The 230,686-nt window shown below is 72.8% G+C and carries 186 protein-coding genes, 3 tRNA genes and 3 pseudogenes (2 of these 192 cut by a window edge); 89 read left to right on the top strand and 103 right to left on the bottom strand.

Annotated elements, in window-relative coordinates; all coding sequences use genetic code 11:
* Both E4198_RS16250 and E4198_RS16245 read left to right on the top strand, forming a co-directional pair.
* A protein-coding gene (locus E4198_RS16250; protein ID WP_136185423.1) for an SUKH-4 family immunity protein crosses the window boundary here: on the top strand, positions 1–128 show its end. The gene continues 2,245 nt to the left of window position 1, outside the view; 128 of the gene's 2,373 nt are visible here — the last part of the coding sequence; the start codon falls outside the window, past its left edge; its stop codon occupies positions 126–128.
* A gap of 318 nt (positions 129–446) precedes the next feature.
* Positions 447–1,478 (top strand): cellulose-binding protein, encoded by a 1,032-nt coding sequence (locus E4198_RS16245; protein WP_210732838.1) that lies wholly within the window; start codon positions 447–449, stop codon positions 1,476–1,478.
* Between the two features lie 27 nt (positions 1,479–1,505).
* Here the strand turns inward: E4198_RS16245 and E4198_RS16240 are convergent, their stop codons facing one another.
* Positions 1,506–2,990, bottom strand: a complete 1,485-nt coding sequence (locus E4198_RS16240; protein WP_136183797.1) for a histidine kinase — start codon at positions 2,988–2,990, stop codon at positions 1,506–1,508.
* Positions 2,991–3,376: 386 nt separating this feature from the next.
* Here E4198_RS16240 and E4198_RS16235 point away from each other — a divergent pair.
* From E4198_RS16235 to E4198_RS16205, 7 genes are all read left to right on the top strand, one after another.
* Positions 3,377–3,449 (top strand) — tRNA-Gln (locus E4198_RS16235).
* Between the two features lie 91 nt (positions 3,450–3,540).
* Positions 3,541–5,007 carry a bifunctional UDP-N-acetylglucosamine diphosphorylase/glucosamine-1-phosphate N-acetyltransferase GlmU gene (gene glmU, locus E4198_RS16230; RefSeq protein ID WP_136183796.1) on the top strand — a complete coding sequence of 489 codons (1,467 nt, stop codon included), beginning with the start codon at positions 3,541–3,543 and terminating at the stop codon, positions 5,005–5,007.
* Between the two features lie 98 nt (positions 5,008–5,105).
* Entirely contained in the window at positions 5,106–6,083 is a 978-nt protein-coding gene (locus E4198_RS16225; RefSeq protein ID WP_136183795.1) for a ribose-phosphate diphosphokinase, read from the top strand.
* A 213-nt stretch (positions 6,084–6,296) separates the two neighbouring features.
* Positions 6,297–6,914: a 50S ribosomal protein L25/general stress protein Ctc gene (locus E4198_RS16220; RefSeq protein ID WP_136183794.1), complete on the top strand. Its 618-nt coding sequence runs from the start codon at positions 6,297–6,299 to the stop codon at positions 6,912–6,914.
* A gap of 105 nt (positions 6,915–7,019) precedes the next feature.
* A complete protein-coding gene (gene pth / locus E4198_RS16215) occupies positions 7,020–7,634 on the top strand; it encodes an aminoacyl-tRNA hydrolase (protein ID WP_136183793.1) in 615 nt (204 codons plus the stop codon).
* Positions 7,635–7,707: 73 nt separating this feature from the next.
* Positions 7,708–8,211, top strand: a complete 504-nt coding sequence (locus E4198_RS16210; protein WP_136183792.1) for a hypothetical protein — start codon at positions 7,708–7,710, stop codon at positions 8,209–8,211.
* 263 nt (positions 8,212–8,474) lie between these two features.
* Positions 8,475–9,197, top strand: a complete 723-nt coding sequence (locus E4198_RS16205) for an LPXTG cell wall anchor domain-containing protein (RefSeq protein WP_136183791.1) — start codon at positions 8,475–8,477, stop codon at positions 9,195–9,197.
* Positions 9,198–9,300: 103 nt separating this feature from the next.
* On the opposite strand, the gene E4198_RS16200 is transcribed toward E4198_RS16205, so the two are convergent.
* On the bottom strand, positions 9,301–9,603 hold the full coding sequence (locus E4198_RS16200) for a hypothetical protein (protein WP_136183790.1): 303 nt from the start codon (positions 9,601–9,603) through the stop codon (positions 9,301–9,303).
* A gap of 466 nt (positions 9,604–10,069) precedes the next feature.
* On the bottom strand, positions 10,070–12,754 hold the full coding sequence (gene ppc, locus E4198_RS16195; protein ID WP_136185422.1) for a phosphoenolpyruvate carboxylase: 2,685 nt from the start codon (positions 12,752–12,754) through the stop codon (positions 10,070–10,072).
* A gap of 449 nt (positions 12,755–13,203) precedes the next feature.
* On the opposite strand from ppc, the gene E4198_RS16185 reads away from it, so the two are divergent.
* Entirely contained in the window at positions 13,204–14,196 is a 993-nt protein-coding gene (locus E4198_RS16185) for an acyl-CoA desaturase (RefSeq protein WP_136183789.1), read from the top strand.
* Positions 14,197–14,246: 50 nt separating this feature from the next.
* A complete protein-coding gene (locus tag E4198_RS16180) occupies positions 14,247–14,900 on the top strand; it encodes a TetR/AcrR family transcriptional regulator (protein ID WP_136185421.1) in 654 nt (217 codons plus the stop codon).
* Positions 14,901–14,946: 46 nt separating this feature from the next.
* Here the strand turns inward: E4198_RS16180 and E4198_RS16175 are convergent, their stop codons facing one another.
* The 4 genes from E4198_RS16175 to E4198_RS16160 all read right to left on the bottom strand — a co-directional run bounded on the left by E4198_RS16175 (position 14,947) and on the right by E4198_RS16160 (position 16,904).
* A complete protein-coding gene (locus E4198_RS16175; RefSeq protein WP_247597712.1) occupies positions 14,947–15,255 on the bottom strand; it encodes a helix-turn-helix transcriptional regulator in 309 nt (102 codons plus the stop codon).
* Positions 15,252–15,488, bottom strand: coding sequence for a type II toxin-antitoxin system RelE/ParE family toxin (locus E4198_RS16170; protein ID WP_136183788.1), 237 nt, complete (start codon positions 15,486–15,488; stop codon positions 15,252–15,254). Before E4198_RS16170 ends, E4198_RS16175 begins: the two co-directional genes overlap by 4 nt.
* Before the next feature lie 208 nt (positions 15,489–15,696).
* On the bottom strand, positions 15,697–16,068 hold the full coding sequence (locus tag E4198_RS16165; RefSeq protein ID WP_136183787.1) for a VOC family protein: 372 nt from the start codon (positions 16,066–16,068) through the stop codon (positions 15,697–15,699).
* Entirely contained in the window at positions 16,065–16,904 is an 840-nt protein-coding gene (locus E4198_RS16160) for a trans-aconitate 2-methyltransferase (protein WP_136183786.1), read from the bottom strand. The genes E4198_RS16165 and E4198_RS16160 overlap by 4 nt, the downstream gene beginning before the upstream one ends.
* A 72-nt stretch (positions 16,905–16,976) precedes the next feature.
* On the opposite strand from E4198_RS16160, the gene E4198_RS16155 reads away from it, so the two are divergent.
* Entirely contained in the window at positions 16,977–17,474 is a 498-nt protein-coding gene (locus E4198_RS16155; protein ID WP_136183785.1) for a MarR family transcriptional regulator, read from the top strand.
* A 49-nt stretch (positions 17,475–17,523) separates the two neighbouring features.
* On the opposite strand, the gene E4198_RS16150 is transcribed toward E4198_RS16155, so the two are convergent.
* The 11 genes from E4198_RS16150 to E4198_RS16100 all read right to left on the bottom strand — a co-directional run bounded on the left by E4198_RS16150 (position 17,524) and on the right by E4198_RS16100 (position 32,735).
* On the bottom strand, positions 17,524–18,387 hold the full coding sequence (locus E4198_RS16150) for a response regulator transcription factor (protein WP_136183784.1): 864 nt from the start codon (positions 18,385–18,387) through the stop codon (positions 17,524–17,526).
* Positions 18,388–18,747: 360 nt separating this feature from the next.
* On the bottom strand, positions 18,748–19,884 hold the full coding sequence (locus tag E4198_RS16145; protein WP_247597711.1) for a DUF4185 domain-containing protein: 1,137 nt from the start codon (positions 19,882–19,884) through the stop codon (positions 18,748–18,750).
* A 120-nt stretch (positions 19,885–20,004) separates the two neighbouring features.
* Positions 20,005–21,147, bottom strand: a complete 1,143-nt coding sequence (gene galK / locus E4198_RS16140; protein WP_136183783.1) for a galactokinase — start codon at positions 21,145–21,147, stop codon at positions 20,005–20,007.
* A gap of 13 nt (positions 21,148–21,160) precedes the next feature.
* The gene (gene galE / locus E4198_RS16135) at positions 21,161–22,138 is read right to left on the bottom strand and encodes a UDP-glucose 4-epimerase GalE (RefSeq protein ID WP_027764067.1); all 978 of its coding nucleotides are present in this window, start codon (positions 22,136–22,138) and stop codon (positions 21,161–21,163) included.
* Complete coding sequence (gene galT / locus E4198_RS16130; RefSeq protein WP_136183782.1) at positions 22,135–23,232, bottom strand: galactose-1-phosphate uridylyltransferase; 1,098 nt, start codon at positions 23,230–23,232, stop codon at positions 22,135–22,137. The genes galE and galT overlap by 4 nt, the downstream gene beginning before the upstream one ends.
* 502 nt (positions 23,233–23,734) lie before the next feature.
* Positions 23,735–24,421 (bottom strand): response regulator transcription factor, encoded by a 687-nt coding sequence (locus tag E4198_RS16125; RefSeq protein ID WP_136183781.1) that lies wholly within the window; start codon positions 24,419–24,421, stop codon positions 23,735–23,737.
* A 128-nt stretch (positions 24,422–24,549) separates the two neighbouring features.
* The gene (locus E4198_RS16120) at positions 24,550–26,439 is read right to left on the bottom strand and encodes a PQQ-binding-like beta-propeller repeat protein (protein WP_136183780.1); all 1,890 of its coding nucleotides are present in this window, start codon (positions 26,437–26,439) and stop codon (positions 24,550–24,552) included.
* Positions 26,440–26,655: 216 nt separating this feature from the next.
* Positions 26,656–28,500 (bottom strand): ABC-F family ATP-binding cassette domain-containing protein, encoded by a 1,845-nt coding sequence (locus E4198_RS16115; protein ID WP_136183779.1) that lies wholly within the window; start codon positions 28,498–28,500, stop codon positions 26,656–26,658.
* An 88-nt stretch (positions 28,501–28,588) separates the two neighbouring features.
* Positions 28,589–29,086 (bottom strand): YbaK/EbsC family protein, encoded by a 498-nt coding sequence (locus tag E4198_RS16110; RefSeq protein WP_136183778.1) that lies wholly within the window; start codon positions 29,084–29,086, stop codon positions 28,589–28,591.
* A gap of 101 nt (positions 29,087–29,187) precedes the next feature.
* Positions 29,188–30,852, bottom strand: a complete 1,665-nt coding sequence (locus E4198_RS16105) for a penicillin-binding transpeptidase domain-containing protein (RefSeq protein ID WP_247597710.1) — start codon at positions 30,850–30,852, stop codon at positions 29,188–29,190.
* Between the two features lie 146 nt (positions 30,853–30,998).
* Positions 30,999–32,735, bottom strand: a complete 1,737-nt coding sequence (locus E4198_RS16100; RefSeq protein ID WP_136183777.1) for a phospholipid carrier-dependent glycosyltransferase — start codon at positions 32,733–32,735, stop codon at positions 30,999–31,001.
* 129 nt (positions 32,736–32,864) lie between these two features.
* Between E4198_RS16100 and rsmI the strand changes: the two genes are divergently transcribed.
* The 5 genes from rsmI to E4198_RS16075 all read left to right on the top strand — a co-directional run bounded on the left by rsmI (position 32,865) and on the right by E4198_RS16075 (position 36,860).
* Positions 32,865–33,728 carry a 16S rRNA (cytidine(1402)-2'-O)-methyltransferase gene (rsmI, locus tag E4198_RS16095; protein WP_136183776.1) on the top strand — a complete coding sequence of 288 codons (864 nt, stop codon included), beginning with the start codon at positions 32,865–32,867 and terminating at the stop codon, positions 33,726–33,728.
* A gap of 216 nt (positions 33,729–33,944) precedes the next feature.
* Positions 33,945–34,196: a hypothetical protein gene (locus tag E4198_RS16090; protein WP_136183775.1), complete on the top strand. Its 252-nt coding sequence runs from the start codon at positions 33,945–33,947 to the stop codon at positions 34,194–34,196.
* A gap of 34 nt (positions 34,197–34,230) precedes the next feature.
* Complete coding sequence (locus tag E4198_RS16085) at positions 34,231–35,076, top strand: TatD family hydrolase (protein WP_136183774.1); 846 nt, start codon at positions 34,231–34,233, stop codon at positions 35,074–35,076.
* Positions 35,077–35,085: 9 nt separating this feature from the next.
* Positions 35,086–35,967 (top strand): 16S rRNA (adenine(1518)-N(6)/adenine(1519)-N(6))-dimethyltransferase RsmA, encoded by an 882-nt coding sequence (gene rsmA, locus E4198_RS16080; protein WP_136183773.1) that lies wholly within the window; start codon positions 35,086–35,088, stop codon positions 35,965–35,967.
* Positions 35,964–36,860: a 4-(cytidine 5'-diphospho)-2-C-methyl-D-erythritol kinase gene (locus E4198_RS16075; RefSeq protein ID WP_136183772.1), complete on the top strand. Its 897-nt coding sequence runs from the start codon at positions 35,964–35,966 to the stop codon at positions 36,858–36,860. The genes rsmA and E4198_RS16075 overlap by 4 nt, the downstream gene beginning before the upstream one ends.
* Before the next feature lie 302 nt (positions 36,861–37,162).
* Here E4198_RS16075 and E4198_RS16070 read toward each other — a convergent pair whose 3' ends face one another.
* The 7 genes from E4198_RS16070 to E4198_RS16040 form a co-directional block, all read right to left on the bottom strand.
* On the bottom strand, positions 37,163–38,551 hold the full coding sequence (locus E4198_RS16070) for an NAD(P)(+) transhydrogenase (Re/Si-specific) subunit beta (protein WP_136183771.1): 1,389 nt from the start codon (positions 38,549–38,551) through the stop codon (positions 37,163–37,165).
* Positions 38,551–38,868 (bottom strand): NAD(P) transhydrogenase subunit alpha, encoded by a 318-nt coding sequence (locus E4198_RS16065; protein WP_136183770.1) that lies wholly within the window; start codon positions 38,866–38,868, stop codon positions 38,551–38,553. The genes E4198_RS16070 and E4198_RS16065 overlap by 1 nt, the downstream gene beginning before the upstream one ends.
* Positions 38,868–40,046 (bottom strand): Re/Si-specific NAD(P)(+) transhydrogenase subunit alpha, encoded by a 1,179-nt coding sequence (locus E4198_RS16060; RefSeq protein ID WP_136183769.1) that lies wholly within the window; start codon positions 40,044–40,046, stop codon positions 38,868–38,870. The genes E4198_RS16065 and E4198_RS16060 overlap by 1 nt, the downstream gene beginning before the upstream one ends.
* 370 nt (positions 40,047–40,416) lie before the next feature.
* Positions 40,417–41,085 (bottom strand): hypothetical protein, encoded by a 669-nt coding sequence (locus E4198_RS16055; protein WP_136183768.1) that lies wholly within the window; start codon positions 41,083–41,085, stop codon positions 40,417–40,419.
* Positions 41,086–41,587: 502 nt separating this feature from the next.
* Entirely contained in the window at positions 41,588–41,968 is a 381-nt protein-coding gene (locus tag E4198_RS16050; protein ID WP_136183767.1) for a DUF2267 domain-containing protein, read from the bottom strand.
* Between the two features lie 158 nt (positions 41,969–42,126).
* Positions 42,127–42,903 carry a glucose 1-dehydrogenase gene (locus E4198_RS16045; protein ID WP_136183766.1) on the bottom strand — a complete coding sequence of 259 codons (777 nt, stop codon included), beginning with the start codon at positions 42,901–42,903 and terminating at the stop codon, positions 42,127–42,129.
* 61 nt (positions 42,904–42,964) lie between these two features.
* The gene (locus E4198_RS16040; protein WP_247597709.1) at positions 42,965–44,197 is read right to left on the bottom strand and encodes a serine hydrolase domain-containing protein; all 1,233 of its coding nucleotides are present in this window, start codon (positions 44,195–44,197) and stop codon (positions 42,965–42,967) included.
* A 214-nt stretch (positions 44,198–44,411) separates the two neighbouring features.
* Between E4198_RS16040 and E4198_RS16035 the strand changes: the two genes are divergently transcribed.
* The 5 genes from E4198_RS16035 (at position 44,412) to E4198_RS16015 (ending at position 49,241) form a co-directional block, all read left to right on the top strand.
* Positions 44,412–44,960 carry a 2Fe-2S iron-sulfur cluster-binding protein gene (locus tag E4198_RS16035; RefSeq protein WP_136183764.1) on the top strand — a complete coding sequence of 183 codons (549 nt, stop codon included), beginning with the start codon at positions 44,412–44,414 and terminating at the stop codon, positions 44,958–44,960.
* Positions 44,957–45,955 (top strand): xanthine dehydrogenase family protein subunit M, encoded by a 999-nt coding sequence (locus E4198_RS16030; RefSeq protein WP_136183763.1) that lies wholly within the window; start codon positions 44,957–44,959, stop codon positions 45,953–45,955. The genes E4198_RS16035 and E4198_RS16030 overlap by 4 nt, the downstream gene beginning before the upstream one ends.
* Positions 45,952–48,060: a xanthine dehydrogenase family protein molybdopterin-binding subunit gene (locus E4198_RS16025; protein WP_136183762.1), complete on the top strand. Its 2,109-nt coding sequence runs from the start codon at positions 45,952–45,954 to the stop codon at positions 48,058–48,060. Before E4198_RS16030 ends, E4198_RS16025 begins: the two co-directional genes overlap by 4 nt.
* 86 nt (positions 48,061–48,146) lie before the next feature.
* Positions 48,147–48,758: a dihydrofolate reductase family protein gene (locus E4198_RS16020; RefSeq protein ID WP_136183761.1), complete on the top strand. Its 612-nt coding sequence runs from the start codon at positions 48,147–48,149 to the stop codon at positions 48,756–48,758.
* Positions 48,759–48,821: 63 nt separating this feature from the next.
* Positions 48,822–49,241, top strand: a complete 420-nt coding sequence (locus E4198_RS16015; RefSeq protein WP_136183760.1) for a VOC family protein — start codon at positions 48,822–48,824, stop codon at positions 49,239–49,241.
* A gap of 23 nt (positions 49,242–49,264) precedes the next feature.
* On the opposite strand, the gene E4198_RS16010 is transcribed toward E4198_RS16015, so the two are convergent.
* From E4198_RS16010 to E4198_RS16000, 3 genes are read right to left on the bottom strand one after another with little or no spacing between them, the layout of a single operon-like run.
* On the bottom strand, positions 49,265–50,065 hold the full coding sequence (locus E4198_RS16010) for an ABC transporter ATP-binding protein (RefSeq protein ID WP_136183759.1): 801 nt from the start codon (positions 50,063–50,065) through the stop codon (positions 49,265–49,267).
* Positions 50,062–50,826 carry a cobalt ECF transporter T component CbiQ gene (cbiQ, locus tag E4198_RS16005; RefSeq protein ID WP_136183758.1) on the bottom strand — a complete coding sequence of 255 codons (765 nt, stop codon included), beginning with the start codon at positions 50,824–50,826 and terminating at the stop codon, positions 50,062–50,064. Before cbiQ ends, E4198_RS16010 begins: the two co-directional genes overlap by 4 nt.
* Positions 50,827–50,865: 39 nt before the next feature.
* Positions 50,866–52,050 carry an energy-coupling factor ABC transporter permease gene (locus E4198_RS16000; RefSeq protein WP_136183757.1) on the bottom strand — a complete coding sequence of 395 codons (1,185 nt, stop codon included), beginning with the start codon at positions 52,048–52,050 and terminating at the stop codon, positions 50,866–50,868.
* A gap of 289 nt (positions 52,051–52,339) precedes the next feature.
* Between E4198_RS16000 and E4198_RS15995 the strand changes: the two genes are divergently transcribed.
* The gene (locus E4198_RS15995; protein WP_247597708.1) at positions 52,340–52,753 is read left to right on the top strand and encodes an SsgA family sporulation/cell division regulator; all 414 of its coding nucleotides are present in this window, start codon (positions 52,340–52,342) and stop codon (positions 52,751–52,753) included.
* 5 nt (positions 52,754–52,758) lie between these two features.
* Positions 52,759–53,505 carry a PP2C family protein-serine/threonine phosphatase gene (locus E4198_RS15990; protein ID WP_136183755.1) on the top strand — a complete coding sequence of 249 codons (747 nt, stop codon included), beginning with the start codon at positions 52,759–52,761 and terminating at the stop codon, positions 53,503–53,505.
* Between the two features lie 123 nt (positions 53,506–53,628).
* Here E4198_RS15990 and E4198_RS15985 read toward each other — a convergent pair whose 3' ends face one another.
* Positions 53,629–55,878, bottom strand: a complete 2,250-nt coding sequence (locus E4198_RS15985; protein ID WP_136183754.1) for an MMPL family transporter — start codon at positions 55,876–55,878, stop codon at positions 53,629–53,631.
* A 176-nt stretch (positions 55,879–56,054) separates the two neighbouring features.
* Here E4198_RS15985 and E4198_RS15980 point away from each other — a divergent pair, with 176 nt between their 5' ends.
* Positions 56,055–59,528 carry a S41 family peptidase gene (locus tag E4198_RS15980; RefSeq protein WP_210732835.1) on the top strand — a complete coding sequence of 1,158 codons (3,474 nt, stop codon included), beginning with the start codon at positions 56,055–56,057 and terminating at the stop codon, positions 59,526–59,528.
* A 150-nt stretch (positions 59,529–59,678) separates the two neighbouring features.
* Here E4198_RS15980 and E4198_RS15975 read toward each other — a convergent pair whose 3' ends face one another.
* From E4198_RS15975 to E4198_RS15965, 3 genes are all read right to left on the bottom strand, one after another.
* Positions 59,679–60,512 (bottom strand): inositol monophosphatase family protein, encoded by an 834-nt coding sequence (locus E4198_RS15975; RefSeq protein ID WP_136183752.1) that lies wholly within the window; start codon positions 60,510–60,512, stop codon positions 59,679–59,681.
* A gap of 82 nt (positions 60,513–60,594) precedes the next feature.
* On the bottom strand, positions 60,595–61,503 hold the full coding sequence (locus E4198_RS15970; protein ID WP_136183751.1) for a hypothetical protein: 909 nt from the start codon (positions 61,501–61,503) through the stop codon (positions 60,595–60,597).
* Positions 61,504–61,777: 274 nt separating this feature from the next.
* On the bottom strand, positions 61,778–62,095 hold the full coding sequence (locus E4198_RS15965; RefSeq protein ID WP_247597707.1) for a hypothetical protein: 318 nt from the start codon (positions 62,093–62,095) through the stop codon (positions 61,778–61,780).
* Positions 62,096–62,222: 127 nt separating this feature from the next.
* On the opposite strand from E4198_RS15965, the gene E4198_RS15960 reads away from it, so the two are divergent.
* Genes E4198_RS15960 through E4198_RS15945 form a run of 4 tightly spaced genes read left to right on the top strand, consistent with a single transcriptional unit; the run spans position 62,223 to position 64,167 of the window.
* Positions 62,223–63,047, top strand: coding sequence for a helix-turn-helix transcriptional regulator (locus E4198_RS15960; protein ID WP_136183750.1), 825 nt, complete (start codon positions 62,223–62,225; stop codon positions 63,045–63,047).
* Positions 63,040–63,243, top strand: coding sequence for a DUF397 domain-containing protein (locus E4198_RS15955; protein WP_348771305.1), 204 nt, complete (start codon positions 63,040–63,042; stop codon positions 63,241–63,243). The genes E4198_RS15960 and E4198_RS15955 overlap by 8 nt, the downstream gene beginning before the upstream one ends.
* A 3-nt stretch (positions 63,244–63,246) precedes the next feature.
* The gene (locus E4198_RS15950) at positions 63,247–63,915 is read left to right on the top strand and encodes a class I SAM-dependent methyltransferase (protein ID WP_136183748.1); all 669 of its coding nucleotides are present in this window, start codon (positions 63,247–63,249) and stop codon (positions 63,913–63,915) included.
* Positions 63,916–63,951: 36 nt separating this feature from the next.
* Positions 63,952–64,167 carry a DUF397 domain-containing protein gene (locus E4198_RS15945; RefSeq protein WP_247597706.1) on the top strand — a complete coding sequence of 72 codons (216 nt, stop codon included), beginning with the start codon at positions 63,952–63,954 and terminating at the stop codon, positions 64,165–64,167.
* Between the two features lie 323 nt (positions 64,168–64,490).
* On the opposite strand, the gene E4198_RS15940 is transcribed toward E4198_RS15945, so the two are convergent.
* On the bottom strand, positions 64,491–65,819 hold the full coding sequence (locus E4198_RS15940; protein WP_136183746.1) for a nitric oxide synthase oxygenase: 1,329 nt from the start codon (positions 65,817–65,819) through the stop codon (positions 64,491–64,493).
* A 149-nt stretch (positions 65,820–65,968) separates the two neighbouring features.
* Between E4198_RS15940 and E4198_RS25815 the strand changes: the two genes are divergently transcribed.
* Entirely contained in the window at positions 65,969–66,292 is a 324-nt protein-coding gene (locus E4198_RS25815) for a DUF397 domain-containing protein (protein WP_136183745.1), read from the top strand.
* A pseudogene (locus E4198_RS25510) lies at positions 66,280–66,384 on the top strand (GNAT family N-acetyltransferase); the annotation flags it as partial. The gene E4198_RS25815 and the pseudogene E4198_RS25510, both read left to right, overlap by 13 nt.
* A gap of 18 nt (positions 66,385–66,402) precedes the next feature.
* Here the strand turns inward: E4198_RS25510 and E4198_RS15925 are convergent.
* The 8 genes from E4198_RS15925 to E4198_RS15900 all read right to left on the bottom strand — a co-directional run bounded on the left by E4198_RS15925 (position 66,403) and on the right by E4198_RS15900 (position 76,116).
* On the bottom strand, positions 66,403–66,693 hold the full coding sequence (locus E4198_RS15925) for a hypothetical protein (protein ID WP_136183744.1): 291 nt from the start codon (positions 66,691–66,693) through the stop codon (positions 66,403–66,405).
* Between the two features lies 1 nt (position 66,694).
* A complete protein-coding gene (locus tag E4198_RS15920) occupies positions 66,695–71,269 on the bottom strand; it encodes an HYD1 signature containing ADP-ribosyltransferase family protein (RefSeq protein WP_136183743.1) in 4,575 nt (1,524 codons plus the stop codon).
* A 193-nt stretch (positions 71,270–71,462) separates the two neighbouring features.
* Positions 71,463–71,633, bottom strand: coding sequence for a LuxR C-terminal-related transcriptional regulator (locus E4198_RS25505; protein ID WP_247597705.1), 171 nt, complete (start codon positions 71,631–71,633; stop codon positions 71,463–71,465).
* Positions 71,606–71,899: a hypothetical protein gene (locus tag E4198_RS25500; RefSeq protein WP_247597704.1), complete on the bottom strand. Its 294-nt coding sequence runs from the start codon at positions 71,897–71,899 to the stop codon at positions 71,606–71,608. The genes E4198_RS25505 and E4198_RS25500 overlap by 28 nt, the downstream gene beginning before the upstream one ends.
* 213 nt (positions 71,900–72,112) lie before the next feature.
* Complete coding sequence (locus E4198_RS25495; RefSeq protein WP_247597703.1) at positions 72,113–72,460, bottom strand: hypothetical protein; 348 nt, start codon at positions 72,458–72,460, stop codon at positions 72,113–72,115.
* Between the two features lie 178 nt (positions 72,461–72,638).
* On the bottom strand, positions 72,639–73,523 hold the full coding sequence (locus E4198_RS15910) for an SDR family oxidoreductase (RefSeq protein WP_136183742.1): 885 nt from the start codon (positions 73,521–73,523) through the stop codon (positions 72,639–72,641).
* Positions 73,520–74,554, bottom strand: coding sequence for an alpha/beta hydrolase (locus tag E4198_RS15905; protein WP_136183741.1), 1,035 nt, complete (start codon positions 74,552–74,554; stop codon positions 73,520–73,522). Before E4198_RS15905 ends, E4198_RS15910 begins: the two co-directional genes overlap by 4 nt.
* Positions 74,551–76,116 (bottom strand): NAD(P)/FAD-dependent oxidoreductase, encoded by a 1,566-nt coding sequence (locus E4198_RS15900; protein ID WP_136183740.1) that lies wholly within the window; start codon positions 76,114–76,116, stop codon positions 74,551–74,553. Before E4198_RS15900 ends, E4198_RS15905 begins: the two co-directional genes overlap by 4 nt.
* A 277-nt stretch (positions 76,117–76,393) precedes the next feature.
* Between E4198_RS15900 and E4198_RS15895 the strand changes: the two genes are divergently transcribed.
* The gene (locus E4198_RS15895; protein ID WP_136185416.1) at positions 76,394–77,215 is read left to right on the top strand and encodes a MerR family transcriptional regulator; all 822 of its coding nucleotides are present in this window, start codon (positions 76,394–76,396) and stop codon (positions 77,213–77,215) included.
* A 93-nt stretch (positions 77,216–77,308) separates the two neighbouring features.
* Here the strand turns inward: E4198_RS15895 and E4198_RS15890 are convergent, their stop codons facing one another.
* Together E4198_RS15890 and E4198_RS15885 are read right to left on the bottom strand one after the other, a co-directional pair.
* Positions 77,309–77,911, bottom strand: coding sequence for a dihydrofolate reductase family protein (locus E4198_RS15890; protein WP_136183739.1), 603 nt, complete (start codon positions 77,909–77,911; stop codon positions 77,309–77,311).
* 136 nt (positions 77,912–78,047) lie between these two features.
* Positions 78,048–78,851 (bottom strand): exodeoxyribonuclease III, encoded by an 804-nt coding sequence (locus tag E4198_RS15885; RefSeq protein WP_136183738.1) that lies wholly within the window; start codon positions 78,849–78,851, stop codon positions 78,048–78,050.
* A 130-nt stretch (positions 78,852–78,981) separates the two neighbouring features.
* Here E4198_RS15885 and E4198_RS15880 point away from each other — a divergent pair, with 130 nt between their 5' ends.
* Positions 78,982–79,455, top strand: a complete 474-nt coding sequence (locus E4198_RS15880; protein ID WP_136183737.1) for a GNAT family N-acetyltransferase — start codon at positions 78,982–78,984, stop codon at positions 79,453–79,455.
* Here the strand turns inward: E4198_RS15880 and E4198_RS15875 are convergent.
* From E4198_RS15875 to E4198_RS15820, 12 genes are all read right to left on the bottom strand, one after another.
* The gene (locus E4198_RS15875; RefSeq protein WP_136183736.1) at positions 79,394–80,200 is read right to left on the bottom strand and encodes an HAD family hydrolase; all 807 of its coding nucleotides are present in this window, start codon (positions 80,198–80,200) and stop codon (positions 79,394–79,396) included. The two genes, E4198_RS15880 and E4198_RS15875, sit on opposite strands and share 62 nt — an antisense overlap.
* Before the next feature lie 103 nt (positions 80,201–80,303).
* Complete coding sequence (locus E4198_RS15870) at positions 80,304–82,016, bottom strand: hypothetical protein (RefSeq protein ID WP_136183735.1); 1,713 nt, start codon at positions 82,014–82,016, stop codon at positions 80,304–80,306.
* Between the two features lie 106 nt (positions 82,017–82,122).
* Complete coding sequence (locus E4198_RS15865; protein ID WP_136183734.1) at positions 82,123–82,860, bottom strand: TRIC cation channel family protein; 738 nt, start codon at positions 82,858–82,860, stop codon at positions 82,123–82,125.
* A 156-nt stretch (positions 82,861–83,016) separates the two neighbouring features.
* Entirely contained in the window at positions 83,017–83,988 is a 972-nt protein-coding gene (locus tag E4198_RS15860) for a serine/threonine dehydratase (RefSeq protein ID WP_136183733.1), read from the bottom strand.
* Positions 83,989–84,089: 101 nt separating this feature from the next.
* The gene (locus E4198_RS15855; protein WP_136183732.1) at positions 84,090–84,842 is read right to left on the bottom strand and encodes an alpha/beta fold hydrolase; all 753 of its coding nucleotides are present in this window, start codon (positions 84,840–84,842) and stop codon (positions 84,090–84,092) included.
* On the bottom strand, positions 84,839–86,227 hold the full coding sequence (gene lat, locus E4198_RS15850; protein WP_136183731.1) for an L-lysine 6-transaminase: 1,389 nt from the start codon (positions 86,225–86,227) through the stop codon (positions 84,839–84,841). Before lat ends, E4198_RS15855 begins: the two co-directional genes overlap by 4 nt.
* 118 nt (positions 86,228–86,345) lie before the next feature.
* Positions 86,346–86,549, bottom strand: coding sequence for an MbtH family protein (locus E4198_RS15845; RefSeq protein WP_136183730.1), 204 nt, complete (start codon positions 86,547–86,549; stop codon positions 86,346–86,348).
* 56 nt (positions 86,550–86,605) lie between these two features.
* A complete protein-coding gene (locus E4198_RS15840; protein ID WP_136183729.1) occupies positions 86,606–88,255 on the bottom strand; it encodes a cyclic peptide export ABC transporter in 1,650 nt (549 codons plus the stop codon).
* On the bottom strand, positions 88,252–94,923 hold the full coding sequence (locus tag E4198_RS15835) for a non-ribosomal peptide synthetase (RefSeq protein WP_136183728.1): 6,672 nt from the start codon (positions 94,921–94,923) through the stop codon (positions 88,252–88,254). Before E4198_RS15835 ends, E4198_RS15840 begins: the two co-directional genes overlap by 4 nt.
* Positions 94,920–98,069 carry an amino acid adenylation domain-containing protein gene (locus E4198_RS15830; protein ID WP_136183727.1) on the bottom strand — a complete coding sequence of 1,050 codons (3,150 nt, stop codon included), beginning with the start codon at positions 98,067–98,069 and terminating at the stop codon, positions 94,920–94,922. The genes E4198_RS15835 and E4198_RS15830 overlap by 4 nt, the downstream gene beginning before the upstream one ends.
* A complete protein-coding gene (locus E4198_RS15825; RefSeq protein ID WP_136183726.1) occupies positions 98,066–99,136 on the bottom strand; it encodes a TauD/TfdA family dioxygenase in 1,071 nt (356 codons plus the stop codon). Before E4198_RS15825 ends, E4198_RS15830 begins: the two co-directional genes overlap by 4 nt.
* A gap of 46 nt (positions 99,137–99,182) precedes the next feature.
* The gene (locus tag E4198_RS15820; RefSeq protein ID WP_168711452.1) at positions 99,183–108,563 is read right to left on the bottom strand and encodes a non-ribosomal peptide synthetase; all 9,381 of its coding nucleotides are present in this window, start codon (positions 108,561–108,563) and stop codon (positions 99,183–99,185) included.
* 320 nt (positions 108,564–108,883) lie between these two features.
* Here E4198_RS15820 and E4198_RS15815 point away from each other — a divergent pair, with 320 nt between their 5' ends.
* On the top strand, positions 108,884–110,161 hold the full coding sequence (locus E4198_RS15815; protein ID WP_136183724.1) for a helix-turn-helix transcriptional regulator: 1,278 nt from the start codon (positions 108,884–108,886) through the stop codon (positions 110,159–110,161).
* Positions 110,162–110,236: 75 nt separating this feature from the next.
* Here the strand turns inward: E4198_RS15815 and E4198_RS15810 are convergent, their stop codons facing one another.
* On the bottom strand, positions 110,237–110,752 hold the full coding sequence (locus E4198_RS15810) for a 4'-phosphopantetheinyl transferase superfamily protein (protein WP_168711451.1): 516 nt from the start codon (positions 110,750–110,752) through the stop codon (positions 110,237–110,239).
* A gap of 232 nt (positions 110,753–110,984) precedes the next feature.
* Complete coding sequence (locus tag E4198_RS15805) at positions 110,985–113,114, bottom strand: MMPL family transporter (RefSeq protein WP_168711450.1); 2,130 nt, start codon at positions 113,112–113,114, stop codon at positions 110,985–110,987.
* 381 nt (positions 113,115–113,495) lie between these two features.
* Here E4198_RS15805 and E4198_RS15800 point away from each other — a divergent pair, with 381 nt between their 5' ends.
* From E4198_RS15800 to E4198_RS15790, 3 genes are read left to right on the top strand one after another with little or no spacing between them, the layout of a single operon-like run.
* Positions 113,496–114,731, top strand: coding sequence for a sensor histidine kinase (locus E4198_RS15800; RefSeq protein ID WP_168711449.1), 1,236 nt, complete (start codon positions 113,496–113,498; stop codon positions 114,729–114,731).
* A 6-nt stretch (positions 114,732–114,737) separates the two neighbouring features.
* Positions 114,738–115,397 (top strand): response regulator transcription factor, encoded by a 660-nt coding sequence (locus tag E4198_RS15795; protein WP_136183720.1) that lies wholly within the window; start codon positions 114,738–114,740, stop codon positions 115,395–115,397.
* A gap of 15 nt (positions 115,398–115,412) precedes the next feature.
* Positions 115,413–116,237 carry a DUF4097 family beta strand repeat-containing protein gene (locus E4198_RS15790; RefSeq protein ID WP_136183719.1) on the top strand — a complete coding sequence of 275 codons (825 nt, stop codon included), beginning with the start codon at positions 115,413–115,415 and terminating at the stop codon, positions 116,235–116,237.
* Positions 116,238–116,299: 62 nt separating this feature from the next.
* On the opposite strand, the gene E4198_RS15785 is transcribed toward E4198_RS15790, so the two are convergent.
* Positions 116,300–117,829 (bottom strand): aldehyde dehydrogenase family protein, encoded by a 1,530-nt coding sequence (locus E4198_RS15785; RefSeq protein WP_136183718.1) that lies wholly within the window; start codon positions 117,827–117,829, stop codon positions 116,300–116,302.
* 361 nt (positions 117,830–118,190) lie between these two features.
* Here E4198_RS15785 and E4198_RS15780 point away from each other — a divergent pair, with 361 nt between their 5' ends.
* From E4198_RS15780 to E4198_RS15770, 3 genes are all read left to right on the top strand, one after another.
* Positions 118,191–118,463, top strand: coding sequence for an HPr family phosphocarrier protein (locus tag E4198_RS15780; protein WP_136183717.1), 273 nt, complete (start codon positions 118,191–118,193; stop codon positions 118,461–118,463).
* Positions 118,464–118,465: 2 nt separating this feature from the next.
* On the top strand, positions 118,466–120,127 hold the full coding sequence (locus E4198_RS15775; RefSeq protein ID WP_136183716.1) for a putative PEP-binding protein: 1,662 nt from the start codon (positions 118,466–118,468) through the stop codon (positions 120,125–120,127).
* A 111-nt stretch (positions 120,128–120,238) separates the two neighbouring features.
* A complete protein-coding gene (locus tag E4198_RS15770) occupies positions 120,239–121,204 on the top strand; it encodes a serine hydrolase domain-containing protein (protein ID WP_168711448.1) in 966 nt (321 codons plus the stop codon).
* Positions 121,205–121,386: 182 nt separating this feature from the next.
* Here E4198_RS15770 and E4198_RS15765 read toward each other — a convergent pair.
* The 6 genes from E4198_RS15765 to galU all read right to left on the bottom strand — a co-directional run bounded on the left by E4198_RS15765 (position 121,387) and on the right by galU (position 127,113).
* Positions 121,387–121,460, bottom strand: a tRNA-Ala gene (locus E4198_RS15765).
* Between the two features lie 94 nt (positions 121,461–121,554).
* A complete protein-coding gene (locus tag E4198_RS15760; RefSeq protein WP_136183714.1) occupies positions 121,555–122,796 on the bottom strand; it encodes a hypothetical protein in 1,242 nt (413 codons plus the stop codon).
* Between the two features lie 175 nt (positions 122,797–122,971).
* Positions 122,972–123,598, bottom strand: a complete 627-nt coding sequence (locus E4198_RS15755) for a GNAT family protein (RefSeq protein WP_136183713.1) — start codon at positions 123,596–123,598, stop codon at positions 122,972–122,974.
* A complete protein-coding gene (gene moaCB, locus E4198_RS15750) occupies positions 123,595–124,671 on the bottom strand; it encodes a bifunctional molybdenum cofactor biosynthesis protein MoaC/MoaB (RefSeq protein ID WP_136183712.1) in 1,077 nt (358 codons plus the stop codon). The genes E4198_RS15755 and moaCB overlap by 4 nt, the downstream gene beginning before the upstream one ends.
* A gap of 106 nt (positions 124,672–124,777) precedes the next feature.
* Positions 124,778–126,082 carry a gephyrin-like molybdotransferase Glp gene (glp, locus tag E4198_RS15745; RefSeq protein WP_136183711.1) on the bottom strand — a complete coding sequence of 435 codons (1,305 nt, stop codon included), beginning with the start codon at positions 126,080–126,082 and terminating at the stop codon, positions 124,778–124,780.
* Positions 126,083–126,204: 122 nt separating this feature from the next.
* A complete protein-coding gene (gene galU / locus E4198_RS15740; RefSeq protein ID WP_136183710.1) occupies positions 126,205–127,113 on the bottom strand; it encodes a UTP--glucose-1-phosphate uridylyltransferase GalU in 909 nt (302 codons plus the stop codon).
* Positions 127,114–127,160: 47 nt separating this feature from the next.
* On the opposite strand from galU, the gene E4198_RS15735 reads away from it, so the two are divergent.
* Positions 127,161–127,775: a 5-formyltetrahydrofolate cyclo-ligase gene (locus E4198_RS15735; RefSeq protein ID WP_136183709.1), complete on the top strand. Its 615-nt coding sequence runs from the start codon at positions 127,161–127,163 to the stop codon at positions 127,773–127,775.
* 56 nt (positions 127,776–127,831) lie between these two features.
* Here the strand turns inward: E4198_RS15735 and E4198_RS15730 are convergent, their stop codons facing one another.
* Positions 127,832–130,627 carry a penicillin acylase family protein gene (locus tag E4198_RS15730; RefSeq protein ID WP_136183708.1) on the bottom strand — a complete coding sequence of 932 codons (2,796 nt, stop codon included), beginning with the start codon at positions 130,625–130,627 and terminating at the stop codon, positions 127,832–127,834.
* A 447-nt stretch (positions 130,628–131,074) separates the two neighbouring features.
* On the opposite strand from E4198_RS15730, the gene E4198_RS15720 reads away from it, so the two are divergent.
* From E4198_RS15720 to mscL, 5 genes and pseudogenes are all read left to right on the top strand, one after another.
* Complete coding sequence (locus E4198_RS15720) at positions 131,075–132,625, top strand: potassium/proton antiporter (RefSeq protein WP_281727988.1); 1,551 nt, start codon at positions 131,075–131,077, stop codon at positions 132,623–132,625.
* Positions 132,626–132,808: 183 nt separating this feature from the next.
* On the top strand, positions 132,809–133,153 hold the full coding sequence (locus E4198_RS15715; protein ID WP_136183707.1) for an FmdB family zinc ribbon protein: 345 nt from the start codon (positions 132,809–132,811) through the stop codon (positions 133,151–133,153).
* Between the two features lie 33 nt (positions 133,154–133,186).
* On the top strand, positions 133,187–134,017 hold the full coding sequence (locus E4198_RS15710) for an S-methyl-5'-thioadenosine phosphorylase (RefSeq protein ID WP_136183706.1): 831 nt from the start codon (positions 133,187–133,189) through the stop codon (positions 134,015–134,017).
* A gap of 240 nt (positions 134,018–134,257) precedes the next feature.
* Positions 134,258–134,929 (top strand): RcpC/CpaB family pilus assembly protein, encoded by a 672-nt coding sequence (locus E4198_RS15705; protein ID WP_136183705.1) that lies wholly within the window; start codon positions 134,258–134,260, stop codon positions 134,927–134,929.
* A 138-nt stretch (positions 134,930–135,067) separates the two neighbouring features.
* Positions 135,068–135,549 (top strand): annotated as a pseudogene (mscL, locus tag E4198_RS15700) (large conductance mechanosensitive channel protein MscL).
* An 82-nt stretch (positions 135,550–135,631) separates the two neighbouring features.
* On the opposite strand, the gene E4198_RS15695 reads toward mscL, so the two are convergent.
* Entirely contained in the window at positions 135,632–135,823 is a 192-nt protein-coding gene (locus tag E4198_RS15695) for a hypothetical protein (protein ID WP_136183704.1), read from the bottom strand.
* Positions 135,824–135,918: 95 nt separating this feature from the next.
* On the opposite strand from E4198_RS15695, the gene E4198_RS15690 reads away from it, so the two are divergent.
* Positions 135,919–136,983, top strand: a complete 1,065-nt coding sequence (locus E4198_RS15690) for a P1 family peptidase (RefSeq protein ID WP_136183703.1) — start codon at positions 135,919–135,921, stop codon at positions 136,981–136,983.
* A 113-nt stretch (positions 136,984–137,096) separates the two neighbouring features.
* On the opposite strand, the gene E4198_RS15685 is transcribed toward E4198_RS15690, so the two are convergent.
* Positions 137,097–138,113, bottom strand: coding sequence for a sigma-70 family RNA polymerase sigma factor (locus E4198_RS15685; RefSeq protein ID WP_136183702.1), 1,017 nt, complete (start codon positions 138,111–138,113; stop codon positions 137,097–137,099).
* A gap of 166 nt (positions 138,114–138,279) precedes the next feature.
* Here E4198_RS15685 and E4198_RS15680 point away from each other — a divergent pair, with 166 nt between their 5' ends.
* Positions 138,280–138,825, top strand: a complete 546-nt coding sequence (locus tag E4198_RS15680; protein ID WP_136183701.1) for a GNAT family N-acetyltransferase — start codon at positions 138,280–138,282, stop codon at positions 138,823–138,825.
* 60 nt (positions 138,826–138,885) lie between these two features.
* Here E4198_RS15680 and E4198_RS15675 read toward each other — a convergent pair whose 3' ends face one another.
* A complete protein-coding gene (locus E4198_RS15675; protein WP_210732833.1) occupies positions 138,886–140,094 on the bottom strand; it encodes a winged helix DNA-binding domain-containing protein in 1,209 nt (402 codons plus the stop codon).
* 370 nt (positions 140,095–140,464) lie between these two features.
* Between E4198_RS15675 and E4198_RS15670 the strand changes: the two genes are divergently transcribed.
* Positions 140,465–141,862, top strand: a complete 1,398-nt coding sequence (locus E4198_RS15670) for an FAD-dependent oxidoreductase (RefSeq protein WP_210732936.1) — start codon at positions 140,465–140,467, stop codon at positions 141,860–141,862.
* Positions 141,863–141,936: 74 nt separating this feature from the next.
* Here E4198_RS15670 and E4198_RS15665 read toward each other — a convergent pair whose 3' ends face one another.
* Positions 141,937–142,527: a hypothetical protein gene (locus tag E4198_RS15665; RefSeq protein WP_136183700.1), complete on the bottom strand. Its 591-nt coding sequence runs from the start codon at positions 142,525–142,527 to the stop codon at positions 141,937–141,939.
* Positions 142,528–142,695: 168 nt separating this feature from the next.
* Complete coding sequence (locus E4198_RS15660; RefSeq protein ID WP_247597930.1) at positions 142,696–143,349, bottom strand: VanZ family protein; 654 nt, start codon at positions 143,347–143,349, stop codon at positions 142,696–142,698.
* A gap of 504 nt (positions 143,350–143,853) precedes the next feature.
* On the opposite strand from E4198_RS15660, the gene E4198_RS15655 reads away from it, so the two are divergent.
* The 4 genes from E4198_RS15655 (at position 143,854) to E4198_RS15640 (ending at position 147,398) form a co-directional block, all read left to right on the top strand.
* Entirely contained in the window at positions 143,854–145,647 is a 1,794-nt protein-coding gene (locus tag E4198_RS15655) for a glycoside hydrolase family 3 protein (protein WP_136183699.1), read from the top strand.
* 129 nt (positions 145,648–145,776) lie between these two features.
* Complete coding sequence (locus tag E4198_RS15650; protein ID WP_136183698.1) at positions 145,777–145,974, top strand: hypothetical protein; 198 nt, start codon at positions 145,777–145,779, stop codon at positions 145,972–145,974.
* Positions 145,975–146,214: 240 nt separating this feature from the next.
* On the top strand, positions 146,215–146,745 hold the full coding sequence (locus E4198_RS15645) for a hypothetical protein (protein WP_136183697.1): 531 nt from the start codon (positions 146,215–146,217) through the stop codon (positions 146,743–146,745).
* Between the two features lie 155 nt (positions 146,746–146,900).
* Complete coding sequence (locus tag E4198_RS15640; protein ID WP_136183696.1) at positions 146,901–147,398, top strand: MarR family transcriptional regulator; 498 nt, start codon at positions 146,901–146,903, stop codon at positions 147,396–147,398.
* Between the two features lie 22 nt (positions 147,399–147,420).
* On the opposite strand, the gene E4198_RS15635 is transcribed toward E4198_RS15640, so the two are convergent.
* On the bottom strand, positions 147,421–148,305 hold the full coding sequence (locus tag E4198_RS15635) for an RNA polymerase sigma factor SigF (protein WP_136183695.1): 885 nt from the start codon (positions 148,303–148,305) through the stop codon (positions 147,421–147,423).
* A 244-nt stretch (positions 148,306–148,549) separates the two neighbouring features.
* Between E4198_RS15635 and E4198_RS15630 the strand changes: the two genes are divergently transcribed.
* Positions 148,550–149,053 (top strand): MarR family transcriptional regulator, encoded by a 504-nt coding sequence (locus tag E4198_RS15630; protein WP_136183694.1) that lies wholly within the window; start codon positions 148,550–148,552, stop codon positions 149,051–149,053.
* Positions 149,054–149,092: 39 nt separating this feature from the next.
* Here E4198_RS15630 and E4198_RS15625 read toward each other — a convergent pair whose 3' ends face one another.
* Entirely contained in the window at positions 149,093–150,265 is a 1,173-nt protein-coding gene (locus E4198_RS15625; RefSeq protein ID WP_136183693.1) for a PP2C family protein-serine/threonine phosphatase, read from the bottom strand.
* A 351-nt stretch (positions 150,266–150,616) separates the two neighbouring features.
* Between E4198_RS15625 and E4198_RS15620 the strand changes: the two genes are divergently transcribed.
* From E4198_RS15620 to E4198_RS15610, 3 genes are all read left to right on the top strand, one after another.
* Complete coding sequence (locus E4198_RS15620; protein ID WP_136183692.1) at positions 150,617–150,859, top strand: DUF6411 family protein; 243 nt, start codon at positions 150,617–150,619, stop codon at positions 150,857–150,859.
* A 122-nt stretch (positions 150,860–150,981) separates the two neighbouring features.
* Positions 150,982–151,057, top strand: a tRNA-Arg gene (locus E4198_RS15615).
* A gap of 133 nt (positions 151,058–151,190) precedes the next feature.
* Positions 151,191–151,520, top strand: a complete 330-nt coding sequence (locus tag E4198_RS15610) for a hypothetical protein (RefSeq protein WP_247597700.1) — start codon at positions 151,191–151,193, stop codon at positions 151,518–151,520.
* On the opposite strand, the gene E4198_RS15605 is transcribed toward E4198_RS15610, so the two are convergent.
* Together E4198_RS15605 and E4198_RS15600 are read right to left on the bottom strand one after the other, a co-directional pair.
* Complete coding sequence (locus E4198_RS15605; RefSeq protein WP_136183691.1) at positions 151,492–152,028, bottom strand: hypothetical protein; 537 nt, start codon at positions 152,026–152,028, stop codon at positions 151,492–151,494. The genes E4198_RS15610 and E4198_RS15605 overlap by 29 nt on opposite strands.
* A gap of 107 nt (positions 152,029–152,135) precedes the next feature.
* On the bottom strand, positions 152,136–152,708 hold the full coding sequence (locus E4198_RS15600; protein WP_136183690.1) for a GNAT family N-acetyltransferase: 573 nt from the start codon (positions 152,706–152,708) through the stop codon (positions 152,136–152,138).
* 247 nt (positions 152,709–152,955) lie between these two features.
* On the opposite strand from E4198_RS15600, the gene E4198_RS15595 reads away from it, so the two are divergent.
* Positions 152,956–156,267: a S8 family serine peptidase gene (locus E4198_RS15595; RefSeq protein ID WP_136183689.1), complete on the top strand. Its 3,312-nt coding sequence runs from the start codon at positions 152,956–152,958 to the stop codon at positions 156,265–156,267.
* Positions 156,268–156,361: 94 nt separating this feature from the next.
* Here E4198_RS15595 and E4198_RS15590 read toward each other — a convergent pair whose 3' ends face one another.
* Together E4198_RS15590 and E4198_RS15585 are read right to left on the bottom strand one after the other, a co-directional pair.
* Positions 156,362–157,312 carry a peptidoglycan-binding protein gene (locus E4198_RS15590; protein ID WP_136183688.1) on the bottom strand — a complete coding sequence of 317 codons (951 nt, stop codon included), beginning with the start codon at positions 157,310–157,312 and terminating at the stop codon, positions 156,362–156,364.
* A 169-nt stretch (positions 157,313–157,481) separates the two neighbouring features.
* Positions 157,482–157,955 (bottom strand): DUF6508 domain-containing protein, encoded by a 474-nt coding sequence (locus E4198_RS15585; RefSeq protein WP_136183687.1) that lies wholly within the window; start codon positions 157,953–157,955, stop codon positions 157,482–157,484.
* Positions 157,956–158,015: 60 nt separating this feature from the next.
* Between E4198_RS15585 and E4198_RS15580 the strand changes: the two genes are divergently transcribed.
* The 7 genes from E4198_RS15580 to E4198_RS15550 all read left to right on the top strand — a co-directional run bounded on the left by E4198_RS15580 (position 158,016) and on the right by E4198_RS15550 (position 167,099).
* Entirely contained in the window at positions 158,016–158,585 is a 570-nt protein-coding gene (locus E4198_RS15580) for a flavoprotein (RefSeq protein WP_136183686.1), read from the top strand.
* A 284-nt stretch (positions 158,586–158,869) separates the two neighbouring features.
* Positions 158,870–160,021: an FAD-binding oxidoreductase gene (locus E4198_RS15575; protein WP_168711447.1), complete on the top strand. Its 1,152-nt coding sequence runs from the start codon at positions 158,870–158,872 to the stop codon at positions 160,019–160,021.
* 64 nt (positions 160,022–160,085) lie between these two features.
* Positions 160,086–163,265, top strand: coding sequence for an amino acid adenylation domain-containing protein (locus tag E4198_RS15570; RefSeq protein WP_136183684.1), 3,180 nt, complete (start codon positions 160,086–160,088; stop codon positions 163,263–163,265).
* 53 nt (positions 163,266–163,318) lie between these two features.
* The gene (locus E4198_RS15565) at positions 163,319–164,302 is read left to right on the top strand and encodes an aldo/keto reductase (RefSeq protein ID WP_136183683.1); all 984 of its coding nucleotides are present in this window, start codon (positions 163,319–163,321) and stop codon (positions 164,300–164,302) included.
* Positions 164,299–165,033 (top strand): sulfotransferase family protein, encoded by a 735-nt coding sequence (locus E4198_RS15560; protein ID WP_136183682.1) that lies wholly within the window; start codon positions 164,299–164,301, stop codon positions 165,031–165,033. The genes E4198_RS15565 and E4198_RS15560 overlap by 4 nt, the downstream gene beginning before the upstream one ends.
* A gap of 22 nt (positions 165,034–165,055) precedes the next feature.
* Positions 165,056–165,904 carry a family 3 encapsulin nanocompartment shell protein gene (locus tag E4198_RS15555; protein ID WP_136183681.1) on the top strand — a complete coding sequence of 283 codons (849 nt, stop codon included), beginning with the start codon at positions 165,056–165,058 and terminating at the stop codon, positions 165,902–165,904.
* Complete coding sequence (locus E4198_RS15550; RefSeq protein WP_136183680.1) at positions 165,897–167,099, top strand: MFS transporter; 1,203 nt, start codon at positions 165,897–165,899, stop codon at positions 167,097–167,099. The genes E4198_RS15555 and E4198_RS15550 overlap by 8 nt, the downstream gene beginning before the upstream one ends.
* Before the next feature lie 82 nt (positions 167,100–167,181).
* Here the strand turns inward: E4198_RS15550 and E4198_RS15545 are convergent, their stop codons facing one another.
* On the bottom strand, positions 167,182–167,607 hold the full coding sequence (locus E4198_RS15545; protein ID WP_136183679.1) for a hypothetical protein: 426 nt from the start codon (positions 167,605–167,607) through the stop codon (positions 167,182–167,184).
* A gap of 196 nt (positions 167,608–167,803) precedes the next feature.
* On the opposite strand from E4198_RS15545, the gene E4198_RS25725 reads away from it, so the two are divergent.
* Positions 167,804–170,686, top strand: coding sequence for a LuxR C-terminal-related transcriptional regulator (locus E4198_RS25725; RefSeq protein ID WP_136183678.1), 2,883 nt, complete (start codon positions 167,804–167,806; stop codon positions 170,684–170,686).
* A gap of 138 nt (positions 170,687–170,824) precedes the next feature.
* Here E4198_RS25725 and E4198_RS15535 read toward each other — a convergent pair whose 3' ends face one another.
* The gene (locus E4198_RS15535; protein ID WP_136183677.1) at positions 170,825–171,373 is read right to left on the bottom strand and encodes a hypothetical protein; all 549 of its coding nucleotides are present in this window, start codon (positions 171,371–171,373) and stop codon (positions 170,825–170,827) included.
* 267 nt (positions 171,374–171,640) lie between these two features.
* Between E4198_RS15535 and E4198_RS15530 the strand changes: the two genes are divergently transcribed.
* Positions 171,641–171,883 carry a twin-arginine translocation signal domain-containing protein gene (locus E4198_RS15530; RefSeq protein WP_136183676.1) on the top strand — a complete coding sequence of 81 codons (243 nt, stop codon included), beginning with the start codon at positions 171,641–171,643 and terminating at the stop codon, positions 171,881–171,883.
* Positions 171,883–172,629: a peptidoglycan-binding domain-containing protein gene (locus E4198_RS15525; RefSeq protein WP_136183675.1), complete on the top strand. Its 747-nt coding sequence runs from the start codon at positions 171,883–171,885 to the stop codon at positions 172,627–172,629. Before E4198_RS15530 ends, E4198_RS15525 begins: the two co-directional genes overlap by 1 nt.
* A 343-nt stretch (positions 172,630–172,972) precedes the next feature.
* On the opposite strand, the gene E4198_RS15520 is transcribed toward E4198_RS15525, so the two are convergent.
* Positions 172,973–174,622, bottom strand: a complete 1,650-nt coding sequence (locus tag E4198_RS15520) for an alpha-amylase family glycosyl hydrolase (protein ID WP_136183674.1) — start codon at positions 174,620–174,622, stop codon at positions 172,973–172,975.
* A gap of 148 nt (positions 174,623–174,770) precedes the next feature.
* Positions 174,771–175,694, bottom strand: coding sequence for a helix-turn-helix transcriptional regulator (locus tag E4198_RS15515; protein ID WP_247597699.1), 924 nt, complete (start codon positions 175,692–175,694; stop codon positions 174,771–174,773).
* Positions 175,695–176,105: 411 nt separating this feature from the next.
* Here E4198_RS15515 and E4198_RS15510 point away from each other — a divergent pair, with 411 nt between their 5' ends.
* Positions 176,106–176,285 carry a hypothetical protein gene (locus E4198_RS15510; protein WP_027765814.1) on the top strand — a complete coding sequence of 60 codons (180 nt, stop codon included), beginning with the start codon at positions 176,106–176,108 and terminating at the stop codon, positions 176,283–176,285.
* Between the two features lie 89 nt (positions 176,286–176,374).
* On the opposite strand, the gene E4198_RS15505 is transcribed toward E4198_RS15510, so the two are convergent.
* The 3 genes from E4198_RS15505 to E4198_RS24945 form a co-directional block, all read right to left on the bottom strand.
* Complete coding sequence (locus E4198_RS15505) at positions 176,375–177,673, bottom strand: extracellular solute-binding protein (protein ID WP_136183673.1); 1,299 nt, start codon at positions 177,671–177,673, stop codon at positions 176,375–176,377.
* A gap of 172 nt (positions 177,674–177,845) precedes the next feature.
* Positions 177,846–178,868, bottom strand: a complete 1,023-nt coding sequence (locus E4198_RS15500) for a PP2C family protein-serine/threonine phosphatase (protein ID WP_136185410.1) — start codon at positions 178,866–178,868, stop codon at positions 177,846–177,848.
* Positions 178,869–179,042: 174 nt separating this feature from the next.
* A complete protein-coding gene (locus tag E4198_RS24945; RefSeq protein WP_168711446.1) occupies positions 179,043–179,219 on the bottom strand; it encodes a hypothetical protein in 177 nt (58 codons plus the stop codon).
* Positions 179,220–179,416: 197 nt separating this feature from the next.
* Here E4198_RS24945 and E4198_RS15495 point away from each other — a divergent pair, with 197 nt between their 5' ends.
* Positions 179,417–179,659 carry a DUF397 domain-containing protein gene (locus E4198_RS15495; RefSeq protein WP_136183672.1) on the top strand — a complete coding sequence of 81 codons (243 nt, stop codon included), beginning with the start codon at positions 179,417–179,419 and terminating at the stop codon, positions 179,657–179,659.
* A 267-nt stretch (positions 179,660–179,926) separates the two neighbouring features.
* The gene (locus tag E4198_RS15490; protein WP_136183671.1) at positions 179,927–180,838 is read left to right on the top strand and encodes a helix-turn-helix transcriptional regulator; all 912 of its coding nucleotides are present in this window, start codon (positions 179,927–179,929) and stop codon (positions 180,836–180,838) included.
* Positions 180,839–180,913: 75 nt separating this feature from the next.
* Here the strand turns inward: E4198_RS15490 and E4198_RS15485 are convergent, their stop codons facing one another.
* Entirely contained in the window at positions 180,914–181,729 is an 816-nt protein-coding gene (locus E4198_RS15485; protein ID WP_136183670.1) for an SAM-dependent methyltransferase, read from the bottom strand.
* Between the two features lie 343 nt (positions 181,730–182,072).
* Between E4198_RS15485 and E4198_RS15480 the strand changes: the two genes are divergently transcribed.
* A complete protein-coding gene (locus E4198_RS15480) occupies positions 182,073–183,671 on the top strand; it encodes an ATP-dependent DNA ligase (protein ID WP_136183669.1) in 1,599 nt (532 codons plus the stop codon).
* 56 nt (positions 183,672–183,727) lie between these two features.
* Here E4198_RS15480 and E4198_RS15475 read toward each other — a convergent pair whose 3' ends face one another.
* On the bottom strand, positions 183,728–185,773 hold the full coding sequence (locus E4198_RS15475; protein WP_210732832.1) for an MFS transporter: 2,046 nt from the start codon (positions 185,771–185,773) through the stop codon (positions 183,728–183,730).
* A gap of 94 nt (positions 185,774–185,867) precedes the next feature.
* Complete coding sequence (locus tag E4198_RS15470) at positions 185,868–188,630, bottom strand: serine hydrolase (RefSeq protein ID WP_136183668.1); 2,763 nt, start codon at positions 188,628–188,630, stop codon at positions 185,868–185,870.
* Positions 188,631–188,908: 278 nt separating this feature from the next.
* Here E4198_RS15470 and E4198_RS15465 point away from each other — a divergent pair, with 278 nt between their 5' ends.
* From E4198_RS15465 to E4198_RS15455, 3 genes are all read left to right on the top strand, one after another.
* Entirely contained in the window at positions 188,909–189,712 is an 804-nt protein-coding gene (locus E4198_RS15465; RefSeq protein ID WP_136183667.1) for a GPP34 family phosphoprotein, read from the top strand.
* Positions 189,713–189,899: 187 nt separating this feature from the next.
* Positions 189,900–190,757 carry a helix-turn-helix transcriptional regulator gene (locus E4198_RS15460; RefSeq protein ID WP_136183666.1) on the top strand — a complete coding sequence of 286 codons (858 nt, stop codon included), beginning with the start codon at positions 189,900–189,902 and terminating at the stop codon, positions 190,755–190,757.
* A 192-nt stretch (positions 190,758–190,949) separates the two neighbouring features.
* Positions 190,950–191,156, top strand: coding sequence for a DUF397 domain-containing protein (locus E4198_RS15455; protein ID WP_136183665.1), 207 nt, complete (start codon positions 190,950–190,952; stop codon positions 191,154–191,156).
* Between the two features lie 64 nt (positions 191,157–191,220).
* On the opposite strand, the gene E4198_RS15450 is transcribed toward E4198_RS15455, so the two are convergent.
* The 4 genes from E4198_RS15450 to E4198_RS15435 form a co-directional block, all read right to left on the bottom strand.
* Complete coding sequence (locus E4198_RS15450; protein WP_136183664.1) at positions 191,221–192,336, bottom strand: ADP-ribosylglycohydrolase family protein; 1,116 nt, start codon at positions 192,334–192,336, stop codon at positions 191,221–191,223.
* A gap of 139 nt (positions 192,337–192,475) precedes the next feature.
* On the bottom strand, positions 192,476–195,100 hold the full coding sequence (locus tag E4198_RS15445; protein WP_136183663.1) for a bifunctional FO biosynthesis protein CofGH: 2,625 nt from the start codon (positions 195,098–195,100) through the stop codon (positions 192,476–192,478).
* A gap of 151 nt (positions 195,101–195,251) precedes the next feature.
* Positions 195,252–196,658 carry a DEAD/DEAH box helicase gene (locus E4198_RS15440; protein ID WP_136183662.1) on the bottom strand — a complete coding sequence of 469 codons (1,407 nt, stop codon included), beginning with the start codon at positions 196,656–196,658 and terminating at the stop codon, positions 195,252–195,254.
* Positions 196,659–196,999: 341 nt separating this feature from the next.
* Positions 197,000–197,203, bottom strand: a complete 204-nt coding sequence (locus E4198_RS15435) for a cold-shock protein (protein ID WP_136183661.1) — start codon at positions 197,201–197,203, stop codon at positions 197,000–197,002.
* Positions 197,204–197,512: 309 nt separating this feature from the next.
* Here E4198_RS15435 and E4198_RS15430 point away from each other — a divergent pair, with 309 nt between their 5' ends.
* Positions 197,513–199,033 carry a CehA/McbA family metallohydrolase gene (locus E4198_RS15430; protein ID WP_136183660.1) on the top strand — a complete coding sequence of 507 codons (1,521 nt, stop codon included), beginning with the start codon at positions 197,513–197,515 and terminating at the stop codon, positions 199,031–199,033.
* 25 nt (positions 199,034–199,058) lie between these two features.
* On the top strand, positions 199,059–199,778 hold the full coding sequence (locus tag E4198_RS15425) for a PhzF family phenazine biosynthesis protein (protein WP_136183659.1): 720 nt from the start codon (positions 199,059–199,061) through the stop codon (positions 199,776–199,778).
* A 99-nt stretch (positions 199,779–199,877) separates the two neighbouring features.
* Here the strand turns inward: E4198_RS15425 and E4198_RS15420 are convergent, their stop codons facing one another.
* The 5 genes from E4198_RS15420 to E4198_RS15400 all read right to left on the bottom strand — a co-directional run bounded on the left by E4198_RS15420 (position 199,878) and on the right by E4198_RS15400 (position 206,280).
* Positions 199,878–201,545, bottom strand: a complete 1,668-nt coding sequence (locus tag E4198_RS15420; RefSeq protein ID WP_136183658.1) for a glycoside hydrolase family 13 protein — start codon at positions 201,543–201,545, stop codon at positions 199,878–199,880.
* A 124-nt stretch (positions 201,546–201,669) separates the two neighbouring features.
* Positions 201,670–202,599 (bottom strand): carbohydrate ABC transporter permease, encoded by a 930-nt coding sequence (locus E4198_RS15415; RefSeq protein ID WP_136183657.1) that lies wholly within the window; start codon positions 202,597–202,599, stop codon positions 201,670–201,672.
* Positions 202,596–203,675: a sugar ABC transporter permease gene (locus E4198_RS15410; RefSeq protein WP_136183656.1), complete on the bottom strand. Its 1,080-nt coding sequence runs from the start codon at positions 203,673–203,675 to the stop codon at positions 202,596–202,598. The genes E4198_RS15415 and E4198_RS15410 overlap by 4 nt, the downstream gene beginning before the upstream one ends.
* A 52-nt stretch (positions 203,676–203,727) precedes the next feature.
* Entirely contained in the window at positions 203,728–205,050 is a 1,323-nt protein-coding gene (locus E4198_RS15405) for an ABC transporter substrate-binding protein (RefSeq protein ID WP_136183655.1), read from the bottom strand.
* A gap of 138 nt (positions 205,051–205,188) precedes the next feature.
* Positions 205,189–206,280 (bottom strand): LacI family DNA-binding transcriptional regulator, encoded by a 1,092-nt coding sequence (locus tag E4198_RS15400; RefSeq protein WP_136183654.1) that lies wholly within the window; start codon positions 206,278–206,280, stop codon positions 205,189–205,191.
* A gap of 285 nt (positions 206,281–206,565) precedes the next feature.
* On the opposite strand from E4198_RS15400, the gene E4198_RS15395 reads away from it, so the two are divergent.
* From E4198_RS15395 to E4198_RS15380, 4 genes are all read left to right on the top strand, one after another.
* Positions 206,566–207,333, top strand: coding sequence for a class I SAM-dependent methyltransferase (locus E4198_RS15395; protein WP_136183653.1), 768 nt, complete (start codon positions 206,566–206,568; stop codon positions 207,331–207,333).
* Between the two features lie 125 nt (positions 207,334–207,458).
* Positions 207,459–210,413: a BTAD domain-containing putative transcriptional regulator gene (locus tag E4198_RS15390; RefSeq protein WP_136183652.1), complete on the top strand. Its 2,955-nt coding sequence runs from the start codon at positions 207,459–207,461 to the stop codon at positions 210,411–210,413.
* A 296-nt stretch (positions 210,414–210,709) separates the two neighbouring features.
* On the top strand, positions 210,710–210,934 hold the full coding sequence (locus E4198_RS15385) for a hypothetical protein (protein ID WP_136183651.1): 225 nt from the start codon (positions 210,710–210,712) through the stop codon (positions 210,932–210,934).
* Between the two features lie 205 nt (positions 210,935–211,139).
* Complete coding sequence (locus tag E4198_RS15380) at positions 211,140–211,322, top strand: hypothetical protein (protein ID WP_136183650.1); 183 nt, start codon at positions 211,140–211,142, stop codon at positions 211,320–211,322.
* 91 nt (positions 211,323–211,413) lie between these two features.
* On the opposite strand, the gene E4198_RS15375 is transcribed toward E4198_RS15380, so the two are convergent.
* Complete coding sequence (locus E4198_RS15375; protein WP_136183649.1) at positions 211,414–213,063, bottom strand: PucR family transcriptional regulator; 1,650 nt, start codon at positions 213,061–213,063, stop codon at positions 211,414–211,416.
* A 244-nt stretch (positions 213,064–213,307) separates the two neighbouring features.
* Here E4198_RS15375 and E4198_RS15370 point away from each other — a divergent pair, with 244 nt between their 5' ends.
* From E4198_RS15370 to E4198_RS15360, 3 genes are all read left to right on the top strand, one after another.
* Entirely contained in the window at positions 213,308–214,804 is a 1,497-nt protein-coding gene (locus tag E4198_RS15370; RefSeq protein ID WP_136183648.1) for a CoA-acylating methylmalonate-semialdehyde dehydrogenase, read from the top strand.
* 161 nt (positions 214,805–214,965) lie between these two features.
* On the top strand, positions 214,966–216,666 hold the full coding sequence (locus tag E4198_RS15365; RefSeq protein ID WP_136183647.1) for a hypothetical protein: 1,701 nt from the start codon (positions 214,966–214,968) through the stop codon (positions 216,664–216,666).
* A 78-nt stretch (positions 216,667–216,744) separates the two neighbouring features.
* A complete protein-coding gene (locus E4198_RS15360) occupies positions 216,745–217,074 on the top strand; it encodes a DUF1801 domain-containing protein (RefSeq protein ID WP_136183646.1) in 330 nt (109 codons plus the stop codon).
* Between the two features lie 51 nt (positions 217,075–217,125).
* Here the strand turns inward: E4198_RS15360 and E4198_RS15355 are convergent, their stop codons facing one another.
* Both E4198_RS15355 and E4198_RS15350 read right to left on the bottom strand, forming a co-directional pair.
* Positions 217,126–219,699 carry a PQQ-binding-like beta-propeller repeat protein gene (locus tag E4198_RS15355; protein ID WP_136183645.1) on the bottom strand — a complete coding sequence of 858 codons (2,574 nt, stop codon included), beginning with the start codon at positions 219,697–219,699 and terminating at the stop codon, positions 217,126–217,128.
* 170 nt (positions 219,700–219,869) lie between these two features.
* Positions 219,870–220,661, bottom strand: coding sequence for a VOC family protein (locus E4198_RS15350; RefSeq protein ID WP_136183644.1), 792 nt, complete (start codon positions 220,659–220,661; stop codon positions 219,870–219,872).
* A gap of 198 nt (positions 220,662–220,859) precedes the next feature.
* Here E4198_RS15350 and E4198_RS15345 point away from each other — a divergent pair, with 198 nt between their 5' ends.
* Positions 220,860–221,507: a TetR family transcriptional regulator gene (locus E4198_RS15345; protein ID WP_136183643.1), complete on the top strand. Its 648-nt coding sequence runs from the start codon at positions 220,860–220,862 to the stop codon at positions 221,505–221,507.
* A 280-nt stretch (positions 221,508–221,787) separates the two neighbouring features.
* Here the strand turns inward: E4198_RS15345 and E4198_RS15340 are convergent, their stop codons facing one another.
* Complete coding sequence (locus tag E4198_RS15340; protein WP_247597698.1) at positions 221,788–222,993, bottom strand: S8 family peptidase; 1,206 nt, start codon at positions 222,991–222,993, stop codon at positions 221,788–221,790.
* Between the two features lie 348 nt (positions 222,994–223,341).
* On the opposite strand from E4198_RS15340, the gene E4198_RS15335 reads away from it, so the two are divergent.
* On the top strand, positions 223,342–224,496 hold the full coding sequence (locus E4198_RS15335; protein WP_136183641.1) for an NAD(P)/FAD-dependent oxidoreductase: 1,155 nt from the start codon (positions 223,342–223,344) through the stop codon (positions 224,494–224,496).
* A gap of 143 nt (positions 224,497–224,639) precedes the next feature.
* Here E4198_RS15335 and E4198_RS15330 read toward each other — a convergent pair whose 3' ends face one another.
* Positions 224,640–225,914 carry an amino acid permease gene (locus tag E4198_RS15330; RefSeq protein ID WP_136183640.1) on the bottom strand — a complete coding sequence of 425 codons (1,275 nt, stop codon included), beginning with the start codon at positions 225,912–225,914 and terminating at the stop codon, positions 224,640–224,642.
* A 307-nt stretch (positions 225,915–226,221) separates the two neighbouring features.
* Between E4198_RS15330 and E4198_RS15325 the strand changes: the two genes are divergently transcribed.
* The gene (locus tag E4198_RS15325; protein WP_136183639.1) at positions 226,222–226,971 is read left to right on the top strand and encodes a MerR family transcriptional regulator; all 750 of its coding nucleotides are present in this window, start codon (positions 226,222–226,224) and stop codon (positions 226,969–226,971) included.
* A gap of 22 nt (positions 226,972–226,993) precedes the next feature.
* Here E4198_RS15325 and E4198_RS15320 read toward each other — a convergent pair whose 3' ends face one another.
* Positions 226,994–227,770 (bottom strand): NAD(P)H-dependent oxidoreductase, encoded by a 777-nt coding sequence (locus tag E4198_RS15320; protein ID WP_136185409.1) that lies wholly within the window; start codon positions 227,768–227,770, stop codon positions 226,994–226,996.
* Positions 227,771–227,880: 110 nt separating this feature from the next.
* On the opposite strand from E4198_RS15320, the gene E4198_RS15315 reads away from it, so the two are divergent.
* Positions 227,881–228,915 (top strand): helix-turn-helix domain-containing protein, encoded by a 1,035-nt coding sequence (locus E4198_RS15315; protein WP_136183638.1) that lies wholly within the window; start codon positions 227,881–227,883, stop codon positions 228,913–228,915.
* 173 nt (positions 228,916–229,088) lie between these two features.
* Positions 229,089–229,623 (top strand): annotated as a pseudogene (locus E4198_RS15310) (helix-turn-helix domain-containing protein); the annotation flags it as partial.
* On the opposite strand, the gene E4198_RS15305 reads toward E4198_RS15310, so the two are convergent.
* Together E4198_RS15305 and E4198_RS15300 are read right to left on the bottom strand one after the other, a co-directional pair.
* Positions 229,576–230,169 (bottom strand): ATP-binding protein, encoded by a 594-nt coding sequence (locus E4198_RS15305; protein WP_210732831.1) that lies wholly within the window; start codon positions 230,167–230,169, stop codon positions 229,576–229,578. The pseudogene E4198_RS15310 and the gene E4198_RS15305 sit on opposite strands and share 48 nt — an antisense overlap.
* Before the next feature lie 283 nt (positions 230,170–230,452).
* A protein-coding gene (locus tag E4198_RS15300; protein WP_210732830.1) for an STAS domain-containing protein crosses the window boundary here: on the bottom strand, positions 230,453–230,686 show its 3' portion. 150 nt of this gene lie beyond the right edge of the window; the window shows 234 of its 384 coding nt (coding positions 151–384); its start codon lies beyond the right edge, outside the window; the stop codon is at positions 230,453–230,455.

Below are 230,686 nucleotides of genomic sequence, written 5' to 3'. Positions count from 1 at the left end.
CGGAACAGGCCGGCCGCTGGACCGTCGATTTCCAGATGCAGCTCGCCATGCTCGACCCCGCCGCCCTCTCCACTCCGGAGAACTGGTGGTCGGTGCTGCTTGAACAGATGTGGGACGGCCTCTTCTGAGGCGTGCCCGCCGGCACTGCCGGGTCACCCGACAGGGTGGCCCGGCAGAACGACGCGCTGACGCACCGCCACCACCCGCCGAAGCCCCACCCCACGGCGAAAGCACCGGTCACACCGCCCACCACGGCTCTCAGGGTCGCCCAGACACCCGCCTGAATCCGCTCACTTGCGACAGGATGTGCCGATTACGGCCCGACGGGAGGCATGACGCATGCTGGAACGCGGGTACGGGCGAGGCGGGCACACCCGACCGCGTCGCCACCCCCTCGCGGCACCCGCCGCGCGAGGACACGCAGCAGCTCGAGACAAGGGGCATCCATGAGTGCGTCGTCGCCGCACGGCTTCGTCGTCGTACGTCGCGGCTACCGGCCCGACCAGGTCGACGGCCGCGTAGCCGACCTCACCCGGGAACGCGACGAGGCCGGCGAGCGCGCCGCCCGGCTCACCCTGCTCGCCAAGGAACTCACCGAAGAAGCCGAACGCCTCCACCACCTCGTCGCCACCCTCCCCCCGCAGACCTACGAAAGCCTCGGCGCCCGGGCCCAGGAACTCCTCGCCGAAGTGGAAGCGGAAGCCGCCGAAGTCCACAACACCGCGCAAACGGAAGCCCGGCACCGCACCGAACAGGCCGAACGCGACGCCACCGCCACCCGGGACGCCGCACGCGAGCGGGCCTCCCGCACCCGCGACGCCGCCGAAGCCGCCGCCCGCCGCACCCGCGACGCCGCCCAGACCACGGCCGACGAACTCCGCACCGCCGCCCGCGAAGCCGCCTCCGAGATCCGCGGCGAAGCCGCCGACGCCCACGAGGAGATGACCCGGCGCTGCCAGTCCCTCCTCGCCGACCAGCGCAAGGAACACACCGCCGGCAGCGATGCCCTCGACCGCGAACTCGGCGAACACCAGGCCGCCACCGCGGCACGCCTCGCCGGCCTCGACGACCACGGTCGCACCGTCCTCGGCGAAGCAGAACGCGCCTACGCCGAGGCCGAAGAGGCAGCCCGCCACCGACAGGAGGACGCCGAGGCCCAGGCCGCCGACCTGCTCGCCCAGGCCCGCGCACAGCAGGACCGCATCGAACGCGACACCGACCGCATCCTGCGCGACCACGACGAACAGGCCGAGGAACTCCGCTCCCACATGGCCCACGTCCGCAGCAGCCTCGCCACCCTCACCGGCCGCGGCAACACCGTCGACGACGCACACGACACCGACGGCGGCGGCGGCAATGCCCCCGCGGACCGCGCCGAACCCCCTGCCGGCGGCGCCGAAACGGAACCCGGCCGCAACGACACCGCCACCGAAACGGAACCCCACCTGCCGGAGCAGACGAAACGCTCCGACGGCTGACCCGGCCACGCCGCGAGGCGGCGCCGCTCAGGCCGCGCCGCCCTCCGGAATCACCGCCGACACCCGGAAACCCCCCGCATCCGTCGGCCCGGACACGAACACCCCGCCCAGTGCCGACACCCGCTCCCGCATACCCACCAGACCGTTCCCCCCGCTCGGCAGACCCGCGTCCGCCACCCCCGCCGACGGCGGCTCGTTCTCCACCTGCAACGCGACCTCCCCCTCGCGATGCGCCAGCCGCACCCGCGTCCGCGCACCAGCCGCGTGCTTGTGGACGTTCGTCAGCGCCTCCTGCACCACCCGGTAGGCCGTACGCTCCACCCGCGCCGCGTAGCCCGCCGCCGGAGACTCCCCGGACACCGACAGCTCCACCGCCATCCCCGCCTGCCGCGACTGCCCCACCAGCACCTCCAGCTCGCCCAACGACGGTCCTGCCGCCCCGTCCTCCTCCGGAGGCCCGTACGCCGCTCCCGGCCCCACACCCGACGGCACCCGCGCGCCCTCCCCGGAAGACGGCACCGACGGCACCTCCGGCCCTGCCCCGGACGCCCCCTCAGGCGCCGCCCCGGACGCCGCAGCCGCGAGATCCGCCAGCCGCGAAGGCCGCGCCCCCTCCGCACGCTCCCGCTGCCCCGCCGGCGCCGCCCGCCCCCCACCGTCCGCCGTGCGCAGCACACCCAGCATCGTCCGCAGCTCCGTCAGCGCCTGCCGCCCCATGTCCCCCACCAGAGCCGCGTTCTTCGACGCCTTCTCCGGATCCTTCAACGCCACCGCCTGCAACGCCGCCGCATGCACCACCATCAGGCTCACCCGATGCGCCACCACGTCGTGCATCTCCCGCGCGATCCGCGTGCGCTCCTCGTTCCGCGCCCACTCCGCACGCTCCTCGGCCCGGTCCGCCAGCAGCGACAGCTCCCGCTCCAGACCGTCCGCCCGCTCCCGCAGGCTCTCCACCAGCCGGCGCCGTGCCCCCGCGTACATCCCCAGCAGCAACGGCGGCACCGTCACCCCGACCGACGCCGCCAGCGACACCGTCGGCACGAACCACCCCGGCGGGTCGAACCCCGACTCCTGACTCACACTCTGATGCACCCGGACGAACGTGATGATCACACCGCCGACCACCATCATCCCGGCCAGCCACACCGTGATCCGTCGTGGCACATCCGACGCCGCCAGCGTGTACAGGCCCACCGTGCTCAGCAGAAAACCCATCTCGGCAGGCGTCACCGCGATCGCCACCAACACCACGACGATCGGCCACCGGCGCCGCAGCACCAGCACCGAACCCGCCACCACCCCCAGCAGCACCCCGAACGCCACCGGCACATCGGCCGTGCCGGAGAACTTCACCCCCTCCACCGCACACTCCGCGGCCGACAGCGCCCCCAGCACCACGTCCAGCACCATGCCCCGGCGGCGCTCCCACCACCACGGACCGCCACCGCCCTCCGGCGCACCCGACCGTCCGCCCTGGTCCTGGGCTCGAGCAACTTCCCCCGACTCGGTCATACCGCCCACCCTAAGACCGTCCCGGCCCGCTCTCCCGACCCCGTGCACCACTCGAACTGGTGAATGCGACGCCCTTTCGCGCCGTGCGACCGCATGTGCGACGAGAGTGAGCACATGACCGGTACACACGGGGCATCTCAGGAGGGACCGCTCATCCCGCAGCGGCGCCGACGCGACGGCGACGACACGGGCGGCATCCTGCGCGGCGCCGCCACCTACGAGGAGCTGCGCGCAGGGCGGTCGCCCTCCGGCGCCGGGGCCTCAGCCGCCGCCAGATCCGCGACGCGCTCAAGGAGTGCCGGCCTGTACCGCCGCATCGAGGGGTGGTGGCAGGGAAGCGTGGACGGCGCCCGGTCGACAGCCGCTACACTGCCCGTTGACAGCGATCCGCCGTAGTGTAATTGGCAGCACGGGGCTTTTTGGTGGCCTTCGGTCCGGGTTCGAATCCTGGCGGCGGAGCAAGCAGCGCAGCTCACGGCGCAGCCAGGTCGCCTACACCGGCACCGGTATCCTGCGGGGGTCATCTTCACCCGAAGCCGAAGGGCACACCGTGAGCGCCAACCGCCCGGCAGCCGTCGTCGTTCTCGCAGCGGGTGAGGGCACCCGCATGAAGTCGGCGACCCCGAAGGTCCTCCACGAGATCTGCGGCCGTTCTCTCGTCGGCCATGTCGTCCACGCCTCCCGCAGCCTCGCTCCCGAGCATCTGGTCGTCGTCGTCGGCCATGCGCGGGAGCAGGTCACCGCGCACCTGGCGGAGGTGGACGGCGGCGTCCGTACCGCCGTGCAGCAGGAGCAGAACGGGACCGGCCACGCCGTGCGGAAGGCGCTGGAGGAGCTGTCGGCCGCCGGTGTCGCGCTGGACGGGACCGTACTCGTGACGTGCGGCGACACTCCGCTGCTGACGGCCGGGACACTGCAGGCGCTCGCCGACGCGCACGCGGCGGAGGGGAACGCCGTGACCGTGTTGTCGGCGGAGGTGCCGGACGCGACCGGTTACGGCCGGATCATCCGGGACGAGGCGAACGGCGCGGTGTCCGCGATCGTGGAGCACAAGGACGCCTCGGACGCGCAGCGCGCGGTGCGGGAGATCAACTCGGGGGTGTTCGCGTTCGACGCGAAGCTGCTGATCGACGCGCTGGGGAAGCTCCGGACGGACAACAGTCAGGGCGAGGAGTACCTGACGGACGTGCTGGGGATCGCGCGGGAGGCCGGGCACCGGGTGGGTGCGTCGGTCGCGGTCGATCACCGGGAGATCGTGGGGATCAACAACCGGGTGCAGCTGGCGCAGGCGCGGCGGATGCTGAACGACCGGCTGCTGGAGCGGGCGATGCTCGCGGGGGTGACGGTCGTCGATCCGGCGTCGACGTGGCTGGACGTGACGGTGTCGTTCGGTCCGGACGCGGTGGTGGAGCCGGGGACGCAGTTGCTGGGGGCGACGCATGTGGCGGCGCGGGCGGAGGTGGGTCCGGGTTCACGGCTGACGGACACCTCGGTAGGCGAGGGCGCTTCGGTGGTGCACACGGTGGCGCTGGGGGCGGAGATCGGCGCGGGTGCGTCGGTGGGTCCGTACACGTATCTGCGGCCGGGTACGCGGTTGGGCGGGGGTGTGAAGGCGGGCAGTTTCGTGGAGATGAAGAACGCGGAGCTGGGCGAGGGGACGAAGGTGCCGCACCTGTCGTACGTGGGCGACGCGTCGATCGGTGAGCACACCAACATCGGTGCGGCGAGCGTGTTCGTGAACTATGACGGTGTGCACAAGCACCGGACGTCGATCGGCTCGCATTGCCGGACGGGTGCGGACAACATGTTCGTGGCTCCGGTGACGGTCGGGGACGGCGCGTATACGGCCGCGGGTTCGGTGATCACGAAGGACGTGCCGGCGGGGTCGTTGGCTGTTGCACGGGGGCAGCAGCGGAATATCGCGGGCTGGGTGGCGCGGAAGCGGCCGGGCAGCGCGGCGGCGCAGGCGGCGCAGCGTGTGGAGGATGGATCTTCGGAGGGTTCGGAGGGGGTGTGAGCTGCGCCCCGGTGTGCGGTGTGGGGTACGCGGGGCAGGTCGGCGGGGTTTACGGTTAAGGGGCACTCACGCCCAGCGGAACGCAAGGAGACTGTGCTGTGACCGGGATCAAGACGACCGGCGAGAAGAAGTTGATGCTCTTCTCCGGCCGCGCTCACCCCGAGCTTGCGGAGGAGGTCGCTCAGCAGCTGGGTATCAGCGTGGTCCCGACGAAGGCTTTCGACTTCGCCAACGGTGAGATCTACGTCCGCTTCCAGGAGTCCGCTCGGGGGGCGGACTGTTTTCTGATGCAGAGCCACACTGCTCCGATCAACAAATGGATCATGGAACAGTTGATCATGATCGATGCGTTGAAGCGGGCTTCGGCGCGGAGCATCACGGTGATCGTGCCGTTCTACGGCTATGCGCGTCAGGACAAGAAGCACCGTGGGCGGGAGCCGATTTCGGCGCGAATGATCGCGGATCTTCTGCGGTCGGCGGGTGCGGACCGGATTCTCACGGTGGATCTGCACACGGATCAGATCCAGGGTTTCTTCGACGGTCCGGTGGATCATCTGTTCGCGCTGCCGATTCTGGCGGATTACGTGGGCGAGAAGGTGGACCGGTCGAAGCTGACGGTCGTCTCGCCGGACGCGGGCCGGGTGCGGGTGGCGGATCGTTGGGCGGACCGGCTGGGTGCGCCGCTGGCGATCGTGCACAAGCGGCGTGATCCGGATGTGGCGAACCGGGTGACGGTGCACGAGGTGGTCGGCAGCGTCGAGGGCCGGGTCTGTGTGCTGGTGGACGACATGATCGACACCGGTGGCACCATCTGCGCGGCGGCGGACGCGTTGTTCGCGAACGGCGCGGAGGACGTGATGGTGACGGCGACGCACGGAGTGCTGTCGGGCCCGGCGGCGGACCGGCTGAAGAATTCCAAGGTGAGCGAGTTCGTGTTCACGAACACGTTGCCGACGCCGGGTGAGCTGGATCTGGACAAGATCACGGTGCTGTCGATGGCGCCGACGATCGCGCGTGCGGTGCGTGAGGTGTTCGAGGACGGTTCGGTGACTTCTCTCTTCGAGGAGCAGGCCTGACCTGCTGTCCCGGCTCCGGCCGGGAGTGATCGATTTTCGTGCGGCCTTCCGCGCCGGGTAGACTCCTGGGGTTGCTCGGCGAGGGAGGCCGTTCGCGTGTCGTCGCAAGGACGCGCGGGTGGGGTCTCCGTTATCGACGCGCTCTTCGTAGCAGGCCTGTCGTGGGCCGGGTGACTCCCTGTCCAACGGAATGTCCATACGAGGAGCGCAGTCATGGCTGACGTCAACCTTTCCGCGAAGATCCGCAGCGAGTTCGGCAAGGGTGCCGCGCGCCGTCTGCGCCGCGAGGAGAAGGTCCCCGCCGTCATCTACGGTCACGGGGCCGAGCCGGTGCACGTCGAGATGCCCAGCTACGACATGATGATGGCCCTGAAGACCCCGAACGTCCTGATCAACCTGGACGTCGAGGGCAAGAAGGAGCTGGTGATCCCGAAGGCCGTGCAGCGTGAGGCCATTCGCGGCTTCCTGGTGCACGTCGACCTGCTCACCGTGAAGAAGGGCGAGAAGGTCCACGTCGAGGTCCCGATCCACATCGAGGGTGAGCTGGCCCCGGGGCAGCACGTGCTGGAGCACGGCCTGAACTCGCTGCCGGTCGAGGCCGAGGCGACGCACATCCCGGAGTCGGTGACGGTGTCGGTCGAGGGTCTGGCCGCGGGCGACTCGGTGCAGGCCAAGGACATCAAGCTGCCGGCCAACACCTCGCTGGCCGTCGAGGACGACGTCATCGTCATCCAGGTCCTGGCGCCGCAGATCGAGGAGCCCGCCGACGAGGAGGCCGAGGGCGAGGAGCCCGCGGCGGAGGCGGAGACCACGGAGGCCGCCGCGGAGTAGTCCGCGGCTTCGCCGGACGTCGGGTGGCCGCCGTCCCGGGTGCCTCGGGCACACGGGGCGGCGGTCGCCGTACTGGAGTTCTTACACGGCCGCGGAGGGCCTTCGATGACGACGAACACCGGTGGTGGCGGTCCCGTGCCGGAAGGGCCGTGGCTGATCGTGGGGCTGGGGAATCCGGGTCCGCAGTATGCGGGGAACCGGCACAACGTGGGTTTCCTGGTCGCGGATCTGCTCGCGGAGCGGATGGGCGGCCGGTTCAAGGCGCACCGGTCGCGTGCGGAGGTGTGCGAGGGTCGGGTCGGCACGCCGGGGGTGTCGAGCCGGCGGGTGGTGCTGGCGAAGCCGATGTCGTTCATGAACGTCTCGGGTGGGCCGGTGACGGCGCTGCGGGATTTCTTCAAGGTGCCCGTGGCGCAAATCGTCGTGGTGCACGACGAGTTGGACATCGGTTATGGCGCCCTGCGGTTGAAGCTGGGGGGCGGGGACAACGGCCACAACGGGCTGAAGTCGATCACGAAGTCGCTGGGTCCGGACTATCACCGGGTGCGTTTCGGGGTGGGGCGTCCGCCGGGACGTATGGCGGTGGCGGATTTCGTTCTGCGTGATTTCTCTGCCGCGGAGCGCAAGGAACTGGACTATTTCGTGGACCGGGCGGCCGACTCGGTCGAGTCGTTGATCGCGGATGGTCTGGAACGGGCGCAGAGTACCTACAATTCGTGAGCACAATTCCTCGATAAGCGCACCTTTCGGGCAGTCGGTTGACCTGGGGGGCGGAATGGCTGAGTATCGCGCCATGCCCCACAGCACCGTGAGACGCAGCCGCGTCCGCCGCGCCGGTGAGAGCGCGTACGGGCTCCTGCTGGTGCTCAAGAACACCTTCATGGCGCTGTTGGCGCTGCTGCTGGTGGTGGCGGGCGCGTGGGCCTCGTGGGACTCGGCGCAGCCGGCGATGCGTGCGGGCGTGGCCGAGCGGGGGACGCTGGTCGTCGAGCGGTGTGGCGAGGATCGCTGCCCGGGTGTGTTCACGCCGGAGGGCGGGGGTGCTCGGCGCGACGGGGTGTGGGTGGCCGCGCAGGTTGCGGACGGCGGCGGTGAGCGGCTGGAGGTCGCGCTGCTTGCGGAGGGTGAGGCGGTGCGTACGGATGCCGCCGGCGTGCTGTTCGCGTGGGTGCCGTTGGCGGGCGGACTGCTGCTGGCGTCGCTGGTACTGGCGGGCGGGCTGCGGATGCGGCGTACGGGGTGGGTGGCCGGGCTGCTGGGCGCGGCCGTGATGGTGGGGGCGTTCGTGCTGTTGTGACGTGACCTCGCGGCTGTCCGTGAGGTCACGTCAGGGGAGCGTGCGGCGGGGGGTGTTGGCGGTGTGGCGGCGTTGACCGGCGGCGCCGGCGGGCTCGACACTGGATCGTTATGCCTCGCCAATGGTGCAGCGGTGACGTAAGCGGACCAGTGGGACAGTTCCCGCTTGACCGGACTCCGGGCGGAGCCGGAAGCTGTGCCGGTCACGTATCTCGCGCATCCCCCTCGCGAGCCCCCTCTTCTTCACCCGAAGTTGGTATGCCCATGCGCGCCCTTTCTTCGGCGTCCGCGGTGACGGTTGCCGCAGCGGCTTCGCTGCTGTGGGTTCCCGCCGCGTTCGCGTCCCCGCACGGTTCCGGCACGGTGCGGATGCACGACGCCGCCTCGGGTCGGCAGTTGGCGGGAGAGGACCGTCGGGTCTGTTCGTTCTTCCTGGCCGCGGTGGGTTTCGACGGACGGCAGCAGGTCGGCTGGAAGGTCGTGGAGCGGGCTACCGGCACGGTGGCCGAGACGGGTGAGCTGCTGCTGGACGGAGCGGGCTCCGGGCGGAGCGGTGATCTGGCGCTGGATGAAGGCCGCTACCGGCTGGTGTGGGACCAGCGGGGGGCCGACGGCGAGGGCAGCGGCCGCCGGGCGTTCGAGGTGGACTGCGACGGTGTGCCGGAGGAGGAGACCGCGGACGGGCCGCAGGCGTCCGTTCCTCCGTCTCCGTCCGCGTCGGCGGAGCCGGGCGCGGGTGGAGAGGACGCGGAGACCGCGGACGGCGACTCGGGCTCGGCGACCACCTCGACGCCCACCGCCACCGAACCCGCCGCGGACGGGGGCGCGGGGCCCACGCCGAACGGTTCGGACGAGCGTTCCGGGGATCTGGCGGAGACGGGCTCGGAGGTTCCGGCCGGCGCGTTGGCGGCGGCCGGGGCGTCGCTGCTGGGCGCAGGCACGTATCTCGTGCTGCGCCGCCGGGAAGGGCGTGCGCGGCGGCGCTGAGCGCGGCAGGCCATGGCATGAGTCAGGGCGCCGCTCCCCCGTGGAGCGGCGCCCTGACCGGTGTGCCGGCGCGGTGTGCGCGGCGGGGTGTGGTGTGCGCCCGTCAGCGCCTGGTGCGCTGGGCGGGGATGAAGGGCAGCGCGCCGGGCGTACCGGCGGTGCCGGGCGGGAGCATGATGCCGCCGCTGCGGTGCGGTGCGGGTTGGCCGCTCGCGCTGTCGCCGTCGGTTCGGCTGCGTTCGGTTCGGCTGCGTTCGGCCGCGGCGACGAGGTCGTCGAGGAGCGGGCCGGTCGTGGTGGCCGGGCGGGTGCGACCGCCGGCGAGGACGAGGGTCACCAGGGGTGAGGCGAGCGCGGCGACGCCGCACAGACCTATGCCGACTCCGGTGAGTGCCAGAGCTTTCACAGCTACCTCCATGACGCCCCGGCGGAGGGCGGTTCGCGAGGTGTGTCGGGGGATGGGGGTTCGTGGGGTGGGAGGGGGACGGGGGTGTGGTTGCTCCGCCCGTCCGGGCGTTGGTCGGCGTCCGGACGGGCGGAGCGTGAGGGGGAGGCCGCCGCTCAGGGTGGTCGGCCCTGGGCGGCGGCCTTCGGGGCGCCACGCGGTTCGGTCTACCGCACCGGTTCCTGTGTGGTCCCGGCAGTACAGGACCCTGCCACCCCAGGCCGCCCTAGTGAACTGTTAAGCATGGCAGGTCCCTGCCACCGAGGGCTTTCTCAAGGCCCGTGGAGTTGCAGCACGTTGCCACTTTCGAACGGTTCGCGCACGTCGCCGCGGGTGTGGTGGGGCCCGTCCCTGGTCCGCCCGCACGGCGAGGCGCCGCCCATCCCGGGGGTGAACGGCGCCTCGGTACGGACCTGTTGGGTACCCGTTAACCAGTGTTGCGCAGCCCGGCCGCGACACCGTTGACGGTGAGCAGCAGGGCTCGGCTCAGGTCGGGGTCGGGCTCCTCCTCCCGTTCGGCGGCCTGCCGTTGACGGTCCAGCAGGGCGACCTGGAGGTAGGAGATCGGGTCGAGGTAGGCGTCGCGGATCTGGAAGGTCTGCCGGAGTACGGGATTGGCGTCGAGCAGCTTGTCCTCGCCGGTGATGCGGAGCACCTCGGTGACGGTGAGGGCGTGTTCGGCCTCGATGGTGGCGAAGACGTGCCGCAGCTCGCCGGGGACGAGGGTGTCGACGTAGTGGCGGGCGATCCGCAGGTCGGTCTTGGCGAGCGTCATCTCGACATTGGAGAGGAAGTTGCGGAAGAAGTGCCAGTGCGCGTAGGCCTCGTCGAGCACGGCGTCGAGGCCGGCCTCCCGGGCGGCGCGCAGGCCGGTGCCGACGCCGTACCAGCCGGGCACGATCTGCCGGGACTGCGTCCAGCCGAAGACCCACGGGATGGCACGGAGACCCTCGAGTCCCTTGCCGCTGTCGGGGCGGCGCGAGGGGCGGGAGCCGAGGTGGAGTTCGGCGAGCTGGTCGACGGGGGTGGACGCGAAGAAGTACGCGGGCAGGTCGGGGTCCTGCACCAGCGCGCGGTACGCGGTGTGAGCGGCGTCGGAGACGGTGTCCATGGCGGCGTCCCAGCGGGCCAGGGCCTCGTCGGACTGGCGCGGCGCGGTGTGCAGCGCGGAGGCCTGGAGGGTGGCCGCGACGGTCAGTTCGAGGTTCTCGCGGGCCAGGGACGGCACCAGGTACTTGTCGGAGATGACCTCGCCCTGTTCGGTGACCTTGATCTCGCCCTCGAGGGTGCCCCAGGGCTGGGCGAGGATCGCGTCGTGGGTGGGACCGCCGCCGCGGCCGACGGTGCCGCCACGGCCGTGGAAGAGGCGGAGGCGCACACCGTGGCGGTGTGCGACGTCGCGGAGTCGGCGCTGTGCGCGGTGGATCTCCCACTGGGAGGTGGTGATGCCGCCGAACTTGGAGGAGTCGGAATAGCCGAGCATGACCTCCTGCCGGTCGCCCCGCAGGGCGACGAGCCGCCGGTAGGAGGGGTCGGACAGCAGGGCGTCGAGCAGTTCGTCGGCGATCTTCAGCTCGTCCGTGGTCTCCAGCAGCGGGACGATGCCGATGCGGGCCCAGCCGGCGTGCAGGTCGATCAGCCCGGCCTCGCGGGCGAGGACGGCGGCGGCGAAGACGTCGTCGGCGCCCTGGCACATGGAGAGGATGTAGGACTCGACGACCTCGGGCCCGAAGGTGTCCAGGGCGCGGCGGACGGTCTGGAAGACGCCGAGGGTGCGGGCGCCCGCGTCGTCCAGCGGGGCGGGGCTGGGGGCCAGGGGGCGACGTGAGCGGAGCTCCTTGGCGAGCAGCTTCTGCCGGTAGTCGCGAGGCATGTCGAGGTAGCGCCAGGACTCCTCGCCGAGCCGGTCGAAGAGCTGGCCGAGTGCGTGGTGGTGGGCTTCTGCGTGCTCGCGGACGTCCATGGTGGCGAGCTGGAGGCCGAACGCGGCGAGGGTGCGCAGCAGCCGTTCGAGGTGTCCGTCGGCGACGAGGCCGCCCTTGTGTGCACGCAGCGAGGTCTGGAGCAGGGTGAGGTCGGCGAGGAGTTCGCCGGTGCCCAGGTAGTCGCGGCCGGGGGCGTGCGGGGCGTCGGCGGCGAGCCGGTCGCGGGTGTTGAGGAGCTTCTGCCGGATGCAGGTGGCCTTGAGCCGGTAGGGCTCCTCGGCGTTGAGCCGCTTGTAGCGGGGGCTGATCTCGGGGAGCCGTTCGAGGTCGGCCTCCAGGGAGTCGAGCAGTTCGGCGGTGGCGCCGCTGTTGCGGACCGAGTTGGAGAGCGCACCGCGGAGTTCGTCGACGTGCTGCAGGGCGTCGGTGATGCCGTGTTCGTGCTGGAGCAGCAGCACGTCCCAAGTGACCTGGGGGGTGACGTTGGGGTTGCCGTCGCGGTCGCCGCCGATCCAGGTGCCGAAGGTCAGCGGGCGGCTTCCGGGCGGCAGCGGCGCGCCGGCCCGTTCGAGTTCTGCGGACAGGTCCTCAAGGACGTCGCCAACGGCGCCGGAGTGCAGTTCGTCGAGGTAGTAGACGGCGTTGCGGGCCTCGTCGGCGGGCTCGGGGCGGGCGACGCGCAGCTCGTCGGTCTGCCAGACCAGGTCGATGTTCTCGGCGAGGCGCAGGTCGGTGCGGCGGCGGTCGTTCTCGTCGGCGTCGAGCAGTTCGGCGATCTTGCGGAGCTTGGTGAGGACGGACCGGCGGGCGGCTTCGGTGGGGTGGGCGGTGAAGACGGGCCGGACACCGAGGTTGCGGGCGGTCTCCCGCAGGTGCTCCGCGTCGGCGTCCTTGAGCATGTCGGCGGTGCGGGAGAGCAGGCCGCCCTCCGCCGCGCGGCGGACCCGCAGCTCCCGGCCTCGGTGCACCTGCTCGGTGACGTTGGCGAGGTGGAAGTAGATGGAGAAGGCGCGCACGAGCTTGGTGGCGGTCTCCAGGTCGGTGCGGCCCAGGAGGGCAGCGGCGGCCTCGCCGTCACTGCGGGTGAGGGCGCGGACCCGCTCGACGAGATCGAGCAGCTCGGCCCCTTCCTGGCGTACGAGGGTCTCGCCGAGCAGGTCGCCGAGGCGCCGGATGTCGGCACGCAGGGCTGTGTTGTCGGCGTTGTCGGCGTTGTCGGCGAGGTCGGCGAGGTCGGCGCGGTCGGGGCTGCCGGGGTTGTCAGTCTCCTCCGGCCGGCTGGTGGTGTCGCCGGCGGTATCGCTGTCGGCACTGCTCACGGGTGCGGGCTCCTTGGCAAGCGGATGGGCTTTCCGGTGTGCTTCCGGCTGGTCACGGACCGCGCTGTCCGACGCCGTACAGGATAGGCCGCCGCCTCCGGGGCCGTGGCAGGTGTCCGGGTGCCGGTCACGCTGAGTGGGCACACCGGCCCTGTTGCCCCGTCGCTGAGGGCTGCCATACTTACGACGCCGTAGGTTACGGTTCCGTAGCCTGCTGGGGCGTGTGGTGAAGACGGCGTCGTCCCCCCGCCGGGGCCCCGGACCGCCACTCCCCGCACGCTCTGACCCCCCGCCCCCGCTCCCCGAGGGACAGCACCATGACTCCTGGCCCGAACGTACTCGAAAAGGATCCGAGCTCCCGAACGGCTTCCCCCACCGCGCCCGCCGAGCTCGCCACGCTGGGCGGCGAGCAGCGGCGGTCGATCGAGCAGGTCGCCCTGCTGGCCTTCATCGTCCTCCCCTTCCTCGCACTGCTCGCGGCGGTCCCGCTGGCCTGGGGCTGGGGCGTGAGCTGGCTGGATCTGGGGCTGCTCGTGGCCATGTACTACATCGGCTGCCACGGCATCACGATCGGTTTCCACCGCTACTTCACGCACGGCTCGTTCAAGGCGAAGCGGCCCCTGCGGATCGCGCTCGCGGTGATGGGCTCGCTCGCCGTGGAGGGCCCGCTGGTGCGCTGGGTGGCCGACCACCGCAAGCACCACAAGTTCTCCGACGCCGAGGGCGACCCGCACTCCCCTTGGCGGTACGGCGAGACCGTGCCGGCGCTGATGAAGGGCCTGTGGTGGGCCCACGTGGGCTGGATGTTCGACGAGGAGCAGACGTCCCAGCAGAAGTACGCCCCGGACCTGGTCAGGGACCCCGCCATCCGGGCGGTCTCGCGGCAGTTCGTGCTGTGGACGGCGGTGTCGCTGCTGCTGCCGCCGCTGATCGGGGGCCTGGCCACGTGGTCCTGGCAGGGCGCGCTGACCGCTTTCTTCTGGGGTTCACTCGTACGAGTGGCGCTGCTGCACCACGTCACGTGGTCGATCAACTCGATCTGCCACGCAGTCGGCAAGCGGCCGTTCAAGTCCCGGGACAAGTCGGGCAACGTGTGGTGGCTGGCGGTCCTCTCGTGCGGCGAGTCGTGGCACAACCTGCACCACGCCGACCCGACGTGCGCACGTCACGGCGTGCTGCGCGGGCAGTTGGACTCCAGCGCGCGGATCATCCGCTGGTTCGAAAAGCTGGGCTGGGCGTACGACGTGCGCTGGCCCAAGCGGGACCGAATCGACTCCCGCCGCCAGGAGCGTGCCGCCGAAGCGGCATGATGGTGTCCGTGCCGACCGACGACCGCGCGAACCACGTCAGCCCGCAGGACATATCCCCCAAGCCGGGCGCGGCTCCGACCTCCCGACGGGCCCGCAGACGCATGACGGGCAAGGAGCGCCGGGAGCAGTTGCTCGACATCGGCCGCTCACTGTTCGCCGAGCGCGGGTTCGAAGCGACGTCGGTGGAGGAGATCGCGCACAAGGCGGGGGTGTCCAAGCCTGTCGTCTACGAGCACTTCGGCGGCAAGGAGGGCCTGTACGCGGTGGTCGTGGACCGCGAGATGCGGCAGCTCCTCGACATGGTGACGGGCGCGCTGACCGGCGGCCACCCGCGGGAGCTGCTGGAGCAGGCGGCGTTCGCGCTGCTGGACTACATCGAGCAGTACACCGACGGCTTCCGCATCCTGGTACGCGACTCGCCCGTCACGCAGTCCACCGGCACCTTCGCCTCGCTGATCAGCGACATCGCCACACAGGTCGAGGACATCCTGGGCCGCGAGTTCAAGATGCGCGGCTTCGACCCGAAGCTGTCGCCGCTGTACGCGCAGGCACTGGTGGGCATGGTGGCGCTCACCGGGCAGTGGTGGCTGAACGTCCGCAAGCCGAAGAAGGCCGAGGTCGCCGCCCACCTGGTCAACCTCGCCTGGCACGGCCTGCACGGCATGGAGCAGAAACCCCGCCTCATCGGCCACCGCAAGTCCTGACCGCCCTCCGCCCGGCGGAGCCCGCCGGGCGGAGGGCGCGCGGGGGTCAGGCGCCTGCGGCGTGCGGCGTCATCTCGACGCGCAGGTCGAGTTGCAGCGCCCCGGCCAGCCGGTCCAGGACCGGCAGACTGGGCACCGTCCCACCGGCTTCGAACCGGGCCACCGCCGACTGCGTCATGTGAGCGCGCCGCCCGACCTCCTCCTGCGACAGACCGAGTTCGATCCGACGCGTGCGCACGGCGAATCCGAGCTCGTGGCGCAGCCGGGTTGCGGCGTACTCATCCCTGACCTCGGCCGCGACCGGACGCGTTCGCCGCGCCTTCGCCAGCCCCGCACGTCGTGTCTCTCCGGTCACCGGACCTCCTCCTCGGCCGTGTGCTGCTCAGCCTGGCAGCGCTTGAGCGCCTGCCGCGCCCGCTCGATCCCGGCGAACTCACGCATCCGGGCCTTGGGGAACACCGTGAGTATCACGATGCGTCGGTGAGGGGCGATCCAGTACGTGATACGCACCCGCCGACCGCGGCAGTAGAAGCGCAGTTCGCGGTGCTTCCCGTCGAGCTGCCGGGTGTACGGCTCGCCCAGGTGCACGCCGCGCTCTCCAGCAGATCCAGGTGGAACAACGCCTGAGCCCAACGCTTGTCGTCCAGCCGTCCAGCCACGCTTCGGCCTCCGGATCGAGTTCGACGGTACCCCCTTCCATAGCACAAACGCTATGGGAGGCGCCCGCCCCGGAGAGCGCTTCCGGGGCTCTTGTCACTCTTTCGAGGTCTCGGCGGACGCGTCGAAGGTTCGGCGGTCAGGTGTCCTCGAGGAATTCGAGGCGGTTGCCGAAGGGGTCCGTGGTGTGGAAGCGGCGGCGGCCGGGGATCGCGTCGTCCCAGGTCACCGGGGCGCCGTACGCCGTCAGTCGCGCGGCGAGGGCATCGAGGCCGCGGATCTGGATGCCGGGGTGGGCCGTGCGGGCGGGGAGGAAGCCCTGCTCGACGCCGAGGTGCAGTTCGACGGCGCCGCTCCGGAACCAGCAGCCGCCCCGCGCGGCGAGGGCGGCGGGCTTGGGCTTCTCCGTCATACCGAGGACGCCGGCGTAGTACGCGCGTGCCGCCTCCTCGCCGCCCGGCGGCAGGGCGAGCTGCACGTGGTCGAGTGCGTCCAGGGCGAAGCCGGTCATCGGCGGACCGCCACGACGAAGACGCGGCGGAAGGGGAAGAGGGTGCCGTGCGGGGTGGGCGGGTAGGCGGCGCGGAGCGCGGCGGCGTACTCGGCGAGGAAGGCGTCGTACGCCTGCGGGTCGTCGGCGAGCCTGCCGAGCACCGGCCGCAGTGCGGTGCCCTTCGTCCATTCCAGCACCGCGTCCTCGCCGTGCAGGATCTGCACGTAGGTGGTCTCCCAGGCGTCGACGTCGCAGCCGAGCGGCGCCAGGGCGGCAGCGTATGCGGCGGGCTGCAGGACCGCGTCCGTGCGTGCGGGAGCGCCGAGGCGGTCGCGCCAGCGCGGGGTGTTGCGCAGTTCGTGCAGCAGGACGTGACTGGGGGCGTCGAAGTTGCCGGGGACCTGGAAGGCCAGCGTGCCGCCGGGGACGAGGGCGTCGACGTAGGCGGGGAGGGCTTCGGGGTGGCCCGGCCACCACTGGAGGGCGGCGTTGGAGAAGAGCACGTCGTGCGGCTGGACGGGGCGCCAGTCGGCGAGGTCGGCGTGGACGAAGCCGAGCGTGCCGCCGCCCGCGGTCGGACCGGCGTAGGCCGCCGCCCGCGCCAGCATGGCCGGCGAGCTGTCGTAGCCGGTGATGTGCGCGGCGGGCCACCGCTCTGCGAGGAGAGCGGTCGGCGCGCCCGGGCCGCAGCCGAGGTCGGCCACGCGCGGCGCGTCGGCGCGCCCCGGCGGAGGGTCGGGCACACGGGCGAGGAGGTCCCGCAGCGGGCGGGTGCGGTGGTCCGCATAGCGGGCGTACTGTGCGGGGTCCCAGTCCGGGGCGGCTCGGGCTTCCTGGGCGTCCGGCGTCTCCATGAGGCGATCATCCACCCCAACTATCTCGACGTCAAGAGACTTCATGTCGACAGAACTATTACACTGATCTCCATGGAGGACGAGGTCGACCGACTGGTTTCAGCATGGCGCCGGGAGCGCCCGGACCTCGACGTGGAACCGCTGGAGGTGCTCAGCCGCGTCAGCAGGCTCGCCCGGCACCTGGACCGGGCACGGCGGATCGCGTTCGCGGAACACGGCCTGGAGCCGTGGGAGTTTGACGTACTGACGGCACTGCGCCGCGCGGGCACGCCCTACCAGCTGTCCCCCGGCCAGCTACTCACCCAGACGCTGGTCACGTCCGGCACCATGACCAACCGCATCGACCGGCTCGCCAAGAAGGGCCTCGTCGAGCGGCTGCCCGACCCCAGCGACCGGCGCGGGGTCCTGGTGCGCCTGACCGCCGACGGCCGCCACCGCGCGGACAGCGCCCTGGCCGGCCTGCTGGACCAGGAGCGGGCGATCCTGGCGGAGCTGTCCCACACTCAGCGCGGCGAACTCGCCGACCTCCTCCGCCAGCTCACCGCCCCCTTCGACAACACGCCGATCTGAGCCGTCCTCCGCGACAGCGGCCCGGCAGACACCGCGCCGCCGGGTGCCGTCAGGAATCCGCCGCGTCCGGGCCGGCCGGCGGCACGCCGGCGCGGCGTGCCAGAGCGACGGCGGCGAGAGTGGAGTGGACGCCCAGCTTGCCCAACACGTTCTGCATGTGGGTGCGCACCGTGCGCGGGGAGAGGTAGAGCCGTTCGGCCACGGCCTTGCGGCCCAGCCCGGCCACCATGCACCGCAGCACCTCGTACTCACGGGGCGTCAGCGCATGGACCAGCCGTTCGCTCTCCGAGCGGTGCTCGCGCGACGCGGTCAGCTCCTCCAGCACACCGGTGAGGAGCAGCGGCGGCAGATGCGTCTCCCCCTTGAGCACGCCGCGCACCACGTGCAGCAGGCGGCTCAGCGAACTGTCCTTGGCCACCCAGCCGCAGGCGCCCGCCTGGAGGGCGGCGGCGGCCACGGCGGGATCGTCGCGTTCGGCGAGGACGACCGCGCGCAGCCCGGGGTGCGCGGTGCACATCCGGGCCAGCAGCGTCAGGCCGCCCGGGCCCGCGGCGGCGGAGCCCTGTCCGGCGCCGGGCGACCCGTCCCGGCCGCCGGCGAGCTGACCGGGCGTGAGTTCGCTGCGCGGCGACGGGATCGCCAGCGGCGCGGCCCCGGAGGGTCCGGGCGGTGGCGGGGCGGCGGACGACGACTCGTCCGCGGGCGGGGCGGGTCCGGGGCCGCTCAGGTGCGCGTCGACCAGCAGCACGGCGAAACGGCGCCCTTCGGCCGCGCCGCGCTCAAGTGTGTGTACGGCTGCCGCGCCGCTGCCCACAGCGGTGACCTCGACGTCCTGCTCGGCGGCCAGCGCCGCGGCCAAGGACTCGGCGAATATCCGGTGATCGTCGACCACCAGGACACGGATCCGTTGCATGTGTCGCCCCCATGACGGTGCGGACGCGTCACCCGGTACGAGGACACAACGACACCCCGGCCGCCGCCGGTCTCACGTACCGCCGCTCTCCCGTGTCCGGGTGACGCCCCCGGTTGTCTCGCCCCCTGACGAACGCACCCGCAGACCCCCATCGGCGCGGTGCACAAGGGTCCACCCTACGGCGGGGAGCCGGAGAGGGAAGGCAAACCGCGAAACTGACCGGTTCCCCACACTCTGCCGCGACCAGCCCGCCCGCCGGGCCCGGCACCGCGCGCGCCCCGCCCCTCACACGACGCCGGGGCACGCCACGCGCCTCACGCCACCCCTTCGCGCGCCCTTGCGCCGGCCCCTTCGCTCGCCTCACACGAAGCCGCGCACCCGGTGCTGCATCACCCGGTACGGCCAGCCCTGCGCGGTGTTCCACTGGCTGACGGCCAGGTGGAGGTCGGTGAGCGTCGAGCCGGGGATGACGTAGCCGCCGTAGAGCTGGGCCACGTGCGCGTCGTCCTCCTGGCCCCACTGACCGCCCCACACCAGGGTGCGGCGGTGCGCGGTGTGGAGGTTGGAGGTCGGGTAGTCCATGAGGATGCCGTCGATGCGGTAGTCGCCGGCGTTGAACCAGGTGAGCAGCCACTTGCCGCCCAGCGGACGCAGGCACAGCTCGCCGAACCGGCCCTCCAGCACCGGCGTCGGCGCGTGGCCCCACGCCCACACGCCGTCCCGCCAGCCCCACGGCTCGTACGCCGCGAGGTCAGGGAGGCGATCCTCCCGCACCCGGTGGAGGATCAGCGGCTTGTCGCGCTGGAAACCCGTCGAGAAGACGTACACGTAGCCGTCGTTCCCCCGGCCCCAGGTCAGCAGCTGGAACAGTCCCCCGGCGTGGTTCGCGGGGAACTTCGCACCGGTGTGCTGCCAGCTCGTGCCGGAGTCGTCGGAGCGCCAGATCTCCGTCCACACGACGTTGCCGAGGCCTTTGTTGACCATGGCGTGCAGGTACATGGTGCCGCCGATGGTGATCACGTCGGAGGGCAGCACCGTGGAGAACACCGGGTTGTTGTGCTCGTAGAACCACAACTGTTCGGCGGCGGCGCCTCCGTGGGCGCCGGACCAGGTCACCCCGGCGTCGAGGTCGGTGGTCTCCGACCACAGCGCGACGGGCGAGCGCCACCAGCCGCCGCCGACGCTGGCCTGCTCGAAGGTGTCACCGAAGACGAACAGCGTCCGTCCGTCGGGCGTCCGCGCCGGGATGCCGAGGTCGGTGGCCTCCATCCGGAAGCGGGTGGTCAGCCCGGGGCCGGTCAGGTCCTTGATCTTCGTGACCTGCAACGCCTGGATGTCGGCGGCGTGTGCGCCGCCCGCCGTGCCGAGTGCCGCCGCGCCGCCGAGGGCCGCCCCGGCGGTCGCGCGGAGGAACGCCTTGCGGCTCAGCCCGCGCCGTCCGTCCGTGCCGTCGCCTCTGCCGCCGGTACTCCGTCGCGCCGAACCGTCGCTCACCATGTGTCCTCCCGTGTGGGGCCGGTCGTCCCCGGGAGCTTCCAGCGGAGCCCGGACGCCGTCAACGGCCCGCGCACGCCGACACCTTCGCCCGAGGGACCCCCGGCCGGCCGCACGCCCCGGCTACGGCGGCACGCGGTGGGCGCCCGGGGACGGGACCGCGTCGAAGAGGCGGGGCGAGCGGTGGCCCGCGGCGGCGAACGCCTCCGTCACCGCGTCGCCGACCTTGGCGGTCAGCGCCTCGTCGAGCAGCACGATCGCGGAGCCGCCGAAGCCGCCGCCGGTCATCCGTGCGCCCAGCGCGCCCGCCTCCAGGGCGGTGTCGACGGCCAGGTCGAGTTCGGGGCAGGAGACGGCGAAGTCGTCCCGCAGCGAGGCGTGTCCGGCGGTGAGGACCGGTCCGACGGCGCGGACGTCCCGTGCGTCGAGCAGCGCGATCGTCTCCTGGACCCGCCGGTTCTCGGTGACGACGTGCCGCACCAGGCGCCACAGGGTGGGCTCGTCGTCCAGGCGGGCCGACGCCACGCCCAGCTCCTCGACGGTCACGTCGCGCAGCGCGGACACGCCGAGCCGGCGGGCGCCCTCCTCGCAGCCGGACCGGCGTTCGGCGTAGGCGCCGTCTCCGAGGGAGTGCTGCACCCGGGTGTCGACGACCAGCAGCCGCAGCCGGTGTGCGGCCAGGTCGAGAGGGACCTGGCGGCCGGTGAGGTCGCGGGTGTCCAGGTACAGGGCGTGGCCCCCGGTGCAGCAGGCCGAGGCCATCTGGTCCATGATCCCGCAGGGCACGCCCACGTAGGCGTTCTCCGCGCGGCGGCAGAATCCGGCGAGCCGCGCGGGGTCGAGCCCGAGGCCGTACAGGTCGTTCAGCGCGAGGCCGGTGGCGACCTCCAGGGCGGCGGAGGAGGACAGCCCGGCGCCGGTCGGCACGGTGGAGTCGACGTGCAGGTCGGCTCCACCCACCGGGTGGCCGGCCTCGCGCAGCGCCCAGACGACCCCGGCCGGGTAGGCGGCCCAGCCGTCGGCGGCGGCCGGGTCGAGCATGTCGAGGCGCAGTTCGACCGGAGCCGCAGCGCCGCCCGTCTGCGCGGAGTGCAGCCGCAGCACGCCGTCGTTCCGCCGTGCCGCGGCGACCCGCGTGGTGTGGGGGAGGGCCAGCGGCAGCACGAAGCCGTCGTTGTAGTCGGTGTGTTCACCGATCAGGTTGACCCGGCCGGGCGCCGCCCACACGCCGTCCGGCGCGCCCCCGTATACCTCGCGGAAGGTCATCCCTCTCCCCGGCTCAGTCGGTCCCGGCGGTGTGCCGGGTGAAGTCCCAGGCGTCCTGGACGATGCCGGCCAGGTCGGCGCGCGAGGGCTGCCAGCCGAGCAGGCGACGGGCGCGTTCGGCGGAGGCGACGAGGACGGCCGGGTCGCCGCCGCGTCGGTCCGCGACGACCTCCGGCACGGGGTGGCCGGTGACCTTGCGGACGGTCTCGATCACCTCGCGGACCGAGAAGCCGTTGCCGTTGCCGAGGTTGCAGACCAGGTGCTCGCCGGGGGCGGCCTTCGACAGCGCGAGCAGGTGGGCGTCGGCGAGGTCGGCGACGTGGATGTAGTCGCGGATGCAGGTGCCGTCGGGGGTGGGGTAGTCGTCGCCGAAGACGTTGATGTGCTCGCGGCGGCCCTGGGCGACCTGGAGGACGAGCGGGATGAGGTGCGACTCGGGGTCGTGCCGTTCGCCGTAGACGTGCCCGTCGCGGGCGGCGTACGCGCCGGCGACGTTGAAGTAGCGCAGCGAGGCGGCGGCCAGGCCGTGCGCACGGCACTCGCCGGTGATCATGTGGTCGACGGCGAGCTTGGTGGCGCCGTACGGGCTGGTCGGCGCGGTGGGGTCGTCCTCGGTGATCGGGGAGCCGGCCGGCTCGCCGTAGGTGGCGGCCGTGGAGGAGAACACCAGGCGGCGGACGCCGTGCTCGCGCATGGCGGCGAGGAGTTCGATGCTGCCGCCGAGGTTGTTGCGCCAGTACTTCTCGGGGTCCGCGACGGACTCGCCGACCTGCGAGCAGGCGGCGAAGTGCAGCACGCCGTCGTAGGAGGGGTCGAGGTGGCGGGCGGCGTCCTGCACGCGCCCCTCGACGAAGTCGGCGCCCTGCGGGACGCCGGCCCGGAAGCCGGTGGAGAGGTCGTCCAGCACGGTGACCGTGTGGCCCGCTTCCAGCAGGTGTGCGGCGACGACGCTGCCGACGTATCCCGCGCCGCCTGTCACCAGGTACTTCACTCGTTCCCTACCTCTCGCAGTCGCTGAGCCGCGGTCTCCGGCGGCACATCGTTGATGAACACGTTCATGCCGGATTCGGAACCCGCGAGGAACTTCAGCTTGCCCGAAGTACGGCGAATGGTGAAAAGCTCGAGGTGGAGAGCGAAGTCGTGGCGCCCGGGAGCGGTGCGCGGGGCCTGGTGCCAGGCGGAGATGTACGGGGTGGGCGGCTCGCCGCGACCGAAGATCCGGTCGAAGCGGCGCAGCACGTCGAGGTAGAGGTGCGGGAACTCGGCGCGGGCCCCTTCGTCCAGCGCGGTCAGGTCGGCGACCCGGCACCGTGGGTAGAGGTGCACCTCGTACGGCCAGTGGGCGGCGTGCGGGACGAAGGCCGTCCAGTGCTCGCCCTCGGCGACGACGCGGCTCTTGTCGGCGCGTTCGGAGGCGACCACGTCGTCGAAGAGGTTGCGGCCGGTGCGTTCGCGGTGGGCGGTGGCCGTCTGCAGCATGCGGGCGGTGCGCGGGGTGGTGAACGGATAGGCGTAGATCTGCCCGTGGGGGTGGCCGAGGGTGACGCCGATCTCGCGGCCGCGGTTCTCGAAGCAGAAGACCTGTTCGACGCCGGGCAGGCGGGAGAGCGCGGCGGTGCGGTCGGTCCAGGCGTCGAGGACGAGGCGGGCCCGTGCGGGTGTGAGGTCGGCGAAGGACGCGTCGTGGTCGGCGGTGAAGCAGACGACCTCGCAGCGTCCGGCACCGGGGCGGTGACCGAAGAGGCCGTCCGGCTCCTGGGCGGAGAGGGGGCCGGGGCCGCCGGCGAAGGAGGGGAAGCGGTTCTCGAAGACGGCGACCTGGTAGTCCGCATCGGGGATCTCGGTACGGCGGCCCTCGCGGGAGGGGCACAGTGGACACTCGTCGGCCGGCGGGTGGTACGTGCGCCCCTGGCGGTGGGCGGTGACGGCGACCCACTCGTCGAGCAGCGGGTCGTGCCGGATCTCGGAGGCCGTGGCGGTGGGTTCGAGGGGGCGCCGGTCGACGGCGTCGTGGCGCATGCCGTCCCCCGTGTCGAAGTAGAGGATCTCCCGGCCGTCGGCGAGCCGCCTGGTGGTCTTCTGCACGGGGCCCCTCACTCCGGAGATCAACAAAATCGAACAATAACCATCATAGCCAGGGTCCTCGGCGAACGGAAGCGCTGACGTGTATCGCGACACCTATCCCCGCACATACCGCACACGACACACCGCGCGCGCCGACCGTCCACCGCGAGCGCTCATCATTTTTGAACAAAATTGCCCACCAGATCCCTTCAAGCACGGACGGAATCCGAGTACGTTCACGACGCAACCATCACGACGGAAGCGAGTGACCCCCCATGGAACATCTCGCCGAAGGACATCTCCTCCTGCAACACCGTCTTCACGGGTGACATCTGGGGCGCGTACCTGGAGAAGGACCGGCCGGACGAGCACTACGTCTCCGTGGCCCGCTGGGTGGCCGTCGTCGGGGTGCTGATCGGCATGGGCCCGGCGAAGCGGACCCCGCAGCTCCGGACCCCGGCGCTCCGCGGAGCTGACCCCTGCGGCGGTGGACCGGCCGCGGAGGGGCGGGTCCCGTCGGGGGTCACTCCCCGGCGGGGAGTGACCCCTTCGCGGCCCGGTCCAGCAGCCCGGTACGTGCCGCCAGCGCGGCCGCCTCCAAGCGGGAGGTCACGGCCAGCTTCCGCAGCACCCGCTGCACGTGGGTGCGTGCGGTACTGGGGGCGATCCCCATGCCCGCGGCGATCAGCCGGGTGTCCTCGCCCTCGGCCACGCGCACCAGTACCGCCACCTCGCGCGGGGTGAGGAGGCGCAGCAGCCGCGCCGCCTCGTCGTCCGCCTCCGCCGGCGGGTGCAGCAGTTCGGCGAACGCCCGCTGGAGCAGCTGCGGCGCCACGGCCGCCTCGCCGGCCCGGGCCTTGGCCATGGCCCGTTCGACGCCCTCGATCCGCTCGTCCTGCCGGACGTAGCCGGACGCGCCCGCGGCGAACGCCGCAGCGATGCCGCGCGGGCAGCGCACCGGCCCGAGCACCACCACGCCGATCTGCGGCCGCGCGGAGCGGATACGTTTCACCGGATCGAACGCCCCCGGTGCGGACGGCGTCGCCGTGCCCAGCAGGCACACCTCCGGCGCCCGCGCGACGACCAGCTCGACCGTCCCGGCGCCGGGCGCCGCCGCGGCGAGCACCCGGTGCCCGCGCAGACGCAGCGCCGTGGCCAGCGCTTCCGCCAGCAGCCGCTTCTCGTCCACCACGACGACCCGCACACCCATCGAGCTCCCCCGTCACCACCCCGGTGCCGTGCTCATGGACACGCGCCGGCCCCGGACACATGTGCACGAAAGCTACACGGTCCGGGGCCGGTTCGCCCGATCCTGCGGGAAATCGGGCCTGGGGAGGATCAGTCGACGCCGAAGACCGCCGCCAGCGGCTTGTCGCCGTCGTCACGCTCGGAGAGCAGGTCGGTCTGCAGGTGCAGCCGGCCGTACGCGAACAGCGCCCGGTCCAGCAGCCGGTAGGCGACGAACTGCTCCTCCATGTGCGTCTGCTGGAGCTTGAGCCAGCTCGTCTGCTTGCCGTTCTCCGGGTCGATCGCGACGATCTCCCCGCCCTGCTCGTAGCTGGGCAGGCGGTAGCCGATCAGCTTGCCCTCGTCGTAGCGCAGCGGCGTCATGGCGCGCTTCTCGCCCGCGGCCGACTTCCACTTGGTCGTGCCGGTCTTGATGTCGAACTTCATGATCTCGTTCGTCCGGCCGTACTCCGCGCTCGACTCGTGCATCTGCGTGCGCATGTACACGGCGTCGTCGGTCGCGACGATGCCGCGGCAGCCCTCGGCAGACAGGTCGCAGTCGACCTCGTAGCGGCTGCCGAGGGAGATCTTCGCCATCAGCTTCATGTCGTCGGAGACGGTCATGATGTCGGTCGGCGACGGGCCGCCGGCGCCGACCACGAGGACCAGCGGGTCGGTGGAGGCCACCGACACCGTGCGGACGCTGCCCGGAACCTTGAACTCGCTCTGCGCCTTGCCGGTCTTCGGGTCCAGCGTCTGCACGAGGTACTGCGGCTTGGTGTAGCTGCCGCACTCGACCAGCGCGATCAGCTTCGCGCCGCCCGCGTAGCCGTCGTCACGGCACTCGCCGCCGAACTCGCCGGCCCAGACGGGTTCGCCGCCCGCCAGCGGGTAGCCGACGGAGCCGCCGATCCAGGCCGCCGCCACGGTGCCCTGGCTGATGGTGACGCTGCCACCGAGGCTGTTGACATTGGCTTCGTTGGGCATGGTCTTCTGCCACACCTTCTTGCCCGCGGCCAGATCGAGGACGGCCATCTGGTTGCAGCGCGCCTTGCTGGAGCGGGTCTCGCGGGTGACGACGGCGGTCTTGCCGTCCTCGGTCTGCTGGAGCGCGGCCGCACACACCTGTCCGTCGAGGGGGATCTTCCACGCCTCGGAGCCGTCGGAGGCGTTGAGGCCGAGGATGGCGTTGACCGAGGTCTTGACGAAGATGTCCTCGGTCGCCCACATGCCCGGGACCGAGGTGATGTCGCCGACCTTCGGGGCGTCCACGCTGAACAGCAGCTCGCCCTCGGTGCCGGACGGCTGGTGACCGTCGCCGACGTTGCCGTCGCCACCGGTGGACCCGCCGCTGTCGCCGCCGGTGGTGCCCTGCGTGGTGCCGCGGGTGTCCCCCTGGGGGTCGGGGTCGCCGCCGGAGCCCTTGGTGAGGAACCAGACACCGACACCCACGATCAGCAGCGTGGCCACGGCCGCCGCGATGATCGCGACGGTCTTGTTGCTGTCACGGCCGGGCGCGGGACCGCCCGGCGCCGCGCCGGGCGGCAGGGTCTGGGCCATGCCGGGGTGCCCGTACGGGCCGGGCTGACCGGGCTGGCCGTACGGGCCGGGCTGACCGTAGGGTCCGGGCCCGGCGTACGGGCCGGGCTGACCGTACGGGCCGGGCTGGCCGAAGCCGCCGGGCTGCGGGCCGTACCCAGCGGGAGCACCGGGGGAACCCGGGGCACCGGGAGCGGCGCCGGGCGCGCCGGGGTAGCCGTAGCCCTGTGTCGGCTGCTGCGACACGTCGCCCGGAGCGGCCGGCCCCGGGTAGCCGTAGCCGCCGCCCTGCGGGGGCTGCTGCGGGTAGCCGTAGCCCCCGGCGTCGGGCTGCTGCGGCGACTCCTTGTCGAGGGAGGGCTTGTCCGCGGCCGGGCTCTCTGCGGGCGGGTCCTTCGACTCACCGGACCCGTCACCGGGCTGGGGCGGCTGGCTGGGGGGAGGAGGGGGCGGCTGAGACATGCGGTGTCCTCGCGGAACGGGCAGACCGTCGTGCCCGGCATCCCGAACCCCCCGTAGGGCCGAGCGAATCGGACATCGAGCCCGCCATGACTGACTGGGTGAGTGAGGTTCTTTCTACCACCGGACACCGCGCGGGAGCGTTCCGGTTCCGTCACGGCCACGGGACGGGACTGTCAAGCGCGGCGCGCCGTCCCCCGGTGACCGGCCGCTCCGGTCCTACTCGCCTTCGGCGAGTTCCAGCCAGCGGGTCTCCAAGTCGTCGCGTTCGGAGGCCAGTTCGCGCAACCGGGCGTCCAGGCCGGCGACGCGCTCGAAGTCCGTGGCGTGCTCGGCGATCTCGCCGTGCAGCGTGGACTCCTCGGCGCCGACCTTGTCCAGCCGCCGCTCGATGCGCTGGAGTTCCTTCTGTGCGGCACGGGACAGCGCGGCCGGTTTCGCGGCGGCCTGCCCTACCTGCCCGGACTGCACCGATTGCCCGTTCCGTCCGGCCGGATGGGTCGCCGCCTGCGCGGCGGGCGTCTGCGCGCGTACCCGGGCCCGCCGCTCCAGGTACTCGTCGACGCCGCGCGGCAGCATCCGCAACGTCCCGTCGCCCAGCAGCGCGTGGACGCGGTCGGTGGTGCGTTCCAGGAAGTAGCGGTCGTGGGAGATGACGACGAGGGAGCCTGCCCAGCCGTCGAGCAGATCCTCGAGCTGGGTCAGCGTCTCGATGTCCAGATCGTTGGTGGGCTCGTCGAGGAAGAGGACGTTGGGCTCGTCCATCAGCAGCCGCAGGATCTGCAGCCGACGGCGCTCGCCGCCGGACAGGTCACCTACCGGCGTCCACTGCTTCTCCTTCACGAAGCCGAACTTCTCGCAGAGCTGCGAAGCGGTCATCTCCCGGCCCTTGCCCAGCTCCACGCGGGAGCGCACCCGCTCCACCGCCTCCAGCACGCGCCAGTTCGGGTCGACCTCGGCCACCTCCTGCGAGAGGTAGGCCAGTTTGACCGTTCTGCCGACCTTGACGCGTCCTGCGGCGGGCTGCTTCTCGCCGCCGCTGCGCGCGGCCTCCTCCATCGCCCGCAGCAGCGAGGTCTTGCCGGCGCCGTTGACGCCGACCAGCCCGATGCGATCGCCCGGCCCCAGCTGCCAGGTCAGGTGCCGCAGCAGCACCTTCGGTCCGGCCTGCACGGTCACGTCCTCCAGGTCCAGGACGGTCTTCCCGAGCCGGGAGTTGGCGAACCGCATCAGCTCCGCGTCGTTCCGGGGCGGCGGCACGTCGGCGATCAGCGCGTTCGCCGCCTCGATGCGGAACCGCGGCTTGCTGGTACGGGCGGGGGCACCGCGCCGGAGCCAGGCCAGTTCCTTCCGCATCAGGTTCTGCCGCTTGGCCTCCTCGGTCGCGGCGATGCGTTCCCGCTCGGCGCGGGCGAACACGTAGTCGCTGTACCCGCCGTCGTACTCGTGCACGCTGCCGCGCTGCACGTCCCACATGCGGGTGCACACCTGGTCCAGGAACCAGCGGTCGTGGGTGACGCACACCAGCGCCGAGCGCCGCGCCCGCAGGTGCCCGGCCAGCCAGGAGATGCCCTCGACGTCCAGGTGGTTGGTCGGCTCGTCGAGCACGATCAGGTCCTGCTCGGAGATCAGCAGCTGCGCGAGCGCGATGCGACGGCGCTCTCCGCCGGAGAGCGGGCCGATCACCGTTTCCAGCCCGTCCGGGAAGCCCGGCAGGTCCAGCCCGCCGAACAGGCCGGTGAGCACGTCGCGGATCTTCGCGTTCCCGGCCCACTCGTGGTCGGCCATGTCGCCCAGCACCTCGTGGCGGACGGTGGCCGCCGGGTCGAGGGAGTCGTGCTGGGTGAGCACCCCGATGCGCAGCCCGCCCGCGTGCGTGACGCGCCCGCCGTCGGGGGACTCCTGCCGGGCGAGGATGCGAATGAGGGTGGTCTTGCCGTCCCCGTTCCGCCCGACGACGCCGATGCGATCGCCCTCGCTGACGCCGAGCGAGAGGCCGTCCAGCAGGGCACGCGTGCCGTACACCTTGCTGACGGCTTCCAGGTTGACGAGGTTGACTGCCATCTCACTCCTGCAACGCGTTCCGGGCCGGCGTCCCAGCCTAGATGCCCGGCTGCCGTGCCCCTGCCGCCCCCCGTGACCGGGAGATCAGTCAGGCGGGGGTCTGCCGGGTCTCGGCGACGTCGGCGAGGTCGGCCCCGGCGTGGGCGATCAGCGCCTCCGGTCCGATCGGGAAGACGGTGTGCGGCGTCCCCGCCGCAGCCCACACGATGGTGTGCGCGAGCAGCCCGCGGTCGGCGAGCACGCGCAGCGGCGTGACGTGGCCGAACGGCGGCACCCCGCCGATGGCGTAGCCGGTGGCCCGGCGGACGGCGGCGGCGTTCGCCCGGCCGACCGTGCCCGCGCCGAGCCGTTCCCGCACCCGGGCGAGGTCGACGCGGGTCGCGCCGTCCATCAGCACGAGCACGGGTGCGCCGTCGGCCTCGAAGACGAGCGACTTCACGATCTGGCTCAGCTCGCAGCCGACCGCCGCCGCTGCGTCGGCAGCGGTCCGGGTGCCGTCGGGAAAGGCGCGGACCTCGATGGCGTCGAGGCCCAGTGCGGCGAGTGCGGCGGCGAAGCGCGGGTGCGCGGCGGACGGAGCGGTCATCCGTCCACGCTAACGCGGCACGGGCCGGGAACCGGCACGGCACCGGTCGGGCCCGCCGCACGCTGCGGGGGCGTGCGGCGGGCCCGGAGGAGGGGTGGGCCTCAGCCGCCGTAGGCGTCGAGGACCTTGCGGACCACCGGGCCCGCGTATTCGCCGCCGTGGCCGACAGCGGGTACGACCGCCGCAGCCGCGATGTCTCCGGAGTACGCCGTGAACCACGCGTCCGGCTTCTTCTGGCCCATCACCTCGGCCGAGCCGGTCTTCGCTCCGAAGTCGCCGCTCATGCCGGCCATGGGCGCCGCCGCGGTGCCGCTCACCGCGGTGAGGTTCATCATCTGCCGCAGGCCGCTCGCGGTCTCCGGTTTCATCGTCTGCGGGGCGCCGGTCAGCGTGCGGCCGTCGATCTGGGGGGAGACGATGTACGGCTGCTTGAAGACGCCGGTCTTCACAGTCGCCGAGACGGACGCCATGTTGAGCGGGTTCATCCGCACGCCGCCCTGCCCGATGAGGGAGGCGCCCATCTGCGCGGCGCTCTGCACCGGGACGCGGCCGTCCATGGTGGAGGTGCCGACCTGCCAGGTGAGGCCGAGCCCGAAGACGTCGCGGGCGTAGTTCGTCAGCGAGTCGTTCTGCAGTTCCGGGGCCTGGCTGATGAAGGCGGTGTTGCAGGAGCGGGCGAAGCTCTGCGCGAAGGTGCCGCCCTTGATCTCGAAGTGGTCGTCGTTGTGGAAGGGCCAGTCGCCGTACTCGAACTCCTTCGGGCACGGGTGCGCCGCGTTCGGCGAGGCGAGACCCTTGTCCATGAGCATGGCCGCGGTGACGACCTTCATCGTGGAGCCGGGGGCGTAGAGGCCCTGGAAGGCGATGTTGAAGCCGGGCGCGGGGGTGTGGGCGACGGCCAAAATCTCGCCGGTGCTGGGCTTCACGGCGACGACGGCTGCCTTGTTCTTGCCGGCGATCGCGGACTCGGCGGCCTGCTGCACGCCGAGGTCGATCGTGGTCCGGAGGGTGCCCTCCTCCCCTTCGGAGAGGGTGAGGAGGGTGGTGCCGGTCTCCTCGCCCTTCGCGTCGAGGATGCGGGTCTCGATGCCGGGCTCCCCGCCCGCCTTGTCTCCGTAGCGCTTGCGCAGGTCGGCGAGGATGCCGCCCAGCGCCGGGTGGTCGTCCTTGGTGAGTTCGGTGCCGTTGCGGTCGACGGCCTTGATCGGCGGGGTGCCCGCCTCGCCGGTCTCGATGCTCTGGCCGTCCTTCAACTCGGGGTGCAGGACGGACGGTTCCCAGTGGACGAGTGCGTCGCCGGTCTTCTTGTCCCGTACGACGCTCACGGCACCGTCGTAGGACCAGTCGGCGGTGGTCTCCTCGTGGACGATCTTCGTCTCGGCCGCGAAGGCGACCTCGCGCTGCTTCGGCTTCTGCGGGGTGAACGCGATCTCGTCGATGGCGGCGTCCTCGCGGAACGCGGTGAGCGCCTTCAGCGCGGTGGTCTGGTCGTCGGTGAGGGCGGCGGCCTGCCGCTCCTTGCCGGCGGCCCAGGCGTCGAGGAAGTCGCCCGCCACCGTGCGGACTTCCTCCGCGGTCGGCGGCCCGGTCTCGACGGTCTCCGGCTGCTTCCCGTCGGCGGTCGTCGTTCCCACGCCGCCGCGGCCCGCCTCGTCGTCGCCCACCAGCGCGTACACGCCGAAGCCGGTGGCGCCTATGACGACGGCGGCCACGGAACCGATGACCGCCATGCGCTGCCTGTCCCGCGCCTGTTCCCTGTGACCCATCCGGAAAGTGCCCCTCCACCCCGCCCCGGCCGACGCGGACGGGGACCTTGTCCGAGGCACCCTACGGCACGAACCTTGACGGACCGGGCGCCCACATCACTCTTTCGCGTATCGAATCGGTGTATCGACGCGGCGGTTCGCGACGGTCAGATCCAGGTGTCCAGCCACATGCGCTGCCGCCAGGCGTCGAGCGGGATCGTCTCGCCGGTGTACACGGGCCAGAAGTAGACGAAGTTCCACACGACGAGCAGTACCAGCACTCCGGAGGCGACGACGCCGACCAGGCGGCGGCGTTCGGTGACACCGGGCGGACCGGCGAGCGCCCCGAGCATCATGGTGACCGCGAGGCAGAGGAACGGCACGAAGACGACGGCGTAGAAGTAGAAGATGGTGCGTTCCTGGTACTGGAACCACGGCAGGTAGCCGGCGGCGATGCCGCACAGGATGGCGCCGGCGCGCCAGTCGCGGCGCAGCAGCCAGCGGTAGAGCACGTACAGCACGGCGGCGCAGCCGGCCCACCACAGCAACGGTGTGCCCAGGGCGAGCACTTCGCGGGCGCAGCCGTCCGCCGCCGTGCACCCGGCCTCGCCCTTGTCGGGCGACTCGTAGAAGTAGGAGACCGGGCGCCCCAGGACCAGCCAGCTCCACGGGTTGGACTCGTAGGTGTGGCCGTCGGTGAGACCTACGTGGAAGTCATAGACCTGCGTCTCGTAGTGCCACAGGCTCCGCACCGCGTCGGGCAGCCAGGTCGCTCCCTGGCCTGCGCCCTCGGTGCGCGCCCAGTCGCGGTGGTAGCCGCGGTCGGTGGCGAACCAGCCGGTCCACGAGACGACGTAGGTGAGCAGGGCGACCGGCACGGTGGAGAGGAAGGCGGGCAGGGCGTCGCGGCGGAGCATCGCGGCGAACGGCCGTCCGGCGCCGGCCGCGCGGCGGGAGCCCATGTCCCACAGCACGGCGAGCACGCCGAACGCGGCGAGCACCACCAGGCCGTTCCACTTGGTGGCGAAGGCCAGTCCGAGGCACACCCCGGCGGCGATGCGCCACGGCCGCACGCCGAGTTTCACGCCCTCCGCGACGTACGCGTCCGGGGACGCCCCGCCCTCCCGGTCGGGGTCGGGCGGGAGGGCGGCCGCCAGCCGTGCGCGCGCCGTGTCCCGGTCCACGAGCAGGCAGCCGAACGCGGCGAGGACCCAGAACATCAGCACCAGGTCCAGCAGGGCGGTGCGGCTCATCACGAAGTGCAGGCCGTCCACGGCCAGCAGGCCCCCGGCCAGACAGCCCAGCGCCGTGGAGCGGAACAGCCGGCGGCCGATGCGGCAGAGCATCAGCACCGAGAGGGTGCCGAGCACGGCGGTCATGAACCGCCAGCCGAACGGGTTCAGCCCCCACATCACCTCGCCGAGCCCGATGATCCACTTCCCGACCGGGGGGTGGACGACGTAGGAGGGGTCCAAGGAGAGCCCGACGTCGCCGGCTCCGGAGAGGATGCGCTCGTTGGCGCCGTCCTCCCAGGTGCCCTCGTAGCCGAACTGCCAGAGGGACCAGGCGTCCTTGGCGTAGTAGGTCTCGTCGAATATCACCGCGTGCGGCGACCCGAGCTGCCAGAACCTCAGCAGGCCGGCGACCAGGGCGACGAGCAGCGGCCCGCCCCAGGCCGACCAGGCGGCCAGCCGCTCCGCCGCACGCGGGGAGAAGCCGAAGAGGGCCGCCGGCCTCCGAGAGGGACGGGGGTAGGGCGGTACGAGCCGCTCGCGCAGCCCGGCGCGCGGCGCGGGGCGGTAGCCGAAGCGGCGCAGCCGCGCCTGCCGCCCGGGCGGCGCGGGGGGCGGGGCGGTCTCGTGCGCTGCCTCGGTGGCGGTCTCCTGGGTCGTCACAGCGCTCATCGTAAGGAACGCGCCCCCGCCCCTGCGGCGCGGCAAGCCGACACTCCCCCTTCCCCCTTCCGTCCGGCACCGCGTGGCGGGCAGGCCGCGAGTTGCCCGGGGCGCGGTCCGGCGGCGAGACTCGCGCGCATGACCTCCACCGGAACCCTCGTCCTCGCCGGCACGCCCATCGGCGACACCGCCGACGCCCCGCCGCGGCTGGCCGCCGAGCTCGCGGCCGCGGACGTCGTCGCGGCGGAGGACACCCGGCGGCTGCGCCGGCTCACGCAGGCGCTGGACGTGCAGGTCGGCGGCCGGGTGGTGTCCTACTTCGAGGGGAACGAGTCCGCCCGGACGCCGGAGCTGGTGGAGGCCCTGGCGGGCGGGGCGCGGGTGCTGCTGGTGACCGACGCGGGGATGCCGTCAGTGTCGGATCCGGGGTATCGGCTGGTGGCGGCCGCCGTGGAGCGGGGCGTGCGGGTCACCGCCGTGCCGGGGCCGTCGGCGGTACTGACGGCGCTCGCGCTGTCCGGCCTGCCGGTGGACCGTTTCTGCTTCGAGGGCTTCCTGCCCCGCAAGCGCGGAGAACGCCTGACCCGGCTGCGGGAGGCCGAGCGGGAACGGCGCACCCTGGTGTACTTCGAGGCCCCGCACCGCCTGCACGACGCGCTGGCGGCGATGGCGGAGGTCTTCGGAGGCGGCCGCCGGGCCGCGGTGTGCCGGGAGCTGACCAAGACCTACGAGGAGGTCCGGCGCGGTCCGCTCGCGGAGCTGACCGCGTGGGCGGCCGAGGGCGTGCGCGGCGAGGTCACCGTCGTCGTCGAGGGCGCGGCGCCGCCCGGACCGGAGGACCTGGACGGCGCGGAGCTGGCCCGCCGTGTGGCGGTGCGCGAGGAGGCCGGGGAGCGTCGCAAGGAGGCGATCGCGGCGGTCGCGCAGGCCGCGGGAGTGCCCAAGCGGGAGGTCTTCGACGCGGTGGTCGCGGCGAAGCAGGCCGGCCCCGGCGGGCACTGACCGCACACCCTCCGTACACCCCGCTCCTCATGTCACACCGCCCGGTAAAGCGTTAACCTGAAAAGCAAAGCCTCGCCCAGAAAAGAGGCGGTTTCTCCGCTCCGGGCCCAACTCCGGGCCAATTGCCCTCAACGCTTCCCACAAGACTGCTGCGTTTCTTCCGGCACGGGAGTCCACTGGCCGTGGGCTCTTTCGCCCGGGAAGAAGGGAGCTTCGATGACGGAGACGACGGTGCACGAGGCGTACAGCTTCGCCTGCATGAACTGCGGCTACGGCTGGGAGCAGACGTACGACATCGAGCACCGCACTGGGCCGGACGGCAAGCCGTTGATCACCTACTGGGCGGACGGCCGGCGCGTACCCTCCCCGCTCACCCACCCGACCTGCCCCAACTGCGAGGGCCACAAGCTCCGGATCATGCGTTCCGGGCGGGTGGCCACGGCCGTGGACGCCTGGCAGCACCACTGACGCCCCGGTCGGGGCGGGGACCTATCATCGCGGCATGCCCGCTCCCGCCCAGCCCGCACCGCCGCTGCCGGAACCGCTCCGCGTGCCGGTGGCCGACTCGCACACCCACCTCGACATGCAGGACGGCACCGTCGAGGAGGCCCTCGCCAAGGCCGCCTCGGTGGGGGTGACGACCGTCGTGCAGATCGGCTGCGACGTGGAGCGGGCGGGCTGGGCGGCCGAGGTCGCCGCGGCCCACCCGGCCGTGCACGCGGCGGTCGCGCTGCACCCCAACGAGGCGCCGCGGCTGGCCGAGGAGGGCGGCCCGCAGGCGCTGGACGCCGCACTGGCGGAGATCGAGAAGCTGGCGGCGCTGCCGCAGGTGCTCGCCGTGGGCGAGACGGGCCTGGACTACTTCCGCACCGGCGAGGCCGGCATCGCCGATCAGCAGCGTTCCTTCCGCGCGCACATCGCTCTCGCCAAGCGGCTGGACAAGGCCCTGGTCATCCACGACCGGGAGGCGCACGACGACGTCGTCCGCATCCTGCGCGAGGAGGGCGCACCGGAGCGCACCGTCTTCCACTGCTTCTCCGGCGGCCCCGACCTGGCCCGGACCTGCGCCGAGCACGGCTGGTTCCTCTCCTTCGCCGGCAACGTCACCTTCAAGAACGCCCAGCCGCTGCGGGACGCCCTGTCCGCCGCGCCGCCGGAACTGCTGCTGGTGGAGACCGACGCGCCGTTCCTCACCCCCGCGCCGTACCGGGGCCGCCCCAACGCGCCCTACCTCGTCCCGGTCACGCTCCGTGCGATGGCCGAGGTCAAGGACCTTCCCGAGGACGAGCTGGCCGGTCACGTGGCGGCGAACACGGCGCGCGCGTTCGGCTACGAACCGCGCCCGTAGACTGCTGCGGTGAGCTCCGCCCCCGATCCCCTCCTCTCCCCCGCCGACGTCCGCGAACTCGCCGCCGCCCTGGGGGTGCGTCCCACCAAGCAGCGCGGGCAGAACTTCGTCATCGACGCCAACACCGTCCGGCGGATCATCCGTACCGCGCAGGTCCTCCCGGACGACGTCGTGGTGGAGATCGGCCCCGGCCTCGGCTCGCTCACCCTGGGCCTGCTGGAGACCGCGAGCCGCGTCACGGCCGTCGAGATCGACGACGCGCTGGCCGCCGCCCTCCCCGCCACCGTCGACGCGCGCCTGCCGTCCCGCGCGGACCGCTTCACCCTCGTCCACTCCGACGCCCTCCACGTCACCGACCTGCCCGGCCCTCCGCCCACCGCGCTGGTCGCCAACCTGCCCTACAACGTGGCCGTGCCGGTCCTCCTGCACATGCTCGCGGGCTTCCCCAGCATCGAACGCACCCTGGTCATGGTGCAGTCCGAGGTCGCCGACCGGCTGGCGGCACCGCCCGGCTCCAAGGTGTACGGCGTGCCGTCGGTGAAGGCCGCCTGGTACTGCGAGGTGAAGCGCGCCGGGGCGATCGGCCGCAACGTCTTCTGGCCCGCGCCCAACGTCGACTCCGGGCTGGTCTCCCTCGTCCGCCGCGACCCGCCCGCCACCACCGCATCCCGCACCGAGGTCTTCACCGTGGTGGACGCCGCCTTCGCGCAGCGCCGCAAGACGCTGCGCGCCGCCCTCTCCGGCTGGGCCGGCTCCGGCGCGGCCGCCGAAGAGGCACTGACCGCGGCGGGCGTCTGCCCGAAGGCCCGCGGCGAGTCCCTGACCGTCGAGGAGTTCGCCGCCATCGCCGAACACCGGCCGTCACCCAACCAGGAGGAAGAGGCCGCGTGACCGTCACCGTCCGGGTCCCCGCCAAGGTCAACGTGCAGCTCGCGGTGGGCCCGCCCCGCGTCGACGGCTTCCACGACCTGGCCAACGTCTTCCTCGCCGTCGGCCTCCACGACGAGGTGACGGCGACGCCCGCCGACACGTTCCGCCTCACCTGCACCGGCCCCGACGCCGACGCCGTGCCCCTCGACCCGACGAACCTCGCCGCCCGCGCCGCCGACGCCCTCGCCACCCACCACGGCATCGCCACTCCCGGCGTCCACCTGCACATCGCCAAGGACATCCCGGTCGCCGGAGGCATGGCCGGCGGCAGCGCCGACGCCGCCGGCGCCCTGCTCGCCTGCGACACCCTGTGGAACCTCCACACCCCCCACCCGGACCTCCTCAGCCTCTGCGCCGACCTGGGCTCCGACGTCCCGTTCAGCCTGCTCGGCGGCGCCGCGCTGGGCCGCGGCCGCGGCGAACTGCTGACCCCCCTGGACGTCGGCGGCACCTTCCACTGGGTGTTCGCCGTGGCGGACGGCGGCCTGTCCACCCCCGCCGTCTACCGCGAGTGCGACCGCCTGCGCGGCACCGCGGACGTCCCCGAACCTCAGGCGTCCCCCGCCCTCCTCACCGCCCTCCGCAAGGGCGACCCGCACGCCCTCGCCGGCGCCCTGGCCAACGACCTCCAGGCCGCCGCCCTCTCCCTCCGGCCCTCCCTGGCGGACACCCTGAGGGCCGGAAAGAGCGCCGGAGCCCTCGCCGGCCTGGTCTCCGGCTCGGGCCCCACCTGCGCCTTCCTCACCGAGGACGCCGCCACGGCGGAGACCGTCGCCGACGCCCTGCGCCGCTCCGGCACCTGCCGCACCGCCCGCCCCACCACCTCCCCCACCCCCGGCGCCACCCTCCTCTGATCCCAAGGCACCGCGCACCCCTCGCACGTCCCTCCCCCAGGGGCACGGGGGTGGGCCGGGGGCGGCGGTGTGGGACGTGAGGGGGCGTGGGCGGAGGGCAGGGCCGATGCGCCCGGAAACACTTGCCCGTGATGTGTGGGCCGCGAAATACGAGTCGTGCCCTCTGTTCGCCGAGAACCCGGCCCGTAAATCATGGGTTTCCGGGTCGTCGGCCCGGACCGCAGCCCACGCCCCCGACCCGCACCCCCACACCAGCCACCGCCCCGCGCCCACACCGAGCCCCAACACCCCCCACCCCCGGCCTACAGAGCCTTCAGCTCCTCCGTCACCTCCGCCACCGACTTCTTCGCATCACCGAACAGCATCGACGTCCGTTCCGCGTAGAACAGCGGATTGTCGATCCCCGCGAACCCGCTGCTCATCGACCGCTTCAGCACGATGACGTTGCGCGACGCGTCCACGTTGAGGATCGGCATGCCGTGGATCGGACTCGTCGGGTCGGTGCGCGCCGCCGGGTTGGTAACGTCGTTGGCGCCGATGACGAGCGTCACGTCCGTACGTGCGAACTCGTCGTTGATCTCGTCCATCTCCTTCAGCGCGTCGTACGACACGTCGGCCTCCGCCAGCAGCACGTTCATGTGCCCCGGCATGCGTCCGGCCACCGGGTGAATCGCGTACTTCACCTCGACGCCCTTCGTCGCCAGCAGGTCCGCCATGTCCTTCACCGCGTGCTGGGCCTGCGCGACGGCCATGCCGTAGCCGGGGACGACGATGACCTGCGCGGCGTACGCCATCTGAATCGCCGCGTCCGCCGCGGACGTGGACTTCACCGTCCGCTCCACACCGTCGTCGCCACCGGCTCCGAGCGCGCCGCCGCCACCGCCGAACCCGCCCGCCACGATGGCCGGGATGGTGCGGTTCATCGCCACCGCCATCTGGTGGGTGAGGATCGAGCCGGACGCACCGACGATCATGCCCGCGACGATCATCGCCGTGTTGTCCAGCGCCAGACCTGCCGCGGCGGCCGAAAGCCCGGTCAGCGCATTGAGCAGCGAGATGACCACGGGCATGTCGGCGCCGCCGATGGGCAGCACGACCAGTATCCCGAGCACCGCCGCGAGGACGAGGACCAGTCCGATCCACAGCTCCGACGCACCGCCGAGTCCGGCCATCACGGCGCATCCGACGGCCGCTGCCAACAGCAGGCCGTTCACGACCTGTTGGGCGGCGCCCAGGCCGATCGGCCGTCCGGGAAGGGTCTCCTGCAGCTTGCCGAACGCGACCAACGACCCCCAGAACGACACCGATCCGACGATCGCGGCGAACATCGAGGTCACCGCGACGTACCCGGCGGTGTCGGCGAAGGCGCCCGAGGTACGGAACTCGGACCAGGCGATGAGCGCCACCGCGCCGCCGCCCACGCCGTTGAACAGCGCGACCATCTGCGGCATGGCCGTCATCTTCACCTGCCGGGCGGACGGCACCCCGAGCACGGTGCCGACGACCAGGCCGACGGCGACCAGCACCCAGTTGTGCTCGATGCGCAGCAGCGTGGCCACGACCGCGACGAGCATGCCGAGCGCCGCGATCTGGTTGCCGCGCACCGCCGTACGGGGGCCGGTCAGGCCGGAGAGCCCGTGGATGAACAGCCCGAACGCGACGATGTACAGGAAGTAGGTGAAGGTCTCCATCAGTCGCTCCCGCCCTTCTTCTCACCGTGCCCGGACTTGAACATGCCCAGCATCCGGTCGGTGACCAGGAATCCGCCGACCACGTTGATCATGCCGAAAGCGATGGCGACGGTGAGGACGACCGAGTCGACCACGGACGGGTTCTCCAGTTCGCCGAGCACGATCAGGCCGCCGAGCAGCACGATGCCGTGGATGGCGTTGGTGCCCGACATCAGCGGTGTGTGCAGGGTGTTGGGCACCTTGGAGATGACCGCGAATCCGACGAACCCGGCGAGCACCAGGATCGCGATGTTGGCGAGCAGACTTCCCGACTCCATCAGGACTCCCCCTTAGTGGCTTTCGTGGAACCCCCAGCGTCCCGGGAACCACCGGCGCCCTCGGACGTCCCGGAACGGGTGACGCACGACGCGGCGAGCACGTCGTCGGACCAGTCGGGCACCACGGCTCCGTTCTCGTCGAGCATCAGCTCCAGCAGCGCGGAGACATTGCGCGCGTACAGCTCGGAGGAGTGCTCGGGCATGCGGGCCGGCAGGTTGAGGGGCGAAGCGACGGTGACGTCGTACCGCACCACGACCTCCCCGGGCTCGGTGAGTTCGCAGTTCCCCCCTGCCTCCCCGGCGAGGTCGACGACCACGCTGCCGGGCCGCATGCCCTCCACCGCACGGGCGGTGACCAGTCTCGGCGCCTTGCGGCCGGGCACCAGCGCGGTGGTGATCACCACGTCGAAGCCGGTGATCGCCTCTTCCAGCCGCTTGAGCTGCTCGGCGCGTTCGGCCTCGGACAGTTCGCGGGCGTAGCCGCCCTCGCCGGCCGCGTCGATGCCCAGGTCCAGCCACTGCGCGCCGAGCGACCGCACCTGGTCCGCGACCTCCGGCCGCACGTCGTAGCCGGTGGTGCGGGCACCCAGGCGTTTGGCCGTGGCCAGCGCCTGGAGGCCCGCGACGCCGACGCCGAGCACCAGGGCGGTGGCGGGCTTCACCGTGCCTGCCGCGGTCGTCAGCATGGGGAAGAACCGGGTGCAGTGGTCGGCGGCCAGCAGCACGGCCTTGTAGCCGGACACGTTCGCCTGCGAGGACAGCGCGTCCATCGACTGCGCCCGCGAGATGCGCGGTACGGCCTCCATCGCGAATCCCGTCACGCCCGCGTCGCGCAGGGCCGTCACCGTCTCCGGGGAGGTCAGCGGCGCGAGGAATCCGATCAGCGCGCTCCCTCTGCCCAAGCGGGCGGTCTCCTCGGCGGTCGGTGGTGCGACCTTCACCACCACGTCGCACGCCCACGGGTCGCCGATCCTCGCCCCCGCGGCGGTGAAGTGGGCGTCGGGAATGAGCGCGCCGATCCCGGCGCCGCTCTCCACGACGACCTCCACGCCGGTGCGCCGCAGTTTCTCGATCACCTTCGGCACCAGGGCGACGCGCCGCTCCCCCTCTCCCCGCTCCCGGGGCACGCCCACCCTGGCCGCCCGTGCTCCCGGCGCATTCTCCTCGCCGGCGCTCATGGGCACATCCTCTCGATCGCCATCCCTACGCCTTCCGTGTCCGGATCCGATGCGAACCGTGCGAACTGTGCGAACAGACGGTCCATGCTCGCGCCTTTGTGACGTGAGGTGTAGGGGGCAACACGCCGGAAGACCGGGCCGGGTCGTCGGTGCGCGGGCCACGCACGGCGCACCCAGCCCACCGCAGGCTGTCGAGCAGGCCACCTCGTCCGGGCGGACGACCGACGCCGCGGCCGTCTGCCGGACAGACGACCGCGGCGTCGTGGTCGATACTGCTGCTGGTGATCGGACCGAAGGGGATCGGGACGTGGGCGGGCGGTGGGCTCGTCGGCGGCAGCGGCCGGAACCGCGTTCCGTCCCCTGCGGAGCTTCAGCCGCCGGGAGAGAAGCGGAGGATTCCGGCGACCCCGCCCGCCAGCCCGGTCCCGTGCGGCACGAGGGCGAAGCCGGCGCCGGAGCGCGCGGCGGCCCCGAGAATCCGCGCCTCCTGCCGGGCGGCCGTGCCGGCTTCCCTGAACAACATGTCCAGCGCACCGGATTCGGCGGCCTCGAGCACCTGGTCGCTCCCCTGCACGGTGTTCCGGTGACCCTGCGCCTCGTGGAACCGGGAGGCGTCGTCGCGCTGCTTGTGCTGAGCGTGCCTGGTGGCGAGCTGCAGCAGTTCCTCGTCCAGGACGTGCCGAGCACGGGAGTCGGTCACTCCTCCCCGGTCGGTCTCCACGAGTGGAACGGAGAGCGGGTCGGGCATCCGGCTGCGCAGCGTCGCGCGCCCCTGGACCTCGCCCGCGAGCACCACGAGGTCGGGCGAGGTGCGCCGCAGGGCGTCGGCCGCGGTGGTGTCGAAGTCCTCGGCGTTCTGGTCCACCACCGTGGCGGAGCGGTGCCGGACGCGCCGGTGGGGCGCCGACCCCCCTTCCTGCGGCGGAGTGGAGTCCTCCGCCGCATCGCCCTCGGTGGCGACGGTCACCGCACTGAACCTGGCCTCCTGCTGGTCCGCCACGACGAGCAGTACCCGGACGGCGTCGGCGGTGTGGCGCACGTAGGAGCCCAGCTCGGGAAACGGACCCCAGTGCGCCTGATCGCCCGCCCCCAGGGCGGCGTCCCAGGGCTGGTCGAGTGCGAGGCGGCCCTCGCCGGAGGCGACGAGTACCCGGCCGTCGGCCTGCTCCTCGCCGGCCTTTTCCTGGGACAGTGCCTCGTCGACGGAGCCGAGCGCCTCCTCCGAGGCGCCTTCCTTCGTGAGCCGTTCGCGGAGTTCGTGCCAGCGCAGCCGTACCTAATCCGCCGCGTCCTCACCGGGAGAGCGCCCCTCCAGGTAAACGGTGGCGAAGGATGCCTGCTCCGGCGTGTACAGGGAAGCGAGTCGGCTGAGTTGCATACGAATTGTCTCCTTGGGTGGTGAGCCGCGTCGCGCGTACCGGCCTGTGGGGGCCGTGGCGCACACGGCGCCGCCCCCGTCGCGGGGCACTGCCGGCGGAGGGTGGCGCGGAGGGGACGGCTCGCTGCCGACCGTGTGTCGGGCCGTTCGCGGGGCCCCGCCGTCACGCGGCCTGTCGGTTGAAGAGCGGCGCGAAGTCGTCGGGCAGCTGGGTGACCAGGTGCCGCACCGCTCCGGGTGAGATCGCCTGCGGCAAGGTGGAGAGCACCGCGGTGGCGTCCCACTCGGCGGTCCGGGAGCGGGGCCCGACGATCCCGTCCACCCGGCGGTAGAACTCGTCCAGGTCGAACCGTTCGCCGCCCGCGCCCGTGCGCAGCGGCTCGTCGAGGGGCGGCGGGAGTTGCGCGGCCACGTCTCCCGCCTCGTCGGCGGTGACGCGGGCGGCGAGCACGGTCAGAACCGCCTCCGTCACCGTGCGGGCTTCCTTCTGGTCCTCGTACTGCCCGTGGTCGCGGACGTGCGCCAGGAACTCGTCGTCACGCAAGGAAAACAACCTCACTCGTACGTCGTCGGCTGTGTGTGCTGATCCGGCCGTCTCTGCGACGGCTGTGGGGCCGGGTATCCCACGAGCGCGGATCGCATGCACGCATCCGCCCGGACGGGGTCCGGAACGCGCGTGCGCCCCGGCCCCCGGCCGCCGGGTCAGACCTCGTCGCCCCGCATGGCGCGCCGGAGGCCCTGGTTGCCGCTGAGGAGGCCGCCGTCGACGGGCAGGGTGACGCCGGTGATCCAGGCCGCGTCGCGGGAGGCGAGGAAGGCGACGGCGGACGCGATGTCGTCCGGGACGCCGACGCGCCCCAGCGGGTATTCGCGAGCGGCGCGTTCCAGCACGTCCTCCCGTCCTTCCCAGGCGGGGGTGTGGACGGTGCCCGGTGCGACCAGGTTGACGCGGACGCCGCGCGGGGCCGCGTCCCCGGCGAGGGTGCGAGTGAGGGAGCCGAGGCCGGCCTTCGCGGCGCTGTAGGCGTGGTTGCCGAAGTCGGCGATGCCGTTGACGGAGCCGATGCTCACGACGGCACCCCTGCCGTCCGCCGCGGCGAGGTGCGGCATCGCGGCGCGCATGCAGCGGAACGCCCCGGTCAGGGAGACGTCCAGGTCGCGCAGCCAGGGCTCGTCGTCCTGGTCCTCGATGCGGGCGGGTTCCGGATGGCAGGAGTAGGCGTTGTTGACCAGTACGTCGAGCCGCCCGAACCGTTCCACGGTCACGGCCACGGCGGCTGCGACCGACCGGCTGTCGGCGACGTCGCAGGCGACCGCCTCCGCGCCGTCGAGTGGGGCGGCCGCGCGCCGGGCGCGTTCACCGTCCACGTCGGCGAGCATCACCCGCGCGCCCTCGTCCGTGAGTCGCCGCGCGACCGCCTGGCCGATACCCCGTCCAGCTCCGGTGACCAGGGCCGCGTATCCCTCGAATCGTCGCATCGCCCGAGGTTAGCCGTGCCTTTCGTGCCGTGACGACCCCCACGGAACCGTCATCGCACCGTCACCGCCGCGGGCAGGACTTCACCGCGCGCAGCAGGGCCTGGGCGCGGGGGTCGGAGGTGACGGAAGGCTGCGTGCCGCGGGTGACGTAGGCGAAGGAGGTGCCGGACTCGGGGTCCGCCAGGGCCAGGGAGCCGCCGCGTCCGGGGTGGCCGAAGGAGCCGGTGCCGAGCATCGGCGAGGAGGGGCTGTGCAGCATGTAGCCGAGCCCGAAGCGGGTGCCGACGACGAGCACCCGGTCCGGGCCGTGCGACTCCTGGGAACGAGCCTGCATCAGCGTCGCGGCGGTGAACAGGGAGCGGACGGCGGGGAGTTCGTCCTCGGCCTCGACGTGGCCGATGAGTGCGGCGTAGAAGCGGGAGAGCGAGCGGGCGGTGGCGATGCCGCCGGAGGCGGCGAGTTCGGCGGCCCGGTAGGCGGAGTCGTTCTCGTCGGGCAGCGGGTCGATCGCGCCGAAGGCGCGCCGGGTGAGCGAATCCGGGTCGCGGTAGGCGTCGAGGACGGTGTTCTTCGCCCGGACCCGCAGGCCCGCGGCGGCGGGCGGCGGGGGCGCCGTGACGTCCCTGAGCGTGGCGACGCGGTGCCGCTCGCCGTCGGGGAGGCCCATCCACAGGTCCAGGCCGAGCGGCCGGGCGATCTCCTCGGCGAACCAGCGGCCGATGGACCGGCCGGTCATCCGCATCACCAGCTCGCCGAGGAGCCAGCTGTAGGTCTGCGCGTGGTAGCCGTGCGCGGTGCCGGGTTCCCACACGGGACGCTGGGCGGCGAGCGCGGCGGGGCCGCTGACGCCGTCGAGGGCCTCGGCGGGGGTGAGCGGCGTGTCCAGGACCGGCAGCCCGGCGCGGTGCGACAGCAGGTGCCGCACCAGGACGCCCTCCTTTCCGTGCGCCTTGAACTCCGGCCAGTAGGTGCCGACGGGGGCGTCCAGGTCCAGGCGTCCGCGCTGGTGCAGCAGGTGCAGCACGGTCGCGGCGACGCCCTTCGTGGCGGACCGTACGACGGTGGCTGTGCCGGCCTCCCACGGGTCGCCCGCACCGTGAGCGGGCTCCGCCCCGGGGGCCCGGGCGCCGTCCGCAGAATCGTTTCGGGTGCCGCCCCAGAGGTCCACGACCCGGCGCCCGTCCACGTGCACGGCCACCGCCGCACCCGGGTCGCCACGCTCGGTGAGGTTCCGTGCGAACGCCTCCCGGACCGGCTCGAATCCGTCCGCCACCGCGCCCTGGACGTCCACCACGGCTCCGTCTCGCTCCCATAGGCCCTGTTCGTGCACGGCACGCGCCCGCGTGCCGCAGGTTCCATGGTGCACCGCGACACGCGCGCCCTGGTCCCCAGGACCCCGCACCCACCCCTTTGTCGGTAATGTCCGCACGCGGAGCGGTGTCGCGCGGCGCGCAGCGTGGTACCCACCCGCTGGGACCGTAACCGGAGCGCCCCGCTGGAGGCGGCACATGGAACACCGGATCACCCTTCGGGTGGACGGCAGCGAAAGGTCCGTGACGGTCGACGCGCGCACCACGCTGCTGGACGCGCTGCGCGAGCGGCTAGGGGTGACCTCCCCCAAGAAGGGCTGCGACCACGGCCAGTGCGGCGCCTGCACCGTGCTGCTCGACGGGCGACGGCAGCTGAGCTGCCTGACCTTCGCCCTCGCGCACGACGGCGACCAGGTCATCACCGCCGAGGGCGTGGGCGAGGCGCTCGGGGACGGCGGCCTGCACCCGGTGCAGCAGGCGTTCATCGAGCAGGACGCCTTCCAGTGCGGCTACTGCACGCCCGGCCAGGTCTGCTCGGCCGTCGGCATGCTCGACGAGGCGGCGGCAGGCCATCCCAGCCACGTCACCGACGACCTCGTGCCGCCGGAGACGCCCGGCGTGCCCGTGCCACTGGACGACGACGAGATCCGCGAGCGGATGAGCGGCAACCTGTGCCGCTGTGGCGCCTACGTCAACATCGTCGCTGCCCTGCGCGGCACCGCCGTGGCCCCCCGGGAGGCGTCGTGATCCCCTTCGAGTACCACCGGGCCACCGACGCCGAGGAGGCCGTGGCCACCGTCGCGGCTCACCCGCACGCCGTGTTCCTGGCGGGCGGCACCAACCTGGTCGACCACATGAAACTGGGCGTCGCCGCACCGCACATGCTGGTGGACGTCTCCCGGCTGCCGCTGGACGGGATCGAGGAGACCCCGGAGGGCGGTCTGCGCGTCGGCACGGCGGTGCGCAACAGCGACCTGGCCGCGCATCCGCTCGTACGGGAGCGGTATCCGGCGCTGTCCCGGGCGCTGCTCTCCGGCGCCTCCGGCCAGCTCCGCAACGCCGCGACCACCGGCGGCAACCTGCTCCAGCGCACCCGTTGCCGCTACTTCCAGGACGTCACCACGCCGTGCAACAAGCGGGAGCCCGGCTCCGGCTGCTCCGCGATCGGCGGCTGGGACCGGAACCACGCCGTGCTGGGCGCTTCCGACCAGTGCATCGCCGTGCACCCCTCCGACATGGCCGTCGGCCTGCTCGCGCTGGACGCCACAGTGCACGTACTCGGCCCCGACGGCGCGCGCACGCTGCCGCTGGCCGGTCTGCACCGGCTGCCCGGCGACGCGCCGGAGCGGGACACCGAACTGGCGCACGGCGAGCTGATCACCGCCGTGGAGCTGCCGTCCGCGAATGCGCTGACCCGCCGCTCCACCTACCGCAAGGTGCGCGAACGGGCCAGCTACGCCTTCGCGCTGGTGTCGGTCGCCGCGGCGCTGGACCTGGACGAGGCCGCCGGCACCGTGCGGGACGTGCGGATCGCGCTGGGCGGCGTCGCCCACAAGCCCTGGCGCGCCGAACGGGCGGAGGAGGCGCTGCGCGGCGCACCCGCCCGCGAGGAGGCGTTCCGCCGCGCCGCCGAGACCGAACTGGCCGCCGCGCAGCCGCGCGAGGGGAACGCGTACAAGGTGCCGCTGGCGCGGAACACCATGGTGGCGACCCTGCGGAACCTCACGGAGGGAAGGCGATGACGACACTCCGCCCCCGTGCCGTCGGCACGCCGATGGAGCGCCTGGACGGCCCGGCCAAGGTGACCGGAACCGCTCGCTACGCCTTCGAGCAGCCCGTCGAGAACCCGCTGTACGTGCACCCGTTGCAGTCCACGATCGCCCGCGGCCGGGTCAGCGCCGTGGACACCGAGGACGCCGAGGCGTGCCCCGGCGTCGCGTGCGTGCTCACCCACCACGACGCGCCGCGGCTCGCGGACACCGGCGACCGGGAGCTGGCGGTCCTCCAGTCCGGACGGGTCGCCTTCCGCGGCCAGTTCGTCGGCGCGGTGGTCGCCAAGACGCCGGAGACCGCACGGCACGCCGCCTCCCTGGTACGCATCGCGTACGAGGTGGAGCCGCACGACGTCGAACTGCGCGCCGACCGCGACGACCTGTACGCACCGGACTCCGTGAACCCGTCCTACGCCACGGACAGCGACGAGGGCGACGTGGACGGTGCGATGGCCGGCGCCCCGGTGACCGTCGACGCCGTGTACACGACGCCGATGGAGCACAACAACCCGATGGAGCCGCACACCACGGTCGCGGTGTGGCAGCCCGAGGGGGACGTGCGGTTGCTGCTGTACGCGTCCACCCAGTCCGTGCACGGCGTGCGCACCACGCTCGCGCCGCTGTTCGGGCTGGAGAAGGACCAGGTACGGGTGGTCTCGCCCCACGTCGGCGGTGGTTTCGGCTCGAAGGGCATGCCGCACGCGCACGACGTGCTGGCCGGACTGTGCGCGAAGGCCGTGCCGGGCCGGGCGGTGAAGCTGGCCCTGACCCGGCGGCAGATGTTCACCCTGGCCGGGCACCGCACGCCGACCATCCAGCGGCTGCGGCTCGGGGCCGACGCCGACGGGCGGTTGTCCGCGATCGCGCACGAGGTGGTGGAACGCACCTCCACCGTCAAGGAGTTCGCGGAGCAGACGGCCACCGGGACGCGGATGATGTACGCCGCCCCGAACCGCCGGACCTCGCACCGGCTGGCTTCGCTGGACGTGCCGGTGCCGTCCTGGATGCGGGCGCCCGGGGAGTGCCCGGGCTTCTTCGCGCTGGAGTGCGCGATGGACGAGCTGGCCGTCGCCTGCGGCCTGGACCCGATCGAGCTGCGGGCGCGCAACGACCCGCCCGAGGACCCGGAGACGGGTCGGCCGTGGTCCGGGCGGCGGCTGGTGGAGTGCCTGCGGGAGGGTGCCCGCCGTTTCGGCTGGGACCGGCGGCCGACCGCACCGGGCACCCTCCGCGAGGGCCCGGGGGGCCGGGAACTGGTCGGTCTGGGCGTGGCCTCCGCCACCTACCCGTACTACGAGATGCCCGGCTCGGAGGCGGCGATCCGCTACGAGGGCGAGGACCGCTGGACGGTCCGGATCGGCGCCGCCGACCTCGGCACGGGCACCTGGACGACCCTCACTCAGGTCGCCGCGGACGCCCTCGACGCCGCCCCGGAGGACGTGACGCTGCTGATCGGCGACAGCACGCTGCCCGCCGCGACGGTCGCGGGCGGGTCGGCAGGACTGGCGTCCTGGGGCTCGACCGTGATCGGCGCGGCCCGCGCCTTCCGCGACCAGCACGGCCGTGACCCGGACCCGGGCGCGGAGGCACGTTCCGGAATGCCGCAGAACCCGGACCGCAAGACCTACGCGCGGCACTCCTTCGGCGCGCACTTCGCCGAGGTGCGGGTGGACGCCGACACCGGGGAGATCCGCGTGCCGCGCATGCTGGGCGTCTTCTCCGCGGGCCGCATCGTCAACCCGCGCACCGCACGCTCGCAGTTCCTGGGCGGCATGACGATGGGCCTGTCCATGGCGCTGCACGAGCACGCCGTCATGGACCCGCACACCGGCCACGTGGTGAACGACGACTTCGCCGATTACCACATCGCGGCGCACGCCGACGTGTGCGACATGGACGCCACCTGGCTGGAGGAGGAGGACCCGCACGCCAACCCGATGGGCGCCCGCGGCATCGGCGAGATCGGCATCGTCGGCTCACCGGCGGCCGTGGTTAACGCGGTGTTCAACGCCACCGGCATCCGCGTCCGGGACCTGCCTGTGACCCCGGACAAGCTGCTGACGGAGCTTCAGTAGACGTATGCTTCGGTCCGTTGGAAGACCGGCGTAGTCCCAGGTCCGATGGCCGGAGTGGCCGAGGAGAACTGAGAGGGCGATGCTCGATGAGACTGGTAGTGCAGGAGTTCCTCACGCTCGACGGGGTTTCCCAGGGGCCGGGGTCCCCGGACGAGGACACCAGCGACGGCTTCACGCGAGGCGGCTGGTTCGTACCCCATCTGGATGAGGAGTTCGAGCGGCTGGCCGGCACCTGGCTCGGCGAGGCGGACGCGTTCCTCTTCGGCCGGCGCACCTACCAGAACTTCGCGCGGGACTGGCCGCAGATGACCGACCATCCCTCTGCCAGAATCCTGAACAGCCTGCCGAAGTACGTGGCTTCCCAAAGCCTCCCTGCTGCCGAGTGGAACCCGTCCACGGTCCTGTCCGGCGACGTACCCGCCCAGGTGGCGGACTTGAAGCGGCGGCCCGGCCGGGAACTGCAGGTCCACGGCAGCGCCCGGCTGGCCCAGTCCTTGCTGGCTTCCGGGCTGGTCGACACGTGGCGGCTCGTGATCGCCCCCGTTGTGGTCGGCCAGGGCCGACGTCTGTTCCCGGACGGCGGCGCACCGGCCGGGCTGCGCCTCGTCAGCCATCGGACGACACCCAGTGGCCTCTCCGTGCACGTCTTCGACTCGACGGCGCGCGTGGAGTACGGAACCTACGGGGCCGACGCTTAGGCCGGAGAGCACGACTACGCTGCGCCCGTCGGGCCCGGGAACGAATAGCACGGGAGGAACGCCATGTCCCGCGAAGCCTCTGTCACTTCGGTGTGGCCGGTCCTGCACTACGACGACACGAACGCCGCGCTGCGGTTCCTGGTGGACGTGCTGGGCTTCGCACAGCACGTCGCGGCACCGGACGACGAAGGGCGCATCGTGCACGCGGAACTGGGCTGGCCGGGCGGAGGCGCACTGGTCTTCGGCTCGACGCGGCACACCGACGGCGTGCACGGCGGCATGAGGGCCGGGACCGGCGCCGTCTACGTGGTCTGCAACGACGTGGACGGCGTGCACCGCCGGGCGAGCGCCGCCGGGGCTGAGGTGGTGGAGTCGCCGCACGAGACACGTTTCGGCTCCGGCGTGCGCACCTACGTGTGCACGGTGAAGGATCCGGAGGGCAACCTGTGGACCTTCGGCACCTACGGGGGCGCCTCCTCCTGAGGAGTGCTCCTCCGGCTCGCCGGTCAGCTCCCCTGCGGGGGCGCTTCCGTCTTGGGGTCGAAGCCGAAGGGCAGTTCCAGGCGGTGCGCGCGCATCAGCGTCTCGTCGCACAGCAGGTCCTGCGTGCCGCCGTCGGCGACCACGACCCCTTCGCTGAGCACGACCGCGCGCGGGCACAGCTCCAGCGCGTACGGCAGGTCGTGCGTGACCATGAGCACCGTGACGTCCAGGTCGCGCAGGATGTGGGCGAGTTCGCGGCGGGAGGCCGGGTCGAGGTTGGACGAGGGCTCGTCCAGGACCAGGATCTCCGGGCGCCCGGCGAGCACCGTCGCCACCGCGACCCGGCGGCGCTGGCCGAACGACAGGTGGTGCGGGGGCCGGTCCGCGTAGGCCTCCATGCCGACCCGCTCCAGCGCCTCCCGAACCCGCGCCTCCAGCTCGTCGCCGCGCAGCCCGGCGGCCGCCGGTCCGAAGGCGACGTCCTCGCGCACGGTCGGCATGAACAGCTGGTCGTCCGGGTCCTGGAAGACGATGCCCACCCGGCGGCGGATCTCCGCGAGGTTCCGTTCCTCCACGGGCAGCCCGGCGACGGTGACGCTGCCTGCGCCCGCGGTGAGGATGCCGTTCAGGTGCAGGACGAGCGTGGTCTTGCCGGCGCCGTTCGGGCCGAGCAGCGCGACCCGTTCCCCGTGCGGGACGGTCAGGTCCACCCCGAAGAGGGCCTGGTGACCGTCCGGGTAGGCGTACGCCAGGCCGTGCACCTCCAGCGAGGGAGGCTCGGCGGCGGGCGCCTCAGGGGGGGTGTCGGTGTCGCGCACAGTCATGACAGGACCCATCCTGCCAGGCACACGGCCAGCGCCGATACCGGAAGCAGAGCGCTGCGGGCCCACTGGGCCCCGGTGGCGGTCGCCTCGTCGATCACCGGCATCGACCCGGCATACCCCCGGCTGAGCATGGCCAGATGCACGCGCTCCCCGCGTTCGTAGGACCGGATGAACAGAGCCCCCGCCGACTTGGCCAGCACGCCCCAGTGTCGGACGCCGCGCGCCTCGAAGCCGCGGGAGAGGCGGGCGATGCGCATCCGCCGCATCTCGTCGGCGACGACGTCGCCGTAGCGGATCATGAAGGACGCGATCTGCACCATCAGCGGCGGCAGCCGCAGCCGCTGGAGGCCGAGCAGCACCTCGCGCAGCTCGGTGGTGGCGGCCAGCAGCACGGACGCGGCGACGCCGAGGGTGCCCTTGGCCAGGATGTTCCACGCGCCCCACAGTCCGGACTCGGAGAGCGACAGGCCCAGCACCTCCGTGCGCGGGCCCTCGGCGACGAACGGCATCAGCACCGCGAACGCCACGAACGGCACCTCGATCAGCATCCGCTTCAGCAGATGCCCCGGCGGCACGCGGGCCGCGACGGCGACCGCCGCCAGCAGCACCGCGTACACGCCGAACGCCCACATCACCTCGCGCGGCGTGGCCACCACGGCGAGGACGAAGCACAGGACGGCGACCAGCTTGCAGTGCGGCGGCAGCGCGTGCACCGCCGTGTGCCCGTGCCGGTACAGCCGGTGCGCGTGCCCTGCTCCCATGTCAGCTCTCCCCGGGACGCGCGACCGCGCGGCGCGCCGTCACCGGTTCTCCTGCGACGGGGCCGGGCCGGAGGGGACGGGGCCGCCGTCCGGGTCCGCGCCGGTACCCGGTGTCGTGTCGGCGGGGCTTGTGTCGGCGGCGGCCGCGGAGCCGGAACGGCGGCGGCGCACGGTGAGGAAGACGCCGCTGCCCACGGCGAGGGTCGCGCCGACGCCCACCACACCGGCCAGGCCGCCGGAGATCCGGGCGTTCTCTACGTCCGCCACGCCGTAGTCGGCCAGCGGGGACTCCGCGAGGTCATGCTCGGTGGCCTGCTCCTCGAAGCCGAACTCGGCGGCGACCTTCTCCAGGCCGTCGGGGTGCGCGGAGGCGTAGAAGCTGATCACGCCCGCGCAGGCCAGCGTGGCGCCCAGGCCGGCCAGCCACACCTTGCCGGCCGGCCGGTGCGCGGCGGGGGCGGGCTCGGGCTGCGGGGCCGGGGCGGTGGTCTCGGTGCGGGCGGCGAGGGACTGCTCGGCGGCGGCCGGAGTGCCGGGCACCGCCGGGGCGGCACCGGTGCGCAGGGTGAGCGGCGCGGTCAGGCCGCGCGCGCCGTACACCAGGTCGGGGCGCACGGACAGCACCGCGCCCACCGTCAGCGCCGTGATGATCGCCTCGCCGATGCCGATCAGGACGTGCACACCGACCATGGCGCCCAGCACCTTGCCGAGCGCCACGTCCGCGGTGCCGCCGAGGGCGTAGACGCCGACGAAGGAGGCTGCCGCGACCGGGACCGACACCACCGCGGCCACGAACGCCGAGGCGGTGAGCGACGAACGGCGGCGCGGCAGCACCTTCACCAGGCCGCGGAAGACGCCGTACGCCACCACCACGCCGACCACGCCCATCGTGGTGATGTTGGTGCCGAGCGCGGTGAGGCCGCCGTCCGCGAAGAGCACCGCCTGCATCAGCAGCACCACGGATATGCACAGCACACCCGTGTACGGCCCGACGAGGATCGCCGCCAGCGCACCGCCCAGCAGATGGCCGCTGGTTCCGGCGCCGACGGGGAAGTTCAGCATCTGCACCGCGAAGATGAACGCCGCCACCAGACCGGCGAGGGGTGCCGTGCGCTCGCCCAGCTCACGGCGCGCGCCGCGCAGCGAGACGGCGACCGCGCCCACGGCGACGACGCCGGTGGCGACCGACACCGGCGCGTTGATGAATCCGTCGGGGACATGCATGGCGAAGGCTCCGCTTCTCGGTGGGTGGTGGTTCCGCCGGCGTGCACCGGCCGTCGTGCAACGGCTGGTGGAGGGCCGGCCAGCGGACCGACCCTGCAGACAGCCGTTCGATGGTAGTGGGCACCTGCGAACGGTGTGCAAGAGCGTGCACCCTGCGGAGGAATACCCAACCCGAGCGGGCGCCATGCACTGTGGCGCAGCTCACGGGTGCGGCGCCGTGACTACGGGGCGGCGCGGCGCGTCTGACCCTGCAGGGGGCGTCGGCACATGCCGATGGAAAGGAGCATTCGTGTCCGTCATCGAGCACACCGTGCAGGCCCAACTGGTCACCCGGGCGCCCGAGCCCCGCCCGCTGAGGGTCCTGCTGCGCTACGACCCGCGGAACGCCTTCGCGGTCTCCGTGACCTTCCCCGCCCCGGCCTGCCTGGACGGCGTCGAGGCCGTCTGGACGTTCTCCCGCGACCTGCTGGCCACCGGGCTGGGCCTCCCGGCCGGCGAGGGCGACGTCCGCCTGCGGCCCGCGGGCCCGCACCGCACGGCCCTCAGCCTGCACGCGGCGGAAGGCATCGCCCTGCTCGAAGTGGACACCCCCGGTGTCCGTGCCTTCCTGGACGCCGCCTACGACCGCGTGCCGCAGGGCGCGGAACGCGTCGGGTCGCACGAGCTCGACCGCGACCTCGCCGAACTCCTGCGAGGCGTGTGACCGACGTGACCGACGTGACCGAAGCCGTACGGGCGGCCGGGGCCGAGTGGTTCCCCGCGACCGCCGAGATGAGCATGGGCGGAGACCTGCACGCCGTGCGCAGCTCCCCGTACGGGCTGCGGCTGCTCATCGGCGACGTCCGCGGCCAGGGTGCCGCGGCGGGCGCGGGAGCGCGTGCCGTGCTGGACGCTTTCGGATCGGTCGCCGCCGAAGCGCCGACGCTGGAAACGGTGGTCGACGCGCTGGAGGCCGCGGTGCGCGGGCACGCGTCCACGCGTACGGACGAGGAGGGCGCGGAGGACTTCGTCACCGCCGTCGTCGCGGAGATCGGCCCCGACGGCCGCGCGCTGCGGCTGGTCAACCGCGGGCACCCGGCGCCGCTGCTGCTGCGCCCCGACGCGGTCCATGTCCTCGCCCCGGCCGAGTCCGGCCCGCCGCTCGGGCTGCGCGACCTGTCCCCGGCCGGCGCATGGTCCCTCACGGTGCCCTTCCCACCGGACGCGACACTGCTGCTGCTCACCGACGGCACCACCGAGGCCCGCGACGCGGACGGCGCGTTCTACGACCCCGTCTCCCGGCTGCGCGGTCACGTCGGCGGCGACCCCGAGGCGGTCGTGCGGACGCTGCGCCGCGAGGTCCGCGCCCATGTCGCCCGCCGCCTCGACGGCCGCCCCGCCGACGACATGGCCCTCCTCGCCCTCCGCGCCACGCACCCCGAGCCCGCCCCGGCCCCGGCCCCGGCCCCGAGGTAGCGGCTGACGACAAGTCCGCCCCCGCCGGAACCGTGCGAGGCGGGACCGGGGGAAGTTCCCGGCCCCGCCTCGTCGGTCGGCGTCCGCCGCGCGAAGGCGCACGCGCGCCGCAGGCGCGACGGGTCAGACCCGCGAGTCCTCGGGCTCCGCGGCGCGCTGCTGCGGCACCGCCCCGGCGGCTTCGCCGCCTTCGGCCAGCCGCCGGCGCAGGCGTTCGCCCTCCACGTCGACGTTCGGCAGGATCCGGTCCAGCCGGCGCGGCACCCACCAGGCGCGCCGCCCGAGCAGCGCGAGCACCGCCGGCACCACGGCCATCCGGACGATGAAGGCGTCGAAGAGGATGGCCACCGCGAGACCGAAGCCCATCATCTTGATCATCGAGTCGCCGGCACCGATGAACCCGGCGAAGACGCTGATCATGATGACCGCGGCGGCCGTGACGACGCGGGCGCCGAGCTTGAAGCCGGAGACCACGGCCCGTTCGGGCGACTCCCCGTGCACGTACGCCTCGCGCATGCGGGTCACGAGGAACACCTCGTAGTCCATCGCCAGCCCGAAGATCACACCGACCATGAAGATCGGCATCATGCTCATGATCGGCCCGGTCGACTCGACGCCGATCAGCTCCGCGCCCCAGCCCCACTGGAAGACGGCCACCACGGTTCCGAGTGCCGCCAGCACGGACAGCAGGAAGCCGAGCGCCGCCTTCAACGGCACCAGCACCGAGCGGAAGACGATCATCAGCAGCACGAACGCGAGCCCGACGACCAGCGAGAGGTAGGGCACCAGCGCGTCGTTCATGACCTGCGAGAAGTCGATGGCGACCGCCGTCGCACCGCTCACCAGGACGGTGGCGCCGGTCTTCGTCTCAAGGCCCTCCGCCCGGTCGCGGATGTCGCGCACGACGTCCTCGGTCTCCGGGTCGCTCGGCCCGGTCTCGGGGATCGCGGTGATGGTCGCGGTGTCCTTGTCGGCATTGAAGACCGGCGGCGACACGTTCACCACGCCGTCCACGCCCCGCACGGACGTGACGACCCGCCCGGCCGCGGCCTGCGGGTCCTCGGCGTCCCGGGCGTCCACGACCAGCAGCAGCGGCCCGTTGAAGCCCGGCCCGAACGCATCCGACAGCATGTCGTACGCCTTGCGCTGCGTGGTCTCGGCGGGCTGGTCGCCCTCGTCCGGAAGGCCGAGCTGCATGCCGGAGACCGGGATCGCCAGCGCGCCCAGTCCGATGACGGACGCCACCAGCACCATGATCGGCCGGCGCAGCACGAACCGCGCCCAGCGGACGCCCGCACTGGGCCGCGCGTCGGCGTGCTCCGCGACCGGGGCACCGGTCTCCGGGTTGGCCTTGCGCACCTTGCGGCCGAAGATCCGCTTGCCGACCATGCCGAGCGCGGCCGGGACCAGCGTGATGGCCACCAGCACCGCGATCACCACGGTGGCGGCGGCGGCCAGGCCCATCTTGGTGAGGATGGGGATGTTGACGATGGACAGCCCGGCGAGCGCGATGACGACCGTGAGGCCCGCGAAGACCACCGCCGAGCCCGCCGTGCCGACGGCGCGTCCGGCCGCCTCCTCGCGCTCCCGGCCCTCCGTCAGCTCCGCGCGGTAGCGGGAGGCGATAAACAGGGCGTAGTCGATGCCGACCGCCAGGCCGATCATCATGGCGAGCGTCGAGGTGGTGGCCGAGAGGCCGAGCGTGGCGCCGAGCGCGGCGATCGAGGAGATGCCGATGCCGACCCCGATCAGTGCGGTGAGCAGCGGCAGTCCGGCCGCGACCAGCGAGCCGAAGGTGAGGATCAGCACGATCGCGGCGACGGCGATGCCGATGATCTCGCCGTTGCCCATGTCGGGCTCGGCGAAGAGGGCGTCGCCGCTGGTCTCCACGGTGAGCCCGGCGTCCCGGCCGGTCTGGGCCGCCGCTTCCAGGTCCTCGCGGGAGGCGTCGGTCAGCTCCATCGCCGGGACCTCGAACGAGACCACGGCGTACGCGGTCTCGCCGTCCCGGCTGACGGCGCCGCTCCGCTTCGCGAAGGGGTCGGAGACCGCGACGGTCTGCTCGCTCTTCGCGTCCTGGAGGACCTCGGCGACGACCCGGCGGTTGTCGGTGGCGGTGATCTTGGCGCCGTCCTCGGCGCGGAAGACCAGGCGGGCGGTCGCGCCGTCCGCGTTGGCCTCGGGGAACTGCTCCCCGAGCAGGTCGAAGGCCTTCTGGGCCTCGGTGCCGGGCAGCGCGAAGTCGTCGTCGGGCGGGGAGGACGCGGTCGAGGCTCCCACTCCGGCGGCCACCAGCAGCGCCACCCAGAGCAGGGCGACGATACGGCGGCGCCGGAAGGCGAGCCTGCCGAGTTTGTACAGGAATGTGGCCACGGGCGTGGTTCTCCGGTTCTCGGGCCCCACCGGCCGCTCACCTGGAGGACGGCGACCGAGCGGAGACAGTGATGGCAGTCCATGCCAAAAGACGCCGGCTCGCATACCCAACGGTTGAGCCGACGAACGAAATGAGGGCCAGATCACAACTTGCCCGCGTCCGTCCGCTTGGGAGAATGGGCGAGGTGACGGAGAACGGCGCGTATCTGAGGTTTCCCGACCTTCACGGTGATCTGGCCTGTTTCATCACCGAGGACGACCTGTGGGTCACGCCCCTGGCCGACGAGGGCGCCGAACCCGGACGGGCCTGGCGGCTCACCGTCGACCGCACCCGTGTCGACCACCCCCGCTTCTCCCCGGACGGCCGCCACATCGCGTTCACCACCTGGCGCAGCCTGGACCCCGAGATCCACCTCGCGCCCGTGGCGGGCGGCCGGACCACCCGCCTCACCTACTGGGGCTCCCCCGACACCCGGGTTTGCGGTTGGACGCCGCCGGACGGCGAGGGGTGCAGCGACGTCCTGGCCGTCTCCTCGCACGAGCAGCCGTTCTCCCACTTCACCTGGGCGTACCAGGTCCGCACCGGCGGCGGCCCGGGCGCCCGCCTGCCCTGGGGCCCCGTCGCCCACATCGCCGCCGGACGCACGGACCGCCCGCACACGCTGCTGCTCGCAGGCACGCCCCCGCACGAACCGGCCGCCTGGAAGCGCTACCGCGGCGGCGCCACCGGCCGCCTGTGGCTCGACGGGCAGCGCCTGCTCCCCGACCTCGACGGCCACCTGGACTGCCCGATGTTCGTGCAGGGCCGCATCGCGTTCCTCTCCGACCACGAGGGCGTCGGCAACCTCTACTCCTGTCTGCCCGACGGCACCGGCCTGAGCCGCCACACCGACCACGCCGACTTCTACGCCCGCCACGCCGCCACCGACGGGCGGCGCGTCGTCTACCAGTGCGCCGGCGAACTGTGGCTCGCCGAGGACCTGTCGCCCGGCGGCCGCCCGCGCAGGCTGCCCGTTCGGCTGGGCGGCCCGCGCCCCGGGCGGCGCCCGTATCAGGTGCCCGCCGCCGCCCACCTGGACGCGCTCGCCGCCGACCACACCGGCCGCGCCAGCGCCGTCGGCGTGCGGGGCAGCCTGTACTGGCTGACCCACCGGGACGGCCCGGCCCGCACCCTGGCCGACACCCCCGGCGTACGGGTGCGGCTGCCGGTGATGCTCGGCGACACCGGCCGCGTCGCGTACGTGACGGACGCCGACGGCGAGGACGCCCTGGAGATCGCCGACCTGCCGCGTGCCACCCGCCCCCGTACCCCGTGGCGGCTGGCGGGCGGACGCCTGGGCCGCGTCCGCGAACTGACCGCCGCACCGGACGGCTGCACGGTCGCCGTGGCCTCGCACGACGGACGGCTGCTGCTCGTCGACGTCCGCGCCCCGGAGGACGCCGAGCGTCCCCCGGAGTGGGCCCCGGAGGCGCGCGAGGCGGGCGACGTGGCGGAAGCGGGCCGGACGGCGGACGAGGCGGAACGCGGGGCGACCGCGGGCGAGGGGGAGTCCGGGGCCGACCCGGAGCCGGGGGGCGAGCCGGAGGCCGGGAACGCGCCGGACACCGGAAGCGCGGCGGAGCCGGAGCCCCCGGCCTGGGACCCCGTCACCGAGCTGGTCGCCTCCGTCAACGGCCCCGTCCACGACCTGTCCTTCTCCCCCGACTCCTCCTGGATCGCCTGGGCCCACCCCGGCATCGGACGCTCTCTCAGCCAGATCAGGATCGGACGCCTGGGCGGCACCCGCACCGTCGTCGACGTCACCGACGGCCGGTTCGAGGACGAGCAGCCCGTCTTCACCCGCGACGGCCGCTACCTCGCCTTTCTCTCCTGGCGCGGCTTCGACCCGGTCTACGACGTGCACACCGGCGACCTCTCGTTCCCCCTCGGCTGCCGCCCCTACCTGGTGCCGCTGTCCTCCGCGACGCTGTCGCCGTTCGCGCTGACGCCCGAGGGCCGGCCGGCCGCCGGCGGGCTGGACCCGCAGAGCGTGTCCGGCGAGTACGGCACGGTGCTGGTCGAGGCGGAGGGCCTGCCCGACCGGGTGACGCCGTTCCCGGTCGCCGCCTCCAAATACTCCGCGCTGCGGCCCGTGCACGGCGGCGGCGTGGTCTGGCTGCGCTACCCGATCTCCGGCGCCCTGGGCGAAACCTTCGTCAACCCGGCCGACACCTCCGGCCGGCCCACCCTCGAACACTTCGACCTGGTCAAGGCGAAACGCACCGAACTCACCGGCCTGGTCGACGCGTTCACCGTCAGCGGCGACGGCTCCCGGCTGGTCGTCAACGACGAGGGCGACCTGCGGGTGGTCCCGGCCACCGAACCGGCCGACCTGGACTCCATGGTCCACGTGGACCTGCGCCGCATCCAGCACGAGGTCGACCCGGCGGCGGAGTGGCGGCAGGCGTACGCGGAGGCCGGCCGCATCATCCGCGCCTACTTCTGGGACCCGGACATCTGCGGCATCGACTGGGACGCCGTGCTGGACCAGTACCGTCCGCTGGTCGAACGCGTCGCCTCACCCGCCGAGTTCGCCGACCTGCTGCGCGAACTCCTCGGCGAGCTGGGCACCTCGCACGCGTACGTGGCCGCGGCCCGGCGCGACGAGGGGCCGCCCCACTACCAGCGGCCCATCGGACTCCTCGGCGCGGACTTCACGCGCACCGAGGCCGGGGAGTGGCAGATCTCCCGCATCCTGCCCGGCAACTCCTCCGACTCCAAGGCCCGTTCGCCGCTGGCCGGTCTCGGCATCCGCGAGGGCGCCACCGTCACGCACGTGGACGGCCGCCCCGTCGACCCGACCGCCGGGCCGTGGGCGCTGCTGACCGCCGCCGGGGGCACCACCGTCGAGCTGACGTTCTCCCGCACCGACCCCGAACGCCCGCCCCGCCGCATCGCCGTCCAGCCGCTGATCAACGACCGCCAACTCCGTTACCAGGACTGGGTGACGCGGCGGCGCGAGGTGGTCCGCGAACTGTCCGGCGGCGCGTGCGGCTACCTGCACATCCCCGACATGGGCGGTTCCGGCTGGGCGCAGTTCAACCGCGACTGGCGGATGGAGGTCGCCCGCCCCGCCCTCATCGTCGACGTGCGCGGCAACGCGGGCGGCCACATCAGCGAACTCGTCGTGGAGAAGCTGACCCGCGTCATCCTCGGCTGGGACCTCACCCGCAACGCCCAGCCCGTCAGCTACGCGGGCAATGCGCCGCGCGGTCCCGTCGTCGCCCTCGCCGACGGTGCCACGTCCTCCGACGGCGACATGATCATCGCTGCGTTCCGGCTGCTCGGCCTCGGCCCGGTCGTCGGCACCCGCACGTGGGGTGGCGTCGTCGGCATGACCGGGCGCCACCGCCTGGGCGACGGCACGGTCATCACGGTGCCGATGAACGCCGCCTGGTTCGACGCCTACGGCTGGTCGGTCGAGAACCACGGCGTCGAGCCCGACATCGAGGTCGAACGCACGCCCCTGGACTGGGCGGAGGGCCACTACACGGTGCTGGCCGCCGCCGTACGCACCGCGCTGGACCGCCTGGAACAGCACCCCGCCGCCACCCCTCCGGACCTCGCGCACGTCCCCGACCGCCGCCGCCCCAAGCTCCCGCCGCGCTGAGCCGGGCCCGTCGGACACCGCCGCCCGGCAGCCGACGCCGGGCCGCCCGCCCTACCGGAACACGGCGGGGACGACCCTGCTCACCGGACGGCAGGGCCCCGCACCCCGCCGTCCTTGCGCGGTTCCGGGTGGCGGCTGGGGCGGGGCGCGTCAACGGTCGCCACGCAGCACGCCCAGCACCCGCCCCAGCGACGCCGCGTCGCGCGCCGCCGCGAGGGGCAGGGCGTTGCCGCCGGTGAGCCGGAACGGCTCCCCCGCCAGGGTCGCGCCCGCGCCTCCGGCCTCCCGGACGAGCAGCAGACCGGCCGCGTGGTCCCAGGGGTTCTCCCAGGCGAACGCCACGGCGTCCGCCACGCCGGAGGCCACGTCCAGGTAGGCGCACCCCGCCGAAGTGATGGGGCGCGTCTCGAACCCGGGCGACCGCAGCCGCAGCAGGGCCTCCTTCTGCGCCTCGTCGGAGTAGACGTAGTAGGAGGTCGCCACGCCGAGCACGGCACCCGGCGCGGGCGCCCCCGCCCGCAGCTCGCGCCCGTCCAGCCGGGCGCCCGCGCCCCGGCGGGCGACGGCCATCCGGTCCCGCGCGGGCAGGTACGTCCAGGACGCGACGACCTCGCCGCCCTGCACCAGGGCGACGAGCACGCAGAAGCCCTCCTCCCCGTGCACGAACGCGCGCGTGCCGTCGAGCGGGTCCACGATCCACACGGGACCCTCCCCGTGCAGCAGGTCGAGCACCGAGCGGTCGGCGTCCACCGCCTCCTCGCCCACCACCACGGACCCGGGCAGCAACCCCGTCAGGGACTCCGTCAAGCGCTCCTCGGCCCGCCGGTCGGCGACGGTGACGAGGTCCAGCGGCCCGGACTTCCTTGCGACGTCGCCCCCGGCCAGCAGCCGGAAACGCGCCATGATCTCCTCGTCCGCGACCTCGCGCAGCACCGACTCGACCTCGCGCAGGACGCTTCCGGAACGCAGGAGTTCATCAGGCATCCCGGCAGCAGACCACACCACCCGCACGGGGCGCAGCACTTCGACCGGCGTTCCGGTGAGCCCCCGGGGAAGCCCCTGGTGTTCAGACGCACCGCGCCTGCCGCGCCGCGAGGAACCGGGCGAACCCCGCCCCGACGGGCGCCGGCTCCCGTTCCGCTTCGGCCTTCGCCCGGCACTCGGCGCACAGCGTCTCGCCCGCCGCCGGGCGGAACAGGCGCGGCTGCGTGTGGACCCCGGCGCACTCCCGCATCCCGGCCACGCGCGGCTGCGGCGGAGCCGCCGCCGGTGCCTCCGCGAGCCGATCGTGCGGCGGCACGTCCGGCAGCGCGTGCTCCAGCCGCCACTTGAGCACGCCCAGCGGCGACCGTACGTCCGCCAGCCCTTGCGTGAGCGCCTGCCGGATGCGCAGAGGCGACAGGCCGCTCTCCAGCCACGGCGCCACCAGCGGCGCCCAGCGCCGCGCCGTCCGCGCGGGCATCGCCAGCCTCGGCTGCTCCCGCCCCAACGACCGCAGCAACTCCTCGCCCTCGCACGGGGTGGGTGGGTGGTCTTCCTCCCCCGTCTTCTTCTCCGGTGGACCGCCGACGGCCCGACCGGTCGGCTCACCGACCGCCGGATTACCGGCCCCCGGCCGCACCAGCCGTACCGCGTCCGGGACCGCCGTACGTCCGTCCCGTACGGCGGCTGCCTCCTCGGCGGTCAGCACGGTGTTGGAGACCAGCTGCACGGTCGCGAACCGACCCTGCTCCACCTGCACCCGCCACTCGTGGAGATAACCCTCCGCCAGCAGCACGCGCTTCGCGCGCTGGAAGGCGGTCTTCCTGATCCCGGCCTTCCGCGCCGTCTCGCTCAGGCACTCACGGTTTCCGGGCGGGAGCGACAACTGCCAGAGGAGCAGGTTCTTCGCGTCCGACGACAGACGCGGACAGCGGATGATCCCGTTCGGGATCTGCGCGAACGAGCGCGCCAGGGAGATAACATGCCGGAGCATTCCGGGGACTCCTTCTGTAAGTCCTACGGGGTGTAGGGCCTCGTCCGGTGTTGGCCCACCGGGCGGGGACCGCCCCGTTTCCGTCACGAGGCAACCCATTCAGCGGCAGAGTACACCTCATGTGACCATCCCAGGACATTCCGTCACCCTCGGCGAAGCTCACCCCCTCACTCGGGCGCGCCCAGCACCGCCAACGTCACCACCGCCCCGATCGCCGACGACACCCCCACCAGGAACAGCACCCCCGCGAACCGCCCCACCGCCCGCACCACGTTCACAGCCGCTCCCCGCGCGACCGCGCGTTCGCCTCCCGCACGGCAGCGTGCATCGCCCCCTCCGACACGACCTCGGCCAGCCGCAACGCCACGTCGGGCCGCACGTTCCCCAGCTCCACCAGCGGCGCCGTCGCCAGCCGCCCGCACGCGCACCCGTCCGCCTGAAGGTCCGGCAACGTGATCCGCGCCGCGTGCAGCGCCAGCCGCAACGCCCGCACCGCGTCGTCCGGATCCACCCGCTCCCCCACCGCGTCCTCCCGCGCACCCCGCACCGCCCGCATCGCCAACTGCGACGCCGCGTCCGTCGTTTCGTTCACCGATTCGTCCCCTTCTCCTGCGACTCGACCGCACTGTGTGCTCGACTGATCACAGACTCGCGCCGTGCGCAGAGGACCGGAAGCACCGACGTGTGGCCCAACGGACAGGGACCACAGGGGAGAAGCAATGCCCGAACACACGACCGCCAAGGCTTCGGCCCGCCAAGTGCTCGCCTCCGAACTCGCGCGCCTGCGCGAGGAGGCCGGGCACTCGCTGGGCGACCTCGCGGACCTGACGACGTTCGACCGCTCGTACCTGCACAAGCTGGAGACCGGCGCGAAGCTCGGCTCCACGCAGGTGATGGCGGCCCTGGACGGTGTCTACGGCACCGACCGCCACCTCCAACTCCTCTGGGAACTGGCCAAGGACGACGCCTTCCGCGACCGCTACAAGCGCTTCATGGAACGCGAACGCGAGGCCACCGTCCGGTACTCCTACTCCCCCGCGACGATCCCCGGCCTTCTCCAGACCGAGTCCTACGCCCGCGAACTCCTCACCTCCGCCCGCCCGACGGACGAACAGGACGTCGAGGAGCAGGTCGCCGCCCGGCTCGGCCGCCAACACCTGCTCCACGAGGGCCCGTCACCCCTGCCGTTCCGGGCCCTCATCGACGAGTCCGTTCTCCGCCGCCCCACCAGCGACCCGACCACCTGGCGGGAACAGCTCGAAGCACTTCTCACCGCCACCGAGCGCGCCCACATCACCCTCCAGGTCGTCCCGCTCTCAGTGGGCCTGCACTGCCTCGTCGGCACGTCCCTCACCCTGCTCTGGCTGCCCGACGGCACCACGGTCGCCTACATCGAGAGCGGCTACGCCGGCGAACTGACCGAGGACGTGACCGAAGTCGAACGACTCCGGCTCGCCTACGATCACTTGAGAGACCACGCACTGTCGCCCACGCAGTCCGTGGCGTTCGTCCGCGACCTCGTGAAGGATGTCCCCGATGCGTGACCCCCGCAGCGCCGACCTCGCGCCGAACCTCCACTGGCGGAAGTCGAGCTACAGCAACCAGGACGGCGGCGACTGCGTCGAGGTCGCCGACGGCCACCCCACCCACATCCCCGTCCGCGACTCCAAGTCCCCCGCCACGGGAACCCTCCTCTTCCCCGCCCCCGCCTGGCAGGCGTTCCTCACCACCCTCCGCTGACGGATGGGCGCACACCACATCGACCGCCCGGCAGACCTCGACCTGGTCCGCGAATCCTATGACCGGGTGGCCGACAACTACGCCCACATGGTGCTCACGACAGGAATCGGCGACATCCGCCGCCATCCCTGGCTCAAGGCATCCATCGACGCCTTCGCCGACACCGTGGGCGGTCTCGGACCCGTACTGGACGTCGGCTGCGGGCCCGGCACCGTGACGGCCTACCTCGCCGAACGCGGACTCGACGCGTCCGGCGTCGACCTGTCACCCCGCATGATCGAGAACGCCCGTCGCCTCTACCCGCAGTGCCGCTTCGGCGTCGCCTCCGCCACCGACCTCGCCCTCGAACCGGCTTCCCTCGGCGGCGTACTCGGGTGGTGGTCCCTCTTCAACCTCCCCCGCGACGTCCTCCCCCAGGTCCTCGCCCACTTCTCTCGCGCCCTCAAGCCCGGCGGCCACCTCCTCACCGCCACCCACGTCGGCGACGAAGACGCGGCGCGCACCGAAGCGTACGGAGGCGTGCCCGTTCGCTGGACGACGTACAAGTGGCAGCCGGAACAGCTCACGGCCCTGCTCGAACGGGCCGGCCTCCGGCCGGTCGCCGAACTCCGCCTCCCCGCCGACGAACACACCGGCCCCGGCGTCGTCCTCATGGCGCAGCGCCCCACCTGAGCCCGACCGTCCGCGACCTCGTGAAGGATGTCCCCGATGCGTGACCCCCGCAGCGCCGACCTCGTGCCGAACCTCCACTGGCGCAAGTCGAGCTACAGCAACCAGGACGGCGGCAACTGCGTCGAGGTCGCCGACGGCCACCCCACGCACACCCCCGTCCGCGACTCCAAGTCCCCCGCCACAGGTACCCTCCTCTTCCCCGCCCCCGCCTGGCAGGCGTTCCTCACCACCCTCCGCCGACAAACCGTGTGACACCGATGACGACGTTCCGCTTGGTGCTGGCGACGGGAACCGGCGCACGAGGAGATCGAGCAGGAGTACCCACGGCGAGACGAGTTCAGATCAGCACCTCGGACACCATCTGTGGCGCCCCGTCTGGATCGTGAACATGATCCGCGACGGGGAGCAAGAACCTCGGGGAGCCGTCGCGTTCATCGACGCGGTGTCCGGCGAACTGGTGGAGCGCCGTTCCTGAGGACCGTCGCCCTACCCACCGGCCGGATCTTTGGTTCGGCTGCCACACCCCACCTTCCTCTCCGTCCAGGTGGCGAGAACGGCGACTGACGTCGAGGGGATCAGTGCCCGAAGGGGCACTCGCCTCGGCTGCGGGCGCGCGCGGAGGGGTCGAGGTAGAAGTTGGGCCGGAGATCGCCCTCGTCGTAGTAGCGGTGGAAGACAGGGGTGACGCCGCCGGAGAGCGGCGGGACGATCCAGCTCCAGTCGGTGGGGACCGTGCGTCCCTGGCGCTCCTCCTTGGCGAGGTGGGTCAGGAAGCGCTGGGACTCCGTGTGGTGGTCGGTGATCTTCACCCCGGCGGTCTCGAAGGAGTGCAGCACCGCGACGTTGATCTCGACGAGCGCCCGGTCCTTCCACAGGGAGGACTCCTTGCGGGTGTCCAGACCCATCTCCCGCGCGACCACGGGCAGCAGGTCGTACCGGTCGGCGTCGACGAAGTTGCGGGCCCCGATCTCGGTGCCCATGTACCAGCCGTTGAAGGGAGCGAGACCGTAGTCCACTCCGCCGACCCGCATCCGCATGTGGGAGATGGCCGGCACCGCGTACCACCGCAGGCCGAGTCGGGCGAACCACGGGTAGTCGGGGTGCGAGAGCGGTATCTCCAGCACCACCTCGCGCGGCACGTCGAACATCTGGGGCTTGTCGTCGGGTGTGTCGATCACCAGCGGCAGCAGGTCGTGCGTGGTGCCCTGGGGCTGCCAGCCCATGCGGCGCAGCTGTTCGGTGAACGCGGTGTAGCCCGGGTCCCCGTCGACGCCCCCGTCCCAACGGCGGTGCCCCGCGTAGCGCACAAGCTGGTCGTTCCACACGCGCGGCCCCGGCCGGCCAGGGGCGTCCGGGGCGAAGACGGAGATCACCGGGCGCACGCGGCCGCCGTTGGCCGCCAGTCGCAGGTGCTCGCACAGCTCGGCGAAAATGTGATCCGGTGCCGTGACGTGGCGCAGGTCGCGGACCTGGAGACTGTTCCAGTAGAGGCGACCTATGCAGCGGGCCGAGTTGCGCCAGGCGACGCGTGCGCCGAAGGCCAGCTCCTCGAAGGTGTGGGCGTAGGTGCCGGTGCTCTCCACCTCCGCGCGGATCTGGTAGAGCCTGCGGGCGAACGTCACGGGCTGATCGGGCTGCTCGGTGTAGAAGAGGCGGAGGAAGTCCTCGGCCTCCGCCCTGTCCACCACTCCCGTCCCCTCGGCACCGGTGTGCGGGGCCGTCCCGGCCTGTCCGCCGCCGGGATTCGCGGGCCGGTCGCCGTGGCCACCGCCCGCGAAGCCGCCTCCGGGGAAGCCGCCTTCGGCATGCCCCCAGGAGGCGGGCGCAGCCGCGACCGGGGGAGCCTCCCACCCGGAGGGAAGGCGCTGCGCGGGAAAGCCTCTGAAAGGGGGGTCGGCGTGCATGCTGCTCCTCGCGGACGGATCTCGGCTCCCGCCCCGCCGGTGGCCGACGGAAGCGTGCCGCACCACGCTAACGGCTGGCCCGCGGCCTCCAAGGCCCTGACCGCGAATGGGGCGCGGCCGGGCACGCAGAAGTCCGGAAACATCCGCCGGTGTCCGAGGAAGCACCGGCGGAACGGACCGCCGGCGGCGACGCCAACTGCGTAGGGGTCGCCACCGGCCACCCCACCCACATCCCCGTCCGCGACTCCAAGTCCCCCACAGCGGGAACACTCCTCTTCCCGCCCACCGCGTGGCACACCTTCCTCACCGCTCTCCGCTGGCCCAAGAGCCCGATCCACCGAAGGGCGACCACCACGTACCAGGGCCCGGTCGACGGGAAGGCTTCGCAAAGCTCTGCGGCCTGTCTGCCGCTGGCAGAATCTCAGGTGAACCCGGCACACCCCGTGGATAGAGTCTTGCGATGCCCGAGCTGAAACGGCTTCATGCTGACCATGCCCGGGCGGTCTTGGCGTTCAAGCTGGCGAACCGCTTCTACTTCGCTGCCTCGGTCCCCGGCCGCGGCGACACAGAAGCCGGTGCGAGCTCACAAGGCACTCCGACCCCACCGGGCTTTCAACCAAACCACTTGAAACTCATCGAATGAGATGGTGAAGGCCGAAAAATCCGGCTGCGCCTTAACGTCTTCGATCCGGCCTACCGGGATCTCACTTAGTCCGACTTCACCCGATTCATGCTGAGCATCAGCTTTTACGAGCCGCCCGTCTCGGAACCTCTGAACCTTTCTGACCTCATAGCCATCTTCCCCGATCTCACTGTAGAAGGTGGTCGGCTCCTCTTGGAAGTCGTGCTTCCACTCGACCTTCCAGTAATCCACGTCAGTTCTTCCCATGCTGGAGAATGCGTCCACTCAAGTCTAGCGCCCCCTGCCCAGGCGCCACAAAGACATCCGGCCTGTCAACGGAACGCAGAAGCTCAAGCCCTCGGACATCGACCTCGATGAAGTGTGTGAACTTCTGCCCCGCCCATGGCACGCGCAGGAAAGCGTACGACAACTGGCCGGCGGTCTTCGTGTGAGGCTCGATGTCAGAAAGATACTGACCATCGCCGAATCGAGCATCCTTGGGGTTGTGCTCCTTGGTGGAAGCCCACAGCTCTTCGCTACCGACTATGCCTTCGTATCCCTTCTCATTCGTGTAGTGGAAGAGCGAACCGATCTCGTCACCGGACACCTGCTCAGTCTCGTCACAACTCATGAGACCAAGAGGATCGGTTCGTGCATACGGGTTGTGAGGGTAAGTCGCAGCATTGGGCGACGGCCAAAGGCCGAGCGGGTCTCGAGCCGTATAGCGGGCGGTGTCGGGGTCGTAGTGGCGGAAGTAGTTGTAGTGGAGGCCGGTTTCCGGGTCGGCGTACTGGCCGGGGAAGCGGAGCGGGGTGTACGCCGTGGCGTCGGCGTTCCACGTGGTGGTGCCCCACAGGGTGGAGCGGGTGTGCCAGGCGATGCCACCGGTCTCGTCGACCAACTCCGTCGGGGTGCCGACCAGGTCGGTGACGATGGCGAAGAAGCGTGAGTCGACCTGCTCCTGCGTGAGGTGCTTGCGCTCGTACTGGGTCAGCGGCCGGTGACCTTCGTGGTCCCAGGTCAGGGTGACCCCGGTGGTGGAGTCGTACTGTTCGGCGAGGCGCGTGCCGTCCCACGTGAAGTGGACGGTCTCGGCCGGCTCGCCGTCCGGCCCGAGGCGGTGCTTGGCGGTGCGGCGGCCCAGTGGGTCGTAGGTGTAGGTCCAGCGGGTGCCGTCCGGCGTGGTGCACGCGGTGAGGCGGTCTTCGGCGTCCCAGTGGTAGCGCCAGGTGTCGGGCTTCCTGGACAGACGGGTCTTCTGCCGCAGGGTCATGCGGCCGGCGTCGTCGTGCTCGTACCGCACGCCGCCTGCGGAGACGATGCGCGTGCCCTCGTAGTTGCGCTCCCCGCGTGCCGCGGTCCGGCCGGCCTGGTCGGGCCACTCGGCTTGCGTCTGGTTGCCGGCCCGGTCGTAGGCGTAGGTCTCGGACCAGCCGTCCGCGGTAACGGTGAGCGGGCGGCCGACGGGGTCCAGGTCCATGTGCTGGACGGCGCCGGTGACCTCGTCGGTGACGGAAGTGAGGTGGCTGTCGGCCCGGTAGGAGTAGTGGCGGGCCCGCTGCGGGCGGGTGTCGGCCACGAGCTCCTGGCGTATGAGCCGGCCCAGCGGGTCCCATCCGCTGTGGAGGGTGACGGAGTCACCGAAGGCCCGCTCGGTCTCCCGGCCCAGCGCGTCGTGCGCGAAGGCGAGCGTGTGCCCGTCCGCCGACAGCGAGGTGCGGTTGCCCGCGAGGTCGTGGGTGAAGGTGCTGACCGCGCCGGTGGGCGTGGTCCGCGTCGCGCGGCGCCCGAGCCGGTCGTAGGTGTAGTGGGTGGTGCGGCCGTCGACCGTCTCGGCCACGAGCCGTCCGACCGGGTCGTAGCGGAGGTCCAGCGTGGACGCGGGCGAGGAGACGTGCAGAAGATGGCCCGCCTCGTCGTACGTGTAGCGGGTCTCCGCCTCCCCGACGGACTTGGTGACCGTACGCCCCACGGCGTCGTGGGTGTAGGTGAAGGTGTCGCCGAGAGGTGTGGTGCGCGCGATCAGACGCCCGGCGGCGTCGTGGTCGTAGGAGACCTGCCGACCGTCGAAGTCGGACTCCGCGACGAGGTTGCCCGCACGGTCGTAGGTGTAGTCCCAGGTGAGGCCGTAGGGGTTCGTGACCTGCGTCAGCCGCAGCTCGGTGTCGTACGCGAAGGCGTAGCTCGCTCCATCGGGCGTGGCACGGCTGACGAGTTGGTCGAAGTGTGTGTAGGTGAAGGCGGAACGGCCGCCGGCCGGGTCGGTGTGGGTCAGGCAGTTGCCCTCGCCGTCCCAGGTCCAGGTCTCCTCCGTGCCGTCCGGGGCGATGCGCCGCGAGGGTTTGCCCTCGACCGTCCATTCCATGCGTGTGGTCGCGCCCGTCGCATCCGTGACGGCGACCGGGCGGCCGAAGGCGTCGCGCACGCAGACGGTTTCGGCTCCGAGAGGGTCGGTGAGGGTCAGCGGGAGACCCGCCGGGTTGCTGGTGACGCGCGTCTCGGCGCCGAGGGCGTCGGTGATCGCGTTGACAGCCCCGGCGGAGTCGTGCGTGAACCGCGTGGTCGCGCCGTCGGGCGCGGTCACGGCTGTGCGGTTGCCGCGTCCGTCGTACTCCTGGCGCCACACCGCACCGCCCGGGGCGGTGACCTCCGTGGGGAGGTGGAGACGGTTGTACTCCGTGGTGACGCGCGTGCCGTCGGGGCGGTCGACGGCCGTGAGGTTGTCCGCGTCGTCGTAGGTGAAGGTCGTCGTGTTGCCGAGCGGGTCGGTGCGGGAGATCAGGTTGTCGTGCCGGTCCCACTCGCTGTGGACAGTGTGGCCCAGGGGGTCCGTCTCGGCGACGACCTGACCCAGGTGGTTCAGGTGGTAGGTGGTGACGGCGCCCGTGGAATCCGTGTAGCGGGTGGTGCGGTTCTCTGCGTCGTAGTGCACCTGGGAGGAGAGAAAGCCCTCCGGGCCGACGGTCCGGGCCACCCGGCCGCGCTCGTCGTAGACGTACTGGTAGGTGGAGTCGTTGCGGTCGGTCCACGACGTGATGCGGTGCTGGTCGTCATAGCCGAAGCGCAGTGGCAGGCCGGAGGAGTTGACGACGTCGGTGAGGTTGCGGTCGCCGTCGTAGCCGTACCGCATGACCTGCGTCGGGCCGTCCGGGGTGCGCAGCGCGATGCCGCCGACGAGGCCGTCCTCGCACGACACCTCGACGTGGTAGCCCGCGTCGTGCCGCACGGCCGTCGGCGTGCCGTCGTCGTCGCGGTCGATGCTGATGCCATTGCCGTTGCGGTCCTCGATCTCGGTCAGCCACCACACGCCGTCCGTCTCGGGCGCGGGCAGGAAACGGCGGGTCAGGCCGGTACGCGGGTCGGTCACCGCCAGGTCCCAGGCGCTGGAGCCCTGCACGCAGGTCAGCGAAATGCGGCGGCCCTCGCGCGGCAGAACCTGCTCTCCGATCAGGTCGGGAGCATGGTCGTACTGCAGGGAGGAGCCGTCGACCCGGTGCCACCAGAGCTGCCCTCGCTCGCCGGTGAGTTCGAGGCGTTCATCGAGCGAGGAAGCCCAGGACGGGCCGAAGAAGCGCCCGTGGGCGTAACCGGAGAGGTGGGTGCGCTCGATCGCCAGGGGCAGCACGCCGGGCAGGACCAGGTCGGTCTGCGACTGGAGCATCTGTCCCGTCGCCATGTCGATCGGGTCGCCGTTCTTGCACTTCGCCTCGTCGGGGCGCGCCTTCTGGGACAGCTCCGGGGAGGGTGGCTTGCCGTTCGTGCCGGGGACGTTGCGACCCTGGGGACGCATGGGGGTGACGCCGCCGGGGCTCCTGCCGTCGGCCTTGGGGTCGATCGCCTTGAGGGAGTCGGCGACGTTCTGCTCGTTGCGCTTGTGGTTGCGCGACATCGCGGTGATGCCGTTGGGCACGTCGTCCTTGACGTGCTTGATGACCTTCTTCGCCGCCTTCTCGGTGCCGCTGAACGCTCCGCTCAGCATCGACTCGAAGACCTGGGTGAAGGGGTCCCGCCCCTTCGTGCGGCCGAACGCGTTCTGCGCCCGCCGCAGCGAGGCGAGGGAGTTGCTGTCCAGGTCCTTGGCGTGACCGGACATCTTCTTCGCGCCGTTGTCGAACTCGTCGGTGTCGATCTTCATGCGGCCACCGCCACCGCCGGAACCGCCCGAGCCGGCCGAGTTGAGGTTCATCCCCGACGGGCCGCCCTCCTCACCTCCGCCACCCGAGTCCGCGCCTCCGCCTCCGCCGGGCGGCAGCGCGATCGCGTCCTCCGCGATGTCGAGGATCATGTCCTCCGTCATCGCCGTCAGCTTGTTCGTGACCGGTTCGGTCACCTCCGCGATCAGCCGGTCGACGATCTCCTCCTGCGCCTCCCTGATCAGGCGCCGGATCAGCTCCCGCATCGCCGCCATCTGCGCCGCGCCGATGAACGCCGACAGACCGCCCGTGACGAACGCCAGCCCCACCGAGATACCGAGCGAGGCGGCCATGTACCCCAGCTCGATCTCCGCCTTGCGTTTCAGCCCTTCGATGATCACCGCGACCGTGTCGCAGGCCGTCGCGAACAACCGGGCCACCGCGGGCACTTGATCGAGATGTGAGGACTTGACCTTCCCCCAGTGGTCCTGGAGCGAGTCCACCGCCCAGCCCTCGCTGGAGGACAGCACCCGGCTGACCGCCTGATGCGCGTCACCGCCGTGGGTCTCGAAGCGGTCGGCGAACTCCCGCAGGGCGTCCGCCATCTCGCGGTAGTCGTCCTCGTCGACATTCGGGAAGTTGATCCCGATGAACTCGAGAATCTCGTCCACCCAGTCGGGCAGCGTGTAGCCCATCCCCCGTCAACTCCCCCCAGAGCCCGCGTACATGCGGTCAACGTGTACGCGGCAACGATACCCAGAGGTTCACCCGCGGCGACCACCCAATTACGGCCAAGGGAGAGCGTGAGCAGCTGGACCGACCTGCACCACCTCCTGTGGAACCCCGTGCTCTGACCGGGCCGCGCCGGAGACGGCCGGCGCCGGGCGGCTACGGCTTGACCCAGCCCCTGCCCGCCGCCAGCACGCCCGCCTCGAAGCGGCTGCGGGCGCCCAGGCGCTGCATCAGCTCCGCGGTGATGCGCCGGGTGGTGCGCACGGACACTCCGAGCTGCCGTGCGACGGCCTCGTCGGTCATCCCCTCGGTGAGCAGGTCGAGCACCGCCCGCTCCTGGGGGTCGGCGGATCGCCGTCCCGGCCTCCGCCGCGCGTCCGGGGCAGGGTGAACGGGCCGGCCTGCCGCCACATCTGGCCGAAGAGCGCCAGCAGCGCCGCGACCGCGCCGGTGCCGTGCAGCACGAGGGCGCCGCGGTCGGCCGCCGCCGGGTCGACCGGCACGAGCGCCGTGGCCCTGTCGTAGAGCAGCGTCGGCGTCGGCAGCCGCGGCACGGTACGTGCCAGGCCGCCCCGTTCGCCCAGCCACGTCACGTACTCCCGGACGTCGGGGCGGTTGCGGCAGTCGTCGAGGAAGACGTACCGCAGCCGTACGCCGCGCTCCAGGGCCGCCGCATCCAGCGGCCGGGCCGCCGCGAGGTACCGCTCCTGCTGCTCGCCTCCGGTGACGAAGGCCGCGATCTCGGTGACGCAGGTTCCGGCCAGGCACTCGATCCGGGACTGGATGCGGTCCGGGGAGGTGAGCTTCTACACCTCGGTGGCGGTGTGGGGGTCGCCGGTGGCGCGGAGATCGGCGAGCATGCGGTGCACGGCGACTCTGCTGATGCTGATCTGCCGCTGGTGCTCCAGGAGTTCGGCCTCCTGGTTCATCAGCAGGGAGGTGAGCCCGATTTCCGGGTCGACGGCCCGTCCCGCGCCGCCGTCCGGTGACGGACGGAGCAGGGCCAGGGCGGCCAGCCGGTCCAGCGCCGCCAGGACGCGTCCGTCGGCCCAGCCCAGTTGCTCCGCGAGGCCCGCCGGGCCCTTGCCCTGACCGCCGAGCATCGCGCGGTAGACCGTCTCCTCGTCGGGTCCGAGGCCCAGCTGACCCAGCATGCGTCACTCCCCCGGGGCGGCCTTCGAGCCGCACGGCCCAATCCCTCGATGCGAAGGGACCGTTGTGGGCCCACACCTTACTGGAAGGCGCCGTTCCGGCTCGGCCTCGTGAACGCCTCACCGCCCCCACCTGTGCCTGCGGCCCCCGCCCGAAGGCGGGGGCGCGGGCACGAGCAGGTCAGGACGAGGTGCGGGCGTTCTCGTCGGCCTGTCCGCCCGCGCCGACGAGACCGCGATGCGTGCCGCCCGCCGCGAGGCGCGGCTCGAAGCGGCGCATCTCCCGGCGCCCGACGGTCCCGATGAGGCCGGGCAGGTAGCCCCGGATGCTCTGCATGCCGCGCAGCCACCACTGCGCGTAGACGTGCGCGGAGCGGCGTTCGATGCCCGCCACGATGCGGTCGACGGCCGGGCCCAGGGGGTAGGTCTTGTTGGACGGCCACGGCAGCCGCTGCCGCAACTCACGCATCACGTCGTCCTCGTCGGCGCCGCGCACCATGTCGGTGTCGGTCCAGCTCAGGTAGCCGACGCCGACGCGCACGCCCTTGTGGCCGACCTCGGCGCGCAGCGCGTGCGCGAACGCCTCGACGCCCGACTTGGACGCGCAGTACGCCGTCATCATCGGCGCCGGGGTGAGGGCGGCCAGCGAGGCTACCTGGAGGAAGTAGCCGCGGGACGCGGCAAGCAGCGGCAGGAAGGCGCGGCCGGTGACGGCGCCGCCGATGAGGTTGACCTCGATGACGCGCCGCCAGGCGTCCGGGTCGGAGTCCATGAACGGACCGCCGGCGGCGACGCCCGCGTTGGCGACGGTGACGTCGACCTTGCCGAAGCGCTCCTCCACCTCCCCGGCGACCCGGGCCATGGCGACGTGGTCGGTGACGTCGGCCTCCCACCAGTCGGAGTCGACGTCCAGCGACTCGCTGACTTTCTTGAGCTCGTCCGGTTCGAGGCCGATCAGGGCGAGCCGGGCGCCGCGGGCGGCGAGTTTGCGGGCCAGCAGGGCGCCGATGCCCCGGGCGGCCCCGGTGACGACGACGACCTGGCCCTCCATGCTCCGGCGGCTCATGCGCTCTCCTCCTCGATCTGCTGCTGCGGCGGGGCAGGGGTGTTCGCGGTCCCGGGCACGGTCTCGGCCGCGGTCTCGGCGGCCGGGCGTGGGCCGGGGACGCGGGCGGACGGTTCGCCGGACGCGACCGGCGCGAGGTGGTCGCGTACCAGGGCGGCGAGAACACCGGCCACCGCGTCCGGGTCCTCGACCGGTGTCATGTGGCCGCGGCCCGGCAGCTCGGTGAGCCCGGTGCACTGCGGCAGGGCGTCGGCGATGCGGCGGCCGTGCACGGGCGGGGTGAGGCGGTCGGAGCCGCCGGAGACGACGGCGGTCGGCACGTTCAGCCGGGCGAGGTCCGCCTCGACGTCGAGGGTGTCCAGCACGTGCGACCAGGCCGCGCGCACCTTGCGGGGGCAGGCGTGCACGAGTCGGGCGCACGCCTCGACCTGCTCGGGTGTCGAAGCGGCGCCCATGGTGCCGTGCTTGACGAGTCTGCGGGAGACCGGCGTGACCGGTCCGAGCGGGGCGCCGGTGCCGAGCAGCCTGCGGTGCAGGAAGGTGCGGAGGCGTCCCGCCGGCAGCGGCAGCACCCGGGACTCGGCCACCAGCCGGGACGGGCCGGTGTTGCACAGCAGCACGGCGGCCGCGCGCTCCCCGAGACGGGGTCGGCCGGCGGCGGCCATGAGCGTCATGGCACCCATGGAATGGCCGCCGACGACGGCCCGTTCGCCGGGGCCGAGCACGGTGTCGAGCACCGCACACAGGTCGTCGGCGAGCGTACCGGTGCTGTACACGGACGGGTCGGCGGGGGCCGAACGACCGTGGCCACGCTGGTCGTAGACGACGACACGGTGCCCCTCGGCCGTGAGCGACCGGACGACAGGCGACCAGAAGGCGGTGCTGCACGTCCAGCCGTGGGCGAGGACGACGGCGGGGCCGTCGGCCGGGCCGTGGTCCTCGACGTGCAGGACGGCACCGTCCGCGGAGGTCGCCCGCAGGGTGCGCCGGGGAGCCGGGGGCGCGTACCGAAGGGTCGTAGCGGCGGTCACGAGGCCTCCTTCAGTGCGACGTCGGCGGTCTCGGCGTTCTCCGCGACCGCTCCGGCCTCCTCTGCGGGCTGCGCGACGGACGGCCGGACGCGCAGCACCTCGTACTCGTTGAGGTCGATCCGCCGCGTCACCTTGCGGAACTCGCCCGTGGTGCCCGGCCAGACGGTGGTGTTGCGGCCGTTGGCGTCCAGGTACCAGCTGTCGCAGCCGCCGGTGTTCCAGACCGTGCGCTTCATCCGGTCCTGGATGTGCCGGTTCCAGGCGTGCACGGCGGAGGGCCGGGCGTCCAGGGCGACCTTGCCGCCGAGGGTGTCGAGCTGCCGGAGGTAGTCGACCATGTAGTTCAGCTGGGCCTCGATGATGAGGATCATCGAGCTGTTGCCGAGACCGGTGTTGGGGCCGATGACGGTCATGAAGTTGGGGAAACCGGCGGCCGACGCGCCGCGCAGGGCCTCCATGCCGCCGGTCCACTCCTCCGCGAGGGTGGTGCCGTTCGCGCCCTTGATGCGCTGGGCGATGGGCATGTCGGTGACGTGGAAGCCGGTGCCGAAGACGACGGCATCGGCCTCGGTCTCGGTGCCGTCGGAGGCGACCAGGGTGTTGCCGCGCACCTCCTTCAGCCCGGCCGGCACCACGTCGACGTTCGGCTGGGCGAGGGCCGGATACCAGCTGTTGGACAGCAGGATGCGCTTGCAGCCGATCCGGTAGTCCGGGGTCAGCAGGCGCAGCGTCTCCGGGTCCTTGATCGTCTTCTTCATGTGCGCGGCGGCGAGCTTCTCGATCAGCCCGAGCCGGCCCGGGTGCTTGGTGAACGCGCCGACCTGCAACTCGCGGACGAACCACAGCAGTTGCCGGCGCGCCGCGCGAGTGGCGGGGAGCTTGGTGTGCAGCCATCGCTCCGGACCGCTGATCTCCCGGTCCATGCGCGGCATCACCCAGGGGGCCGTGCGCTGGAAGACGGTGACGCGGTCGACGGTGGGCTGGATCGCCGGAACGATCTGGATCGCCGAGGCGCCGGTGCCGATCATGGCGACACGTTTGCCGCGCAGGTCGTAGTCGTGGTCCCACTGCGCGGAGTGGAAGACCTTGCGCTCGAAGCCGTCGAGGCCGGGGATGTCCGGGATCTTGGGGTCGGAGAGCGGGCCGGTGGCGGAGACCACGAAGTCCGCGGTCAGGGTGCCCCGGGAGGTCTCGACGACCCAGTGCAGCGCGTCGGTGTCCCACGTCATCTGCTCCACCTCGTGCCGGAAGCGGATGTGGGGACGAAGGCCGAAGGTGTCGGTGACGCGCTCCAGATAGGCACGGATGTGCTGCTGACCGGAGAAGTTGCGCGGCCACTCAGGGTTGGGCGCGAAGGAGAAGGAGTAGAGGTGGGACGGCACGTCGCAGGCGCATCCCGGGTAGCTGTTGTCGCGCCACGTCCCGCCGACCGCGTCGCGGCGCTCCAGGACGACGAAGTCCGTGATCCCGGCGCGGCGGAGGCGTACGGCAGCCCCCAAGCCACCGAATCCGGATCCGATCACCGCCACCCGTACGTGCTCGTGCTCGCGCTCGGCTGCCATTGCGCCGCCTCCTACAGGTCTGTCGGCCACAGCTGGAGCTGTCCCTGCCACGACTGATTCACTCATTCGAGATCGCGCCAGTAATCACTGGCACTGTCCGGGAGAGTAGGGCAGTTCCGTACTGATGGGTAGGGGGCGCGGGCAGAAAAGTTACCGGCGGTTACGCACGGGGTGCCGGGCCCTCCGGGACGCGCGCACGGGGTGGCGGCGACCGGGCCCGGCATAGGGTGGGCGTGTGGGGAACCCAGAGCACCGGGCGGCACCCCCGCACCCGGAGGTGCCGCCGGACGAGAAGCACGAGTACCGGGCGGCCGACCTCGCCCGCGCCGCCGGAATCACCCAGCGCACCCTGCGCTTCTACCGCGAGCGCCGGCTGCTGCCGCCGCCGCGGCGCGAAGGCCGCATCGCCTGGTACGACGAACACCACCTCGCGCGCCTGCGCACCATCGCCACGCTCCTCGCCCGCGGCCACACCCTGGGCGGCATCGCCGACCTCATCGACGCCTTCGAGCAGGGCCGCACCAGCAGCTCCACCGCACGACTCCTCGGCATGGACTCGCTGTTGACCAGCACCTTCTCCGACGAGACGCCGGTACGCCTCACCCCGGAGGACCTGGCCGACCACTTCGGCAGCGACGTCACCGCCGAGGATCTGGCGGCCTCCCTGGAGATCGGCTACGTCTCCGTCGAGGGCGACGAGATCGTGCACGTCAGCCGCCGGCTGCTGGACGCCTCCGCCGCCCTCGTGCGCGAAGGTGTGCCGCTGTCGGCCGTGCTGGCCGCCGGGCGCCGGCTGCGCGAGGAGGTCGACGCCGTCTCCGAGGTGTTCAGCGAGATGCTGCGGCGCTACATCCTCCCCGGCGACCTCACCGCCGCCGACGCCGAACGCGTCACGCTCACCCTGGCGCGGCTGAGCCCCATCGCCAAGCAGGTCGTCGAGGCCGAACTGGGCCTCGCCCTGGACCGCCGCGTCCGCGCCGAGGCGGAGACGTGGTTCGCCGCCGCCGGACAGCGAGAAGACGGCCCGGCAGGTGACGCACCGGCCCGGGACGGGACGCATCGGGACGGGAAGCCCCGGGACGGGACGTCCGGGAAATGACGGCCGACGGCCCACGGGAGGCGGGACGCGGCACGACGGCGGACGGCCGACGGCACCGCCCGCCCCCGGCGGGAGGGACTGGGACCGGGCCGGTCAGGAGGCCGAGGACGTCCGGTCGTACGTGAGGAACGCGGCGCCGCTCCTCAGCACGGTGTGGTCCGTCAACTCCCAGGTGCGCGGATCGAATCCGGTCGACGCACCGAACAACGGGATGCCGGTGCCGAGAGTGAGCGGGCCGAGCTTGACGATCAGCCTGTCGATCTCCGCGTAGAGCGCGCCCGCGAGCTCGCCGCCCCCGACCAGCCAGATGTCCTTGCCCGGCTCCTGCTTCAGCTCCCGCACCCGCGCGACCGGGTCGGTGGCCACCAGCTCGACCGCAGGGTCGGGGCTCTCCGTCAGCGTCCGGGAGAACACCAGATGCCGCAGGTGGGGGAAGGCATCGGTGACACCGGCCTTCAGGCCGACCTCGTACGACCGCCTGCCCTCCAGCACCGTGTCGAAGTGCGTGCCCTCGGCGGTGACGCCGAGCGCGGCGCGCGCGGCGCCGGGCAGGATCTCCGGCAGCTCCGCGACGAGGTGCGCGACGTAGTCCTCCGGGGTCGGCCAGAAACCGTCCGGGCCCGTCGGATCGGCGCCGTCGGGACCCGCGACGAAACCGTCCAGCGAGGACGCTATGCAGTAGACGAGCTTGCGCAAACGGGACTCCTTGGTGAATCGTCGGCCGGCGACGGTCCGCCGGCGCGCTCAGTCTCGCCCGCCGGGGCGCACCGCCGCCACCGGAATAGCGTCCCGTGCGCTCCCGCGCCCGCGGGGGACGCGGCCCGGCTCCGGTTCAGGGACCGAAGACGACCGTGACCGGGGCGTGGTCGGACCAGCGCGTGTCGTGGCTCGCCGCCCGCTCCACGTACGCCTTCACCGCCCGGTCGGCGAGCCCCGGCGTGGCCATCGCGTAGTCGATGCGCCAGCCGCTGTCGTTGTCGAACGCCCGCCCCCGGTACGACCACCACGAGTACGGCCCGGTCTGCTCCGGGTGCAGCGCCCGCACGACGTCGGTGTAGCCGCCGTCCGCCGGGTCCAGGACCTGGTCCAGCCAGGCGCGTTCCTCGGGCAGGAAGCCGGAGTTCCTGCGATTGGCGCGCCAGTTCTTCAGGTCGGCCTCGCGGTGCGCGATGTTCCAGTCGCCGCAGACCAGCACCTCGCGGCCGTCCGCCGCCGCGCGGGCGCGCAGCCCCCGCAGGTACGGCAGGAACGCGGCCATGAACCGCTCCTTCTCCTCCTGCCGCTCCGTGCCCACGTCACCGGAGGGCAGGTACAGGCTGGCGACGGTCACGCCCGGCAGGTCCACCTCAAGGTAGCGGCCCGCGTCGGCGAACTCCGCCACGCCGAACCCGGTCCGCACCCGCTCCGGCTCCCGGCGCGTGAGGAGGGCCACACCCGCGCGCCCCTTCACCGACGACGGCGCGTACACGGCGTGCCACCCCTCGGGCTCCCGCACCGCGGCGGTGAGCTGGTCGCGTTCGGCCCGCACCTCCTGCAGGCACACCACGTCCGCGTCGGTGGCCGCCAGCCACTCCGCGTAGCCCTTGCGGGCGGCGGCGCGCAACCCGTTCACGTTCACGGTCGTCACGGTCAGCATGGAGGGCACCCTACGTGTCCGCCGGCCGTGCTCCAGCAGGTCCCCGTGCGGGTCCCGGCGGGACGATCCGCATCACGTGGCCGCCCACGTGGCCGCCCACGCCGCAGGTCGGGCGGCATACGATGCACCCATGCAGATACGTCCGGTCCGCTACGACCACCCCGACGCGCGCAAGCTCGAAGGCGTCGTGCAGGAGGAGTACGTCGAGCGCTACGGCGAGACGGACGTGACACCGCTCGCGCCCGAGATGTTCGACCCGCCGGGCGGGCTGTATCTGCTGGCGTACGACGACCGGGACCGCCCCGTGGCGACCGGCGGCTGGCGCGCCCAGGACCGCAACGAGCAGGGCTACCAGGACGGCGACGCGGAGATCAAGCGGATGTTCGTCGTCCGCGCGTCACGCGGCAAGGGCCTGGCCCGGAGCATCCTCGCCGTCCTGGAGGACAGCGCCCGCGAGGCCGGCCGGGTCCGCATGGTCCTGGAGACCGGCATCCATCAGCCGGAGGCCATCGCGCTCTACGTCTCCGAGGGCTACGCGCCGGTCACGAAGTTCGGTCACTACCGCTTCCACGACGAGAGCCGCTGCTACGCGAAGGTGCTCTGACGCCGCCCCGCCGACCCGCCGACCCTGGCACCCCGGCCAGCCGCAGCACCGCGTCCAGCCCGCGCCGGCTTCCCGGCACCTGCCCCGCGGGCAGCACGTAGGAGCGGATGCCCGCCGCGGCCGCCCCGCCGTCCTTCGCCGGGACGTCGCCCACCATCAGCGCCTGCCCCGGCGTCACGCCGAGCACGTCGCAGGCGTGCCGGAACAGCACCGGGTCCGGCTTCTCCGTGCCGTGGTCGCAGCTGTGGACCCAGGCGCCGACGGGGTCGTCCAGCCCGTGGTGGGCGAACGTCGGCCGCAGGTCCCAGCCGACGTCGCTCACCACGCCCACGCCGATCCCGGCCGCCGCCAGTGCGCCGAGCGTCTCCCGCGTGTCCGTGTACGGCACCCAGTGCTCCGGCGTCCGCAACTGGTCGTACAGCGCCCCCGCGACGGGCGCCAGCTCCGGCGCCGAGCCGTACCAGGTGGTGAACGCGTGCCGGTGCGCGGGCGCCGAGACGTCCCGCCCGTGCTGCGCGGCGGCCACGTCCGGGTCGGCGAGTCCGGCCTCCAGGCCGCCCAGGATGCGGTCCATCTCGGCCTCCCCCACCGGCCGTCCGAGCGCCGCGCGCACCCGGTCCGGGTAGGGCGCCATCTGGAACAGCGTGCCGGAGAAGTCGAACAGCACCGCCCGTACGGGCTCCACGGGCTCCGCGCCCCGCGGCCGTATCGGCCCCTCGGGGCCGGTGACGAAGAGATCAGCCATCGCAGCTTTGTACCAGCGGGCGGCGGAGACGAGCCCCGGGAACGTGTCGAAGCTCCCACCCGGCCCGGGTGGGAGCTTCGACACGTGCGCGGATCGCCCGAGGTCAGGCCGCGGCGTCGTCCGTTGGGACCGTGGCCGGGACGGCGCCGCGCCGGCGGACCACGAGCAGGGTGCCGCCTGCGGCCAGCAGGGCGAGCGCGAAGCCGCCCAGCGTCATCGCGCCGGTGCCGGTGAGGGCGAGGCTGCCGCCGTCGGTGTCCGTGCCGGAGTCCGCACCGGAATCGTCGGCGCCGCCCGCGACACCGCCGTCGGTCGTGGCGTCGTCGGAGCCGTCGGAGCCGCCGTTCCCGGAGCCGTCGTCGTCCGGGCCGCCCGTACCGGCGGTGTCACCGGGCGTCTCTTCCTCCCCGGTGCCGTTGAGCACGATCCACCCGGTGTCGTTGCCGGGCTCCGCCTCGTTGGGGTCCTCCCAGCCGGGGAAGGACGCCTCGCCGAGCGCGCCCTCGACCACCTCGTCGATGCGCAGGCCGAAGGTGAACTCGCGCGTGGTGTTCTCCAGGAACGGCGTGTCGCCGCCGCACCAGAAGCTGACGACACGGCCGTTCTCCCGGTCCTTCGGGCTGCAGTCGGCGGGCGGGTTCACGACGGTGGCACCCTCGGGGACCTGCACCGTGAAGTCGACCGGCTCGCCGCCGGAGCGGAGGGCTCCGATCCAGGCCGGGCCGCGGTTGTGCAGGGTGACGGTGGCCTGGACCGTGTCGCCCTGGGCGCCCTTCACCCGGTCGCCGACCAGGTCGAGGTCGTAGGTGTTGCTGGAGGGCAGATCCACCTCGGCGTAGGTGACGTACGTGCCGCCGCCCTGCACCGGCTCCAGGGTGAGCTTCTTGCCGCCCCCCTGCCGGTAGGTGCCCGCGCCCCGCAGATTGCCCGCGTCGGCGGGGTCGAGGGCGGTGAAGCGGTACGCGAAGGTGTCGCGCAGCGCGAAGTCGGCGGCCTTCACCTTCACCGGCGTCGCCACGCGGTAGGCGGCGCCCGCCTCGAAGGTGCCCTCGAAGGTGCAGAGCGCCACGTGCCGCATGCGGATGAGGTTGTCCTCGTTCTCCTTCGCATAGGCGCAGTTGGAGAACTTCTGCGGGAAGGTCAGACCGCGGGAACCCGTGAACCGGAGGACCACGCCGTCGGCGGCGACCCCGCCTACGTTGCGGAACGCCATCCGCGCCTTGAAGACGTCACCTGCGGCGAACCCGTCCGGCTCCACGGGCCGGCGCATCCGGAACTCCGGTCCGCCCACCAGTACGTCGAGGGTGTGGCGGGTGAACTCCAGGCCCTCGCCCTGGCCGGTGACGACGATGGCTCCGGTGTCCCCGGCCGCGCTCTCGTCGCTCACGCCGAGGCCGATGCCCCAGTCCTGGTTGTGGACCTCGCCCGCGTAGATCTCATAGCCGGAGCAGGTGGCGACGAGGCCCTCGGCGTCGCAGGGCAGATGGACGTCTGCGACGCCGTCGAGCGCGGTCGCGTCGATGGTGACGGTCCAGTCGCCCCGGTGGATGGGGTGCGAGGTCCCGTCCCCGTCGGGGTCGGGATCGCCGGGGGCGCGCAGCCCGATCTCGAACGACGACTCGCCCGGCGGCGGGTCCTGCGCCTGCAGGGACAAGGCGTAGCTCTCGGGGCCGGTGAAGGACACGGGGACCGTGGCACCCGGTTCGTCGGTGTCCTCGGCCTGGGCCACACCGGCGGTGGTCGTGGCCAGCAGTCCGGCGACGGTCAGGCCGACAAGGGCGCTGCGTCTCCGGCCGGGGCGCGCGTCGCGTCGCACACGTACTCCTCGGAAGTTCGGTGTTCTCACGTGCAAGGGGAGCCCACCGCGCGGGCTCCGCGGTGCATGACCTCCGAACACCCGGCCGAGTTGTACGGCCGCCCGGTCACGCTTCGGTCTCGCCGCCGTCCTCGCGCCCGACCTCGTCCTCGCGCCGCACCTCGTCCTCCCGGCGCCGCAAGCGGTCCAGCGCCGACAGCGGCCGCCAGTCGCGGTCGCCGGGCAGCACCCACACCCGGTGCAGCGCGGTCAGCCTCACCAGCGTGCCGGCACCCACCCCCGCGACGATCCCGATGGTCGCCGCGCCGAGCTCCGTGCAGATCACCATGACGCCGCTTACCAGCAGCGCGACCGTCGCGTACAGCGGGCTGCCGTTGAGGAGGATGCCCGGGGTGGTGCCGAGCAGGAGGTCGCGTACGGCACCGCCGCCGACGGCCGTCGTCATGCCGAGCAGCACGGCCGGCAGCCAGCCCAGGCCCGCCGCGAGCGTCATCTGCGCCCCCGCCACCGCCCAGAAGCTGAGCACCGCGGCGTCCAGGACGTTGAAGACGAGCCCGGACACCTGCCGGCGCAGGTCGATGGCGAACGCCAGCATGCTGCCGGCCACGGCCACCGGCAGGTAGGCGTAGTCGGTCAGGGCCACCGGGGGGCCGTTCTGGAGCAGCACGTCGCGGATCACGCCACCGCCGAGCCCGGACACGACGCCGATCAGCAGGAAGCCGAGCAGGTCGAGCTTCCTCCCGCGCGCCAGCACCCCGCCGAGGAGCCCGTTGGCGAACACGCCGGCCAGGTCCAGCACCCGGGTCACCTCACTCACCGACTCCGGTGACAGCCAGTCGGCCATGGTGCCGCGCTCTCCTTCTCCCGCCCCGCTCGATCCGTGCCCCCGCACGCTATCCCCGCTCACCGCACCCGGCGAACTCCGCCCGAACAGGTCGTGCACGGTGCGCGGCCCCGGTCCTCGGGGCGTCGGAGACCGCTGCCGCGCTGCGACGTGCTCTCAGCGCGGGCCGGTGAGGTCGGAGGGGTCGGTGTTGGCGCCGCAGAGCACGAGGCAGACGTGTTCGCCGGGGGCAGGCCGGTAGGCGCCGGTGCGCAGGGCCGCCCAGGCGGTGGCCGCGGCGTGCTCCACGGCGAGGCGCCGTTCGTCCCACAGGGCCTGCCGCGCGGCGACGATCATCTCGTCCGGCACGAGCAGCGACACCACATCCGCCCGCTGCGCCCAGTCGACGGCCATGGGCGTGGCCCGGCGCGCGCCGAGGGCGTCGGCGGCGACCGACCGTACGGGGACGTCGACGGGCGACCCCGCCTCCAGTGCGGCGTTCAGCGCCCGGCAGTGCTCCGGCTCGGCCGCCACGACGCGGATGCCGTGCTCGTGCGCGGCGGCCGTGACACCGGCGAAGAGGCCGCCTCCGCCCACCGCCACCACGACGGTGTCCACGTCGGGGCGTGCGTCGTGGATCTCCTCCAGCAGCGTGCCGGCGCCTGCGGCGATGTGCGGCAGGTCGTAGGCGTGGCTGGGCAGGGCTCCGGTCTCGGCGGCGAACGTCCGCGAGGCCTCCAGCGCGTCGGCGTACTCGGTGCCCACCTGCCGTACGTCGGCGCCGAGCGCGTGCAGACGGGCGACCTTGACCGCGGGTGCGGTCCCGGGGAGGAAGACGGTGGCGGGCACGCCGTGCCGGCGTGCCGCCCAGGCGCAGGCGAGCCCGGCGTTGCCGCCGCTCGCGATGACCAGGCCGGACGGCGGCAGCGCCCCCGCCTCGGCGTGCGCGGCGGCGAAGTTGGCGGCGCCGCGGGCCTTGAACGAGCCGGTGTGCTGGGCGAACTCGTATGCGAGGGTCAGTCGCGCCTCCCCACCCCCGGAGCCCTCGCCCGCGCAGCCGACGGGCTCCGGCGCGGACAGCGCCACCGACCGAGTGTGGCCGGCGATCCGCGCCCGGGCGGCGGTCACGTCGGCGTAGGAGAGGGTCACGTGGCGGCTCCGACGGCGGTCGCGGGTGGGTGAGGTGCACACCTTAGGCGTGTGGCGACCGCCGTCGCGCACGGTGCCGCCTGCCCCTCCGGCCGGGGAGGTCAGCCGGCGGGGCTGCCGACGAGCTGCGGCCCGGAGGTGAACGGCATGCGGCGGGGCAGCGAAGCCCAGACACGGGGGGTGAAGAAGTGCCCGCCGGGGAGCGTTTCGAAGGTGGCGGTACCGTCCGTGACCTGATCCCAGTCCTGGTGCTGCGGAGTGACTTCGTCCCGCCCCGTCATCACGTGCAGGCCCGCCCGGAGGCGTCGCCGCGGGTCGTGGCGGTATGTGACGTAGGCCGTCAGATCCATGCGCAGCATCTCGACGGCCATGGCGCACAGTTCTGGATCGTCGAGGACGTCCGGGGCGGCTCCGCCACTGAGGCGCAGCCAGGCCGCCAGTTCGGCGTCGGAAGCCGCGGCGAGGGCGGCTGCGCGGACTCCCGTGACGTGCTGCGGAGCGACGTGCCCAGAGAGCAGCAGGCTTTCCGGGGCGGCGCCGGCGCCCCCTTCCAGGCGCAGCGCGACGTCGTAGGCTGCCAGGGCACCCATGCTGTGGCCGTAGAGCAGGTAGGGAGTGCGGACTTCGGCGGCGACGGCGTCCGCGCAATCGGCGATCAGCCCTTGCCAACCGCCGACTATCTGCTCCCCGTAGCGGAACTCCCGGCCGGGGTAGCACAGCACGCGGAGTTCGACGTCGCTGGGGAGTTTCCGTGCCCAGGCGCGGAAGCCGACGGTGCCTCCTCCGGCGTAGGGAAGGCAGATCAGGCGGTGGGTCGCCCAGGGGCGGGGCAAAGGGGTGACGAGCCGTCTCATCGGGCCGCTCCCTGAGGGGCCGACGCGGCGGCGAGCGCGGCGTGGGCATGGACGACCGTTTCCGCGGGCTCCTCGGCGGTGATCTCCTTGAGCACCGCGCGCAGGGCGTCGAGCGCGAGGGAGAGTTCGGCCTCCGTGACGGACAGCGGCGGGCGCCAGCGCAGTTCGCGTTCGCCGGAGCCGAGGAAGATCACTCCATGCCCGTCGAGCGCGCGGCGCACCACGTCGTCCCGCGTCGCGGCGTCGCGGAGCGTGAGGGCGCACATCAGGCCGCGTCCGCGGGGATCACTCGCCAGGCCGGGGTGTGCGGCGGCGATGTCCCGCAGGCCGTCGAGCAGGTATGCGCCGGTCTCCCGCGCCTGTGTGAAGAGTTGCTGTTCCTCGATGACCTCGATGATGCGGGTGGACCGGACCATGTCGACGAGGTTGCCGCCCCAGGTGGAGCTGAGCCGGCCTGCGGTGCGGAAGGCGTTTCCGTCGACCTCCCGGACACGGCGTCCGCCCAGGACGCCGCACACTTGGCTCTTCTTTCCGAAAGCGATCAGGTCGGGACGCAGGCCGAGCGTGTCGCTGGCCCAGCGGTGTCCGGTCGCGCCGAAGCCCGTCTGCACCTCGTCGGCGACGAACAGCGCGTCCTCCTCGTGGCAGAGGTCGGCCATCGCGGCGAGGAAGCGGGGCCGCAAGTGACGGTCGCCGCCCTCGCCCTGGACGGGTTCGAAGACGAAGCAGGCGATCTCGTCGGGGTGGCGGCGGAAGGCGGCACGGGCGGCGTCGAGTGCGGTCCGCTCCTCGTCGAGGAGGCCGGGCTCGTCCCAGCGGCTCATGTCGTTGACGGCAGGGCTGGGCATGCGCGGCCAGTCGAACACCGGAAAGTCGCGAATCTTGGCGGGGTCGGTGTTGGTCAGCGACATGGTGTATCCGCTACGCCCGTGAAAGGCGTGTTCCAGATGCAGCACACGGGCGCCCCGGACGGCGACCCCGCGGGCGGCGTTGTGCTGTGTCTTCCAGTCGAACGCGACCTTCAGGGCGTTCTCGACGGCGAGTGCGCCTCCGTCGACGAAGAAGACGTAGGGCATCTCGTCCGAGCCGAACACGCGCAGGAAGGTGGCGGCGAAGTGTGCCTGCTCGATGGTCGCGAAGTCCGGGTTGGCCGGCTTCGTCCGGGCTGCCGCCAGCAACGCCTCGTCGAGTTGCGGGGAGCCGAGCAGGCCGGGGTGGTTGTGGCCGAGCGGCGCCGAGGCGAAGAACATGGCCATGTCGAGGTAGCGGGAGCCGTCCTGCCGGTCGACCAGCCAACAGCCGTTGCTGGCTCGAATGTCCATGACGATCCGGCTGAAGTCGCCGGTGACGCGGTCGCGCAGAACGTCGAGCGGGGTGTCGCTCATGTGGGTTCCTCCGTTGTCGTGCAAGTGCCGATGGGGGCGGACGTGGACGGGGGCTCCGGTTCTGTCCGGGGGGCCGGGGTCGATGGGCCAGCGGGCCGGGCGGGGACGTCGGAGCGGCTCAGGATCCGGCGGCCTCCTGGCGCATCCGGACGCTGCGCGGGCGGATGTCGGTCCACACGCGGTCGATGTGTTCCAGGCACTCTTCCCGCGTGCCGCGTGTGCCCTCGCGGTGCCAGCCGGCTGGGAGTTCGCGGTCGGCCTCCCAGATCGAGTACTGCTCCTCGTCGTTGATCACGACGTCGTAAAGGGCTGTTTCGGACACAGGTGTCTCCTCGGTATGGCGGGTGGAGCGGGCCCGACGGCTCGCCGGGCCCGCGATCAGACGGCGGTTGCGGCGTGTGGCGCCAGCTCGGTCCGGACGTCCTCGGTGCCGCGGTCGAGTTTCAGAATGCGGTCGGCGATGTTGAAGAAGCGGTCGTCGTGAGTGATGACCACCACGGTCTTGCCCTGTTCCCGCAGTTGCGGCAGCACGACCGTGTAGAAGAAGTGGCGGAATTCCGGGTCCTGGTCGGCCGCCCACTCGTCGAACAGCAGGATCGGGCGGTCCGAGAGCAGGGCCGACACCAGCGCAAGGCGCTTGCGCTGTCCGGTCGACAGGGCGATCGTGGAGAACTCTCCTTCCCGCACCTGCACCTTCTGCGCCATGCCCAGCTCTTGGAGCAGCCGGTTCGCCTCCGCGTCGTCGCCCCGGTGCGCGGGCAGCGTGCGGAAGAGGTGGACGTCGGAGAAGACACCGGCCACGCTCTCCCTCAGCGTCGGCAGGCGCTCGTCGGTCACCGGACTGCCGTCCAGCAGGATGCGGCCGGTGTCGGGGCGGTAGAGACCGCAGATCAGCTTGCCGAGGGTGGTCTTGCCGCTGCCGTTGCCTCCAATCAGGCAGGTGAGCGTGCCGGGGGGGAAGTCGATGTCGATCGGCCCGACCTGGAAGCCGGACTCGTCCGTCGTGGCGTAGCGGAAACCGACGCCCTCGAGCGTGAGCCGCGCTCCCGGGGCGGGCCGGTCGTCTCCCGGAGCCGGCTGCTCGGTGGCCGCTGGTGCGGGCAGGGCCTTCTCGTCCCCGAGGTCCAGGGTGTTCAGCGAGTCCAGTGCGGTACCGGCTCGGCCGAGCGCGGGGACCAGGTTCAGCACGGTCACCAGCGGCGTATTGATGTAGAGCACGGCCAGGGTGAACCCGGTCAGGTCTTCCTCGGCTATGCCGAGAGCCGGGCCCGAGAAGAGCATGATGCCGATGCTGGCGAGGAACAGCAGCTGCCCCCATGACCCGCCGACGGTGTACAAGGCGACGCCGCGGGTGGTGTCGCGGACGAGAAGGCGGCCGGTGGCGCCGACGCCTCCGTCGATGACGTCGCCGCGGCGGGCACGGTCGAGCTTCAGCTCCTTGGCGCCGCGCACCACGCTCTCCAGGTGGCCGTGCATGACGTCCTGGTGGACACGGGCACGGCGCAGGTGGACGCCGGCCCGCCGTACCGGGAGCTGGTAGAGCACGAGCCCTACCAGCAGGATCGCCACCATGCCCAGCAGCACCTTCAGCGAGAGGATGCCGATGTAGACGAACGCACCGACCACGATGGCGCCGTTGATCGACAGCAGCGGCACGCTGCTCACGGCACTCGTGATGACCTGCACGTCGTCGGTGAGCGCCGACTGGAGCCGCGAGGTGCCTATGGTCTCGATCCGCCGCAGACCGCTGTCCAGGATGCGGGAGCACAGCTCGGTGCGCAGGGTCTGAATGGATCGCTGGGCGAGACTGATCAGCAGGACGGCCGACACCGCCCCTGCCAGGAGAACGGTGAGCGCGGCGGCGACGAAGCCGACCACGAGCAGCACTCCCGGGTTGCGCAGGTTCTGCAGCGTTGCCTGGAGCACCGCGATCAGTGCCACGGTGGAGGCGCCGGACAGCAGGCCCGCGATCATGGCGGCGATAACGGTGGCACGTGACCGGTTCGCGAGCAGGGAGACAAGACTCATCTCTGGTCGTCCTCCAGGGCGGGACGGCCGGCGGTTCCGGACGCCGTTCCGATGTCGTGGGGAAGTGGGTCGGCGTGGCCGGCGACCGCGGTGGGCGCTGGTTCCGGTGTGGTCTCGGTCGGCGGAACGTCGACGGCGGCATCCGCGGTGGCGGTGCGGACGATGTCCGCGAGGCCGGCGACGGTGAAGTCGGCCATCACCTGTCGCATGGGCACACGCAGGCCGTACTCCTGCTGGACGCGGAGCAGGAGACGCGTGGCGAGCAGCGAATGGCCGCCCACTTCGTAGAAGTGGTCACGGACGCCGAAGCCCTCGACACCGAGGAGTTCCTGCCACAGGGCCAGCAGGCCGCGTTCGGTGTCGTCCCGGGCGGGCTCGGCCTCCTCGCCGTTTCCGAGGAAGTCGCTCACGGTGGGCACCGGCAGGGCACGCCGGTCGAGCTTGCCGTTCGGCGTCTTCGGAATCGCGCTCACCGTGCACACGGCAGCGGGCAGGGCGTGCCGGGGCAGTTGCCCGGCAAGCCGGGTGCGCAGGGCTCGTCGGTCGAACGCGTCCGTCGCCGGGACGATCCAGGCGACCAGACGGGGGTGCTCGCCGCCGGCGCCGTGCACGAGGACGGCACATGCCGCCACGTCGGGGTGTTCGACCGCCCGGGCCTCGATCTCGCCGAGCTCGATGCGGTGGCCACGGATCTTGACCTGGTTGTCGGAACGGCCGAGGAACTCGAGAAGGCCGTCGGCTCGGTGCCGGGCCAGGTCGCCGGTCCGGTAGAGCCGGGCGCCGGGGACGTCGGAGAACGGGTCGGGCACGAAACGCTCGGCGGTGAGGCCGGGGCGACGCCAGTACCCCTGTGCGACCTGGAGACCGCCGATGTACAGCTCCCCGCTGGCGCCCGGAGGCACCGGCCGCAACCCCGCGTCGAGCACCCAGGCGCTGGAGCCGGGGACAGGACCTCCGATGGGAGCCCGAACGCGGCGCGTGGTCCGCGCGGTCAGCTCGGCCACGGTCATCAGGACGGTCGCCTCTGTCGGCCCGTACCAGTTCAACACCGTGCAGCCGGGTGCCGACGGGCTGTCGAACCAGTCGCCGAAGCGTGCCGGCACCACCTCCTCGCCGGCCAGGAGCAGCGCGCGAAGACCGATGCCGGTACCGGACTGCCGGTCCACGGCGGTGAGTTCCTGCGCGATGGTGGGAGTGGTGGCGAGCATGGTCACACCGGTCGTCCGTAGCTCCTCCCTCAGTGCGGACGGATCGGCGGCGGTCACCGCGTCCACCAAGTGGACGCGCGCACCCGCGACGAGACCCGCGAACAGTTCCCACACCGACAGGTCGAAGGTGAAGGTGGAACGCACCGCCACCACGTCCGAGGGTTCCGGGGCGATCACCGTGGCGGACGCGCTCAGATAGGCGAGTACGTTCCGGTGGCTGACGGCGACGCCCTTCGGGGTCCCTGTGGAGCCGGAGGTGTAGATGACGTAGGCCAGATCTTCCGGCTTCGGCCTTTCCGGGATCGCCTCCACGGTGCCCGTCACGCCGTCGGCCGGCTCCGCGCCTGCGTCGTCCGGTGCGGTAAGGGAACGGACGGCCACTCCCGCGTCCGTGAGGACGTCGAGCACCGGGGTGTCGGCGTCCGTCAGGTGTGCGGTGAGCGCGGTGCGGCATGCGGAGTCCCGGACGAGGTGCGCGATCCGGTCCAGCGGCAGGTCGGGGTCGATAGGGACATAGCCCGCGCCGGCCTCCATCGCAGCAAGCACCGCGACGACGAGGCCCGTGCCGCGCCGGGCCGCCACGGCCACCAGGTCGCCGCGGCGCACGCCCGCCGCGGCGAGCAGCCGAGCCCCGTGCCGGGCGCGCGCGACCAGCTCCCGGTAGGTGAGGGTGCCGTCCGGACCGCTCACCGCCACCGCTCCGGGCCGCTCGGCCGCGACGTCCGCGACCGTGCCCGGGAGGGTACCGGTCGGCACGTCCAGGTCAGGGCCGACAGCGAGTGCGGCGGCGGCTTGTGCGTCCTGGTACAGCAGGCTGCGCCCGTCGTGCGGGGCATCCGGCTCGTGGGCGAGGCGCCGCAGCGCCTCCGCGTACATGTCGCGCAGCCTGGCCGCCCACGCGTCGGACACCCGGTCGGCGTCGTAGGCAAGCATCAGGCCGAGTTCGTAGTCTGGCGGGTGCACCGAGAAGGTGGCCATGACCGCGTAGTTGGTGTCCTCCGCCGACGCGGGGTGGTGGTCGATGAGTTCGACGACCCCGGTGTCCAGCACCTCACCGAGCGCGTGGAACCGGACGAAGTTCACACCGACGTCGAACAGGGTCTCGTTCCCCAGTGTGCGCTGCACGGTCACCAGCGGCGTGTGCCGGCCCTCGAGGGTGGCACGCTCCTGGGCGAACACCCGTCGGGCGAGGTCGACCCCGCTGCCTCCGGGCACGGAGACGGAGACCGGAAGCATGTTGATGAAGAGGCCGCGCATGTCCTTGGCCCCCGGCTGGTCGGGACGCCCGTGGAGCACCATCCCGGTCATGGGGTCGTCGACGGCCAGCGCCTCCGCCAGCACCTTCAGGTGGGCGGCGACGGCCAGGCTCTTGACGGGCATGCCCTCGCGTCGCGCCGTCTCGCTCAACCGACGCGACGTGTCAGTGTCGATGTCGACGGGGAGCCGGCGCACCTCCGGCATGCCGGCGGAACGCAGGTCGGCGATGGACCGCGGTTCTGCGTCGGCGAGGCGTTCCCTCCATGTCGCGGCGACGTCGGGGCCCGTAGCGCCCCGCTCCAGCTTCACGAAGTCGGCGTACCGGGACGGGATCGCGGGCCAGCGTTCGGCGTAGTCCGCCGCGCCGTCCAGCAGCGCGGCCTGCCGGGCGAGGATCTCCGCGAGCGTGGACGTCCAGCTCCACCCGTCCAGGATGACGTGGTTCTCGCTGACCGTCAGCTGGAACTCGTCCTCGCCGAGGAGGTGCACGGCGAGGCGGTAGAGCGGGGCGGTGGCGAGGTCGAGGTGGACCTCCCGCTCCTCGGCAACGAACTCGTCGATCTCCTCCTGCTGTTCGTCGTCGCTCAGGCCGGAGAGGTCGGTGACGGTCAGCCGTGGCCGAGCCTCGCGGTGCACGACCTGCATCGGCTCCGAGTAGCCCTCCATGTGGACGGAGGTCCGCAGAACGGCGTGGCGCGCCATGGTGTCGCCCAGCGCCCGCCGCAGCGCCTCGGGGTCGACACGGCCGCGCAGCCGTACGCTGACCGTGTTGTGGTAGAGGCCGGCCTCGGGGTTGAGCCGCAGGTGGTAGAGCATGCCGGACTGCGTGGCGGTGAGCGGGTAGGCGTCCTCCGCATCCGCGGGGAGCGCGGCCCGGTCCGGGGCGCCGATCATCTCGAACGGTTCGGCCCGCACCAGCGGGGTCGCTTCGGCGGGGGACAGTACCGCGGCGAGTTCGGCGACGGTCTGATGACGGAAGACGGCGTGCACCTGCGTCTCGTGGCCGAGGGCACGCAGCCTGCCGGTGATCTCTACCGCGCGGATGGAGTCGCCCCCGAGGGAGAAGAAGTTGTCGTGGACGCCGACTCGCGGGGCACCGAGTACGGCCTCCCAGACGCCGACGACCGCCTCTTCCGCCTCGTCGCGCGGCGCGACATAGGGTTCCGTCGCGTCGAGTCGGCTCGCGTCGGGGTCGGGCAGGGCGCGACGGTCGGCCTTGCCGTTGACCGTGAGCGGAATGTGCGGCACCGGCACGAACGTTGCGGGGATCATGTAGCGGGGCAGCAGTGTCGCCGCGTGGTCCCGGAGTTCCGCGACGCCGGGCAGTTCGTCGCCGGCCGGCTTGAGCCAGGCCACGAGCCGGTCACCGCGTTTGTCCGCTATGGCCTCTTCGACGCCGGGGTGGGAGACCAGTGCGGCCTCCAGCTCGCCGGTCTCGATGCGGAACCCACGGATCTTGACCTGGTCGTCGGCGCGGCCACGGTGTTCGAACCGCCCGTGTTCGTCCACGCGGCCGAGGTCGCCGGTGCGGTATAGACGGGCACCGGGAACGGCGGAGAACGGGTCCGGGACGAAGCGCTCTGCGGTGAGCGCGGCTCGGCCGCCGTATCCCCGGGCGAGGCCGGCGCCCCCGACGTACAGCTCCCCGACCAGACCGGGCGGCAAGGGCTGCAGCGCGTCGTCCAGCACGTACAGGGCCAGGTCCGCCAGCGGACGTCCGACCGGGCTTCCCGGACCGTCGGTCACGGATTCCGCGAAGATCCGCCCGTACGTGGTGTGCACGGTGGTTTCGGTGATGCCGTACATGTTGACCAGCTCTGGGACCGTGTCCCCCCGGTGCTTCAGCCAGGACCGCAGCACACGCGGCTCCAGCCGTTCCCCGCCGAACACGACGTAGCGGAGGGCGAGACGGCGCCGGGCACCGTCCGCACGGTCGGCTTCGGCGAGGCCGCTGAAGGCGGAGGGGGTCTGGTTGAGGACCGTCACCGCCTCGCGTTCCAGGAGTTCCAGGAGTTCGGGCGGCGACGTCGCCGTCTCGGGGGGCACGAGCACGAGCGTGCCGCCGTGCAGCAGGGCGCCCCAGATCTCCCAGACCGAGAAGTCGAAGGCGTAGCTGTGGAACAGGGTCCACACGTCGTCGGGGCCGAACGTGAAGTGCTCACCGGCGGCCTCGAACAGGCGGACCACCTGGGCGTCGGGGACGACGACACCCTTGGGGCGTCCGGTGGACCCGGAGGTGTAGATGACGTAGGCCGCGTCCTCGGGGTGGCGGGCCGGAAGCTGGGTCGGCACGGCAGAGGGGGGCGGTCCGCCGTCCCCGGCCAGCCGCCCGGTCTCCTCGGCCTGCTCGGCTGAGGCCGTCCGGAGGCGGCCCGTCTCGTCCACGGTGACGCGGGCAGGACCGTCCGGCGGCACGGAGCCGGTGCCGTCCGTCACGAGCAGCGTGGCGGCGGAGTCCTGCACGACGTGCCGGACACGTTCGGCCGGATGCCCCGGATCGATCGGCACGTACGCCGCGCCGGCGCGCAGCACCGCGAGCAGAGCCACGACCTGCGCCGGGCCGCGGGCGAGCAGCAGCGGTACCCGGTCGCCGGGTCGTACGCCGCGGGCGACGAGGTACCGCGCCAGGTCGTCGGCACGGCCGGCCAGGGTGCCGTAGTCGATCCGCTCTCCGTGCCAGCGGAGCGCGGTGTTCCTGGGGTGCCGCTCGACGGTCTCGGCGATGATCGTGTCGAGCGCCGTCTCTGCCCGGGGGCGGGCGGCGGGGCCGGGCAGCTCACGCCTCCTGGACATGGGCAGCATCCGCACGGGCCGGTCCGGGGCGTCGAGGCCTGCGGAGAGCAGGTGGACGAACGCCTCCAGCAGCCCCCGTGCGGTGGTCTCGTGCAGCAGGTCGGAGTCGTACTCCAGCATCAGCTCGAAGGCGTCGCCGCGACTCGCCACGCTGAGCGTCACGTCGGTCTTGCTGGTGCCGGTCTCCACGGCGACGGGGGTCATGCGGGCCGGCCCCATGCGCAAACCGGTGCGGTCCTCGCCGAGGAAGGTGAACATCGCGCCGAACAGCGGGCCCGGTTCGCCGTCCGCGAGCTGCGCGGCGACGTTACCGAGGGGCACGTGCTGGTGGTCGAGCGACTCGACGACGGCGCGCGCGGAGTCCCCGGTGAGGTCCCGCAGCGACGCGTCGTCGCGCAACGTGCTCCGGAGCGGGAGGGTGTTGAGGAACGGGCCGACCACCCCGACCAGTTCGGGGCGGGCCCGGTTCGCCACCGGCACCCCGACGATCAGGTCGTCGGCGCGGCTCGCCCGGTGCAGCACGGCGCGCCAGGCGCTGTAGAGCACCGAGAAGACGGAGGCGCCGGAGCCCGCGGCGAACTTCTCTGCCCGGCCGCGCAGCGCCGCCCCGGTGTCGTGCACGAGGTGACGGCCGCGGTGGCCCCGGGTGTCCGGACGAATGCGGTCGAGAGGCAGATCCAGGCCTCGTGGGGCTCCTTCCAGAGTCTGCCGCCAGTGTTCCAGAGAGTCGTTCCGGGTCGGCGGATCGTCCTGCCGCACGTGCTCCCACCAGGCGAAGTCGAGATAGGAGCCGCGGGTCCCGGCGGACGGCCGGGGGAACGTGGTGGAGAGGGTTGCCGCCCCGTAGGCCTCGGTGAGTTCCCGAACGAGGATGCTGATGGACAACCCGTCGACCACCAGATGGTGGAAGGCGACCACCAGGCGGTGCCGTTCGGGAGCCAGAGCCACGAGAAGCGCCCGTACCAGACTACCTCCGCCCGTGAGGTCGAAGGGCTCCCGCACCTGCTCGTCGGTGAGAACGTCACGGCGCCGTTCCGCCTCCGCGGGCGGCAGCCCGGACAGGTCTGCCGTACGGAGGCCGGGGAGCCGGTCGCCGAGGACGGCGGAGGGCCGTCCTCGGACGTCCGACACCCGCAGGCGCAGTCCTTCGTGCCGCCCCAGCGCCGTCCCGTAGGCGCGGGTCAGCGCCGCGGCGTCGAGGGGGCCGTCGATGTCGAGTACGGCGGGCACGGTGTACGCGGTGCCGGTCGCGTCGAGGGCGTGCGCGAACCACAATTGGGTCTGGCTCTCGGACAGCACCACGTCGGCGGGATCGGGGCGGCGGCGCGGTCCGGGTCGGGTGTGTGCCGGCTGGGCACCACGGGCGGCGACCGCCCGGCGAGCCCTTTCCAGACGTCCGAGATCGCTCATGACTGCCTCTCCTCGACGGCGTCGTCGACGGTGGGGGCGGTGTTCTCGTCCTCGTCGCCCAGCGCGGCGTAGGCCTCGGCGAAAGCGCTGACGGACCCGTCGTGGTCGTGCCGCAGCAGCAGTTGCGCCTGGCTCTCGACGGTGGTGGCGGACAGGAACTCGCGCAGCGGGATCTCGATTCCCATCAGTTCACGCATCCGCGCGACGGTGTGCATCGCGCGGATGGAGTCGCCGCCGAGCGTGAAGAACTGGTCGTGCACCCCGACCCGTTCGAGACCGAGCACGGAACACCACACCTCGGCGACGACGTCCTCCAGAGGGGTGCGCGGTGGCAGGATGGCCTCGCCTCTGCTGCGAAGGTGGGCGGCCTGCGGGTCGGGCAGGGCCGCGCGGTCGACTTTGCCGTTCACGGTGAGCGGGACCCGTTCCACGGGGACGAACACCGAGGGCACCATGAAGGCGGGGAGGGTGGACGCGCACAGGTCGCGGAGACCGTCGACGTCCGGCGCCCCCCGTTCGCCGGGCACGATCCAGGCGACCAGCCGGTCGTCCCGGACGGCTGCCACGGAGGCCGTCACCTGCGGGTGCCGGGCCAGCACTCCTTCGATCTCGGCCGGTTCGACGCGCTGGCCGCGTACCTTCACCTGGTCGTCCGCTCGCCCGAGATAGTGGGGCCGACCGGAGGCATCGAGGCGGACGAGGTCGCCGGTGCGGTACAGGCGAGCCCCGGGCACCGGGGAGAAGGGGTCGGGCAGGAAGCGCTCCGCGGTCAGCGCCCCGCGTCCCGCGTAGCCGCGGGCGACACCGGCGCCCCCGACGTACAACTCCCCCACGGCACCCTCCGGCACCGGCCGCAACGCGTCGTCCAATACGTGCAGGGACGTGCCGCCGACGGGCTCGCCGAGGTCGACGGGGTCGGAGCCCGTCGGCTGCGGAGCCGCGGAGGCGTTCGCGGTGGTCTCGGAGGGCCCGTACAGATTCCACACGCGGGTGCCGGGAAGCAGTTCTCCGGTGCGGGTGATCAGGTCGGGGGTGAGCGCCTCGCCGCCGAGGAGCAGCGTCAGAGGGGTCTCGCGCTGCACCGCGACGGTACCGATACCGGCGAGCGTGTCGTGCCACAGGCGGGGGACGGTGTTGAGGGTGGTGGTCGTCGGGTCCGTGACGGCGGCGGCGAGGACCTCCACCGGGTTCTGTCCAGGTGCCGGAAGCCGGACCGTGCCGCCGAGGGCGAGCGGGCCCCAGAGTTGCTTGAGCGAGGCGTCGAAGACGGGCGCCGCAGTGGCCGGGAGCACGGTGCTCGCCGTGACCAGGCCGGTATCGGCCAGCCAGCCGAGGTAGTTGACGACGTTCCGGTGGGTGACGGCCACCGGCTTGGGCCGTCCGGTCGATCCGGAGGTGAACAGCAGGTAGGCGAGGTCGTCCGGCAAGCACCGGCCGGTGTCCACAGGGGTGCCCTGCGCTGTGGCGGGAGCGTCGACGGCCACGACCGGCACCCCCTCGCCCCAGTCGCCGACATGGTGGAGTTCCGGTTCCGCGTCGGCGACCACGCAGGCCTGCGCGCCCACTTCAGCGAGCAGATCGCGTACGCGGGCGTCCGGGTCCGCCGGGTCGACGACCAGGTAGGCCCTACCGGCGAGCAGCACCGCGAGCTGCGCGGTCAGACGCCGGAAGGGGTCGGCGATCCGGACGGCGACGACCCGCTCGGAGGAGACGCCCTGGGAGCGCGTCGGACCGCAGGCGGCCACGAGTTGCGCGGCGCACGCCTCTGCGCGGGAGACCAGGTCGCGGTAGGACCATTCCTGCTCCCCGCAGCGGACCGCGACGGCGGACGGAACGTCCCGGGCCGTGGCGAGCACCAGGTCTGTCAGCGTCCGGTCCTGCCAGGCGACCGCGGTCGGAGTCACCGCGGTACGGGCCGCGGCGGCGGGCTCGCCGAGATCCGCCCGGCCAACGGTCGTCTTCGGATCCCGCCGGATCGCGCGTGAGACGGCTGCGACGGCCGCCAACAGTCGTCCTGCGACGTCCGTGCCGAGTTGGGCGGCGTGCACGCCGCCGAGCGTGATGTCCGTGCGGTCCGGGTACGACACCGCGTGCAGGTGCAGCCCTGCCGGGGATGCGGTGGCGGTGAGGACCTCGGCGGGCGAGCCGGCTGTGACGGTGGCGTGCGAGAAGGCCAGGGGCCCGGCGACGCGCGAGAGATCCGTGATCAGTTCGGCGGTATCGCGCTGTACCGCACGGGCAGCGCGCACGCCGTCCAGCGCGTCAGCCAGCACCCTTTCGCCGTCGAGCTGTTGCCGCAGGGCGGGCCAGGCGGACAACGGGCCGGGCACGGAACGCAGTTCGGGGACGGCCCGGAGAGAGTTGCGGACCCGCACGGCCACCGCGTCCGTCCCGCAGAACCGTCGCAGCACAACCAGCCAGGCTGTCAACAGGAGATCGCCGATGTCCTCGGCGGATTCGGTGCCGTCTGCGGGCAGGTCGTCAAGAATCGTCCGGGCGGCAGGCTCTCCGGCGGGCGCGTCGTGCGTCCCGGGCGTACGCCGTGGTGCGAGGGCACGCAGCCGGTCCAGCAGGCCGTCGTCCTCAACGAACTCCGCGCCGTCGTCGAGTTGGCCGGAACGGGCCGTCGCCGCCTCCGGGTCGCTCAGCACCTCGTGCAGCCACTCGGCAACGTCTGCGTACTGGGGTGGCGCCGACTCGCCGTGCGCACCGGCGCCGGTCCCGTCCGTGGAGCCCGGCATGCCGCCGTCCGGAGGGCCGGAAGCGCGGTCGGCGAGCGCTTCGGCGATCAGCAGCAGAGACTCATGGTCCAGGCAACGCGCCCGAGCGGTGACCTCGATGCGCCCGTCGTCGGGCAGCAGCCGTGCCGACCATTCGTCGCTGACGCACGGGTCGGACCCCGCAGGCGTGATCCGCTGGAGCGGCGGACCGTCGGTACCGGAGCCGATGAGCGTGGTGCGCAGCACCTCGTGGGTCTCCGCCAGGGCTTCCACGGCCTCGGCGAGCCGTTCCGCGGTGACTGCGGCCCGGGGCCGTACGACGGTGGTCAGAACGGTGCCGTCGGCGAGGGCGTCGCACTGGTGAGGCCCGGTACGCAGGGTCTCCTCGCCGCTCGTCGCGGTCTGGGTCATGTTCTCGGGGGTCATCGGACCGCCTCCCCGTCGTTCTCGGTACGGGTACGGCGGGTACGCGGGCCCGACCAGTCCCAGCCGCCCGCCATGGCGACGCGGATCTCGCGGTCTCCGGTGAAAGGAGCACGACCGTGTGCGACGAGCATGTTGTCGACGAGGAGAACGTCACCGCGCTGCCAGTCGAAGGTCGTGGTCTCCGCCGCGAACGCCGCCCGGATCGAGGTGAGTTCGTCCGTCGTGAAGCGGGTCCCGTCGCCGGCCTCGGTGGTCTTGGGCAGCCGGTCGTGCCCGAGTTGCCGGACCATCTCCTCGGCGAGGTCCTCGCCGACGGTGCTGACGTGGAAACTCGTGGCTTGGTTGAACCACACCCAGGCGCCGCTTTCCGGGTGGCGAGCGACCGCCGGCCGGAGAGCGACCGTGCGCAGGTGGTCGTCCCCGACCCGGGTCACCTCCGTGTGGGTACGTTCGGCGTAGTCCGCCAGCCCCTGCTCACCGCAGCCGAGCGCGTCCTGCCAGGCGATGCCCACGCCCGGCGTGTAGTTGCGCACGTACCGCACGCCCTCCCTCTCCAGGCGGCCAGCCAGGTCGCCGGGCACGCGCCGGAGCACGGCGCGGGAGTCGGCCAGCGGGGTCTGCCCTCCAGTGGTCGGCGCCACCGCACACGCGAAGCCGAGTACCCGGGGCCACTTCCAGCTGTAGCAGCCCTCGTTGTGCATCTCGATGGTCTGGTCCGCCGGGTACTCGGTGGACGAGTAGACGCCCTGGTCCAGGGCGCTGCGGGGTGTCGCACCGTCCTCGTAGTCCAATGCGCCGTCCCCCGCGACCCGCTCGACCACGGTGCGGAGCGCCGCAGCGCCCTCGTCGAACCCGCGGAAGAGCACCGCGCCGGTGCGGTGCAGGTGTTCGCTCACCACAGACGCGTGTGCCTCCGCCCAGACGGACAGCGGCACACCCGCTGTCGTCGGAGTGGCGAGGACGGGCAGTGCCGGAGGCTCCACAGCGCGGAAGGCGACGGCGTCGGCGTCCGTGAGCGAGCGGCGTCTGCCCGCCCGCAACGGTCTGGAGGACGTGCGAAGGGACATCAGTGGTGGCTCCCCGTTGTCTGTGAGTGGAAGAAAGGGACGAGGGTCAGCGGCGGCGTGCTGCCAGCCGCGAGGCGCGGTTCCTGCGGCTGACAGCACGGTCCTGCCGCGCCTGGACACGGAGTCGTGCGGCGATCTCGCCGACGTTCGCCTCGCCCTCGCACAGGGCAAGCAGTGCCGTGGACAGCCGGCGCGTCAGGGACGCGGCCCGTTCGCCGCCGACCCGGTTGGTGTCGTGGTTGACGGCGAGGGTCAGCCGCCCGTCCTCGACGGCGGTGCTCAGGGTGAGCGGCATCTCGGTCTGCTCGCGTGCCTCCGCGCGGAGCAGACGCATGCCGGGCAGGGCGTCGCCGAGGCCGGCGAAGGGGAAGTTGGCGACGATCACGGCGGAATCGAAGAGGTCGGCGGCGGAGGATCTGCCACTCCACTGCGCGATCCGGGCGAGCGGCGTGTGGATGTGCCTGCCGCAGTCGTCCAGCTGGCGCCGCACCTCCCCGAGCCAGTCGCGGACGGGCAGGCCCGCTCCCGTCCGGAGGCGGAGTGGCACGGTGTTGATGAACATCCCCACCGCTCGGTCCGCGCCGTCCAGGTCCGCGGGTCGGCCGGAACCGACGCTGCCGAAGACGACGTCATCCTGTTCCGTCTCGACGGCCAGCACGAGTGCCCAGGCGGCGTGCACCAGGACCGCCAGGGTCACGCCGAGCCGGCCCGCGCTCTCCCGCAGTCCTTCGGTGTCCTCCTCCTGCCAGGTCTCCACGTGGTCCCGGTGCCGCGGGGTGGCGGCCTGCTGCCGAGGCACCAGCAGTGCGGGGCGCACCCCGGCCAGCCGTTCGGTCCAGAACTCCTTCGCGTCCGACCGGTCGGTGTCGGCCAGGTGCCGGGCGAACGCACCGAAGTCCGGGGCGGGCGGCAGATGGTGGGTACGCCCCTCGAGACGCGCGCCGTAATCCGCCAGCACGTCCCCGAGCAGCAGGGGCAAGGACCAGCCGTCGAGCAGGACGTGGTGGTGGGTCCACACGAACGCCCAGCGGTCGGCTGCCAGCCGGGCCAACGCGAGCCGGATCAGCGGGCCGCAGCGGAGGTCGAAGCCGGTGCCCCGGTCGCGCTCGACGTACGCTTCGAGGCGTCGTTCGGCCGCGTCCGGGTCGTCCCGTGCTGGGCCCGCCGCCTCACTCTCCGCGGGGAGGCGCAGGTCCAGGAGCGTGACGGGCAGGTCGAGGGCAGCGGGTACCACCAGCACGGGGGAGGTCACGTCCTCCCACACGCACACGCCTCGCAGCACGGGGTGACGGTCCACGGCCGACTGCCACGCGGCGGCGAACCGTTCCGGGTCCAGGTCGCCTTCGAGGACGCAGGTCAGCTGCTCGACATACACTCCGGACCCGTCGCAGTCGCGCGGAACCGGCCCGTCTGCGGCGAGCGAGCGGAAGAGCATGCCCTCCTGCATCGGCGTCAGCGGCCACACCGCGGCCAGCCTGCCCCAGCGTGCCGCCCAGTGCCCCACGGTTGCCGGTACGGCCGTCCCCTGGCGCAGCCCGGACGTCAGGACGGGCGCGTTCTGCTCGCCGGCCAGCGTCCGGAGCTCCGCCATGACGGTGTCGGCGAGCGAGTCCGCCGCCGCCTGGTCGGTGTGCTCCATCTCCACCCGGAGCCGTCCGTCGGACACCATGCTTTCCATGAGGACGGCCGCGGGGCGTGGCGCACGCGGGTCGCGCACCTGGCCGAACGAGGGCGCCTCCAGCTCCAGCAGGGCCCCGGGGGCGGCGGCGGACCCGATCCGGCCCAGGTGGTTGACGTTGAGGTCGGGCGCCGGAGGCGGCGCCGACGGGTCCTCGTGCGCGGGGTCGGCGGAGAGGTGGCGGACGACGCCATGGTCGAGGCCACGATGCACCAGGCCCTGGAGCCGACTGCGGACGTCCCACAGGGTGGCCAGCGGGCTCTCGCCCGTGGTGTCGACCGGCAGCGGGGCGAGCGTGGTGAACCAGCCGACCGTGCGGGAGAGGTCGAGATCCTCTCGCACGTGCTCGCGACCGTGGCTCTCCAGTTCGATCACAATGCGATCCCGTCCCGTGCGACGGGCCTGGGCACGGGCCGCTGCGGTGAGCAGCCCTTCCTCCCACGTGCCGCCGAGCCGGGTGACCAGCGCCTCCTGGAGGGCTTCGGTCTGCTCGACGGTGAGTGCGCGCACCGCTCGGCACGCCTCACCCTCCGTACCCGCGTGCCGCTCCCCGGCGAACGGGCCGGCAGGGCCGCCCGGTGCAGACAGTTGTGACCGCTCGGCCGCCACCCGGTCGGTGACCTGCGGGTCGATCGCCCGCCGCCGCAGTTCGGCCGTCCACTGGCGATGCGTGAGGCCTTCCGGCTCGAGTACCGGATCGCGCCCCTCCGCCACAGCGGACAACGCGAGGTCGAGATCCTCGAGAACGATGCGCCACGAGACGGCGTCGACCACGAGATGATGGGCGACGAGCACGAGTTGCTGCCGCCGGGCCGGTCCGTGGTCGGCCAGCACGGCCCGGAACACCGGTCCGTGGCGAAGGTCGAGGCGACGGTGTGCGGTGTCGGCCGCGTCCCGCAGGGCGGCCTCCCGCTCCGCCGGGGCGACCGTGGCGAGGTCCGCCCAGGTCAGCGGCACCTCCGGGGAGTCGCCCACGAGGGCCCGGACCGTGCCCGCGTCGTCGGGGACGAACCGGGTGCGCAGCGCCTCGTGCGTCTGCGCGACGGCACGCAACGCGACCCGCAGGTGCTCCTCTTCGACGGGTCTGCGCACGGTGAGAAGGGTGCCCATGTTCCAGTGGGCGGGGTCGGGCACCGCCAGTTCGTGGAACCACGCCTGGATCGGGCTGAGCACGTCCGTCGAGTCTCCGGGAGCGCCCGCAGAGGCGATGTCGCCGGTGACGGCGTGGGGGGCGAGGCGGGAGATCGTGGGATGTTCGAACAACTGCCGCGGCGAGATACGGATCCCCGCCCTCCGCGCCAACGCCACCACCTGGATCGACTGGATCGAATCCCCGCCCAGCTCCAGATAGTCGTCCTCCACCCCCACACGCTCCAGCCCCAGAACCTCCGCCCACACCTCGGCCAACCGCCGCTCCACCTCACCACGCGGAGCGACGAACCCCTCCACCGAACCCTCGAACGACGGCACCGGCAAAGCCCGCCGGTCCACCTTCCCGTTCGGCGACAACGGCAACACCGCCAACTCCACCACCACCGCCGGCACCATGTACGCAGGCAACCGCTCACCCACCCACGACCGCACCGACTCCCCCTCCACCACCACACCCTCACGGGCCACCACATACGCCACCAACCGCAACTCCCCACCCACACCCGCCACCGCCGACACCACCGCATCCGCCACCCCCGCAACCGAACGCACCACCCCCTCCACCTCACCCAACTCCACCCGGAAACCCCGCACCTTCACCTGCTCATCCACCCGCCCGCAGAACTCCAGCACCCCACCCCCACCGAACCGCACCAAATCCCCCGTCCGGTACAGACGACCACCCACCACACCCGACCACGCATCCGGAACAAACCGCTCCGCCGTCAACCCACCCCGACCCGCATAACCACGCCCCACACCCACACCACCAACGAACAACTCACCCACCACACCCGCACCCACCGGCCGCAACCCACCATCCAGAACGAACACGGTGGCACCGGGCAGTGGACGCCCCAGCGGCACCACTCCGCCGTCGGAGCGCAGCGTGCCCGCGAGCACCTCGTCGGAGGCGTCGTGCACGGTGGCGGTGATGACGGTCTCGGTGGGTCCGTAGGCGTTGAGCACCCGGCCTCCGACGGCCGCCGCCCACACGGCGACCTCGTCGGACGGCATGGCGTCCCCACCCACCACGGTCAGCCGGACGAGCAGGCCCTCAGGGACGCGCAGCCCGTCGGCGAGCAGCACGCACAGACGGCGCCACAGGCCGGTCGGCGGATTGAACACGGTGACGCGGTGCCGCGTCAGGAAGGCGAGCAGTTCCTCGCCGTCCAGGAGGTCGGCCGGCCGCACGACCGCGGCCCCGCCCAGAACGAGGGGCGCGAAGAGCTGCTCGGTACTCACGTCGAAGGAGAAGGAACCGAAGACCAGCACCCGGTCGTCGGCGCGGAGCCCGAAGACGTCCTCGATCTGGCGCAGGTGGAAAGCGAGCTGCCCGTGCGTAACGGCGACGGGCTTGGGACGACCGGTCGAACCGGACGTGTAGACCAGGTACGCGAGATCGCCCGCCTCCGCCAGATCCAGTCCCGCCCGGTCCGGCCCGGACGCCTCACCGCCCCGCAGCCCGACCGAATCCAGATCGAGGGTGGTGACTCCCGCCGGCGTCACTCCGGCGATCATCTCGCGAGTGCCGTCTCCGTGCAGCACGGCACGACAGCTCGAGCCGGCCGCCATCGTGCGCAACCGCTCCCCCGGGTACGCCGGATCGAGCACCAGCCAGGCGCCGCCCGCGCGCAGCACCGCCAGCATGGCGACACCCATCAGCGAGCCCCGGGGCAGGCACAGGCCGACGACGGACTCGGGACCCACGCCCAGCGCCCGCAGCCGCACGGCCAGCACCGCGGACGCACGCTCCAGCTCCGCGTACGACCAGTTCCCCGCCTCGTCCACCAGCGCCACCCCCTCCGGATCACGCCTCGCCCGCTCCACCACCCGCAGATGCACCGGAGGAGCCGGCTGGTGCGTCGCGACGTGCGCGCCGGTCCACTCGGTGGGTACTGCCGACAGTTCGTCCAGAACCTCCGCAAGCGGGCGGTCCGGATCGGCTGCGAGGGCCGTCAACACGGAGTGGAGGTCGTCCAGCAAGTGCTCCGCCTCCCGCGCCTCGTAGGCATCGGCGTCGGCGCAGACCCTCAGTTCCAGGCGGTCACCGGGCAGTACCTGGACGGTGACCGGGTAATTGGTGCGTTCCAGCAGTCGACCCCGCTCCAGTACCAGGCCACCCGTGTCGATCCGCGCGAAGGGGTAGTTCTCCACCACCACGATGGAGTCGAAGAGCGAGGCGCCCGCGGGCGCTCCCGCCCACTCGGAGACGTCGGCCAGGGCGCTGTGCTGGTGGTCCGCCAGGTCCTGGAGCGTGGCGTGTACGAACCGGGCCCACGCGCCGGTGGTGCGGGATGCGCGGGTGGAGACTCGGAGCGGCAGCGTGTTCACGAAGAGACCGACCGTGCGCTCCACGTCCGTCACCTCTGCCGGCCGGCCGGCGACCACGCTGCCCACGGCGACGTCCGTGGCACCGGTCCGCCCGGCGACCACCAGCGTCCACGCGGCGTGCACGAGGGCGGCGACGGTGACGCCCTGGTTGCGGGCGGCACGGCGCACGGCGGCGTCTCGTTCCGGAGTGAGCAGCGTTCCCGGCTCATGCCGGTCGCGGCCACCGCCGCCGTGGGCGGCGAGCATCGCGGGGCGCAGCAGGCTGGGTTGGGTGTAGTCGTGCAGCCGGTCCCGCCAGAAGGCTTCGTCAGCGGACCCCTCCCGCTCTGAGTTCCAGCGGACGAAGGCACCGTAGTCCGGGGCGGGCGGCAGAACGGCTTCGCGCCCGGCTACGGCCTCTCGGTAGAGCTCGAACGCCTCGCCGGCCACCACCGGCAGCGACCAGCCGTCGATCAGCAGGTGATGGTGCGTCCAGACCAGGACCCACCGGTCCGGTGCCGTGCGGAGCAGCGCCAAGCGCACCAAGGGACCGGCGGCGAGGTCGAACCCGGCCTCGCGGTCGTCGTTGAGGAAGCGTGCGAGCCGGTCCGCCGTCGCCTGTTCGCCGAGCCCGGCCGGGCCTGCTTGGTCCTCGCTCGTCCAGTCCTGATGGACGGCGGGGACGTCGATGTGTCGGGGGACGACCAGGACCGGCCGGTCCCCTTCCTCCCACGCACAGTGGGCCCGAAGTGCCGGGTGCCGGGAGATGGCGGAGCGCCAGGCGTGCAGCAGCTGTTTCGGCTCGGCGTCGCCGCGCAGTTCGCAGACGAGCTGCTCGATGTAGGTGTGCGTGCCGGGTTCGGCGAGGGCGTGGTACAGCATGCCCTGCTGGAGCCCGGACATCGGCCATACGGCGTGCAGGGGACCGTGGCGCCGTTCCCAGTGGTCGAGCAGCTCCGCCGGGAGGTCGGCGACGAGGCTTCCGGGAGTCTCTGCGGCGGTCGGCGGGGTGTTGCCGGTCGTTCCCGGCCCGGCGAAGCTGAGGAGTTCGGCGTGGGGGGCGAGGCGGGAGATCGTGGGATGTTCGAACAACTGCCGCGGCGAGATACGGATCCCCGCCCTCCGCGCCAACGCCACCACCTGGATCGACTGGATCGAATCCCCGCCCAGCTCCAGATAGTCGTCCTCCACCCCCACACGCTCCAGCCCCAGAACCTCCGCCCACACCTCGGCCAACCGCCGCTCCACCTCACCACGCGGAGCGACGAACCCCTCCACCGAACCCTCGAACGACGGCACCGGCAAAGCCCGCCGGTCCACCTTCCCGTTCGGCGACAACGGCAACACCGCCAACTCCACCACCACCGCCGGCACCATGTACGCAGGCAACCGCTCACCCACCCACGACCGCACCGACTCCCCCTCCACCACCACACCCTCACGGGCCACCACATACGCCACCAACCGCAACTCCCCACCCACACCCGCCACCGCCGACACCACCGCATCCGCCACCCCCGCAACCGAACGCACCACCCCCTCCACCTCACCCAACTCCACCCGGAAACCCCGCACCTTCACCTGCTCATCCACCCGCCCGCAGAACTCCAGCACCCCACCCCCACCGAACCGCACCAAATCCCCCGTCCGGTACAGACGACCACCCACCACACCCGACCACGCATCCGGAACAAACCGCTCCGCCGTCAACCCACCCCGACCCGCATAACCACGCCCCACACCCACACCACCAACGAACAACTCACCCACCACACCCGCACCCACCGGCCGCAACCCACCATCCAGAACGAACACGGTGGCACCGGCGACCGGCCGGCCGATGGGCACGGTCGCGGACGGCTCGGCGTCCTCCAGCAGATGCGCGGTGGCCCAGACAGTGGTCTCACTCGGTCCGTACTCGTTGGCGAGTGCGCATCGGGGCAGTACGCGACGGTGCTCGCGCACCAGGTCCGGAGTGCATGCCTCCCCCGCGACCACCACCATGCGCAGCGAGGCGCCGGGGCCGCCGGGGCGGCGCAGCAGGGCGCGATGGAGGGACGGCACGGTCAGGGTGTGCGTGACCTCGTGCGCTGCGACGAGCGCGGCCAGTTCGTCGGCGTCCTTGCCCTGCCCCTCGTCGGGAAGCGCCAGCGTCCCGCCCAAGGTCAGGGCCCAGAACACGCCCGCATAGGCGCTGTCGAAGGAGAGCGAGGAGAGGAGCAGGAAGCGGGGAGCCGTCGCTCCGTAGAACGCGGCACGGGCCGCGGTGGAGGCGGCGAGCTGCGCGTGCGGCACGGCGACGGGCTTGGGGCGACCGGTCGAACCGGACGTGTAGACCAGGTACGCGAGATCGCCCGCCTCCGCCAGATCCAGTCCCGCCCGGTCCGGCCCGGACGCCTCACCGCCCCGCAGCCCGACCGAATCCAGATCGACCACCGCGGGAGCGGGGAAGAGATCGTTTGCTCCATCCTCGCCGCCCCGCAGGACGTCCGGAAGATCCCCGGCGGTCAGCAGCACCGCACAGCCCGCATCGGCCAGCATGGTGCGCAGGCGCTCACCGGGATAGGCCGGGTCGAGCACGAACCAGGCGCCGCCGGCGCGCAGCACCGCCAGCATGGCGACGACGGCGCGGGCGGACCGCAGCAGGCAGACGCCGACGACGGACTCCGGACCCACACCCAGCGCACGCAGCCGCACGGCCAGCACCGCGGACGCACGCTCCAGCTCCGCGTACGACCAGCTCCCCGCCTCGTCCACCAGCGCCACCCCCTCCGGATCACGCCTCGCCCGCTCCACCACCCGCAGATGCACCGGGGTGCCGTCGCCGGCAGCAGGTGTTCGTGCCCCGGACCATTCGGAGACGGCCTGTCGGTGCGTGCCGCCCAGCTCGCCGACAACGGTTGCGGGGACGGCGGTCGCCTCTCCGACGAGGTTTTCGAAGAGCTGGGCGTAGGCGCTCACCGTCTCGGCATCGAACCGCTCCGGGTCGAAGTGCAGGGCACCTTCCAGCAACCCGTCCACCTCGCCGATCTGCATGCGCAGCGGGAACTGTGCGACCTGCTGCCGCACGGGGAGGGGCTCGACGTCGAAGCCGGCGACCTGCACGAGGCCGAGCCCGCCGAATAGCGCCTTCGTTCCGTAGGCCAGCCGTTCCGGCTCGAACTGGAAGCTGACCTGGTAGAGCGACTGCCCGGACAGCGCGGACCCCGGCGAGAGCCGGCCGAGGACGGTCGGGGTGGGCAACGCCTGGTGGCGTACGGCCCCCACCAGGGCGGAGTGCGTGGCGGACAGAACGGCCTCGAAGGTCGCACCGGAGGTGACGGAGGTGCGCAGCAGCAGGGAGTTGGTGAAGTAGCCCACCGTTTCCCGAAAGGCCTTCTTGCGTCCCTCGGTGGGGAAGCCGACCAGAACGTCGTCGCTTCCGGTCAGCTTGTGCAGGAGGACGTTGAAGGCGGCGAGGAGGACGGTGGCGGTGGAGGTGCCGGTCCGCTCGGCGGTGTTCCGCACGCGGGCGGCGACGGCAGCGGAGATGCTGACCCTGGCGTATGCAGGGGCACCCGCGTCGCCGGACGGGCGAGGGGCTGTGGCGGGAACCCCCTCGAGGGAGAAGGTGCAGCCGGCCAGGCGCTCGGCCCAGTAGCGGCGCATCGGGTGGGACCGACGGCTGTCGAGGAACCTGCGCTCCGCCGCGACATGCGTGGCGAACGAGGTGTCGGGCTCTGCGGGCGAGGGGACGTCGGCCGCCGTGCCACGGTAGTGGGCGAGGAGTTGCTCCAGGAGCAGGAAGCAGGAGGTGAGGTCGCCGGCGACGTGGTGCAGCACGAGGTGCAGCGTCGTGGCGTCGGCCTCCTGGTAGACGAAGAACCGGGCCGGCGCCTCTTCGCGCAGGACGAACGGAACCTCGTAGTCCTCGGCCGCGAGCCGCAGCAACTCCTCCCGTTCGACGCCGGGAACCTCACGTATCGCGAAGGTGGGTACGGCAGCGCCCCAGCGCTGCACATATCCGTCCTGCCCCTCGGCGACGACTCCGGTGAGCACCGGGTGGCGTCGGCAGACCGCTTTCCAGCCGCTGCGCAGCCGGGCCGCATCCAGGCGCTCCCGCACGCGGGCCGTCGCAGCCAGATGGTAGGCCGGTGACGCGGGTGCGAGTTCCTGAAGGAAGTACAGCGACGCCTGCCCGACGGAGAGCGGAACGTCACAGCGGGCGCCGTCGACCGCGTCCGTGGAGACCTGCGGACGCCCTCCCGTCGCGTCACGTCTCTCACCCTGGTAAGCAGCCGTCATCGCGGAACCCCCCGAAACATGCACAGCAGTGACCATCTTTCGCCACAACGGACAGGCCACTGTGGGCTTACGGTCCGTCACGTGTCAAGCAGAAAAGTGTCACGAAACATGTCATGAGCAGTTCCACTAGGAAGGCTCAATTCCGTTCCCCCGCAGGCGAGTTCGACCCTCATGACGCACTACTCCCTCCTGACAAGATGTTGACAAAGAGAGTCACGTCGAGGCGCCGTCCATGACAGTCACCCACCGCTTGCGACTAGGCTGACCGGGACGGGGGGCAGGAGTGCCACGACACCGGGAAGAAGGCGGCGGCCAGCCGGATGAACCACACCACCCATCAACCCGCCTTCGGCCGCAGACTCCGTCAACTCCGCCTACAACGCGGCATGTCACAGGCGGAGCTGGCACGGGACGAAGTGTCCGCGAGCTACATCTCGCTGGTGGAATGCGGTCGACGGCCCTGCAACGAGGCGATGGCCGCGCTCTTCGCCAAGCGGCTCGAGGTCTCGCTGGAGGCACTCACCGCCGCAGAGGGCCCGGAGCAGCACCGCAGCCGACGACTCGATCTGACCGGGCGGCTGCTGACGGCTCGGGCGTTGCGCCGGGACGGCGATCTGGACACGGCGGTGGAACGGCTGCGCCTCCTCGCCCACGAGCCCGTCGGCCCTGCGGAGGAGGATGTCGCCTGGGAAGCCGCATGGGAGCTGAGCGAGGTCCAGGAGACCCTGGGTCGCCTCGCCGAACAGCACATCGTCCTGGACCGGCTGGCGGACGTGCCGTTGACACAGGAGTCCGCTCGGCTCTCCGTTCGCGTGTCCACCGCACTGTCCCGCAACCGGCGTCGACGGGGTCGCCCCGGGGAGGCCGTACGAGCGGGGGAGCGTGCCGTGACCGCGGCTGCGGGACTTCCCCAGGCGGAGCACGAACGGGTCGCCGCGCACCTCGAACTGCTCCTCGGTTACGGGGAGAGTGGCGAACTGGACAACGCCGAGCGGCTCGCCGCCTCGCTCGAGAAGATCGTCGAGGACGTGCCGTCGCGGCAACTGCGCGGTCTCGTCCAGTCGGGGCTGAGCAGCACCTGTTTCCTCCTCGGCAGGGTGCCGGACGGGGTGCGCTGGCACGAACGTTCCCTCACCTGCCTGCGGCCGGAAGCGGACCTGTCGGCGTGGGCCCGCGTCTGCCTGGCCTCGGCAGTCCGGCGGATGGATCATGACCCGTCGCCCGCGGCACCGGACGCCGCGGCGGCACTGCTTGCCCGCGCACGTCAGGCGCTGGAACTGATCGGCAGCCCGCGCGACCTCCGTGACCTCGCCGTCGGCGAGGCCCAACTCGCGCTGTGCCGACGGGAGCCGGACAGCGCGCTCGGATTGCTGGAACCCCTCGTCGCAGAGACGGCGCCGGAGCCGTCCGCAGACGAAGGTGTGTGCCTGCTGCTCGCCGCCCGCGCCCACCGCATGGCCGGCGACCCTCCCCGAGCCCAGGAGCGCTACCGCGAAGCCGCTCGGACCCTGGACGACATGGGCGCCTATCGCAGGTCGGCGCAGGCGTGGCGCGAGTTGAGCGACATGCTCGCCGCCGACCGGCCGGACGGCGCCTGACCCCTGGGCGAGGAGGAGTGGTGCGTCCTAGATGAGAGCATGGCCCCCACACCTGACCGGTCTTCGCGAGCCCGGCTATGAGCGGTCGAAGTCCCAGGTGTACAGCGCCGTGACCGGAGTCGTGGAGGCGACGGCGGCGACCGTACCCCCCTCGAACGGGAGATCGCGAAGGTGCACCTCCATGATGCCGCCGTCGAATGGCAGTGGCACCGGCACCGTACCCGCACCCCCCTCGATCAGCACCTCTACCTCGGACTGACGGATACGAAGGCCGTGCCCGGCAGCGCGCAACACCGCCTCCTTACGGGCCCAGAGCGCGAGGAAGAACGCGTGCCGGGACGAGAGGGAGAGGCGGCGCAGGATGCCCTGCTCCCACCGGGTCAACGCCAGATGCAGACTCTCGTCGTAGAGAACGGAGCCCGACTGCAGGTCGACACCGACGTCCGCGTGGCGGGAGAACACGACCAGCAGGGTGTCTCTGCTGCGCACGGCGCCGCACCAGAGCCCGGGCCCTGCCGGGCGTGCCCGTCCGGCCAGCAGCCGCTCCGGTTCCGTGCCGGTCGTCCACGCACCCAGCACGTGGCTCAGCACACGCCGGAGCTTCCAGCTTGCGTCGGCGTGTGACGCGGCGGTCAACGCGACCCGGAAAATGTGCAGTTCACCGCAGACGGGTGAGATGCCGCGAGGCGGTGCGCTCCAGCCACTCATCGGTACCGATCTCCTCTGCGGCCCCGGAATTCACGAAGACACTCCCGCGCGGGGAAGCCGCGCCGGTTCGGAGGCGGGGCGGTATCGCCGTACGACGAAGCCGCCCCGCCCCGACTCAGTCGTGCGCGACGGAGGGTGCCTTCGCGAGCCAGCGGGGTTCGTGCCACGCCCAGTCGCCCAGCAGAGCGAGAGTGGCCGGCAGCAGCACACCGCGGATGAGGGTCGCGTCGAGCAGGATGGCCACGGCCAGCCCCACCCCCAACTGCTTCATCTCCAGCGTGGAGAGGGTGGCGAAGACCGCGAACACCGCGACCATGATGACGGCAGCGGTGGTGACCACCCCGGCCGAGGTGAGAATGCCGTGCCGGATGGCCTCGCGTGGCGATCCCTCCCGGCGCACACCCTCACGCACCCGGCTGAGCACGAAAACGTGGTAGTCCATCGACAGGCCGAAAAGGACCACGAACAGAATCAGGGGCAGCCACGAGACGACCGCGCCGTTCGACTCGAACCCGAGGAGCCCCTCCGCCCACTCGTGCTGGAACACCAGTACCAGCACGCCATAGGCGCTCACCACGGACAGCACGTTCAGTACGCCCGTGACCAACGCGAGGATCGGAGAACGGAACGCCAGCAGCATGATCGCGAGGCAGAGCAGCATGACGAAGCCGATCACCAGCGGCAGCCGGTCCTCCAGAGTGGCCGAGAAGTCGACGGTGAAGGCGGTCGCACCGCCCACGGCCCACTTGCCGAGGTCCTGCCCCTGCAGCGCCGACGGCGCCAAGTCGTCACGGAGCAGGTCCAGCGTCTCGCGCGCCTCGGTACCACCGGCCTCGCCTTCGACGTGCAGCTCCAGACGGGTGACCGTGCCGTCCTCAGAGAGCGCCAGGTCCGGCGCGCCCCCTCCCACGAACCGTCCGGTGTCCACGGCGTCCTGGTGCAGCCCCGCCAGCAACCTCTCCACCTCGGGAGCCCGGGACTCGGCGGCCTCCACCACGACGGCGTGAGCGGTGCCTTCGCTGGGGAACGCCTCGACCACCCGGTCGTAGGTCTGCATGATCGCGTAGCTGCGCGGCAGGTCCTCGTCACCGGGCATCTTCAGCTTCATCTCGAGCGCCGGGTAGGCCAGCGCGAGCATCGCCAGCACACCGGCGAGGAGGGCGGCCGCCGGCACCTTCAGTACCGGGCGCAGCACCGCCGACCAGAACCGGCTCTCCCGGTTCACCTTCGTCCGGCGCCACAGGAGCGGGATACGGGGACGATCGATCCGGTCGCCGAGGGCCGCCAGCGTTGCGGGCAGCGCGGTCAGCGAGCCGAGCACGGCCACCGCCACGACGAGGATGGTGCCCAGCGCCAGGGAGGAGAAGAGCATGCTGCCGGACAGGAACATCCCGGCCATGGCCACCATCACCGTGACGCCGGAGACCAGCACCGCCCTGCCGGAGGTTGCGGCGGCGACACTCAGGGCGACCTCGGGTTCTCGCCCCGCCGCGCGTTCCTCGCGCTGCCGACGCAGGTAGAACAACGAGTAGTCGACCCCGACCGCGAGGCCCATGAGCAAGATGAGGCTCGCCTGGTTCTCGTCGACCGGCAGCAGCAGCGAGGTCACGCCGGACAGCCCCAATGCGAACACGACGGCCGTCACGCCGAGCAGGACCGGGATGCCGGCCGCGAGCAGCGCACCGAAGGCGACCAGCAGGATGAGCAGCGTCAGCGGCACACTGATGTACTCCGCCCGCTGGAAGTCGGCCTGCAGGTGCGTGCTCAGTTCACGTGTCAGGGAGCCCTTGCCCAGCTGCTCGACCCGCAAGGCAGGGTGGTCCTCCGCTACCGCTTCGGTGGCCTTCAGCATCGGCTCCACTGCGACCTTGGGGCTCAGGTCCTCTTCCGACCCCTTCTTCTCCAGGTCCATCCGGACGGGCAGCAGGACGCTCCGGCCGTCCTCTGCGGGCACCGGCTCCCCGACCGACCGCACCGTGTCCACCTGGGCGTAACGGTCGCGAAGGGCGCCGACGACCACGTCGGCCTGCGCGTCCGCGAGGTCGCCCTTCCGGGCCTGGATGAGGACGTTCTCCACCCCCTCGTCGGCGAAATCGGCGTTGTCCAGCAGCCGTTCCGCAACCGCGGACTGTCCAGTCAGACCGTCCGCGTCCTCCTGGGACTGCACCCCGGTCAGGAGGCTGGCCCCGTACCCCAGCACGACGAGAGCGACCCACCCGATCAGGGTGAGCTTGCGGTGCGCCATGCTCCACGCCGCAGTCCGTTCCACGAGACCGCGGGCCGGACGGGGATTCGGAGGCGTCGCATCGGGCGCCGTCTCCGAGGCGCCCGTTCTACTGGTCAGGGCCATCTCAGCACTCCTTCTCCGGTGAACATCCTGTGACGCTACGCAGCTGCTCACCGCCTGTCGGGCGTGCCGGCACCCACCTCCCGGTAGTGCTGGCACCACCTCAGGAAGGCGCGTCTGCACGCTCGGAGAGGGCGGGAGGGCCGCCTTATGCTCCTTCAGCAGACGGGCCGACCCGACGCCACGGATGTGCCGGGCGAAGGGGAAGGCCGGATCCGACGACGTTACGGAGGCGCCGTGATAGTGAGACCTCCGCGGCTACGGGGCGGCCCCCTGCGCGTGGCACAAGGCCTTCTCGGCCGGGAGAGCCGCGACGATGTGGTGCATGTACTCGGCACCCTCGCGCTCTCGCCCCTCTACGTACTCCCGGCCGTGCTCTTCGTGAGCGGAGTGGCGCTGACGCCGGTGTTCCTCATCGGCGTGCCCCTGCTGCCTGTCGCGATGGTGCTGGCGGGTCTGGTGGCGCGTGCCGAGCAGGCCCGCCACGGTCTGCAGCCGGCCACGTCGGACCGCGTCCCCGAAGGAACGGCCGTGGCACCCGGCTGGCGGGACCGTACAGCGAGGCTGTTCGGCCGCCGCTCCTGGAAGCGCCTGGGTTTCAGCGCCGCCCTCTCCCTGTGGGGACTCGGAGCGGGGGCAGTGGTGGTCACCCTGCTGGCCGCGGGCGCGCTACTGGCGCTACTGCCGCTCCTCTTCCCGCTGCTCCCTGCCGGTGCGACGTTGCTGGGGCTGGACGCCACGTCCCCCGCCGTCGCCTTCGCCGCCTGCCTGCCCGGTCTGGCCATGCTCTCCGCCGGATGGAGACTGCCCCGCCACCTGATGCACGCCGAGGTGCTCCTGGTGTCCCGGCTGCTGGGCTCGGGAACCGTGGACCACCTGGTACGGCGTGTGCTCGACCTGGAGGACAGCCGGTCGCGCATGGTCGACGCCGCCGAGGAGGAGCGGCGCCGCATCGAGCGCAACCTGCACGACGGAGCCCAGCAGCGGCTGCTGTCGGTGGCGATGACGCTGGGCCGCGCCAAGTCCCGCTTCGCCCGCGACCCCGAAAAGGCCCTGCTTCTCCTCACCACCGCGCACGAGGACGCCAAGGCCGCCATGCAGGAGCTACGCGACGTGACGCGCGGTCTGCACCCGGCCATCCTCCAGGAGCAGGGGCTGGAGGACGCACTGCTGTCGGTCGTCGCCCGCAGTCCGGTCCCCGTCGACCTCCGCGTGCAGCTGACCGCACGTTGCTCCCCTCGGGCGGAGGCGGTGGCCTACTACGTGATCTCCGAAGCGCTCACCAACGTCGCCAAGCACGCCGCCGCCGACGCCGTCACCGTGAAGGTGCTGCGTCAGGGCGACCTGCTGCGCATCGCCGTCGCGGACGACGGGATCGGCGGTGCCGACCCCGCGCGGGGCACCGGGCTGCGGGGGCTGAGCGACCGGGTGCACGCCGTCGACGGCCACCTGACCTGCACCAGCCCCTTCGGCGGACCGACCGTCGTCGACGCGACCATCCCGTGGGAGGCCTGAGCACCCATGCTCTCCGTCGTCATCGCCGAGGATTCGGTGCTACTGCGCACCGGGCTCGCGAAACTGCTGGCCGACGAGGACATCGACGTGGTCGGCCAGGCGGGCGACGGCGACGAACTCCTCACCCTGGTAGCCGACCTCGACCCCGACCTGTGCCTGGTGGACGTGCGGATGCCGCCCACCCACACCGACGAGGGGTTGCGCGCAGCACTGACCCTGCGTGCCACCGAGCCGCGGCGGCCGATCGTCGTCCTCTCCCAGTACGTGGAGGCGAAGTGGGCGGGCAGACTCCTAGCCCACGGCAGCGAAGGACTCGGCTACTTGCTGAAGGACCGGGTCGCCGACGTCGATGAATTCGTCGCCACACTGCGCCGGGTGGCCGACGGCGGGACGGCCCTGGACCCGGACGTGATCAGTCAGATCTTCGCCGGCAACCGCACGCCCGACAGCCTCGCCGCGCTGACCCCCCGGGAGACGGAAGTGCTGGGGCTGATGGCAGAAGGGCTGAGCAACAGCGGACTCGCGAAGCGCCTGTTCATCACCGAACGAGCCGTGGAGAAGCACATCCGGTCCATCTTCACCAAGCTCGACCTGCTGCCCGGCGAGGAGGAACACCGGCGCGTCCGCGCCGTACTCCAGTACCTCGACGCGGCCGCCGCCCGCTGACGCTAGGAGCGTGACATGGACAAGACCCTGGCCCCGGAAGGCCGCACCACACCGACCGGCGCCCCGCACGGCCGGAACAGGCGCGGACGCGCCCTGCGGTGGCTAGGCGCCCTCGTGGCTCTCGGCCTGGTCGTCGGCGTCGGCGCCTTCCTTCTGAGCAAGATGCTTACTCGCACGGACCACTCCGCAGCGACCTTCGACGGGCACGTCGACCGGGTCGAACTGGTCGTCGACAGCGGCGATCTGACCGTCACCAGGGCGGAGGCGGGCACGGAGGTCTCACTGGAACGCAGCATGCTGAAGTCGTTCCGCTCGCCGGAGGAGTTTGTCGAGCGCGAGGGCGGCACCCTGCGCATCACCACCGGCTGCGAGGACGGCTGGGGCGAATGCGCCTCCGACTACGACCTCCGGGTCCCCGCCGACACCCCCGTCAACGTGCGGACCAGGCTCGGCGACGTGCGGGTCACCGGCCTGGCCGCCTCCGTCGAGGCCCGCACAGACGCCGGCTCCGTCGAATTGACCGACGTGCGCGGCGACGAGATCGTCGCCCACGGCAAGACCGGCGGCGTCGTCCTCGATGGTGTGCGGTTCCGCACCGCCGAGGCCGGATCGAAGCTGGGCGACGTCCGGCTCGACGTCGTCGACGACTTCGACGCCCTCAGCGCCACCAGCAAGACCGGCGACGTGACCGTTTCCCTGCCGGAGAAGTCCGGGCCGTACGCCGTGACCGCCGCCTCCGAACTCGGCGACGAGAAGGTGACGGCGCAACGCGACTCCTCCGCCTCCTCGAAGGTCGAGGCGACCACGTCCATCGGCGACGTCACCGTGCGGACAGACTGAAGCCCGGACAGGCCGGCATGCCGACGGCGGGGCCCGTGAATGCGTGGCCCCGCCGCCCCCCATCACTTCAGCCGGAAGTCCATGTCCGCCGGGACCTCGTCGACATCCATCTGGGCCTTCTGCAGCGACCCCGCATGATCCCAGTTGACGGACTGCCAGGAGGTGAACTGGTCGAGCACCCAGATACCCGACTGCCGACTCCCGTTGCCGGACATCCCGTTGCCGCCGAACGGCAGGTGGGCCTCCGCACCGACCGTCGAGTTGTTGATGCTCAGCATGCCTGCCGAACAGCGCTCGCGGAAACTGAACGCGGTAGCGGGGGAGCGGGTGTACAGCGCCGCAGAGAGCCCGTACCCGTGGCCGTTCGCCAACTCGACGGCCTCATCGAGGTGATCGAAGACCGCCACACCCACCAGCGGGCCGAACGTCTCCTGCCGGTACAGGGCATCGTCCGGCCGGACTCCGTCCACCACGGTCGGGTGGACGTACAGACCGATGTCAGGGTCGCCGACGAATCCCTTGCGCGGCTGCTGTGAGGTGATGCGCCCGGTGGCCGTCGAACCCGCCGGCGTGTGGTGGCCCTGCACGAGGTCGAGGCTCTTCAGGAAATCCTCGAGGTAGCGCTCACCGATCAGCGGCCCGTAGAAGACGTCTTGGGTCGGGTCACCCACCACGAGGTTCTCTGCGGCCCGGACGAACGACTCCATGAAGCGAGCATGGACCGCGCGGTGGACGAAGGCCGTACCCATCGAGGTACAACGCTGACCGGCGGTTGCGAAGGCACTGAACAGCGCCCCCTGCACGGCGAGTTCCAGATCCGCGTCCTCCGCGACGACCAGCGGGTTCTTGCCGCCGAGCTCGAGGCACGGAGCCTGGAGGTGCCGTCCGGCGAGTTCGGCGACACGCCGCCCCACGGCCGTCGACCCGGTGAAGCCGATCTTCTGCACGAGACCCTCGTCGAGCGCCTCCCCCAGACCGGCGTAAGCCGTGGCCCCGTCGGTGTGCACCACCCGCAGCACGTTCTCGGGCACGCCACCGGCCCGGAAGAGGGAGGCGAGGGCGTCCGCGACCGCCATCGCCGACTCGGACGGCTTCCAGACCACCGTGTTGCCGCACAGCAGTGCCGGGACGAGGTACCACGCGGGAACAGCGGCCGGGAAGTTCGCCGCGGTCACCACCACCGCCGTGCCCAGCGGCTTCCGGTAGGTGAACAGATGCTTGTCCGGCATCTCGCTGGGCACGGTCTGCCCGTACAGCCGGCGTCCTTCGCCGAGGAAGAAGTCGCAGGTGTCGATGACCTCCTGCACCTCGCCGAGCGCCTCCGCGTACGGCTTGCCCACCTCGCGGGTGACGACCCGGGCCAGCGCCTGCTTGTTCGCCTCGACAAGCCGGCCCACGTTGGCCAGGACCCTGCCCCGCTGCGGTGCCGGCCGGCGCGCCCACCCTGCCTGCGCCTCGTGCGCGGCACGCACGGCGCCGACGAACTCCCCCGCGCCGGCCAGCCGCCGTTCGGCGACGACATCGGCCAGATCAGCCGGGTTGACCGACGTCCAGGGAGTCCCCGGGTCGGCGGGCGGAGTGGTAGGTCTCATGCGGGTCCTTTCGGTCGTCGCGGTTCGACCGCGAACGGAACATCGAAACATCGCATTCTGGCACCGGGGGGACAGCCCCGACACCGGAACCGATCAGTCCAGGGCCTCTCCCTGAAGACTTCCTGTACCGGACCGCCACGACGCCGCATGTGCTCGTGCCGCCCGTTACCCGGGGGCGTAACCTGGCGCCCGGACGACGAGCCCTCCGGCCGCTCACGGCGTTCCGTCCCCGAAGAGCTGCACGCGGGCGCGCCTGCGTGACGGCTTCCGGGCGGCCACCCCAGGTCCCGTACGCGCCTTCGTCGGCGGAAATCCGGCAGGCGTTAATCGCCCTCAACCCTTCGCACAAGGAGTGATCCTCTTGCTCGAGCGCACCGTCGTCGTGGGTGCCCGGAGTGGGCTGCACGCCCGTCCCGCCGCGCTGTTCGTCCAGGCCGCCACCCGCCTGCCCGTACAGGTGAACGTCGCCCGGGACGGCCGGCCGCCGGTCAGCGCCCGCAGCCTGCTGTCCGTCCTCTCGCTGGGAGCCGGGCACGGGGACTCGGTGGTCCTCTCGGCCGAGGGTGAGGGCGCGGAGGCGGCCGTCGACGAGCTGGCGCGGCTGGTCGCGTCCGACCTCGACGCCAAGGAGTAGTCGTGGACGCCGTGTCGAGGGGAATCGGCGTGGGCGGCGGCACGGTCGCGGGCCCGGTGGCCAGGATGGCCGCTCCCCCCGGGGTCCCCGCGCCACGCACCGTCCCGGCGGGCGAGATCGCGGCCGAGGTGGACGCCGTACGACAGGCGCTCGCACAGGTGACCGCCGACCTGGAACGGCGTGCCTCCGCGACTTCCGGTGAAGCCGCCGAAGTGCTCGCCGCACAGGCCATGATGGCCGGCGACCCGTCACTGGCCGACCGGGCGGCAGACCTCGTCAGCGACGGCTCGGACGGGCCGCACGCCCTGACCGCCGCGTTCGACGCCTTCCGTGCCGCGCTGGAGGCGGCGGGCGGCGTCTTCGCCGAACGCGTCGCGGACCTGGACGACCTGCGGGACCGGGCCGTCGCGTGCTTCCTCGGCCTTCCGATGCCCGGTCTGCCCGCGCCGGGTCACCCGTACGTGCTGGTGGCCGACGACCTCGCCCCGGCGGACACGGCTCTGCTCGACCCCTCGACGGTCCTGGCCCTGCTCACCGTGCGCGGCGGCCCCACCAGCCACACCACCATCCTGGCCCGCATCCTCGGCATCCCCGCCGTCGTCGGCTGCCCCGGGGCGGCCGAACTGACCGACGGCCGCATGGTGCTGGTGGACGGCACCGCCGGCACCGTACAGACCGACCCGTCCCCGGAGGCCGTCGCCGCGGCCGCCGACCGGGACGACCGCGCACGCCGCGCGGCGGAGTCGGTCGCCGGCCCCGGCCGTACCGCGGACGGACACCCGGTCGCGCTGCTGGTCAACCTCGGCGGCCTCGCCGAACTCCCCGCGGCGGCGGCCGCCGACAGCGAGGGCGTCGGACTCTTCCGCACCGAGTTCCTCTACCTGGACCGCGATCGCGCGCCCGGTCTGGAGGAGCAAACGGCCGCCTACCGCGAGGTGTTCGCAGCCTTCACCAGGCGCCGCGTCGTCGTCCGCACCCTCGACGCGGGCGCCGACAAGCCCCTGCCGTTCGCCACCGCTGCGGACGAGCCCAACCCGGCCCTCGGCGTGCGCGGCCTCCGTACGGCCGACCGCGACCCGCAGTTGCTGGAGACGCAACTCGCCGCGATCTCGGCGGCCGCAAAGGACTCCGGCGCACGGGTGTGGGTGATGGCACCCATGGTGTCCCTGCCGCGCGAAGCCGCCGACTTCACCGCCCGCGTCCGCGCCCACGGACTGCCCGTGGCCGGCGCCATGGTGGAGGTCCCCGCCGCCGCGCTGCGCGCCCGGGCCCTGGCCGAACCGTGCGACTTCCTCAGCATCGGCACCAACGACCTGGCCCAGTACGCCCTCGCCGCCGACCGCACCCTCGGCAGCCTCGCCGAACTCCTCGACCCGTGGCAGCCGGCCGTGCTCGACCTGGTCGCCATGACTGCGGAGGCGGGCGCCGCACGGAACCTCCCGGTCGGCGTCTGCGGCGAGGCCGCGGCCGACCCGGCACTGGCCCTGGTCCTGGTGGGCCTCGGCGTCACCAGCCTCTCCGCCGCGCCCGGCTGCCTCCCAGCCGTGCGCGCCGCCCTCGCCGCCCACTCGCTGGACCGCTGCCGTCACCTCGCCCACCTGGCCCGCACCGCCCCCGACGCCTCCTCAGCCCGCACGACGGTCCTGACCGCCCTGGCCGACTGACGCCCGCATCACGCTGGACCACTGCGAAGTCCTCTCCGTGACAAGGGGTGCTCCCTGGGACTGGCCGTCCCGGGGGTGTGGAATGGCGCGAGGGGCGGCTACCGTTGCCGGGTGCAGGACATCGACGGCCTGAACGGGTCCCTCCTGGTGAAGCGCGGCTCGGCCACGGTCCTGCAGGTGTCGAACGGCGCCGCCGACACGGAGGCGGGTACGGTCTGCACGCCGGACACGCGGTTCCAGATCGCCTCGGTGAGCAAGCAGTTCACGGCGGCCGCGGCCATGCTCCTCGTCGAAGAGGGGGCCTTGGCGCTGAGGGCGCCGATCGCCGAGTGGCTGCCCGACTGCCCGCGACGCTGGCGGGAACTGACCCTGCACCAGCTCCTGACCCACACCTCGGGCTTGGGGCACTGGTGGGAGCTGACCGGCTTCGACGTCACCAGGCCCGGGACCGCCGAGGAGTTCCTCCGCCTGTTCGCGGAGGTACCGCTGCGCACCCCGCCCGGTACCACGTGGCACTACAGCTCGCCGGGGTACCTCCTGGTGGCGCAGCTCATCGAGGAGGTCAGCGGCCGCCGTTATGCGGACTTCCTCGACGAGCGCATCCTGCTCCCGCTCGGCATGGAGGCCACGTGCGCCGGCCCGCCCCCGCCGCGAGGTGTCGCACACGGCTACCAACGCGGCCGGCGGGTCGACGTGGAAGCGTTCGCGGCCATGCCCGGGGCCGGGGACATATGGTCGACCGTGGGCGATCTGGCACGGTACACGTCCGCGTTCAACGCCGACGGCGTCGTCTCGCCCTCCTCCCGCGCGGCGATGACCGCCGCCGGCGTTCCGACCGCGGGCGACGCGGGCGCCGACGGTCCCGTGGTCATCGACCGCTACGGGTACGGCTACTGCCTCGGCACCCTGGCCGGCCGTCCGGCACGCTTCCATCCCGGCGACAATCCCGGATACCACTCACTCCTGGCGTGGCTGCCCGAGCTCGACGTCACCCTCGTGATCCTGTGCAACGACGAGGACGCGAGCGTCGACGACGCCCTGCGGCAGGTCCTCCCCGCGCTGACGCCCGGCCCGTAGGACGTTGCCCGGGACGCGATCCGCCCACGGCGTCCCGCCGAGGCCACGCGTGACGTCGAAGCCGCGACGTTCCGGCGGGACCCCTGTCGCCTCACCCTCCCGGGGACACGAGGAGCGCCCCGCCCATACGAAATCCCGCCCGATCTGCTGATCGGACGGGATCGTCGTGTCGTGGTGCTGGGTGGACCTGAGGGGATTTGAACCCCTGACCCCCTCGTTGCGAACGAGATGCGCTACCGGACTGCGCTACAGGCCCTTGCGACGGGTGAAACCTTAGCATCACCGCCGGGCCGGGTGGAAATCCGAGGCCGGAGCCGGTGGGGCGGGGGTGGGGCGAGGCCACGGGCGGGTCACTCGTTGGCCGCGCGGGGACGGTCCTTGTCGGCCATCTGGTCGAACAGCGGTGTCCGGTCCCGGCGGGCGCGGGACGACGGCGGCCGTGCGGCGGCCTGGTCGGCGTCCGCTGCCGCGCCCGAGCTGGCACCCGAACCCGAGCCGGCGGACGAGGCCGTGGTCGAGCGGGCGGAACTCCAGGCGTCCGGGGTGTCAAGGTCCACGCCGCGGGCGGTGCGGGGGGCGACGGGGGCGTTGACGTAGGTGGGCAGGGGCACCGGGACCGGCTCCCAGCCCTCGCCCTCGGGCTGCTCGCGCACGCGGCCCCGCTCCTGGTCGACCCACTCGGCATGGTCGGTCTGCTCCACCAGAGCGCGCCGGTCCGCCGCCGACGAACGTTCCGGGGCGGACGCCGGGGGGGACGACCGGTGAGCCTCGGACACCGGAGCGGGGTGGACCGGGTGGACCGGGTGGGCGGGCTCCGTGTGCACGCGGGTGGGCTCGGGCTCCGCGGGCGGTGCCTCGTGGGCGCCGGTGCGCCCGCGCCGCTCGCGCAAGTGCGCGGCGGCCTGCTCGGCGCGGCGTCGGTCCATGGTGACGTGGAAGCGGCGCCGTTCCGTGGTGCGCAGGTGGGCGATGTAGGCGCTGAGGAGCGCGGCGGGGGCGGCGGGCGCCCAGAGGAACGCGACACCGCCGACCGCGGCGACGACCGCCCCGACGGAGAAGCAGAGGAAGAGGAGCATGGTGGTGCGCCGACGGCGGGCGAGGACCTGGGCGCGCTTGCTGCGCTCGGCGGCCTTGCGGCCGGCCGGGGTCCGGCCGGCGGCGGGCTTGCGTCCCTCGGCAGGACGGCGCTCGGGCGCGGGGGCACGGCGAGCCTCGCGACGGGCGGCCTTCCGGTCGGCCGGAGTGCGCCCCGGGAAGCGGCGGTCCGCGGCGTCGGGGACTTCGTGGACCACGGTCCTGGGTGCGGCGAAGGCCCGGAAGTCGACCGCTTCGCCGGTCGCGTCCTCCGGGTCGTTCCCGTCCGCGTCGTCATCGTCGGAGGCCACCTCGGCGACGTCCGCCTCGCGCCGCTCCGCCTCCTTCGCGTAACGGCGTTCCATCGCCGCCTTTCCGGACAGCAACCGGATGGCGGTGCTGAAGCGTTCCGTCGGACGCGCCTCGTTCAACTCGTCCTGCCGGCGGAGCCACATGGGCACCAGGTAGGCGGCCCAGGCCCCGACGATGACTGCGTAGATGAGGCCACTGCTGCTCACCCTCACACGGTAGAGGGGATCGCGCGCGGGCATCTGCAGAATCGCGCGGTGTGTCGCACGATCTTGCTGATCTCACGATCCTTTTACGTGATTTCACCCACCCCGACCGGCCCATGTGCCGGACCGATGGAGAATTCGCGCCACTCTCGCGCCGCCCGTAATTCGAAAACGTATTCTATTTACGCGGCGTGGGAGGGACGCGGCGGCCGTGCCAGCGCGTGAGCAGGCCTTCCGGTACTTCCTCCACTGTGAGCGCATACACCAGATGGTCCCGCCATGCACCGTCGATGTGCAGATAGCGGGGGCGCATGCCTTCCTCACGGAAACCCAGTTTCTCCACCACACGGCGGCTGGGCGCGTTCTCCGGCCGGATGCACACTTCCATGCGATGCAGCCCGACGGTGCGGAAACAGTGATCCGTCGCGAGGGCGACCGCGGTGGGCGTGACACCGCGCCCAGCGACCGCCTTGTCCACCCAGTAGCCGATGTGGCCGGAGCACATCGACCCCCAGGTGATGCCGGCGACGGTGAGCTGCCCGGCGAGTCGGCCCCCGTACTCGACGACGAACGGCAGCATCCGCCCGGCCTGCGCCTCGGCACGCAGGTGCCGGACCATCTGCCGGTAGGTCGGACGGCGCGGCGGCTCATGACCGGGCGGAGCCGGCGGGATGGTGGCCTCCCAGGGTCGGAGCCAGTCGCGGTTGCGCTGGTTGATCTCCCGCCACGCCCGCTGGTCGCGCAGCCTTATGGGGCGGAGGACGGTCGGTCCGTCCGCCAGTTCTACCGGCCAGGGCGCGTTCAGCGGGGGTCGTCCCCTCTCGGGTGGTCGCCGCCGTGGATCTGGTCGACGGCGTGCACCAGCAGCCGTTCCAGTACGGCGAGACCGTCGCGTACGCCGCCCGAGGATCCGGGCAGGTTCACGATCAGTGTGCTCCCCGCGACGCCCGCCACGCCACGCGACAGGGCGGCGGTCGGAACCTTGGCGCGGCCCGCGTCGCGGATGGCCTCGGTGATGCCGGGGACCTCGTGGTCGAGGAGGGCGCGGGTGACCTCGGGTGTGCGGTCGGTCGGCGAGACGCCGGTGCCGCCGGTCGTCAGCACCACGTCGTAGCCCGCGGCGACCGCCTCGCGGAGCGCTTCCGCGACGGGCTCGCCGTCGGGGACGACGCGCGGGCCGTCGACGGCGAAGCCCATCGCCCGCAGGCCCTCGGCCAGCAGCGGGCCGCCCTTGTCGGCGTAGACCCCGGCGGCGGCACGGTTGGACGCGGTGACCGCCAGGGCCCGGTACCGCGGGCCCTGGTCGCCTTCGCCCGCGCCGGTCGCCTCCACGCCCGTGGGTCCCGCGCCCGCCCGCCCCTCTGCGGCGACCTGCTCGCCGGCGGCTGCGGGCGCTTCGCGGTGCCAGTCGCCGGACTTGCCCCCTGTCTTCTCCTCCACCCGCACGTCGGTGACGACCGCGCCCTTGTCGACGGCCTTCACCATGTCGACCACGGTCAGCGCGGCGACCGACACGGCCGTCAGCGCCTCCATCTCCACACCCGTGCGGTCGGTCGTCTTCACCGTCGCGGTGATCTCCACCGCGTCGTCCGCCACGTTCAGGTCGACCTTGACGCCGGAGACGGCCAGTGGGTGGCAGAGCGGGATCAGGTCGGGGGTGCGTTTGGCGCCGGCGATGCCGGCGATGCGTGCGGTGGCCAGCGCGTCGCCCTTGGGGACACCCTCGCCACGCAGGAGTTCCACAACCCGCGGCGAGACCAGCACCCGTCCACAGGCGCGTGCCGTACGGGCGGTGACGTCCTTGCCGGAGACGTCGACCATGCGTGCGGCACCCGCGTCGTCGACGTGGGTGAGGCGGTGCTGCTCCGGGCTGGTCATCGTTCTCCGTCCGGTCCCGTCCGGTCGTGTGCGGCTGACACGGTACTCCTGCCCGCGCCGCCCGGAGACCGGAGCCCGCCCTCGGGCTGTGGGCCGGGTACCCCGCTCAGTCGAGGAGCAGCACGTCGACGGAGTCGCCGGGGGCGACCTGTTCGGCATCCTCGGGCACGACGAGCAGCGCGTCCGCCTGCGCGAGCGCCGCGATCAGGTGCGAGCCGGCGCCGCCGACCGCCCGCACGGTGCCGACGCCGTCCCCGGTCGCCGGCGGCTCGTACGCACCGCGCAGGAACTGCCGCTTGCCGGCCGGGGAACGCAGCGGCTCCTCACCGGCCAGACGCGCGCGGACGGGCGTGCGCGAGGCGGGCTCCAGCCCCATCAGCGTGCGCACCACCGGACGGACGAACAACTCGAAGGAGACGTACGAGCTGACCGGGTTGCCGGGCAGGGCGAGCAGGGGTGTGCGGTCGGCGCCGATCAGGCCGAAGCCCTGCGGCTTGCCCGGCTGCATGGCCAGACGGCGGAACGAGACGCTGCCGTCCGGCCCTTCGATGCCGTCGAGCGCCTCCTTCACCACGTCGTACGCGCCGACGCTGACACCGCCGCTGGTGACCAGCACGTCGGCACGGATCAACTGATCCTCGACGGTGGACCGCAGGACGTCGGCGTCGTCGGTCACCGCGCCGACCCGGTACGCCTCGGCACCGGCCGCGCGGGCGGCCGCGGCCAGCACGTAGCTGTTGGAGTCGTGGATCTGGCCGGGCCCCAGCTCCCGGCCGGGCGGCACGAGTTCGCTGCCGGTGGACAGCACCACGACCCGCGGCCGCGGCCGTACGGTCACCGACGCCCGGCCGATGGCGGCGAGCAGCCCGATCTGTGGCGGGCCGAGCACGGTCCCCGCCTTCAGCGCGACGGTCCCGGCCTGCACGTCGCTGCCGCGCGGCCGCACGTACTGCCCGGGCGTGACGGAGCGGTGCACCCGCACCTCGCCGCTCGCCGCGGCCGGGTCGGCGCTGTGGGCGGTCATGCTGTCGGCGGGACCGCCGCCGGTGCCGCCGTCGGTCCACTCGACCGGGACGACGGCCTCGGCGCCCGGGGGGAGTGCGGCGCCGGTCATGATGCGCGCGGCCTGGCCGGGCCCGACGGTGAGCGGCTCGTCGCTGCCGGCGGCGATGTCGCCGAGCACGGTGAGCACGGCCGGGTACTGCTCGGTGCAGCCCTCGACGTCCACGGGACGCACCGCATACCCGTCCATCGAGCTGTTGTCGAAGGGCGGGAGGGACGCGGGGACGACCACGTCGTCGAGCAGCACGCAGCCCTGCGCGTCCAGGAGGTTCAGCTCGATCGGCTCCAGTGGACGGATGCCGCTCAGCACGTCCGCCAGGTGCTCGTCGACGGACCAGATCTCACTCACCGCGTCTCACCGTGCCTCACCGCGACTCCTCGTGCGTCCTCGTGCCGGCTCATGCGCCCGCCCTGGTTCCCGCAGTCCCGCCGTCCCACCGCTCCCGGTCCGGCGGGCGGCGGGGCCGCCGTTCAGCCGCCCATCTCCTCGGCGACGTAACCGCGCAGCCAGGCGCGGAAGTCCGGCCCCAGGTCCTCGCGCTCGCAGGCGAGGCGGACGATGGCCCGCAGGTAGTCGGCTCGGTCGCCGGTGTCGTAGCGGCGGCCGCGGAAGACGACGCCGTGCACCGGGCCGCCGATGGCCGGCTCGTTGGCGAGGGTCTGCAGGGCGTCGGTGATCTGGATCTCGCCGCCGCGCCCCGGCTCGGTCTTGCGCAGCACCTCGAAGACGGCCGGGTCCAGCACGTAGCGTCCGATGATGGCGAGGTTGCTGGGCGCGTCCGCGGCGGATGGTTTCTCGACCAGGCCGGAGACGCGGACGACGTCGTCCTCGTCGGTGGCGGCGGCGGCGGCGCAGCCGTAGAGGTGGATGCTCTCCGGCTCGACCTCCATCAGCGCCACCACGCTGCCGCCGTGCTGCTCTTGCACGGCCATCATCCGGGCGAGCAGCGGGTCGCGCGGGTCGATCAGGTCGTCGCCGAGCAGCACGGCGAACGGCTGGTCGCCGACGTGCGGGGCGGCGCAGAGAATGGCGTGGCCCAGGCCCTTGGGGTCGCCCTGGCGCACGTAGTGCATCGTGGCCAGGTCGCTGGACTCCTGCACGCGGGTGAGCTTGGTGGCGTCGCCCTTGTCGCGCAGGACCTCCTCCAGCTCGTAGTTGCGGTCGAAGTGGTCCTCGAGGGGCCGCTTGTTGCGGCCGGTGACCATGAGCACGTCGGAGAGGCCGGCGGTGACGGCCTCCTCGACCACGTACTGGATCGCGGGCTTGTCGACGACCGGGAGCATCTCCTTCGGCGTCGCCTTGGTGGCGGGCAGGAACCGGGTGCCGAGGCCGGCGGCGGGGATGACAGCCTTGCTGATCCTGGGTCGTGAGCTACTCATGGCAGCACGATAACGGGTGACGATGACGGGAAGACGAGGTTCGCGTGGTGAGCGGTGTCGCGGAGGGCAAACGGGCGGTGCGGCGTGCCGTGCTGGACGCGCGGGCCGCGCTGGCGGCGGACGATGTGCGGGAGGCGCCGCACGCGCTGGCACGGCATGCGCTGGAACTCCCGGAGCTGGCGGACGCCCGTACGGTCGCGGCGTACGTGTCGGTCGGGCGGGAGCCCGGCACCCGTCCGCTGCTGGACGCACTGCGCGTGCGCGGGGTGCGGGTGCTGCTGCCGGTGCTGCTGCCGGACGACGACCTGGACTGGGCGGCGTACGAAGGCGCGGACGGTCTGGCGCGCGCCGGTCGCGGACTGCTGGAACCCGCCGGTCCCCGCCTGGGACGCGAGGCGGTGACCGAGGCGGACGCGGTGCTGCTGCCGGGGCTCGCCGTGGACGCCGCGGGCATGCGGCTGGGACGCGGGGGCGGCAGCTACGACCGGGTACTGGCCCGGCTGGCCGCAGCGGGCGCACGGCCCCCGCTGGTGGTGCTGCTGTACGACGGGGAGGTGCGCGACCGGGTACCGGCGGAGCCGCACGACCGGCCGGTGCTGGCGGCGGTGACGCCGACCGCGGTGCACCGGTTCGGAGGCGCCGGAGGGGCCCCGAGGGGCTGAGGGCCCGCCGGAGCGCGGAGCACACCGCGGGGGCGTGTCCAGCGTCCCGGCCGGGGTCAGGGCATGAGGACCATCTTGTCCTCGGTGCCCTTCTCCACCGCCTGGTCGCCGTACGCCCAGGGAAGCTGCTCGCCCTCCGCCCACAGATCGGTCTGGTCGACGTAGTGCGGGTGGTAGGTGTGGCCGGAGGCGCCGGTGAGATTGATCCAGCTCGACTCGTCGAAGTCGTCCAGGTTGACGACCATGCGCATGGACGGGACCCAGCTCACGTCGTAGCCTCCGGCCGCGTTCCAGCCCGTGGCGTTGACGGTCGCCTCGCCGCCGCCGAGGTCCCACGGGCCCCGGTTGAGCAGCCACTGGAGGTAGCCCGGGCCCTCGGTGCCGATCGTCTGGTTATTGAGCATCAGCCGGTGCAGGCGGCCCCAGCTCCAGGTGTCGATGTCCTTGCCGAGCTCGGAGGTGAGCTCCCAGCGGGCGTCCTCGAGGGCCTCGGCGAGGAGTTCGTCCCGGCCGGTGGCACCCGGGTTGCGGTCGGTGCCGCGGGTCTTCCACCACGCGCTGTCCGGCTGGTCCAGCAGGCCGCGCACGACCTCGGTCCAGCGGCCACCGCCGTCCGGCTGCGCCGAGTCGGCGTCGCGCTTTCCGCACTCGCGGACGAGTGCGCTGTTGCCGTCCAGGTCCTCCAGCGGCGCGGACTCGTCGGCCGGCGGTACCCACAGGCAGTCGCCCTCGACACGCACCTCCTTGGGCAGCTTGTCGCCGAAGGCGAGCATCAGGACGTTGCGCCAGACGGCGTTGAAGTACGCCGCCGCGGCCGAGTCGGAGTCCTGCGTGTAGTCCCAGCCGCGCAGCAGTTCCTGCGCCTCGCGCACGTACGCGTCCTCGACGTCGATCTTCAGCAGGTAGGGGACGAGGAGCTTGGCGATCTCGCTGCTGTTGTCCGTCTGCATCTCCTGCATGTCCTGCATGGAGACCTTGCCGCCGTCCTCGATCTTGGAGCGGATCAGGTCGTCGATGCGCTGGCTGCGCACGCCGTACGACCAGTCCTGGGTCAGCGTGTACGGGTAGTCGCGCTGGTCCACCACGGCCTGGTTGGCGGTGACGATGTAGCCGCGGTCCGGGTTGTACTCCCACGGCAGCGCGGACTGCGGCACGTAGTCGGTCCAGCGGTAGTCGGGGTCCCAGCCGGGGGCGGGGTAGCGGCCGGAGTGGCCGTCGGCACGTATCGGGATGCGGCCGGGGGCCTGGTAGCCGATGTTGCCCTCGGTGTCGGCGTAGATCAGGTTCTGGGCGGGGACGGTCAGCAGCCGGGCGGCGGCCCGGAACTCCTCGAAGTTCGTCGCCTTGTTCAGCGCGAAGACGGCGTCCATGCTGCGCGAGGGCTTGAGCGCCGTCCAGCGCAGGGACACGGCGTAGCCGTCGCCGCGGTCCGGGGCGGACGCCTCGACGGGGGTCTCCTCGCCGACGGCGGTGGCCTCGGTGTTGAAGTCGGAGACGATCGGGCCGTTGTTCGTCTCGCGGACGGTGATCTCTCGCGCCTCGCCGCCCGCCACCTTGATGACCTCGCGCCGAGTGGTGAAGGGGACCTGCTTCCCGTCGTACAGGTACTTCCCGTCCTCGATCTTCTGGAGGTAGAGGTCGGTGACGTCGGCGCCGAGGTTGGTCAGGCCCCAGGCGATGGACTGGTTGTGGCCGATGACGACGCCCGGCATGCCGGAGAAGGTGAAGCCGGAGACGTCGAACGGGCACTTCTTCGTGACGCTGCGGCAGTGCAGGCCCATCTGGGTCCAGACGGAGGGCAGCTGCGGGGCGAGGTGGGGGTCGTTGGCGAGCAGGGGCTTGCCGGTGGTGGTGTGCTCGCCGGATACGACCCAGGAGTTGGAGCCGATACCGCTGCCGCTCGGGCCGAGCAGCGAGGGGGCCTTCTCCAGTGCCTCGGCCACGGAGGCGAGCGCGCCGCGACCGCCCTGGACGGCCTGCTGCGTGCCCGCGGCACCCGGATTCGCGGCAGCGCCCGCGTCGGTGCCGGGGTTCGCGGCGATGCCGGGGTTCGCGGCGATGCCGGGGTTCGCGGCGGTGCCGGGGTCGGTACCCGGGGCAGGGGCACCTTCGGGCAGGAACTCGCCGGTGGCCTCCCCGACCGTGCCGCCCTCGACGATGGGGCGGTTGCGGTCGTACGGGTAGGTCGGGTAGAGGTCCTCGATCTCCTCGCGGGACAGCCGGGCGGTCATCAGCGCCCGGTCGATCTCGTCCTCCATGTTGGCCCGGAGGTCCCACGCCATGGCCTTGAGCCAGGCGACCGAGTCGACCGGGTCCCACGGCTCGGGCTCGTAGCCGTTGTCCAGGTTCAGCGCGGCGTGCTCGACGGAGAGTTCGGAGCCCTTGTTGTCCGCGAGGTAGGCGTTGACCCCGTCGGCGTAGGCCTTGAGGTAGGCCCGGGTGTCGGGGTCCAGCTTCTCGAACTCGCGCTCGGCGACCTCGCGCCAGCCCAGCGTGCGCAGGAAGGCGTCGGTACGCACCTGGCTCTCGCCGAACAGCTCCGACAGCCGGCCGGAGGTGGTGTGGCGGCGGACGTCCATCTCCCAGAATCGGTCCTGGGCGTGCACGAAGCCCTGCGCCATGAACAGGTCGTGCGCGCTGTCGGCGTAGACCTGCGGAACGCCGTGTTCGCCGCGCTTGACGGTGACCCTTTCGGAGAGGCCGTCGATCTTCAACGAACCCGTCGTCTGCGGGAAGGAGTTGCGGACGGTGCCGACGCTCCAGTAGGTGCCGTAACCGATGCCTGCCACGAGCAGCAGCACGACTGCGATCACGATCAGGCGGGCGCGTCGTGGGGGCTTCTTGGCGGGCATCGCTGTCCTTCGAGGGCAGGGGTGATCCTTCGACTGCTGGAGCAACCATAGGCCGAGCCGGTGACGGCTCCGAAAGGGAGTCAGCGCAGAGGGCAAGTCCGGGCGCGTGTGGGGGCGCTGGAGCCGAGAATGGGAGAGGACCCCGACTCCGAGCCCCCGGGCGCCGGACGTTCGCACGTCGCACGTCGCACGTCGCACGTCGCACGTCGCACGTCGCACGTCGCACGTCGCACGTCGCACGTCGCACGTCGCACGTCGCACGTCGCACGTCGCACGTCGCACGTCGCACGTCGCACGTCGCACCAACGGTGCCGGTGCCCCCGGGCGCACGGTGTCCGCGGTGCGCGCGGACACCGGAAGTGGGTGCCGTGCGGTTCGGGGCCGACCGGCGGGAGGCGGTCCGGGCACCGGCCCCGGGCAGCCGGCCGACGGTCAAGCGATGGTAAATTGTTAGCTACTCAAACGAACGGGTGGGAGGAGCGGCCCCTGACTGTCGAGCAGCTCAACCAGATCATGCTGATCAGCGCCGCCGTCCTGCTCCTCGCCATGGCCGCAGTGCGGCTGTCGGCACGCACGGGCCTGCCCAGCCTGCTGGTCTACCTCGGGATCGGCATCCTCCTGGGCCAGGACGTGCTCGGCCTCGAATTCGAGGACGCCGAACTCACCCGGACCCTCGGCTACGCCGCTCTCGTCGTGATCCTTGCCGAGGGGGGACTGGGCACCAAGTGGCGCGACATCCGGCGCTCGGTCCCCGCGGCCGCCACGCTGGCCACGGTCGGCGTCGCGGTCAGCGTCGGGGTGGTCGCCGTCTCCGCGCACTACCTCATCGGGCTGGAGTGGCGGCTCGCCCTCATCATCGGCGCCGTGGTGTCCTCCACCGACGCCGCGGCCGTCTTCTCCGTGCTGCGCCGGGTACCGCTGCCGCAGCGGATCACCGGCACGCTGGAGGCCGAGTCGGGCTTCAACGACGCACCGGTGGTCATCCTCGTCGTCGCCCTCTCCGCTCTCGAACACGAGCCGCAGAGCTGGTACGTGCTGATCGCGATGATCGTCATGCAGCTGGCGATCGGCGCGGCCACCGGCATGCTGGTGGGCCGCCTCGGCGCGTTCGGGCTGCGTCGCGTGGCGCTGCCGGCGTCCGGCCTCTACCCGATCGCGGTCATGGCCCTCTGCGTTCTCTCCTACGCGGGCGGCGCCACGCTGCACGGCAGCGGCTTCCTCTCCGTCTACATCACCGCGCTTGTGCTGGGGAACGCCAGCCTCCCGCACCGCCCGGCCGTGCGCGGCTTCGCCGACGGCGTCGCGTGGCTGGCGCAGATCAGCCTGTTCGTGCTGCTCGGGCTGCTTGTCACGCCGCACGACCTGGGCGACGACGTACTGCCGGCGATCGCCGTCGGACTGGCGCTGACCCTCGTCGCGCGACCGCTGTCGGTGGTGGTCGGCCTGTTGCCGTTCCGGTGGTCCTGGAAGGACCAGGCGCTGCTCTCCTGGGCCGGGCTGCGCGGCGCGGTGCCCATCGTGCTGGCCACCATCCCGATGGTGGCCGGGGTGCCCAGCAGCGAGCGGATCTTCAACATCGTCTTCGTGCTGGTCGTGATCTTCACCTTGGTCCAGGGCCCGACGCTGCCCTGGGTCGCACGGAAACTCCGGTTGGAGGAGGCTCGCGGGCCCGCGGACGTCGATCTCGAGTCGGCGCCGCTGGAGCGGCTGCGCGGCCACATGCTGTCGATGAGCGTGGGCGAGACGTCGCGGATGCACGGCGTGGAGGTCACGGAGCTGCGGCTGCCTCCCGGCGCGGCGGTGACCCTGGTGGTGCGGGGCGGCACGAGCTTCGTGCCGCTGCCGTCCACGGTGCTGCGGCACGGCGACGAGCTGCTGGTCGTCACCACGGACGCGGTGCGGGACGCGGCGGAGCGGCGGCTGCTCGCGGTGAACCGGGGCGGCAAGCTGGCGGGCTGGCTCGGCACGGGCGGCAGCACGGCGGCCGGGGACCGCTGACGGGCGGGCGCAGGGTCGGGATCCTCCGGGGAACCGCGGCCCGTGGCCCGATGCCCCTGCGGCGTCCGTGCGCGGCCGTTCTGTGATCCATGTCCGGTGCGCGCGCGGTGGACTACGGGACGGAAATACTGCACGATGGAGCGTCGTTAGCACTCCACAGGGAAGAGTGCCAGGAGGAAAGACGTGCCGACGTATCAGTACCAGTGCACCGAGTGCGGCGATGGCCTCGAGGTGGTGCAGAAGTTCACCGATGACTCGCTGACCGAGTGCCCGGGCTGCAAGGGACGCCTGAAGAAGGTGTTCTCTGCGGTCGGCATCGTGTTCAAGGGCTCGGGCTTCTACCGGAACGACAGCCGCGGCTCCTCGTCGGGCAGCACGGCCTCGTCGTCCTCCGCCTCGTCGTCGTCCTCGAACGGCTCCTCGGACACGTCGTCCGGTTCCGCGGACTCCTCCGCCAAGAACGGCTCGAAGGACAAGGGCTCCGGCAAGAGCACTGCGAAGTCCCCTGCTCCTTCCTCCGCGGCCTGACCGGGAGCGCGGCGGAACCGTAGGGTGAGCCGCATGACCGCACAAGCAGAGATCGGCGTCATCGGCGGGTCCGGGTTCTACTCCTTCCTCGACGACGTGACCGAGGTCACCGTCGACACGCCCTACGGCCCGCCGAGCGACTCGTTGTTCCTCGGGGAGATCAGCGGCCGCAGCGTCGCCTTCCTGCCCCGGCACGGCCGCAAGCACCACCTGCCGCCGCACCGCATCAACTACCGCGCGAACCTCTGGGCGCTGCGGTCCGCGGGTGTGCGCCAGGTACTGGCCCCGTGCGCGGTGGGCGGCCTCCGCCCGGAGTACGGGCCCGGAACGCTGCTGGTCCCGGATCAGCTCGTCGACCGCACGAAGAACCGCGTGCAGTCGTTCTTCGACGGCGAACCGCTGCCCGACGGCTCTCAGCCGAACGTGGTGCACTGCGGATTCGCCGACCCCTACTGCGAGCACGGCCGTCAGGCCGCGCTGTCCGCCGCGCGAGGACGCGGCTGGGAGCCCGTAGACGGGGGCACGCTCTGCGTCGTCGAAGGGCCGCGCTTCTCCACCCGCGCCGAGTCCCGTTGGCACGCCTCCCAGGGCTGGTCGGTGGTCGGCATGACGGGTCACCCGGAAGCCGTCCTGGCCCGTGAACTCGGGCTCTGCTACGCCTCGATGACCCTGGTCACGGACCTGGACGCGGGTGCCGAGACCGGCGAGGGCGTCTCCCACGAGGAGGTGCTGCGCGTCTTCGGCGAGAACGTGGGGCGGCTGCGCGAGGTGCTGTTCGACGCCGTCGGGCTGCTGCCGGCCGAGCAGGACTGCGTGTGCGGGCGCTCACTGGACGGGGTGGACCCGGGGATCAAGCTGCCCTGAGGCGACCGAGGCGACTCCGCCTCCGGACGGTGTGCAGCGGGGGTCGTGCGGCGGGTGAGGCGCCGCATCGCTCCTGTGGGGGACGGAGTCGTCCACAGGTTCCGCGTCGTCCACAGCCGCCGGCGGGACGCGCCGTGATCGTGCAACGTGAGAGCCGTACGAAGCACCGGGCTTCGTACGGCTCTCACGGCTTTCACGCCTCTCCCGCCTTTCACGGCCGACCACGTCAGGTGGTGTCGCATGTCCTCGTCCTGTGCCTCGCTTCCCGCCCACTCCGCCGGGCCGTACCCGTCGATTGCGCCACCGGGCTGCTCCGACTCCGCGGTGCCGCCACGCGGCGGCGTCGCGGACTTCCCGCCGGTCCTCGCCGGCCGGGGGCGCAGACGACGTGGCCCGGCGCTGCGGCGTGCGCTGCGCCCTCCACGCCGCCTCCTGGCAGCCGGGCTGGCAGTGGCGGCCGCCTGCGCCTCTCTGACGGCGGCGCGTACCGAGCCGTCCCCGCCCGGGGCGGGTGCCGGGGACGTCCCGGCGGGCGCGGCCGTGGAGCGGCGCGACGCCCCGGGCGGCCCGGCGCCGCAGCCCGGGCCGGGCGGCCGTACGGTCGCGGCGCCCGTACGCATCGCTGACGCGGCCGCCGTGGAGCTGCTGCGGCCCGGTGACCGGGTCGACGTGATCGCGACCCGGGCCGTACGCGCCGGAGGTCTCGCGGACGGGGCGGGCGAGGTGTCCGGCGCCCGGATCGTGGCCGGGCGCGCGCTGGTCAAGGCGGTGCCTCGCCGTCCGGCGACAGACCCGTCCGTCGGCGGCCCGCCGGAGCGCGGCGGCCTGATCGTGCTGGAGGTCCCCCGGGACACGGCGACCGACCTCGCCGGGGCCGCCGCCGTGTCACCCCTGGCGGTGACATTGTGCTGACCAGGGGTGACCGCAGCTGGACAGCGCCACCGCCGCTCAGGCACCGTGTCGGGCGTTCCCTGTCGGTGAGCGTGGGCGAGGAGAGGCAGTCAGTTGAGCGAGAAGCAAAGCGTCGTCGGCGGGTTCAAGACCTTCCTGATGCGGGGCAACGTGGTCGAGCTGGCCGTCGCCGTCGTCATCGGCGCGGCCTTCACCAAGGTCGTCGACTCGGTGGTGAAGGGCTTCATCAACCCGGTCGTGGGCGCGCTCGGCTCCAAGGACCTGAGCGAGTACCGGATCTGCCTCCAGGCGACTGCCAGGTGGACCCGGCGACCGGGGACGTGATCTCCGGGATCCCGATCAGCTGGGGCGGGGTGGTCAGTGCCGCGCTGACCTTCCTGATCACGGCCGCGGTCGTGTACTTCCTGATGGTCCTGCCGATGAACCGGTACAAGGAACGTCAGGCCGCCCAGGCTCCCGCCCCGGCTCCGGCAGCCCCGACCGAGGTGGACGTGCTGAAGGAGATCCGGGACCTGCTGGTGGCGCAGCGGGACGGTTCGGCCGACGACGCGGCGGGCAAGGTCGCCGCTCAGCGCAACGCCGACGCCTCTGGCGACGGGGTGGCGACCGACAAGAAGTAGCGGCCGGCCCGGGAGGAGACGGCGCGCGGGCCGGCCCGGGAGACGGGGCTGCTGCTCCCCCGTCGGTGGTCTGCGGGCCCGGTCAGAGGTGGTGGGGCGGCTTCTCGTCCAGGAATCGAGCCAGGTCCGCGGCTCCGCCGCCGGAGGCGGGGCGGTCGCCCCAGCCCACGTCGCCGTCGTCCTGGGAGGTCCGGCCCAGTGGGTCGTCGAAGACCAGCGCCGTCGGGGGCTGGTGGGCGTCCGGCCCGTCCGGCCGTGCTGCGCTGTCCGTCATGCCACCAGGGTACGGGGCGTTCCGGAGGCTCCCGCCACTCCGGGCGCGCACCGGGGCACGGCCGCCGGGCCCCGGTGCTGGTATCCAGGTCGGTCATGGACTCCCTGACGGATGTGAACGGCCTGCGCGTGGGCCACGCCCGGCGGACCGGAGGTGGCCGGCTGACCGGTACGACCGTGGTGCTGGCGCCCGAGGGCGGAGCGGTCGCGGCGGTGGATGTGCGGGGCGGCGGCCCGGGCACCCGCGAGACGGACGCCCTGGACCCGCGGAACCTGGTGCAGCGTGTCGAAGCGGTCGTGCTGACCGGTGGCAGCGCCTTCGGGCTGGACGCCGCGTCCGGGGTGATGTCCTGGCTGGAGAAGCACGACCGCGGATTCCGGATCGGTCCCGAGCCGGGCCAGGTGGTTCCGGTGGTGCCGGCGGCCTGTCTCTTCGACCTGGGCCGCGGCGGCGACTGGCGGGCCCGGCCGGACGCGGAGCTGGGGCGGGAGGCGGTCGAGGCGGCGGCCGCGAGCCGGACGGGGCGGACGGACGGAGGCGGATCCGCCGGGCCGGAGGCCCCGGAGCAGGGGAACGTCGGCGCGGGGACGGGCGCGGTCGCCGGTGGGATGAAGGGCGGCACTGGCACGGCGAGCATGCTGCTCCCGTCGGGTGTGACCGTCGGGGCGCTGGTCGTGGTGAACGCCGTCGGCTCCCTGACGGACGCTTCGTCCGGGGTGCTCTACGGCGAGCTGTGGACGGGATCCGCCACCGTTCCGTCGCCGGAGCTGCATGCGCAGGCGCTGAGGCGTATGGAGACGGCGCGCGAGGGGTCCGAGCGGCGTTGGGCCGGCTCGGTGCGGCCGCCGCTGAACACCACCCTCGCGGTCGTGGGTACGGACGCCCGCCTGACCCGGGCTCAGTCGCAGAAGCTGGCCGGGACGGCGCACGACGGCCTGGCGCGGGCGATCCGTCCGGTGCACCTGCTGCACGACGGGGACACCGTGTTCACCCTGGCGACCGGCGAACACGAGGTGGAGGAGGCCCGGTTGAACGAGGTGCTGTCCGCGGGGGCGGACGTGGTGACGCGGGCAGTGGTGCGGGCTGCGCTGGCAGCCGAGACTGTGGACGGCCCGGGCGGGTTGTTCCCCTCCTACACGGACCTGTACGGCCAGGGCTGAATTTCGGGCTCCGTTGCCCGGCGGACCGCCGGCATTGCCGGCTGCACGCCGCGGGCGCCGCCCTCGCGTGCTCCGGGCGCCCCGGCGGGCGCCCGGCCTCCGCGGCGGCGTCGTTACGCGGCCGCGTCGAAGCCCGTGTCGTGCGCGAGCTTCTTCAGCTCCAGCAGGGCGTGCTTCTCGATCTGCCGGATGCGCTCCCGGGTCAGTCCGTGCTGCTTGCCGACCTCGGTCAGGGTGCGCTCGCGTCCGTCGACCATCCCGTACCGGGCCTTGATGATGGAGGCGGTGCGGTGGTCGAGCCGACCGATGAGGCCGTCCAGCTCCTCGCGGCGCAGCAGGGTGAGGACCGAGTCCTCCGGCGAGTGCGCGGAGGTGTCCTCCAGCAGGTCGCCGAACTGGGTCTCGCCGTCGTCGTCCACGGACATGTTGAGGCTGACCGGGTCGCGGGCCCAGTCCAGCACGTCGGCGACCCGCTCCGGGGTGGAGCCGAGTTCGCCGGCCACCTCCGCGGGCTCCGCCTCACGGCCGTGCTCCTTGTTGAACTCGCGCTGCACGCGCCGGATGCGCCCCAGCTCCTCCACCAGGTGCACGGGCAGCCGGATGGTGCGGGACTGGTCGGCGATGGACCGGGTGATGGCCTGTCGGATCCACCACGTCGCGTACGTGGAGAACTTGAAGCCCTTCTGGTAGTCGAACTTCTCGACGGCGCGCACCAGGCCGGCGTTGCCCTCCTGGATCAGGTCGAGCAGGGGCAGGCCGCTGCGCGGGTACCGCCGGGCGACGGCCACCACCAGACGCAGGTTGGAACGGATGAAGACGTCCTTGGCGCGCTCGCCCTGAGCGACGAGCGCCTCCAGCTCGGCCCGGTCCGCGGTCGCGCTCGGCGCGTCCTGGGACACAGGCTCCTCGAACCCGTCGAGTATGCGGCCGGCGTAGACGCCCGCCTCGATGTCGAGGGAGAGCTGGACTTCCTTCTCCGCGTCCAGCAGCGGGGTGCGGGCGATCTCGTCGAGGTACATGCCGACCAGGTCGCGGTCCGCCACCTCGCCGCCTCCGGCGCGGACCCTGGCGGTCGTGTCGGTGGCGTCGGTGGTGGCGGCGGAACGACGGGCGACGGCACGGGTTGCCATGCGTGCTCCCTAGCGTGTTCGACTGCGAATCAGTGGGCGGACCGGGTCCTGGCCGAGTTCCCGCATCCAAGGGAAACAACGACGGGAATCAGGACAGAATTCCCACAACGCGCATCATTTTTCCGATCATGCAGTACCCTGCCTCGCCACACAGAAGGGAAACCCGGTGACACACGGCTCCGACATCCTGGTCAGGGCGGCGGACGAGAGCGACCTCGAAGCGCTCACGGACCTCTACAACCGCTACGTCCGCGAGACCGCGATCACCTTCGACACCGCGCCCTTCAGCCCCGAACAACGTCGGTCGTGGCTGCTGTCCCACCGTAAGGACGGCCCACACCGTCTCCTGGTTGCCCGGCAGCGCGGTGGTCATGCACCGGACAGGCCGGCGGCGGCGCCCGGACGGCTGCTCGGGTACGCCCACAGCAGCCCCTTCAAGCCCAAGGCTGCCTATGCCACCTCGATCGAGTGCTCGGTCTACGTCGCCCCGGACGCGGGCGGGCGGGGGCTCGGCACCCTGCTGTACCGGCACCTCTTCGAGGTGCTGGAGGGCGAGGACCTGCACCGGGCGTACGCGGGGATCACGGTGCCCAACGAGGCGTCCGTCCGGCTGCACCGGAGATTCGGCTTCGAACGGTGCGGGCTCTACCGGGAGGCCGGCCGCAAGTTCGGCCGCTATCACGACGTGGAGCGCTTCGAGAAGGTGCTGTAGTCCCCGACGCGCCGGTCACCGCCCCGGTCACCGTCCCGGTCAGCGCGCCCGGCGGGCCGCTCAGCCGTGGGTCAGCTCGCGGGCCAGCGGGGTGGGGAAGGCGGGCACGAAACGCGCCTCGCCGAGCCACCCCTGCAGTCGGGCGGACTCGGCCTCGACCGCGGCGGCGGCCTCTGCACCCCGGTCGGCCAGGAGCCGCCAGACCACCTCGCCGTCGGGCCGGCAGGCCCAGCCGCCGACGATCTCGCCGTTCCACCAGACCGTCGGCCCGGCGTTGCCGTTGGTGTCGAAATGCAGCGACCGGTGCCCGGGGTCGAGATACCAGTCGCGGTACTTCCAGCCCATGGTGGTCGGGTCGAGGCCGGGCAGCAGTGCCGCCCACGGCTCCACCTCCTCCGCACCCGCACCCGCACCCGCACCCGCACCCGCACCCGCACCCGCAAGAGTCTCGACATCCTCGGGCAGCAGCCAGCCCTGCCCCTCCGGGAGCGCGACCTCGACGGCGCCGACGTCGGCCAGGGCCCGGCGTACGGCGGTGACCGTCCAGCCCGTCCACCACTTCACGTCGTCGGTGGTGCCCGGCCCGAAGGAGGCGAGCCAGCGACGCACCACCTCTGCCTTGGCCTCGGCGGGGTCCATCGGGGCCATCTCCGGGGCGAGCCCGTAACGGAACCGGCCGGAGGTCCAGCCACCCAGGGGACGCCCGCGGCGGACGCGGCCGTCCATCGCCAGCAGCCGCAGCACCCAGCCTCCGACGCGCTGCCGCGCCTCGTACCGCTTGCCGGGCGAGAGCGTGATCATCTCGCCGAGCAGGGGCGCCTCCGCCGAGATCTCGGTCGCGCCGGCCTCGCCGAGGCGCCGCAGCGCCGCCACGGCCTCCTCTTCGGCCGCGGCGAGCCGGGCGGCGTCCCACGGCGTGTCCGCGCCGCGGAGCAGGCGCAGCAGCGACGCCCGCTCCCGGCGGGCGACGTCGAGGGTGGTGGAGAAGTGGTAGAGCGGCACGTCCTCGACCGGGACGACGAACAGGGTGCGGCGCATGCAGTGCATCCGCAGCAGCGTGCGGTCCTGGTAGAGCGCTCGCTCCATGTCGGCGAGGTCCGGCGCCGCGAGACGGGTGTAGGCGCTGAGGGTCACCGTGGCGGCGTCGGTGGCGTGCAGGGCGAGCAGGGCGCGGGTGACCTGCTCGGTCGTCGCGGCGCGGGCGGAGGGGGCCAGCAGGTGGCGGCGCGCCAGGATCGCGCGGCGCTGGGCGAGGGTGGGTCGCAGCATGCGGCCAGCCTAGGAAGCTCTGCGGACGGTTCCGGTCCTCAATGACCCATCAAGGACCGCGGGGAGCGCCGCAGCCGCGCAGCAAGTCACAGCACTCAACGGAAATAGCCGGGGATGACCTCTCCGGTTCCCGGCACTGACGCCCGCACCGCGGGCGCAGCCGAGGACCCGGCACCACCACGGGGGTGCCGGGTCCTCCCGTGCCACGACGACCGGCGGTCGGCACGAGCGACCGGCCCACCCGTACGCGAGCCGTTGCCGCTGAAGGTCTGGGTACGCTGACCACGTCGGCAACGATCCCCAGCACGGGAGTGGTGATGAGCTTCGTGCCCGAGTCCACGCGGCCGTGCCCGCCTGCGGGCCGCTGCTGATGGCGGCCGAGCGACTCGTCGTCGTCGGGGGCGACGCGGCCGGAATGGCCGCCGCATCCCGCGCACGGCGTCTGCGGAAGCCGGACGAACTGGAGATCGTCGCCTTCGAACGCGGCCGCTTCACCTCCTACTCGGCGTGCGGCATCCCGTACTGGATCGGCGGCGACGTCGGCGAGCGGGACGACCTGATCGCCCGGACTCCGCAGGAGCACCGCGAGCGCGGCATCGACCTGCGGCTGCACACCGAGGTGACCGAACTCGACCTGGACGGGCAGCGGGTCCGCACCCGCGACCGGGACGGGCGCGGGCAGTGGACGGGCTTCGACAAGCTGGTCCTCGCGACCGGCGCGCGCCCGCTGCGCCCCCCGCTGGACGGGATCGACGCCCCCGGTGTGCACGGCGTGCAGTCGCTGGAGGACGGCACCGCGCTGTTCGACGCGCTGGAGCAGCAGGAGTCCGGGGCACCGGCCGGGCGGGAGCCCCGGGCCGTGGTCGTCGGCGCCGGGTACATCGGCGTCGAGATGTCGGAGGCCCTGGTGCGCCGCGGCTACCGCGTCACCGTGCTGGACCGGGCAGAGCAGCCCATGACGACCCTCGACCCCGACATGGGTGCACTGGTGCGCGAGGCCATGTGCGGCATGGGCATGGACGTGCGCACCGGCGAGGCCGTCACGGGCATCCTCACCGACGGCCGGGGACACGCCCGCGCGGTCGCCACCGACGAGGGCGAGTATCCGGCGGACGTCGTCGTGCTGGGTCTCGGTGTGCGGCCCGAGACTTCGCTCGCCGGGGCGGCCGGCCTGCCGCTGGGCGACTCCGGCGGGCTGCTGACCGACCCGACGATGCGGGTGCGCGGCAGGGCGGACGTGTGGGCCGGCGGCGACTGCGTCGAGGTGCTGGACCTGGTTTCCGGCCGCACCCGGCACATCGCGCTGGGCACGCACGCCAACAAGCACGGCCAGATCATCGGCGCCAACGTGGCCGGCGACTACGGCACGTTCCCGGGCGTGGTCGGCACGGCGGTGAGCAAGGTGTGCGACCTGGAGATCGCCCGTACGGGCCTGCTGGAACAGCAGGCGGACGAGCTCGGCCTGCGCTGGGTCTCCACGACGGTCGAGGCGACCAGCCGCGCCGGGTACTTCCCCGGAGCCGCGCCCATGCACGTGAAGATGCTCGCGGAGGTCCGAACGGGCCGCCTGCTGGGCGTGCAGATCGTCGGCCGGGAGGGTGCGGGCAAGCGCGTCGACATCGCCGCGGTGGCGCTCACCGCGCGGATGACGGTGGAGCAGCTGACCGCGCTGGACCTGGGGTACGCGCCGCCGTTCTCCCCCGTGTGGGACCCGGTGCTGGTGGCGGCCCGCAAGGCGGTCTCCGCCGTGCGGGGCCACACCCTCTGACGAGCGACGAGTCCGGTACGCGCAGGCGGGCGGCCGTGGAACGCTGCGCGTTCCCGGGCGGTGCTCGCGCCGTGTCAGCAGCCGTGGCCCTGCTCGCGTGCCCACTGGCACTGCGTCTCGCCGGAAGTGGGCCCGCCGTCGTAGGCGCGCGGGTCCTTGTATCCGGGTCCGACCGGCTCGTGCGGCTCGAACACGCCGTCGCCGTCGACGTCGCCGCCGCCGGGCGTGACCTCGGCGCCCTCCGGCGTGGTGCACGCTGCCCGGTCCTCGGGCCGGGTGGTGCACTGCGCGGGTTCGTCGGCCGCCGAACCTCCGGGGCGGGCAGCGGGCTGCCCTGCGCCTCCCTGTGCCTCGACCGCCGCCCGGCGCGCCTGCTCCGCAGCCGCCCGTTCGGCAGCGTCGGCGGCGCCGGTACGCGCGGCCTCGGCGGCAGCGCCGAGCTGGGCGTCCGCCTGCCGTGCCACCGCCAGCACACCGGTCCGGGCGTCGGTCCACGCCGCCACGCCGACGTCCCGCGAGAGGCCGTCCGCGGACCCGTCGGCGGTGCCGCAGGAAGCCAGCCCGAGGGTCAGCACGAGGACAGCGAACGTCACGAGGGCCGCGGGCACCGTACGGGGGCGGGGGCGCGCGGGCGGGCGTCCGGCGGGGCCTGCGATCGGGCTCATGGCGGCTCCCGGTGGTGCGTACGAGCGCGGCATTCGCCATGGTAGGCCGGAGCGCCCCCCGGTGTACACGCATCGACCCCGGGGTGGGGCGGCAGGGGGCGCGGGCCCGGGAAGCAGCCGGGAGACGGCGGGCGACGGCACTACGGGATCCGTGTCCCGCCCGGTCACTCAACCCGCGACCGGACGCCCCGTCATCCGCTGCCACCAGCGGCGGCGCGGCGGGTGAACGGCCCGGCCCAGCCGGCGGCCGAGCAGCAGGTAGCCGAGGAGCGCACCGCTGCAGTTGAGGATCACGTCGTCGACGTCGAACGCCCGCCCGTTGATGAGCGCGCCCTGCACCAGTTCGACGAGCAGCATCACCACCGCCGTGGCCAGGGTGACGCGCAGGAGACCGCGGGCACGCGGGACCAGCACCGGCAGCAGCAGGCCAAAGGGTATGCCCAGCACGATGTTGCCGCCGAGCTGCTTGACGGTGTCCTGGAACGCCGGCTGCGAGAGGTATGCCTGGATGGAGGAGCCCGGTTCGAGGTTGGTGTGCGCGATGGACGCGGACGCCGCCGACGGCTCCAGCGTCAGCCGCGACAGCACGCCCGCGAAGGCGACCATCCCGGCGAACGCCAGCAGCATCGCCAGCACTCGCACGAACCCGGAGGGGCCGCGGCGTTCGTCAGCGGAGCGCGGGACGGGCGCGCCCTTCGCGGCGTCCTGCTCCCGCTCCGTTTTCCGCTCCGCCCTCCACCTCGACGTCCGCTGCGCGGCGCCGCCGGTCTTTCCCGGCTCGTGTTCCCGGCCGGTCCACCAGCGGCGGAACCCGCCGGCCATTCCGGACGCCCCCGCGGCCGTGCCGCCGGACGTCGAACGGCGCTTCGCGCCGGCCTTCGCACCTGTCGAGGCGCCCGACTTCCGGCCCGGCCTCGTCCTGGTGCCCGGGCGCGATCCGCCGCCCGCCTTCGCACGCCCGCCCTTGGCGGCCTTCTTGACGCTCGCACCGCCGGCCCGGGCCTTCGCGGCGCCGGCTCTGCTCGGTTTGCTCTGTTCCGTGTTCGTGATGCGGGACAGGAACGCACGCACGTTCCGTCACCCCCCACTCGGGTTTCGGGGCTGTCTGGCAGTCCTTACCCCCGCCCCGGGGATGCATGCGCCATCCGCCGTGCCACTGGTCTGTACCACTAAAGGTCCGCGCGGCGTCTGGTACCCGCCCGCCCTGCGCTGCAACGATGTGCCGTCCTCGCAGTCCCTTTCGCCACCCGACACGCACCACCCCAACCCCCCGAGTCCCCGGCCGTCAGGCCAACCGCCGCCCATGTGAGGAGCGTTCCGATTCCGATGCAGCAGCCCTCCCGTAGACAGACTCTGGCCGGCGCCGCCGGCGCCGTGGCCGCCCTCGGCATCGCGCAGACCGCCACCGCCGCGCCCACCGGCAGCGAGGCCGAACGCGCCGCGCTGCGGCACGCGCACGGACTGACCCGGCGCATGTCGCTGGAGGAGAAGGTCGGCCAGCTCTTCGTCGTCGAGGTCTACGGACAGACCGCCGACACCGCACACCCCAGGAACCGCGAGCTGTATGGCGTCGACACGCCCGCCGAGGTGCTGGCCAAGTACCGGCCGGGCGGTGTCATCTACTTCGACGCCCGCCGCGGCCCGGACAACGTGCAGAACCCCCGGCAGATCGCCGGCCTATCCAACGGTCTCCAGCGCGCCAGCCGCGTCCCGCTGCTCATCTCCGTCGACCAGGAGGGCGGCAGCGTCGTCTACCGCCTCACCGAGCCGGCGACGATGATGCCGGGCAACATGGCGCTGGCCGCGACCCGTTCGACCGGCGACGCGTACGACTCCGCGCGCGTGATCGGCACCGAACTCGCCGCCGTCGGCATCACGCAGAACTACGCGCCGGTCGCCGACGTCAACATCAACCCGGAGAACCCGGTCATCGGCGTCCGCTCGTTCGGCTCCGACCCGGACCTGTGCTCCGACATGGTGGGCGCGGGCGTGCGCGGCTACCACCGGGGCGACGTCGCCAGCGCCGCCAAGCACTTCCCGGGCCACGGCGACACCGACACCGACTCGCACTACGGCCTGCCGGTCATCACGCATACCCGCGCGGAGCTGGACAGCATCGACCTGCCGCCTTTCCGCGCCGCGATCCGGCGGGGCGTGGACACCATCATGACCGCGCACATCGTCGTGCCTGCGCTCGACTCGAGCGGCGTCCCGGCGACCATGTCGCAGCCGATCATCACCGGCCTGCTGCGCGAGGAACTCGGCTTCGACGGCCTGATCGTCACCGACGCGCTCGACATGCGCGGCGCCTCCGACGACTTCCCGCCGGACGTCGCGCCCGTGCGCGCCCTCCAGGCCGGCTGCGACCAGCTGGTGCTCGCCCCCGACCTGGACACCGCCTTCGGCGCGGTGCTGGACGCCGTGCGGTCCGGCGAGATCTCCGAGGACCGCATCGACGCCTCGCTGCGCCGGGTACTGCTGCACAAGCTGCGGCGCGGCCTGTTCGGCAACCCCTACGTCAGCGAGGGCCGCGCCGAACGCGTCGTCGGACGCCGTCGCCACCTGTCCGCCGCCCGCGAGATCACGGACCACAGCGTCACCCTGGTCCGCAACGAGGGCGTGCTGCCGCTGTCGACCGGGACGCAGCGCTCGGTGCTGGTGGCCGGCTGGGGTGCCTCGACGACCACGACGCTCGCGGAGGCCGTGTCGCGGCACACCGGGCAGACCGCCACCGCGAAGGACACCGGCACCCGCCCGTCCGACGCGGTCATCGCCGAGACGGTCGCAGCGGCGGAGGACGCCGACCTGGTCGTCGTCACCGCCAACGCGGCCGCAGCCGGCAGCGAGGGCGGCGTCGCGCAGGCCAAGCTGGTCGAGGCACTGCGCGCCACCGGCACGCCGGTCGTCGCAGTCGCGGTGCGGAACCCGTACGACATCCGCCGTTTCCCTGACGTGGGCGCGTACCTCGCGACGTACTCCTACGGCGCCCCGTCGCTGGACGCGGTGGCCCGCGCACTGTTCGGCAAGCTCGACCCGCGGGGCAAGCTGCCCGTCTCCATCCCCACCCTCGACGACCCCGACCAGGACCTCTACCCCTTCGGCCACGGCCTCCGTTACTGACGAGCCCCCTCCGGCCACCCGACGTGAGCCCCGGCGTCCCCCGCGCCGGGGCTCACTCCTGTCGCGCCCTGTCGCGCCCTGTCGCGCCCTGTCGCGCCCTGTCGCGCCCTGTCGCGCCACAATGCACCCATGACCCGTGACCGGCAGGACGACGCTCCCGAGCCCCACCCGCCGCGCGCCGACGCGCGGGAACCCGCCGACCAGGACCTCGGCGGTGAGCCGGCCTGCATGCTCGACCGGGTCTGCCCCGCGTGCGGCCGCCTCGCCGACGCCGCACCGCCCACCACATGTCCCCGCTGCGGAGCCGCCGTCGGCGACGTGGGCTGACCGCCGGGACCGCCCCACGCCGCGCCCGCCCCGCACGGGCCTGCCGTGCTCCACGGCGCGCGCAGCCCTCGCCTTCCCGCCCCCGCCTTCCGCATCCCGGCCACCGGTCCGTTTCGGGCGGATTCCGGAGGCTACCCGGGCCCTCCACCCCGCGCGGCACGACCGGAATCGGTGCAGCCGGGGTGCGGCACAGCCGGTCCGTACAGCCGGTCCGTACAGCCGGGAAGGGAGCCACCCGTCATGGCCACCGCCTCGCACCGCGCCCGCACCGTCACCGACCGCCACGCCCCGTCCGGGACCGGCCTCGCCCGCAGCGACCGCCCACGCACCGACCTCTCCCCCGCCGACCGCGCGCGCATCGACCGCGCCCGCCGCCTCGACAACCTGGTCGTGCGCGACCAGGCCACCGCCCTGCTGTGCGTCCCGGTGGCGTTCTGGTTGTGCATCGGCGCCTGGGCGGTCGGCTACGCCGAGACGCAGAAGGGCGGCCAGGCCTACCTCAACGAATCCGTGGTCGGCGTCCTGTTGCTGTTCCTCGCGCTCAGTCGCTTCCTGCGCCCGCTGCGGCAGCTCTTCGCCTCCGTCGGCATCGCGCTGCTCGGCGCGTGGCTGATCGTCTCCCCGTTCCTGTGGAACTACGGCGAACCTCCGAACGCGGCCGTCGGCGCCCCGCGGCTCGAATGGGCCACCGGCGCGATCGTGTTGATCCTCGGCCTGGCCGGCTCCCTCTGGGCGCGCAGCGCTCGCAGGTCCGGTTACCGCCCCGGCTGACACCTCCGCACGCAGCGCCGCCGCACGCCCCTCCTCCGCAGCCGCCGCGCCACTCCCCACCGGCCGGTGCACGGAGGGTCGGCTAGGGTGCGGGGACGGGGCCGGCGGCGTGAGGAACGCGTGCGCCGGAGACATGATCTTGGGAGTGGCAGGCTATGGGCGCGAGTTCCGCGGGCAGTTCCACATCCCCCGCCGCCCGGGTCGCCGTCGACGTCGTCGAACTGCTCGAGGTGCTCTGGGAGCAGGGCCGCAACGCCGTGCCGACCAAGCCCGTCTCGCCGTCCCAGCTCCGCGTGCTCCACGTGGTCCAGCAGGAGGACGGCATCAACCTGCGCGGCCTCGGCAAACTGCTGGGCTCCGCCCCGCCGTCCGTCAGCAGGCTCTGCGACCGGCTGGAGGCCATGGGCCTCCTCGAACGCCACCCCAGCCCGGTCAGCCGGCGCGAACTCGAACTGCACCTGACCCGGCGCGCGGTGACGTACCTGGCCGAGCTGCGCACTCGCCGCGAGGACGCCCTGGAGGCCGTACTGAGCCGCATGCCCGCCACGGAACGGCGGCGGCTGCTCGGCGGGCTGGAGAGCTTCGCCACCGCCGTCCGCACCGTCGACACCGGTCGCCGCAGCGCACCGGACGACGAAGCCCGTCCGGCCTGACCCCCGCGGCGCCGCCCTACGGTCAGGCGCTGTCCTCGTTCACAGCGGTACGGAGGCGTTTGAGGCAGGCGGAGAGCAGACGCGACACGTGCATCTGCGAGATGCCCAGGCGCTCCCCGATCTGGGACTGGGTGAGCTCCTCGCCGAAGCGCAGTTCCAGTATCCGGCGGTCGCGGTCGCCGAGTTCGGCGAGCAGCGGACGCACCGCCTCGAATCCCTCGATTGCGTCGAAAGCGGGGTCGCACGCTCCGAGCCGGTCGCCCAGGCTGTGGCCGTCGGCCTCGTCGCGGTCGCTCAGCGCGCCGTCCAGGGACTCGGCGGAGTACCCGTTGGCCGCGACCTGCCCCTCGACGACCTCCTCCACCGTGATGCCGAGGTGGCCCGCGACCTCCTCCGCCGAGGCGGGGCGCCCCAGTTCGGCGAGCAGTTCCTCGTTCGCCATGGCCAGCCGGATGCGCAGCTCCTGGAGCCGGCGCGGCACGTGCACGGCCCAGGTGGTGTCGCGGAAGAAGCGCCGCATCTCGCCGGTGATGTACGGCACCGCGTACGAGGTGAACTCCACTCCGCGGTCGAGGTCGAACCGGTCGATGGCCTTGATCAGTCCGATGGTGCCGACCTGGACGATGTCCTCCTCCGACTGGTGGCGGTGCCGGAAGCGGCCCGCCGCGTAGCGGACGAGCGTCAGATTCATCTCGATGAGGGTGTTGCGCGCGTACTGGTACTCGGGCGTGCCCTCCTCCAGGGTCCGCAGGCGCCGGAAGAACAGAACGGACAACTCGCGTGCGTCGTGCGGGGCCACGGCGCCGGGTTCGGCGACGTGCGGCAGGCCCGCCTCGGCGGCCTCGTGCGGGCGTGCGACGCTGGTGCCGGCCTCGACTGCCGACGGGACTCGCGCTGCGGTGCTCATTTCGACACTCTCCGAAAGGCAACTGTTGTCATCAGGCATGGGGGAATGTGCCCGGCCGGGAGGCGTCTACACCTGCCGCCACCGAATTCCACGCCCCATGGTCGGCCGGATGCACGTGTGGCGGGGGAGAATGCGGGCAAATGGAGGCCTGAGAGACCGGGACGCGGCATCTCCCTCGTCCCCGCAGGCCCGTGAGGCCGACCTCCTCGCGGGCGGACGACGGATCACGTGGAGTGGCACAGTTATGGGCGCGCCTTCTTCCTCGCCGCAGCCGTCCCACGCCGCCGCACGGGCGGCGGCGGAGGCCATCGAGATGCTGGAGGTACTGTGGGAGCGCGGCTTCGACGCCGCCTCACCCGCGCCGGTCTCCGCGTTCCAGCTGCGCGTTCTGTACAGCCTGGACCGCGAAGAGGGCATCAATCTCCGCCGGCTCGGCGAACTGCTCGATTCGAGAGCGTCGTCGGTCAGCCGGCTGTGCGACCGCCTGGAGGCCACGGGCTACGTCGAGCGCAGGCCGAGCCCGGTCAGCAGGCGGGAACTGCAACTGCACCTCACCCGCAAGGCCCGCACGTACCTGACGGACCTGCGCGCCCGCCGCGAAGAGGCTCTGCTGAAGGTGCTCGACCGGATGCCCGCCCAGGCCCGACGGGACCTCGCCCGCGGGCTGGAGAGCTTCCGGTTCGCCGCGCGGGGAGAGCACGCACACTCCGGAGAACCTCCGGGCGCCGGGGACACCCGCCCGGCCTGAAACAGCCGCAACGACGTCCCACCCCGCCGACCCCGTGTTTCACACCAGGGCCGGACGTCCGTGCCAGTCGAGGCAGACCACCAGCGCGTCGTCCTCCAGCGGGCCCCGGCCCCGGTAGTCGGTCAGCTCGTGCAGCACCGCACGCGGCACCTGGTCCGCGGGGAGCAGGCGCGTTGCGGCGAGCGAACGCGCCAGGGCCCGCTCGCCGTAGCCCGTTCCGCCGGGCGAGGGCGTGTCGTACACCCCGTCGCTGGTGATCAGGAGACGGTCCCCCGGCCGCACCTGGAAGCACTCGGAGACGTACGGCGTCTCCTCGAACATGCCCAGCGGCAACTGCGCCTCGAACGTGACCCGTTCGACCTTCCCCTCCCTCAGCCGCCACAGCCGGGGCGAGCCGGCGTCCACGGCCGTCACCGCGCCGGTGGCCAGGTCGAACTCCAGCAGCAGTACCGACAGGTACCGCTCGCCGTGGTGCTGTGCGTACAGCGCCTGGTCCGCCAGAGCGGCCTGGTCGGCGATGCCGAGCCCGGCGCGACGCGCGTTGCGCAGCGCGTTGACGGCGAGACTGGACAGCAGAGCGGCCTCGATGCCGTCACCCATGCCGTTGGTCACGACGAGGGTCAGGCGGTCCCGGGACGCCGACCAGTCGAAGTTGTCGCCGAAGATGGCGTACGCGGGCTCCAGGTGGCCGCCAAGCGCGAACTCCGGGCGGGCGCAGGAGCGGCCGGGCAGCAGCTGCCACTGCATCTCGGCGGCGAGCGTGAGGCGGGACGTGCGGCGCGCCACCTGGAACAGGTCGGTGTCCCGCTCAGCGACCAGGATCTCGTGCCCGAGGGCCGCGCACACGTGCTGCATCTCCGGCAGCGCCGCCTCGCGGTACTGCTCCTCGGGCAGCGTGACGGACAGCACCCCCATCCGGTCACCCCGGACCGTGACCGGCATGTGCACCGTGGCCAGCCCCGGCGCCTTCCGGACGACCAGCGGCTCCTGCGCGCCGAACACCCTCCCCTGCGGACTGTCGTGCAGGGGCAGCGGCTCCACGGCCAGCGGGCCGAACTCGACGGACTGGAGCGACTTCATGCCGTAGTCGGCGATGCGCAGCTCGACGCCGGTGGCACCGTACTGGTCCTTCATGGCCGCCGTCACGACGTCCAGCAGCTGATGCGGGGCGGCATCGCGCAGCGCACGCTCCACGGCGGGGATACCGACCACTTCGTTCGGCTTCCTTCTGTTTGTGGTGAGCCTTCCCGTTCACCGTACCGCCGGGTCGGTCACTTGTCCTGGGGCAACGATGCCGTCCGCGCGTGACCTTGGCGACACCTCATCCCGCCGCCCCGCGGCCGCCGACCACCCGCACCCTCCACCCGGCGGGCCGCACGGACCTCGCCCGCACCGCACACGCCCGGCCCCAGATCCCCGTACCGCCCGCCCCCGCAGCGGACTTGCCCACGCCCCTCCCGGCCCGTCGGCGCATGACCACCCGCGCAACGGGAACCCGGCCCCCACGAGCCGCCCCGCCCTCCGCCGGACAGCAGGGGCGGCACCTCACGAAGGGAGAAGTCCATGACGGCCGTGGCCATCATCGCCGGATGCGTACTCCTGCTCGCCCTCGCCTTCCTCCTCCCCCGCCTCTCGCGGCATCCGGAGCGCGGCGCACACAAGACCCTCGGCGCCGGCTCCCGCACGGCGGGCAAGGCCCCCGGCCCCCTGGGCCGCCTCTTCAGCAAGCCCTTCCGCAGCAGCTCCCGCGCCCTGGGCCGCAGCGGCTCCGCCGGCCGCCGCGCCCGCGGCCGTATGCCGTTCTGACCCGTGCGGCCACGCGGGCCCCGTTCGATCACATCCGCTAGGCTGTCCCCGGAGCCCGGCGCCCCTGCGCCGAGGTTCCCGGACGCACCCGGAGCGCGACCCCCGGTCCGCTCTCCCGTCCCGCCTCCGTAGCTCAGGGGATAGAGCACCGCTCTCCTAAAGCGGGTGTCGCAGGTTCGAATCCTGCCGGGGGCACCAGCCAAGACGCCCCGGAGCGATCAAGCTCCGGGGCGTTCGACATCCAGCTCTGACATCGACAGCGGCGATCAGCCGAGTCCTGCCGGGGGAAATGCCGAGGGGCGCGGATCGCAGCTCATGCCATATGTACAGTATGGCAACCCGGAAGATCACCATCAGCGTGCCGGAAGAGCGGGCGGAATCGATCAAAGAACGCGTGAACGCGCGCGGGGTGTCCGCCTGCATCGCGGCCGCCGTCGCTCAGCCGGAGGGCATGGACCGGCTGCGCGAGCTGGCCGAACGTCTCGAAGAAGACCACGGTGCCGAGTCGGACGACGAGCAGCAAGCAGCACTCAACCGCATCGCCGCCATCGACGGATGGCGTGACAAGGCGCGGTCGGGTTCGCCGAATCCCCGAGTATGCGGAGCCCGGCTACCGGGGCCCAGGGGATCGGCTATTCGAGCAGGGCGTATGCGGAGATGATCACCACGCCGAGCAGCATGTCCAGGCTGCCTGCGCGGCAGGAGTACGGCCAGCTGCGGCCGGCGATGCGGGCTGCCGCGGTTCCCAGGGCCAGCAGGGCCGCGGTGTTGAACAGCAGGGCCACGTCGACGGCTGTGTTCTCCGGCCACCATCCGGCCAGCGCGGCGAGCAGGAACGCCACTGTCGGCAGGACTGCGGCGACCAGAGGCCATTCGGCCAGGACCGACCGCAGTCGGCTGAGAGTGGCTGCCTCGTCGGCGGAGGCACGCTGGGCGATGACGTGCGCGAAGCCGTGGGCGGCTCCCGACGCCAGAGCGCTGAGCAGGACCCACAGCGCGTCCGGGCCGGGGTCGGCCGTGTCGCCCGTCGCGTCCAGTGCGGCCACCATGGCGCTGGCCAGCACGAGTCCGTAGACGCCGCGGAACAGCCACCGCTCCGGCCGCTGATGCAGCAGGGTCCCCCCTGGTGCACCTGCTGCGCGGCGGACGTGGTCGGCACGGTCGGACATCGCATCGCCTCGGTGCGGGGAGAAGACTCGGCCCGCACATGCTCGCCCCGCTCGACGTGTGGCACACGGCGCCACGCGGGAAGCCTTGCAAGACGCGGACGAAAAGCCTAACGGCCGGCCGTCGGCGTGGCCGTCGGGTGCCATTCGCGGCGGAGGAGGCCGAAGACCCAGGAGTCGGAGACCTCGCCGTTGACGACGCAGTCCTCGCGGAGGGTGCCTTCGCGGACGAAGCCGAGCTTCTCCAGGACCCGCGCGGACGCCACGTTGCGGGTGTCGGCCTCGGCCTGGACGCGGTTCAGGTCCAGGGCGTCGAACGCCCACTGCAGGACGGCCTGGGCGGTCTCCGTGGCATATCCGTGGCCCCACGCGGCTGCGTCGAAGAGGTAGCCCAGGGACGCGCTACGAAAGTCCGGGTTCCAGTCGGACAGGCCGCACCAGCCGATGAACGCGCCGTCGGAGACGCGGTCGACGGCCACGCGCGCGCCCGTGCCTTCCTCCTCGATCGTCCGGCAGGTCGCGAGGAAGCGCTGGGCGCGGGCCGGTTCGGTCCACGGCGGGGAGTCCCAGTAACGCAGCACGCGGGCGTTGCTGTGCAGCGTGTAGAGCGGCGCCGCGTCGGCGTCGGTGAACGGCCGCAGCCGGAGCCGGGAGGTGTGCAGCTTCGGGGTGGGCAGCGTCATGCGGAGCATCCTGCCGCGTCAGACTCGCCCCCGGCCATCCATTTTGATCCGGACGGGCCGGGGCTCGCCGCAGCCGAGCCTCGTCACCGAACCGGTCGGTACCGAAAAGGCGTTGGGCGCCCCAGCACCGGGTTACGACCCCATTACGGTATGGGCGCCTTCTTCCCCAACATACGTCCCATGGACGAAAGTGCGAGCGATCCGGCTCCGGACCGCCGGACAGGGAAGTTCTGAACTGAGGATGCCTATGCCTTCCTTCTGGATACCCGCGCCCGCCTCTTCGGGGGTGAGACGCACGGCGCGTCTGGCTCTGGCAGCCGGGCTGGTGGTGGCCATCGCCGCGACCAGCCCGGCTGCCGTCGTCGCAGCGGACGGTGATCCCGTCCCCGCTACTCCGGCCAAGTCGGCCGACGACAAGCTCGGTTCGCAGGATGCCGAGCTCCTGGCCGAAGCCGTGGCCGAGGGCGACAAGAACGTCACCATGATGCTCGCCACCCGGCCCGGTGCCACCGAGAAGGTCGCCGGCCAGCTGGACTCCGTCAAGGGCGGCTCCGTGGGCCGCGTCGACGACAAGCTCGGGTACGTCCGTGCCACTGTGCCCACCGGCCGGGCGGAGGGCGCGATCGACCGGGCGAAGAAGCTGTCGGACGTGGTGGGTATCGACCTGCTCCAGGAGATCCCGCTGCCCGATCCGGCGCCGGAGGCCGACCGCGCCAAGGGCGCGAACAACGGCAAGCGGGGGTCCCAGCCCGGCCCGGGCGAGGACACCCCCGCCGACAACCCGTACCAGCCCGCCGCCGAGACCGGCGCCGTCGACTTCGTCGACGACAACCCCAGGGCGGACGGACGCGGCGTCACGATCGGCGTTCTCGACTCGGGCGTCGACCTCGGCCACCCGGCGCTGCAGAAGACGACCACGGGCGAGCGGAAGATCGTCGACTGGGTGACCGCGACCGACCCGATCATCGACGGTGACGGCACGTGGCGCCCGATGGTCACCTCGGTCTCCGGCCCGACGTTCGAGTACGCGGACCGCACGTGGTCCGCGCCCGCCGGGTCGTACCAGATCAGCCGCTTCTCGGAGTCGGTGACCACCGGCGGCGACATGGCCGGCGACCTCAACCGGGACGGTGACACCACCGACCGCTGGGGCGTGTTGTACGAGCCCGCGACCGGCACGGTGCGCGTCGACCTCGACGACGACGGGAACTTCGGCGACCAGAAGGCGATGAAGCCGTACAAGGACGGCTTCCAGATCGGCTGGTTCGGCGAGGACGACCCGAACACGGAGATCGCCGAGCGCATCCCGTTCGTCGTGGAGATCCGCAAGGACGTCCCGATGGACCCCTACGGGGGCGACTGGGTCGGGAAGAAGGCCGACTTCGTCAACATCGGCGTCGTGGAGTCCGCGCACGGCACCCACGTCGCCGGTATCACGGCGGCCAACGGCCTGTTCGGTGGCGAGATGGACGGCGCGGCCCCCGGCGCGAAGCTGGTCTCCTCGCGCGCCTGCTCGTGGAGTGGGGGCTGCACGAGCGTCGCACTGACCGAGGGCATGATCGATCTGGTCACCGAGCGCGGCGTCGACATCGTGAACATGTCGATCGGCGGTCTGCCGGCGCTGAACGACGGCAACAACGCACGCGCCGAGCTCTACACCCGGCTCATCGACACCTACGGCGTGCAACTGGTGATCTCCGCGGGGAACAGCGGTCCGGGCGCCAACACCATCGGCGACCCCTCGCTGGCCGACAAGGTGCTCAGCGTCGGTGCGTCGGTCTCGAAGGAGACGTGGGCCGCCAACTACGGCTCCAGGGTGAAGACGAAGTACGACATGATGCCCTTCTCCTCCCGCGGACCGCGTGAGGACGGTGGCTTCACCCCGGTGATCGCCGCTCCGGGCGCCTCCGTCAACACCGTGCCGAGCTGGCAGCCCGGCCAGCCGGTCCCCGAGGCGGGCTACGACCTGCCGCCCGGTTACGGCATGTTCCAGGGCACGTCGATGGCCTCCCCGCAGGCGGCGGGCGCCTCCGCGCTGCTGATCTCGGCGGCGAAGCGGCGCGGTATCGAGCTGAGCCCTCTCAGCCTGCGCACCGCTCTCACCAGCACGGCCGACACCATCAAGGGCCGGCAGGCGTACGAGCAGGGTGCGGGCCTCATCGACGTCGAGGACGCCTGGAAGTCCATCAGGCGCGGCGCCACGGCCCACGCGTACACGGTCAAGGCGCCGGTGGACACGGCGCTGTCCGGCTTCCTGAAGGAGCCGGGCTTCGGCAGCGGCCTCTACGACCGCGAGGGCGGTCTCACCGTCGGCGAACGCCGCACCTACACCGTCGACATCACCCGCACCAGCGGTCCTGTCCGGCCGGTGGAACACGAACTCGGCCTGAGCAACGACGACGGCACCTTCCGGCTGGTCGGCGACGACGAGATCGCACTGCCGCTGAACGAGCCGGTCTCCGTGAAGCTCCGCGCGAAGGCGAAGCGGGCGGGCATCCACAGTGCCTCCCTCACCCTGGACGACGAGCGCACCGAGGGCGTCGACAAGCACATCCTCGCGACCGTCGTCGCGGCGGAGGACCAGGTCACCCCGGCCTACGCCGTGCAGGAGCGCGGGTCGGTGCAGCGCAACGGCACGCGGTCGTACTTCGTGACCGTGCCCGAGGGCGCGAAGACGCTCGAGGTCGCGATGAGCGGCCTGAGGAAGAACAGCCAGACCCGTTGGGTCGCGATCAACCCCTACGGTCTCCCCGCCGATCCGACGTCGACGGTCTACTGCTACAACAACTATGACAACCCGGACAACACCTGCCGTCCCGACCTGCGCTCCTACGAGGAACCGCTTCCGGGCGTCTGGGAGTTCGAGGTCGAGGCACGGCGCACCTCGCCGCGGCTGAACAACCCGTTCACCCTGACCGCGATGGCGCTGGGCACCACCTTCGACCCCGCGGTGCAGACGCTTCCCGAGGCCGAGGTGGGGACCCCTGCTCCGGTCGAGTGGGAGGTCACGAACGAGTTCGGGGCCGTCGACGGCTCGCTGCGAGGCGGCGAGCTGGGGTCCGCCCGGCAGGAGCGTCCCACCATCTCCGACGGCGAGTCCCAGGAGAGGACTCTCGTCATCGGCGAGGGCGTCTCGCGCGTGGACGTCGTGATCGGTTCCACCTCCGACACCGGCGCCGACCTGGACCTGAGCGTCTCCCTCGACGGTGAGGTCGTCGGTTCGGACGCCGACGGCGACTCGGAGGAGTCGGTGACGCTGCTGAGTCCGGAGGCGGGCACGTACACGATCACCGTGGACGGATACTCCGTGCCGGCCGGCAGCACCGCGTTCGACTACCGCGACGTCTACTTCTCCTCCGCACTCGGCGAGGTGAAGGTCGACGAGAACCGGACCGTCGCCCTCGGCAACGGCGAGTCCGCCACCGTCGACGCGGAGGTCGTGGTGGCCGGCGACGCACCAGAGGGCCGCACCTTCTTCGGTGAGGTGCAGCTGGTCAACGCGCGGGGCACCACGACGGGCGCGGGCAGTGTGCAGATCGAGGAGGTCGTCGTCCCGTAGCCCTTCCGGCTGCCGGGAACGGCTGACACCAAAGGGGGTGGGTGGACGCGCAGGACGCGCGTCCACCCACCCCCTTTCCGTGAGCTCGTGCGGATCAGGCGGTGCAGCCGGAGGTGGGGAGGGTGTAGAGCCCCGGCGGGGTGTGGCCGTCGTAGATGGCGGTGAGGTAGGTCTGCGGGCAGCGGGCGACGCCGTCCGCGGTGCGGATCTCGACGTGCAGGTGCGGGGCGCCCGAGTTGCCGGTGTCGCCGGTGGTGCCGAGCCGGGCCCCGGCGGAGACCTGGGCGCCGTCGCCGACGGAGCGGGCGGAGAGGTGGCAGTAGACGAAGCGGGAGCCGTCGGACTGGAGGAGGCGGATGCCGATGCCGCAGGACGAGGAGTCGTAGTGGTCGACGACGCCGCCGCGGATCGCGTACGTCGGGACGTAGTTCACGATCAGGTCGACGGCCGGGTTGCCGTTCCAGTGCGAGGCGGCGTAGTCGGCGCGGCCGGCGGCGCTGCGGTCGAGCGGGAGGGCGTAGCCGGACGGGTTGCCCCCGCCGTCGCCGCCGCCGATGAGGCTCTGCCAGGTCTGCGGGCCGACGAGGCCGTCGGCGGCGAGGCCGTGGGCGCTCTGGTACGCGCGGACGGCGGCGTCGGTGGCCGGGCCGAACTGACCGTCCACGGCGATGCCGTGGACGTACGCGTTGAGCTGGGTCTGGGCGGCGCGCACCGCGTCGCCGGTGGCGCCCTGCCGCACGGAGACGATCAGGTGCGGCCAGGTCTGTGAGCCGATCACGCCGTCGGCGGTGAGCCCGCGCGCGTTCTGGAAGCCGACGACGGCCGACCGGGTGTTGGGGCCGAACTGGCCGTCGGCGGCGATGCCGTGGCCGTGGTGGCGCAGCAGGTACTGCGCGGTCCTGGTGTCCGTGCCGGAAGCGCCCTGGCTGACGGACGGCCAGGCCGGGAGGGCGTCGGCGCGGGTGGCGGGCAGCAGGGCGAGGAGGAACGCGGTCAGCACGGTGAGCACGGTGGCGCCGAGGGGGACGGATCTGCCGGATCGCATGCGAAGGGGCCCTTCCCGTTGGGGGGTTGACGAGTGCCGCAGCAGGCTAGGGGGCTTCCGCCGGACTCACCAGGGCCCGGCGGCGCCCCCCTGCGGGAAGCGGCGAAGGCGTGACACTTGCCACGACCCGGACCACGGGCCGCCGCACCCGCCGCTGCGTGCGGGCCGCCTATGCGGACCGGCGGGCGTCGTACCAGGCGGCCAGGGAGGTGAGGACGGCCTGGAGGGTGCCGCGTTCGACGGCCTGCCCGATGGTGCCGTCGCAGAAGCGTTCGCCGCGGATGATCGTGGTGGCGAGGCGGACGGCGTCGGCGGCGCCGGGTGGCGTGCCGTCGTCGGGGAGGGCCGGAGGACGTCGCTGCATCCAGGAGTAGGCCGGGGTGACAGCGCCGACGTCGGAGAGGGCCCGGCAGGCACGCTGCACGCGGGCGCTGTACTCGGGGTAGCCGACGGTCACGACGCCGTCGGAGCCGCGGGTGCTCTGCACCCAGCAGGTGTCGCCGTCCGCCTGCGGCTGGGCGGCGAAGTCCCGGGCGGTGGCGGTGAGGAGGCGCCACGCGTCGTCGTGGGAGGGGTCGAGGCGTAACTGGGCGAGCAGCATTCTGTCGTCCGCGTCACCGGGTACGTGCGGAGAGTCACTCATAGTTCGTCAGCTTTTCATGACGGTTCTCGGCGCGCTGCTCGGGTGTGGTGGGGTGGGCCGATGGACGCGAAGGTGCTCTATCTGCTGGGGTGTGCGGCTCCGCCCGTGCTGGGCGTGGCGGACGTGGTGCGGGAGGCACAGCGCGCCGGGTGGGAGGTGTGCCTCGGGCTGACGCCCACGGCGCGGGGCTGGCTGGCGGACGAGGTCGACGGACTGGCCGAACTGACGGGACGTCCGGTGCGCAGCGCACTGCGCCGCCCGGACGAGACGGCGCTGTGGCCGGACGCGGACGTGGCCGTGGTGGCGCCGGCGACGCTCAACGGCGTCAACACCTACGCGCTCGGCCTCACCCCGGACTTCGTGGCCGCGTACGTCGCCGAGGCGGTCGGCAAGCGGTGGCCGCTGGCGGTGCTGCCGTGCGTCAACGCGGCGTACGCGACGCACCCGCAGTTCGGGCGCAGCGTCGAGACCCTGCGCGGGGCGGGCGTGCGCATGCTCTATGGCGGGAAGGACGGCTTCGTGCCGAAGGCTCCCGGCGAGGCGCGCCCTCAGGAGTATCCGTGGCACCTGGCACTGGCAGCGGCCCGCGAGATGGCCGGGCCCGCCGGGCGGTCGACCGGCGGCGTGTGACCGGCGGCGAGAAAGAAGTCCGCCACGCCGGCGGGTGAAGCCGCCCGTTCCAGTGGATGTCACCCGAGTGGGCCGGGCAGGTCCGGGAGAGCCGGTCAGCACAGCACACGGAGGGGCCCGGGCGCGGGCCGTTCCGGGAGCGTCCGGTAGAAACCCGGGACTCGCGTGCGAGATCTATGCCACACCCGAACGTCTCTCCTACACTCCCCGCTCAATTGACAGGCTCAGTTGACAGGCACCCAGGTGGAGTTGGCCTGGGCGACGGGTGGAACCGGGTGGCCGGCGTGAGTGACAGCAGCGACTTCCTGGTCGTCGGGGGCGGCATCGCCGGGGCGGCGGCCGCCTATTTCCTGAGCGCCTCCGGGCGGGTCACCCTGCTGGAGGCCGAAGCCTCGGTTGGCATGCACGCAACAGGGCGTTCGGCGGCGCTGTACTCCGAGTACTTCGGCGGCCCGGCGGTCCGCACCCTGACCACGGCCTCCCGCGCGTTCTACGCCTCCCACGGCACGGGCACCACACCGCTGCTGCGCCCCCGCGGAGTCCTCGCGCTCGGATCGCCGGACACGGCCGACGCGTTCGCACAGGCCCACGCGGCGGGCGCCCTGGCCGAACGCCCGGTGGTAGAACTGACACCCGACGAGGCGCAGCGGCTCTGCCCGGTCCTGAGGCGGGACGCGTTCGACCGGGTGCTGTACAAGCCCGGTGCCTGCGACATCGACGTGGACGCCACCCACCAGCTCTTCCTGCGCGGCCTGCGGGCGGGCGGCGGCCGCGTCGTGACGCGGGCACCCGTACGGGAGTCGACCCGCGTCGGCGGGCTCTGGCACGTGCGCACCGGCGGGCCGCACGAGGCCGTGTACGCCGCTCCGGTGCTGGTGAACGCGGCCGGGGCCTGGGCGGACCGGGTCGCGCAGACGGCGGGCGTGGCGCCCGCGGGCCTGCGCAGCACCCGTCGCACGGCCGCGCTGGTGACGCTCCCCGATCCGCCCGGCGATCCCGGGCCGTCCGCATGGCCGATGGTCACCGACGTCGCCGACACCTTCTACGCCAAGCCCGAGGCGGGCGGCCTGCTGCTCTCGCCGTGCGACAGCACCCCCGTGGCGGACCCGGCGGGGCGGGTGCGCGCCGACGACCTGGACGTGGCCATCGCCGTCGAACGGTTCCACGCCGCCGTGGACCTGCGCATCCGCGGGGTCGGCCACACCTGGGCCGGACTGCGGACATCCGTCGTCGACGACACCCCGGTGCTCGGCGAGGACCCTGCCGCACCCGGGTTCTTCTGGCTCGCGGGACTCGGCGGCTACGGCATCCAGACCGCCCCGGCCGTCGGCGCACTGCTCGCCGCGCTGGCCGCCGGAAACACCCCGCCGGCCGCGACGGCGCCCCTGACTCCCGCACTCGCGCCCGGCCGGTCCCTGGCGGCGCCCGTCCGCTGACCGTCCACACCACCGCAGCAGCACGCACGCCCCTCGGTTCCCCCTCTGGCAAGAGAGATGACGGATGGACGCCACCCACACCGCTCCCCGCGTCGCGGGCCGCCACGTCGACCACGGACCGTACGCGTCCGTCGTCACCCTGATCGAGGACCAGGCCCGGCGCACGCCCGAGCGGCGCGCCGTCACGCACCTCGGCCCGGTGTCCCGCAGCCTGACCTACCGGAGCTTCGACGAACTGGCCAACGGGCTCGCCGCCGAACTCCGTGCAGCGGGGGTGCGCCACCGCGACGCGGTGCCTGTCGTGCTCGGCAACAGCCTCGAACTGCCCGTCTGTATGGTCGCGGTGATGAAGCTGGGTGCCGCGTTCCTGCTCTGCGACCCGGCGTGGCCGGAGGAACGGCTGCGGACGATCTTCACCGCCCTCGAACCGCGCACGGTGCTCACCGCCGGGCCCGAGACCTGCGGCGGACGCGACGCCCGGCCGGTGTCGGTGGACGCCATCCGGCCCACCCCGCGCCGCCCGGAGGTCCCGCTGCCGGCCGACCTGCCCGCCTACGGGGTGTTCACCTCCGGCTCGACGGGCACCCCGAAGTGCGCGCTGAACGTGCACGGCGGGCTCGCGAACCGCTTCCGCTTCATGTCCGCCTACTTCTCGGCCACCGGCGAGGAGGTGGTGCTGCAGAACAGCCGCCACACGTTCGACTCGGCGATCTGGCAGCTGCTGTGGCCGCTGACGACCGGCGGCCGCACCGCCATCCCGGACCAGGGCGAGTTCCTGGACCTGGAGCACATCGTGCAGGCCGTCGGCTCCGAGCAGGTCACCGTCACCGACTTCGTCCCGGCGACGCTCGGCATGCTGGTCGCCCTCCTCGACGCCGATCCCGCGCAGCTGCGGCGCGTCGCGTCGCTGCGGCACCTCGTGGTGGGCGGCGAAGAGATCATCCCGCATGCCGTGCACCGCCTGCGCGCCCTGCTCCCCGGACTGGAGATCACCAACGGCTACGGTCCCTCGGAGGCGTCCATCGGCATGGTCTTCCACCGGGTGACCGACGCCGACGGCGACCGCATCCCGCTCGGCACGCCGATCGACAACTGCTACGCCGCCGTCGTCGACGAGGACCTCCGCCCGGTCCCGGCCGGCGACATCGGCGAGATCGTCATCGGCGGCGCCTGCCTCGGCGCCGGCTACCTGGGCGACCCGGCCCGCACCGCCGAGGCGTTCGTCCGCAACCCCCTGGGGGACGTGCCCGGTCCGCGGCTGTACCGGACCGGCGACCTCGGCCGGTTCACCGGCGACGGGCTGCTCCGCTTCGCCGGTCGCCGCGACCGGCAGGCCAAGGTGGCCGGCGTCCGCGTCGAGCTGGGCGAGGTCGAGACCTGCGCCGAGGGCTGCCCCGGCGTCATCCAGGCCAAGGCCCTGGTCCTGCGCCGCAACGGCCGCACCCGGCTCGCCGTGGCCGTCGCCGGCGAGGACGGCACGACCACGGACGCGCTGCGGGCGCACCTCCTCGCCTCGCTCCCCCGCATTCACGTGCCGCACCACTGCCTGGTGCTGCAGACGCTGCCGCTGACCGACAACGGCAAGGTGGACCTCGCGGCGCTGCGGACACTGGTGGAGGAGAAACTGGACGACGGCCCCGGCGCCCTCCCGGCGGTATGGGACGTGGACCTGGCGGAGGGCGCGGACGTGCCGCCCGCCGAGCGGATCGCCCACCTGATGGGCCGGGCCCTGGACCTTCCCGGCTTCGGCGTGCACGAGGACTTCGTGGCCCGCGGCGGCGACTCGCTGGCCGCACTCGGGGTGGTGATGCGGATCCGCGAACACCTCGCGCTCCAGGCGGGCGTGGCCGACCTGTACGCCCACCGCACCCCGCAGGCGCTGGCCGACGCTCTCGCCGAACGTGCCCGCGCGGTGGCCGGGCCGGGAGCCGACGACCACGCCCTGATGGAACGGGACGCGGTGCTGCCGCCCGGCCTCGCCGACGCAGCGGCACGTCCGGCGGCAGCCTCGCGCACCGCGCCCGTGTCCCCCGCCGGCCCCGGAACGGTGCTGGTCACCGGCGCCTGCGGGTTCGTCGGCTCCCGCGCGGTGCACCGCCTGCTGAGCGCCACCGACGCCCGCGCGCTGGCCGTCGTACGCGCCCCTGACGACGCCGCCGCCCGGCACCGGCTGATCCGGACGCTACGCGAACTCGACCTCTGGGATGAGCAGTTCGCGCACCGTCTGGAGGTGCGGGCGGGCGACCTGGGTGAGCAGCGCTTCGGCTGGCGCACGGCGGAGTGGGAGGCGCACGCCGCGGAGTGCGACACCGTGCTGCACGTCGGAGCGCTCGTGAACTTCCTCTTCGACTACCGCGCGCACCGCCCCGCCAACGTCCTGGGCACGGTGGAGGCGCTGCGGTTCGCCCTCACCGGGCGCCGCAAGACCTTCCACCACGTCTCCACGCTCGGCGTTCTCGACCGGCACGCGGCCCGGCAGGACGCCCCGGTGCCCGAGGACTTCGACCCGGCGGCGGCCCTGCGCCCGGCCGGCGGCTACAGCCGGTCCAAGTGGGTGGCCGAACGCCTGGTGCTGGCCGCGCGTGCGGCAGGAATGCCGGCCCGCGTGTACCGGCTGGGCGAGGTGATGCCGGCCGCGGACAACGGCGCGCCCAACGCCAAAGCGCTCACCCACCTGCTGCTGGCCGCGTTCCGCCGTCTCGGGCTGCGGCCCGGTGTGCCCATGCGCTCCGACTACTCACCGGTGGACGAGGTCGCCGCGACGCTGATCGCCGCTCTCGGCGAGGACCCCTGCACCGGCCCTGGCGCGCTGCACGTCCTCCGGCGCGAGAGCGTGGACTTCGCCGAACTGCCGGTGACGGAGGGGGCACCGGCCCGCAGCGTGCCGCCCGGCGCGTTCCTCGCCGCGGTCGCCGAGGCGGCGGCGGACGACGAGGACGAGCCCGGCTCCCCCCTCCCGCTCCTGCACGGCATACTCACGGCCCGGCGCCACCTGGCCGCCGAGGACACCACCGGCACCCCGACGGACGCGGAGGCGGAACGACTGCTGACCGGCCTTCTGGTGGACAACCCCGCGCTGTTCACCACCGACGCCGCCGACGCCCTCGCCGCCCGGCACGGCTTGAGCGACGATCCCGCCCGGAACGGCTCCGGCGACGCCCCGGACCTCCCTGCGCAGCCGCAGGCCGCAGCGGTCGCGGCCTACGTGCGAACCCTCACCGAACTCCCTTCCCTCCACTCCTGAAACACCGGCCTCCGGAACCCCAGAGGCCACACCACCGCTCGAAAGGAACGACCGTGCGACAGAGGACGATGGGCCGGCTCGGCTGGCAGGTCAGCGAGATCGGCTACGGCATGTGGGGCATCGGCGGCGGCCCCGGCGGCTTCACCGGCTGGGACTACGACACCGCGCCCGCCTGCCTGGACCAGGCCGTGGAACAGGGCTGCACGTTCTTCGACACCGCCTGGGTCTATGGCCGCGGCGTCAGCGAGCGGATGCTCGGCGACCTGCTGCGCCGCCACCCCGGCGAGCGGCTGCGCATCGCCACCAAGGTGCCGCCGCTCAACCGCGAGTGGCCGCCGCGCCCCGGCGACACACTGGACGACGCCTTCCCGCCCGGCCACATCCGCGAGTACGTCCACAAGAGCCTGGAGAATCTGGGCGTCGAGCGCATCGACCTGCTCCAGTTCCACGTGTGGGAGGACCGTTGGGCCGACGACGAGCGCTGGCAACGCGTTGTGTCCGAACTCAAGGCCGACGGCCTCATCGACGGCTTCGGGATCAGCGTCAACCGCTGGGAGCCGGCCAACGTCCTGCGCGCGATCGACACCGGTCTGGTCGACGTCGTGCAGGTCATCTACAACCTCTTCGACCAGGCTCCCGAGGACGAACTGTTCGCCCGGGCGCAGCGCGACGACATCGGCATCATCGCCCGCGTCCCCTTCGACGAGGGCGGCCTCACCGGAAGGCTTTCCCGCGACACCGTCTTCCCCGAGGACGACTGGCGCGCGGTCTACTTCGGCCCGGAGAACCTCGGCCCGACCGTGGACCGCGCGGAGGCGCTGGCCAAGCTGCTGCCCGAGGGCATGAGCCTGCCGGAGCTGTCGCTGCGCTTCATCCTCGACCACCCGGCCGTCTCCACCGTCATCCCCGGCATGCGCCGCTCCGCGCACGTCACCGCCAACCTCGGCGTCTCGGACGGGCGTCCGCTCGACCCGGCGCTGCGGGAGGAGCTGCGCGCGCACCGCTGGGACCGGCAGCCGACCGCGTGGTCGATGTGACCGTCATCGCTCTCTGGGCGCACCCGCGTGCCGTGTCCACCGCGTTCGTCCGGATGATGATGGAACGCGGCGACGTCACGGTCGTCCACGAGCCGATGGTCCTGCTCACCGACCACGGCGAGACGCGGCTGCCCGCGCCGCCGGGCGGCGCGGGTCCGACGACCGTGCGCGCGCCCGGCGAGTTGTACCGGCATCTGGCCGAACTCGGCGCGCACGGGCCGGTGTTCTTCAAGGACACCCTGGAGTACCGGTACGCCCACCTCTTCGACCACCCCGAGGACGTGGCCGCCTTCCGGCACACCTTCATCGTCCGCGAACCCGCCCGCACCATCGCCTCGCACCACGCCGTCAAGCCCTCGCTGGCCTGCGCGGAGATCGGCTACGAACACCAGTGGCGGCTCTTCACCCACCTGTGGAAGACGACCGGCGAACGCCCCCTGGTGTTCACCGCCGAGTCGCTGCTCGCCGACCCGCCGGCGGTCGTACGGGCGTACTGCGCGCACGTCGGGCTGCCGTTCCGGCCCGAGGCGATGCAATGGCAGCCCGGCGAACGCCCCGAGTGGGAACAGAACCGCCGCTGGCACCTCGACGCCATCGCCAGCTCCGGCTTCCGCGCCCCGGTCAAGGAGTTCGCGGCCTCCGTGCACGACGACCCGCGGCTGCGCGCCTTCCACGCCCACCACCTGCCCTACTACGAGCGGCTCGTCGAGCACGCCCTGACCACCACCTGAGACGACCGTGAGGACGATGCACATGACCACCGTGCAGGAGACCGACCCGAAGGCGACTGCCCTGTCCCCGGGCGAGCGGTTCGCCCGCGCCTACCTCGACCACGGCCCGGAGGCGGAGGTGTGGTTCGACTACACGCTCAGCGACGCCTTCCAGCCCGTCGAGGACCGGCCGCGCCTGACCACCCGCAACCTCTTCAAACACCAGCGGGTCGCCGGGGACACCGTCCGCGGCTGGTTCGAGACCCGCCCGTACCAGCCCGGGACCGCGGCGGCGCTGCGCGAGGCCGCGTTCCGCTTCGACCTCGCCGAGTACCGGCTGCGGCCCATCACCGGCTGGGTGCAGATACCCGACGGCCTGGCCGAACACCCCGAGAGCCTGGTCCAGTTCATCGACCGCCGCCTGATGGTGCGGCTCGGCACCGCCGAGAACCGCGCCCTCACCCTGGACGTGGTGGACCACCCCGACGTGGCCGAACTGCCCTACCGCGGCTCGTACGTCTCCGGGCTGCTCGCCGCATTCGACGAGATCGAGCAGACCGGCGGCACCGGACACGCCATGGTCGTCAACCCGGTCGACTACTACGGGAAACTGGTCGGCTCCGGCAGCGTGCTCGACGACCTCGCGCGCGAGAAGGTCAAGATCTGCCGCAACCGGCACGTCGCACCCGGCTGCGCGCTGGTCGGCGACTTCTCCATGGCCGCCCGGCTGCTGGAGTCCGGCCGGTCCGTGATGAAGGTGGCCCAGCCCCCGGCCGGCACCTTCGACCGGCCCGGCACCGCCGTGTGCGCCGAGGTGTACGAGGGCGTCGCGGTCCAGCTGCCCACCCACTTCTTCCACGTCGTGCCGGAGGGGGGCGTCCGACATGGCTGACACCGCGAAGAGCACGGGCGCGGCGGCAGGCGCGGCGGGTACGGGCTCCGCCGCGCAGCCGGGCCCGAAGCAGCCCTGGGTGGGCACCTTCGTCGGACTGGTCTGCGCACTGCTGTGCACGTTCACCGCCGTCGGCATGGTGATCCCGGTCGTCCCCCGGCTGGTCACCGGCGAACTCGGCGGCTCCGCCTTCGAGGTGGGCGTCACCTTCGCCGTCTCCGGCGTGACGGCACTGCTGGTACGCCCGTACGCGGGCCGGCTCGCGCAGCAGTACGGCTGCCGCAAGGTCATGATGCTCGGCGCGCTGGTCATCACGATGGTCGCGGGCGTGTACGCGCTGCCGCTGGGGTTGGCCGGACTGTGGACCGGCAGGTTCCTGCTGGGTCTCGGCGAGGCCCTGCTGTTCATGGCGGGCTCGCTGTGGACGGTCGGTCTCGCCCCGCAGGACCGGCGCGCCCAGATCGTCGGCTTCTACGGCCTCGCCATGTGGACCGGGTTCGCCGTCGGCCCGATCCTCGGCGAAGTGGTCTACCGGGCCGGTTCGTTCACGGCGGTGTGGATCGCGGTGGCCGTGCTGCCCGCGGTCGCGTTCGCCGTGGTGTGCCTCCTGACCGACCGCATCGCACGCGGCGCGCAGGTGTCCGCGAAGCTGCTGCCGCGCGCCGCGGTGCTGCCCGGCGTCTCCCTGCTGTGCGGCTCGTTCGGCTACGGCGTGCTGGTGAGCTTCGGGGCACTGGCGATGACCGCCCGCGACATCGCCGACGGTTCGGTCCTGGTGTCCGCGTTCGGCGCCGCGTACGTCACGGTCCGCGTGCTCGCCGGGCGCATCCCGGACCGGGTGGGCGCGTTGCGGGTGGTGCTGATCTCGGCCCTCGTGGAGGCGGCGGGCCTCGCCCTGATCGCGTTCGCGCCCTCGCTGTGGGTCGCGGCGCTCGGCGCGCTGATCGCGGGCGGCGGCTTCACGCTGCTGTACCCGGCGCTGGCCCTCATCACCATCGACGCCGCCCCGGAGAACGAGCGCGGTGCCGCGCTGGGGGCGGTCACGTCGTTCTTCGACATCGGCGTCGGCGTGGCCGGACTGCTGGGCGGCGTCCTCGCGGAGTTCAGCTACACCGCGGTCCTGGCCGCCGCCTCGGTGGCGGCGCTGGGGTCGCTGCTGGCCGGCAGGACGGCCGCGGCACGCGCCCGCGCGTAGGGCCTCTCTCCGGGGCCGGCTGGGTCTCGGCGGACGAAAGGGGCCGCGCCACGCGCGCGCCCCTTTCGTCCGCCGGAGGGCGCTACGCGGGCCAGCCGTCGGAGGAGCCGGTGGGTCCGCCGTTCTCGTAGAGGACGACGCAGCGCCGCTTCGCCTCCCGTTCGGCGAACTTCTCCGCCGCGGCGGCGCCGTTCTTCCTCCGCTCCGCCTTCGCCTCAGCCACGACCTCTAGCAGGATGTTGTTCTGGCTGTCCGACAGCCCGCGCGACTGGTAGTCGCCGTAGCCGCCGTCCCCGCTCAGTTCCCTCTTGGCCCAGTAGCCGACGAGTTCCGCGCAGATCCGCTCGGGCGGCTTCGGGGTCGGGGAGGCCGTTGCTGTCGCGGACGCGCCCGGATCGCCCTCCGCCTGCGGGTCCGCGCCGTTCGTGCCGCAGGCCGTGAGACTCGCGGCCGTCACGGCGGCCAGGAGCGTCGCCGCCAGGCGTAGGAGGGGTCTGCGTCTCTGCATGCCGCACAACGTAAGGGCGCCGCGCGGGGCCCGCCAGCGGAACCGCGTGATCCGTCGGGCGCCCCTGGGGGAAAGCACGGTGACCTGGTACGACGTCTGGTCCGTGCGGGCCCGCGCGTGATAGGCAGCGTGGCATCGGGACCGGCGGCGGCGACGGCACCGGACGTGCCCACCGACGACAGCGAGGAGCGCTCTCATGTGCGAGCGGGCGTGGGAGCGGGCGCTGACCGAGGCGCTGACCGACGACGCGGACGCCGGGAGTCCGGCCCTGCTGCTCGTCGAGGGGGCCGCCGGGACCGGCAAGAGCCACCTGATCGAGGCGCTGCTGGAACTGCCCCAGGCGCGCACGGTGCCGCGGCTGGCCGTCCGCTTCCGGTCCTCCGGTGCGCTGGCCGTGGCCGAGCCACCCGCCGCGGAGCACCGGGCGGCGACCGCCTGCCTGGCCCTGGAGGCAGCGCTGAACGCGGTACGTCCGCTGCTGCTGGTCGTGGAGGACGTGCAGCACGCGGACGACGACTCCCTGAGGTTGCTGCGCGGGCTGCTGCGCGAACCGCCGCAGCGGTTCGCCGCCGTGCTCACCTACCGGCCCGAACAGCTGCCCCGGCGCGGTCTGCCGCTGGGAGGTGCCGCGAACTATCCGGCGCAGCTGTCGGTGCTGCGGTACGTGCCGCCGCCGCTGGACGAGGCGCAGGTCCGGGCGCTGGCCGGGGACGTGCTGGGCGCGGAACGGTGCCCGGAGGAGTTCGTGAACCGGCTGCTGCGCGACTCCGCCGGGGTGGCGCAGGTGCTGGTGGACCTGCTGCGGATGCTGCGCGACGCTGACGAGAGCCGCGACCACGCGGACGTACGCGACCACTTCACCGCCGAGGACGTGGACGAGGCGGGCGTGCCCGTGCGGCTCGCGGAGGCGGTGCTCGACCAGCTCGACGCCCTGGACGCGCCGCACCACCCCGTGGTCTGGGCGGCGGCGGTACTGGGCGAGCCTGCCGGGGTGCAGGACCTGACGGCCGTCGCGGGGCTCGGTGAAGAGGAGGGACACCGGGCGCTGGTCGCCGCGCTCGGGTGTGCCGCCCTGCACGAGACGGGCCAGGGCAGGTACGGCTTCGCCGTGCCGCTGGCCGCCTCGGCGGTGTACCGGGTGCTGCCCGGCCCGGTGCGGGAGCGGCTGCATCACCGGGCGGCCGCGCTGCTGGCGGCCCGCGAGCCGGCGCCGTGGGCGGCGGTCGCCCGCCACTGGCGCGGAGGCGGCCGTACGGAGGACTGGCTGCGCGCGGCCGAACGCCTCGCCGAGGGCGAGGCGGCGGTCCGCGAGGACACGGCGGCACTGGCCCTGCTGGAGCAGGCGCTGGCGGAGAAGGGCGTTCCCGCGGAGCGGCGTGGCCGGCTGGCGCTGACCCTCGCCCGGGGCGCGATGCTCGGGGTGCGGTCGGAGGGCACCGCCCAGGCGCTGCGCGGCATCGTGGAGGACCCGGCGCTGCCGAGGGCCGTCCGGGGCGAGATACGGCTGGAGCTGGGGCTGCTGCTGCACAACCGGAAGCGGCGCTTCGATGAGGGTCGCGTCGAACTCCGTCGTGCGGCACAGGAGTTGACGGAACGTCCAGCGCTGGCGGCACGTGCGATGGCGGCGCTGGCCAATCCGTTCTTCCCCGGTACCTCGCTGGAGGAGAACCTCGGCTGGCTGCGGCGCGCCGAGGAGGCGGCCGCCGCGTCGGCGGACGACGGCGCCGTGACGGCGGTGGACGCGTGCCGGGCGACGGTGCTGATGAACGCGGGCGATCCGGCCGCATGGCCGCTGGTGGCCCGGCTTCCCCGGGACGCCACCGACCGGGCCTCGCGGCAGCAGGTGGCGCGCGGCCTGTGCAACACGGCCAACGGCGCGGTCTACCTGGGCCACTACCGGCGGGCCGACGAACTACTGGACGAAGGCGTCGCGTTGGCCCGGAACAGCGGGGCACCGTTCCTGGAGCGTGTCGGGCGCGGTACCGGGCTGGTCCGCGACTGGCTCGCCGGGCGCTGGGCGGGTCTGGCCGAACGCTGCACCGGGCTGGTCGCGGAGGACGGCATCGCCAACGACGCACGGGTGGTGCTCGCCCTGCTCGCGCTGGCCAAGGGCGACTGGGCCACGGCGGAGAACTGGCTGCCGGACGACGACCCGCCGGCGTCCGAGGTGTTCGAGGCACCAGTGGCGGCGACGGCGGCGGGCGCGCGTATCCGACTGCTGATGGCGCGGCAGCGGACGGAGGCCGCGTCCGCGGCGGCGACGGCGTCCTGGGACTGGCTGCGGCGCAAGGGGGTGTGGGTGTGGGCCGCGGGGTTCGCGCCCTGGGCGGTCGAGGCGCACGTGAGAGCGGGGCACCGGGAGCCGGCGCGGGCGATGGTGGCGGAGTTCGCGGCGGGCCTGGACGGGCGGGACGCGCCGTGGGCGGAGGCGGCGCTGCTGTGGTGTCGGGCCGTGGTGGCGGAGGCGGACGCGGAGGGCGCAGCCGTGGCGCACGCGGTGACGGTCGCCGGGCACGCCGCCGGGCTCGACGTCGGCCACGCCGTCGGGTACTCGGCCGGGGAGGCCGGAGCCGCCGGGCGGGAGCCGGGCCACGGTGCGTGGGAGGAAGCCGCCCGCCTGTACCGGGAGTCGAGCGCCGCCTTCGCCCGCCTGCCCCATCCCTATGCCGAGGCCCTCACTGCCGAGGGCGCCGGGCGGTGCGCCGTGTGGCGGAACCGTCCGCAGGCGGAGGCGGCGGGCGGGGAACTGGCCCGGTGCGTGGAGCTTCTGACCGGTCTCGGCGCGGCGTGGGACGCGGCGCGGGTACGGGCCGTGCTGCGGGCCCACCAGCCAGCCGCACAGCGCAGACGACCGGGACGACCGGCGTACGCGGAGCGTATGTCGCCGCGTGAGGCGGAGGTGGCGGAACTGGCCGCGACCGGCCTGACGAACCGGGAGATCGCGGCGACGCTGCATCTCTCGCCCCGCACCGTGGAGCACCACGTGGCCCGTGCGATACGGAAGTTGGGCGTCGATTCACGGCAGGCGCTGGCCGAGCACCACCGGGTGGCCGGTGGAGGCGGGGAAGCGGCACCGTGACCCCGCGGTGCGCGCACGCGGGGCGGTGTCCGGACGCTGCCGTTTCCGGACACGCGGACGGGCCGGCCGCTGCTGCGGCCGGCCCGTTCGTGGTGCCGAGTGCCGGTGGGGGGCCGGCGCTCTCCGGTCGGTGACCGGTCAGCACATGGTCGTGCGCATCACCGCCGAGGGGCTGGACCAGTCGGCGCAGCCGGAGGCCGAGTGGCCGTACCAGTTGTGCCCGAACTCGTGCGCGGCGAGCAGGGCGAAGTCGTTCACCATGGTGGAGAGCATGATGCGGTCGCCCATGCCCCAGTTGCAGCCGACCACGTTGCCGCCGCCGCAGCCGGAGACGTAGCCGCCGGTGCACTCGACCGGGGTGCCGCTGGAGGAGGTCTCGGTGCCGCTGCCCCAGTAGTTGGCGCCCTGGCGGATGGCGCTCTCGTAGCCGCTGCAGGAAGCGGTGATGTGGTAGCTCCAGGCCGGGACCTGGAAGGCGGCGCGGTCTTCGGCGGCCGGCGCCGGGGCGTCGGAGTGGGCGTGGTCCCCGTGGGTGTCGCCGACGAGGTTGCCCTCCTCGCCGAGCAGGGTCGCCGAGTAGGCGGGCGGGGTGTCCGTGGGCTCGGCCGCGTTGGCGGTCACCGGGAGCATGAACACCAAGGCCGCGGCGAGAGCGGCGCCTGCGACTCTTCGAACTGTTCCGAGCATGTCAAATCTCCTTGTGTGGGGGAACGGTCGCCTCCACGCCGGCCTCCCAGCCGCCGCGGTGAACCGCCAGACCTCGCACCCCGAACTGCCGGATGTGAGGCGGATCACGGAGAACGTACGACCGGATGCGCGGCGTACCTATACGGGTGGGCCGAACTACGGATACGCAAAAAACCCCTACCCCCGCGCTAGGGGTGCCCGTGCTCATGACAAACGCCTCTCCACGCAGTACTCGTGAGTACGGACCCCCACACCCCAGGAGGCACGTTGACCACCCGACCCACCCGGCGGGGCTTTCTCACCGCCGCCGCAGCGCTGGGCGGCGCCGCCGCCGTCCCCGTCATCTGTTCCGGCCCCGCGCACGCCGTGGCCGGCAGAGGTGAACTGCCCGTCGTGAACCGCCCCGACCACCCGGCGGCGGTCTACGCCTCCGGTGACGGGCGCAACGCCCACGCCGAGCCCCTGAACGCCAGCGTCGACTGCGAGCTGCACGGACGGAGGACCCGCTGATGGCCACCTTCGTCACCCGCGCTCAGTGGGGCGCGCGTCCCCCGCGCAGCACCAGCGGCAATATCACCCCCCAGAACGGCGGCGTCACCGTCCACCACGTGGGCGGCAGCAAGGTCGCCGCGTCCAGCCACAGTTCGTGCGCGGGCCAGGTCCGCGGGCACCAGAACCACCACATGGACGGCAACGGCTGGTCGGACATCGCCTACAGCCACCTCGTCTGCGTGCACGGCTACGTCTTCGAGGGCCGCGGCGAGAACGTCCGCACCGCCGCCAACGGCACCACCTCCGGCAACCAGAACTGGTACGCGGTGTGCGGCCTCGTCGGGGGCAGCTCGTCGAACTACGACAGCATCACCAGCGGTCTGATCGACGCCTTCCACCACGCCATTACGCGGCTGCGGAACCAGGGCGGCGCGGCCGGCGCGGTCAACGGCCACCAGGACCACAAGGCCACCGCCTGCCCCGGCAACCTCTATCCGCTGGTGCTGGACGGCACGCTCAACCCGGGCGGAGGCGGCGGCACGCCGTCCTGGCCGGGCGTGTACTTCACCCAGCCGCCGATCTTCAACCACCCGAGCGTCGCGACCTGGCAGTCGAAGATGAACAGTGCACACGGCTTCAGCCTGGGCGTCGACTCCCAGTACGGGCCGGCCTCCGAGAGCGCCTGCCGCACACTGCAGGGCCGCAAGGGTCTGACCGTCGACGGCGTCGTCGGCCCGGACACCTGGAACGCCACCTTCTCCTGACGGGGTCGGCCGCCGATCGGGGGCGCATCCGGCGCCGCTCGCGCGCCGGGTGCGCCCCCGACGGCACGGTCTGCGCCCTCCCCGGCGGCGGGTCCGGCGCCCACGATGTGACACCTGTCGTGGGCACGAGAAGGGCGGTCGGCATGGGTACACAGTCGAAGTGCAGGGCGTGGACGAAGAATGGAGGGAACTGTCAGAACCTGGCGATGAAGGGCGCCTCACGCTGCCACCTGCATCGCGGCGCCTGGTCGTCGTACGGCTCCGGGAAGCGGAAGGGCAAGCGCCGTTGACGGCGACGGGCAGCCGGCTGTGACCGTCGGCTGCCCGTCGCCGTGCGCACCGGTCAGACGCCGGTGCCGGCGCCCAGGTCGAAGACGCCGAAGGCGAAGGACTCCGCGGTGAGTGTGGTGGGGGTGACGGTCACGCCGGAGACCTCCAGCGCGGCCGGGGTCGTGCCCGGCGGCAGCATGCAGGGCAGCGGCATCCGGACCGGCTCACGGCGGGGGTTGACCACCACGAGGTAGCGCTCCCCGCGCAGGTACACCAGCGGGTAGCCGGTGTTCAGCACCCGCACGGCCCCAGAGGGCCCCAGCTCCGGCGTGGACCGGCGCAGCGCGATCAGCCGGCGCACCAGGTGCAGCAGCGAATCCTCATCCGCGCGCTGCCCGGCGACCGTGGGGCGGTCCGGGTCCGGGTCGAGCGGCAGGTACAGGTCGTCCGCCGGTGCCGTGGAGAATCCGGCGTTCTCACCGTCGTCCCACTGCATGGGCGTGCGGGAGCCCGCTCGGTTGTACCGCGGGCCGAGGACGCTTCCCTCGTGGTCGGGCAGCCCCGGCACGTACCGCATGCCGATCTCGTCGCCGTAGTAGATCGCGGGCAGCGTCGGCCACGTCATCTGGAAGGCGAACGCCACCGGCAGCTCCTCGCGGGTGCGCGGCGAAGTCGCGAGCCGGGAGAAGTCGTGGTTGGAGGTCGGCAGCACGATGTGTCCCGCGCCGCCGATGGCGGCGGCCGCTTCCTCCCAGGCATGGGTGAACCGGTCCGGGGAGCCTTCGCCGTCGGCGTGGAAGTAGCAGCTCAGCGGGTCCCAGGAGGTGTCGACGGTACCGCCGCCGTTGCTCCACAGCGATCGCATGGGCAGGCCGTTGGACGGGCCGCCGAACTGGAGGAAGAAGTCGCCGTGGAAGCCCGCCGGGACCGAGACCGACGGATCGCCCCACTCGCTGAGGATCACCGCGCGCGGGTGGGCGCGGTCCAGCCACCCGCGCAGCTCCTGCCACAGCTTCACGGTCTCCCGGTGCTCCGGGTCGTCCTTCACCAGGGAGGAGGCCATGTCGACCCGGAACCCGGAGAGTCCCAGACCCAGCCAGTGGTCCATGATCTCGCGCAGCGCGGCGCGGTTCGCGCGCGGCCCCTCCGCGTCGACGGGCTGACGCCACGGCTCGTCCGGGTGCGTGCGCGCGTAGCCGAAGTTGAGCGCGGGCTGGGAGACGAAGAAGTTGGGCAGGTACGCGCCGGGCCGGGGGCCCGGCGAGGGGGCGAAGCCCGCCGGTACCGGGTCGCTCTCGGTCCACACGTAGCGGTGGTCCGCCGGGTCCTCCAGCGCGTGCCGGAACCAGGGGTGCTGGTCGGAGGTGTGCCCGGCGACCAGGTCGAGCAGCACCCGGATGCCCCGCCGCCGTGCGGCGTCGACCAGCTTGGCGAGGTCGTCGACGGTGCCGTAGCGGGGCGCGGGGGTGAGGTAGTCGGACACGTCATAGCCGCCGTCGCGGAACGGCGAGGCGAAGCAGGGATTGAGCCAGACGGTGTTCACGCCGAGCCAGGCGAGATGGTCCAGTCGCTCGGTGATGCCCGCGAAGTCGCCGATCCCGTCGCCGTCGGAGTCGGCGAAGCTCTGCGGATAGATCTGGTAGAGGACGGCGTCGGACAGCCACGCCGGGGCCTGGACGGCGGCGTCAGCGGGCTCCGGCTGCAGGAAGCGTTCCGGGGACATGGGGCGTGCGGCCTTCCTCACGGGGGTGCGTATCGGCTCCCACGATGCCCGCCCCGGGGGCGGGGCGGAAGACCCGGCCCCCACGACGGCCGCGCCGCCCCGGCAGCCGTCGTGGCAGCCGGGGCGGAGGGCGGGGCGGAAGCCCGGCTCAGAGGTCGTCGCGGAGGGCGCGCAGCAGCTCGGGGGTGCGGGAGGCCCGCTCGGCCTGGACCACCAGGCGGTTGAGCACGTCCCAGTAGTGGTGCACGTCCGCGGGCTTGTCCGGGTACACGGCGCTCGTCAGCTGCTCCAGGTAGACCATGTCGGGGAGTTGGCCGCCGGGCAGCCGCAGCATCGTCACCGAGCCGCACAGGGCCGGGTGGCCCCCGCAGGCGAACGGCAGGAGCTGGATGGTGATGTGCGGGCGCCGCGCCATCCGGGCGAGGTGGTCGAGCTGGTCGCGCATCACGGCCCGCGAACCGAGGGGGCGGCGCAGCGCCGCCTCGTCCACCACGACCCACAGGTGCGGCGGAGTCGGCCGGTCGAGCACCTCCTGCCGGCGCATCCGGAACTCCACGTGCCGGTCCAGTGCGTCCTCGGACGCGTCCGGGTGCCCGAGCCGTACGACCTCCCGCGCGTACGCCGGGGTCTGGAGCAGGCCGGGCACGAACTGCACCTCGTAGCCACGGATCACGTCCGCCGCCTGCTCGGCACCGAGGTAGTCGTGCAGCCAGGAGGGCACGAGGTCGAGGTAACGGTGCCACCAGCCGGGGGTGTTGGCCTGCTCCGCCAGGGTGCGCACCACGCTGCGCTCGGCCTCGCCGACCACGCCGTAGAGCGCCAGCAGGGCCTCCACGTCGCGCTGCTTGCTCCCGGTGCGGCCGTGTTCGAGACGGCTGATCTTCGACCGTGACACCCCGATCGCGGCGCCCGCCTCGGTGTGGGTCAGCCCGCTCTCCTCGCGCAGTACGCGCAGACGGGCGCCGAGCGCCCTTCTCGGTACCGTGGGACCGGGCCGCCACAGCTCCACCGGGCGGCACGCCGGGTCGCCGCCGCTCACGGTCAGGTCGCGCACGGTGTGTGAGGTGTCCACGTTCACTCCGTCATCCGTCGGTGGCCGCCGGAACGCGCCGGCCCGTCAGGCGCGTCTGCCATGTTCGCATGGCACATGCACCCGGGGTGAAGTCCGACGACGGCATCGAGACACCGATGAGACCCCGGCCACACGGCTCAACCCCCTGGCACGAGGCGGGAAACGCTCCGGGCACGTGAGATGCGCCACGGAGCGGGGGCGCACGACGGCGCTCGGTGACGGCAGGGGCCGGGGGCACATGCCACCGGCCCGCATCGGGAGTGTCGCGCCTGAGCTGCGGTTTTCCACCCCATGAGGCCGGAAGGACCGATCTGCACCCCTGCTCGGCGGGGCGCACGCGGGCGCATCCGGGTCGTTCCGGTACGAACGCACCGGGTGAGATTGTCGGTCACCTCCCCTAACCTTGCACACATGTCCACTTCGTCTACACCAACGCCTTCCGGCTCGACGGCCGCCGCGGACGCCAACACGGCGATCCGCGAGTTCGTCGCGGGCCGTCGGGTGTGGACGCCGGCCGACCTCGCGGAACTCGCCCGCCTCCGGCGGGCCTGGATGAGTGCCACGCAGGGCTCGGTGACGCGCGCCGCGTAACCCGACCCGTCCGCCCCGGACCCCGACACCTCGAAGACCCCGGATTCCTCGCGGAGTCCGGGGTCTTCACCTGTCCGCAGCGCCGGGCGTCAGGGCACCGCCTCGGCTTCCGCCGCCACCTTCTCCTCCCCGGCGACGGCATCGCTCTGCACCCGCCCCAGTACCGTGCGCGGCGCACCGCCACCCAGGACCGCGCTGCCGATGGTGGCGCTCAGCCGCCGCGAAGCCTCTCCCCAGGACGACTTGCCGAGCGGGTAGAAGCGGGCGACGTCCAGCGACTCGATGAAGGGCCAGAGCGGCTTGTGCGCCGCGTCCTCCCGCATCGTGTACGCGGCCTCGGTGGTCACCGGCAGCATGTTGTGGGTGCCGGCGTACTCGACCACGTACCGCTCCTGGTAGACGAAGTCGAGGAAGGTGCGGATCTCCTCCGCGTGACCGTTCTCCTTGAACGCCATCGTCCAGTCGGCGACACCGGTGGTGGTCCGCGCGGGAGCGGTGCGGCCGGGCAGCGGGGAGGTGCCGAAGCGGACACCGCTCTCCAACGCGAGCTGCATGAGCCCGGGATGGCCGTTGAGCATCGCCACCTCGCCCTCAAGGAACGCCGCGTACACCTCCTGGCGGTCGGTGGTGGCGGGGTTCTCGTTGGTCAGCCCCGGGCCGACCAGTTCGTCGCGGAGGAACTCGAAGGTGGCGACGTTCTGCGGGGAGTCGATGTCGTACGAACCGGCGTCGCTGAGATAACCGCCGCCGTTCCCGAGCATCCAGTTGAGCGTCTCGGCCTGCGCCTCCTCCTCGCCCAGCGGGAGACCGTACGGCGTCTTCACCCCGACCGCCTTCAGGGAACGGGCCGTCCGCAGCAGCTCCTCCCAGGTACGGGGCGGCTCCTCGACGCCGGCCTGCTCGAAGAGGTCCTTGTTGTAGAAGAGCGCGCGGGTGCTCGCGGAGAACGGGAACCCGTACTGGACGTGGCCGACCGTGCCCGCCTGGACCAGGGACGCCGTGATGGACGCCTGGGTGTGGGTGGAGAGCACCTCGCGGGCGCTGTAGAGCAGGTCGCGGCGGGCGTAGCCGGCGAACGAGGCGCTGGTCTGGGCGAGGTCGGGGATCCGGTCCTCGGCCACCCTCTCGCGCACCTCGGCGTCGATGGCGTCGCGCTCGTAGAGGTCGACGTCCACGTCGATGTCGGGGTGCTCGAACCGGAATTCGCCGATCAGCTTGTCCCAGAACCGCTGGGAGCTGTTGCCGGAACGGTCCCCGTGCTCGACCGCCATCAGCTTGAGGCTGACCTCACCGCCGAGTGGGTTCTCGCCACCGCAGCCGGTGAGCGTCGCCAGCAGGCTGGTCGCCAGCCCGGCCGCGACCAGGCCGATCTTCCGTCGTCGCTGCACTGCCCGCACCGCCCTCGCTCGGTTTCGGCCGTTCACATGCCGGACGGCGGATGTGAACGTTCGACGCGGCAGGGAGTCTCCCCCACCCGCACCGTGACGTCCAGATCACAGCACGTATCGCTTCGGTATCGCCTGCCCGGAACGATCACCGGGCCCTCCCCCGTCCCCCACGTCACGCACGCGGGGAGCACACATCTCCCCGCGTGCGGTGGCGGAGCAGCAACATCGCCGCGTCGTCCCGCAACGGGCGCTCCACGTGCGCCACCAGGTCCTCACGTATCGCGTCCAGCGCGGTCTGCGGGTTGGGGTCCTTGAGTAGTCCGGCGCGTTCCGCGAGCGGGTAGAAGCGGTTGTCCGGATCTCGCGCCTCGGTGACGCCGTCGGTGTAGAAGAGCAACTGGTCGCCCGGGGCGAAGGGCTGGGCGTACGGCAGCGGCTCCTCCTTCGCCAGCGAACCTAGCCCGAGCGGCGGCGCCGGGTCGGGCACCTCGACGTACTCGACGCCCCCGTCGTGCCGCACGAGCAGCGGCGGCGGGTGCCCGAAGTCGAGCAACGTGGCTGTGTCGTCGGAGAGTTCGGCAAGCACGGCGGTCACGAATTTCTCGTCGGACAGGTGTCGCCCCAGGGCACGCTCCAGGCGGGCGCCGACGGTCACCAGATCCACCTCGTCGTAGGCGGCCTCCCGGAAGGCGCCGAGCACCACGGCCGCGGTCTCCACCGCCTCCAGCCCCTTCCCCTGCACGTCCCCGACGATCACGCGCACCCCGCGCGGCGAAGTCACCACCTCGTACAGGTCACCGCCGATGCGGGCCTCGGCGACCGCCGAGGTGTAGGAGACGGCGATGCGCAGCGGGCCGACGCTGAGCGGCACCGGCCGCAGCAGCACCCGCTGCGCCACCTCGGCGATGCTGCGGACGCTGGCCAGTTCCGCCTCACGGCGCTTCCGTCCCGCCGTGGCGAGCAGACCGGCCGCCGAGACCCCGGCGACGCCGAGCAGTGCCGTCGAGCCGCGCCGGTCCCCGAACTGCCCGTTGTACAGGCCGAGTGTGAGGCACAGTCCCATCGCGAGCACGCTGATGGCACCCGTGCGCCGCATGCTGCCGGCGAGACCGGCGAACGCGGGGCCGAGCGCGATCAGCGGCAGGAAGCCGACTCCCGGCCCGGCCGTGAGGTCGATGACGGCCACGGCGGCCATCGCGGCATACGGCAACCACGACAACAACCGACCGGGGTGGGTGCGGGAGGGCTCGGCCAAGGGTGACTCCGGCGGATCGACGAACGCCGCCTTGTGGGCGGCCGACCGCCCAAGCTTCGCAGTGTTGCGCCACCCTGCACAAAGCTTTCCGGGATTGACCGGTCGGGACCCCTGTCAGTGACCGCTTGCAGGGCTCCGCGGAGTCTCCGCCCGGTCGGCGCGGGCCGCGGCCACGTCCCGCAGCCAGGACGGCTCGTCGGCGATCTCCAGCAGCAGGAGCAGCCGCGTGAGCGGGTCGTCCCACTCGCAGTGCGGTGCGTCGGTCTCGGTGCAGAGAGGGGGTGGCGTCATCACGAACTCCACTGCCGTCATCGGTACCTGGAAACGAGCTGACACAGGTTCGGACAGGTCGCCTCCATCATCCGCCTCCGGAGACGGAGCTGCAAGCACATCTGCAAGAACGGTCGTAAGGACAGATGCAAGAACACCCGCAAGGACATCTGTAAGAACAGGTGCAAGAACACTCGCCTGATGGCATGGTGATGCCCATGCACATCGACCACGCGATGCAGGACCCCCGACTCCGTCACGTCACCTGGCGCAAGAGCCGCCGCAGCAACCCCAGCGGCAACTGCGTCGAGCTCGCCGAACTCGCCGACGGCGGAGTGGCCGTACGCAACTCCCGTTTCCCCACGGGCCCGGCCCTCCTCTACACGCCGGCCGAGATCACCGCCTTCATCCAGGGCGCCAAGGACGGCGACTTCGACGACCTGCTCGACGCCGGCGCCTGACCGCCGCCTGCGGACCACACCGACCACCACCCCCACACCCGTCGCCCCCACACACCCCACTCCGGCGACCGGCCGTCCGAGACCGGCCTTCCGCCCGACCAGCGGAGCAGTCGCCGAACGACACCACTTCGCGCCCGCGCCCACCACACCGAGCGCGGGCGCGTGCCGTCGGTCACATGCGCCTGGCCAGTGTTCGGCTGTACGCCGGGCCTTGACAGTGGGACACTGGGCATCCTGACGACTACTCACGGGAGCAGGGGCTAGGAGATGGCAGCACAGCCGGAACCGGAGAGCCGTTCGTCGGTCAGGCGCATCCTCGACCACCCGCGGGGCGGGCCGACCATCCTGCGCATCGTGCTCGGCACGCAGCTGCGCCGGCTGCGCGAGACCGCGGGCATCAGCCGGGAAGCGGCCGGCGACGCGATCCGCGGCTCACACGCGAAGATCAGCCGGCTCGAGCTGGGCCGCACCGGCTACAAGGACCGGGACGTCGCCGACCTGCTGGCGCTGTACGGCGTGCACGACGCCGAGGAGGTCGAGAACTTCCTCGCCCTCGCCCGCCAGGCCAGCGTCCCCGGCTGGTGGAACAAGTACAGCGACGTGCTGCCCTCCTGGTTCGAGCAGCTGATCGGCCTGGAGGAGGCCGCGTCCGTCATCCGCACCTACGAGGTGCAGTTCGTGCCGGGCCTGCTGCAGACGCCCGAGTACGCCCGCGCCGTCACCCGGCTCGGCCACCCCCGCGCGAGCGAGGCCGACATCGAGCGGCGCGTGCGGCTGCGCATGGAGCGTCAGAACGCCCTGGAGAGCGAGTTCGGCCCGAAGCTGTGGGCGGTCGTCGACGAGGCGGCGCTGCGGCGCCCGCTGGGCAGCGAGCCCGAGGTGATGCGGGACCAGATCGAGCACCTGCTGAAGATGGGGTCACGGCGCAACATCACGCTGCAGATCGCGCCGTTCAGCATCGGCGGGCTCTCCGCGGCGGGCGGGCCGGTGACCATACTCCGCTTCCTCGAGCCCGACCTGCCCGACGTGGTCTACCTGGAACAGCTCACCACGGCCCTCTACCTGGACAAGCAGGACGAGGTGGAGAACTACATGGTGGTCATGGACCGGCTCTGCGCGACGGCGGAGACGCCGACCAGGAGCACCGCGTTCCTCAGAGAGCTGCGCGAGGAGTTCTGACGAGAGACGCCGGTGGCCGGCCCCCCCATGGGGGGCCGGCCACCGGCGTCTGCGGCGCGTGCCCTCAGGCCCCGCTCACGGGATGCGCGCGACGCCGCCGAACTCGTACCAGTCGCCGGTGTCCGGCTCCTGGAGGACCAGCTCCGAGTCCTGCCGCCAGTGGTTGATCCGGCCCAGCCCGGGCTCGAGGACCTGCAGGCCGTCGAAGTACCGCTCGACCTCGTGCGGCTCGCGCACCCGCCCCCAGTGGCCCTGGGTGGTCTCGTCCATGAAGTTCGTGACGAAGTCGCGGGTCTCCTTGTTCTCGCTGACCAGCTGGTTGATCACCACGAAGCTGCCCGACGGCAGCCTTTCGGTGATCTGCTTCACCAGCTCCTCCGGCCCCGGGTCGGGGATGCAGTGCATCACCGAGACGAAGAGCGCGGCGACCGGCTGGGAGAGGTCGATCAGCCGCTTGACCTCCTCGTGCGCGAAGATCTGGTCGGTGCGGCGCATGTCCGCCTGGATGACGACCGTGCGGTCGTCCTCCTGGAGCAGCGCCCGCCCGTGCGCGAGCACGATCGGGTCGTCGTCCACGTAGACCACGTGCGACTTCGGGTCGATGCCCTGCGCGACCTGGTGCACGTTGTCCTGCGTGGGCAGACCTGAGCCGTGGTCCAGGAACTGGCGGACGCCGTAGTCCTCGGCGAGCACGCGCACCACGCGCTGGAGGAAGCGGCGGTTGTTGATCGCGAGCGGTCTGGTGCTGGGCACCACCTTGTCCAGCTCGGCCACGGCGGCACGATCCACCGCGTAGTTGTCCTTGCCGCCGAGGTAGTAGTCGTACATCCGCGCCACACTCGGCACGTTGACGTCCACCTCGGACAAGACCGTGCGGTTCTCCTGCCGCATGTCAGACCTCACACCCTTCAGACAGGCTTGCGCGCGCACGGGTGACCGCACGCTGTCCGTAGTCGGACGGTCGCGCTCCTCAGCTTTGCACGCGGCGGGGTGTTGACGCCACGTCAAGTGCACAACCCACGGGCCCTCTTGACCGACGCACACGCCTGTGCGACGCGCCCCCTCCGCACCCCGTACGGCGCCCCTCCGGCCGCGTCAGGGCCGCCGCACGGCGTGCGCGGAGCACGGTCCGCCCCGTGCGAGGCCCGGGCGCCGTCGCCTGCCGGCCGCCGGGCGCGCGCAGGACCGCGCGCCGTACCGCGCCTCGGGGTGAGGGCTGGGCGAGGATGACCGCATGCTCCTGGCCGACATCGCCCGTACCTCGCTCGCCGTCGCGGCCACCTCCGCCCGGACGGAGAAGGTCGCACTGCTCGCCGAGCTGTTCCGCACCGCCGACCCCGCCGAGGCCCCGGTCACCATCACCTACCTCGCCGGACGCCTCCCCCAGCGCCGCACGGGCATCGGCTGGCGCACCCTCGTCGACCGCCCCGCCCCCGCCAAGACCCCGACCCTCACCCTGGGCGAGGTCAACCGCGCGCTGGACCGCATCGCCCTGGTCTCCGGCAAGGGCTCCCAGCACGAACGCCGCCGGCTCCTCGGCGAACTGCTGGGCCGCGCCACCGCTGCGGAGCAGGACTTCCTGGTCCGCCTCATCGGCGGAGAACTGCGGCAGGGCGCGCTGGACGCCTTCGCCGTCGAGGCACTCGCCGTCGCTGTCGGCGCCGACGCGGCCGAGGTGCGCCGCGCGGTGATGCTCGGCGGGTCGCTCGGCTCCGTGGCCCGGGCCCTGCTGGAAGGCGGCCCGGCCGCGCTGGCCGACTTCCGGCTGGAGGTCGGCCGCCCCGTCCAGCCCATGCTGGCGCAGAGCGCCAAGGACGTGGACGAGGCGCTCGACCGGCTCGGCCCCAGCGCCGTCGAGGAGAAACTCGACGGCATCCGGGTCCAGGTCCACATCGATCACGAGGGCGAGGACCCCCGCGAACCCGCCCACCCGGTGCGCGTGCGCCCCGAAGGCCGGCAGGGTCCCGTCGTGCGGGTCTGGACGCGGACGCTCGACGAGATCACCGACCGGCTCCCCGAGGTCGTCGCCGCCGCCGCGGACTTGCCAGTCACCCGCGCCGTGCTGGACGGCGAGGTCGTCGCGCGCGACGCCGACGGCCGCCCCCGGCCCTTCCAGGAGACCTCCGGGCGCGTCGGGTCACGGCTCGACGTCGCCGGGGCGCAGGCTTCCCTCCCCGTCTCCGTCGCCTTCTTCGACCTGCTCTCCCTCGACGACCGTTCGCTGCTGGACCTGCCCGTCCGCGAACGGCACGCCGAGCTGGCGCGCGTCGTCCCCGAGGCACTGCGGGTGCGCCGGACGGCGGTCGAGGACGCCGGGGAGTCCGGGCAGGCGCACGCCCGGGCGTTCGCGGAGGAGGCGCTGGCACGCGGGCAGGAGGGCGTCGTCCTCAAAGCGCTGGACTCGGCGTACAGCGCCGGCCGGCGCGGCGCCTCCTGGCTGAAGGTGAAACCCGTGCACACGCTGGACCTGGTCGTCCTCGGCGCCGAGTGGGGTCACGGGCGGCGCACCGGCAGGCTCTCCAACCTCCACCTCGGCGCCCGGCGCGCCGACGGCACCTTCACCATGCTGGGCAAGACCTTCAAGGGCCTCACCGACGCGCTGCTGGCGTGGCAGACCACGCGCCTGCGGGAGCTGACCGTCAGCGAGGAGCCGTGGGGGGTCCTGGTACGGCCCGAGCTGGTGGTGGAGATCGCCTACGACGGGGTGCAGCGCTCCTCGCGCTACCCGGCGGGCGTCACGCTGCGGTTCGCACGCGTGGTGCGCTACCGCGAGGACAAGCGCCCGGACGACGCGGACACCATCGACACCGTCCTCGCCGCGCTGCGTCCCTGAACCGCGCCGTCCGCAGCGACGTGCGGGCCGAGCCCGGGAGGGGGCGCTGGCGAGGGCTAGGGTCTGTCGCGCGGGGCGTCGGCGGACGACGCGGGACAGGGCGTGCCGCGTGGCAGGCGGTACGGCGCGGCGATCCGGTACGTGCCGGCCCGCGGCGCCTCCAGCACCGTCCAGTGGTCGGTGCGCCGCTCGTCGTACTCGCCGGAGGCGAGGACGCCGAGGGCGTCGCCGTCCTCCGGGGCCGGCGCATTCCCGGGGGCGTTCCGGTCGGGCACGGACCCCGGCCCCGGCGCGTGCGCGCCGGGCGCCGCCTCCGGGGGCGACTGCACGGGCCGCGGATTCGCCGGGCGCAGGCAGCCGTTGACGTTGCGGCCGAAGCCGCCCGGCGGCGCGATGCGGTCGCCGTCCCGGTTGACCAGCCCGAGCCAGGGCGACCAGGGGACGCGGACGAGCACGGCGCCCGGCTCGCGCACCGTCAGCGTGACCTCGCCCGCGCCCGCCTCCGCGGACGTCGCCGGCGCCGAGGCGAGCGGCAGCGGGTCGGTGACGCGGTAGAGCTGCCAGTTCTCGTCCTGCCAGACCGGCTCGAGGAAGGCCGGGTCGGAGCGGACCAGCCGCGCCTCCTCGCGCGCCGCCACGTCCGGGGTGTCGGAGAGCGGCAGCACCACGTAGCGGACGGCCCAGCGCCGCAGCCAGTCGTGGTAACCGTCCGCCGAGAACGCGCCCTCCTCGTAGAAGAGCGGGTTCCGTTCCGCGTCGGCCTGCCGGTTCCAGCCGCGCGCCAGGTTCACGTAGGGGGCGAGCGCAGAAGCTTCCCGGTGGCTGCGCACCGGCACCACCTCCACGCGGCCCCGGTCCGCGTCGACCTGCTGGAGCTGGTGCAGCAGCGGCGCGAGGCTGTGCGCCCAGGCGGCCTCCGGACGGGTGTGCACGACGTCCCAGACGGGCTTGCCGATCTGGAAACCGGCGGTCACCACGAACGCGCACACCAGCGCGGTGAACCGGCGCCCGCGCACCGCCGACCGTCCGGTGCGGAACCGGGGCAGCAGCGCCAGCAGCACCACGCCCCCGAAGATCTGCGCGAGCCGTTCCACGTTGGAGCCGACCTGGGACGGAATCGCCCAGGTGAGCAGGATGCCGACGAGGTAGATCTCCGCGCCGCGCCGCACCGTGCGCCACTCGCGCGGCGCCAGCAGCCGTACGGCCGCCGTCGTGACCAGCGGGAAGGCCACCGACACCCACGGCATGGGCTGCACGCCCGTGAACGGGAACAGCAGGGCGCTGACGCCCACCACCAGCGGCAGCGGAAGGCCGAGGGCGAGCGCGGGACGCCAACGTCCGCGCAGAATCAGCGCGCCGGCGACCACTTCGAGGAAGAGGCCCGCGACCGGGCTGCCTCCCGTCGCCAGCGCCGACAGCACCAGCGCCAGCCCGCCGCGCAGCGCACGCCGGTCCCGCCACCGCACCGGCCAGGCCCACACCACGGCCACCGCGCCGAGCGCGAAAAACGTGCCCAGCGCGTACGTCACGCGGCCCGACGCCGCGTTGCAGGCGAACGCGAAGGCCCCCCACAGCGCCGGGACCAGAGGATGGCGCACCGCGCGTGACCGCATCAGCAGCCACGCCAGCAGGCCGCCGGACAGCACACCGGAGGCGATCAGCGTGGGCCGCACGCCGACCACGGCCATCAGGTACGGCGAGATCACGCTGTACGAGACGGGGTGCATCCCGCCGTACCAGGCCAGGTTGTACGCGGACAGCGGGTGCTGGCCGACGAACTCAGCCCACGCGTCCTGCGCGGCCAGGTCGCCGCCGCCGTTCGCGATCAGCCACAGCCAGAGCAGGTGCAGCACCGAGCCGAAGAGCAGGGCCGCGCCCACGGGGTGCCGCAGCCACCGCGCCACCCGCCCGGCGACTGTCGCGGGCGGCGCCGCGACGGCCGTGCGTGCGGCGGACGTCGTGTCCGCGCGCGGCTGGCGCGGGCGCGGCAGCAGCGCCGTGCGGCCGCCCGGTATCCGCCCGGCGGCCTCGACGTCACGCGCGGCCCGGCCGTCCTCGGCCTCGGCCTCCCGCGTGCGCGGTGGGGGCCCCAGGGTGGTCATCTGTCGTCTCCCCCACGTGGCTTCTGCGTCCGGGGCAGGCTACCGGCGCGGCGTGCGCCGGCCCTGCCCCGGACGGGTCGTCACCGCTGACGCGTCACAGGATGCGCGTCAGCTTGTCCCCGAAGGCGGGTTCGGGCAGGTCCTGCTCCAGCGCCACCGGTACCTCGACCTGTCCGGGGCCGCCCCCTACCGTCAGCGTGCCGACCCGCTTCCCGGTGGGGGCGGTGTGCGGCATGTCCTTCAGGGGCTCCAGCGCGAGGTCGACCTCCACACCGCCCCAGCCGACGGCCGCCACGTCCTCGGTCGCGACGACCGGCGTACGGCCGCCGAGGCCGTCGTCCACGTAGCCGACGACGTCGCCCTTCTGCACGATCTTCTCCGCGGTCAGCGTCCCCTCCGCCGCGGTCAGCAGCTTGTCGCTGACGGCGTTGGCGGTGTCGATGATGGGCGGCTTGTGCTGCCCGAGCACGGCGCCGACGACCAGTTGCCGCGTGTCGCCGATCTCCTCGTAACCGGCGAAGAGCAGGTTGCCGCCCGCGACCGTGGTGGTGCCCGTCTTGATGCCGATCGCGCCGGCGCTCGACACCACCGTGTTCCAGTTGCGCATCTGCTCGCCGGAGAACGGGTCCTTCCAGAACGGCTGCCTGGTGATCTCCACCAGCGCCGGGATCTCCATGGCCTTCTTGCCCAGCTGCACCTGATCCTTCGCGGTGCTGACGGTGGTCTCCTCCAGGCCGCTGGGGTCGGTGTACTTCGTGTTCTCCATGCCCAGTTCCTCGGCGGTCTCGTTCATCTCCTCGACGAACGCCGCTTCGGAACCGCTGTGCCAACGAGCCAGCAGACGGGCGATGTTGTTCGCGGAGGGGATCATCAACGCGGACAGCGCGTCCCGCTGGGTGATCTTGTCGCCCTTCTCGACGCTGGGCAGCACGGACTCGTCGCCGTTGCCCGCGCCGCGCTTGCCGTCGTCCTCGGCCTTCTGGTCGATGGTGATCTTCGGCCCGTCCGCGCCCTCCTTCAGCGGGGACTTCTGCAGCACGAGGTAGGCCGTCATGGTCTTCGCCACGCTGCCGATCGGCACCGCCTTCTGCTCGCCGTACGAGCCGAGCACACCGAGCCCGGAGACCTCCACGTACGCCTGGCCCTCGGTCGGCCACGGCAGCGACGGCTCGCCGCCGTCGAAGGTGTACGTGGCCTGCTCGGTCAGCGTCAGCGTCGGTTCCGGCAGGGGCCGCACGGCCTGCACGATCACGAACACGATCGCCAGCAGGAGCACCAGCGGCGTCCAGATCTTGACCCGGCGCACGGCGGTGCGCAGCGGAGTCTCCGGCGGCGGGGGCGTGTTGGTGAGCTGCGCCAGCAGTTCCAGCGGCGGCGGCTCGGGCGCCGGCTGCTGCTTGGTGCGTTCCTGTTCGCCACCGACGCCGGAGATGACGGAGGCGGGCGTGCCGGTGCTGCTGGTCTGCGCGTCCGGCAGCGGGCGCCGCGTTCCGGCTCCGTCGGGCGTGCGCGGCGCGTCGGTGGAGCGCAGCGGGACGAACCGGCTCCCGCCCTCGCCGGAGCCGCCGTTTTCGCCGTCGCCGTCGGAGGTGTCCTCGTCCTTGCCCTTGTCTTCGTCCTCGCCCTTGTCCGCCGGCTTCTCCGCAGGTGTCACCACCGCCGTCGTCTCGCCGGACGGGGTGTCCTCGTCCCCGTCCTCCCGGGGAAGGCGGAGGGCCGTCGTCGCGTGGTCCCGCTGCGCGGCCGGCCCGCCCGGGTTCTCCTCGTCGGTCTTGGCCGCCGAAGCGGCGACGGCGCCGGAGGCGGTGGTCCTCCGGTCCTTCCCCGGTAGCTCCTCGCCTGCCGCGTCGGGCGCGTCGAGGTCCGGGTCGGGGTCCGTTGCCGAGTCCGATGCCGTGTCCGCCGGAGTGTCCGCCGGGGTGTCGTCGCCCGGCAACTCCTCGTCGTCCGCCGGGGCGTCGACCGCGTCTCCGTCGTCGTCACGCTCCTCCGGTGCGCTCGCCGGCTCGTCGGGACCCGCGGGCGCCTGCTCGGTCACGTCACGCGCCTCCCCCGGCGTCTGGTCAGGCGCGACGTCGGCAGAGGTGTCGAGCGGGGAGTCGGCAGCGGAGTCGGCCCCGACGCCCTCTGGGGAGGTCGCTTCGGCCACGGAGTCCTGCTCGCCGGGCTTGCGGGACGAGCCGAAGAACGCCGCAGTCATCCGCTCCGCCCTGGCGGCTGCGGACGTCTCGTCGGTCGGTTCGAGCACGTCCGGGCGCACGCCGAACATCGTGGTGGCGGTGTCCGGTGCGGGCTTCGCCGCGGAGTCCGTCCCGGGCTCGGTCGCGGCACCGCGCGGCCGTACCGGCAGGTCGCTGTTCGCGCCGTCAACGGCCCCGTCCTCGCCGCCCCCTGGCGGGGAGTCGTCCGCCGGTGCTTCCGCCCCGGAGCCCGAGTCCGCGGGAGCGTCGCTGCTCTGCGTACCCGGCCCGGCGTCCTGGTCGTCCTGACCGTCCTGACCGCTCTGGTCGTCGTCGGCCGAGGAGACCCACGCGGCGACCGCCGCGCGCAGCCGTGCGTCACCGGAGTCGTCCGCGGGCGCGTCGGCGGCGTCCGCGTCCTGCCGCGAGTTCCCGGACCCCGGCCCGTCGCGCTCCGCGCCGTCCGATGCGGCCGCGCTGTCCGGTTCCGCCGCGCCGTCCGCCCCCTCGGGGACGCCCGCCGCGGCCTCCGGCTCCCCCGCCGGGCCGGTGTCCGCGGCAGCCGCGTACGCCTCACGTGGGTCCTGTCGTCGCGCCGCGGGAACCGAACCGGCGTCCTCCGTCGTCTCCCCCGACGACCTTTCCCGCTCCGACTTGTCGGGGGACTCGCCCGCCACCGATGCCTCCTGTCGCCTTCACTCTCGCCGCCGGTCTACCAGTTAAACAGTGATCCGGCTCCGGGATCGCCCCCCGATGACCCGGTACCCCGCCCCGGACCGGCCGCGCCGTCGCGGACCGCTCCCCGTCGGTAACGCACCGTCAAGGGGCCACTCCCCTTCCACCCGGGATGACGAGAACGACATACCTGCTGGTTCCCTAACATTCCGGTCAGGTGCTCTCGACAGATGATTGTGAGAGGGGTCACCCTGTCATTCATCCACGCGGGGAGGCATGGATGGGCAGGAGCCGCAGAACTATTCCGGAGGAGCTTCTGCTGCTGGCACTGGACCCGACCACGGGTACCACTGCACAGCCGCAGTCGCTCGACCTCGGCCTGGCCGGAGCACAGCTCGTCGAGCTGGCACTGGCGGGCCGGATAGCCCCAGACGGGGACCGTATCGCCGTGGTCCTACCACGGCCGACAGGAGATCCGACGCTGGACTCCGCACTGGAGCTGCTGCGCAGGCGCGGCAGCCCGGTCCGGGCCGTGCACTGGATCGGCGGGCCCAGGCTCGGGCTGCGCCAGACGTACCTCACGCACCTGGAGCGCTGCGGCATGGTCCATGCCGTCAACGGCCAGATGTGCGGGGTGCTTCCGACGACGCGCTATCAGGCGACCGACACGGCCATCAGCCGTGAGATACGGACCCGCCTCGATGCCGCGATACGGACCGGCGTACCGCCGGACCCGCGTACCGCCGCGCTGGCCGCGCTGGCGCACGCCGTCGGGCTGGGCAAGCACCTCTACCCCGGCAACGAGGGGCGGTCCTGCCGCTCCCGGCTGAGGGACCTGATCCGGCACGACCCGATGGGCGGCCTCGTCGCGCACGCCGTGATGGACGTGCAGAACGGCGCAGCCGCGGCCCCGCGCCGCCCGGGCGGCGGCGGAGGCGGCTCGGGCGGGCGCGGCACCGGAGCGCGCGCGGCGGCCCAGCCGCCCGCTCAGCACGCTCCGCGGCCCGCTGCGGGGCACACGGTGCCGGACCAGGCGCGGCGGACGCCGGCGGTGTCCCGCATGTCCCGCGTCGGCGCGCGCTGAGCGACGCCGACACCGACGCCGCACGACCCACGACCGGCGGGTGACGGACGGCCGCCCAGGCAACGTCCGTCCGTCACCCGGTGCCGCATACCGGCGCACCCTGTGTCGCCGTTTCCCAGCGCGGACGCGGACAGTGGTGGCACTCTTCTGGTGAGTAGTCGTACTTACCCGCGGAGGTGCAGTCGCTGTGGCGTCCCAGGTCAATCCCACCGTACGGCGCCGCCGGTTGGGCCAGGAGCTGCGCAGGCTGCGCGAACTCCGGGGCATGACGGCGGAGGAGGTCGCGGACCGGCTGCTGGTCTCCCAGTCGAAGATCAGCCGGCTGGAGAACGGCCGCCGCAGCATCAGCCAGCGTGACGTGCGCGACCTGTGCGGCGTGTACGAGGTCGAGGACCGTCGGATCGTCGACTCCCTCATGCAGATGGCCAAGGAGTCCCGTCAGCAGGGCTGGTGGCACGCCTTCGGCGACATCCCCTACAGCGTGTACATCGGCCTGGAGACCGACGCGGCGTCCCTGCGGGTGTACGAGTCGCTCATCGTGCCCGGGCTCATGCAGACCCGCGACTACGCCCAGGCGGTGATCTCCGGCATGTGGCCGGAGGCGACCGCCGCAGAGGTGGACAAGCGGGTGCAGGTCCGGCTGAAGAGACAGGACCGCCTCAGCGATCCGAACGAGGCGCTGCGCTTCTGGGCGGTGATCGACGAGGCGCTGCTGCGGCGCGTGGTCGGCAGCCGCGCCGTGATGGCCGACCAGCTCGACCACCTGGTCCGCCTGAGCAGGGAGGCGCACATCACGCTGCAGGTGCTGCCGAACGAGGTCGGCGCCCATCCGGGCATGTACGGCAAGTTCTCCATTCTGGAGTTCCAGGACACCCTGGACGCGAGCGTGGTCTACCTGGAGGGAGTGACGAGCGATCTCTACCTCGAGAAGCCGAACGACGTGCAGCACTACAGCGTGATGTACGAACACCTCCGGGCGAAGGCCCTCAACGCCGAACAGTCCCGGGAGTTCATCGAACGCCTGCGGGACGAGTACGCCTCCTGAGCGGCCGCGAGGGCGCCCGCGGGAGCGCAGCGTAGAGGCCGGAGGCCGCGGCCGGAGCACTCCGGCACGTGAGTCACTCGAACGAGTGAACGCTTCCGATCGAGGGTGGTGGCGCGGCGTAGCGTCGGCCCCGGTAGTGCCCCGGACGGGGCTTCCCGGGGCTCTCCCCGCGTCCCCAATGATCGGAGTGACATGACTCGTCGACGCGCAGACCTGACGACGTGGACCAAGTCGTCGTATTCGGCGGTCAACGGCGACTGCGTCGAGGTGCGGGCCGGCGGCCCGGAGCCCGTGCAGGTGCGGGACTCGAAGGCCCTCCGAGGTCCGGTGGTCGCCTTCTCCGCGGAGACGTGGGCCGCCTTCCTGGACGGCTTCGGGTGTGCCTCGCGGCGCCACTGACCCGGTGAGCCCACTGACCCGGTGACGGTCGGGGCCCGGTGAACGGCCGGGCCCGGGGCGCCGCTCAGGCGCGGGGGTAGCGGGCGAGCCAGGCCGGGGACGAAGCACCCGGCGAGTGCAGCGCCGGGCCCTGCGTCATCTCCATGGCGAAGTCGTCGGCGAGTTCGAGGATCGTCGCCCGCCCCTCGAGCTCGGCGACCCAGGCCGGGGGGAGGGCCGTCTCGCCGTGGAGGGCGCCCAGCAGGTTGCCGCAGACGGCGCCCGTGGAGTCGCTGTCTCCGCCGTGGTTGACCGCGAGCAGCAGTCCGTGCCGGACGTCCTCGGCGACCAGGGCGCAGTACACGGCCATCGCCAGCGCTTCCTCCGCGACCCAGCCCTCGCCCAGGGACTCGACGCGTTCGGGGCCCGGCAGGCCCTGGCGGACGGCCCCCAGGGCACGTTTGAGGGCATCGGTGGTCTCCTCGTGACCGGGTCTGGTCGCGAGCTGCGCCAGGGCGCGCTGCACGGCGTGGTCCAGCGACTCGCCACGGGCGAGGGCGTGCACGATGGCGGCCGTCGCGCCGGCCGCGAGGTAGCCGGTGGGGTGACCGTGCGTCTGGGCGGCGCACTCGACGGCGAGCTGGAAGACGAGCTGTGGCTCCCATCCGACGAGCAGCCCGAACGGCGCCGACCGCATCACCGCCCCGCAGCCCTTGGACTGGGGGTTCTTCGGCGCGTCGACGGTGCCCATGCGGTCGTCGGCCAGGCCGCTGAGGCAGGCGTTCCCCGGAGCGCGCTGGGCGTACAGCCACTCCTCGCGGGCGAGCCAGCCGTCGTCCTTCTTCCGCTCGTCCGGCCCCCAGTCGCGCTGCGTGGCCGCCCAGCGGCGGTACGCGGCGTGCACGTCGGTCGGCGGGTGCCAGGCGCCGGTGTCGCGGCGGACGTGGGCGCGGATCAGGCCGTCGACGGTGAAGAGGGTCATCTGCGTGTCGTCGGTCACCGCACCGCGGCGGCCGTACGCGGGCACGTAGTCGGTGACGCCGGCGGAGCCGTGCTGCTCGCGGATGGCGGCGAGGGAGTCGAACTCGATGCCCGCGCCGAGGGCGTCGCCGATCGCACCGCCGAGGAGGCAGCCGCGAACGCGGCTGCGGAAGTCCTGCTGCTCGGTGCGGCCCCATATGGCCGTGGTGCCGGTCGTCACGCGCGCACCCTCCTCCGGTTCGCCCCACGTCCCCGGTCAGCACTGTAGCCGTGCGCGACGGCCGGGTCCCGCGTCCGGCGGCCGCGGCGTGCACCGGGGGCGCTCCCGGTCGCACGGCCCGCAGCGGCCCGCTGCACGCTCAGTCCACCACCGGCAGCAGCTCGGGGAGGTGCCCGTCTGCCGCGCGCGCGGCGCGCAGGCGTTCCTCCGGCACCTCCCCGTACAGCGTGGTGCGCGGACGGGCGGGACGCCCCGCCGCCTCCGCGATCGCCTCCAGGTCCCGCACCGAGCGGTACGAGCCGTAGGACGACCCGGCCATCCGCGAGATGGTCTCCTCCATCAGCGTGCCGCCGAGGTCGTTCGCCCCGGACCGCAGCATCTCGGCGGCGCCCTCGGTGCCGAGCTTGACCCAGCTGGTCTGGATGTTCGGGATGTGCGGGTGGAGCAGCAGGCGGGCCATGGCGGTGACGGCCCGGTTGTCGCGCCGGGTGGGACCGGGCCGGGCGATCCCGGCCAGGTACACCGGCGCGTTGGTGTGGATGAAAGGCAGCGTCACGAACTCGGTGAACCCGCCGGTGCGTTCCTGCGTGCGGGCCAGCAGGCGCAGGTGGCCCAGCCAGTGGCGGGGCTGGTCGACGTGGCCGTACATCATGGTGGAGGAGGAGCGCAGGCCCACCTCGTGAGCGGTCCCGATCACCTCCAGCCAGGTCGCGGTCGGCAGCTTGCCCTTGGTGAGAATCCAGCGGACCTCGTCGTCGAGGATCTCCGCGGCCGTTCCCGGGATCGAGCCGAGACCGGCCTCCTTGGCGGCGGTGAGCCAGTCGCGGATCGACATCCCGGTACGTGTGGCTCCGTTGACGACCTCCATCGGGGAGAAGGCGTGCACGTGCATGCCGGGGACGCGTTCCCGGACCGCCCGCGCGATGTCGAAGTAGGCCGTCCCCGGCAGGTCCGGGTGGATGCCGCCCTGCATGCACACCTCGACCGCGCCCACGTCCCACGCCTGCGCGGCCCGGTCGGCGACCTGGTCGAGGGAGAGGGTGTACGCGTCGGCGTCGGTGCGGCGCTGCGCGAAGGCGCAGAAGCGGCAGCCGGTGTAGCAGACGTTGGTGAAGTTGATGTTGCGGGTGACGACGTAGGTGACGTCGTCGCCGACGACGTCCCGCCGCAGCGCGTCCGCGATCCCGCACAGCGCGTCCAGGGCGGGGCCGTCGGCGTGCAGCAGGGCCAGCGCCTCGTCGTCGGTGAGCCGGGTGGGGTCGTCCGCGGCGGTGGCGAGCGCCGCGCGCACGTCGCCGTCGATCCGCTCCGGCGCCATCCCGGGGGCGGCGCGCTCCCGCAGGTCGGCCCAGTCGCCGTACACCTCGTCGAAGTCGTCGCGCCGGTCCGCGGTACGGCCGTCGGTGTCGATGGTGCGGTGCAGGTCGGTACGGCCGCGCGCGGCGAACACGTCCTCCGGTTCCTGCCACGGCCGTCCCTCGACGACGGCGTCCTCGCGGGCGAGCCCGGTCTCCGGGTCGAGCAGCGCCTCGACGTGCGGCAGCAGCCGCGGGTCCAGCCAGGGCTCGCCGCGCCGGACGAACTCCGGGTACACGGCCAGTCGTTCACGCAGCTCGAAGCCGGACGCGCGGGCGTGCTCGGCCAGCCGCTCGATCTGCGGCCAGGGGCGTTCGGGGTTGACGTGGTCGATGGTCAGCGGCGAGACGCCGCCCCAGTCGTCGATGCCCGCGTCCACGACCCGCCCGTACTCGCCGTCCACCAGGTTCGGCGGCGCCTGGAGGCGCGCGCCGGGGCCGAGGATCAGCCGGGCGACGGCGATGGTGGCGATCAGGTCGTCGAGTTCCGCGTCCGGCATGCCGCGCATCGCGGTGTCCGGCTTGGCACGGAAGTTCTGCACGATGACTTCCTGGATGCCGTGGTAGGCCCGCTGCACGCGGCGCAGCGCGAACAGCGCGTCGGCCCGCTCCTCGTGCGTCTCGCCGATGCCCAGCAGGATGCCGGTGGTGAACGGCACGTTGGAGCGGCCGGCGTCCTCCAGGACGCGCAGCCGCACGGCCGGTTCCTTGTCCGGGGAGCCGTGGTGCGGGCCGCCGGGTTCGCTCCACAGGCGTTCGGCGGTGGTCTCCAGCATCATGCCCATGGACGGCGCGACGGGCTTGAGCCGCTGGAAGTCCGTCCAGCTCAGCACCCCGGGGTTGAGGTGCGGCAGCAGGCCGGTCTCCTCCAGCACGCGGACGGCCATCGCGCGCACGTAGGAGAGGGTGTCGTCGTAGCCCTCCGCCTCCAGCCACTCGCGGGCTTCCGGCCACCGTTCCTCGGGCCGGTCCCCGAGGGTGAACAGCGCCTCCTTGCAGCCCATCGCGGCGCCCTTGCGGGCGATGTCCAGCACCTCGTCCGGGGACAGGAACATGCCGTGGCCCGCACGGCGCAGCTTCCCCGGCACGGTGACGAAGGTGCAGTAGTGGCACCGGTCGCGGCACAGCCGGGTGAGCGGGATGAAGACGCTCTGCGAGTACGTCAGCACGCCCGGGCGCCCGGCGGCCTCCAGACCGGCGTCGCGGACCCGGCGGGCTGCGGCCGTCAGCCCGGCCAGGTCCTCGCCGCGTGCCTGGAGCAGCACGGCCGCCTCGGCGACGTCGAGCGCCACGCCGTCCCGTGCCCGGCGCAGCGCGCGGCGCATGGCGTTGGCGGTCGGCGGCGTCGCGGCGGTTGCCGGCGAGGTGGCGGGCGGCGGGGGGACTCCGTCGCTGGCTCCGGTGGTCATGCCCCCGACCTTACGCACAGGTCGGTGCCGTCCGCGCTGAGGCGTCGCACACACCCCGTCGCCCCTCGGTTACGGTGGAGGCGTCGTCGTGGGGCGCGGTGACGTCAAGCGGCCCCTGGCGACTGAGCCGGCCCCGCACTCGCCTCCCCGGCTACTTCGGGGAGGGATTCGTACGGCCGCCGCCGGAGCGTCGGGAGCCGCCGCGGGGTCGTCGGCCGCGGCGGGACGAACCGGAACGGCGTCCGGAACGGTCGCCGGCGGCCTGCTGCGGGCGGGCCTTCGCGGGGGCCGCCGGGGCCGTGGCGGTGACGACGACGGCGACGCCGGAGGGCGTACGGGCACCGGTGAGCCGGGCGAGTTCCTCCTCCCCGGGGCGGGCGGCGAGGCATCCCGCCGTGACCCGGGCGACGGACAGCAGCCGGTTCATCTCCCGTCGCTGATGCGGCAGGACGAGGGTGACGACGCTGCCGGACTCCCCCGCCCTGGCGGTGCGTCCGCCGCGATGGAGGTAATCCTTGTGGTCGTTCGGCGGATCGATGTTCACCACGAGGTCGAGGCCGTCGATGTGGATGCCGCGGGCTGCGACGTTGGTGGCCACAAGCGCTGTGACCCGGCCGGTCCGGAACGCCTCCAGCACCCGGTTGCGCTGGGACTGCGACTTTCCGCCATGCAGAGCACCCGCCAGGACACCCCCGGCCAGGAGGCGTTTGGTCGTCCGGTCGGCGGCCCGCTTGGTGTCGGTGAACATCAGCACCCGGCCGTCGCGGGAGGCGATGTGCAGCACCACGTCGTTCTTGTGCTCGTCGGCGACGTGCAGCACGTGGTGCTCCATCGTGGTGACGGCCCCCGCCGAGGGGTCGACCGAGTGCATGACCGGGTCGGTCAGGAACCGCTCGACAAGCCGGTCCACGTTGCGGTCGAGGGTGGCGGAGAACAGCATCCGCTGGCCGTCGGCGGGCACCTGCCGCAGCAGGGCGGTGACTTGCGGAAGAAAGCCCATGTCGGCCATCTGGTCGGCCTCGTCCAGCACACTCACGCGCACCTGGTCCAGCCGGCAGTCGCCGCGCTCGATGAGGTCCTTGAGCCGGCCAGGGGTGGCCACGACGACCTCCGCACCGCTGCGCAGCGCGTTGCTCTGCCGGTTGACGGACGCGCCGCCGACGACTGTGGCCAGCCGCAGCCGCAGCGGACGCGCGTACGGCAGGAGGGCGTCGGTGACCTGCTGGGCGAGTTCCCGGGTCGGCACGAGCACGAGCGCCAGGGGCCGGCCGGATTCCGCCCTCCTGCCGCTGAGACGGGCGAGGAGAGCGAGGCCGAAGGCGAGGGTCTTGCCCGAGCCGGTACGGCCGCGCCCGAGGACGTCCCGGCCGTCGAGCGAACTCGGCAGCGTGGCCCCCTGGATCGGGAACGGCACGGTCACGCCCTCACGGGCGAGGGCGTCGAGCAGCGCGGTGGGCAGGGGCAGCTCGGCGAAGGAACGTACCGGCGGGAGCGCGGGAGCGGTGGGCCGCTTGCGCCGGGCGTCGCGGGCACGGGTGGGGGTGGTGGTGCGGTTCATGCAGAACCTCCTCGGGACGGCACGTGTCGAGGAGGTTCCGGCAGGCGTGAGGCGCACTGCGGGAGACCACAGGAACGAGCCGTGGAACGGCGGCCGACCGGGGCGTCCGGCGGCCGGGCCATGTCCGCGTCGTGCCCCGGCCGGGGCCCGCGGGCGGGCCGGGCGGGGTGGGCGGAGTGGGGCCGGTGCGGGGCGACGCCGGACGGAAGGGCCAGGACGGAACAGGGCCGTCGGGAGAGGGCTGCGGGGAGCCACCGATGGCTCCGCAGCACGTGGACAGCGGTGTGGGCCCGCACCTGGGTACGGGCCCACACCGTGCGGCGTCACGCCGCGGAACGTCGTCAGGCGAGGGTGATGTTCTCGGCCTGCGGGCCCTTGGGGCCCTGCGTGACGTCGAAGTTCACCTTCTGGCCTTCGGCCAGCTCGCGGAAGCCCTGCGCGTTGATCGCGGAGTAGTGGGCGAAGACATCCGCGCCGCCGCCGTCCTGCGCGATGAAGCCGAAGCCCTTTTCGGCGTTGAACCACTTCACGGTACCGGTAGCCATAACTGATCTCCTTGGGACAGTGGATCCGCGACCTGCGGACCCGCATGTCGTAGCGGTGATCGCCCCGCCGGAGAATGAACACCGGAAAAACAGAAAGTGCGCCTGACGGAATCAGATCCAGCAGGCGCACACAAAAGTACATGGGAACCACAACTGCAACGAAAAGACCGTACCACGCCGACCGCCCCGTGTCCGGATCTCGCCGTCCCGCGTCTCCCGAGGGTTCGCTGCCCGGTCGGGAGGTCTTTCCCTCCCGGCCGTCCGCCCGTACAACGGTGACGCCCGACACTCAAAGGCCTGGGAGGACGCATGGAACGGCGTGACGTACTGAGGATGTCGGCGGCCGCAGGAGCCGCCGGGATGCTTACGCTCGACTCCGTGACCTTCGCGCACGCGGCCGACGCCGCGGACGGCCCGCCCGGCGACGGCGAGGAGACCCGTACGGTACGCGGCCATCTGCCCACGGGAGCGCCGGACTGGGTGTACCTGCCGGTGGAAGTGCCGCGCGGGGTGCGGGAGATCGCCGTCTCCTACTCCTACGACAAGCCGGACGTGCCGCCGGGGACGCCGGGCAACGCGCTGGACATCGGCATCTTCGACGAGCGCGGCACCCGGCTCGGCGGGCGCGGCTTCCGCGGCTGGTCGGGCGGGGCCCGGACGGAGTTCGCGATCAGCGCGGAACAAGCGACGCCCGGCTACCTTCCCGGCCCGGTGCGACGCGGCACGTGGCACGTCGCCCTCGGCCCGTACACGGTCGCGCCGCAGGGCCTGGACTACGAGGTGACGCTCACCCTGCGGTACGGCCCGGAGGGCACGACGCCCGCGCCGGTGTACCCCCCGGAGCGGGGACGCGGGCGCGGGCGCGCCTGGTACCGGGGCGACTGCCACCTGCACACCGTGCACTCCGACGGCCGCTACACCCCCGCCGACGTGGCCGCGGCGGCACGGCGGGCGGGCCTGGACTTCCTCACCACCACCGAGCACAACACCCCCTCCGCCCACGGCGCGTGGGAGGGGCTGTGGGGCCCGCACCCGGACGGCGAGCTGCTGGTGCTGTGCGGCGAGGAGATCACCACCCGCAACGGCCACTTCCTCGCCCTCGGCACCGACCCGGGGACGCATCTGGACTGGCGGTACCGGGCCCGCGACGACGCGTACGAGCGGTTCGCGCGGCGCATCCACCGCGCGGGCGGCCTCGTCGTGCCCGCACACCCGCACTGCCCCTTCGTGGGCTGCCAGTGGAAGTTCGGTTTCGAGGACGCCGACGCGGTCGAGGTGTGGAACGGCCCGTGGACGGTGGACGACGAGGTGTCGCTGGCCGCGTGGGACAACACCCTCATCGACGGCGGCCCGGACGGATGGCTCCCCGCGATGGGGAACAGCGACGCGCACCGGGAGGGTCAGGAGGTCGGCCTGCCCCAGACCGTGGTGCTCGCCGACGATTTGTCACGGCAGGCGCTGTTGGAGGGCATCCGGGCCGGGCGCAGCTACGTCGCCGAGTCCTCGGCGGTGTCGGTCGCGCTCTCGGCGACCGGGCCGCGCGGCGAACACGCCGGGATCGGCGGCCGCTTGCGAGCGGGCGGCGACGCGGAGGTGACCGTGCGGCTGGAGGTCTCCGGTGCTCCGCAGGACGCGGCGGTGCGGCTGATGACGGACCAGGGGCAGCTGCACGCCGCGGCGGTCCCGGCGTCCGGGGTGGTGACGTGGCGGACGACGGCGTCCCTCGCCACCTACGTGCGCGCCGAGGTGCGGCACCCCGCGCCGGAGGGTTCGCCCGTCCCGGGCCCGATGGTCGCCCTGACCAATCCCATCTGGCTCGACCCGCGTTGAGCGTGGCCCGCGTATCGTGAGGCACATGGTCGCATGTCAGCTCGCCCGGGCGTTCGTCGACGCCGACGGCGCACACGGGAATCCCGCACTGGTCGTCGTCGAGCCGGAGCACCGGCCGGCGAGCGAGCCGGAGCGGCAGGCGCTGGCCGACGCACTCGGCATCCCGGCGGTCGTGTTCGTCACCGACGACCAGGGCACGGTGCGCATCCACGGCTCGTACGGCACGCCCATCCGGTTCGGCGGGCATCCGCTGCTGGCGACCGCCGAGGTGCTGCACCGGCTCGGCAGGCCGGTGCTGTGGTTGAGCCCCACGGCCGGCACGGTGGCCTGCCGACGGGACGACGCCGGGACCGTGTGGCTCACCGCCCCGGCCGCGTGGTCGAAGCCCTGGCGCCACTACGAGATGGGGAGCGCCCGGGAGATCGAGGCACTGACGGGGCTCCCCGCGGGCGAGGACTTCACCCAGGTGTGGGCCTGGCTCGACGAGGCCGCCGGCCGGGTGCGCGCGCGTCTGTGGGCGCCGCGCATCGGCAAGGGCGAGGACGAGGCCTGCGGCAGCGCGTCGATGCTGCTCACGCTGAAGCTGGACCGCGATCTCGAAGTCGTCCACGGCCGCCACGGCGCCGTCATCCGGACCCGGCGGGCCGGGGACGGGCTCGTCGAACTCGGCGGGCGCTGCGTGCTCGACGAGCCGGGCGCGGAGGTGCGGGAAAAGGTCGAGGCGCTGTACGCGACCGCGCCCTGACGGGCGCGACGGCGCCCGGGTGCAGGCTGCCCGGCAGGGAGAGCCGTACGGCCCCGGCCGGAGGGGTGGCCGAGGCCGTACGGGGAAGGCCGCGGGTGGTCAGTCCGCGGCGCGGTACCAGGCGGCGGTGTCGCGCGGGACGCGCGCACCGTCCAGCGGCGTGGAGGTCAGCAGCAGGCGCGCCCCGGCCGGCAGGGCACAGCCCTCGGCGGTCAGGTTGACCACGCACCGCAGCCGGTCGCCGCGTTCCAGGTGCAGGACGCCGTCGGGTGCGTCGAGCCAGGTCAGGCCGCTCCCGGCGAAGCCGGGCTCGGCGCGGCGCAGCCGCAGCGCCTCGCGGTAGAGCTCCAGCATCGAGGCCGGTTCCCCGGTCTGCGCCGCGGCCGTGTACGACTTCCACTCGGCGGGCTGCGGCAGCCACGGCACGGCGTCCTCGCCACCGTTGCCGAAGGGCGGCGAGACGCCCGACCACGGCAGCGGCACACGGCAGCCGTCACGGCCGCGCACGGTGTGGCCGGACCGCTCCCACGTGGGGTCCTGGAGCAGTTCGCCGGGGATGTCCTCGACCTCCCAGAGCCCCAGCTCCTCCCCCTGGTAGACGTACGCACCGCCGGGCAGCGCGAGCATCAGCAAGGCGGCCGCGCGGGCGCGGCGGGTACCGAGCTCCAGGTCCGTGGGGGGCGCGTCGCCGGGCACGTTGGGCAGCTCGGCGGTCTCCTCGCGCCCGTACCGGGTGACGTGCCGGACCACGTCGTGGTTGGACAGCACCCAGGTCGCCGGTGCCCCCACCGTCGCGTGCGAGGCGATGCTGCGGTCGATGATCGTCCGCAGCTCCTCCGGGTCCCACGGAGCCTTCAGGTAGTCGAAGTTGAAGGCGGTGTGCAATTCGTCGGGGCGCAGGTAGAGCGGCAGCCGGTCGTGGCGTGCGTGCGCCTCGGCGACGAACGCCCGGTCGCCGTCGTAGGAGTCGGCGATCTCCCGCCAGGTGCGGTAGATGTCGTGCACGGGGTCCAGGTCCCAGAAGGGGTGGCCCTCGTACCGGTCCATCGGGGCGAAGACGGCGTCGTCGTCGATGCCGATGTCCGGCAGGTCCGGATGCTTGGCGAGGCCGTGCGCGACGTCGATGCGGAAGCCGTCGACGCCCCGGTCGAACCAGAAGCGCAGGATGTCCTCGAACTCGGCGCGCACCTGGGGGTTGTCCCAGTTGAGGTCGGGCTGCTTGGGGTCGAAGAGGTGCAGGTACCACTGGCCCGGTGTGCCGTCGGGCTCGGTGAGGCGGGTCCAGGCCCGGCCGCCGAAGACGCTGCGCCAGTCGTTGGGCGGCTGCGAGCCGTCCGGTCCCCTGCCGTCGCGCAGGAGGTACCGCTCGCGCGCGGCGGAGCCGGGTGCGGCGGCCCGCGCCTCGGCGAACCAGGGGTGCTCGTCGGAGGTGTGGTTGGGGACGATGTCGAGGATGATGCGCAGGCCGAGCGCGTGGGCCTCGGCGATCATCTCCTCGGCCTCGGCCAGGGTGCCGAACGACGGGTCGATGTCGCGGTAGTCGGCGACGTCGTAGCCGCCGTCGGCCATCGGCGAGGGGTACCACGGGTTGATCCACAGGGCGTCGACGCCCAGGTCGCGCAAGTAGGGCAGGCGCGCGCGGAGACCGGCGAGGTCACCGATGCCGTCGCCGTTCCCGTCGGCGAAGCTGCGGATGTAGACCTGGTAGATGACGGCCGTGCGCCACCACGGCGTGTCGGTGGTCTCCGGTGGGGTGGTGCTGTGCACGAATACTCCGTTTCGACAGCGTGTCGTACGTGGGGTCGTGGGGGTCGGGGTGTCGTGGCGGACAGAGGTGTCGCGGTGGAACGTCTCGGGACGGGCCGGGGGTCGGGGCGGGCAGGGGTGGGGGTCACTTCTCCGCGCCGGCGGTGAGACCGGCGACGATGCGGCGCTGGAAGATCACCACCATGATCACCAGCGGGATGGTCACGAGCACACCGGCCGCCATCTGGCTGCCGAACGGCGTCTCGAACTCCGTCGCCCCGGTGAACTTGGAGATGGCCACAGTGGCGGTCTGCAGCTCCGCCTTGTTCGTCATCGACAGCGCGATCAGGAACTCGTTCCACGCCGCGATGAAGGTGATGATCGCCGTGGTGAAGACGCCCGGTGCGGCGAGCGGCAGCATGATCTTGCGGAACGCCTGCCCGCGGGTGCAGCCGTCGATCATCGCGGCCTGCTCCAGGTCGTCGGGGAGCTGCCGGAAGAAGACCGTCAGGTTCCACACGGCGAGGGGCAGCGCGAACGACATGCTGGGCAGGATCATCGCCTGGTAGGTGTTGATCCAGCCGATGTCGGTGAACAGCCGCAGCAGCGGTACGACGATGGAGACGACCGGGAACATCGACATCGCGATGATGGTGCTGAGGATCGTCTTCTTGAAGCGGAACCTCAGCCGGGCCACCGCGTAGGCGGTGAAGATCGCCAGGACCAGCGCGCACACCGTGGTGGTACCCGCGACGACGAGGCTGTTCACCAGCGCGCGGGCGAAGCCCTGGTCCGGGCCGAACACCGCGCCGTAGTTCTCGAAGGACAGCGGCGACGGCAGCGCCGACATCTCGAAGATGTCGGAGGTGCGCCGCAGGCTGGAGACGACCATCCAGTAGAACGGCGCCAGGCAGTACACGATGACGGCACCGACGCCCAGGGTCAGCAGCACCTTGCGGGCGAGCTGTCCCTTCGGCCCGGACGGCCGGGGGCCGGATGCCGCGGGGCCCGATGCCGCGGGGTCGGACGGTCCGGTGGGCCGGTGACCGGCCGCGGGGTTCGCTGCGGTGCTCATGCGCCCACCGCCTCCTTCCGGCGGGACGGCGCGCCGGTGCGGCCGCGTCCCGCGAATGACTTCAGCAGTCCCCGGCGGCGCCCGCCGCCCCCGGCGCCGTCCTCGCCGCCGACCAGGTCCGCGCCGAGCAGCCGGATGAAGGCCAGCGCGATGAGGAAGACGTACACGAAGAGCAGCACCGCGTACGCCGACGCGGGACCGAAGTTGACGTTCGACGCCTCCGCCTGCGCGAGCATGGAGAGGGTCTCGACGGAGTCCTTCTGCGCGCCGATCAGGATGTACGGGAGGTCGAACATCCGCAGCGCGTCCAGGGTGCGGAACAGCACCGCGACCAGCAGGGCGGGCTTCACCAGCGGCAGCGTGATGTGCCAGAAGCGGCCCACCGCGCCGGCGCCGTCCACCCGGGCCGCCTCGTAGACCTCCCGGGGGATGAGCTGGAGGCCGGCCAGGGTGAGCAGTCCGACGAACGGTGCGGTCTTCCACACCTCGGCGATGATGACGGCGAACTGCGCCTGCACGCCGTCCGCCGTCCACAGCGTGGTCCCGGGCAGCATCGCGTTGGCGACGCCGTCGGTGTTGAAGACCCAGCGCCACAGCAGGGCGCTGACGGCCGTGGGGATGGCCCAGGGGATGAGGATGCTCGCCCGGATGAGCGCGCGTCCCTTCAGGGCCTGATGCATGATCAACGCCATGCCGACGCCGATGACGGTCTCCAGCGCCACCGTGGTGACGGTGAAGTAGCTGGTGTTCCAGAAGGCGTTCCAGAACTCGTCCGCCCGGCTGCCCAGGATCGCGGCGTAGTTGTCCAGTCCGACGAACGGCTCGGTCTCGTTGACGAACCCGGTCTCCGGGTCGATCCCCTTCTCCCCGAAGAGGGAGGTGTGGATCGCCATGATCGTCGGATAGAGGATGACGACGCCGAGCACGAGCAGGGTCGGGGAGATGAGCAGCGTGGCCAACCGCCCCGCCCCGGCCGTGGCGCGCTTGGTGCGCCTGCCGGGGCCCTTCTTCGGCGTGGTGGTGCGCGGGGTGCGGACGCTGTCGTCGTCGGACCCTCGCGTCGTGGTGTCGAGCATGGTGTTCCTCCGTGGCGTCAGCGGCCCTGCCGCGGTCACGTGACGTGCCGGGTCAGCGGGCGCTGGTGAGCTTGCCGAGCTCCTTCTGGAGGGCCGCCAGGGCCTCGCCGGTGCTCTTCTTGCCGGTGAGGGCGGCGTACGCCTGCTCCTGCATGGCGAGGGTGGCCTCGCCGTAGTTCACGACGCGCGGGCGCGGTTCGGCGTTGAGGATGGACTCCTTCAGTTCCGGCAGGTACGGGGACTGATCGATCATGGCCTTGTCGTCGTACAGGTCGGCGTACGGCGGGGCGATGGAGGCGATGTCCAGGCGCTTCTTGGCGCTGGAGTGGCTGGTGAAGTACTTGATGAAGTCGACGGCCGTCGCCTTGTTCTTGGCGTGCGAGGACAGCGCCAGGTTGTGGCCGCCGAGGCTGGAGGTGCCGGGGCCGTCGAGGCCGGGGAGCGGGGCCACGTCGAACTTGCCGGCCACCTTGCTGGAGCCGTCGTCGGCGGAGGCGAGGTTGTGGATGTACGGCCAGTTGCGGTGGAAGATCAGGTCACCGCCCTGGAACGCCCGGCGGCCGTCCTCCTCCTGGAAGGTGATGGCCTTCTTCGGGACGGTGCCCTCCTTGAAGGACTCCACGAGGAAGTCGAGGCCCTTCGCCGCCTCCGGGCTGTCGACCTTGGGCTTGCCGGCGTCGGTGACGATCTCGCCGCCCGCGGAGTTGACGGCCTCGGAGAAGTTGACGGTGAGGCCCTCGTACTTCTCGAACTGACCCGCGTAGCAGTCCATGCCCTTGGCCTCGGGCAGCTTCTTGATCTCCGCGCAGTCCTTCTTCATCTGCGCCCAGGTGCTCGGCGGCTCCTCGATCCCGGCCTTCTCCAACAGGTCCGTGCGGTAGTAGAGCAGGCCGCCGTCGGACGCCATGGGCATGGAGTACAGCTTGTCGCGGTACTTGCCGGTCTCCACAACCGGGTCGAGCATCTTGTCGGTCGGGAAGTCGTCGGCCGGCAGTTCGTCGATCCAGCGGTTCGCCGCGAACTCGGCGTTCCACACCACGTCCACGGAGAGCACGGAGTAGGCGTCGGACTCGGTCTCGGCGTTCTGGATCATCTGCTGCCGCTGCGCGTCGGCGTCCGTGGGCAGCTCGACGAAGGTGACCTTCTCGTCCGGGTGCTTCTTGTTCCAGACGTCGAGCATGTCCTGCACGTAGCCGCTGGTGTCCTTGCCGGCGACGTAGGTGATGGGGCCGCGTCCGGTGTACTCACCGGATGAGGAGGACGCGTCGTCGCTCTCGCCGGAACCGCAGCCCGCCATCGTGAGCGCGGTGAGTGCCGCGCAGGTGGCGGCCGCGGCCTTCCTTACGGTCCTGCGTGGGCGCTGAGAGGGCAGCATGGTGTCACGCCTTTCTGTGATATGTCTGCGCTGCGGGTGCAGCGGATCGCGACGGCTCCGGCCGGGGGTGCGGAGCGCCGGGTGGTGCGATGGGGGATGTGGGTCGTGCAGGCGGCGGGCGGGCCGGTGCCCGCCGGGTCAAGGGACGGGGGAACGGGCTCCGCGGGTGCCGGTTCCGCTGTCGGTGGCGGCGCCGGGTGACGGCGGGACGCCGGGAGCCGCGTCGCGCCGGGCGACTCCGGTGGTGCCCCGGACGACGAGCCGGGTCGGGAGGACCGTGTCCGACGGCTCCTCGTGCGAGCCCGCGAGCGCCTTGAGCACCAGGCGGGCGAGTAAGGCACCCTGCTCCACCACCGGTTGGGCGATGGTCGTCAGGTCCATCAGGTGGGCGGTCTCGTGGTCGTCGAAGCCGATGACGGAGACGTCCTCGGGGCAGCGCAGCCGCATCCGGCGCAGCGTGCGCAGCGCGCCGAACGCCATTTCGTCGGATTCGGCGAAGACCGCGGTCGGCGGCTCGGGCAGGGTGAGCAGCTGCGCCATTGCTGCGGCGCCCTCCTCGATGCCGAAGTGCCCCATCGCCTCCAGCCTGGGGTCGTACCGGATGCCCGCCGCCTCCAGCGCCGTGCGGTAGGCGTCGCGGCGCAGTATCGGCGTGGCGAACCGCCGCGGGTCGTGCGCGGCACCGGTGATCAGCCCGATGCGCCGGTGCCCGAGGTTGACCAGGTGCCGTACGGCCGTCGCTGCCGCCCCCGAGTTGTCGATGCGCACGTTCCAGAACGGCGGGGTGGGCTCGCCCAGCACGGCGACCGGCACCGCCAGCGAGGAGAGCGCGCGGGTCTCGTCCTCGGACAGCGGCAGGGTCAGCACGATCAGCGCATCGACCCGGCGGCGCACCGGCATCCTCTCGAAGAACCGCTCGTGCACCCGGGTGTCGCCCAGGTTGTAGAGCAGCAGGTCCATGTCGTGGGCGCGCAGCACCGAGTCGATGCCGGACACCACCTGGCCGAAGAACCAGCGGTTGACGAAGGGCAGGACGACGCCGACGGCGCCGGTGCGTCCGGAGCTGAGCTGGGACGCGATGGGCGAGACGGTGTACGACAGCTCTTCCGCCGCCTGCTGGACGCGGGCCCGGGCGCTCTCGGAGACGTTCGGCAGCCCGCGCAGCGCCCGTGACACCGTCGCCGTCGACAGTCCCGCACGGCGGGCGACGTCGATGATGGTCGCGGCCATCACGCCTCCGAACACTCGTCCCGCGGGGTCGGCCCCTGCGAGTGGACTCGAACATAGGGCGGCTGAAAACGCGTTGCAATGCCTTGAACGGACTCTCTTCCTTCCAGGGCCCGACAGAGCGAAGAAGTGTTCCGTGATGGGGCTTTCGTGCTGTTTTGGCGGCGACTGCGACGGAATGTAAACGTGTACATCCCCGTGGCGACTTCACGGCCTGAACGGGCGTTGCGCCCATGGTTGGACCGAAAGCCGCTGGCCCGACGCGAGCGTGGCTGGAACCCTCGGGGGATGACGCGCACCTTCGAGGACCTGGTGGCCGAGGCCGCAGCCGCACCCGTCACGGGCTGGGACTTCTCCTGGCTCGACGGCCGGGCGACCGAGCAGCGCCCCTCCTGGGGCTACCAGCGCATGATGGGCGACCGGATGGCCCGCGCCTCCGCCGCGCTGGACGTCCAGACCGGCGGTGGCGAGGTACTCGCCGGCGTGACGCGGCTGCCCGTGCCGACGGTGGCGACCGAGTCCTGGCCGCCGAACGTCGCGAAGGCCACACGCCTGCTGCATCCGCGCGGAGTGACCGTGGTCGCCGACGCGGACGAGCCGCCCCTGCCCTTCGCCGACGAGGCGTTCGACCTGGTCGTCAGCCGGCACCCGGTGACCACCTGGTGGGAGGAGATCGCCCGCGTACTGCGGCCCGGCGGCACGTACTTCTCCCAGCAGGTCGGTCCGGCGAGCGTGTTCGAGGTGACCGAGCACTTCCTCGGACCGCAGCCCGCCGGGACGCGGAGCCGACGGCATCCGGACGACGCCCGCGCCGCGGCGGAGGCCGCCGGCCTGACCGTCACCGACCTGCGGTCGGAGTCGCTGCACACCGCGTTCCACGACGTGGGTGCGGTGGTGTGGTTCCTGCGCAAGGTGATCTGGATCGTGCCCGGCTTCACCGTCGAGCGGTACCGGGAGGAACTCCGCGCGCTGCACGAACGCATCGAGGCGGACGGTCCGTTCGTCGCCACCACCACCCGCTTCCTGATCGAGGCCCGCAAGCGCGCCGTGTCGTGACCGCCGGGCCCGCCGGTCACGACGCAGCGCGCACGCGGCTGGTACTGAGCTGACGGGAAGGCATGGAACAAGGCACACTGGCCGGTTGGGAAGCCAGCCGAGGGCGAGGGACGGCAGGGGGCAGCATGGGTGCCGAGGGCCACAGCACACGGGAACCCGGGCAGCGCGACAGACTGCGCTTCACCGTGCTCGGCCCGGTGCTCGCCTGGCGGGGAGAGGCGCAGCTGCCGACCGGCTCGCCCCAGCAGAAGGCGCTGCTGGCCGTCCTGTTGCTGCACGCGGGTCGTACGGCCACCGCCGAGCGCCTCATCGACGGTCTGTGGGGCGATGACCCGCCCGACCAGGCGAAGGCCGCCGTGCGCACGTACGCGTCCCGGCTGCGGAAGGCCCTCGGGCCGGACGCGGAGCACCTGGTGAGCGAATCGGGCGGGTACGCGCTGCGGGTGCGCGACGCGGACGTGCGTGTCGACCTCGACGTCGCCGCCGAGTACGCCGAGCAGGCGGAGAAGGCGGAGGCCGCCGGCGACCCCGCGCGCGCCCGGCAGCTGTACGACGCGGCGCTGCAGCAGTGGACCGGTGAGTCCCTGGCCCACGTCCCGGGCCCGTACGCGCAGACGCAGCGGGCCCGGCTGGAGGAGTGGCGGCTGACGCTGGCCGAACACGGCCTGGATCTCGACCTCCAGGTCGGCTGCCACGCCAACGCGGTCTCCGAACTGACCGCGCTCACCGCGGCCCACCCGCTGCGGGAGCGGCTGCGCGAACTGCTGATGCTCGCGCTCTACCGCAGCGGCCGGCAGGCCGAGGCCCTCGCGGTGTACGCCGACACCCGCCGCCTGCTGGCGGACGAACTCGGCGTGGACCCGCGCCCGGAGCTGTCCGAACTCCAGCGGCGCATTCTGGAGGCCGACGACGGCCTGCGGCTCCCCGGTGACGCCCCCGCGGCGACCTCCGGCGAGGAAGCGGAGATCGCCCGCCCCGCGCAACTCCCGGCCACCGTGTCCGACTTCACCGGCCGGGCCGGCCTGGTCGCGGAACTGGGCGACGAACTGGCCACGGCCGAGGGCACGGTGATGGCCGTGTCGGCCGTCGCCGGCATCGGCGGCGTGGGCAAGACGACGCTCGCGGTGCACGTCGCCCACGCGGCACGGGAGCACTTTCCCGACGGCCAGCTCTACGTCGACCTCCAGGGCGCAGGCCCGTCGGCGGCGGACCCGGAGGCCGTGCTCGGGGCGTTCCTGCGGGCCCTGGGCACACCGGATCCGGCCATTCCCGACGGAGTTGAGGAGCGTGCGGCGCTGTTCCGTTCACGGCTCGCCGGCCGGCGCGTGCTGACCCTGCTGGACAACGCCCGGGACGCCGCGCAGGTACGCCCGCTGCTGCCGGGCGCGGAGGGTTGCGCGGCACTCGTGACCAGCCGCACCCGCATGGTGGACCTGGCCGGCGCCCACCTGGTCGACCTGGACGTGATGAGCCCCGAGGAGGCGATGACCCTCTTCACCCGCATCGTCGGCGCGGAACGCGTGAACGCCGAACGGCAGGCGGCCATGGACGTGGTGGCGGCCTGCGGCTTCCTGCCGCTGGCGATCCGCATCGCCGCCTCACGGCTCGCCGCACGCCGCACCTGGACGGTCGACGTCCTCGCCTCGAAGCTCGCCGACGAACGGCGCCGACTGGACGAACTCCAGGCAGGCGACCAGGCGGTGAAGGCGACCTTCGAACTCGGCTACAGCCAGCTCGACAAGGACCAGGCCCGCGCGTTCCGCCTGCTCGGCCTGGCCGACGGCCCGGACATCGCGCTGCACGCCGCCGCCGCGCTGCTGGACCGTGAACCGGCGGAGGCGGAGGACCTGCTGGAGTCGCTGGTCGACACCTCTCTCCTGGAGTCGGCCGCACCGGGCCGCTACCGCTTCCACGACCTGCTGCGCCTGTACGCCCGCCAGTGCGCCGAGCGGGACGAACAACCCCCCGCCGAACGGGATGCGGCGCTGAGCCGGCTCCTGGACTTCTACCTGGCCACCGCAGCCGGGGTGTACGCCCTCGACCAGCCCGGCGAACGGCTCGTCGACCACCTGGCGCCCACGGACCGCGACGGACTCCGCTTCCCGGACCAGTCCACCGCGGTGGACTGGCTGTTCGCCGAGTCGGCCTGCTACCTGGCCTGTGCACGGCAGCTCGCCTCCGGCGCGACGCTGGAGCGGGCCGTCGACCTGCTGATGGTCACCACGGCGCTCAGCGAGGCGGGGATGAACATCCGCGCCTACGAGGAGACCGCCCTCGCACTGCGGGAGGCCGCCTGCCGGGCGGGTGCCGGACGGACGGAGGCGCGGGCCCGTTCGGTGCTGACCGGCCTGTACCTGACCGTGGGCCGCTTCGACGAGGCGGACGAGGAGGCCCGGGTCGCCGGAGTTCTGGGGCTGGCGGCACAGGACCCGATCGCCGAGGCGTACGCGCTCAACGACCGCGGCATCGTCGCCAACTGCCAGAACCGGTTCGCGGACGCCGAGGAGTTCCTCAGCCAGGCGCTGGACTGCTTCCGCGCCGACCGCAACGAGCCGTCCGTGGCCAGCGCGCTGTGCAACCTGGCGCGGGCCAGGCTGGGCCTGGGCCGGACCGAGAGCGCCGTGGAGCTCAGCCGGCAGGCAGTGGACATCTACAGCAGCCTCGCCGTCACCACCCGGCTGGGCAACGGCCTGTACGCACTCGGCATGGCCCTCACCGCAGCAGGCCGGTACGACGATGCGAAGACCAGCCTGGACCGTTCCCTGGAGGTCTTCCGGCAGAGCCGCCAGCGGCTGTGGGAGGGCATGGCGCACTTCCGGCTCGCCGAACTGCACCTCGCCGACGGCGAGCACGCCGCGGGGGCGGAGCGGGCCGAGCAGGCCCTCGCCATCGTCCGCCACACCGGCGGGTCCTGGCGCCACGCGGACGCCCTGACGGTGCTCGGCCGCTGTCTCGACGCCATAGGGCACAACCGGCGCGCGCAGGCCTGCTGGGAGGAGGCGCTGGGCACCTACGAGGAGTCGGGGTCCGACGAGGCGGCCGAGGTACGGGCCCTGCTGGAGACAGTCGTCGCCGTCTGAAGCGGTTCCCCCACGCCCCTCCCACGTGCCCCGGAGCGGGGGTCGCCCTCCGCCCCTCCCTCCTTCTCCGCCCCCGCGTGACCAGCTCAAGAACGCTGACAAGCGGACGTTCATCATTCGTTTATCGCCGCCCGGCATCGTCTTACCTGTCGGGGCGCCGCGACGGGGGACAGGCGGCCCGAGGGGGGAAGCGCTCGCCCCCGCATAGGGTGAGCGCTCCGCTGCACCCGCCCGGCGGCCGACGGGGGAGCCGCCGGGCGGGGTGCAGCACGGACCGCAGCCCGAGGAGGGGACAGATGGCCACCAACGACACCGCGACCACGGAGCCGGTCGAGGAGACCGAACTCACCGCCATGAACCGGCACACACCCATCTCCCCGGTGGAACTGCGTCCGGACGCCGACGCGCCGCAGGCGCCGGCCGACCCGCCGGAGCAGGCGGCCACCATCGCGGCGGAGCCCGGGAAGCCGGGGGCACGTCCGCAGAAGAACCGTCACACCCCGGCCGAACCGGCCGACTGAGCCCACCGACCACGGGGGACGCACGGCTCCCGGCACCGGCGGCGAAGAGGGGGCTTCGCCGGTGCCGGGTCCGACGTGTGCGGAGAAGGGCCGATTCCCGCCCTCCGGCACGCACCGGTCCGCCGGTCCCGGTCCTGTAGCCCTCTCAAGCGCCTACCGTCGGGACCGGGAAGTCGGAAGTACCGTCCCGTACAGAGGAGTTGTCGTGATACGCACCGGTAAACTGCTAGCCGTGGGCGCCCTCGCCCTCGGCCTGGCCGCCGCCGCGACCGGCCCGGCGCTCGCCCAGCGTCACACCCCGGCACCGCCCTCCGGCCAGCAAATCTCCGCACCGACGGGCAGCAGCCCCACCGCGAACGAGCCGCAGGACAACCGCCACTCGCCCTGACACCGGCGGGCGGCCGAGGGTGCCGGGCGGGTTTCTGCGGCCCCCGTCCGGCACCGGTCGTCCGGGTCGTCACCCCGTCCGCCCCGTCGCCTCACGCCCCTTCACTGCCCCGCACGGCGTCCAGCGCCAGCACAGCGACGTGCAGGCTCAACGCCGACTCCGGCGCGTCCAGCGGGACTTCGAGCACCCGCTCGACCGTGGCGAGCCGGCCGTAGAACGTCGGCCGGCTCAGGTGCAGCGCGTCCGCGGCCGCCGACTTGTTCCGGCCCTTCTCCAGATACGCGCGCAGCACACCGAGCAGATCGGTCCCGTGCGCGTCGTCGTACGCCAGCAGCGGCGCCAGCTCCCGTTCCACGAAGCCCTGTACGCGCGGGTCAGCGCGCAGCAGGTACAGCAGGCCGCGCACCCGCACGTCCGGCAGCCGGTGGTACGCCCTGCCGGGCGAGGAGCCCGCGGCCGCGTCCGCGACCTGCTCCGCCTCCGCGAACGCCCGCCGCACCTCGGTCACATCCTCCATCGGCGTGCTGACGCCCAGCCGGCCCCGGCGCGGACGGGCGCAGCGGGCGAGCCGGTCGTGCACCGCGTCCGCGAGACGGGAGAGCACGGCGTGCGGGTCGTCGCTCCGCCCCAGGGTGAGCAGCAGCCCGACGCGCGCTCGGCTCAACGGCGCGACCAGCGCCCGCACCCCGGCGTCGCGGACGGCGCTGGTGACGGCCTCCGCGTCCTCCCGGTCCTGCGCCTGTTCCCGCACCGACGGCGTCTCCCCCGCCCGCAGACTCCCCGGACCGGCCTCCAACCGCACCACGACGGCGAGCAGTTCACGCCGGGCCGTCGGCACCCCCAGCGCGGCGGTCTGTGCGTGGACGTCCTCGGCCGGGGGGAGTTCACCGTGCAGCAGGTCCGCAAGCAGCGTGCGGTGCGCATGCGACTCCAGGCTCTCCCGGTCGCGTTCGGCGAGCCGGTTCATGGCCAGCGCCGTCGCCGCACGCTCCAGGACGAGCAGCAGGTGATCGTCGGCGCGGGGGCGCTCACCGGCCAGGATCAGCCGCCCCCACACCTCGCCGCGGGCACCGACCGGGGTGACCAGCCAGCCCTCGGGCCCGGCCGCACCGGAACGTCCCCCGGCCACCGCCTCCCGGGAGCGGCGTTCCCAAGCCCGCAGCAGCGCGGCCCGCTCCCGGCCGGTCGTGTGGTGCGCGAGCACCTGGTGCGAGAGGTTCTCCAGCACCACCGACATGCCGGTCAGCTCCGCGGTGTGCCGCAGCACGTCGGCGGTGGCGGCGCCCTCCACGCTGAGCGTGGTGAACAGGTTGTGGATGCGTTCGGACAACGCCAGCCGGGCGAACTGCTCTCCGGCGATCAGCTCCTGCGCGGCCTGCGTCACCTGCACGTACCGCACCTCGCGGCGCAGCACCACCAACGGCAGCCCGGCCCGTGCGGCGGCGTGCACCAGCGGCCGCGGAGCCTCCGCGAAGCGCCGGCCCAGCTCCAGCACCAGCCCGCTCACCCCTGCGGCGGCCAGTTCGTCGACGTAGGCGCCGAGCCGTTCGGTCGCGTCCGGCAGCGCCACACCGGTGGTGAGCAGCAGTTCGCCTCCCTGGAGCAGCCCGGCGATCTCCGGCACCTCGCTGACGTGCACCCAGCGCACCGGCCGGTCCAGCAGGTCGTGCCCGGCCAGCACCTGCGGCGCGCCCTCGGCGACCGCGGGCAGCGCCAGCACGTCGGCGACGGACGTGGGCATGCCCTCACCTCCTCTCCCGGACGCACGCGGCCTCCGTCCCGCCGGGGACGGCCCGGTGCCTCGGGTGTGGCGCGTCCGGTGCGGCGCGTCGAGCCCGGCCCTTTTACACACTGTCGCAGAATTCCGGAAGGTGCCGACAGTCTGCTTGTTGCCGCCGGCGGAGCGGGCACGCAGGCTGTGAACGGCGGAACACCGACCGCAGCGCGACCGAACCGAACCGCACCGAGCCACCGGAGGCTGTCGTATGAGCAGGACCGTCACGCACTGGATCGGCGGCAGGCCCTGGCAGGGCGGCCCCGCCGACCGGCAGGGCGAGGTGTACGACCCGGCCACCGGGCGGCTGTCCGCGCGGGTGGACTTCGCCGGCCGGGCGGAGGTCGACGCGGCCGTCGGCGCCGCCAAGGAAGCCTTCCGGACCTGGCGGCACGCCCCGCTGTCGCAGCGGACCTCCGTGCTCTTCGCGTTCCGCGACCTGGTCGACTCGCACCGCAAGGAAATCGCGGCGATGATCACGTCCGAGCACGGCAAGGTCGCCTCCGACGCGGCCGGGGAGGTGCAGCGCGGCCTGGAGGTCGTCGAGTTCGCCTGCGGCATCCCGCACCTGCTCAAGGGCAGCTACTCGGAGAACGTGTCCAGCGCGGTGGACAGCTACTCGCTGCGCCAGCCGCTCGGCGTCGTCGCGGGCATCACGCCGTTCAACTTCCCGGCCATGGTGCCGATGTGGATGTTCCCGCTGGCCATCGCGTGCGGCAACACCTTCGTGCTCAAGCCCAGCGAGAAGGACCCCTCGGCGGCCAACGTGCTCGCCGAACTGTGGGAGCAGGCCGGGCTGCCGGACGGCGTGTTCAACGTGCTGCACGGTGACAAGCCGGCGGTGGACGGGCTGCTCACGCACCCCGACGTGGCTGCGGTCAGCTTCGTCGGCTCCACGCCCATCGCGAAGTACGTGCACCGCACGGCCGCCGAGCACGGCAAGCGGGTGCAGGCGCTGGGCGGCGCCAAGAACCACATGGTGGTGCTCCCGGACGCCGACCTGGACGCCGCCGCCGACGCCGCGGTCAACGCGGGCTTCGGCTCCGCCGGGGAGCGGTGCATGGCGATCTCCGCGGTGGTCGCCGCCGAGCCCGTCGCCGACGAGCTGGTGGCCCGCATCCGCGACCGCATCGCCGGGCTGAACGTCGGCCCCGGCACGACTCCCGACTCCCAGATGGGCCCGCTCATCACCCGCGCCCACCGGGACAAGGTCGCCGGCCACATCGAGGACGGCGTCACGGCGGGCGCCGAACTCGTCACCGACGGGCGGCGGCTGAACGTGGAGGGCGAGCCGGACGGCTTCTGGCTGGGGCCCACGCTCTTCGACCGCGTCACCCCGGACATGAGCGTCTACACCGAGGAGATCTTTGGGCCGGTGCTGTCGGTGCTGCGCGTCGACTCCTTCGACGAGGCCGTCGAGTTGGTCAACGCCAACCCCTACGGCAACGGCACGGCCGTCTTCACCGGCGACGGGCGGGCGGCCCGGCGCTTCCAGAACGAGGTGGAGGTCGGCATGGTCGGCATCAACGTGCCGATCCCCGTGCCGATGGCCTACTACTCCTTCGGCGGCTGGAAGGACTCCCTCTTCGGCGACAGCCACGTGCACGGCACGGAAGGGGTGCACTTCTACACCCGCGGCAAGGTCGTCACCTCCCGCTGGCACAAGGGGTCGCACGGCGGCATCGACCTGGGCTTCCCCACCGCCTGACGCGGGCCTCCCGCACCCCGCCGTCCCTCCGCGTCCCCCTCGCCGCCTGCGGTGGCGAGGGGGTACCGCCCGGCGTAGCGTCGAATGCGGACCACGCGTGAGCGCGCGTGAGCACGCGCGCGGCGCACCCGCAGCACCCGCACGGGAAGCGAGGCGGCGCGATGATCAGGAATGCGATCGGTTCACTGATCGCCCTCGTGGGAGCGGCCGTGGCCGTATGGAGCGTCTTCCTCCCCTGGTACGGCGGCCGCGAAGGGCAGGACTTCGCCCTCCGCGACCTCTTCACCCCGGGCGGCCTCACGGAAGCGTCGCCCGCGTTGTTCGCCGGGCTCTTCCTGCCTGTGGCCGTTGCGGCCCTGCTCACGGTCATCGGCGTGCTCCTGCGCTCCCGCCTGCTGGTGGCGCTCGCCGCGCTGGTCGTCCTCGGATTCGCGATCCTGTGGATGATCCGCCAGGGCGTGGCACAGGGCAGCCTCACGGTCGGCGGCTCGGGCGGCCTCGACTGGGGCCTGGCCCTGGCCTTCGCCGGCGCCGTGATTCTGCTCTTCGGCGCGCTGTTCATGGCCGGACGGCGCGGTGCGGGCGGCCGGGGCCGCCACCGCGGCGCCCCGGACACCCGCCTGCGCCGCCGCAGCCCGGCGGCCGCCGGGGCCGCGGCCGCCGGCACGGCCGGCCTCGCCGCGTCGACGGCCCACGCCGACGACCGTGGGCACCCGCGACAGGCCGCACCGGCGGCGGACGCGGGCGACGAGGGCCGGCGCACCGCACCCGCCGGGACCGGCACCACGGCCGCGGCACGGCCCGTCGCCGAGACCCGCACGCCGGAGACCACGGGCGAACCCGACCCCGAACGGACCGACGCCACCACCCCAGGCCACACCCCGGGCACGGCGGGCACCGCCGCAGCGGGAGCCGCCGCCGGGACCGCAACAGGAGCCGCAGGCATGGCCGCCGCCCGACGCGACACCCCCGACACCACGCGGGAAGCCCCCTCCGCGCAGGGCACACCGGCCGGGGTGACGGGCGCAGAGCGGGGGTCGGACGCCGCCGCCCCCCGTGCGGAGGAAGAGGCCCCTGCAGGGGCGACCGCACCCGGCATGCCTGCACGGGCCGACGCTCTCGACGCCAGGGGCACATCCGGTCCCGCTCCCGGCGGGACGGGCGGGATGGCCGCCGCACAGCAGGAGGAGGCCGACATCAGCGGGGACGAGACCGCGCCGGACCAACCCTCGGAGGTACGGGGCGAGGTCGACACCGCTCGTCAGGACGGCCGGACGATGGCAGGGGGCGCGGCGTGGTCCGACGCGGCGCGCCGGTCCGAGGAATCCGGCGAGGCCACGGAGGGTCCGCAGGAGCGCACCCGCCCGATGCCGCACACCGCTGGTACGGCCGCCGCGCCTGCGGCGAGCACGGAACCCGGCGCCGAGGGGCCGGCGACCGAACAACCGGCGACCGAACAGCCCGTCGCCGGGGCACCCGCGCGGAGCGAGGGCGCGGGGATGGGTACCTTCCCCCGCGACGAACGGGCGGACTGGAGCGGTACGGGTACCGCCACCCGCTCCCCCGGCCCCGCCCCGGCGGAGCCGGCCCAGCCCCGCTCCGAGTCCCGGCCGCTGGCCGGGGCGGGCGCGGGCGGCCCGACGCGCAGCGGCGACCTGCGCGCGGAGAAGGGGCCCGACGCGATGCGCCCGGAGGAGGCCCCCAAGGGCACCGCCCCGGAGGCGGAGCGCGCACATGGGGAGCAGGGCAAGGAGCACGGCAGGGAACCGTTCCCGCAGCGGCTGCTGCACCGGCTGCAGAACGCCGGGCACCGCGGTCACCACGGCCCGCGCGGCGGCGGCGACCACCGCGACGTGGCCTGACCGGGAGCCGGCCGGCAGACCCCGAAAGGAGACGACACCGCGTCCGGGAACGCCGACGCGGCCGCCGCAGCGGCCGCCGTGCGCGACGACATCCGCGCCATCCCGCCCGAGCACCGGCCGCTGGTCGACCGGCTGCACCGGCTGCACCTCGACGAACACCCCGACGCGGCGGTGCCGCTCTCCTACCAGATCCCGTCCTACAAGGTCGGGCGCAGACGGCTCTGTCTGGGCGCCTGGAAGCACGGCCTGTCCGTGTACGGGTGGCAGGAGGGCCGCGACGGCGGCTTCACGGCGCGGCACCCCGACCTGGTGACGGGCAAGGGCACGATCCGGCTGCGGCCGGGGGACGCCGAGCGGGTCGACAACGACGAACTGCGCACCCTCTTCCGGGCGGCGCTCGCGGCGTGACCCCCGGTGCGTCGTCCGGCCGGTTCGGGTCGTGGCGAAGAGCCGGGCCGGTCAGGCCGGTGGCCGGGACTGCCCGGTGCCCTTCGCCGCGTCGAGCGCGTACACACAGCGGTCCTTGCTGCACGCGTACACCACGCCGCCGACGACCACCGGCGAGCCGGTGATCTCCCCCTGGGTGGCGAGCTTCCACCGCAGTTGACCGCCGACCGCGTCCAGCGTGTAGATGCAGCAGTCCGCCGAGCCGAAGTGCACGCGTCCGGCCGACACGACCGGCGCTCCGACGACGTCGCCCCCGGCGGCGAACCGCCAGCGGGGGGTGCCGCTGACCGCGTCGAGCGTGTAGAGCGCACCGCCGCTGCCGAGGTGGACCAGACCGTCGGCCACCACCACCGGTTCCGTGGAGTGCCGGGCCTCGGTGGCGATGCGCCAGCGGTCGTGCCCGTTCGCGGCGTCGATCGCGTACACCGTGCCGAGGTAGTCGGCGAGGTAGACGCCCCCGCCGGTGACGGCGGGTCCGGCCACGAACGCGGGCGGGCACAGGAACGCCGCCGGCGCGTCGAACCGCCACCGCTCCCGGCCGGAGGCGGCGTCGAGCGCGAAGACGCGGGAACCGGCGCAGACGTAGACCGTGCCGTCCTCGGCCGGGGTGAGCCGCACCGGCACGCCCCCGGTCGCCGAGGCGTCGCCGACCGGGTACGACCAGCGTTCCCCGCCGCTGCGCGCGTCCAGTGCGTAGAGCCGGCCGTCGCCCCAGGTGAAGACGGTGCCCCCGTGCACGAGGGGACCGGCCTCGCGGGTCTCGAAATCGGCCTGGGCGCCGGTGAGGTCCCAGAGCTTCTCGCCGGTGGCGGCCTCCCATGCCTGCACGCCGCCGCCACGTGTGCCGGTCACCACCGTGCCGCGGTCGACGGAGAGGGAGTACACCCAGCCGTCGGTCGCCAGCCGCCACCGCTCGGAGCCGTCCCGGGCATCGAGCGCGTAGAGGCTGGGGCCGTCCGAGGCGTGCACGCGGCCGGCGGAGACCGTCATGGACCAGGCGACCTCGCGGGTCTTGAACTGGCGGCGCCCGGTGGCGACGTCCAGGGCGTGCACCTCGAAGGAGGTGACGTACAGCAGGTCGTCGGCGACCGCGGGAGTGCCCCACAGGTCGTTGGACATGCGGAAGCGCCAGGGACGCCAGCCCTGCTGGCCGGGTGCGGCACCGTCCGGCGACCCCTGCGGAACGGGCGGCGCCTGCGGCGGCGGGGGCGGGGCCCCGGTTCCGGCCGCGGCCGAGGCCGTCCCGCCGGGCGGGCGCACCCAGCCGGTGCCGGGCATACCGGAGTCCGCGACCTGCGGCTGGTCGTCGCGCCGGGGACCGGGGCCGATGGGGACCTGGGCCCCGGGCAGTCGTACGGGTGAGCCGTCGCCGGGTGGCGAGGAGACGACGGGGGGCGAGGCGACGGACGCCGCGTACGCGGCGTCGGGGCCGGCCGCGGAGGGCCCGCCGGGGCCCGCGGGCACCGCCCCGGTGCCGTAGGCACCGGGGTGCGGCCGGTGTCCGCCATCGGCCTGCTGGTAGGCGTCGGGCGCCGCGTGCGAGGGCATGGGCGGCACGGCGGCCAGGTCGGGTCCGCCGGCCGGTGCGGCACCGGGGCCGTGCGCCCCGTTCGGACCGTGCCCGCCCGCTCCGTGCCCGCCGGGCCTGCCGGGTCCGCCGCCGAGGGCCTGCGCGGCGACCCGGGCGGCCCGGGCGCCCCGCTTGCGTTCGATGAGGGCGACGGCCCCGGCGGGCAGCCAGGCCGAGGCGGTACCGCTGTCGTCACTGCCCGAGGAGAAGAGGTGCGGCGCGAGCTGGGCCTGGAGGTCGGCCGGGCTGGGCCGCTCCTCGGCTGCCATCCGCATGCAGGAGTCGATCAGCGGACGCAGTTCGTCCGGCATGCCGTCCAGGTCGGGGCCCTCACGCAGCAGCATGAAGACGGTCTCCACCGGGTTCGCGCCGTGGAAGGGGGCGTGGCCGGTGGCGGCGAAGACCAGGGTGGAGGCGAGGGAAAAAATGTCGCTGGCGCCGGTGACGCTGCGGGAGTCGCGGGCCTGTTCGGGTGACATGTACGCCGGGGTGCCGACGGCGACGTTGGTCATCGTCAGCCGCGTGTTGGACACCCCGGAGGCGATACCGAAGTCGATCACCCGGGGGCCGTCCTCGACCACCAGCACGTTGGAGGGCTTCAGGTCGCGGTGGACCAGCCCGGCGCCGTGGATGGACTGCAGCGCCTCGGCGATGCCCGCGGCCAGCCAGCGCACGGCCTGAGCGGGCAGCGGGCCGCACTCGTTGACGATCTCCTCGAGCGAGGGCGCGGGCACGAAGGCCGTGGCCAGCCACGGCACGGCGGCGCGCGGGTCGGCGTCGACGACCGCCGCGGTGTAGAAGCCGCTGACGGCACGGGCCGCCTCCACCTCACGGGTGAAACGCACCCGGAAGAGCTGGTCCTCGGCGAGCTCCGTGCGCACCGTCTTGATCGCCACCCGGCGGCCGGAGGCGGAGCGGGCGAGATACACCAGCCCCATCCCCCCGGAGCCGAGACGGCCGAGCACCTCGAACGGCCCGATCCGTCGCGGATCGTGCTGCGTCAGCTGCTCCACCACGTGCCTGCCACCTCCCCGTTGGGGCGTTTCGCTTCGTCACCGCCCCCGTGCAGCATCTCACCGCCCCACAGGACGAAAGTGTCCGTCGGTGCCGATTGTTCCTGGCGCGGCCTGCGGTTGCGAACCCGGGGGCGGCCCGGCCGTGTCGTTACTCCCCGGTCAGCTCTCTCTCAATGCCCCCCTTCCGGGGCGATCACGGCGAAATAGGCACCCTGGTCGTCCACGAGCACCGCGTACCGGCCGAAGGGGGTGGTGGCCGGCTCCCGCACCGTGCGCCCGCCGAGGCGGTTGGTCGTCCGGACGGCCTCGTCGCAGTCACCCACCGCGAAGTAGAGGAGGAAGTGCGCCGGCAGGTGCTCCGGGGCATCGGCGGCGATCAGGGCACGGCCCCCCACCGCGTGCTCCGGGTCGGCCGGCTCGCCGCGCGGCGCCCACATGACGAAGTCCTCCCCCAGCGTCTCGCTGAGGTCGCCGGTCTCGAAGCCGAAGACGGCTGCGTAGAAGGCGTCGACGGCCTCCTTGTCGGCGGCTCTGGCGTACACCTCCGCCCAGGCGTATGCACCCGGCTCCCCGGGGGCCTCGAAGCCGGTCATCGTGCCCGGCTGCCAGAGCTGGAAGACGGCGCCGCCCGGGTCTGCCGCAACTGCCGTGTACCCCGCACCGCCCAGCGGGAACGGCTCCATGATGACCTGCCCGCCCGCCTCCCGGACCCTCCCGGCGGCGGCCGCGATGTCCGGGGTGTTCAGATGCACGTTCCAGTCGGTGGGCATCCGGCCGTCGGGCTTGGCGACCAGACCGGCGACGGCCTTCCCACCCAGCGTCGCCGTGGTGTACGCCTCCCGCTCGCGGTCCGGCTCCCCGAAGGACCAGCCCAGCAGCTCACCGTAGAACCTTCTGCCCGCCGCGACGTCGGGCAGCATGGCGACCGCCCAGCAGGGCGCGCCCTCCGCGAATCCGGCCATCGTCGCTCCACCTCCCAGCAGGCCCGCACCACCGTGCGTGCGCGGCCGTGCACCTCGTGTGTACGACAGAAACGCTAGCGGGCGGCACCGACACTCGCAGTTCGTGCGGCCCCACCGCGCCCCGGCACTGAAAACGGGCCCCAGACCCGTTTGCACCGCCCGAATCGCGCGCTCTTCACCCGTCGGTAAGCTGACGGCATGACAGGACAGGTACGAACCGTCGACGGCAGGGTCGCCGGCCGGAGGGGCCAGGCGACGCGGCAGAAGCTGCTCGACCGCCTCGGCGAGATGCTGAACTCGTCGCCGTACCGCGACGTCAAGGTGATCGACGTCGCGCGGAAGGCGGGCACCTCCCCCGCGACCTTCTACCAGTACTTCCCGGACGTCGAAGGCGCCGTTCTGGAGCTCGCGGACGCGGTGGCCAAGGAGGGAGCGAACCTCGGCGAGATCGTCGAGGGCCGTTCCTGGGCCGGGAAGTCCGGGCGTGGAACGGCGGAGGAGCTGGTCGACGGCTTCCTCGCCTTCTGGCGCCGCAACGACGCGCTGCTGCGTGTCGTCGATCTCGGCGCAGCCGAGGGGGACAAACGTTTCTCCCGCATCCGCACACGGCTTCTCAACGGCGTCACCGCCTCCCTGACGGACGCCATCAAGGATCTCCAGGCGCGCGGCCGGGTCGACGAGGAAGTGGTGCCGGCAGCCATGGCCGGCGCACTGGTCACCCTCCTCGCCTCGGTGGCGGGTCACCAGAAGGTGTTCCAGACCTGGAGTGTGAGGCAGGCCGACGTCCGGCCCACACTCGTGGAGCTGGTGCACCTCGGTGTGACCGGACGCAAGCCCGCCAGGTAGCCGCCGCCGGCACCGTCGGCCCCACGGCCGCGCCCGGCCCGGGGCGGCGGGCGCGGGCGGCCGGGCGCCGGACGCGTGCGGCGGTTCCTGTCCCCGCCGCATCCTCACGCGGCACCCGCGACGACGCCTCCCCGCGGACCGTCGTCACGCGCGGCCCGGCCCCACCCCGGCCGCGGCGCAACAGCACGGATACGGCCCGGGTCCCCTCGTTCTCCGAGGGGACCCGGGCCGTGTGCGTGTCTTCGGCGGGGCGGGCGCGCCCGCCCCACCGCTCCGGTCGTCAGAACCGGGTGTACAGCAGACGGTTCGGCGAGCCGCTGCCCGCGTCCGTGACGCGGCCCTCCGTCGAACCGTCCAGCAGCGCCTCGGTGACCTCGGCGGGCGTGGCCGACGGGTGCTCGGCGAGGTAGAGCGCGGCGGCGCCGGTCACGTGCGGCGCGGCCATCGAGGTGCCGCTCCACACCGCCGTACCGTCCGGGTCGTCGTAGTCGGCGGACTCGATGAGGTGGCCGGGGGCGAAGAGGTCCACGCAGTCGCCGTAGTTCGAGTTCCCCCACCGCGCGTCGGCGGCGGTCGTCGCCGCCACCGTGATCACGTCCGGCTCCCGCGCCGGGGACTGCAGGCAGGCCTCGCGGTCGTCGTTGCCGGCCGAGACCGCGACGGTCACACCCGCCTCGACCATGCCGCGGACCGCGTCGTCCTTGGTGTCGCTGGCGCTGCCACCGATGCTCACGTTGGCGACCGCGGGGAGCTGCGCGTTGGCGGCGACCCAGTCGTAGCCGGCCAGCACGTCGGCGGTGGTGCCGCGGTTCTCGCAGTTCAGCACCCGCACCGCGACGATCTTCACTTCCTTGGCCACTCCGTACACCGCGCCGCCGACGGTGCCCGCGACGTGCGTCCCGTGGCCGTGGCAGTCCTGCGCGACGGCGTCGTCCTCGACGAAGTCCCAGCCGTTCGAGGCCCGTCCGGTGAAGGCCGGGTAGCTCACGCTGACGCCCGAGTCGACGACGTACGCCCGCACGTTCCCCCCACCGGTGATGTGGGCGTACTGGTCGTTCAGCGGCAGGTCCCGCTGGTCGACACGGTCCAGACCCCAGGTCGCGTTGATCTGCGTCATGTCGTCGCCGCGCTCGACACCGTTCTGCTCGACGTAGGCGACGGACGGGAGAGCCGCGAGACGACGCGCCTCCGTCTCGTCCGCCCGCACCGAGAAGCCCTTGAACGCGGTGCTGTAGGTGCGCTCGACCGTCGCGCCCAGCGCCTCGGTCTCTTCCAGCAGGCTCTCCGCGAGGCCGCGCACCGACTCGGTGGACCTCAGCAGCGAGGCGTCCGGAGCAGCCTTGCCGGACTCCTTCATCACCACGATGTACTCGCCCTCGATGGCGCCGGGGGCGTCGGCCCCGCGCACCTGGCCGAGCCCGTCGCCGGGCGGCCCGTCCGTCGGCTCCAGTGCGCCCGCGAGGGCGCCCGTGCCGCCGAGCAGCATCAGCGCGGCTGCTCCGACGAGGACTATCCGAGACTTCCTGTTGGTTCTCTTCTTGTGCTGCAACGGAGCGAGCCCTTTCGGTCGGGCGTGCGGTGACTGCTCCGTTCTAGCCGTACACATGTGGGACTAACGGTACATGTCCGCTATGGAACGCGGACAGCGCCCCGAAGTTACGCGATCGTTACCATTGTCCGAGCTTCACGCCCTCCCCACGTCGACCCCGAACCCTCCCCTCCTGTGACGGCGCTGATCACCCGTCACATGTCCCTGACCAGCGACTTTCGCCAGGCGTCGTGGAGGACGGGAGGCCGTCCGGGGTGGCCTCGGCGGCACACTACGCTCATCGACATGCACATGTCCGGACAAGCCCACCCCGTCCACGTCGTCGGCGCAGGGCCCGGCGGCCTGGCGACCGCCGCGGCGCTCCAGCGGCGCGGCATACGCACCGTCGTGCTGGAGAAGTCCCCCTCGGTGGGCGCCTCCTGGCGCTCCCACTACGACCGGCTGCGCCTGCACACCACGCGCCGCTGGTCCGCGCTGCCCGGACTGCCCATCCCCCGCTCGTACGGCCGCTGGGTCGCCCGCGACGACCTTGTGCGGTACCTCGAGTCGTACGCCGACCACCACCGGATCGAGCTCGCGGCCGGCGTCGAGGTCGACCGCATCGACCACGACGGCGGCGGTGACGGCGCCACCTGGACGCTGCACGCCAACGGCGGGCGCAAGCTCTCCGCCGCCGCCGTCGTCGTGGCCACCGGCTACAACCACACGGCCCGGCTCCCCGAGTGGCCCGGCCGCCAGTCCTTCACCGGCGAACTCCTGCACGCCTCCCGCTACCGCAACGCCACGCCGTACGCGGGGCAGGACGTGCTGGTCGTGGGCGTCGGCAACACCGGCGCCGAGATAGCCGTCGACCTCGTCGAGGGCGGCGCGGCCCGGGTACGCCTCGCCGTGCGCACCCCGCCGCACATCGTGCGGCGTTCCACACTGGGCTGGCCCGCCCAGGCGAACGGTGTCCTCTGCCGCCGTCTCCCGACCGGCATGGTCGACGCGATGGCCGCCCGCATGGCGCGCCTCGCCATCCCCGACCTCGAGCCGTACGGTCTGCCCCGCCCCGAGGCCGGCCTCTACACCCGCGCCCGGGAGGGCGCGATCCCCGTCCAGGACGTCGGTCTCATCAAGGCGATACGCAAACGGCGCGTCGAAGTCGTCGCCGCCGTGGAGTCGTTCGACGCCGGCAAGGTCACCCTGGCCGACGGCGCCTCGCTCACGCCCGACGTCGTCATCGCCGCCACCGGCTACACCCGCGGCCTCACCCCGCTGGTCGGCCACCTCGGCGTACTCGACGCCACCGGCCGCCCCCTCGCTCACGGCGCCCGCACCCACCCCGACGCCCCCGGCCTCTTCTTCACCGGCTACACCAACCCGCTCAGCGGCATGCTCCGCGAACTCTCCCGCGACGCCGACCGCATCGCCCGCACCATCGCCCGCCGAGCGACCTGACCGGCGGCCGGGCCGGACCCCGGCCGCCCGCCCCTCCCTCAGGCCCTGCGGCGGCCGCCACCTCCGTGCCCCGGAAGCACGGGTCGAGGACCAGTGCCTCAGTGCCTCACGTCGCGGTCAGCGGATTCGCGAGGAGGGAGACGTCAGTGGCGGGAGTTCTTGGTCCCGGCTGTTCGCAGGCCGTAGATGACGGCCCCGAGGATGAGGACTGCGGCGCCGGAGATGACGGCGCTGAGGGGCAGGGCGAAAGCAAGGGTTGCGCAGCCGGTGAGGCCGATGAGGGGAATGAGGCGGCGGGGGCTGCCTTCCTCGGGGGTGAGGGTCCAGGCGGAGGCGTTGGCCACGGCGTAGTAGGCCAGGACTCCGAAGGAGGAGAAGCCGATGGCGCCGCGTACGTCGGTCGTCGCGACGAGCAGGGCGACGAGGGCACCGACGGCGATTTCGGCGTGGTGGGGAATGCCGAAGCGGGGGTGGACGGCGGACAACGTGTGGGGCAGGTGCCCGTCACGGGACATGGCCAGAGTGGTCCGGGACACGCCGAGGATCAGCGCGAGCAGGGAGCCGAGCGCGGCGACAGCGGCACCTGCACGGACGACGGGCACGAGCCAGTCGGCGCCGGCCGCCTGGGCGGCGTCGGACAGCGGGGCGGTGGCGCCTGCCAGTCCGGCCGGGCCGAGCACCGCGAGGGTGGCGGTGGCGACGAGGGCATAGACGGCGAGGGTGATGCCGAGCGCGAGCGGGATGGCGCGCGGGATGGTGCGGGCAGGGTCGCGGACTTCTTCGCCGAGAGTGGCGATACGCGCGTATCCGGCGAAGGCGAAGAACAGCAGTCCCGCGGCCTGGAGCACCCCGCCGACGCCGGCGTGGGCGCCGATGTCCAGCCGTGTGGTGTCCGCGGGGCTGGAGGTCAGGGCGGTGACGACTGCGGTGACGAGCACGGCCAGGACGAGCGAGACGATGATGCGGGCAAGGAGGGCGGACTTCTGCACGCCGACGTAGTTCACCGCGGTCAGTGCCACCACGGCGACCACGCCCACCGCATGGGCATGGTCGGGCCAGAGGTAGGCGCCGATGGTGAGGGCCATCGCCGCGCAGGAGGCGGTCTTGCCGACGACGAACGCCCAGCCGGCCAGATAGCCCCAGAATTCACCCAGGCGCATCCGGCCGTAGACGTAGGTACCACCGGACTGCGGGTAGAGGGCGGCCAGCCGTGCGGAGGAGAGCGCATTGCAGTACGCCACGATGGCGGCGAGAGCCAAGGCGAGCAGGAGGCCGGAGCCGGCGGCGTCGGCCGCCGGGCCGAGGGCCGCGAAGATCCCGGCCCCGATCATGGAGCCCAAGCCGATCACCACGGCGTCGAGAACTCCCAGGCGGCGCTTCAGCCCGCCCGCGCCCGCAGCGGCCCCCACCGTGTTCATCGCTCGCTCCCTCTCCTACAGCTCTTCGACCCGGCGCACGGTAGCCGAGGAAGATGACGGGCCAGGTGCCCCGGCATGCCGACGTTGGCCCCTGGGCGACTGGGGGCGGCCAGGTCGGGCCCGGCTTGTGTCAGCCCACTTGCCGTTCGGCGGCCGCCGTCACCACGCGATGTTCCAGGGCGGCTCGGCGCGCCTTCGTGGCTTGCGCTTGACGTTGCGGAAAGCCATAGCGTCGGTGACGTCGGACGGAACGGCGCAAGCCGGAACGAACCGGCGTGTACACACCTGGACGGACGGAGGCAGGGGCATGGAGTGGCCCATTCAGGAGGTGGCGCGGTCGGCGGGGATCACCAGCCGGGCACTGCGCCACTACGACGACATCGGCCTGCTCAAGCCCACCCGCGTCGGGCACGGCGGTCAGCGCCACTACGACGGCGAGGCGCTCGTACGGCTTCAGCGCATCCTGCTCCTGCGAGAGCTTGGGCTGAGCCTGACGGCGATTGCCGACGTGCTGGCGGGGCAGCGCGACACCGAGGGCGCGCTGCGCACGCACCTGCGCCTGCTGGAGCAGGAACGGGAACGGCTGGACCGCCAGATCCGGTCCGTCCGCACGACGCTCACCAAGACACAGGGAGGCGAATCACTCATGCCGGACGAGGTTCTGGACGGGTTCGACCACACGCAGTACAAGGACGAGGTCACCGAGCGCTGGGGCAAGGAGGCGTACGAGCAGGGCGACCGCTGGTGGCGCGGGCTCTCGGACGAGGAGAAGCGCGACTTCAAGCAGCGGCAGTTCGACATCGCTCGCGACTACGCCCGTGCGCACGCCGAGGGCCTCGCGCCCGACGGGGAGGAGGCCCAGGCCATCACCCGGCGCCACTACGACTGGGTGGCGGGGGGCTGGCAGGGACGGTGGCCGACGGCCGAGCAGTTCACCGGTCTCGGCCGGATGTACGTCGCCGACCCGCGCTTCACCGCGAACTACGACGTGCACGGAGAGGGCACTGCGCAGTTCATCTGCGAGGCGATGGAGGTCTTCGCCGAGCGGAACCTGTAATCCCCGGCCCGGCCGCCCCCGCTCACGCGCGCGGCGGCACGACATGCGCTCCGAGCCCGACGCGGCCCGGGGCGCGGTCGGCGTGCAGGACCAGGTCGGCGTCGTAGTCCGTGCCCGCCTCGTGCCGGTAGGCGAGGGGCTGCTCGCCGGGCAGGCCGCGGAGGCGGTCCGCCAGTGCCGCGGCGTGGGCGTCCGCCTCTGCGGGCGTCGCACGGTCCGCGCTGTGCACGACGTACGGGCGCAGCGGGGCCATGCCGGTGTACCAGAGGGTGCCGTGCAGCACCGGCCACAGCACCTCGTCGAGCGCGCCGTGGATGCCGCGCGGACCGAAGCTCGATGCGCGGGCGCCCACGGAGGTGACGACCAGTGCCCGCCGGCCCGCCAGGCCGCCGTCACCGTAGCGGCGGGTACGGCCTTCCGCGTCCCGGACGCCGAACGCGAAGCCCTGCACCAGCACCCGGTCGAACCAGCCCTTCAGGATCGCCGGCGGCCCGAACCACCACAGCGGGAACTGGAGGACCAGCGTGTCCGCCCAGGCGAGCTTGTCCTGTTCCGCCCGGATGTCGTCGGCGAGCTTGCCGGTGCGGTACGCGCGCTCCTGCTCGGCGCCGACGAACAACCGCTCGCACGACGCGCGGTGAAAATCGGCCGCCTCGACGACCGGCTTGAAGTCCATCGCGTACAGGTCGGATTCCCGTACCGCGTGGCCGTCGGCCGCCAGGGCGCGGAGTCCTTCGGCGCGCAGGGCGCCGTTCAGCGAGCGCTGCTCGGGATGGGCGTAGATCCACAGCACGTTCATGGGGGTCACGGCTGCGGGGGTCGTGTGCGTCGGGGTCATGCGTACGAGCCTGCTCGGGTCCCGGCGACAGTACGAGTGGCTGGAATGCCATGGTGTGAAAGAATACGGCCATGACGGTCTTCACCCACGACGGCAGGCACCGCGTCGCGGTGTTGGTGCGGCACGGGGTGCTGCCGTTGGAGCTGGGCCTGGTGCACCAGCTGTTCGGCGCCGCACGCGACCCGCGCTCCGGTGACCGCCTGTACGAGGTGCTGACCTGCGCCGTCGCACCCGGACTGGTGCGCACGGACGCCGACTTCCCGGTGCTGGTGGAGCACGGAACGCAGATCCTGACCGAGGCGGACACCGTCGTCGTCCCCGCCTCGCACGAGGAGGACGGCGTCTCGGGGGTGCTGAGCGAGCCGCTGCGTGCGGCGCTGTCGCGGATCGGGCCGGGCACTCGGCTGGCGTCGGTGTGCACCGGCGCCTTCGTCCTGGCCGCCGCAGGGCGGCTCGACGGCCGGCCCGCGGCGACGCACTGGAAGTCGGTGGACCGCTTCCGGGAGCTGCACCCGCGGGTGCGGCTCGATCCCGACGTGCTCTACACCGACGACGGCGACGTGCTCACCTCCGCCGGGGAGGCGGCGGGCATCGACCTGTGCCTGCACATCATCCGCCGCGACCACGGTGCGGCGGTGGCCGCCGATGTCGCGCGGACCACGGTGGTGCCGCCGCACCGGGAGGGCGGGCAGGCGCAGTACGTGCCCCGTCCCGTGGCCGACCCCGGACGGCGCGCCGCCACCGGCGCGGCCCGGGCCTGGGCGCTGGCCCGCCTGGACCGGCCGCTCGCGCTGCGCGAGCTGGCGGAGCAGGAAGGGATGAGCGTCCGGACGTTCAGCCGCCGCTTCCGTGAGGAGGTCGGCGTGACTCCGGGGCGGTGGCTCACGCAGCGCCGCGTGGAGCGCGCACGGCAACTCCTGGAGGAGACGGACCTGCCCGTCGACCGGGTCGCCGCCGACGCGGGTTTCGGCACGGGCGCGAACCTGCGGCAGCACTTCCAGGCCGCGGTCGGCGTGCCTCCGAGCGCGTACCGCGTCACCTTCCGCGGCACGGCAGGCACGGGGCCGGCGGCCTCGGGCACGGCCACGGTGTCCGAGGCCGGGTGACCGGCACCGTCCGGCCCGAGGGTCCGCCTCGCGCGGGACGGACGCGCCCGGGACGGACCCGCGCAGCGCGTAGTAGACGGCGAGCAGGGAGGCGGCGGCTGGGACGGCCATCTCATGATCGTGCGCCGCCGGCACGAAGTGGGTGCCGAACAGGCCGTTCGTCGAGGGGTCGCCCGGAGGTGCTGGTCGACCCGGACGTGCTCTACGTGGCGGAGGGTCGGGTGCTCACCTCGGCAGGCGTCGCCTCGGGTATCGACCTCTGCCTGCGCATGGTGCGCGAGGACTTCGGCTCGGAGGTCGCGAACTCGGCGCACCATCGTCCCGCCGTACCGGGACGGCCGGGTAGGCGCAGTACATCGAACGGCCGCTGCCGGAGCCGGAGCGGCGCGCGACGACCGCGACGGCAAGGGCGTTCGCCCTGCAACATCTGCACCGGCCGCTGTCCCTGCGCGAGTTGGCGGCGACGGAGGCGACGAGCGTGCGGACCTTCACCCGGCGGTTCCGAAAGGAGGCCGGCGTGAGCCCGCAGCAGTGGCTGACCGCGCAACGGGCGCGGCGGTTGCTGGAGAGCAGGGCCTGCCGGTGGACAGGGTGGCGGCCGAGGCCGGCTTCGGCTCGGCGTCCGCACTGCGGATGCATCTCCAGGCGTCACTGGGCGTTTCACCCTGCGCCTACCGGCGCACCTTCCGTGCGGGGGCGCCCGCCTGACGGACCGCGCGGCCGGGGCGGCACGGGCGCGTCCGCCGTCCGACCACAGCCGTACGCTCGCGCGTCGGCATGTTCGGCCGGGGCGGGGCCCGGGACGCGGTCGAACTCGCACCAGACGCGCTTCCCGCCCCCCTCGAGTCGCCAGCCCCAGCGGTCGGCAAGGCCGGAGACGAGCTCCAGCCCCCGGCCGCCGGTGTCCTCGCCCTCGGCGTGACGGGGCAGCGGGGCCGTGCGGCTGCCGTCGCAGACCTCGACCCGCAGCGCGCCCCCGGACCCACTGCCGTGCGGGCCGCCTGCGGCGTCCGGCTCGGGGCCGCCGTCGGTGAGGGACATGCTCAGCTCGGCCGGGCGGCCGGTGTGCACCACGGCATTGGTGACCAGCTCGGAGACCAGCAGCACGACCGTTTCCGCGAGCTGCTCGTCGTCTCCCGCGAGCCCGCAGCCCGCGAGCCCGCAGCCGGCCAGCCGCTCACGGGCCCACCTGCGGGCACGCCCGACCTCGGCCGGATCCGCCCCGATCTCCAATCGGACCTGCATCACACGCACGCTCACACCACCCGAACCGGCGGACGAATCACTCTGTGTTCCGTCCCCGCCACGTTATGTGACGCGGACGCTCGACAGCTTGCTTCCCCGACCGCGGGCGGAACAAGCGCTTCAGGCATATTCCGTCGCAAAGGAGTAGGCACGACGCATACCGCGCCTGTCGTCACCGGATGCGTGGTAGGCCGCGAGAGCGACTGTTGCGCCGCCTGGTCGCTGCGGCACGCCGGACACCCGGAGCACACCGGGCGCGCCGGAAGGGAGCGCGTCGGCGCCGCGCGGGAGATCAGGCGGACAGCGGGCGGTCCGCGGCTGCCGTACGGCCGGTGGCGGCCGCGAGGTCGGGGTAGCAGTCGAAGAGGCGGCGCACACCCAGCGCGGCCAGCACACGGTTGACGTGTGAGCCGTCCTCGGCGCCCTGCGCCGGCAGGATCAGCCGCAGCCGGCCCGCGCAGGAGCGCATCAGCCGACGCGAGGCGATGAGCACACCCACGCCGCTGGAGTCGCAGAAGAGGACGTC

Source organism: Streptomyces sp. RKND-216 (assembly GCF_004795255.1).
In the GTDB taxonomy this organism is placed as follows: domain Bacteria; phylum Actinomycetota; class Actinomycetes; order Streptomycetales; family Streptomycetaceae; genus Streptomyces; species Streptomyces hazeniae.
The sequence above is the reverse complement of the archived record's forward strand: the minus strand, read 5'-3'. Positions and strand labels throughout refer to the sequence as shown.

Excerpts from the sequence above, each read along its gene's own strand:
- E4198_RS15535 (WP_136183677.1), bottom strand. The coding sequence starts at position 171,373 with ATGCTCGGAACAGTTCGAAGAGTCGCAGGCGCCGCTCTCGCCGCGGCC.
- E4198_RS16160 (WP_136183786.1), bottom strand. The coding sequence starts at position 16,904 with ATGGAGACGCCGGACGCCCAGGAAGCCCGAGCCGCCCCGGACTGGGAC.
- E4198_RS15690 (WP_136183703.1), top strand. The coding sequence starts at position 135,919 with ATGGACTCCCTGACGGATGTGAACGGCCTGCGCGTGGGCCACGCCCGG.
- E4198_RS15325 (WP_136183639.1), top strand. The coding sequence starts at position 226,222 with ATGGAGTGGCCCATTCAGGAGGTGGCGCGGTCGGCGGGGATCACCAGC.
- E4198_RS24945 (WP_168711446.1), bottom strand. The coding sequence starts at position 179,219 with ATGACGCCACCCCCTCTCTGCACCGAGACCGACGCACCGCACTGCGAG.
- E4198_RS16220 (WP_136183794.1), top strand. The coding sequence starts at position 6,297 with ATGGCTGACGTCAACCTTTCCGCGAAGATCCGCAGCGAGTTCGGCAAG.
- E4198_RS15320 (WP_136185409.1), bottom strand. The coding sequence starts at position 227,770 with ATGAACGTGCTGTGGATCTACGCCCATCCCGAGCAGCGCTCGCTGAAC.
- E4198_RS15445 (WP_136183663.1), bottom strand. The coding sequence starts at position 195,100 with ATGACCACCGGAGCCAGCGACGGAGTCCCCCCGCCGCCCGCCACCTCG.
- E4198_RS15510 (WP_027765814.1), top strand. The coding sequence starts at position 176,106 with ATGTCCACTTCGTCTACACCAACGCCTTCCGGCTCGACGGCCGCCGCG.
- E4198_RS15520 (WP_136183674.1), bottom strand. The coding sequence starts at position 174,622 with ATGTCCCCGGAACGCTTCCTGCAGCCGGAGCCCGCTGACGCCGCCGTC.
- E4198_RS15685 (WP_136183702.1), bottom strand. The coding sequence starts at position 138,113 with ATGGCAACCCGTGCCGTCGCCCGTCGTTCCGCCGCCACCACCGACGCC.
- E4198_RS15950 (WP_136183748.1), top strand. The coding sequence starts at position 63,247 with ATGGGCGCACACCACATCGACCGCCCGGCAGACCTCGACCTGGTCCGC.
- E4198_RS15385 (WP_136183651.1), top strand. The coding sequence starts at position 210,710 with ATGGCCACCAACGACACCGCGACCACGGAGCCGGTCGAGGAGACCGAA.
- E4198_RS15465 (WP_136183667.1), top strand. The coding sequence starts at position 188,909 with ATGGGCAGGAGCCGCAGAACTATTCCGGAGGAGCTTCTGCTGCTGGCA.
- E4198_RS15315 (WP_136183638.1), top strand. The coding sequence starts at position 227,881 with ATGACGGTCTTCACCCACGACGGCAGGCACCGCGTCGCGGTGTTGGTG.
- E4198_RS15405 (WP_136183655.1), bottom strand. The coding sequence starts at position 205,050 with ATGCTGCCCTCTCAGCGCCCACGCAGGACCGTAAGGAAGGCCGCGGCC.
- E4198_RS15705 (WP_136183705.1), top strand. The coding sequence starts at position 134,258 with ATGTCCTCGTCCTGTGCCTCGCTTCCCGCCCACTCCGCCGGGCCGTAC.
- E4198_RS15410 (WP_136183656.1), bottom strand. The coding sequence starts at position 203,675 with ATGCTCGACACCACGACGCGAGGGTCCGACGACGACAGCGTCCGCACC.
- E4198_RS15495 (WP_136183672.1), top strand. The coding sequence starts at position 179,417 with ATGCACATCGACCACGCGATGCAGGACCCCCGACTCCGTCACGTCACC.
- E4198_RS16015 (WP_136183760.1), top strand. The coding sequence starts at position 48,822 with ATGTCCCGCGAAGCCTCTGTCACTTCGGTGTGGCCGGTCCTGCACTAC.
- E4198_RS15975 (WP_136183752.1), bottom strand. The coding sequence starts at position 60,512 with ATGCCTGATGAACTCCTGCGTTCCGGAAGCGTCCTGCGCGAGGTCGAG.
- moaCB (WP_136183712.1), bottom strand. The coding sequence starts at position 124,671 with ATGACCAGCCCGGAGCAGCACCGCCTCACCCACGTCGACGACGCGGGT.
- E4198_RS15595 (WP_136183689.1), top strand. The coding sequence starts at position 152,956 with ATGCCTTCCTTCTGGATACCCGCGCCCGCCTCTTCGGGGGTGAGACGC.
- E4198_RS16065 (WP_136183770.1), bottom strand. The coding sequence starts at position 38,868 with ATGGAGTCGGGAAGTCTGCTCGCCAACATCGCGATCCTGGTGCTCGCC.
- E4198_RS16105 (WP_247597710.1), bottom strand. The coding sequence starts at position 30,852 with ATGGGTCACAGGGAACAGGCGCGGGACAGGCAGCGCATGGCGGTCATC.
- E4198_RS15440 (WP_136183662.1), bottom strand. The coding sequence starts at position 196,658 with ATGAACCGCACCACCACCCCCACCCGTGCCCGCGACGCCCGGCGCAAG.
- E4198_RS16025 (WP_136183762.1), top strand. The coding sequence starts at position 45,952 with ATGACGACACTCCGCCCCCGTGCCGTCGGCACGCCGATGGAGCGCCTG.
- E4198_RS16165 (WP_136183787.1), bottom strand. The coding sequence starts at position 16,068 with ATGACCGGCTTCGCCCTGGACGCACTCGACCACGTGCAGCTCGCCCTG.
- E4198_RS15350 (WP_136183644.1), bottom strand. The coding sequence starts at position 220,661 with ATGGCCGGATTCGCGGAGGGCGCGCCCTGCTGGGCGGTCGCCATGCTG.
- E4198_RS15710 (WP_136183706.1), top strand. The coding sequence starts at position 133,187 with ATGACCGCACAAGCAGAGATCGGCGTCATCGGCGGGTCCGGGTTCTAC.
- E4198_RS15970 (WP_136183751.1), bottom strand. The coding sequence starts at position 61,503 with ATGCTCCGGCATGTTATCTCCCTGGCGCGCTCGTTCGCGCAGATCCCG.
- E4198_RS15620 (WP_136183692.1), top strand. The coding sequence starts at position 150,617 with ATGACGGCCGTGGCCATCATCGCCGGATGCGTACTCCTGCTCGCCCTC.
- E4198_RS15865 (WP_136183734.1), bottom strand. The coding sequence starts at position 82,860 with ATGGCCGACTGGCTGTCACCGGAGTCGGTGAGTGAGGTGACCCGGGTG.
- E4198_RS15550 (WP_136183680.1), top strand. The coding sequence starts at position 165,897 with ATGGCTGACACCGCGAAGAGCACGGGCGCGGCGGCAGGCGCGGCGGGT.
- E4198_RS16060 (WP_136183769.1), bottom strand. The coding sequence starts at position 40,046 with ATGAGCGCCGGCGAGGAGAATGCGCCGGGAGCACGGGCGGCCAGGGTG.
- E4198_RS15525 (WP_136183675.1), top strand. The coding sequence starts at position 171,883 with ATGGCCACCTTCGTCACCCGCGCTCAGTGGGGCGCGCGTCCCCCGCGC.
- E4198_RS15675 (WP_210732833.1), bottom strand. The coding sequence starts at position 140,094 with ATGCTGCGACCCACCCTCGCCCAGCGCCGCGCGATCCTGGCGCGCCGC.
- E4198_RS15605 (WP_136183691.1), bottom strand. The coding sequence starts at position 152,028 with ATGTCCGACCGTGCCGACCACGTCCGCCGCGCAGCAGGTGCACCAGGG.
- E4198_RS16010 (WP_136183759.1), bottom strand. The coding sequence starts at position 50,065 with ATGACTGTGCGCGACACCGACACCCCCCCTGAGGCGCCCGCCGCCGAG.
- E4198_RS15980 (WP_210732835.1), top strand. The coding sequence starts at position 56,055 with ATGGGCGAGGTGACGGAGAACGGCGCGTATCTGAGGTTTCCCGACCTT.
- E4198_RS15390 (WP_136183652.1), top strand. The coding sequence starts at position 207,459 with ATGGGTGCCGAGGGCCACAGCACACGGGAACCCGGGCAGCGCGACAGA.
- E4198_RS15835 (WP_136183728.1), bottom strand. The coding sequence starts at position 94,923 with ATGAGCGATCTCGGACGTCTGGAAAGGGCTCGCCGGGCGGTCGCCGCC.
- E4198_RS16205 (WP_136183791.1), top strand. The coding sequence starts at position 8,475 with ATGCGCGCCCTTTCTTCGGCGTCCGCGGTGACGGTTGCCGCAGCGGCT.
- E4198_RS16125 (WP_136183781.1), bottom strand. The coding sequence starts at position 24,421 with ATGGGTGTGCGGGTCGTCGTGGTGGACGAGAAGCGGCTGCTGGCGGAA.
- E4198_RS15920 (WP_136183743.1), bottom strand. The coding sequence starts at position 71,269 with ATGGGCTACACGCTGCCCGACTGGGTGGACGAGATTCTCGAGTTCATC.
- E4198_RS15415 (WP_136183657.1), bottom strand. The coding sequence starts at position 202,599 with ATGAGCACCGCAGCGAACCCCGCGGCCGGTCACCGGCCCACCGGACCG.
- E4198_RS16085 (WP_136183774.1), top strand. The coding sequence starts at position 34,231 with ATGCCCGCTCCCGCCCAGCCCGCACCGCCGCTGCCGGAACCGCTCCGC.
- E4198_RS15610 (WP_247597700.1), top strand. The coding sequence starts at position 151,191 with ATGGCAACCCGGAAGATCACCATCAGCGTGCCGGAAGAGCGGGCGGAA.
- E4198_RS15855 (WP_136183732.1), bottom strand. The coding sequence starts at position 84,842 with ATGAGACGGCTCGTCACCCCTTTGCCCCGCCCCTGGGCGACCCACCGC.
- E4198_RS15940 (WP_136183746.1), bottom strand. The coding sequence starts at position 65,819 with ATGCACGCCGACCCCCCTTTCAGAGGCTTTCCCGCGCAGCGCCTTCCC.
- E4198_RS16070 (WP_136183771.1), bottom strand. The coding sequence starts at position 38,551 with ATGGAGACCTTCACCTACTTCCTGTACATCGTCGCGTTCGGGCTGTTC.
- galU (WP_136183710.1), bottom strand. The coding sequence starts at position 127,113 with ATGAGTAGCTCACGACCCAGGATCAGCAAGGCTGTCATCCCCGCCGCC.
- E4198_RS15600 (WP_136183690.1), bottom strand. The coding sequence starts at position 152,708 with ATGACGCTGCCCACCCCGAAGCTGCACACCTCCCGGCTCCGGCTGCGG.
- E4198_RS16150 (WP_136183784.1), bottom strand. The coding sequence starts at position 18,387 with ATGCAACGGATCCGTGTCCTGGTGGTCGACGATCACCGGATATTCGCC.
- E4198_RS16245 (WP_210732838.1), top strand. The coding sequence starts at position 447 with ATGAGTGCGTCGTCGCCGCACGGCTTCGTCGTCGTACGTCGCGGCTAC.
- E4198_RS15640 (WP_136183696.1), top strand. The coding sequence starts at position 146,901 with ATGGGCGCGAGTTCCGCGGGCAGTTCCACATCCCCCGCCGCCCGGGTC.
- E4198_RS15435 (WP_136183661.1), bottom strand. The coding sequence starts at position 197,203 with ATGGCTACCGGTACCGTGAAGTGGTTCAACGCCGAAAAGGGCTTCGGC.
- E4198_RS15455 (WP_136183665.1), top strand. The coding sequence starts at position 190,950 with ATGACTCGTCGACGCGCAGACCTGACGACGTGGACCAAGTCGTCGTAT.
- E4198_RS15570 (WP_136183684.1), top strand. The coding sequence starts at position 160,086 with ATGGACGCCACCCACACCGCTCCCCGCGTCGCGGGCCGCCACGTCGAC.
- E4198_RS16115 (WP_136183779.1), bottom strand. The coding sequence starts at position 28,500 with ATGGCAGTCAACCTCGTCAACCTGGAAGCCGTCAGCAAGGTGTACGGC.
- E4198_RS15910 (WP_136183742.1), bottom strand. The coding sequence starts at position 73,523 with ATGAGCCGCCGGAGCATGGAGGGCCAGGTCGTCGTCGTCACCGGGGCC.
- cbiQ (WP_136183758.1), bottom strand. The coding sequence starts at position 50,826 with ATGGGAGCAGGGCACGCGCACCGGCTGTACCGGCACGGGCACACGGCG.
- E4198_RS15790 (WP_136183719.1), top strand. The coding sequence starts at position 115,413 with ATGGACAAGACCCTGGCCCCGGAAGGCCGCACCACACCGACCGGCGCC.
- rsmI (WP_136183776.1), top strand. The coding sequence starts at position 32,865 with ATGACCTCCACCGGAACCCTCGTCCTCGCCGGCACGCCCATCGGCGAC.
- E4198_RS16155 (WP_136183785.1), top strand. The coding sequence starts at position 16,977 with ATGGAGGACGAGGTCGACCGACTGGTTTCAGCATGGCGCCGGGAGCGC.
- E4198_RS15340 (WP_247597698.1), bottom strand. The coding sequence starts at position 222,993 with ATGCTGCTCGGCGGCACGGGCGCCCTCGCGGGCGCACTGGAGCCGACG.
- E4198_RS15545 (WP_136183679.1), bottom strand. The coding sequence starts at position 167,607 with ATGCAGAGACGCAGACCCCTCCTACGCCTGGCGGCGACGCTCCTGGCC.
- galK (WP_136183783.1), bottom strand. The coding sequence starts at position 21,147 with ATGACCTTCCGCGAGGTATACGGGGGCGCGCCGGACGGCGTGTGGGCG.
- E4198_RS15480 (WP_136183669.1), top strand. The coding sequence starts at position 182,073 with ATGCTCCTGGCCGACATCGCCCGTACCTCGCTCGCCGTCGCGGCCACC.
- E4198_RS15635 (WP_136183695.1), bottom strand. The coding sequence starts at position 148,305 with ATGAGCACCGCAGCGCGAGTCCCGTCGGCAGTCGAGGCCGGCACCAGC.
- E4198_RS15840 (WP_136183729.1), bottom strand. The coding sequence starts at position 88,255 with ATGAGTCTTGTCTCCCTGCTCGCGAACCGGTCACGTGCCACCGTTATC.
- E4198_RS15880 (WP_136183737.1), top strand. The coding sequence starts at position 78,982 with ATGCAGATACGTCCGGTCCGCTACGACCACCCCGACGCGCGCAAGCTC.
- E4198_RS15645 (WP_136183697.1), top strand. The coding sequence starts at position 146,215 with ATGGCCACCGCCTCGCACCGCGCCCGCACCGTCACCGACCGCCACGCC.
- E4198_RS16110 (WP_136183778.1), bottom strand. The coding sequence starts at position 29,086 with ATGACCGCTCCGTCCGCCGCGCACCCGCGCTTCGCCGCCGCACTCGCC.
- E4198_RS15485 (WP_136183670.1), bottom strand. The coding sequence starts at position 181,729 with ATGCGGCAGGAGAACCGCACGGTCTTGTCCGAGGTGGACGTCAACGTG.
- E4198_RS16100 (WP_136183777.1), bottom strand. The coding sequence starts at position 32,735 with ATGAGCGCTGTGACGACCCAGGAGACCGCCACCGAGGCAGCGCACGAG.
- E4198_RS15945 (WP_247597706.1), top strand. The coding sequence starts at position 63,952 with ATGCGTGACCCCCGCAGCGCCGACCTCGTGCCGAACCTCCACTGGCGC.
- E4198_RS15395 (WP_136183653.1), top strand. The coding sequence starts at position 206,566 with ATGACGCGCACCTTCGAGGACCTGGTGGCCGAGGCCGCAGCCGCACCC.
- E4198_RS15655 (WP_136183699.1), top strand. The coding sequence starts at position 143,854 with ATGCAGCAGCCCTCCCGTAGACAGACTCTGGCCGGCGCCGCCGGCGCC.
- E4198_RS15650 (WP_136183698.1), top strand. The coding sequence starts at position 145,777 with ATGACCCGTGACCGGCAGGACGACGCTCCCGAGCCCCACCCGCCGCGC.
- pth (WP_136183793.1), top strand. The coding sequence starts at position 7,020 with ATGACGACGAACACCGGTGGTGGCGGTCCCGTGCCGGAAGGGCCGTGG.
- E4198_RS15665 (WP_136183700.1), bottom strand. The coding sequence starts at position 142,527 with ATGAGCCCGATCGCAGGCCCCGCCGGACGCCCGCCCGCGCGCCCCCGC.
- E4198_RS16210 (WP_136183792.1), top strand. The coding sequence starts at position 7,708 with ATGCCCCACAGCACCGTGAGACGCAGCCGCGTCCGCCGCGCCGGTGAG.
- E4198_RS15430 (WP_136183660.1), top strand. The coding sequence starts at position 197,513 with ATGGAACGGCGTGACGTACTGAGGATGTCGGCGGCCGCAGGAGCCGCC.
- E4198_RS15555 (WP_136183681.1), top strand. The coding sequence starts at position 165,056 with ATGACCACCGTGCAGGAGACCGACCCGAAGGCGACTGCCCTGTCCCCG.
- E4198_RS15400 (WP_136183654.1), bottom strand. The coding sequence starts at position 206,280 with ATGGCCGCGACCATCATCGACGTCGCCCGCCGTGCGGGACTGTCGACG.
- E4198_RS16240 (WP_136183797.1), bottom strand. The coding sequence starts at position 2,990 with ATGACCGAGTCGGGGGAAGTTGCTCGAGCCCAGGACCAGGGCGGACGG.
- E4198_RS15795 (WP_136183720.1), top strand. The coding sequence starts at position 114,738 with ATGCTCTCCGTCGTCATCGCCGAGGATTCGGTGCTACTGCGCACCGGG.
- lat (WP_136183731.1), bottom strand. The coding sequence starts at position 86,227 with ATGAGCGACACCCCGCTCGACGTTCTGCGCGACCGCGTCACCGGCGAC.
- E4198_RS16000 (WP_136183757.1), bottom strand. The coding sequence starts at position 52,050 with ATGCATGTCCCCGACGGATTCATCAACGCGCCGGTGTCGGTCGCCACC.
- E4198_RS15875 (WP_136183736.1), bottom strand. The coding sequence starts at position 80,200 with ATGGCTGATCTCTTCGTCACCGGCCCCGAGGGGCCGATACGGCCGCGG.
- E4198_RS16090 (WP_136183775.1), top strand. The coding sequence starts at position 33,945 with ATGACGGAGACGACGGTGCACGAGGCGTACAGCTTCGCCTGCATGAAC.
- E4198_RS15805 (WP_168711450.1), bottom strand. The coding sequence starts at position 113,114 with ATGGCGCACCGCAAGCTCACCCTGATCGGGTGGGTCGCTCTCGTCGTG.
- E4198_RS15370 (WP_136183648.1), top strand. The coding sequence starts at position 213,308 with ATGAGCAGGACCGTCACGCACTGGATCGGCGGCAGGCCCTGGCAGGGC.
- E4198_RS15330 (WP_136183640.1), bottom strand. The coding sequence starts at position 225,914 with ATGAACACGGTGGGGGCCGCTGCGGGCGCGGGCGGGCTGAAGCGCCGC.
- E4198_RS16120 (WP_136183780.1), bottom strand. The coding sequence starts at position 26,439 with ATGTCTCAGCCGCCCCCTCCTCCCCCCAGCCAGCCGCCCCAGCCCGGT.
- E4198_RS16045 (WP_136183766.1), bottom strand. The coding sequence starts at position 42,903 with ATGCGACGATTCGAGGGATACGCGGCCCTGGTCACCGGAGCTGGACGG.
- E4198_RS15695 (WP_136183704.1), bottom strand. The coding sequence starts at position 135,823 with ATGACGGACAGCGCAGCACGGCCGGACGGGCCGGACGCCCACCAGCCC.
- E4198_RS15885 (WP_136183738.1), bottom strand. The coding sequence starts at position 78,851 with ATGCTGACCGTGACGACCGTGAACGTGAACGGGTTGCGCGCCGCCGCC.
- E4198_RS15335 (WP_136183641.1), top strand. The coding sequence starts at position 223,342 with ATGCACATGTCCGGACAAGCCCACCCCGTCCACGTCGTCGGCGCAGGG.
- E4198_RS15730 (WP_136183708.1), bottom strand. The coding sequence starts at position 130,627 with ATGCCCGCCAAGAAGCCCCCACGACGCGCCCGCCTGATCGTGATCGCA.
- E4198_RS15490 (WP_136183671.1), top strand. The coding sequence starts at position 179,927 with ATGGCAGCACAGCCGGAACCGGAGAGCCGTTCGTCGGTCAGGCGCATC.
- E4198_RS15830 (WP_136183727.1), bottom strand. The coding sequence starts at position 98,069 with ATGACCCCCGAGAACATGACCCAGACCGCGACGAGCGGCGAGGAGACC.
- E4198_RS15375 (WP_136183649.1), bottom strand. The coding sequence starts at position 213,063 with ATGCCCACGTCCGTCGCCGACGTGCTGGCGCTGCCCGCGGTCGCCGAG.
- E4198_RS16035 (WP_136183764.1), top strand. The coding sequence starts at position 44,412 with ATGGAACACCGGATCACCCTTCGGGTGGACGGCAGCGAAAGGTCCGTG.
- E4198_RS15425 (WP_136183659.1), top strand. The coding sequence starts at position 199,059 with ATGGTCGCATGTCAGCTCGCCCGGGCGTTCGTCGACGCCGACGGCGCA.
- E4198_RS15590 (WP_136183688.1), bottom strand. The coding sequence starts at position 157,312 with ATGCGATCCGGCAGATCCGTCCCCCTCGGCGCCACCGTGCTCACCGTG.
- E4198_RS15630 (WP_136183694.1), top strand. The coding sequence starts at position 148,550 with ATGGGCGCGCCTTCTTCCTCGCCGCAGCCGTCCCACGCCGCCGCACGG.
- E4198_RS15580 (WP_136183686.1), top strand. The coding sequence starts at position 158,016 with ATGGACGCGAAGGTGCTCTATCTGCTGGGGTGTGCGGCTCCGCCCGTG.
- E4198_RS15365 (WP_136183647.1), top strand. The coding sequence starts at position 214,966 with ATGATCAGGAATGCGATCGGTTCACTGATCGCCCTCGTGGGAGCGGCC.
- E4198_RS15500 (WP_136185410.1), bottom strand. The coding sequence starts at position 178,868 with ATGGCCGCCGTGGCCGTCATCGACCTCACGGCCGGGCCGGGAGTCGGC.
- E4198_RS16185 (WP_136183789.1), top strand. The coding sequence starts at position 13,204 with ATGACTCCTGGCCCGAACGTACTCGAAAAGGATCCGAGCTCCCGAACG.
- E4198_RS16145 (WP_247597711.1), bottom strand. The coding sequence starts at position 19,884 with ATGGTGAGCGACGGTTCGGCGCGACGGAGTACCGGCGGCAGAGGCGAC.
- E4198_RS15960 (WP_136183750.1), top strand. The coding sequence starts at position 62,223 with ATGCCCGAACACACGACCGCCAAGGCTTCGGCCCGCCAAGTGCTCGCC.
- E4198_RS15820 (WP_168711452.1), bottom strand. The coding sequence starts at position 108,563 with ATGACGGCTGCTTACCAGGGTGAGAGACGTGACGCGACGGGAGGGCGT.
- E4198_RS25725 (WP_136183678.1), top strand. The coding sequence starts at position 167,804 with ATGTGCGAGCGGGCGTGGGAGCGGGCGCTGACCGAGGCGCTGACCGAC.
- E4198_RS25495 (WP_247597703.1), bottom strand. The coding sequence starts at position 72,460 with ATGCTGGGTCAGCTGGGCCTCGGACCCGACGAGGAGACGGTCTACCGC.
- E4198_RS15900 (WP_136183740.1), bottom strand. The coding sequence starts at position 76,116 with ATGGCAGCCGAGCGCGAGCACGAGCACGTACGGGTGGCGGTGATCGGA.
- E4198_RS15660 (WP_247597930.1), bottom strand. The coding sequence starts at position 143,349 with ATGGCCGGCGGGTTCCGCCGCTGGTGGACCGGCCGGGAACACGAGCCG.
- E4198_RS15815 (WP_136183724.1), top strand. The coding sequence starts at position 108,884 with ATGAACCACACCACCCATCAACCCGCCTTCGGCCGCAGACTCCGTCAA.
- E4198_RS15475 (WP_210732832.1), bottom strand. The coding sequence starts at position 185,773 with ATGACCACCCTGGGGCCCCCACCGCGCACGCGGGAGGCCGAGGCCGAG.
- E4198_RS15345 (WP_136183643.1), top strand. The coding sequence starts at position 220,860 with ATGACAGGACAGGTACGAACCGTCGACGGCAGGGTCGCCGGCCGGAGG.
- E4198_RS16020 (WP_136183761.1), top strand. The coding sequence starts at position 48,147 with ATGAGACTGGTAGTGCAGGAGTTCCTCACGCTCGACGGGGTTTCCCAG.
- E4198_RS15785 (WP_136183718.1), bottom strand. The coding sequence starts at position 117,829 with ATGAGACCTACCACTCCGCCCGCCGACCCGGGGACTCCCTGGACGTCG.
- E4198_RS15825 (WP_136183726.1), bottom strand. The coding sequence starts at position 99,136 with ATGTCCCTTCGCACGTCCTCCAGACCGTTGCGGGCGGGCAGACGCCGC.
- E4198_RS15585 (WP_136183687.1), bottom strand. The coding sequence starts at position 157,955 with ATGAGTGACTCTCCGCACGTACCCGGTGACGCGGACGACAGAATGCTG.
- E4198_RS15955 (WP_348771305.1), top strand. The coding sequence starts at position 63,040 with ATGCGTGACCCCCGCAGCGCCGACCTCGCGCCGAACCTCCACTGGCGG.
- E4198_RS15670 (WP_210732936.1), top strand. The coding sequence starts at position 140,465 with ATGGCGGCCGAGCGACTCGTCGTCGTCGGGGGCGACGCGGCCGGAATG.